General features: G+C 60.7%; 187 protein-coding genes, 5 tRNA genes and 4 pseudogenes (1 of these 196 only partly in view). 109 read left to right on the top strand and 87 right to left on the bottom strand.

Going from position 1 to position 194,426, the window contains the following annotated elements; genetic code table 11:
- From Q7T10_RS03015 to Q7T10_RS03005, 3 genes and pseudogenes are all read left to right on the top strand, one after another.
- A pseudogene (locus tag Q7T10_RS03015) lies at positions 1–294 on the top strand (acetate kinase); the annotation flags it as partial.
- Positions 295–311: 17 nt separating this feature from the next.
- Entirely contained in the window at positions 312–851 is a 540-nt protein-coding gene (locus Q7T10_RS03010; protein WP_304745734.1) for a flavodoxin, read from the top strand.
- Positions 852–1,018: 167 nt separating this feature from the next.
- On the top strand, positions 1,019–1,258 hold the full coding sequence (locus tag Q7T10_RS03005; protein WP_304745732.1) for a hypothetical protein: 240 nt from the start codon (positions 1,019–1,021) through the stop codon (positions 1,256–1,258).
- Positions 1,259–1,276: 18 nt separating this feature from the next.
- Here Q7T10_RS03005 and Q7T10_RS03000 read toward each other — a convergent pair whose 3' ends face one another.
- Entirely contained in the window at positions 1,277–2,683 is a 1,407-nt protein-coding gene (locus Q7T10_RS03000) for an MATE family efflux transporter (protein WP_304745730.1), read from the bottom strand.
- Between the two features lie 12 nt (positions 2,684–2,695).
- Positions 2,696–4,789 carry a DNA mismatch repair endonuclease MutL gene (gene mutL, locus Q7T10_RS02995; protein WP_304745763.1) on the bottom strand — a complete coding sequence of 698 codons (2,094 nt, stop codon included), beginning with the start codon at positions 4,787–4,789 and terminating at the stop codon, positions 2,696–2,698.
- Between mutL and Q7T10_RS02990 the strand changes: the two genes are divergently transcribed.
- Positions 4,788–5,438 (top strand): VTT domain-containing protein, encoded by a 651-nt coding sequence (locus tag Q7T10_RS02990; RefSeq protein ID WP_304745728.1) that lies wholly within the window; start codon positions 4,788–4,790, stop codon positions 5,436–5,438. The genes mutL and Q7T10_RS02990 overlap by 2 nt on opposite strands.
- Before the next feature lie 24 nt (positions 5,439–5,462).
- Here Q7T10_RS02990 and Q7T10_RS02985 read toward each other — a convergent pair whose 3' ends face one another.
- Genes Q7T10_RS02985 through Q7T10_RS02965 form a run of 5 tightly spaced genes read right to left on the bottom strand, consistent with a single transcriptional unit; the run spans position 5,463 to position 9,948 of the window.
- On the bottom strand, positions 5,463–6,692 hold the full coding sequence (locus Q7T10_RS02985) for an ROK family protein (protein WP_304745726.1): 1,230 nt from the start codon (positions 6,690–6,692) through the stop codon (positions 5,463–5,465).
- Positions 6,689–7,141, bottom strand: a complete 453-nt coding sequence (locus Q7T10_RS02980; protein WP_304745724.1) for an RbsD/FucU family protein — start codon at positions 7,139–7,141, stop codon at positions 6,689–6,691. The genes Q7T10_RS02985 and Q7T10_RS02980 overlap by 4 nt, the downstream gene beginning before the upstream one ends.
- Positions 7,142–7,175: 34 nt before the next feature.
- Positions 7,176–7,985 (bottom strand): ATP-binding cassette domain-containing protein, encoded by an 810-nt coding sequence (locus Q7T10_RS02975; protein WP_304745722.1) that lies wholly within the window; start codon positions 7,983–7,985, stop codon positions 7,176–7,178.
- A complete protein-coding gene (locus Q7T10_RS02970) occupies positions 7,985–8,941 on the bottom strand; it encodes an ABC transporter permease (protein ID WP_304745719.1) in 957 nt (318 codons plus the stop codon). The genes Q7T10_RS02975 and Q7T10_RS02970 overlap by 1 nt, the downstream gene beginning before the upstream one ends.
- Positions 8,942–8,958: 17 nt before the next feature.
- The gene (locus tag Q7T10_RS02965; RefSeq protein ID WP_304745716.1) at positions 8,959–9,948 is read right to left on the bottom strand and encodes a substrate-binding domain-containing protein; all 990 of its coding nucleotides are present in this window, start codon (positions 9,946–9,948) and stop codon (positions 8,959–8,961) included.
- Between the two features lie 157 nt (positions 9,949–10,105).
- On the opposite strand from Q7T10_RS02965, the gene Q7T10_RS02960 reads away from it, so the two are divergent.
- Both Q7T10_RS02960 and Q7T10_RS02955 read left to right on the top strand, forming a co-directional pair.
- On the top strand, positions 10,106–11,128 hold the full coding sequence (locus Q7T10_RS02960; protein ID WP_304745714.1) for a PfkB family carbohydrate kinase: 1,023 nt from the start codon (positions 10,106–10,108) through the stop codon (positions 11,126–11,128).
- Positions 11,125–11,757 carry a nucleoside/nucleotide kinase family protein gene (locus Q7T10_RS02955; protein WP_304745712.1) on the top strand — a complete coding sequence of 211 codons (633 nt, stop codon included), beginning with the start codon at positions 11,125–11,127 and terminating at the stop codon, positions 11,755–11,757. The genes Q7T10_RS02960 and Q7T10_RS02955 overlap by 4 nt, the downstream gene beginning before the upstream one ends.
- Here the strand turns inward: Q7T10_RS02955 and Q7T10_RS02950 are convergent.
- Positions 11,754–13,070 carry an N-acetylmuramoyl-L-alanine amidase gene (locus Q7T10_RS02950; RefSeq protein ID WP_304745710.1) on the bottom strand — a complete coding sequence of 439 codons (1,317 nt, stop codon included), beginning with the start codon at positions 13,068–13,070 and terminating at the stop codon, positions 11,754–11,756. The two genes, Q7T10_RS02955 and Q7T10_RS02950, sit on opposite strands and share 4 nt — an antisense overlap.
- Complete coding sequence (tsaE, locus tag Q7T10_RS02945; RefSeq protein ID WP_370653716.1) at positions 13,067–13,582, bottom strand: tRNA (adenosine(37)-N6)-threonylcarbamoyltransferase complex ATPase subunit type 1 TsaE; 516 nt, start codon at positions 13,580–13,582, stop codon at positions 13,067–13,069. Before tsaE ends, Q7T10_RS02950 begins: the two co-directional genes overlap by 4 nt.
- Before the next feature lie 27 nt (positions 13,583–13,609).
- Between tsaE and queG the strand changes: the two genes are divergently transcribed.
- Complete coding sequence (gene queG, locus Q7T10_RS02940; protein WP_370653719.1) at positions 13,610–14,644, top strand: tRNA epoxyqueuosine(34) reductase QueG; 1,035 nt, start codon at positions 13,610–13,612, stop codon at positions 14,642–14,644.
- A gap of 50 nt (positions 14,645–14,694) precedes the next feature.
- On the opposite strand, the gene Q7T10_RS02935 is transcribed toward queG, so the two are convergent.
- Positions 14,695–15,606, bottom strand: a complete 912-nt coding sequence (locus tag Q7T10_RS02935; RefSeq protein ID WP_304745703.1) for an AEC family transporter — start codon at positions 15,604–15,606, stop codon at positions 14,695–14,697.
- A 169-nt stretch (positions 15,607–15,775) separates the two neighbouring features.
- On the opposite strand from Q7T10_RS02935, the gene Q7T10_RS02930 reads away from it, so the two are divergent.
- Together Q7T10_RS02930 and xerD are read left to right on the top strand one after the other, a co-directional pair.
- On the top strand, positions 15,776–16,738 hold the full coding sequence (locus Q7T10_RS02930; RefSeq protein ID WP_304745701.1) for a tripartite tricarboxylate transporter substrate binding protein BugE: 963 nt from the start codon (positions 15,776–15,778) through the stop codon (positions 16,736–16,738).
- Positions 16,735–17,646: a site-specific tyrosine recombinase XerD gene (xerD, locus tag Q7T10_RS02925; protein ID WP_304745699.1), complete on the top strand. Its 912-nt coding sequence runs from the start codon at positions 16,735–16,737 to the stop codon at positions 17,644–17,646. Before Q7T10_RS02930 ends, xerD begins: the two co-directional genes overlap by 4 nt.
- A gap of 18 nt (positions 17,647–17,664) precedes the next feature.
- Here xerD and Q7T10_RS02920 read toward each other — a convergent pair whose 3' ends face one another.
- Together Q7T10_RS02920 and Q7T10_RS02915 are read right to left on the bottom strand one after the other, a co-directional pair.
- Positions 17,665–18,921 carry an EAL and HDOD domain-containing protein gene (locus Q7T10_RS02920; RefSeq protein WP_304745697.1) on the bottom strand — a complete coding sequence of 419 codons (1,257 nt, stop codon included), beginning with the start codon at positions 18,919–18,921 and terminating at the stop codon, positions 17,665–17,667.
- A gap of 58 nt (positions 18,922–18,979) precedes the next feature.
- A complete protein-coding gene (locus Q7T10_RS02915) occupies positions 18,980–19,765 on the bottom strand; it encodes a ferritin-like domain-containing protein (RefSeq protein ID WP_304745695.1) in 786 nt (261 codons plus the stop codon).
- A gap of 52 nt (positions 19,766–19,817) precedes the next feature.
- Here Q7T10_RS02915 and Q7T10_RS02910 point away from each other — a divergent pair, with 52 nt between their 5' ends.
- Together Q7T10_RS02910 and Q7T10_RS02905 are read left to right on the top strand one after the other, a co-directional pair.
- Complete coding sequence (locus tag Q7T10_RS02910; protein ID WP_304745693.1) at positions 19,818–20,342, top strand: gamma carbonic anhydrase family protein; 525 nt, start codon at positions 19,818–19,820, stop codon at positions 20,340–20,342.
- Positions 20,343–20,398: 56 nt separating this feature from the next.
- The gene (locus Q7T10_RS02905; protein WP_304745692.1) at positions 20,399–21,388 is read left to right on the top strand and encodes an Hsp33 family molecular chaperone HslO; all 990 of its coding nucleotides are present in this window, start codon (positions 20,399–20,401) and stop codon (positions 21,386–21,388) included.
- A gap of 50 nt (positions 21,389–21,438) precedes the next feature.
- Here Q7T10_RS02905 and Q7T10_RS02900 read toward each other — a convergent pair whose 3' ends face one another.
- The 6 genes from Q7T10_RS02900 to Q7T10_RS02875 form a co-directional block, all read right to left on the bottom strand.
- Positions 21,439–21,966 (bottom strand): AAA family ATPase, encoded by a 528-nt coding sequence (locus Q7T10_RS02900; protein ID WP_304745690.1) that lies wholly within the window; start codon positions 21,964–21,966, stop codon positions 21,439–21,441.
- A gap of 67 nt (positions 21,967–22,033) precedes the next feature.
- Complete coding sequence (locus Q7T10_RS02895; protein ID WP_304745688.1) at positions 22,034–22,309, bottom strand: septum formation initiator family protein; 276 nt, start codon at positions 22,307–22,309, stop codon at positions 22,034–22,036.
- 93 nt (positions 22,310–22,402) lie between these two features.
- On the bottom strand, positions 22,403–23,686 hold the full coding sequence (eno, locus tag Q7T10_RS02890; protein WP_304745686.1) for a phosphopyruvate hydratase: 1,284 nt from the start codon (positions 23,684–23,686) through the stop codon (positions 22,403–22,405).
- 48 nt (positions 23,687–23,734) lie between these two features.
- On the bottom strand, positions 23,735–24,025 hold the full coding sequence (locus tag Q7T10_RS02885; protein WP_304745684.1) for a DUF1330 domain-containing protein: 291 nt from the start codon (positions 24,023–24,025) through the stop codon (positions 23,735–23,737).
- 2 nt (positions 24,026–24,027) lie between these two features.
- Entirely contained in the window at positions 24,028–24,885 is an 858-nt protein-coding gene (kdsA, locus tag Q7T10_RS02880; protein WP_304745682.1) for a 3-deoxy-8-phosphooctulonate synthase, read from the bottom strand.
- Complete coding sequence (locus Q7T10_RS02875) at positions 24,885–26,552, bottom strand: CTP synthase (RefSeq protein ID WP_304745680.1); 1,668 nt, start codon at positions 26,550–26,552, stop codon at positions 24,885–24,887. The genes kdsA and Q7T10_RS02875 overlap by 1 nt, the downstream gene beginning before the upstream one ends.
- Positions 26,553–26,624: 72 nt before the next feature.
- Here Q7T10_RS02875 and coaBC point away from each other — a divergent pair, with 72 nt between their 5' ends.
- Together coaBC and dut are read left to right on the top strand one after the other, a co-directional pair.
- Positions 26,625–27,851 carry a bifunctional phosphopantothenoylcysteine decarboxylase/phosphopantothenate--cysteine ligase CoaBC gene (gene coaBC, locus Q7T10_RS02870; RefSeq protein ID WP_304745678.1) on the top strand — a complete coding sequence of 409 codons (1,227 nt, stop codon included), beginning with the start codon at positions 26,625–26,627 and terminating at the stop codon, positions 27,849–27,851.
- Complete coding sequence (dut, locus tag Q7T10_RS02865) at positions 27,851–28,297, top strand: dUTP diphosphatase (protein ID WP_304745761.1); 447 nt, start codon at positions 27,851–27,853, stop codon at positions 28,295–28,297. The genes coaBC and dut overlap by 1 nt, the downstream gene beginning before the upstream one ends.
- Positions 28,298–28,303: 6 nt before the next feature.
- On the opposite strand, the gene Q7T10_RS02860 is transcribed toward dut, so the two are convergent.
- On the bottom strand, positions 28,304–28,837 hold the full coding sequence (locus Q7T10_RS02860; protein WP_304745676.1) for a peptidylprolyl isomerase: 534 nt from the start codon (positions 28,835–28,837) through the stop codon (positions 28,304–28,306).
- A gap of 61 nt (positions 28,838–28,898) precedes the next feature.
- Here Q7T10_RS02860 and Q7T10_RS02855 point away from each other — a divergent pair, with 61 nt between their 5' ends.
- The 3 genes from Q7T10_RS02855 to Q7T10_RS02845 all read left to right on the top strand — a co-directional run bounded on the left by Q7T10_RS02855 (position 28,899) and on the right by Q7T10_RS02845 (position 31,051).
- Positions 28,899–30,044: a cupin domain-containing protein gene (locus Q7T10_RS02855; RefSeq protein WP_304745674.1), complete on the top strand. Its 1,146-nt coding sequence runs from the start codon at positions 28,899–28,901 to the stop codon at positions 30,042–30,044.
- A complete protein-coding gene (locus Q7T10_RS02850) occupies positions 30,034–30,558 on the top strand; it encodes a hypothetical protein (protein WP_304745672.1) in 525 nt (174 codons plus the stop codon). The genes Q7T10_RS02855 and Q7T10_RS02850 overlap by 11 nt, the downstream gene beginning before the upstream one ends.
- Before the next feature lie 259 nt (positions 30,559–30,817).
- Positions 30,818–31,051 carry a hypothetical protein gene (locus tag Q7T10_RS02845; RefSeq protein ID WP_370653715.1) on the top strand — a complete coding sequence of 78 codons (234 nt, stop codon included), beginning with the start codon at positions 30,818–30,820 and terminating at the stop codon, positions 31,049–31,051.
- A gap of 76 nt (positions 31,052–31,127) precedes the next feature.
- Here the strand turns inward: Q7T10_RS02845 and Q7T10_RS02840 are convergent, their stop codons facing one another.
- The 5 genes from Q7T10_RS02840 to Q7T10_RS02820 form a co-directional block, all read right to left on the bottom strand.
- Complete coding sequence (locus Q7T10_RS02840; RefSeq protein WP_304745667.1) at positions 31,128–31,904, bottom strand: MBL fold metallo-hydrolase; 777 nt, start codon at positions 31,902–31,904, stop codon at positions 31,128–31,130.
- 12 nt (positions 31,905–31,916) lie between these two features.
- Positions 31,917–32,996, bottom strand: coding sequence for an outer membrane protein assembly factor BamC (bamC, locus tag Q7T10_RS02835; protein ID WP_304745665.1), 1,080 nt, complete (start codon positions 32,994–32,996; stop codon positions 31,917–31,919).
- Positions 32,997–33,039: 43 nt separating this feature from the next.
- On the bottom strand, positions 33,040–33,933 hold the full coding sequence (dapA, locus tag Q7T10_RS02830; RefSeq protein WP_304745662.1) for a 4-hydroxy-tetrahydrodipicolinate synthase: 894 nt from the start codon (positions 33,931–33,933) through the stop codon (positions 33,040–33,042).
- A 36-nt stretch (positions 33,934–33,969) separates the two neighbouring features.
- Complete coding sequence (locus Q7T10_RS02825; RefSeq protein WP_304745759.1) at positions 33,970–34,536, bottom strand: bifunctional 2-polyprenyl-6-hydroxyphenol methylase/3-demethylubiquinol 3-O-methyltransferase UbiG; 567 nt, start codon at positions 34,534–34,536, stop codon at positions 33,970–33,972.
- A 163-nt stretch (positions 34,537–34,699) separates the two neighbouring features.
- On the bottom strand, positions 34,700–35,920 hold the full coding sequence (locus tag Q7T10_RS02820) for an MFS transporter (RefSeq protein WP_304745660.1): 1,221 nt from the start codon (positions 35,918–35,920) through the stop codon (positions 34,700–34,702).
- 112 nt (positions 35,921–36,032) lie between these two features.
- Here Q7T10_RS02820 and Q7T10_RS02815 point away from each other — a divergent pair, with 112 nt between their 5' ends.
- The 3 genes from Q7T10_RS02815 to parC are packed head-to-tail and all read left to right on the top strand — an operon-like array spanning position 36,033 to position 41,235.
- On the top strand, positions 36,033–38,003 hold the full coding sequence (locus tag Q7T10_RS02815; protein WP_304745658.1) for a DNA topoisomerase IV subunit B: 1,971 nt from the start codon (positions 36,033–36,035) through the stop codon (positions 38,001–38,003).
- A complete protein-coding gene (locus tag Q7T10_RS02810) occupies positions 38,003–38,866 on the top strand; it encodes a lytic transglycosylase domain-containing protein (RefSeq protein WP_370653714.1) in 864 nt (287 codons plus the stop codon). Before Q7T10_RS02815 ends, Q7T10_RS02810 begins: the two co-directional genes overlap by 1 nt.
- A 5-nt stretch (positions 38,867–38,871) precedes the next feature.
- On the top strand, positions 38,872–41,235 hold the full coding sequence (gene parC, locus Q7T10_RS02805) for a DNA topoisomerase IV subunit A (RefSeq protein WP_304745656.1): 2,364 nt from the start codon (positions 38,872–38,874) through the stop codon (positions 41,233–41,235).
- Between the two features lie 15 nt (positions 41,236–41,250).
- Here the strand turns inward: parC and Q7T10_RS02800 are convergent, their stop codons facing one another.
- Positions 41,251–42,162 carry a LysR substrate-binding domain-containing protein gene (locus tag Q7T10_RS02800; protein ID WP_304745655.1) on the bottom strand — a complete coding sequence of 304 codons (912 nt, stop codon included), beginning with the start codon at positions 42,160–42,162 and terminating at the stop codon, positions 41,251–41,253.
- A 106-nt stretch (positions 42,163–42,268) separates the two neighbouring features.
- Here Q7T10_RS02800 and Q7T10_RS02795 point away from each other — a divergent pair, with 106 nt between their 5' ends.
- The 20 genes from Q7T10_RS02795 (at position 42,269) to Q7T10_RS02700 (ending at position 60,169) form a co-directional block, all read left to right on the top strand.
- Positions 42,269–42,979, top strand: coding sequence for a substrate-binding domain-containing protein (locus Q7T10_RS02795; RefSeq protein ID WP_304745653.1), 711 nt, complete (start codon positions 42,269–42,271; stop codon positions 42,977–42,979).
- Positions 42,980–43,025: 46 nt separating this feature from the next.
- A complete protein-coding gene (locus Q7T10_RS02790; RefSeq protein WP_304745651.1) occupies positions 43,026–44,054 on the top strand; it encodes an amidohydrolase family protein in 1,029 nt (342 codons plus the stop codon).
- 8 nt (positions 44,055–44,062) lie between these two features.
- Complete coding sequence (gene ligK, locus Q7T10_RS02785; protein ID WP_304745755.1) at positions 44,063–44,746, top strand: 4-carboxy-4-hydroxy-2-oxoadipate aldolase/oxaloacetate decarboxylase; 684 nt, start codon at positions 44,063–44,065, stop codon at positions 44,744–44,746.
- An 85-nt stretch (positions 44,747–44,831) separates the two neighbouring features.
- The gene (locus Q7T10_RS02780; protein ID WP_304745649.1) at positions 44,832–45,818 is read left to right on the top strand and encodes a tripartite tricarboxylate transporter substrate binding protein; all 987 of its coding nucleotides are present in this window, start codon (positions 44,832–44,834) and stop codon (positions 45,816–45,818) included.
- Between the two features lie 46 nt (positions 45,819–45,864).
- Positions 45,865–46,770 (top strand): amidohydrolase family protein, encoded by a 906-nt coding sequence (locus Q7T10_RS02775; protein ID WP_304745646.1) that lies wholly within the window; start codon positions 45,865–45,867, stop codon positions 46,768–46,770.
- 2 nt (positions 46,771–46,772) lie between these two features.
- The gene (gene ligA, locus Q7T10_RS02770) at positions 46,773–47,216 is read left to right on the top strand and encodes a protocatechuate 4,5-dioxygenase subunit alpha (RefSeq protein WP_304745644.1); all 444 of its coding nucleotides are present in this window, start codon (positions 46,773–46,775) and stop codon (positions 47,214–47,216) included.
- A 2-nt stretch (positions 47,217–47,218) separates the two neighbouring features.
- Positions 47,219–48,073 (top strand): class III extradiol dioxygenase subunit beta, encoded by an 855-nt coding sequence (locus tag Q7T10_RS02765; protein WP_304745642.1) that lies wholly within the window; start codon positions 47,219–47,221, stop codon positions 48,071–48,073.
- Entirely contained in the window at positions 48,074–49,033 is a 960-nt protein-coding gene (locus Q7T10_RS02760; RefSeq protein ID WP_304745640.1) for a Gfo/Idh/MocA family oxidoreductase, read from the top strand.
- Between the two features lie 131 nt (positions 49,034–49,164).
- Positions 49,165–49,866, top strand: coding sequence for a TetR/AcrR family transcriptional regulator (locus Q7T10_RS02755; protein WP_304745638.1), 702 nt, complete (start codon positions 49,165–49,167; stop codon positions 49,864–49,866).
- A gap of 121 nt (positions 49,867–49,987) precedes the next feature.
- Positions 49,988–50,518 carry a TRAP transporter small permease gene (locus tag Q7T10_RS02750; RefSeq protein WP_304745636.1) on the top strand — a complete coding sequence of 177 codons (531 nt, stop codon included), beginning with the start codon at positions 49,988–49,990 and terminating at the stop codon, positions 50,516–50,518.
- Between the two features lie 16 nt (positions 50,519–50,534).
- Positions 50,535–51,815: a TRAP transporter large permease subunit gene (locus Q7T10_RS02745; protein ID WP_304745634.1), complete on the top strand. Its 1,281-nt coding sequence runs from the start codon at positions 50,535–50,537 to the stop codon at positions 51,813–51,815.
- 87 nt (positions 51,816–51,902) lie between these two features.
- Positions 51,903–52,907, top strand: a complete 1,005-nt coding sequence (locus Q7T10_RS02740; protein ID WP_304745632.1) for a TRAP transporter substrate-binding protein — start codon at positions 51,903–51,905, stop codon at positions 52,905–52,907.
- Between the two features lie 150 nt (positions 52,908–53,057).
- Positions 53,058–53,891, top strand: a complete 834-nt coding sequence (locus Q7T10_RS02735) for a shikimate dehydrogenase (RefSeq protein WP_304745630.1) — start codon at positions 53,058–53,060, stop codon at positions 53,889–53,891.
- Between the two features lie 11 nt (positions 53,892–53,902).
- Positions 53,903–54,787, top strand: a complete 885-nt coding sequence (locus Q7T10_RS02730) for a 4-hydroxyphenylpyruvate dioxygenase (protein WP_304745628.1) — start codon at positions 53,903–53,905, stop codon at positions 54,785–54,787.
- A gap of 10 nt (positions 54,788–54,797) precedes the next feature.
- Positions 54,798–55,691, top strand: a complete 894-nt coding sequence (locus Q7T10_RS02725; RefSeq protein WP_304745626.1) for a sugar phosphate isomerase/epimerase — start codon at positions 54,798–54,800, stop codon at positions 55,689–55,691.
- 30 nt (positions 55,692–55,721) lie between these two features.
- Positions 55,722–56,720, top strand: a complete 999-nt coding sequence (locus tag Q7T10_RS02720) for an aldo/keto reductase (protein WP_304745624.1) — start codon at positions 55,722–55,724, stop codon at positions 56,718–56,720.
- 16 nt (positions 56,721–56,736) lie between these two features.
- The gene (locus Q7T10_RS02715; RefSeq protein WP_304745622.1) at positions 56,737–57,447 is read left to right on the top strand and encodes an alpha/beta fold hydrolase; all 711 of its coding nucleotides are present in this window, start codon (positions 56,737–56,739) and stop codon (positions 57,445–57,447) included.
- Positions 57,448–57,567: 120 nt separating this feature from the next.
- Positions 57,568–58,041 carry a Spy/CpxP family protein refolding chaperone gene (locus tag Q7T10_RS02710; RefSeq protein WP_304745620.1) on the top strand — a complete coding sequence of 158 codons (474 nt, stop codon included), beginning with the start codon at positions 57,568–57,570 and terminating at the stop codon, positions 58,039–58,041.
- 17 nt (positions 58,042–58,058) lie between these two features.
- Complete coding sequence (locus tag Q7T10_RS02705; RefSeq protein WP_304745618.1) at positions 58,059–58,778, top strand: response regulator transcription factor; 720 nt, start codon at positions 58,059–58,061, stop codon at positions 58,776–58,778.
- On the top strand, positions 58,775–60,169 hold the full coding sequence (locus Q7T10_RS02700; RefSeq protein ID WP_304745615.1) for a HAMP domain-containing sensor histidine kinase: 1,395 nt from the start codon (positions 58,775–58,777) through the stop codon (positions 60,167–60,169). The genes Q7T10_RS02705 and Q7T10_RS02700 overlap by 4 nt, the downstream gene beginning before the upstream one ends.
- Before the next feature lie 3 nt (positions 60,170–60,172).
- Here the strand turns inward: Q7T10_RS02700 and Q7T10_RS02695 are convergent, their stop codons facing one another.
- Positions 60,173–61,207, bottom strand: a complete 1,035-nt coding sequence (locus tag Q7T10_RS02695) for a lyase (RefSeq protein WP_304745613.1) — start codon at positions 61,205–61,207, stop codon at positions 60,173–60,175.
- Positions 61,208–61,424: 217 nt separating this feature from the next.
- On the opposite strand from Q7T10_RS02695, the gene Q7T10_RS02690 reads away from it, so the two are divergent.
- From Q7T10_RS02690 to Q7T10_RS02680, 3 genes are all read left to right on the top strand, one after another.
- Positions 61,425–62,015, top strand: a complete 591-nt coding sequence (locus Q7T10_RS02690; RefSeq protein ID WP_304745611.1) for a histidine phosphatase family protein — start codon at positions 61,425–61,427, stop codon at positions 62,013–62,015.
- 44 nt (positions 62,016–62,059) lie between these two features.
- A complete protein-coding gene (locus Q7T10_RS02685; protein WP_304745609.1) occupies positions 62,060–62,410 on the top strand; it encodes a nucleotide pyrophosphohydrolase in 351 nt (116 codons plus the stop codon).
- Positions 62,411–62,605: 195 nt separating this feature from the next.
- Positions 62,606–63,349, top strand: coding sequence for a tyrosine-protein phosphatase (locus Q7T10_RS02680; RefSeq protein WP_304745607.1), 744 nt, complete (start codon positions 62,606–62,608; stop codon positions 63,347–63,349).
- On the opposite strand, the gene Q7T10_RS02675 is transcribed toward Q7T10_RS02680, so the two are convergent.
- Entirely contained in the window at positions 63,346–64,278 is a 933-nt protein-coding gene (locus Q7T10_RS02675; protein WP_304745605.1) for a LysR family transcriptional regulator, read from the bottom strand. The two genes, Q7T10_RS02680 and Q7T10_RS02675, sit on opposite strands and share 4 nt — an antisense overlap.
- 95 nt (positions 64,279–64,373) lie before the next feature.
- On the opposite strand from Q7T10_RS02675, the gene Q7T10_RS02670 reads away from it, so the two are divergent.
- Positions 64,374–64,709, top strand: coding sequence for a protocatechuate 4,5-dioxygenase subunit alpha (locus Q7T10_RS02670; protein WP_304745753.1), 336 nt, complete (start codon positions 64,374–64,376; stop codon positions 64,707–64,709).
- Positions 64,710–64,734: 25 nt separating this feature from the next.
- Positions 64,735–65,586 carry a class III extradiol dioxygenase family protein gene (locus tag Q7T10_RS02665; protein WP_304745603.1) on the top strand — a complete coding sequence of 284 codons (852 nt, stop codon included), beginning with the start codon at positions 64,735–64,737 and terminating at the stop codon, positions 65,584–65,586.
- 82 nt (positions 65,587–65,668) lie between these two features.
- On the opposite strand, the gene Q7T10_RS02660 is transcribed toward Q7T10_RS02665, so the two are convergent.
- The 6 genes from Q7T10_RS02660 to Q7T10_RS02635 form a co-directional block, all read right to left on the bottom strand.
- A complete protein-coding gene (locus Q7T10_RS02660) occupies positions 65,669–65,983 on the bottom strand; it encodes a hypothetical protein (protein ID WP_304745601.1) in 315 nt (104 codons plus the stop codon).
- Between the two features lie 139 nt (positions 65,984–66,122).
- On the bottom strand, positions 66,123–66,527 hold the full coding sequence (locus Q7T10_RS02655) for an RNA-binding S4 domain-containing protein (RefSeq protein WP_304745598.1): 405 nt from the start codon (positions 66,525–66,527) through the stop codon (positions 66,123–66,125).
- 50 nt (positions 66,528–66,577) lie between these two features.
- Positions 66,578–67,087, bottom strand: a complete 510-nt coding sequence (locus tag Q7T10_RS02650; protein ID WP_304745596.1) for a DUF1993 family protein — start codon at positions 67,085–67,087, stop codon at positions 66,578–66,580.
- 30 nt (positions 67,088–67,117) lie between these two features.
- Positions 67,118–68,335 carry a class I SAM-dependent methyltransferase gene (locus Q7T10_RS02645; protein ID WP_304745594.1) on the bottom strand — a complete coding sequence of 406 codons (1,218 nt, stop codon included), beginning with the start codon at positions 68,333–68,335 and terminating at the stop codon, positions 67,118–67,120.
- A 98-nt stretch (positions 68,336–68,433) separates the two neighbouring features.
- A complete protein-coding gene (locus Q7T10_RS02640; RefSeq protein WP_370653713.1) occupies positions 68,434–69,090 on the bottom strand; it encodes an ATP-binding cassette domain-containing protein in 657 nt (218 codons plus the stop codon).
- 62 nt (positions 69,091–69,152) lie between these two features.
- A complete protein-coding gene (locus Q7T10_RS02635; protein WP_304745592.1) occupies positions 69,153–69,581 on the bottom strand; it encodes a hypothetical protein in 429 nt (142 codons plus the stop codon).
- Here Q7T10_RS02635 and Q7T10_RS02630 point away from each other — a divergent pair.
- From Q7T10_RS02630 to Q7T10_RS02595, 8 genes are all read left to right on the top strand, one after another.
- Positions 69,580–69,747, top strand: coding sequence for a hypothetical protein (locus Q7T10_RS02630; protein ID WP_304745590.1), 168 nt, complete (start codon positions 69,580–69,582; stop codon positions 69,745–69,747). The genes Q7T10_RS02635 and Q7T10_RS02630 overlap by 2 nt on opposite strands.
- A gap of 9 nt (positions 69,748–69,756) precedes the next feature.
- Entirely contained in the window at positions 69,757–71,253 is a 1,497-nt protein-coding gene (locus tag Q7T10_RS02625; protein WP_304745588.1) for a sigma-54-dependent Fis family transcriptional regulator, read from the top strand.
- Between the two features lie 157 nt (positions 71,254–71,410).
- Positions 71,411–72,619, top strand: coding sequence for a substrate-binding domain-containing protein (locus tag Q7T10_RS02620; RefSeq protein WP_304745585.1), 1,209 nt, complete (start codon positions 71,411–71,413; stop codon positions 72,617–72,619).
- Between the two features lie 60 nt (positions 72,620–72,679).
- A complete protein-coding gene (locus tag Q7T10_RS02615) occupies positions 72,680–73,474 on the top strand; it encodes an ABC transporter ATP-binding protein (RefSeq protein WP_304745583.1) in 795 nt (264 codons plus the stop codon).
- A complete protein-coding gene (locus Q7T10_RS02610) occupies positions 73,471–74,196 on the top strand; it encodes an ABC transporter ATP-binding protein (protein WP_304745581.1) in 726 nt (241 codons plus the stop codon). The genes Q7T10_RS02615 and Q7T10_RS02610 overlap by 4 nt, the downstream gene beginning before the upstream one ends.
- Positions 74,193–75,176: a branched-chain amino acid ABC transporter permease gene (locus Q7T10_RS02605; protein WP_304745579.1), complete on the top strand. Its 984-nt coding sequence runs from the start codon at positions 74,193–74,195 to the stop codon at positions 75,174–75,176. The genes Q7T10_RS02610 and Q7T10_RS02605 overlap by 4 nt, the downstream gene beginning before the upstream one ends.
- A 12-nt stretch (positions 75,177–75,188) precedes the next feature.
- The gene (locus Q7T10_RS02600) at positions 75,189–76,265 is read left to right on the top strand and encodes a branched-chain amino acid ABC transporter permease (RefSeq protein WP_304745577.1); all 1,077 of its coding nucleotides are present in this window, start codon (positions 75,189–75,191) and stop codon (positions 76,263–76,265) included.
- Entirely contained in the window at positions 76,262–77,140 is an 879-nt protein-coding gene (locus Q7T10_RS02595) for an alpha/beta fold hydrolase (RefSeq protein WP_304745575.1), read from the top strand. Before Q7T10_RS02600 ends, Q7T10_RS02595 begins: the two co-directional genes overlap by 4 nt.
- Before the next feature lie 56 nt (positions 77,141–77,196).
- Here the strand turns inward: Q7T10_RS02595 and Q7T10_RS02590 are convergent, their stop codons facing one another.
- The 19 genes from Q7T10_RS02590 to Q7T10_RS02500 form a co-directional block, all read right to left on the bottom strand.
- Positions 77,197–78,945 (bottom strand): PAS domain-containing methyl-accepting chemotaxis protein, encoded by a 1,749-nt coding sequence (locus Q7T10_RS02590; RefSeq protein ID WP_304745573.1) that lies wholly within the window; start codon positions 78,943–78,945, stop codon positions 77,197–77,199.
- Between the two features lie 76 nt (positions 78,946–79,021).
- Complete coding sequence (locus tag Q7T10_RS02585; protein ID WP_304745571.1) at positions 79,022–79,558, bottom strand: hypothetical protein; 537 nt, start codon at positions 79,556–79,558, stop codon at positions 79,022–79,024.
- A 36-nt stretch (positions 79,559–79,594) separates the two neighbouring features.
- Positions 79,595–81,358, bottom strand: a complete 1,764-nt coding sequence (locus Q7T10_RS02580) for a methyl-accepting chemotaxis protein (RefSeq protein ID WP_304745568.1) — start codon at positions 81,356–81,358, stop codon at positions 79,595–79,597.
- A 135-nt stretch (positions 81,359–81,493) separates the two neighbouring features.
- A complete protein-coding gene (locus Q7T10_RS02575) occupies positions 81,494–83,239 on the bottom strand; it encodes a methyl-accepting chemotaxis protein (RefSeq protein ID WP_304745566.1) in 1,746 nt (581 codons plus the stop codon).
- A gap of 24 nt (positions 83,240–83,263) precedes the next feature.
- Positions 83,264–83,791 (bottom strand): chemotaxis protein CheW, encoded by a 528-nt coding sequence (locus Q7T10_RS02570; protein ID WP_304745564.1) that lies wholly within the window; start codon positions 83,789–83,791, stop codon positions 83,264–83,266.
- A 138-nt stretch (positions 83,792–83,929) separates the two neighbouring features.
- Positions 83,930–86,692 carry an MASE3 domain-containing protein gene (locus Q7T10_RS02565; RefSeq protein WP_304745562.1) on the bottom strand — a complete coding sequence of 921 codons (2,763 nt, stop codon included), beginning with the start codon at positions 86,690–86,692 and terminating at the stop codon, positions 83,930–83,932.
- Positions 86,689–87,780: an HD-GYP domain-containing protein gene (locus Q7T10_RS02560; RefSeq protein ID WP_304745560.1), complete on the bottom strand. Its 1,092-nt coding sequence runs from the start codon at positions 87,778–87,780 to the stop codon at positions 86,689–86,691. The genes Q7T10_RS02565 and Q7T10_RS02560 overlap by 4 nt, the downstream gene beginning before the upstream one ends.
- Before the next feature lie 33 nt (positions 87,781–87,813).
- Positions 87,814–88,380 carry a response regulator gene (locus Q7T10_RS02555; protein ID WP_304745558.1) on the bottom strand — a complete coding sequence of 189 codons (567 nt, stop codon included), beginning with the start codon at positions 88,378–88,380 and terminating at the stop codon, positions 87,814–87,816.
- A 304-nt stretch (positions 88,381–88,684) separates the two neighbouring features.
- Positions 88,685–91,075 (bottom strand): heavy metal translocating P-type ATPase, encoded by a 2,391-nt coding sequence (locus Q7T10_RS02550; RefSeq protein ID WP_304745556.1) that lies wholly within the window; start codon positions 91,073–91,075, stop codon positions 88,685–88,687.
- Positions 91,076–91,127: 52 nt separating this feature from the next.
- Entirely contained in the window at positions 91,128–91,595 is a 468-nt protein-coding gene (locus Q7T10_RS02545; protein WP_304745554.1) for a DUF302 domain-containing protein, read from the bottom strand.
- A gap of 10 nt (positions 91,596–91,605) precedes the next feature.
- Entirely contained in the window at positions 91,606–91,992 is a 387-nt protein-coding gene (locus Q7T10_RS02540; protein WP_370653712.1) for a hypothetical protein, read from the bottom strand.
- Between the two features lie 194 nt (positions 91,993–92,186).
- Positions 92,187–92,390, bottom strand: a complete 204-nt coding sequence (locus Q7T10_RS02535) for a hypothetical protein (protein WP_304745552.1) — start codon at positions 92,388–92,390, stop codon at positions 92,187–92,189.
- Positions 92,391–92,468: 78 nt separating this feature from the next.
- Entirely contained in the window at positions 92,469–93,074 is a 606-nt protein-coding gene (locus Q7T10_RS02530; RefSeq protein ID WP_304745550.1) for an iron transporter, read from the bottom strand.
- Between the two features lie 165 nt (positions 93,075–93,239).
- Positions 93,240–93,581: a hypothetical protein gene (locus Q7T10_RS02525; protein ID WP_304745548.1), complete on the bottom strand. Its 342-nt coding sequence runs from the start codon at positions 93,579–93,581 to the stop codon at positions 93,240–93,242.
- A 196-nt stretch (positions 93,582–93,777) separates the two neighbouring features.
- A complete protein-coding gene (locus Q7T10_RS02520) occupies positions 93,778–94,131 on the bottom strand; it encodes a copper-binding protein (RefSeq protein WP_304745545.1) in 354 nt (117 codons plus the stop codon).
- 86 nt (positions 94,132–94,217) lie between these two features.
- Positions 94,218–94,697: a cupredoxin family protein gene (locus tag Q7T10_RS02515; protein WP_304745543.1), complete on the bottom strand. Its 480-nt coding sequence runs from the start codon at positions 94,695–94,697 to the stop codon at positions 94,218–94,220.
- A gap of 39 nt (positions 94,698–94,736) precedes the next feature.
- Positions 94,737–96,158 (bottom strand): multicopper oxidase family protein, encoded by a 1,422-nt coding sequence (locus Q7T10_RS02510; RefSeq protein WP_304745541.1) that lies wholly within the window; start codon positions 96,156–96,158, stop codon positions 94,737–94,739.
- Positions 96,159–96,230: 72 nt separating this feature from the next.
- The gene (locus tag Q7T10_RS02505) at positions 96,231–97,667 is read right to left on the bottom strand and encodes a TolC family protein (protein WP_304745539.1); all 1,437 of its coding nucleotides are present in this window, start codon (positions 97,665–97,667) and stop codon (positions 96,231–96,233) included.
- Positions 97,664–97,972, bottom strand: coding sequence for a hypothetical protein (locus tag Q7T10_RS02500; RefSeq protein WP_304745537.1), 309 nt, complete (start codon positions 97,970–97,972; stop codon positions 97,664–97,666). Before Q7T10_RS02500 ends, Q7T10_RS02505 begins: the two co-directional genes overlap by 4 nt.
- Positions 97,973–98,393: 421 nt before the next feature.
- On the opposite strand from Q7T10_RS02500, the gene Q7T10_RS02495 reads away from it, so the two are divergent.
- The 9 genes from Q7T10_RS02495 to Q7T10_RS02455 all read left to right on the top strand — a co-directional run bounded on the left by Q7T10_RS02495 (position 98,394) and on the right by Q7T10_RS02455 (position 105,965).
- Positions 98,394–98,552, top strand: coding sequence for a hypothetical protein (locus tag Q7T10_RS02495; protein ID WP_304745535.1), 159 nt, complete (start codon positions 98,394–98,396; stop codon positions 98,550–98,552).
- Positions 98,553–98,705: 153 nt separating this feature from the next.
- Complete coding sequence (locus Q7T10_RS02490) at positions 98,706–99,272, top strand: restriction endonuclease (RefSeq protein ID WP_304745533.1); 567 nt, start codon at positions 98,706–98,708, stop codon at positions 99,270–99,272.
- 174 nt (positions 99,273–99,446) lie between these two features.
- Positions 99,447–100,487: an AI-2E family transporter gene (locus tag Q7T10_RS02485; RefSeq protein WP_304745531.1), complete on the top strand. Its 1,041-nt coding sequence runs from the start codon at positions 99,447–99,449 to the stop codon at positions 100,485–100,487.
- 216 nt (positions 100,488–100,703) lie between these two features.
- Positions 100,704–102,323, top strand: a complete 1,620-nt coding sequence (locus tag Q7T10_RS02480; RefSeq protein ID WP_304745528.1) for an oleate hydratase — start codon at positions 100,704–100,706, stop codon at positions 102,321–102,323.
- A gap of 60 nt (positions 102,324–102,383) precedes the next feature.
- Positions 102,384–103,055 (top strand): metalloregulator ArsR/SmtB family transcription factor, encoded by a 672-nt coding sequence (locus Q7T10_RS02475; RefSeq protein ID WP_304745526.1) that lies wholly within the window; start codon positions 102,384–102,386, stop codon positions 103,053–103,055.
- Positions 103,056–103,083: 28 nt separating this feature from the next.
- A complete protein-coding gene (locus Q7T10_RS02470; protein WP_304745524.1) occupies positions 103,084–103,434 on the top strand; it encodes a DsrE/DsrF/TusD sulfur relay family protein in 351 nt (116 codons plus the stop codon).
- A gap of 80 nt (positions 103,435–103,514) precedes the next feature.
- Positions 103,515–104,183 carry an MBL fold metallo-hydrolase gene (locus Q7T10_RS02465; protein WP_304745522.1) on the top strand — a complete coding sequence of 223 codons (669 nt, stop codon included), beginning with the start codon at positions 103,515–103,517 and terminating at the stop codon, positions 104,181–104,183.
- Positions 104,184–104,185: 2 nt separating this feature from the next.
- Positions 104,186–105,475, top strand: coding sequence for an MFS transporter (locus Q7T10_RS02460; RefSeq protein ID WP_304745520.1), 1,290 nt, complete (start codon positions 104,186–104,188; stop codon positions 105,473–105,475).
- A 28-nt stretch (positions 105,476–105,503) separates the two neighbouring features.
- Positions 105,504–105,965, top strand: coding sequence for a rhodanese-like domain-containing protein (locus tag Q7T10_RS02455; RefSeq protein WP_304745518.1), 462 nt, complete (start codon positions 105,504–105,506; stop codon positions 105,963–105,965).
- A 182-nt stretch (positions 105,966–106,147) separates the two neighbouring features.
- Here the strand turns inward: Q7T10_RS02455 and hemH are convergent, their stop codons facing one another.
- A complete protein-coding gene (hemH, locus tag Q7T10_RS02450) occupies positions 106,148–107,257 on the bottom strand; it encodes a ferrochelatase (RefSeq protein ID WP_304745516.1) in 1,110 nt (369 codons plus the stop codon).
- Here hemH and Q7T10_RS02445 point away from each other — a divergent pair.
- Entirely contained in the window at positions 107,256–107,987 is a 732-nt protein-coding gene (locus tag Q7T10_RS02445) for an HAD family hydrolase (protein WP_304745514.1), read from the top strand. The genes hemH and Q7T10_RS02445 overlap by 2 nt on opposite strands.
- A 16-nt stretch (positions 107,988–108,003) precedes the next feature.
- Here Q7T10_RS02445 and Q7T10_RS02440 read toward each other — a convergent pair whose 3' ends face one another.
- The 5 genes from Q7T10_RS02440 to hpnC all read right to left on the bottom strand — a co-directional run bounded on the left by Q7T10_RS02440 (position 108,004) and on the right by hpnC (position 114,562).
- Complete coding sequence (locus Q7T10_RS02440) at positions 108,004–108,882, bottom strand: transglutaminase family protein (protein WP_304745512.1); 879 nt, start codon at positions 108,880–108,882, stop codon at positions 108,004–108,006.
- Positions 108,883–108,982: 100 nt separating this feature from the next.
- Positions 108,983–111,400, bottom strand: coding sequence for a penicillin acylase family protein (locus Q7T10_RS02435; protein ID WP_304745510.1), 2,418 nt, complete (start codon positions 111,398–111,400; stop codon positions 108,983–108,985).
- A 96-nt stretch (positions 111,401–111,496) separates the two neighbouring features.
- Positions 111,497–112,819 carry a hydroxysqualene dehydroxylase HpnE gene (gene hpnE, locus Q7T10_RS02430; RefSeq protein WP_304745508.1) on the bottom strand — a complete coding sequence of 441 codons (1,323 nt, stop codon included), beginning with the start codon at positions 112,817–112,819 and terminating at the stop codon, positions 111,497–111,499.
- A 17-nt stretch (positions 112,820–112,836) separates the two neighbouring features.
- Positions 112,837–113,676, bottom strand: coding sequence for a presqualene diphosphate synthase HpnD (gene hpnD, locus Q7T10_RS02425; protein ID WP_304745506.1), 840 nt, complete (start codon positions 113,674–113,676; stop codon positions 112,837–112,839).
- Between the two features lie 10 nt (positions 113,677–113,686).
- Positions 113,687–114,562: a squalene synthase HpnC gene (gene hpnC / locus Q7T10_RS02420; protein WP_304745504.1), complete on the bottom strand. Its 876-nt coding sequence runs from the start codon at positions 114,560–114,562 to the stop codon at positions 113,687–113,689.
- A gap of 179 nt (positions 114,563–114,741) precedes the next feature.
- Between hpnC and Q7T10_RS02415 the strand changes: the two genes are divergently transcribed.
- From Q7T10_RS02415 to Q7T10_RS02365, 11 genes are all read left to right on the top strand, one after another.
- Entirely contained in the window at positions 114,742–115,932 is a 1,191-nt protein-coding gene (locus Q7T10_RS02415; RefSeq protein WP_304745502.1) for an efflux RND transporter periplasmic adaptor subunit, read from the top strand.
- Between the two features lie 7 nt (positions 115,933–115,939).
- Positions 115,940–119,089 (top strand): efflux RND transporter permease subunit, encoded by a 3,150-nt coding sequence (locus tag Q7T10_RS02410; RefSeq protein WP_304745500.1) that lies wholly within the window; start codon positions 115,940–115,942, stop codon positions 119,087–119,089.
- A 58-nt stretch (positions 119,090–119,147) separates the two neighbouring features.
- Positions 119,148–119,234, top strand: a tRNA-Leu gene (locus Q7T10_RS02405).
- A gap of 81 nt (positions 119,235–119,315) precedes the next feature.
- Positions 119,316–120,626 (top strand): trigger factor, encoded by a 1,311-nt coding sequence (tig, locus tag Q7T10_RS02400; RefSeq protein WP_304745498.1) that lies wholly within the window; start codon positions 119,316–119,318, stop codon positions 120,624–120,626.
- Positions 120,627–120,749: 123 nt separating this feature from the next.
- Positions 120,750–121,370: an ATP-dependent Clp endopeptidase proteolytic subunit ClpP gene (gene clpP, locus Q7T10_RS02395; RefSeq protein WP_304745495.1), complete on the top strand. Its 621-nt coding sequence runs from the start codon at positions 120,750–120,752 to the stop codon at positions 121,368–121,370.
- Positions 121,371–121,518: 148 nt separating this feature from the next.
- On the top strand, positions 121,519–122,784 hold the full coding sequence (clpX, locus tag Q7T10_RS02390; RefSeq protein WP_304745492.1) for an ATP-dependent Clp protease ATP-binding subunit ClpX: 1,266 nt from the start codon (positions 121,519–121,521) through the stop codon (positions 122,782–122,784).
- A 122-nt stretch (positions 122,785–122,906) separates the two neighbouring features.
- Complete coding sequence (gene lon / locus Q7T10_RS02385; RefSeq protein ID WP_304745490.1) at positions 122,907–125,348, top strand: endopeptidase La; 2,442 nt, start codon at positions 122,907–122,909, stop codon at positions 125,346–125,348.
- A gap of 63 nt (positions 125,349–125,411) precedes the next feature.
- Positions 125,412–125,487: transfer RNA gene (locus Q7T10_RS02380), tRNA-Gly, on the top strand.
- 33 nt (positions 125,488–125,520) lie between these two features.
- Positions 125,521–125,596: transfer RNA gene (locus Q7T10_RS02375), tRNA-Gly, on the top strand.
- A 45-nt stretch (positions 125,597–125,641) separates the two neighbouring features.
- Positions 125,642–125,715 (top strand) — tRNA-Cys (locus Q7T10_RS02370).
- Between the two features lie 80 nt (positions 125,716–125,795).
- Positions 125,796–125,889 (top strand) — tRNA-Leu (locus Q7T10_RS02365).
- 167 nt (positions 125,890–126,056) lie between these two features.
- Here Q7T10_RS02365 and Q7T10_RS20770 read toward each other — a convergent pair.
- Both Q7T10_RS20770 and Q7T10_RS02355 read right to left on the bottom strand, forming a co-directional pair.
- Positions 126,057–126,782: pseudogene (locus Q7T10_RS20770) on the bottom strand (lipase secretion chaperone); the annotation flags it as partial.
- A gap of 154 nt (positions 126,783–126,936) precedes the next feature.
- Positions 126,937–127,854 (bottom strand): triacylglycerol lipase, encoded by a 918-nt coding sequence (locus tag Q7T10_RS02355; protein WP_304745486.1) that lies wholly within the window; start codon positions 127,852–127,854, stop codon positions 126,937–126,939.
- A 482-nt stretch (positions 127,855–128,336) separates the two neighbouring features.
- Here Q7T10_RS02355 and Q7T10_RS02350 point away from each other — a divergent pair, with 482 nt between their 5' ends.
- The 18 genes and pseudogenes from Q7T10_RS02350 (at position 128,337) to Q7T10_RS02270 (ending at position 147,767) form a co-directional block, all read left to right on the top strand.
- Positions 128,337–128,972 carry a DUF6806 family protein gene (locus Q7T10_RS02350; RefSeq protein WP_304745484.1) on the top strand — a complete coding sequence of 212 codons (636 nt, stop codon included), beginning with the start codon at positions 128,337–128,339 and terminating at the stop codon, positions 128,970–128,972.
- Between the two features lie 118 nt (positions 128,973–129,090).
- On the top strand, positions 129,091–130,842 hold the full coding sequence (locus tag Q7T10_RS02345) for a GspE/PulE family protein (RefSeq protein ID WP_304745482.1): 1,752 nt from the start codon (positions 129,091–129,093) through the stop codon (positions 130,840–130,842).
- A 6-nt stretch (positions 130,843–130,848) separates the two neighbouring features.
- Positions 130,849–132,087, top strand: a complete 1,239-nt coding sequence (locus Q7T10_RS02340) for a type II secretion system F family protein (protein WP_304745480.1) — start codon at positions 130,849–130,851, stop codon at positions 132,085–132,087.
- Positions 132,088–132,512: 425 nt separating this feature from the next.
- On the top strand, positions 132,513–132,941 hold the full coding sequence (locus Q7T10_RS02335; protein ID WP_304745478.1) for a prepilin-type N-terminal cleavage/methylation domain-containing protein: 429 nt from the start codon (positions 132,513–132,515) through the stop codon (positions 132,939–132,941).
- Positions 132,942–133,213: 272 nt separating this feature from the next.
- Entirely contained in the window at positions 133,214–133,735 is a 522-nt protein-coding gene (locus tag Q7T10_RS02330) for a Tfp pilus assembly protein FimT/FimU (RefSeq protein WP_304745476.1), read from the top strand.
- Positions 133,722–134,162 (top strand): prepilin-type N-terminal cleavage/methylation domain-containing protein, encoded by a 441-nt coding sequence (locus tag Q7T10_RS02325; protein ID WP_304745474.1) that lies wholly within the window; start codon positions 133,722–133,724, stop codon positions 134,160–134,162. The genes Q7T10_RS02330 and Q7T10_RS02325 overlap by 14 nt, the downstream gene beginning before the upstream one ends.
- Positions 134,163–134,164: 2 nt before the next feature.
- Positions 134,165–134,968, top strand: coding sequence for a type II secretion system protein (locus tag Q7T10_RS02320; RefSeq protein ID WP_304745472.1), 804 nt, complete (start codon positions 134,165–134,167; stop codon positions 134,966–134,968).
- The gene (locus Q7T10_RS02315; RefSeq protein ID WP_304745470.1) at positions 134,965–135,363 is read left to right on the top strand and encodes a hypothetical protein; all 399 of its coding nucleotides are present in this window, start codon (positions 134,965–134,967) and stop codon (positions 135,361–135,363) included. Before Q7T10_RS02320 ends, Q7T10_RS02315 begins: the two co-directional genes overlap by 4 nt.
- A pseudogene (locus Q7T10_RS20765) lies at positions 135,326–136,189 on the top strand (hypothetical protein); the annotation flags it as partial. The gene Q7T10_RS02315 and the pseudogene Q7T10_RS20765, both read left to right, overlap by 38 nt.
- Positions 136,190–139,534, top strand: a complete 3,345-nt coding sequence (locus tag Q7T10_RS02310) for a DUF6701 domain-containing protein (RefSeq protein ID WP_304745468.1) — start codon at positions 136,190–136,192, stop codon at positions 139,532–139,534.
- A gap of 172 nt (positions 139,535–139,706) precedes the next feature.
- On the top strand, positions 139,707–140,804 hold the full coding sequence (locus Q7T10_RS02305) for a hypothetical protein (RefSeq protein WP_304745466.1): 1,098 nt from the start codon (positions 139,707–139,709) through the stop codon (positions 140,802–140,804).
- 36 nt (positions 140,805–140,840) lie between these two features.
- Positions 140,841–141,527: a PilN domain-containing protein gene (locus tag Q7T10_RS02300; protein WP_304745464.1), complete on the top strand. Its 687-nt coding sequence runs from the start codon at positions 140,841–140,843 to the stop codon at positions 141,525–141,527.
- Positions 141,524–142,168, top strand: a complete 645-nt coding sequence (locus Q7T10_RS02295; RefSeq protein ID WP_304745462.1) for a hypothetical protein — start codon at positions 141,524–141,526, stop codon at positions 142,166–142,168. Before Q7T10_RS02300 ends, Q7T10_RS02295 begins: the two co-directional genes overlap by 4 nt.
- Complete coding sequence (locus tag Q7T10_RS02290) at positions 142,168–142,590, top strand: hypothetical protein (RefSeq protein WP_304745460.1); 423 nt, start codon at positions 142,168–142,170, stop codon at positions 142,588–142,590. Before Q7T10_RS02295 ends, Q7T10_RS02290 begins: the two co-directional genes overlap by 1 nt.
- A gap of 32 nt (positions 142,591–142,622) precedes the next feature.
- Positions 142,623–144,407 (top strand): pilus (MSHA type) biogenesis protein MshL, encoded by a 1,785-nt coding sequence (locus tag Q7T10_RS02285; RefSeq protein WP_304745458.1) that lies wholly within the window; start codon positions 142,623–142,625, stop codon positions 144,405–144,407.
- A complete protein-coding gene (locus Q7T10_RS02280) occupies positions 144,407–145,339 on the top strand; it encodes an ExeA family protein (RefSeq protein ID WP_304745456.1) in 933 nt (310 codons plus the stop codon). Before Q7T10_RS02285 ends, Q7T10_RS02280 begins: the two co-directional genes overlap by 1 nt.
- Positions 145,336–146,496 (top strand): tetratricopeptide repeat protein, encoded by a 1,161-nt coding sequence (locus Q7T10_RS02275; RefSeq protein ID WP_304745454.1) that lies wholly within the window; start codon positions 145,336–145,338, stop codon positions 146,494–146,496. Before Q7T10_RS02280 ends, Q7T10_RS02275 begins: the two co-directional genes overlap by 4 nt.
- 32 nt (positions 146,497–146,528) lie before the next feature.
- Positions 146,529–147,767 carry an HD-GYP domain-containing protein gene (locus Q7T10_RS02270; protein WP_304745452.1) on the top strand — a complete coding sequence of 413 codons (1,239 nt, stop codon included), beginning with the start codon at positions 146,529–146,531 and terminating at the stop codon, positions 147,765–147,767.
- A gap of 9 nt (positions 147,768–147,776) precedes the next feature.
- Here Q7T10_RS02270 and Q7T10_RS02265 read toward each other — a convergent pair whose 3' ends face one another.
- The 6 genes from Q7T10_RS02265 to Q7T10_RS02240 form a co-directional block, all read right to left on the bottom strand.
- Positions 147,777–148,481, bottom strand: coding sequence for a glutathione binding-like protein (locus Q7T10_RS02265; protein ID WP_304745450.1), 705 nt, complete (start codon positions 148,479–148,481; stop codon positions 147,777–147,779).
- Between the two features lie 101 nt (positions 148,482–148,582).
- Complete coding sequence (locus tag Q7T10_RS02260; protein ID WP_304745448.1) at positions 148,583–149,857, bottom strand: acyl-CoA dehydrogenase family protein; 1,275 nt, start codon at positions 149,855–149,857, stop codon at positions 148,583–148,585.
- Between the two features lie 63 nt (positions 149,858–149,920).
- The gene (locus tag Q7T10_RS02255; RefSeq protein WP_304745445.1) at positions 149,921–151,006 is read right to left on the bottom strand and encodes a phosphotransferase; all 1,086 of its coding nucleotides are present in this window, start codon (positions 151,004–151,006) and stop codon (positions 149,921–149,923) included.
- Between the two features lie 24 nt (positions 151,007–151,030).
- A complete protein-coding gene (locus Q7T10_RS02250) occupies positions 151,031–151,750 on the bottom strand; it encodes a Crp/Fnr family transcriptional regulator (protein ID WP_304745443.1) in 720 nt (239 codons plus the stop codon).
- Positions 151,751–151,842: 92 nt separating this feature from the next.
- Positions 151,843–152,622 (bottom strand): oxepin-CoA hydrolase, alternative type, encoded by a 780-nt coding sequence (locus Q7T10_RS02245; RefSeq protein ID WP_304745441.1) that lies wholly within the window; start codon positions 152,620–152,622, stop codon positions 151,843–151,845.
- Positions 152,623–152,638: 16 nt separating this feature from the next.
- The gene (locus Q7T10_RS02240; RefSeq protein WP_304745439.1) at positions 152,639–154,159 is read right to left on the bottom strand and encodes a 3-hydroxyacyl-CoA dehydrogenase; all 1,521 of its coding nucleotides are present in this window, start codon (positions 154,157–154,159) and stop codon (positions 152,639–152,641) included.
- A 117-nt stretch (positions 154,160–154,276) separates the two neighbouring features.
- Between Q7T10_RS02240 and Q7T10_RS02235 the strand changes: the two genes are divergently transcribed.
- Entirely contained in the window at positions 154,277–154,936 is a 660-nt protein-coding gene (locus Q7T10_RS02235) for a glutathione S-transferase (RefSeq protein WP_304745437.1), read from the top strand.
- 12 nt (positions 154,937–154,948) lie between these two features.
- On the opposite strand, the gene Q7T10_RS02230 is transcribed toward Q7T10_RS02235, so the two are convergent.
- The 4 genes from Q7T10_RS02230 to lexA form a co-directional block, all read right to left on the bottom strand.
- The gene (locus Q7T10_RS02230; protein WP_370653711.1) at positions 154,949–156,148 is read right to left on the bottom strand and encodes an MFS transporter; all 1,200 of its coding nucleotides are present in this window, start codon (positions 156,146–156,148) and stop codon (positions 154,949–154,951) included.
- Complete coding sequence (locus Q7T10_RS02225) at positions 156,145–157,152, bottom strand: D-2-hydroxyacid dehydrogenase family protein (RefSeq protein ID WP_304745435.1); 1,008 nt, start codon at positions 157,150–157,152, stop codon at positions 156,145–156,147. The genes Q7T10_RS02230 and Q7T10_RS02225 overlap by 4 nt, the downstream gene beginning before the upstream one ends.
- A gap of 82 nt (positions 157,153–157,234) precedes the next feature.
- Positions 157,235–157,576: a hypothetical protein gene (locus Q7T10_RS02220; protein WP_304745433.1), complete on the bottom strand. Its 342-nt coding sequence runs from the start codon at positions 157,574–157,576 to the stop codon at positions 157,235–157,237.
- A gap of 21 nt (positions 157,577–157,597) precedes the next feature.
- Positions 157,598–158,272, bottom strand: coding sequence for a transcriptional repressor LexA (lexA, locus tag Q7T10_RS02215; RefSeq protein WP_304745431.1), 675 nt, complete (start codon positions 158,270–158,272; stop codon positions 157,598–157,600).
- A gap of 99 nt (positions 158,273–158,371) precedes the next feature.
- Here lexA and Q7T10_RS02210 point away from each other — a divergent pair, with 99 nt between their 5' ends.
- Positions 158,372–159,376, top strand: coding sequence for an asparaginase (locus Q7T10_RS02210; RefSeq protein WP_370653710.1), 1,005 nt, complete (start codon positions 158,372–158,374; stop codon positions 159,374–159,376).
- Between the two features lie 32 nt (positions 159,377–159,408).
- Here the strand turns inward: Q7T10_RS02210 and adk are convergent, their stop codons facing one another.
- From adk to Q7T10_RS02180, 6 genes are all read right to left on the bottom strand, one after another.
- Positions 159,409–160,065: an adenylate kinase gene (gene adk / locus Q7T10_RS02205; protein WP_304745426.1), complete on the bottom strand. Its 657-nt coding sequence runs from the start codon at positions 160,063–160,065 to the stop codon at positions 159,409–159,411.
- 127 nt (positions 160,066–160,192) lie between these two features.
- Positions 160,193–160,948, bottom strand: a complete 756-nt coding sequence (gene kdsB, locus Q7T10_RS02200; RefSeq protein WP_304745424.1) for a 3-deoxy-manno-octulosonate cytidylyltransferase — start codon at positions 160,946–160,948, stop codon at positions 160,193–160,195.
- Complete coding sequence (locus Q7T10_RS02195; RefSeq protein ID WP_304745422.1) at positions 160,945–161,127, bottom strand: Trm112 family protein; 183 nt, start codon at positions 161,125–161,127, stop codon at positions 160,945–160,947. The genes kdsB and Q7T10_RS02195 overlap by 4 nt, the downstream gene beginning before the upstream one ends.
- Positions 161,108–162,166 carry a tetraacyldisaccharide 4'-kinase gene (gene lpxK / locus Q7T10_RS02190; protein ID WP_304745420.1) on the bottom strand — a complete coding sequence of 353 codons (1,059 nt, stop codon included), beginning with the start codon at positions 162,164–162,166 and terminating at the stop codon, positions 161,108–161,110. The genes Q7T10_RS02195 and lpxK overlap by 20 nt, the downstream gene beginning before the upstream one ends.
- Positions 162,167–162,170: 4 nt before the next feature.
- Positions 162,171–162,599: a biopolymer transporter ExbD gene (locus tag Q7T10_RS02185; RefSeq protein WP_304745418.1), complete on the bottom strand. Its 429-nt coding sequence runs from the start codon at positions 162,597–162,599 to the stop codon at positions 162,171–162,173.
- 13 nt (positions 162,600–162,612) lie between these two features.
- Complete coding sequence (locus Q7T10_RS02180) at positions 162,613–163,242, bottom strand: MotA/TolQ/ExbB proton channel family protein (RefSeq protein WP_304745415.1); 630 nt, start codon at positions 163,240–163,242, stop codon at positions 162,613–162,615.
- 352 nt (positions 163,243–163,594) lie between these two features.
- Here Q7T10_RS02180 and xseA point away from each other — a divergent pair, with 352 nt between their 5' ends.
- Together xseA and Q7T10_RS02170 are read left to right on the top strand one after the other, a co-directional pair.
- Positions 163,595–164,941 (top strand): exodeoxyribonuclease VII large subunit, encoded by a 1,347-nt coding sequence (gene xseA, locus Q7T10_RS02175; RefSeq protein WP_370653709.1) that lies wholly within the window; start codon positions 163,595–163,597, stop codon positions 164,939–164,941.
- 50 nt (positions 164,942–164,991) lie between these two features.
- Complete coding sequence (locus Q7T10_RS02170) at positions 164,992–165,573, top strand: superoxide dismutase (RefSeq protein WP_304745411.1); 582 nt, start codon at positions 164,992–164,994, stop codon at positions 165,571–165,573.
- Positions 165,574–165,683: 110 nt separating this feature from the next.
- On the opposite strand, the gene Q7T10_RS02165 is transcribed toward Q7T10_RS02170, so the two are convergent.
- The gene (locus Q7T10_RS02165; protein WP_304745409.1) at positions 165,684–166,136 is read right to left on the bottom strand and encodes a DUF192 domain-containing protein; all 453 of its coding nucleotides are present in this window, start codon (positions 166,134–166,136) and stop codon (positions 165,684–165,686) included.
- Positions 166,137–166,220: 84 nt separating this feature from the next.
- On the bottom strand, positions 166,221–166,616 hold the full coding sequence (locus tag Q7T10_RS02160) for a hypothetical protein (protein WP_304745407.1): 396 nt from the start codon (positions 166,614–166,616) through the stop codon (positions 166,221–166,223).
- A gap of 220 nt (positions 166,617–166,836) precedes the next feature.
- On the opposite strand from Q7T10_RS02160, the gene icd reads away from it, so the two are divergent.
- From icd to clpA, 3 genes and pseudogenes are all read left to right on the top strand, one after another.
- Positions 166,837–168,090 (top strand): NADP-dependent isocitrate dehydrogenase, encoded by a 1,254-nt coding sequence (icd, locus tag Q7T10_RS02155; protein ID WP_304745405.1) that lies wholly within the window; start codon positions 166,837–166,839, stop codon positions 168,088–168,090.
- A 165-nt stretch (positions 168,091–168,255) separates the two neighbouring features.
- Positions 168,256–168,618 carry an ATP-dependent Clp protease adapter ClpS gene (clpS, locus tag Q7T10_RS02150; protein ID WP_304745403.1) on the top strand — a complete coding sequence of 121 codons (363 nt, stop codon included), beginning with the start codon at positions 168,256–168,258 and terminating at the stop codon, positions 168,616–168,618.
- 80 nt (positions 168,619–168,698) lie between these two features.
- A pseudogene (clpA, locus tag Q7T10_RS02145) lies at positions 168,699–171,026 on the top strand (ATP-dependent Clp protease ATP-binding subunit ClpA).
- Here the strand turns inward: clpA and Q7T10_RS02140 are convergent.
- A complete protein-coding gene (locus Q7T10_RS02140) occupies positions 171,023–171,508 on the bottom strand; it encodes a DUF1499 domain-containing protein (RefSeq protein ID WP_304745401.1) in 486 nt (161 codons plus the stop codon). The pseudogene clpA and the gene Q7T10_RS02140 sit on opposite strands and share 4 nt — an antisense overlap.
- A gap of 80 nt (positions 171,509–171,588) precedes the next feature.
- Positions 171,589–172,632: an extracellular solute-binding protein gene (locus Q7T10_RS02135; protein WP_304745399.1), complete on the bottom strand. Its 1,044-nt coding sequence runs from the start codon at positions 172,630–172,632 to the stop codon at positions 171,589–171,591.
- A gap of 62 nt (positions 172,633–172,694) precedes the next feature.
- Between Q7T10_RS02135 and Q7T10_RS02130 the strand changes: the two genes are divergently transcribed.
- From Q7T10_RS02130 to phoR, 8 genes are all read left to right on the top strand, one after another.
- Positions 172,695–173,612 (top strand): patatin-like phospholipase family protein, encoded by a 918-nt coding sequence (locus Q7T10_RS02130; RefSeq protein WP_370653708.1) that lies wholly within the window; start codon positions 172,695–172,697, stop codon positions 173,610–173,612.
- Between the two features lie 187 nt (positions 173,613–173,799).
- The gene (gene pstS / locus Q7T10_RS02125; protein WP_304745397.1) at positions 173,800–174,843 is read left to right on the top strand and encodes a phosphate ABC transporter substrate-binding protein PstS; all 1,044 of its coding nucleotides are present in this window, start codon (positions 173,800–173,802) and stop codon (positions 174,841–174,843) included.
- Positions 174,844–174,950: 107 nt separating this feature from the next.
- A complete protein-coding gene (gene pstC / locus Q7T10_RS02120; RefSeq protein WP_304745395.1) occupies positions 174,951–175,916 on the top strand; it encodes a phosphate ABC transporter permease subunit PstC in 966 nt (321 codons plus the stop codon).
- A complete protein-coding gene (gene pstA / locus Q7T10_RS02115; RefSeq protein ID WP_304745393.1) occupies positions 175,913–176,797 on the top strand; it encodes a phosphate ABC transporter permease PstA in 885 nt (294 codons plus the stop codon). The genes pstC and pstA overlap by 4 nt, the downstream gene beginning before the upstream one ends.
- Positions 176,798–176,833: 36 nt before the next feature.
- Positions 176,834–177,613: a phosphate ABC transporter ATP-binding protein PstB gene (gene pstB / locus Q7T10_RS02110; RefSeq protein WP_304745391.1), complete on the top strand. Its 780-nt coding sequence runs from the start codon at positions 176,834–176,836 to the stop codon at positions 177,611–177,613.
- 9 nt (positions 177,614–177,622) lie between these two features.
- On the top strand, positions 177,623–178,324 hold the full coding sequence (gene phoU / locus Q7T10_RS02105; RefSeq protein ID WP_304745389.1) for a phosphate signaling complex protein PhoU: 702 nt from the start codon (positions 177,623–177,625) through the stop codon (positions 178,322–178,324).
- Positions 178,321–179,043, top strand: coding sequence for a phosphate regulon transcriptional regulator PhoB (gene phoB, locus Q7T10_RS02100; protein WP_304745387.1), 723 nt, complete (start codon positions 178,321–178,323; stop codon positions 179,041–179,043). The genes phoU and phoB overlap by 4 nt, the downstream gene beginning before the upstream one ends.
- Before the next feature lie 57 nt (positions 179,044–179,100).
- The gene (phoR, locus tag Q7T10_RS02095; protein ID WP_304745385.1) at positions 179,101–180,474 is read left to right on the top strand and encodes a phosphate regulon sensor histidine kinase PhoR; all 1,374 of its coding nucleotides are present in this window, start codon (positions 179,101–179,103) and stop codon (positions 180,472–180,474) included.
- Here phoR and Q7T10_RS02090 read toward each other — a convergent pair.
- The 6 genes from Q7T10_RS02090 to trxA all read right to left on the bottom strand — a co-directional run bounded on the left by Q7T10_RS02090 (position 180,464) and on the right by trxA (position 186,144).
- Positions 180,464–181,384, bottom strand: a complete 921-nt coding sequence (locus tag Q7T10_RS02090; RefSeq protein ID WP_304745383.1) for a carbon-nitrogen hydrolase family protein — start codon at positions 181,382–181,384, stop codon at positions 180,464–180,466. The genes phoR and Q7T10_RS02090 overlap by 11 nt on opposite strands.
- The gene (locus Q7T10_RS02085; RefSeq protein WP_304745743.1) at positions 181,381–182,079 is read right to left on the bottom strand and encodes a GNAT family N-acetyltransferase; all 699 of its coding nucleotides are present in this window, start codon (positions 182,077–182,079) and stop codon (positions 181,381–181,383) included. The genes Q7T10_RS02090 and Q7T10_RS02085 overlap by 4 nt, the downstream gene beginning before the upstream one ends.
- A 49-nt stretch (positions 182,080–182,128) precedes the next feature.
- A complete protein-coding gene (locus Q7T10_RS02080; RefSeq protein WP_304745381.1) occupies positions 182,129–183,844 on the bottom strand; it encodes a hypothetical protein in 1,716 nt (571 codons plus the stop codon).
- Between the two features lie 108 nt (positions 183,845–183,952).
- Positions 183,953–184,237, bottom strand: a complete 285-nt coding sequence (locus tag Q7T10_RS02075) for a type B 50S ribosomal protein L31 (protein ID WP_304745379.1) — start codon at positions 184,235–184,237, stop codon at positions 183,953–183,955.
- 100 nt (positions 184,238–184,337) lie between these two features.
- On the bottom strand, positions 184,338–185,600 hold the full coding sequence (gene rho, locus Q7T10_RS02070) for a transcription termination factor Rho (protein ID WP_304745377.1): 1,263 nt from the start codon (positions 185,598–185,600) through the stop codon (positions 184,338–184,340).
- 211 nt (positions 185,601–185,811) lie between these two features.
- Positions 185,812–186,144: a thioredoxin TrxA gene (gene trxA / locus Q7T10_RS02065; protein WP_304745375.1), complete on the bottom strand. Its 333-nt coding sequence runs from the start codon at positions 186,142–186,144 to the stop codon at positions 185,812–185,814.
- 86 nt (positions 186,145–186,230) lie between these two features.
- Here trxA and Q7T10_RS02060 point away from each other — a divergent pair, with 86 nt between their 5' ends.
- From Q7T10_RS02060 to Q7T10_RS02050, 3 genes are all read left to right on the top strand, one after another.
- The gene (locus Q7T10_RS02060) at positions 186,231–188,744 is read left to right on the top strand and encodes a PD-(D/E)XK nuclease family protein (protein WP_304745373.1); all 2,514 of its coding nucleotides are present in this window, start codon (positions 186,231–186,233) and stop codon (positions 188,742–188,744) included.
- A gap of 462 nt (positions 188,745–189,206) precedes the next feature.
- Positions 189,207–192,584 carry an exodeoxyribonuclease V subunit beta gene (locus Q7T10_RS02055; RefSeq protein WP_304745371.1) on the top strand — a complete coding sequence of 1,126 codons (3,378 nt, stop codon included), beginning with the start codon at positions 189,207–189,209 and terminating at the stop codon, positions 192,582–192,584.
- 49 nt (positions 192,585–192,633) lie between these two features.
- Positions 192,634–193,908: a TIGR03862 family flavoprotein gene (locus Q7T10_RS02050; protein ID WP_304745740.1), complete on the top strand. Its 1,275-nt coding sequence runs from the start codon at positions 192,634–192,636 to the stop codon at positions 193,906–193,908.
- A gap of 4 nt (positions 193,909–193,912) precedes the next feature.
- On the opposite strand, the gene Q7T10_RS02045 is transcribed toward Q7T10_RS02050, so the two are convergent.
- Positions 193,913–194,426, bottom strand: partial view of a diguanylate cyclase gene (locus Q7T10_RS02045; RefSeq protein WP_304745369.1) — the end only. 1,328 nt of this gene lie beyond the right edge of the window; 514 of the gene's 1,842 nt are visible here — the last part of the coding sequence; its start codon lies off the right edge, out of view; it ends in the stop codon at positions 193,913–193,915.

Below are 194,426 nucleotides of genomic sequence, written 5' to 3'. Positions count from 1 at the left end.
GAGTTTCTGGGGTCGATCAAACCGGGCGACGTTCTTGGTTTCAACTTCGGGATGGGCTTGGCTTTGAACGAAAAGTCCTCCTTCAGCATTGGCTATGACCATAGCTCAGTGGGGAGAACCGAAAACAATGGCCAGGTTGTACCGGGTTCAGTCAGGACACAGTTGGGCACCTTGCTACTCGGCTACTCCTACCGGCTCAGCCCCAAAACCACCTTGAATGTGTCGGTCGGTGCCGGACTCACGCGCGACACGCCGGATGTGTCGCTCACGGTCCGCTTGCCGATGAATTTTTGAACTGTCAGCAGTTGGCTATGACGAAAATTTTGGTGCTCTACTATTCGCGAACCGGGTTCACGCGAACTATTGCCCGGCAGATTGCGGGTGCCTGTAGTGCCGACCTGGAGCCCATCGAAGACGTGACAGGGCGCAACCATGCAGGCGGTTATGTGCGATCGGCAATTGAAGCGGCCTTGCATGTGGCTACACCCATTCGACCCGCCAAGCATGTACCGAGCGACTACGACATCGTCGTGATTGGAACGCCAATCTGGTGCGGGAATGTCGCCAGTCCGGTACGTTCTTACCTCAAGAGGCAGCGCCGTCAGTTTCACCGTGTGGCTTTTTTCTGTTCGTACGGCGGCTCGGGGCACGCCAAGGTGCTGCGCGATCTTGAGTCACTTTGTGGCAGGCCTGCTGTCGCAACATTGGCCGTTGCCGATGCCGATGTCACTGGCGAGTCATTTCGCGATCGACTGTCGGAATTTACCGACGCACTCAAGGACTCAGACAGATCGTACTGGCGGCCCGGTCGCGGTGAGAGGACATTCGACACATCCACCATCGGTCTTTAGCGAAGTACGCCATGAAAATCAACAAGCCTGCTGAGTCGCCGGATGCCACGCGTGAACGAGGCATCCGCCTCACTCGCAAAAGGTACTCATGCCGGCTGCCGCTTGAGCTCGCTTCCCGGCTGGAGGCCCTTTGCGAGATGCATCCCGGGAAAACCCGCTCTCAGCTCATGGGTGATCTGCTTGGCCTGGGACTGGCCGAGGTTGAGCGCGCGTGGTCTGGGGGCGCCACAGGCGTGGCCGGGTTTCATCCAGACACGCGCCAGCCAATCTATCTGCTGGGCGGGCCGTTTGCAGAGTTTCACGGTCTCATCCACAAGCATCACTTGGCCATGGAACATGATCTGGCAAAAGATGACCCGCAGGCGTCGTACCCGATTGATGAGTACACACTGGGCGAGGATGAGTAGCTGCGGTCGACTATGAGCTTATGGCAGGTGACTGCGTGCAACGTGCCGCAGCAAGGCAGTCAGCCCCAGCGCGGCCACGGTCAAACCGACCACCAGCGCAATCCAGAAGCCCTCGGCCGCCAGTGGCTGCGACGGCGCCCAAGGTAGCCACGGCGGCGCCAGACCAAGAACGTAACCCAGCGGCAGTGAAAATACCCAAAACGCCGTGAGGTGAATCACCATGGGGGCACGCGTGACCTTGTAGCCACGAATGGCGCAACTGGTGGCGACCTGCGTGGCATCCGACAGCTGAAAGACGGCAGCCCAAAAAAGCAGGTGTGCCGCCAGGGTGGCTACCGCCACGTCGCTGGTGTAGGCCGCTGCAATCTGCTGGTTGAACACGGCCATAAAGGCGGCAGAAATCGTCGCAAAAAGCAGGGCCACGGCGACGCCCACCCAAGCGCGAAAGCGTGCCGCCACCGGGTCGCCCGCGCCCAGCGATTGACCGACACGGGTCAGAATTGCCACGCCCAGACTCAAGGGCACCATAAACACCAGCGAGGAAAAATTCAGGGCAATCTGGTGGGCCGCCACCTGGGTGCTGCCAAATTTGGCCACCAGCAGGGCAATCAGGCTGAAGGCGCTGGTCTCGGCAAAATAGGTGACGCCGATGGGCAACCCGAGTTTGAGCAGGGCGCGCATCTGTGGCCAGTGGGGTGGCTCAAAGCGGTCGAACGGCCAGGTGCTGCGGTAGGCCTTGGCGCGGTGCATCCACCACAGCAGCGCCAGCAGGTTGAACCAGACGCACAGCAGCGTGGACCAGGCGCAGCCCAGGCCGCCCAGACGGGGAAATCCCAGGTTGCCGAACACCAGCAGCCAGTTCACCAGCCCATTGAGCATCAATGCGCCAATGGCGATCATCATCAAAGGCTTGGTCTGGTTCAGGCTGGCGCTGTACCCGTAGAGCACGCGGTAGCAGGCAAAAGCGGGCATGGCAAAGCTGGTGACATGCACGAAGTTTTTGGCCAGATCGCGCACCAGCGGTTCGAGCCCGAGGTGGTCAAAAACGGCAGTCGACAGGTTGGCCGCCATGAGGGCGATGACGCCAACGCCCAGCGCCTTCCACAGGCCCTGGCGCACCACATGCGGCACCTGGATGAACTCGCGCGCGCCCACATGGTGGGCCACGATGGGGCTGATCGACATCATCACCCCCATGAGGGTGATGATGAGCATGTTCCAGATCGAAACACCCAGCGATACACCGGCCAGGTCTTGTGCCGAGGCGTGCCCGGCCATCGCCACGTCCACCACGGCCATCGCCACATTGGCCAGTTGACCGATCAGGATCGGCCAGGCCAGCAGCCACAGGGCGCGGGCTTCAGAACTGACTTTGGCGCGGACCGGGGTGGATAAAAGTCGACGTAAGTTCGCGGGCGAGGGCATTGGCAGGGGTGCTCAACGTCCACGCAAAAACAAGGCGTCCAGCTCTTTGATGCTGACTTGCCGCCAGGTCGGGCGCCCGTGGTTGCACTGGTCAGAGCGGTCGGTGGCTTCCATCTGGCGCAGCAGCGCATTCATTTCTTCCAGGGTCAGGCGGCGGTTGGCGCGTACCGCGCCGTGGCAGGCCATGGTGGACAGCAACTCGTTTTGGGCGCGCTGTATCACGGTGCTGGCGTCGTGCTGGGCCAATTCCGCCAGAACGCCTCTGGCCAACTCGGCCGCATCGCCCTGGGCCAGCGTGGTCGGCACCGCCCGCACCGCCAGGGTTTTGGGCGAAAACGGAGTGATTTCCAAACCCAGGGTTCTGAGTGTCTCGGTATGCGCTTCGGCGGTGGCCACCTCGTTCGGGGTGGCGGCGAAGGTGGCTGGAATCAGCAACGGCTGGCTCGCCAATGCGGGCAAGGCCTGGCCTGAATCCGAGGTATTGGCCGCGCTCTGGACCAGCAACTGGGCCTTGAGCCGTTCGTAAACGATGCGCTCGTGAGCCGCATGCATGTCCACGATGATGAGGCCCTGGGTGTTTTCCGCCAGGATGTAAATGCCCTGCAGCTGGGCCAGGGCGCGGCCCAGGGGCCAGTCGCCCGCAGGCAGGGGCGCGGGCAGCCCCGCGGTGGCGGCGCGGGTGTTGCTCTGGTCAGGGCCGGCACTGGCCCACACGCCAGCCGACTGCGCCGGGTTCGCACCGGGTGATGTCTGCGCCGGATCACCTTTGTGCCACAGCAGCTCCAGGTCGCTGACCCGGTGTCCGGCTGTTGCTTCAAAATTGATAGCTGGTTGCGCAGAGTACATGGGGGCTAGAGGCCTTTTGGTCTCGTAAATATCATGCACTGCGGCATTCGGCAAGGCCGGGTGGCTGGCCGCGGCGGTCTGCCCGCTGGGCGTGCCTGTCTGCGCGGCAGCGGCAGCGGTAGCGGCACGCGGCGCGGCCAGTGCATCCTCTACTGCGTGGCGCACAGCCTGGTGCACTTCGCGGCTGTCCCGAAAGCGCACTTCGATCTTGGTCGGGTGCACGTTGACATCCACCCGCGTCGGGTCGATGTCGATGTACAGCGCATAAACCGGCTGGCGGTGACCATGCAGCACATCTTCATAGGCGCTGCGGGCGGCGTGGGTGAGCACCTTGTCGCGCACAAAGCGGCCGTTGACGTAGCAAAACTGCTGGTCGGCCCGCGAGCGCGCCGCGTCGGGAATGCCAGCGCGGCCCCACACCCGCACCGTGGGGGCGCTCTGCAAATGGCTGTTGCTGCTGGTGCGGTAATCCACCCGCACCGAGCGTTCGACAAATTCGCTGCCCAGCACATCGGCCAGGCGCTGGTCCAGCAGGGCTCCGGCATGTTCGCGGCTGGCGCCTGGCGCGTCATTCGGGTCGGAGTCGTCCTGACCCTGGCAGCGGCGCCATTGCTCGACCAGCCGGCCCTCGTGCCAGATGGCAAAGCCCACATCGGGCCGCGCCAGCGCGTGGCGGCGCACCGCTTCGACGCAGTGCGCCAGCTCGGTGGCGTCGGTTTTGAGGAATTTGCGCCGCGCCGGGGTACTGAAAAACAGCTCTTTGACTTCGACCGTGGTGCCGGTGCTGCGCGCCACGGGTTTGAGTTCGCCCGTGCGTCCATCCAGAAAAAATGCATTGTTTTGGCCTGTAGCCCTAGACAGTATTACGCAGTCAGCTATTGAATTAATAGCGGCTAGCGCCTCACCCCGAAAGCCCATGGTGCCCACCGACTCCAGGTCGTGCAGGTTGCTGATCTTGCTGGTGGCGTGGCGCTTGAGCGCTATCGGCAGTTCTTCACGCAGGATGCCCGCGCCGTCGTCTTCCACCGCAATCAGCCGGACACCGCCGGCCAGCAGGCGCACGGTCACCTGACTGGCGCCGGCGTCCAGTGCGTTATCCACCAACTCACGCACCACCGAGGCGGGGCGCTCCACGACCTCACCGGCGGCAATCTGGCTGATCAGCTCGTCGGGCAGTTCGCGGATAGGCCGACGGGGGGAGGGGGATAGGGCAGTGTTCACAGGGATGTATTTTAGGTGGCGGGGATAATCCAGCCCCATGGAAATCATTACCTATCTCTTCGACTTCATCCTGCACGTGGACAAATACCTGGAAGCCTTTGTGCGCAGCTATGGCCTGTGGGTCTATGCGCTGCTGTTCCTCGTGATCTTTGTGGAAACCGGCGTGGTGATCATGCCGTTTTTGCCAGGCGATTCACTGCTGTTTGTGGTGGGCGCCATGTGCGGTGTGGGGCTGATGAGTTACCCGCTATCGGTGGGATTGCTGCTGGCAGCGGCCGTGCTGGGCAACCAGTCCAACTACGCCCTGGGGCGCTACTTCGGTCCCCGGGTCTTCAAGTGGGAAGACTCCCGGCTGTTCAACAAGGCGGCCTTCAACCGGGCGCACGATTTTTACGAACGCTATGGCGGCATCACCATCGTGGCGGCGCGATTCATGCCCTTTGTGCGCACGTTTGCGCCTTTTGTGGCCGGTGTGGCGAAGATGAGCCGGACCCGGTTCACCTTGTTTGACGTGTCCGGCGGTGCGCTGTGGGTGGTCGGCATCATCACCGTGGGCTATTTCTTCGGCAACTTCCCGTTTGTGAAAGCGCATCTGGACAAAATCATCTGGGCCATGATTCTGATCCCCGGGCTGGTGATCATGTTTGGCGCCTGGAAGTCGCGCCGCAAACCCTTGCAGGTGGGATGAACAGGTGGGGTCCGGGCGCGGCCCTTAAACCCCAACTTTCAGAAACAATTCCTGGTCCGGCGCAAAGTTGGCGTGCAAGGGCAATAACGCGCCGCCCAGCGCCGCCGCGTCGGGACCGACATTGCCGGCAATGACGGTCGCCGGCCACAGACCTTCCCAGTTGTAACGCTGCAAGGCCTCATTCGTCCGCTCAATCACCCGATTCAGCAGCGCTCGGCAAAACGAACCGTCGATCACCACGGCTTCGATGTCCAAAAACGCCGTGCCACTCACCACGCAATGCGCCAATGCGTTGGCGGCATTGGCCAGCCAGGCGCTGGTCTCCATCTCGAACGGGGCCGACATGGCGCGCTCGTCGTAGGCGGCGCTGGGGTCCAGGCCATGGGCGATGAACCGTTGCTCCAGCTCCCACAGCGAAGCCTGGCTGATAACTTGCCCGGGCGGTGTGGTGCCCACGGCGATGGAGGAGGGCAGCGAGGCCACGGCGCCCGCGTTGCCGTGCAGTCCGACGTGCAGGTGCGAGTTGATCACCAGGCCGCCGCCGACAAAGGTGTCGACAAACAGATACAGAAAACTCTTCAGGTCGCGCCCGCGTCCCGTCACCAGCTCGGCCACGCAGGCCGCTGAAGTGTCTTTGGCAAAACTGACTGGCGCATCCGTCATGGCCTGCACCTGGGCGCCCAAGTCGATCTGGTTCCATTCGTTCGATTGCGCCTCGGACAGGCCCAGCATCTTGTGCCAGCCGCCCAGCTGAAACGGTGCGGCCACGCCCACGCCCACCAGGCGCGGGCTCAAAGGCCCGAGTTCGTCACGCATGGCGTTCATGCGCTCGCCAATGGCGGGCAGCAGGGTGTGGGCGTCGGGGAACGCGTAGTCAAGGGTTTGCCGCTGCCGTACCTGGCCCGTGAAGTCGACCAGGAGCCACTCTGCCCTGCGGCGACCAATCTTGATGCCGATCGAAAAGGCGCCGTCCGGATTCAGCGCCAGCGGCACCGAGGGTTGACCGATGCGCCCGCGCACGCGCTCGTGCTTGATCACGAGCTCGTCGTCTTCCAGCCGGGTCGTGATCAAACCGATGGTCTGTGCGGTGAGCCGGGTCAGGCGCGCCAGCTCTGCCTTGGGCACGCTGCCATTGAGCCGGATGGCCTGCAGCACCACACGTTCGTTGAATGCCCGCATGCCCACCTGGTTGGAACCACGGGGCCGTAGTAGTTTGGGGGAGTCTGCGGCGAGGGAGGTGCTACGAGGTGTCATGGCCGCAGATTTTCGCAGATGACCCCTTTGCGCAGAATGAAGTTGCCAAAGGGCTGGCGCTCACCCGTGAGGACGATGGCATAAGCGGCGCGCGCGCGGTCGTAAAACGCAAAGCGCTCCACGGCTTGCGCCGTCTGGCCGGGCAGCAGTTCGGGCGTCAAGATAGCCAGAACGTCGCGCTGCACTTCGGACAGGTACGGGCTTTGCGTGCCGCTGACCTGCATAAAGGCGACCGGGTGATCCATATCGGCCGCCAATGGCAGCACGGAGGTGACCGCCTGCACGGCCTGCGCCATGGACGTGCCGGGCAGGCGCAGTACAGGTTTACCGGCGGCGATGCTCATGGCAGTGAAGTTGGCATCGGCCAGCACCAGCGCGTCGTCGTGACCCATCTCCATCAGAACTTTGAGTAGCTCCGGGGTGAGCAGGGGGTTGATTCCTTTGAGCATGTTTTTCTTTGAATGTGATGTTCAGGCGTGGTGATCAAGCGTGCGCATCGGCGGGCAGTTCGTCCACCGTCTTGGCGCCGGTCATCACGGCCACGGTGTCGCTCATGCTGATGGTTTTGGGGTTGACCACGGCTGCACGTTTGCCCAGGCGCTGAATATGAATGCGGTCCGCGATCTCGAACACATGCGGCATGTTGTGGCTGATCAGAATCACCGGCAGGCCCTTGTCGCGCACGCGGCGGATCAGCTCCAGCACCATATTGCCTTCCTTCACGCCCAGCGCGGCGGTCGGCTCGTCCATGATGACCACATGCTGCGCAAAGGCGGCAGCGCGGGCCACGGCGACGCACTGGCGCTGGCCGCCCGAGAGCGTCTCGACCGCTTGGGTCATGGAACGAATGCCGACCTTGAGCTCCTGCATGCGGGCAATGGCCTGGGCCAGCATTTCCTTTTTGTCGAGCAGGCGCAGCAGTTGGCCAAGGAAGCCGGGCTTGATCAGCTCGCGGCCGAGAAACAGGTTCTCGGCAATGCTCATGGCGGGGGCGACCGCCAGGTCCTGGTATACCGTCTCGATGCCGGCGTGTCGCGCGTCGATGGGCGACTTGAAGTGCACCACCTTGCCGTCAAGCAGCAGCTCGCCTTCGTCCGGCAGCGTGGCGCCCGAGAGGGCCTTGATCAGTGACGATTTGCCGGCGCCGTTGTCGCCGATCACGGCCAGGATTTCACCGGCGCGCAGTTCGAAGTCGGTGCCGTCCAGCGCCGTGACCTGGCCGTAGCGTTTGACAATGCCCTTGGCCTGCATGACGAGAGGTGCTGAGGTATTGATTGCAGCGTTGGTGCTCATTAACGTGCTCCTTTGCGAGACATCTGGTCGGCAGCGACTGCCAGAATCACCAAAATGCCAGTGATCAATGTTTGGTAAACGGAGGCCACGCCCATCAAGGTGAGGCCATTGCGGAACACGCCCACAATCACCGCACCGACGAGCGAGCCGAGAATAATGCCGCGCCCGCCAAACAGGCTGGTGCCGCCCAGCACCACGGCGGTGATGGCGTCCAGGTTTTCAGTTTGGCCCGCATTCGGGTCACCGACACCGGTGCGCGCTACCGACAGCAGGGCGGCAATACCGTAAAACAGGCCGGCCAGCGCGTAGACCGACACCAGCACGCGGTCCACCCGGATGCCGGTCAGCCGTGCCGCTTCAGGGGCGTTGCCCACGGCGTACAGGTGGCGACCCGGCGCGGTTTCGCGCAGCACAAACCACGCCAGTGCATACAAGCCGATCATGGTGACGGTGCCCAGGCTGACTTCGGTGTTGCCCATATTGAACGTGTTGCCCAGGGCCGTCATTTGCGGGGGCAGGTTGGGAATGATTTGCGCCTTGGAGTAAATCTGGGTGATTGCAAACGCGATGTTCAGCGTGCCCAGCGTCACAATGAAGGGCGGCAACTTGAAGCGGGTCACCAGCAAGCCGTTGATGAGGCCAAAGCCGGTGGTGACCGCCAGGCCGCAAATGATGGCCAGGTAGGGGTCAATGCCGTAATTCACCGCGAATTTGGTCATGACCACACCGCCCAGCGCCATCACCATGCCGCAGGACAGATCAATACCGGCCGTCAGAATGATCAGGGTCTGCCCGATGGCCAGCACCCCCACGACCATCACCTGCTGCAACACCAGCGAGAGGTTTTCAGCGGTCAGAAAGCGCTCTGACTGGGTAGTAAAAAAGATGCAGGTGGTCAGCAGGGCCAGCCAGGGGCCCAGCGCCCCCCATGGGATATGGCGTGAGGATGTGTTCATGGTTTAACGCCCTGAAATTACTTTTCGCCCCAGCACAGGTCCATGCCGGTCTTGGTGTCTTTGCTGTCCACGCCCGCAATGGCCTTGGCCGAGATCAGGGTCACGCCGGTGTCGGTGTAGCCCGAAGACTTCTTGCCACCTTTGGCGTAGCTCACCCCGGCTGCCACACCGAGTGCCGCCATTTTCAGGGGGTATTGCTGCGACGTGGCGGTGATGATGCCCGCGGTTGTGTCGCGGATGCCCTGGCAACCACCGTCGACTGACAGAATGGTCACGCCTTTTTCTTTACCGGCTTTTTTCAGGGCGTTGAATGCACCGGCTGCAGCGGGTTCATTGATGGTGTAAACCACATTGATGTCCGGGTTCTTCTGCAGGCAGTTTTCCATGGCCGTCTGGCCTTTGGCCTGATCGCCAAAGCTGTCGGCCATACACACGACGGCGGCGTCCTTGGACAACTCGTTGGACTTGGCGTCAGCAGCCGGCAGGCCGAAACCCTTCATGAAACCGTTGTGACGCTGTGCGCCCACCGGGTGGCCGGGGAACAAGTCCAGTGTGGCAATCTTGGCCGGCTTGCCGGCCATGGCGGCTTTGGCGTACTGGCCAACCAACACGCCGGCTTTGTAGTTGTCGGTGGCGAACAGGGCGTCTGCGCCTTCAAACGGGCTGTCCAGCGCAATCACTTGCACGCCTTTGGCCTGCAATTTTTTGACGGTCGGAGCGATGGCGTCGCCACTGGCCGTGATCAAAATGGTCTTGGCGCCTGCGGCAGCCATGTTTTCCAGGGCGGTGATCTGACCGGCGGTGTCGCCGTCGGATTTGCCGGCCGCGGTCAGCAGCTTGGCGCCGAGCTTCTTGGCCTCGGCTTCGGCGCCTTCCTTCATCTTGACGAAGAAGGCGTTGGTTTCGGTTTTGGTGATCAGGCCGATCACGGGCTCACCCGCAGCGAAAGCGCTGGAGGTGGCAAGGGCCAGTGCAGACAGCATCAGGGTCGTAGTCGCTTTGTTCATGGGAAGTCTCCTCAAGGGATGGCAATCAGTTTTTGCTAAAACGGGGCATAAATATGTTTTAAGCCTCGGGGAATTACGCTTTACGTTGCAGCGCAGGTGGACTATAGTTCTAATCTAGTTACTAAATCAAGTTACTTTAGTTATGGAAAACCCTAAGATGATGCAAATAAATAAGCGCATGCAAGTCGCGACTGCAGGCGAAGCCCTGATCGATTTGATCCTCAATGCGGATGGTCGGCTGCAACCCTGCCTGGGCGGTGCGGTGTACAACCTGACCCGTGCGCTGGCACGCCAGGGCATTGAGACCCTGTACCTGAATCCGCTGTCAAAAGACCGCTTCGGTCGTCAGCTGGCTATTGGTTTGCAGGACGATGGCGCGCACCTCTCCGTGCCTGAGCCGGTGCAGCAAGTGACCTCGCTGGCGGTGGTGGGTGTGGACGCCCAGGGTCACCCGGACTACGCTTTTTACCGCGAGGGCGTGGCCGACCGTGCCATCAGTGCCGAGGCCATGACGAAAGCCTGCGCCGAGGCGCAAACGCTGTCCCTGGTGTGCACCGGTGCGCTGGCGTTGTCGCCCGATGACGCCGAGACCTATCTGCCCTGGCTGGCAAGCCAGCGCCTGGCCGGTCGTACTGTGGTCATTGATGCCAACCTGCGCCCCTCGGTCATGCCCAACCTGGAGCAATACCGCCGGCACGTCCTCACGGCGCTGCAATTCGCCGACATCATCAAGGTTAGCGATGAGGATCTGGAGTGCCTGAACCTGCCCGGCGCGGACGCGACTCAGCGCGCCGCCCACCTGCTGCGCAACAGCCGTGCCTATTTCCTGGCACTGACCCGTGGCGGCGAGGGTGCCAGTTTGCTGACGCGCCATGGCCAGATTTTCCACGCGCGGGAAACCGAACGCGTGGCGGTTGTGGACACGGTGGGGGCGGGTGACTGCTTTCTGGCAGGACTGGTGGTTGCCGTGCTGGAACTGGATATTCCGGCAGATTGGGGATCGGCCGAAGTGCCCGAGGCGCAGGCCCGGGAACTGCTGGGCAACGCCATTGCCAGTGCCACCCTGTGTGTGATGCGCCGGGGCGCCGTGCCGCCCACGCGAGAAGAAGTGCAGGCTCGGCTGGCCCATGCCACGCTGGAGTTCACGGTGGATCAGTCCGGTCCAATCGGAAATACATGATTGTCCCGACCCTGTGCCTGGAGCACGCCGCCCGGTTGATCGCTTCGGGTGGGCGCAAGATTTTGGGTATTGTGGCGCCTCCGGGAGCGGGAAAATCGACCCTGGCGGAGGCGCTGGTTGCCGCATTCCCGCATGACACCCAAATCGTTCCCATGGATGGCTTTCATCTGGCCAACACGCAGTTGGCCCGGCTGGGCCGGGCCGGGCGTAAAGGAGCGTGCGACACCTTTGACAGCGCGGGCTATGTGAGTTTTCTGCGCCGTATCAAGGCCCAGGCCGACGGCGAAATTATCTATGCGCCCGACTTCAGGCGGGACCTGGAGGAGGCCATTGCCGGCGCCATTGCCGTGGAGGCGCGCACACCGCTGATCATCACGGAAGGCAACTATTTGTTATTCGAGGACGGGCCGTGGGCCGAGGTTCGCGGGGTGATGGACGAGGTGTGGTATCTGGAGGTGGACGACGTGGTGCGCCAACAACGCTTGCTGGCGCGTCACATGCGTTTTGGCCGGACTCGGGCGCAAGCCCTGGCGTGGATCAGTCAAACCGATGAACCGAACGCCCGGCGCATTGCACAAACCCGCCATCGCGCCGATATGCTCGTGCCATGGGATGAAGAACAGGCTTAAACCGTACGATTCCTGGCCAGCGGCGGGTTCTTCGAAAAGTAGCCTTGGATGCCGCGCATCAGGGCATTGGCCAACTGGTCCTGGTAGGCGTCACTGTTGAGTTTGGCTTCTTCGTCGGGGTTGCTGATGAAAGCCGCTTCCACCAGCACACTCGGGATGTCGGGCGCTTTGAGCACCGCAAAGCTGGCCTGTTCCACCCTGGGCTTATGCAGTTTGCCGACCCGGCCGATTTCGCCCAGCATGGCGCCGCCAAGTTTCAGGCTGTCGTTGATTTGCGCCGTGGTGCTCATGTCGAACAGGGCGCGTTTGACTTGCGCATCCTTGGCTCGGACGTTCAAGCCGCCCACCTGATCGGCCTTGTTTTCCTTGGCCGCCATCCAGCGCGCGGCCGTGCTGGAGGCGCCACCCTGGCTCAGCGCAAAGACGCTGGCGCCCTGCGGCCTGGGGGTGAAAAATGCATCGGCATGGAGGCTGATGAACAGGTCCGCCTGCACATGCTGCGCCTTCTGCACCCGCACATGCAGCGGCACAAAGAAATCGGCATCGCGCGAGAGGTAGGCGCGCATGGTGTTGCCGTTGATGCTGGTCGCGTTGATGCGGTCGCGCAGCCGGTGGGCCAGGCGCAGCACCACGTCTTTTTCGCGGGTACCACCGGGGCCGACGGCACCGGGGTCTTCACCGCCATGACCGGGGTCCAGGGCAATGATGATCAGGCGGTCGGTTTTTTCGGGTGCCTCCGCCAGGGGCTTGGACGGCGGCGGTTTGGTCTCTGGTGCATTGCCCTTGGCGACTGGTTTTTGGTTTTTCTGGGCGATGAGATCGCCCAAGGGGTCGGCAGGGGGATGCGCCGGGGTGCTGTCCGTGAGCCGTTCGGCAATCAGCGCCTCCAGCGGGTCGATCACCTGGGTCGGATACAGGTCAAACACCAGCCGGTGCTGGTAGGCCGCCACTGGCGTCAGCGTGAACACCTGCGGTGCGATCGCCTGCTTCAAGTCCATCACCAGCCGCACAACACCGGGCGCATTTTGCGCCACGCGAATCCCGGCGATGTTGGGGTCGTTGGCCGCCACCTTGGCGACCAGCTCCTTCAAGGCCGGATTGAGGTCAATGCCCTCGATGTCGACCGCCAGGCGCGGCGGGCTGGCGATAAAAAACTGCTTGACCTTGAGTTCGGTGTCCGATTCGATGGTGACGCGCGAGTACTCGGGTGCCGGCCACACCCGCACCGCCAGGATGGTGGCACCACGGGCCAGGTGTTGTCGGCCCAGCAACAGCACCAGCGCGCCAGCCTGCACCAGGCTGCGGCGCTTCAAGATTGGCCCTTTTGAGACATGGCCGGGCTGGCCGCCTGAAGCAAGGCCGCGCCGATGTCGGTTTGCGCGGTCAGCGTGACCTGCCGGGCGTCGTCGTCCATCGCGTCGAGCTGAATCACCAGATCCGCGCGCGGGAGAAAACCGGCGGCCTTTTCCGGCCACTCGGCCAGCTTGAGACCGGGGCTGGCAAAGATGTCGCGAAAGCCGGCGTCTTCCCATTCACGCGGATCGCTGAAGCGGTAAAAGTCGAAGTGCCAGATGGCGAGCCCGGGCAGCTCATAGGGCTCAACCACAGCATAGGTGGGGCTTTTGACGCGGCCCTGTATCCCCAGCGCGCGCAGCACGTGGCGCACCAGGGTGGTCTTGCCCGCGCCCAGGTCACCGTGCAATTCGACAAACGCGTCATGCAGGGCAGGCTGCGCCGCAAGCGCGGCGGCAAACAACTGCGTCGCCATCTCGTCCGGCCAGAGCAGACTTTTTACAATCGGAGCGTGACCAACTCCAGCACTCATCTCAACAGCAGCCAATTGGTCTCCAGGATTCAGGCGTGGGCCCGCGAACTGGGATTCTCCCAAATTGGCGTGGCCGGTGTTGATTTGTCTTCATCTGAAGAGGGATTATCGGCCTGGCTGGCCCGCGGCTTTCATGGTGACATGGATTACATGGCGGCGCATGGCCTCAAACGCGCGCGGCCCGCAGAGCTGGTGCCCGGCACCGTGAGCGTGATCACCGTCCGCATGGACTACCTGCCAGCCGCGACGCCGCAAGGGTGGCAGGCCATCGAGTTTGCCCGTCTGACCCGACCCGATGAAGGCATCGTGTCGGTCTATGCCCGTGGGCGCGACTACCACAAGGTGCTGCGTCAGCGCCTGCAAAAGCTCAGCGATCGCATCGCTGACCATGTCGGGCCGTTTGGCCACCGCGTGTTCACCGACTCGGCACCGGTGCTGGAGGCCGAACTGGCCGCGCGCAGCGGCCAGGGCTGGCGCGGCAAGCACACGCTGCTGCTGAGTCGCGAGGCCGGCTCCATGTTTTTTCTGGGCGAAATCTATGTGGACCTGGCACTGCCCTTGAGCGAACCCGTCTCGGGACACTGCGGCCACTGCAACGCCTGTATCGACGTGTGTCCGACGCAGGCGATCGTGGCGCCGTACCAGCTCGACGCCCGGCGCTGCATCTCCTACCTCACCATCGAGCATGCGGGACCGATCCCACTTGAGTTGCGCCCCCTCATCGGCAACCGCATCTACGGCTGCGACGACTGCCAGCTGATTTGCCCGTGGAACAAGTTCGCGCAGCGCAGCGCCTTGCCGGATTTTGACGAGCGCCAGGGCCTGGCGGGCAGCCAGCTGGTGACCCTGTTTGCCTGGACGGAGGAAGATTTCTTGCGCTTCACCGAAGGCAGCCCGATCCGGCGCATCGGGCATGAGCGCTGGCTGCGCAATATTGCGGTGGCGTTGGGCAATGCGCTACGTTCCAGCAGGAGCGCGGCGCTGGTTCAGGCGCTTGAACTGCGCGCCAACCACCCCAGCGCGTTGGTGCGCGAGCATGTGGCCTGGGCGCTTGAACTTTGAGTGTTTTTTGCCTGAAGCCCTCGTAGAATAAGCGCGGATAGCTATCAAACTTATAGCGAACGCAGGATGCCCAGCGCGAAGGGCAGACTCGCCATGCCCAGCAGGGTGGACAGCGTGACCAGCCCGGCCACGTAGGCGCCGTCATAGCCCATGCGAGCGGCCAGCACATAGCAGCTGGATGCCGTCGGCAGCGCAGAAAAAGCCAGCAGCACGGTGGTCTGTACCGGGTCGAGCTGAAACAGGTGCGCAAACCCCAGTGCCACCAGCGGCAAAAAGAAATGACGGATCGACAGCACCGCCACCGCCAGGGTTTTGGCGCGGCTCAGCGCACCGAACTGCATGCCGGCCCCCGCCGCCATCAGACCCAGCGCCAGCGAGGCCCCCCCGATACGGCTGACGGTGGGCTCCAGCCAGACTGGCAGCGTGAACCCCAGCAGGTTGGCCGCGAGGCCGGATGCCGTGCCAATGATGAGCGGGTTGCGCACCAGTTCGCGCAGGAAGCCGCGTTGCGCATGGCGGGCCATGGGCCACACGGCGCCGATGTTGAAAAGCGGCACACAGACACCGATCAGCACCGCGATCAACAGCAGACCCTGCGGGCCGGCCAGGCGGTCTGCCAGGGCCAGGCCGACGAATGAGTTGAAGCGAAAAGCCACCTGGGCGCTGGCGGCATGATCTCGTTGCGGTATATACCGTCCCAGCCACGGCAAGTAGGGAAGTGAATAGGCGAGGGCGATGCCCGTGAGCCCCATGGCCCAGCCGGCACCGATCAGGCTGGACGTCGCCCCCAGGTCGAGCGGGCTTTTCACAATCGAGTGGAACAGGAGAACCGGGAAGAACAGGAAATACACCAGGGTTTCGACCTGCGCCCAGACCGTGCGGTTGAGCGCGGTATAGCGGCACACCAGATAGCCGCACAGAATCAGGGAGAAGTCGGGGAACAGAAGTTGGGCGTAATTCACGCGTCGAGAATACCAGCCCTGGTGTTTAGAGCCGGAGGGGCGCCTTGCGGCGACGGCGGCAGCCTTCGGGTTTGCCCTTAAGTGCTCGCCGCAATAGGAATAGCCGATGCCGCCGTTAACATAGGCCTTGGACTTTCACACAATCCGGTACTTAAGGAAGATCACCATCATGCATCGTCGAACTCTTTTCGCGCTAACTCTGGTCGCGGCCGCTGGCTCTGCCATGGCGCAGGGCTATCCCAACAAGGTCATCAAGCTGCAGGTGCCGTTTGCACCGGGCGGCACGACTGACATCATTGCCCGCACGATTTCAGACGCACTGGGCAAGACATTGGGCCAGACGGTGGTGGTGGAGAACAAGGCCGGTGGCGGCGGCATCATTGGGGCCAATGAGACGGCCAAGGCAGCGCCCGATGGCTACTCGCTGGGCATGGCTACCGTGTCCACCACAGCTGCCAACCCCGCCATCAACCCCAGAACACCGTACAACCCGCTGACCGACTTCACGCCCATCATCAACATCGCCGCGACGCCCAATGTCATTGCCGTGCACCCCAGTTTCCCGGCAAAAGACTACAAAGGCTTCCTCGCCGAACTGAAGAAGAATCCCGGCAAATACTCGTATTCTTCGTCAGGCACTGGCGGTATTGGCCATTTGCAGATGGAGTTGTACAAGAATTTGAGTGGTACCTTCATCACCCACATTCCTTACCGGGGTGCTGGCCCGGCCCTGAACGACACCGTCGCCGGCCAGGTGCTCATGACGTTTGACAACATGCCTTCGGCATTGCCGTTCATGCAGTCCAATCGTCTGATTCCGATCGTGGTGGCGGCGCCTCAGCGGCTGTCCCAGCTGCCGAATGTGCCGACCTTCAAGGAAGTGGGGCTGGAGCCGGTGAACCGCATGGCTTACTACGGCATCTACGGCCCCAAAGGCCTGCCCAAAGACGTGGTGGACAAGATCAATGCCGGTGTGCGCAAGGCCCTGGAAGATCCAGTGGTGAAAAAACGGATCGAGGACACGGGTTCCTTCATCGTCGCCAACACGCCCGAGCAGTTTGCAGCGCAGATCAAGGCCGAGTACGAGGTTTACAAAAAAGTGGTTGATACGGCCAAACTCAAGCTCGAGTGACGACGGACCGGCTCCCTGATGCGTCCATCGACGCATTCATAGACGCCCTGTGGCTGGAAGAGGGCTTGTCAAAGAACACCCTCTCGGCCTACCGGCGTGACCTGACGCTGTATGCCGCCTGGCTGCAGCAGCGGGAGCGGGTTTTGACAGCCACGGTTGAAGCTGATTTGAATGCCTACTTCGCCGCGCAACACAGTACGACCAAGGCCACCACGGCGAACCGGCGGCTGACGGTTTTCAAACGCTACTTCCGCTGGGCACTGCGTGAGCGCATCATCGTTGCAGACCCCACCCTCAAGCTGCAGGCCGCCCGGCAGGCGCTGCGGGTGCCCAAGACCCTGACCGAATCGCAGGTGGAGGCATTGCTGGCGGCGCCGGATACCGACACCCCTTTGGGCGTGCGGGACCGCACCATGCTGGAGTTGATGTATGCCAGCGGCCTGCGCGTCAGCGAACTGGTGACGCTCAGGGTGTTCAATGTGAGCCTGTCGGAGAACGTGTTGCGGGTTTTCGGCAAGGGCAACAAGGAACGGCTCGTTCCCTTTGGCGAGGTGGCCAGCCTGTGGATCAAACGGTACCTGGCTGTCGCACGGCCCAGCTTGTTGGCGAGCAAGCAGACCGAAGACCTGTTTGTGACCCATCGGGGCGCCAAGGCCGGTACCGCCATGAGTCGTGTGATGTTCTGGATGATCGTCAAGAAGCATGCGGTCGGCGCCGGCATCACCGCGCCTTTGTCACCCCACACCTTGCGCCATGCTTTTGCGACCCATCTGCTGAACCACGGCGCGGATTTGCGTGCGGTACAGATGCTGCTCGGTCACGCGGACATATCAACCACGACCATTTACACCCATGTGGCGCGCGAGAGATTGAAGACTTTGCATGCCCACCATCATCCACGCGGATAGAGAACACGACGGGCGACGTCAGTCCGCGAGCGTCTCGGCCCAGGCCAGGGCTTGCAGATGGGCCCAGTTCACCTGCTGATTGCTCAATTGCAGGGACTCAGCGGTTCTGGCAAATGCCTCGTCATCGGCGCTTTCGCAGGCCTTCGTCAGCTCCAGGAACGGTGCCAGAACGCCGGTTTGATGCAGCAGGGCATTGACCACCGTCTCTGGCAAAGAGATGGCCTCCAGCGCCTTGTTCAGCGGCATGCCCAACAGGGTGTCGAGCAGGGAAAACACGCCGACGACAAAGGCGTTGTCGCATTCCTCGGGCGGCAGCAACTCCGCCGCGAGCAGCTCCATCAGCCGTCCGCGTACGACCGCCATGCTGCCGACCGCCGGCGGGACATTGCCATTGCGCGATGTCGTCATCAGCAGCGCCGCCCAACGAAACAGTTTTTTGAGGCCGAGAATCATCACGGCATGGCGAAACGACGTGATTTCGCAGCTCAGCCCAAAGCCCGATGAATTGATGAAACGAAGCAGGTTGAACGACAGGGTGGGGTCCCTTTTGAGGACTTCTTCGATTTCGCCAGTACTAGCCTGCTTGCGCACCAGGTTGATCAGCTGAATGATGGCCGCCTGTGCTGGCCGCACCGTCTGCCCCGTGACGAGAACCGGCTTGGCGAACCAGTAGCCCTGAAACAGTTTGATGCCAAGGCCAGCCACCAGTTCATATTGGGCGGCGGTTTCCACTTTTTCCGCGATGAGCCGCGCCGCCGAGTTGTTTTTCGCCTGGTGGACGCTCGTCCTGATCGCGTCGGGTGTGAGCTTCGTGAGGTCGAGCTTGATGAACGAGGCCAGCGGCAGCCAGCTGGCGTAAGGTCCGGTTAACACGGTGTCGTCGAAGGCCAGCCGGAAGCCCCGCGCGGCGATTGCCGACAAGGTCTGCAGGTGCGCTTCAATATCTTCCGCGGTAGCGTCAGACAAGGGTGGTATCTCCAGAACCACCCGGTCCGGTTGAATCAGTTCAAGATGCCCGCCCGCCAGGGTCTGGTGGGTGCAATTGATGAAGATGGTCTTGCGGTCAATCAGTACTTCGCTGTCCGCGTTAGACAGCACATTGAACAGCAACGCCGCATCGCTTGCGGCCGTGTGAGTGGCCGATGCCCGGGAGCGGTCAAACAGCTCATAGCCGAACACCGCACGGTCCGAGTCCAGAATGGCTTGCCGTGCGATGGCGGTGACGTCTTCAGGGGAAGCTTGGGACGCGCTTTCGGTTTCTGGTGTGTTGGACATGAGGCGCCAAGAATAGGTAGCAGCTCATTTTACGGAGCATTCAGTGGCGGGTGCTGGATCAGGCGCAGAGCTGCGCGAGCTCCGCTTCATCGAAACCCGCCGCCCGGCGGGCCTCCAGGTTGAATGGGCCTTTGAGCGCTTTCGCGCCATACGCTCCTGACAGTGCCGCATAGGTGCCGACAGGGTCCAGGCATTTCAGGTTGCAGAGATGCCGATACCAGTGATTGCCAATGGCGACGTGCCCGATTTCGTCCCGCAGGATGATGTCAAGAATGTCTGCACCTTGTCGGTCCCCCACGGAGACCAGCTTGTTCTTGATGGCGGGGGAGGCATCCAGGCCTCGCGCCTCCAGTGTTCGGGGCACGAGCGCCAGGCGAGCGAGCAGGTCGCCTTTGGTTTTCTCAGCCATTTCCCAAAGTCCGTCATGGGCCGGGAAGTCGCCATAGTCAAAACCGATCTCGTTCAGGTGAGCCCGCAGCAGCTGGAAATGCAGCGCTTCTTCCCTGGCCACCTGAAGCCAGTCGAGGTAAAAGCGCTCGGGCATCCCGGCAAATCGCCAAATCACATCGAGGGCCAGATTGACTGCATTGGCTTCGATATGGGTCAGCGCATGAATCAGTGAAGCCCGGCCCTCCCGGGTGCCGACTGCCCGGGTCTTCAGCTGCGACGGGTGCACCAGCAGGGGGCGCTCAGATCGGCCGGGAATGCCGGGTACTTCACCGATGACAGCTGCCACATCAATAGTCAATGCAGGAACAAGGTGCTGGCGGACGGCGGCTGCTTTTTCCTGCGGGGAATGAATCAAAAGCAGTTCCTGGGCCAATCGTCGTATCGAGTTATTCATGCTTTGGATTCCATCTTTACAATTCTAGGCAAATTGAAGGAATGGAATCCACATGGCAATCTATGAACTTGACGGCGCGGCCCCCCGCATTGCGGACTCGGCCTGGGTGGCTGACAGTGCCCAGGTGATGGGCAATGTTGAATTGGCGGATGACGCGAGCGTCTGGTTTGGTGCGGTTATCCGTGGCGACACGGAGACCATCCGGATTGGCCGCCGCTCCAATATTCAGGACATGAGTGTTTTGCATGCCGATGTGGGCATGCCGCTGACCCTGGGTGAGGACGTGACGGTAGGGCATAAAGTCATGTTGCATGGCTGCACGATTGGTGACGGTTCCCTGATTGGCATCGGCGCGGTCGTGCTCAATGGTGCGAAAATTGGCAAGGGTTGCCTTGTAGGGGCCGGCTCTTTGGTGACGGAAGGCAAGGAATTCCCGGATGGGTCGATGATCCTCGGCAGCCCGGCCAAGGTCGTCCGCCAGCTCACACCGGAACAGCTCGAAGGCTTGCGACTGAGTGCCCTGCACTACGTCAGCAATGCAGCCCGCTTTTGCACTGGCTTGAAGAAAATTGCCTGATTTTTCTGATCTGTGGTACGCCATGATTGAGGTCTTGAATTCAATGGGAAAAGTGCGTGTCTGAGATTCACAAGTTTTTGTTTGATGGTTTGCCGGTACGCGGCGTGCTGGTTCGTCTGACGGATGCGTGGACTGAAATTCTGCGTCGTCGGGCTTCTGGCAGCAAGTCGGGTGCGTATCCGCTGCCGGTGCAAAACATGCTGGGCGAGATGACGGCGGCGGCGACCCTGATGCAGTCGAACATCAAGTTCAACGGTTCACTGATATTGCAGATATTTGGCGACGGCCCGGTGAAGCTGGCCGTGGTTGAGGTTCAACCTGATTTTGGTTTGCGCGCCACAGCGACCGTGACCGGTGACATCCCTGCCCAGGCCAGTCTGAGCATGCTCGTCAATGTTGGCAACGAAGGCAAATGTGCCATCACGCTGGATCCCAAGACCAAGTTCCCGGGGCAACAGGCGTATCAGGGTATCGTGCCGCTGTTTGGGGACAAGCATGAGAAGCTTGAGCGCCTGAGCGAAGTGCTGGAGCATTACATGCTGCAAAGCGAGCAGCTTGACACGACACTGGTGCTGGCGGCGGACGACAAAGTGGCCGCAGGGCTATTGATCCAGCGCCTGCCGCTTGAGGGCACGGGCAACCTCGCCGGCAGCCTGATGAGCCAGGCCAATGAAGATGAAATTGGCATCAACGAACACTACAACCGCATTGCCATCCTTGCGTCGACCCTGAAGCGTGAAGAACTGTTGACGCTGGACGCAGATACCATTCTGCGGCGTCTTTTCTGGGAAGAGACCCTGACACGTTTTGAACCCCTGGCGGGCGAGTCCGGGCCACGTTTCTCGTGCAGCTGCAGCCGTGAGCGCGTGAGCAACATGATTCTGGGGCTGGGCATGGAGGAGGCGCAAAGCATCATTGCCGAGCGCGGCGACATTGAGGTGGGTTGCGAATTCTGTGGTCAGCAATACCACTTCGATCCGATTGATGTGGTCCAGATCTTCAGGGTGCCAGGTGATCTGCCGCCATCCAGCGGGGCAGTCCAGTAAAGGAGTTGGCCGATTTGCCCGGCGGGCGACGCGCGGCAGGATCGACGCCCCTATCTTTTCGAAGGCTTGAGCAGACCTGTGAACAATCGGTGTTCGCATTCCGGGTCGCTGCATTTTTCACACGACCATGGCCGCCGATCTGCGCCGACAGCGATGGGTTCGTTCCTGTCACCGCGCCATGACGAGATGGCTTTGAGCGCTGTTTGCACGCGAGCGGGCCCCTGGCCATAAATAACGGCATAGTCGACATGGCCACGCGTGAGCGTGACTCGCAGCCGTGCATCGACCGCTTCGCGGGAGAGGGACTCACTGTGCCGGTGCTGGCCACCGCGGCAAGGGATGTCCAGACCGGTCACCAGTGTCAAGTCGTAGGTCTTGTGTTCGGCAAGGGCTGCTTCGCAGCGCTTTGGGTCGTCGTGCGCCAGGTCGACGTAGATCGCCGCCATGAGGGGTGGGGCGTCGGCAATCAGCACATTCGCTGAATCCTCACCGGCAAGGGGACCGACAAAATACTGCGTGAGCTCGTGTGCGAGCTGTGTCTTGCCACTGCCCTGTGCGCCCAGAACTGCGATTTTCATTGAGGGACCTTGACGCGAGGTTGCGGCCATGCAGGCCCGACCGGTTCAGGAGTCGGTGCGCGGCAAGCTATTTGACGACTTGTACGTAGATTTCGTTGGACTTCACCATGCCGAGTTCCAGCCTGGCTTTTTCCTCGACCATTTCAAGGCCTTCCTTCAGGTCCCGAACCTCCGCAGCCAGTCGATTGTTGGCGATCAGCGCTTGCTGGTTTTGCTGATTCTGGGCCGTGAGCTGTTCAGTCATGCGGGAAACATTGGACACGCTGCCACGGCCAAACCACAGTTGCGCGTGAAGAATCACGAGCAGTGCAATCAGAGCAGCCGGAACAACGCGATTGCCCATGGTCAGATCCCCGACGGGCCACCCTCAGGAAGCGTGCATCCCCTCGGGCGACAGTGCCGCGGCGCAGCCGCAAACCTGGGGGGGCACATCTTTTTAGCGCAGGTTATAAAAAGCGGCGCGGCCGGGGTAGGTGGCAATGTCACCCAGGTCTTCTTCGATGCGCAGCAGCTGGTTGTACTTGGCCATGCGATCCGAACGGCTTAGCGACCCCGTCTTGATCTGGCCGGCGTTGGTGCCCACAGCGATGTCGGCGATGGTGGAGTCCTCGGTCTCGCCCGAACGGTGGCTGATGACGGCGGTGTAGCCCGCGCGCTTGGCCATTTCGATGGCGGCAAAGGTCTCGGTCAGCGTACCGATCTGGTTTATCTTGATCAGAATCGAGTTGGCAATGCCCTTGTCGATGCCTTCCTTGAAGATCTTGGTGTTGGTGACGAAGAGGTCATCACCCACAATCTGCACTTGTTTGCCCAGGCGGTCGGTCAGGATCTTCCAGCCATCCCAGTCGTTTTCAGCCATGCCGTCTTCGATGCTGATGATGGGGTACTTGTCAACCCAGGTCGCCAGCACGTTGGTCCACTCCTCTGAGCTCAAGACCAGACCTTCGCCTGACAAGTGGTATTTGCCGTCTTTGTAGAACTCGCTGGCGGCGCAGTCCAGGCCCAGGGCAATCTGCTCGCCCGCCACGAAGCCGGCCTTGTCGATGGCCTCCAGGATCAGCTGGATCGCTGCTTCATGGCTGGCCACGTTGGGTGCAAAGCCGCCTTCATCGCCGACGGCAACGCTCATGCCCTTGTCGTGCAGGATTTTCTTGAGGGCATGGAATACCTCGGCCCCGTAGCGCACCGCCTCACGAAAGCTGGGCGCTCCGACCGGAATGATCATGAACTCCTGCAGGTCCAGATTGTTGTTGGCATGCGCACCGCCATTGACCACGTTCATCATGGGAACGGGCATTTGCATGGAGCCCATGCCGCCAAAATAACGGTACAGCGGCAAGCCGGACTCTTCCGCGGCGGCACGCGCCACTGCCATTGACACCGCCAGCATGGCGTTCGCACCCAGGCGTGACTTGTTCTCGGTGCCGTCCAGATCAATCAGTGTCTTGTCCAGAAACGCCTGCTCTGATGCATCGAGTCCCAGCACCGCTTCGGAGATTTCGGTATTGATGTGTTCGACGGCTTTGAGCACGCCTTTGCCCAGGTAACGGGCTTTGTCGCCATCGCGCAGCTCGATCGCTTCACGGCTGCCGGTTGAAGCACCTGATGGCACCGCGGCACGACCCATGGTGCCCGATTCCAGCAGTACGTCACATTCCACGGTGGGGTTGCCACGCGAATCAAGAATTTCGCGGCCTACGATGTCAACAATTGCGCTCATTGATTTCTTTCAAAAACAAAACGAAGATAAAAAAACAAAACCCAATACCTAGACGCCTTCTACAACGACCATGCGCATGATCGCGGCACCCTGACGCGCCGCACGCGCCTTGCCGTACTCGGGTGAAGCATCAAAGGCTTTTGCTGCGTCGATGCCTGGAAATTTCAGAATGACCAGTCGGTCTGGCGTCCAGTCGCCTTCGAGAACTTCGACCTTGCCGCCCCGAACACACACCTCGGCCCCATGCGCCCGCATGGCAGCGCTCGACCACTTTATGTAGTCTTCGTATTGCGCCGGGTTGGTGACCGTCACGTTGGCAATGATGTAGGCGCTCGGCATGATCAGGCGCCAATACTATTCTCAAGGAAACCATTTTTCTTGGTCACGGCATCCAGTGCCACCAAGGTCTCCAGCAAGGCCTTCATGTGTTTGAGCGGTACCGCGTTGGGACCGTCGCTCAAGGCTTTGGATGGGTCGGGATGAGTTTCCATGAACAAGCCGGCCACGCCCACAGCCACGGCGGCCCGGGCGAGCACCGGCACCATCTCGCGTTGCCCGCCACTGCTCGTGCCTTGACCGCCCGGCAGCTGAACCGAGTGGGTGGCATCGAACACCACCGGGGCCCTGGTTTCGCGCATGATGGCCAGGGACCGCATGTCGGACACGAGGTTGTTGTAGCCAAAACTGACACCCCGTTCACAGGCCATGAAATTGTCCTCATTCAGGCCTTTTTCCCGCGCCGCCGCCCGCGCCTTGTCGATGACGTTCTTCATGTCGCCAGGCGCCAGAAATTGCCCTTTTTTGATATTGACCGGCAAGCCAGACTGCGCCACAGCCCGGATGAAGTCGGTCTGCCGACACAGGAAAGCCGGCGTTTGCAGCACGTCGACGACGGATGCGACTTGTGCGATCTGGTCTTCCGAGTGAATGTCGGTCAGTATGGGCAGATTGAGTTCGCGTTTGACCTTGGCCAGTATTTCCAGGCCTTTGTCGATGCCGGGGCCGCGAAACGTGCCGCCGCTGGAGCGATTGGCCTTGTCAAAGCTGCTCTTGAAGATGAACGGGATGCCCAGGCTGGACGTGATTTCCTTCAAGGTGCCGGCCGTGTCCATCTGCAGCTGTTCCGACTCAATCACGCAGGGGCCCGCTATGAGGAAGAAACGATGCTCCAAGCCAATGTCAAATCCGCACAATTTCATCAGGCGACCGCTTTCAGGTTTTTTGCAGCTGCCTGGTGGTCCAGCGCCGCTTTGACGAAAGCATTGAAAAGCGGATGGCCATCCCAAGGTGTTGACTTGAACTCGGGGTGAAACTGCACACCTATGAACCAGGGGTGGACACTCTGCGGCAGTTCAACGATTTCAGTCAACTGTTCACGCTGTGTCAAGGCCGAAATCACGAGCCCGGCCTTGCGCAGCGTGTCGAGGAAATGCACGTTGGCCTCATAGCGGTGGCGGTGACGCTCGGTGACGACATCGCCGTAAATCTTGTGTGCCAACGTGCCTTTGGCCACGTCAGAGCTTTGCGCGCCCAGGCGCATGGTGCCACCCAGATCGGAATTCGCGTCACGGGTTTTGATGGTGCCGTCTTCGTCTTTCCATTCGGTGATCAAGGCAATCACGGGATTCGGGCTGTTGGGATCGAACTCTGTGCTGTTGGCGTTTTTCAAACCGGCGACATTGCGGGCGAATTCGATGGTTGCCACCTGCATGCCCAGGCAGATGCCGAGGTAGGGCACCTTGCTCTCCCGAGCAAAGCGGGCTGCACAGATCTTGCCTTCAACGCCACGCACGCCAAAGCCGCCGGGCACCAGAATGGCGTCAAATTTGGCGAGCTGCTTCACGCTGTCCGGCGTGATGGTTTCTGAATCGATGTAGTCAATCTTCACCCGCACATGGTTTTTCATGCCGGCGTGCCGCATGGCTTCATTGAGCGACTTGTAGCTGTCGCTCAGATCCACATATTTGCCGACCATGGCGATGTTGACTTCGCCTTGCGGGTGCTCTGTTTCATACACCAGATCGTCCCAGCGCTTCAAATTGGCGGGCGGCGTGTTCAGGCGCAGCTTGTCGCAAATCAGGCCGTCCAGCCCCTGCTCGTGCAGCATGCGCGGCACCTTGTAGATGGTGTCCACGTCCCACATGGAGATGACACCCCAGTCGGGCACGTTGGAAAACAGAGATATCTTTTGTCGTTCCTCTTCGGGAATGGGCCGGTCGGCGCGACAGATCAGTGCATCGGCCTGAATGCCAATCTCCCGCAATTGCTTGGCAGTGTGCTGGGTCGGTTTGGTTTTGAGTTCTCCGGCTGCGGCAATCCAGGGCACGTAGCTCAAATGAACAAAGGCGCTGTTGTTAGGGCCCAGCTTCAGGCTCATCTGGCGCACCGCCTCCAGGAACGGCAATGACTCGATGTCACCGACGGTGCCACCAATTTCGACGATGGCGACATCGACCGCTTCAGGTGTTCCAAAGCGGGCGCCGCGCTTGACGAAATCCTGAATCTCATTGGTAACGTGCGGAATCACTTGAACTGTCTTGCCGAGGTAGTCGCCACGCCGTTCTTTCTCCAACACGCTCTTGTAGATCTGGCCGGTGGTGAAGTTGTTGGCCTTGCGCATGCGGGATTCCACAAAACGCTCATAGTGGCCAAGGTCGAGATCGGTTTCGGCGCCGTCTTCCGTCACATACACCTCGCCATGCTGAAAGGGCGACATGGTGCCGGGATCGACGTTCAGGTAAGGGTCAAGCTTGATCAAAGTGACTTTGAGGCCTCGCGATTCCAGAATCGCTGCTAAGGAGGCTGAGGCGATTCCCTTGCCAAGGGAAGACACCACACCGCCGGTGACGAAGACAAATTTGGTCATGTCAGAGGGAGCTGCATGCTCGGGGAGGTGGTAAAGGGAGATTATAGGCGCCGCTCTGCTACATTGCGGGCCATGAATGACCTTGCTGGTAAACACATTGTTCTGGGACTGACGGGTGGCATTGCCTGCTACAAGGCGGCCGAATTGTGCCGGGCGCTGCTCAAGGAGGGCGCCACGGTGCAGGTGGTGATGACGGAAGCTGCGGCGCAGTTCATCACACCGGTCACCATGCAGGCACTGAGTAACCGCGCCGTATACGGCTCGCAGTGGGACGCACGCGCGCCGAACAACATGGCGCACATCAACTTGAGTCGCGAGGCCGATGCGATCCTGATTGCGCCCTGCAGCGCTGACTTCATTGCCAGACTTGTGCATGGCCGGGCCGATGATCTGTTGAGCCTAATGTGCCTGGCGCGGCCGCGGGACCAGGTGCCGTTGTTGGTCGCGCCCGCCATGAATCGCGAAATGTGGGCCCATCCCGCCACGCAACGCAACGTAACGCAGCTGATAACGGACGGTGCCACGATTCTCGGTGTCGGGCGCGGCGACCAGGCTTGTGGCGAAACGGGCGATGGCCGCATGCTTGAACCCCAGGAATTGCTGGACGACGTGATTGCTTTTTTTCAGCCCAAAACGCTGGCGGGACAGCAGGTGCTGGTCACGGCCGGGCCCACCTATGAAGCCATTGACCCGGTACGCGGCATCACCAATTTGTCCAGCGGAAAAATGGGGTTTGCTGTCGCGCGGGCCGCCCGTGAGGCTGGGGCAGAGGTGACGCTGGTCGCGGGGCCGGTGCACTTGGCCACACCGCGTGGCGTGAGGCGCATTGATGTGAAATCGGCATTGAATATGCTGGAAGTCTCCGTAGAGTGTGCGCAATCAGCTAGCATATTTATAGCAACAGCAGCGGTGGCCGATTGGCGTCCGGCGAACTCGGCAGAGCAAAAAATAAAGAAGGATGGCTCGGGCGAAGTGCCCCGGCTGACGTTTGTTGAGAACCCGGACATCTTGGCGACTCTGGCCCAGTCGCCGCGGGGCCGTTCGGGTGAGCTGTATTGCGTGGGCTTTGCCGCCGAGAGTCATGATCTACTGGCCAATGCCCAGGCCAAGCGTTTGCGCAAAGGTGTGCCCTTGCTGGTGGGCAATATCGGCCCGGCGACTTTTGGGCAGGACGACAATGCGCTGCTGCTGGTGGACGAGTTCGGCGTCAAAGACTTGGCACGCGATTCAAAACTTGCGCTTGCTCGCAAATTGATAGCAGAGATTGCAACAAGAACGAGGGCTAGAGGTCAAAAATGATGAAAATCGACGTCAAGATCATTGACTCGCGCATGGCAGACCAGTTGCCCGCGTATGCGACGCCCGGCAGTGCCGGGCTTGATTTGCGGGCCTGCCTGAGTGAGCCGCTGACCCTGCAACCCAACGCGTGGCAACTGGTGCCCACCGGCATCGCCATTTACTTGAATGATCCCAATTTTGCGGCGATTATCCTGCCGCGCTCCGGCTTGGGTCACAAGCACGGCATTGTGCTGGGCAATCTGGTGGGGCTGATCGACAGCGATTACCAGGGGCAACTTATGGTGAGTGCCTGGAACCGCAGTGACGTCGCATTCACCATTGAACCGATGGAGCGCATCGCACAGCTTGTGATCGTTCCCGTGGTGCAGGCGCAATTCAACGTGGTGAGCGAATTTCCTGCCAGTGAACGCGGAGAAGGGGGCTACGGCTCCACCGGCAAATCCTGACGTGGGTCAATGCAGGGTGTCGTTGCCCGGGGCTGCGGCGTGCATGGGCTGAATTCTGAAAAAACCGATTCCGGCCGAGCCCCGTCCGATTTCTTCTTCGGTGGCTTCCCGAATGGCTTCGACCGTCAGACTCAGACGCAGTGCGATACCGGCCAATGGGTGATTGCCATCCAGTACGACATGCTCAGGGTAGAGCTCTGTGACCGTGAACAGGACGTCTTTGGGGGCATCCGGGTTGCAGCCTGGCGGCAGTGACACGCCTTCCATCGTCATGCCTTCTTCGAGTTCCGGGGGGAAGAGTTCTCTACGTTCCAGGAACACCAATTGGTCGTTGTAATCTCCGAAGCCCTGCTCGGGTTCGATCTGCAGTTCGAGCGTTGAGCCCACTTCGTGACCTTGAAGTTCTTCCTCGATGACGTCAAAGAGGTCTTCTCCGCCAACCAGAAACTCGACAGGCTCGTCCAGCACGTCCAGTTCTTCGCCCAAAGTGTCCTTAAGCGTCCAGGTGAGGGCAACCACGCATTGTTGTTTAATTTCCATACGAGAATTGTCGCAGTTTGATGAGTTAATGTCTTTGACCCCGAAGTGACTGGAGATTCGTATGGATGTCGTGAAGCCTTTGCAATTGTTGGGCGGGTTGAGCCCGCAATTATTCATGAAGCGGCATTGGCAAAAAAAGCCTCTGCTGGTGCGCCAGGCCATTGCCAACTTCGAACCACTGTTGGACCGCGGCGAGCTGTTTGAACTGGCGTCCCGTGATGACGTTCAGGCGCGCATGGTCATTCAGGAGCCGGCACAGACGCCAGGCTGGCGATTCAGACACGGACCGTTTGAACGGCGTGCATTTCCGGCCCTCAAACGCCCGGGCTGGACGGTTCTGCTGCAGGGGGTGGATCTGCACCATGACGCCGTCCACGAACTGATGAATAAATTTCGCTTTGTGCCGGATGCCCGGCTGGATGACTTGATGATCAGCTATGCCACCGACGGCGGCGGCGTCGGGCCGCACTTTGACAGCTATGACGTTTTCTTGCTGCAGGCACAGGGTCGCAGGCGCTGGCGGATCGGGCGTCAAAAGGACCTGACATTGCAGCCCGACGTTCCGTTGAAGATACTTGCGAACTTTGTGCCAGAGCAGGAATTTGTGCTGGAACCGGGCGACATGTTGTACCTGCCGCCACGTTACGCCCATGACGGCATCGCCATGGGTGAATGCATGACGTATTCGGTTGGTTTCAGGCAGCCTAATCGGGGTGAACTGGCGCGCGAACTGCTGCAACGCCTCGCAGAGGATGCTGAAGATCTTGTCGGGGTCGCCGCATATCGCGACCCACACCAGGCGGCGACCGGGCAGCCCGGCGAAATCCCGGCGCAGATGATGGAGTTTGCGCGTGATGCCCTGCAAGCAGCGCTCAAGGATCCGGACGCGCTGGCGCGGGCCCTGGGTGAATATCTGACCGAGCCCAAAGCCAACGTCTGGTTTGAAGCGGCTGAGCCTGGTGCAACGCCGTCGCAGGGGCAAATGGACGGGCAAGTTCGCCTTGATCGGCGTACAAAAATGATGTTCGATGCCCGGCATATTTTCATCAACGGGGAGAGCTTCACGGCGTCCGGGCGCGACGCCACGATGATGCGGCGTTTGTCGGACCAACGTTGCCTCAGCCGACAGGACTTGGGGCGCACCAGTACCGGCGCCCGGTCTTTGTTGCAGGCCTGGTGCGAAGCGGGGTGGCTGCATGGACTCTGAAAACCCCGATGCATTGGCGAACGATTCACCTAAAGCGTTGCCCGATGGCCGATTTGCTGGTCGTGAGGCATTCGGGCGGCTAGTGCGCGAGGCGTTGGCGTGCGCGGCTCGCGAAGGGTGGCGCGAGATCATCCTCAGTGATGCCACCTTTGCGGATTGGCCTTTGCATGAGCGCTCGGTGGTCGAATCATTGCACGCCTGGTCAAAATCCGGTCGGCACCTGATCATGCTGGCGACTCGGTATGACGAGGTAATGCGAAACCAAGCCCGCTTCGTGTCGTGGCGGAAAACCTGGGGGCACATCATCGACTGCAGGCTTTGTCGTGTGGCGTCTGCAGCGGATTTCCCCAGCGTTATCTGGAGCCGGTCCTGGTTCATGCATCGCCTGGATTCACAGCACAGTCTGGGAGTTTGTGGTCATGACCGGGAGCGCTCGGTCCAACTCAGGGAAGCTCTGGACGAAAGAATCCGCGACAGTGTGCCTGGATTTCCGTCGTCCACATTGGGTCTCTGATTGATTGTTATCAATTTGACTTTTTTGGACAAGAAGTTATTTTTGCCATAGAATGCGTGGCTAAGCAAAAAGAGCTCGAGTCATTTTGCTTGGTCCTTGCAGTCTGACTGCACTGACAATTTCCGGAAATTGTTTCGTTAACTCACTAGGTATTTTCAAATGAATAAATCGCTCGTTTTGGCCGCCGTTATCGCTGCCGCCGCTCTGGCTGCTTGTGGCAAAAAAGAAGAAGCTCCCGCGCCTGTAGCCCCCCCAGCTGTTGAAGCTGCTAAAGATGCTGGCGCTGCTGCTGCTGCTGCCACTGGCGCTGCTTCTGCTGCCGTTGCTGCTACTGACGCTGCCGCCGCTGCCGCCGGTGCCGCTTCCGCTGCTGTTGGTTCTGCTGTTGACGCGGCCAAAGGTGCTGCTGATGCCGCCAAAGGCGCTGCTGATGTCGCTGGCACAGCCGCTGCCGATGCTGCCAAGAAGGCCGCTGACGCTGCTGCCGCAGTGAAGAAGTAAGCTTTTGCTTCCTCAACTTTGTTGATAAAAAAGCCACCGTCAGGTGGCTTTTTTATGCCCGCGTGGGTCTATAACTGCAACCATCCGGTACCGGAGACCGGATGGGCTGCGATGATGCCGGATACGTCGCGGTCCATCGCCACCGCAAGTGCTTGTGTCGCAAGTTCCGGACGGTTGTTCCGTTCGCTCAAATGCGCTGCAACGACATGGGTAAGCCCGGCATGGCAAATGGTCTTGGCAATCTGCGCTGCCTGCTGGTTGGAAAGATGACCGAACTCTCCGCCTACCCGTTTCTTTAGAAATCCGGGATAACCTGAAGACGCCAGCAAGTCCGTGTCATGGTTGCATTCCAATATCAAGGCGTGGCATCCTGCAAGTTGCTCAAGCACCTGTGGCGTTGCATGTCCCAGGTCGGTCAGAATGCCCAGCCGCTTCGGGCCGTGTGAACAGACCAGTTGCAGCGGCTCCTGCGCATCGTGGGGAACTGCGAAGGGGGCGACCTGCAGGTCCTGAATCTGGATGGATGCGCCATGGATGGCGCGCATCAGGAGACCGTCAAGGTCGGGCGCACCGATTGCTGCATAGGTTCCGTGGCTCATCCATACCGGTTTTCGCTCGCGCAACGCGAACTGCCGGGCACATCCAATGTGGTCGCCATGCTCATGCGTGACAAAAAGCGCATCGATCAGCTCGGCGGACAGTCCGGCCAGCGCCAGACGCTCGTCAAGCTGTTTGAGTCTCAGCCCACAGTCGACCAATAGCCGTGTAACCCCATTTTTGCCGTGGGCTTCGACCACAGTTGCATTACCCGAACTACCGCTGCCCAGACTCTTGAAGCGCAGCATCCGGCGATCGGGTTACTTGAGGTCGTCGGCGATCACTTTCACAATGCGCTGCGCATTCGCTGACGTTTCGGGCGCACCGTTGGCATTGAGTACAGACACTGTTGTTGCCTCGCCCTGGCTGGCAACCGCGATTCGGTACTTCAACGGAGCCGGATCTTTCTTCGAGGGGCCAAAGAGCTTCCCGAGGAAGCCCGGTTCTGCCTTGTCCGCAACAGGTTCGACGTAGCGGACAAAATAGATGCCCTGGCTGCGGTCCCGATCCTCAACTGTGAAGCCGGTCCGGTCCAGCGACAAGCCGACACGCCGCCAGGCGCGGTCGAACCCTTCGTCAATCTGCACCACCGGCTGACCGTTGATCGTGGCGGCACGCGAACTGCTCTTGGCAGTCCCAGCAGCCAGCACTGCCTTCGACTGCTCCTGTGACACACCCAGTTTCACCATCAGCCGGCGCAAGAACTCCGCTTCGAGCTCGGGGTCGGCGGCGCGCGGCTGCCAGACGGTTGAATCTTTTTGCGTGCTGCTGTACACCTCAAGCATGCCCCGATGACTGATGAAGATTTCAGTCCCACCCGTTGCGTTGCGTTCAAGTCGCGTACGAAACTTGTCACGCTCGCCGGTCGAATACAGTGAGTCGAGCACTTTACCGAGTGTGTTGCGAATGAAGTCTTCCGGTATCTTGGCCCGATTCTCGGCCCAGTCAGTTTCCATAATGCCCAGATTGGGCTGTTCCATGGACAGCAGGAAGCCATTCTCCTGCCAGAAGTCGCGCACCGGTTCCCACAGTTTGTCGGCAGGGCGATTGATCACGAGCCATCGCTGTGTACCGGCGCGTTCAATACGGACATCGCCCACTGAAGTGACTGCGGTGGGTACGGATGTACTGGCTTGACCAAGTTGGAAACTGGACGCGGTCACGGCGGCGCCAGGAACTGCGTAGCGGGTCTCGCGAGACAGTTGGGTCAGGTCAGGGGGCACGTCAAGCGACGGGCCCTTGCCAGCGCTCTTGTAGTCGATTTTGTCGCTCTGGAGAGCCGAGCAGGCGGCCAGTGTCAGTGAAAGGCTCAGCAGCGCAAGTCTGGAAAAATGATTCACAAAAGTGTCCCTCAGGATAATAGGTGAGGTCCGATCAGATCGATCAGACCAGGCCGGTTGCACGCAATGCGCTTTCAACGACGGCTTCGTTGGCTTGGGTCAGAGGCGTCATGGGCAGGCGCATGGTGCCACCACACAGTTTCATCCTCGCCATGGCCCACTTCAAGGGGATGGGGTTGGCCTCCACAAAAAGGTTCTTGTGCAAAGGCAACAGCTTGAACTGAATTTCCATGGCCCGTTTTGTATCGCCAGCCATCGCCGCAACACACAACTCGTGCATGAGTCGTGGCGCCAGATTGGCCGTCACGCTCACATTGCCCTGGCCGCCGCACAGCATGAGGGCGACTGCAGTTGGATCATCCCCCGAATAGATGGCAAACCCTTTCGGCGCTTCCCGGATCAGCCACTGCGCCCGCTCGATATTTCCCGTCGCTTCCTTGATGCCGACGATGCCGGGCACTTGAGCCAGACGCAGCACGGTGTCATGCGCCATATCGGCTACGGACCGGCCGGGCACGTTGTACAGGACCATGGGAAGATCAACCGCCTGTGCAATGGCTTTGAAGTGCAGGTACTGCCCTTCCTGCGTCGGCTTGTTGTAGTAGGGCACCACCTGCAACTGGCAATCTGCTCCGACCTTTTTGGCAAACTTTGTCAGTTCGATCGCCTCCGCCGTGGAGTTGGCGCCGCAGCCGGCCATGATGGGAACGCGTCCTTTGGCCTGTTCCACAGACACGCGGATGATTTCGCAATGCTCTTCGACATTCACGGTCGGCGACTCACCGGTGGTGCCCACGACGCCAATGCAGTCGGTGCCCTCGGTGATGTGCCAGTCGATCAGTTTGCGCAGGGTGGGGTAGTCCACGCTGCCATCTTCGTGCATGGGTGTGACAAGCGCCACGATGCTGCCCGTGATTTGGCTGGTTGAGGATGTCATGTCCGAGTGGTGTTTAACAGTAAACGAGCATTCTAACTAGAGCGGGTAACGTGCCGGTGGCTCATCTGCTGAACCGTCCAAATCAGGTCGTGCGGTGACGATCCGTTGCACGAAGCGAGGGGGATCTTCAAGAAATCCTTCCTCAAAGCCAATGATGCGCATGGTTGCGAGGCTTTGCAGCAATTCGGCAGGGCGCAAAAGAAATTCGGGATTGGACGGTTTCCCGACAGTCTCATTGCCCTGGGAAAAAGTTTCATAAATGAGAACTCCACCAGGCGCGACGCTTTGGACGATCACCGGAAAAAGCGGTCGCCACAGATAGTTGGTGACGACGACCGCTGAGAATTGCCGAATTCGCTCGCCGTTCATCAAGGGCCAGGGATTGTTCTCGATGTCTGTGAGTACCGCCTCGCCAACACCGGCCACCGCATGAATCGCCTCGACTGAGCGATCAACACCAGTTACCGCGTGTCCTCTAGTGGCAAACCACTTCATGTGGCGACCATGACCGCAAGCGATGTCAAGTACCGAGCCGCCGGTCGGGACGAGGTGAGACCAGCGTCTGACCCAATCAGAAATCGGGCCCAAACCATGCGCATCGATCGTGAGTGATTTATCCAGAAAGCTGTCCTTTTCTCAGAAACAGGACCAGACCTGATTCGCGAGGGTGAGCAAAAAATCGGGACGGGTGTAGAGCGCAAACACAGCCAGAAGCGCGCAAACGGCACCGGCATACAGCAGAAGTTTTTGGCCAAGTCTCATGATTTCACACCGCTTGCGCCGCAGTGCTGCGGATGATCGACGCTTCTTTGACGGGCAAATTCACCAGGGCCGCCAACACGCCCAAACCGATGGCAATGTACCAGACCACGTCATAGCTTCCGGTGCGGTCATACAGGTAGCCGCCCAGCCATACTCCCAGGAAAGAGCCGATCTGGTGGCTGAAAAAAACAAAGCCGCTCAGCATGGAGAGATGCGCCACACCGAAGATTTGTGCCACGGCAGCATTGGTCACCGGCACGGTAGAGAGCCACAGCAAGCCCATGACAGCGGAAAAGACATAGACGCTCAGAGGTGACAATGGGGTCAGCAAGAACAGGGTGATCGCGCAAGATCGCGCCAGGTAGATAAAAGCAAGGATGTTCTTCTTCGACAGTCTTTGCCCCAGCACGCCGGCCGCGTAAGTTCCAAACACATTGAACAGGCCGATCAGCGCCAGAGCGTAGCTCGCCACCTGGGGTGACAGGCCTTTGTCTTTCAGGTAGCTTGGCATGTGGACACCGATGAAGACGACCTGGAAGCCGCAAACGAAATAACCGGCCATCAGCAGTTGGAAGCTCGGGTACTTGAAGGCTTCAGTCAACGCCTGAAGGATGGTCTGCTCGCGCCGGATGGCCGATCCGCCGGCAAACCCGGGTTCACGCAAGCCCCAAGCTAACGGCACCATCATCAACGAAGCAAGGCCCAGAATCATCAGCGCTTCTTTCCAGCCGAAGCTGCTGATCAGAAAACCCTCAGTGGGAACCATCAGAAACTGGCCAAAGGAACCGGCCGCCGCCGCAATACCCATGGCCCCGGAGCGCTTGTCAGCCGAGACGTTGCGGCCGATTACGCCGTAAATGACGGCATAGGTGGTGCCTGCCTGCGCCATGCCAATCAGCACCCCGGCCGTGGCCGAAAACAGCAGGGGCGTGGTGGCATTGGCCATGCCCAACAATCCGAGTGCATACAAGACTGCCCCACCCACAATGACCCTGAACGCGCCAAACCGGTCAGCTGCCATGCCGGCAAAAATCCCAAAAACGCCCCACGCCAGATTCTGGATCGCGATCGCAAATGCAAACGCTTCCCGGCTCCAGCCCTGACTTTGCGTCACCGGCAGCAGCCATAGGCCAAAACCATGTCGTATGCCCATGGAAAGCGTCACGATGGCCGCGCCGCACAGGAGAACCTGCGTCATGGAAAGTGATTTGGTGGGTATTGACATTCCACAAATGTAGCCAATCTGTATCTACGGCGCTTGCAGCGTATGACAGGTATTTCGGTGGAGCTGTGATTTTATACAGTAAATAATTAACTGCAGACTACAATGAATTCCTATGGCAGTTAAACCAACAAACGAATACTCAGAGGGTTCCATCCGTGTCCTCAAAGGGCTGGAGCCGGTCAAGCAACGTCCAGGTATGTATACGCGGACCGACAATCCTCTGCACGTTATCCAGGAGGTACTGGACAACGCGGCAGACGAGGCCTTGGCGGGGCACGGCAAGAAGATCAAGGTTGCCCTTCATGGCGACGGTTCAATCAGCATCGAAGACGATGGCCGCGGTATTCCGTTTGGCCTGCACCCGGAAGAAAATGCGCCAGTGATCGAGCTTGTTTTCACGCGGCTGCATGCCGGTGGCAAGTTTGACAAAGGCAAGGGCGGCGCCTACAGTTTTTCCGGCGGGCTGCATGGAGTCGGTGTGAGCGTGACCAACGCGCTGGCCACCCGGCTGGAGGCCACAACCTACCGGGAGGGCATGGTGGCGCGCCTGGTTTTTGCCGGTGGCGACGTCGTCGAACCGTTGCAGGTGCGAAAGCAGGGGGAGGGTGACCGCAAATCAGGCACCACCGTGCGGGTCTGGCCCGACGCCAAATACTTTGAAGCCTTGGCCCTGCCGATGGCTCAGCTTGTCCACCTGCTGCGAAGCAAAGCCGTGTTGATGCCCGGCGTCACGGTGACGCTCTTCAACGAAAAGACCAAGGAGACGCAAACCTGGACCTACAAAGGGGGGTTGCGCGATTACCTGCTGCAAACACTCAATGGCGAGCTGGTGATCCCCGTGTTCGAGGGCGAGGGTTTTGCCGATGCGCAGCACGACAGCTTTGCGGAAGGCGAAGGGGCGGCCTGGTGTGTCGCCTTCACGGAAGACGGTCAGCCCGTGCGCGAAAGCTATGTCAACCTGATTCCCACCAGCGCCGGTGGCACGCATGAAAGTGGCTTGCGCGACGGCCTGTTCACCGCCGTCAAGAGCTTTGTCGAGCTTCACTCCCTGCTGCCCAAAGGTGTCAAACTTTTGCCGGAGGACGTCTTTGCCCGTGCCAGTTATGTCTTGTCAACCAAAGTGCTTGATCCACAGTTTCAAGGACAAATCAAGGAGCGTCTGAACTCCCGTGATGCCGTTCGTCTGGTGTCCAGTTTTGTGCGCCCGACCCTGGAGTTGTGGCTGAACCAGCACGTTGAATATGGCAGGAAACTCGCTGAACTGGCCATCAAGGCGGCGCAAACACGTCAGAAAGCAGGCCAGAAAGTCGAGAAGCGAAAAGGGTCCGGCGTGGCCGTGCTGCCGGGCAAACTCACGGATTGCGAAAGCCGCGATCTGGCGCATAACGAAGTGTTTCTGGTGGAGGGGGACTCAGCCGGCGGCAGCGCCAAGATGGGGCGCGATAAGGAAAGCCAGGCCGTCCTGCCGTTGCGTGGCAAAGTGCTCAACACGTGGGAGGTCGAGCGTGATCGTCTGTTTGCCAACACAGAAATCCACGACATTGCGGTGGCGATCGGTGTGGATCCGCATGGCCCCAACGACACGCCCGACCTGAGTGGCCTGCGCTACGGCAAGGTCTGCATTCTTTCAGACGCTGATGTGGATGGTTCGCACATACAGGTCCTGCTGCTGACCCTGTTTTTCCGGCATTTCCCCAAGCTTATTGAGACGGGTCACATATTTGTGGCGCGTCCGCCCCTGTTTCGCGTGGACGCGCCGGCGCGGGGCAAGAAGCCGGCGTCCAAAGCCTACGCGCTGGATGAGGGCGAGCTGACAGCGATTCTTGACAAGCTGCGGAAGGAGGGCGTTCGTGAGACCGCCTGGAGCATTAGCCGTTTCAAGGGCTTGGGCGAGATGAATGCGGAACAGCTGTGGGAAACCACCCTAAACCCTGATACCCGCCGCTTGCTGCCGGTGCAGCTGGGCAGCATGGATTTCTTGCAGACTGAGTCCTTGATCACCAAACTGATGGGCAAAGGTGAGGCCGCCGCGCGCCGTGAGTTGATGGAGTTGCACGGGGATATGGTCGAGATCGACATCTGATGAGTGCGCAACAGTCCCGTGTCCGCAGTATTCCGAGCTTTTTTGGCATGCGGCTTGTGCTGCTCATATGTTTTTTGCTATCGTTTTTGCAGCAACCGGTGTACGCCGACATCTGGGGCTACGTGGATGACAAGGGTGTGGCGCACTTTGCGGCGGAACGGGTGGATGAGCGCTATGAAATTTTTTCTCGCGGTGGCGAGAGTTTCGACACCCGCCGGGGCGTGAAGGGTGCAGGCGACACCCTCTACCCCGCGATGGCGCCGACGGCGGCGTCCCGGCTGATTTCTTTTTTTGAAATTTCTCCCAACTACAAGCAGGTCAAACACCATTTGCGTGAGGCTTCCAGCCGCAGCGATATTGACTACGAGTTGCTTCAGGCGCTGATCGCGACCGAGTCCGGCTTTGATGCGATGGCCGTGTCACCCAAGGGGGCCATCGGGCTGATGCAGATCATGCCTGCAACTGCCGCGCGATACGGTGTGGCAGCCGACAAGAAGACGTCGGTTGAAAAGAAGCTTTCCGACCCGAGAATCAATATCAACACAGGCACCCGCTATCTGCGCTACCTGATCAATCTCTTCCCGGACCAACTCGAACTGGCTTTGGCGGCCTACAACGCGGGTGAAGGGGCGGTCCAGCGCGCAGGCAACAAGATCCCCAACTACAAAGAGACGCAGAACTACGTGAAGACCGTGATGCAGCTCTATACCTTGCTGAAGCCACCTGCCATGGGGGCGACCAGACGCAACACGCCATCGCGTGTGCGCATGGAAATGCAGGGTGGGGCAGCCAACCGCGGCAACATGATTTCATCGGTTCAATCAATGAGCCCTCAACCCAACCTCAAGACCGAGACAGACTAGTTTTCATGAGCGATCAACCGACACTGGATTTTTCTTCAAACCCTGTCCCTGGTGATGGGGACGACTCTCCCAGCCTGGCGTCCTATGCACAACGTGCTTACCTTGAGTACGCACTGAGCGTGGTCAAGGGTCGGGCCTTGCCTGACGTGTGCGATGGCCAGAAACCGGTGCAGCGTCGCATTCTGTATTCCATGTCGCGCATGGGCCTCGGTTATGGCGGGGCCAACGGCAATACCGGCGCCAAGCCGGTCAAGTGCGCCCGCGTGGTGGGCGATGTGCTGGGCCGGTTTCATCCGCACGGGGACTCGTCGGTGTATGACGCCGCGGTGCGCATGGCGCAGGACTTTTCCTTGCGTTATCCGCTGATCGACGGCCAGGGCAACTTCGGCAGCCGTGACGGCGATGGCGCCGCCGCCATGCGTTACACCGAGGCGCGGCTGGCCAAGATCACCAGCCTGCTGCTGGACGAAATTGACGAGGGCACGGTCGATTTCACGCCCAACTACGATGGCTCCACTGAGGAGCCGCGGCAGTTGCCGGCGCGCTTGCCGTTTGCCTTGCTCAATGGCGCCAGCGGGATCGCTGTGGGATTGGCGACCGAGATCCCCAGCCACAATTTGCGCGAAGTGGCCGATGCCTGCGTGGCGCTGATCAAGTCGCCCAAGCTCGTCGACGACGAGTTGTTTGCCATCATTCCCGGCCCCGACTACCCGGGGGGCGGCCAGATCATCAGTACCGCTGGCGATATTGCGGATATCTATCGCAGCGGGCGTGGCTCCCTCAAGGTGCGGGCGCGCTGGAAGATTGAGGAACTGGCGCGCGGTCAATGGCAACTGGTGGTGACCGAGTTGCCGCCGGGTGTCAGCACCCAGCGCGTGCTGGAAGAAATTGAAGAGCTGAGCAACCCCAAGATCAAGGCGGGCAAGAAGGCGCTGTCGCTGGAGCAAAACCAGCTCAAGGCCACCGTGCTGTCGGTGCTGGACGTGGTGCGTGACGAATCGAGCAAGGATGCTGCCGTGCGTCTGGTGTGCGAACCCAAGACCAGTCGAATTCAGCAGCAGGAACTCATCACCACCTTGCTGGCCCACACCAGCCTGGAGACCTCGTCACCCATCAACCTCACCATGGTGGGCCTCGACGGCCGCCCGACCCAGAAGTCCCTGCGACAGATGCTGACGGAATGGATTGAATTCCGTCAGACGACGATTGAGCGCCGGTCCCAGCATCGTCTGAACAAGGTGCGTGATCGCGTTCACATTCTTGAAGGGCGCCAGCTGGTGCTGCTCAATATTGACGAAGTGATCGCCATCATTCGCCAGTCCGACGATCCCAAGGCGGCGCTCATGGCACGCTTCAAGCTGTCAGAGCGCCAGGCCGAAGATATTTTGGAGATCCGGCTGCGTCAGTTGGCCCGGCTCGAAGCCATCAAGATAGAGCAGGAGTTGAAGGAACTGCGCGACGAGCAGAAGAGACTCGAGGAAATTCTGGGTAGTCCGGCAGCGCTGCGCCGGCTGATGGTGAAGGAAATCGAGGCGGATGCAAAAACGTTTGCCGACCCGCGCCGCACACTGATTCAAGCCGAAAAGAAGGCTGTTCTCGAAGTCAAGGTCGTGGATGAGCCCGTGACGGTGGTGGTCAGTGAAAAAGGCTGGGTGCGCGCCCAGAAAGGGCACGGGCACGAGGCGGCGAGCTTCGCCTTCAAGGCCGGCGACGGACTCTACGGCGCCTTTGAGTGCCGCACGGTGGACACGTTGCTGGCGTTTGGCAATAACGGGCGGGTTTATTCGGTGGCGGTCTCGTTGCTGCCCGGCGCCCGGGGTGACGGCCAACCGATCACGACCTTGCTGGAGCTCGAAGCCGGTACTCAGTTGTCCTCTTATTTTGCCGGTCCGGCCAGCGCGACGTTGCTGCTCAGCAGCTCGGGCGGCTACGGCTTTATCGCCACGGTCGATAACATGACGTCCCGGCTCAAGGCCGGCAAGGCATTCGTTTCCTGCAATGAAGGCGAGGTCTTGTGCCGACCTTCTCCCATTGCCGGCAGCTCCGCTGCCGTGCCGTTGACGCCTGCCACGCATGTGGCCTGCGCGTCGACGGGCGGCCGCATTTTGACGTTCGAGATCAGTGAGCTCAAGACCATGGCCAACGGTGGCCGGGGCCTGATGCTGATTGACCTGGACGCCAAGGACACCCTGGCGGGTGCCGCCGCCTACACGCGCAGCGTGAAGATAGAAGGCATCGGCCGTGGCGGCAAACCACGCGAGGAAACTCTGGAGATCCGCAGCCTCAACAATGCCCGGGCGGCCCGCGGGCGCAAAGGCAAGGCGGCAGATTTGGGCTTCAAGCCGACATCCATCACGCGCGTCGAGTAGCCCGGTTGACTGTGGTCAGTCGGGCTTGATGATGTTTGCCACTGTCTGAAGTATCAGCGTCAGCGTCGCCTGCTGGGTCAGCGTGGCCGGGCGCAGCGAACTGGTGGCCAGCGACACCTTGGTGCGCAGCACCGGTTCATGAATGGTTCGCACCGAAAACGCCGACGGCCGGACTGAATTGGCGACGGCGTTGCGCGACAGCACGGCGCAACCCGCACCGTCCGCCACCAGGTCGAGGATGGCCGAGACGCCGTCGATTTCCAGTGCAATCTTCAACCGGCAGCCAATGTTGGCCATTTCCGATTCGACATGCATGCGGATGGCGTTGGGCCGGCTGGGAATCACCAGCGGCAGTTGTGACACCGCCTGGAGCGAAATCGGACCGGGCGACGGGTCTTCCTGCAGGCCCGGCGGACGGGCCTGCACCAGCAGCAGGTCTTCTTCCAGCAAGGGTGCAATCTCTATCTCGTTGCTGGGCTGGGCGTTGTACAGCAAGGCGATGTCCAGCCGCCCATTCACCAGCGACTCCTGCATGGCCACCGACAGGCCTTCGCTGATGGAAATGGTGGCATCGGGCATCTGCTGGCGAAAGGCCCTTGTCAATGGCACGGTCAGGACCCGCGCCAGGCTGGTCGGCAAACCGACTGCGACGCGACCGGCCAGTGAACCCCGCACGCGGCCCAGTTCCTCTCGGGCCCGCTCGACCTGATGCAAAATGCCGCGGCCATGCGCGAGCAGCAGTTTGCCGGCCTCTGTCGGTATGGCGCCGCGCCCGTTGCGCGTCAACAGGTTTTGTCGCAGCTCCACCTCCAGCAGGCGCACCTGGCGACTGAGCGCCGGTTGCGCCACGTCCAGGGCAATGGCCGCCCGGGTGAAGCTGCCCATCTCGGCGACGCGCACAAAGTATTCCAGTTGTTTGAGGTCCATGTCGACAGGTTCGTGAATAGCTGAGCGCTAATTATGCCAATTTGAGATAGCTGCTAGTGGCGTGGCCGGCTTATCAATGGAGAATGGCCCCGCCAGAATACGGCTCATGCAAACCGCTATTCCCTCGCCACGACCCACCCTGCGGGGTATCTCGTCCATGGCCACTCGCCAGTTGCTGGCCGAGCTGGTGACGGCGTATGCACCGCGCTCGGACTGCGGGATTGCCATGGAGTCGGTGGGTGGCGTGGATGCGGCCAAACGGGTACAAGCCGGCGAGCCTTTTGATGTGGTGATCCTGGCATCCGATGCGATCGACAAGCTGATTGCAGCGGGTCACATCGATGCGGCTAGCAAGGTTGATCTGGTCCACTGCGGCGTCGCGGTGGCGGTGCCCGCCGGCGCGCCGCAGCCCGATATCAGTTCAGCAGAGGCAGTGCGCCAAGCCGTGCTGGCGGCCCGCAGCATCAGTTATTCCACCGGGCCCAGCGGCGTGGCGCTGGTCAGGCTGTTCGAGCGCTGGGGCATCGCTGACGGCATTCGCGAGCGCATTGTCCAGGCGCCACCGGGTGTACCGGTGGGCACGCTGGTCGCGCGGGGTGAAGTCGAATTGGGCTTTCAGCAACTCAGTGAACTGATTCACGTCCCGGGCATTACCGTGGTGGGGCCCTTGCCGCCGGAGATCCAGATCACCACCACCTTTTCTGCCGGCATCTGCACGGGTTCGACGCAGGCGCCAGTCGCGCGTGAGCTGCTCGATTTCATGGCCTCGGCGCAAGTCGCCGATGCCAAGCGGCGTCAGGGTATGGAGCCGGCGTGAAGGTGCAGACACTTCGTACACATTTCACCAATAGCAGGAGAACCCCATGATCATCGATTGCCACGGCCACTACACGACGGCTCCCAAGGCACTGGAGAACTGGCGCAACCAGCAGATCGCCGGCATCAAGGACGCCGCCCTGATGCCCAAAGTGGCTGACCTCAAGATCAGCGACGACGAGTTGCGCGAGTCCATCGAGAGCAATCAGCTGCGCCTGATGAAAGAGCGCGGCTCCGATCTCACCATCTTCAGCCCGCGCGCCAGCTTCATGGCGCACCACATTGGCGACTTCAACGTCAGTTCGACCTGGGCTGCCATCTGCAACGAGCTTTGCTATCGCGTCAGCCAGTTGTTCCCGGACAACTTCATTCCGGCCGCCATGCTGCCGCAAAGCCCGGGCGTGGACCCGAAGACCTGCATTCCCGAGCTTGAGAAGTGCGTCAAGGAATACGGCAACGTGGGTATCAACCTCAACCCCGATCCTTCCGGCGGTCACTGGACCTCGCCGCCCCTGAGTGACCAGCACTGGTACCCGATCTACGAGAAGATGGTGGAGTACGACATCCCCGCGATGATTCACGTCTCAACCAGCTGCAACGCCTGTTTCCACACCACCGGCGCCCACTACCTGAACGCCGACACCACGGCCTTCATGCAGTGCCTGACATCGGACCTGTTCAAGGACTTCCCGACCCTCAAGTTCATCATCCCGCACGGCGGCGGCGCGGTTCCCTACCACTGGGGCCGTTTTCGCGGCCTGGCGCAGGAACTTAAAAAACCGTTGCTCAAGGACCATCTGCTGAATAACATTTTCTTCGACACCTGCGTGTATCACCAGCCCGGTATCGACTTGCTCAACACCGTGATTCCCGTGAAAAACGTGTTGTTTGCCAGTGAGATGATCGGCGCCGTGCGCGGTATCGACCCGGAGACCGGTAACTACTACGACGACACCAAACGCTACATCGAGGCGTCAAAAATTCTGAGCGACGCTGACCGTTTCCAGATTTATGAAGGCAACGCGCGTCGCGTGTTCCCGCGCCTGGACGCCGCACTGGCAAAGAAAGGAAAGTAATCATGAGCATGAACAACCTGGGCATCGTCAAACGCAATATCACCCGCGCCGACAAGGCCGCCGTCGAAAAACTCTCACGCTTCGGCGTGGCCACCATCCACGAGGCCATGGGCCGCGTGGGCCTCATGAAACCTTACATGCGCCCCATCTACACCGCTGCCCACATGTGTGGCACGGCGGTCACGGTGCTGCTGCAGCCCGGTGACAACTGGATGATGCACGTCGCGGCCGAGCAGATCCAGCCCGGTGACGTGGTGGTGGCGGCCTGTACCACGGACAACCAGGATGGATTCTTTGGTGACTTGCTGGCGACATCCTTCCAGGCGCGTGGCGCCATGGGTTTGATCATCGACGGCGGCGTGCGTGACGTGAAAGACCTCACCGAGATGAATTTCCCCGTGTTCAGCCGCGCCATTCATGCCAAAGGCACGATCAAGGCCACGCTGGGCTCGGTCAACATCCCCGTGGTGTGTGCTGGCGCTTCAGTCAACCCCGGCGATGTGGTGATTGCCGACATCGACGGCGTCGTCGTGGTGCCCGCCGCGATTGCCATGCAGGTGGCCGATGCCGCAGAAGCACGCGAGGCGAACGAAGGGGCGAAACGCGCCATATTTGCCTCAGGCGTGCTGGGCCTGGACTACTACAAGATGCGTGAAGGCCTGGAGAAGGCGGGACTCAAGTACATCGACTGACATTGCTTGCCGCAATCCATCAGGTGATAGCGCATTCACGCCGGTCTCGCGCTGAAGTCCATATAACAACGAGGAGCTGTTCACCATGTATATCCCATCGCTTACCCGTTCATCCCGGCTGCTTGCCGGCCTTGCCGCCGTAAGTCTGGCTTGCCCGCTGTGGGCCCAGGCCCCGCAGTATCCGAGCAAGCCTGTCAAAGTCGTCGTGGGCTACTCGGCCGGCGGCGCCGTCGACACCGTGGCCCGCACTGTGGGCCAGGCGCTGGCCGCCAGCATGGGCCAGCCGGTTGTGGTGGAAAACAAGCCGGGTGCAGGCACCAACATCGCCGTCAAGTTCGTCATCGCGGCCGAGCCCGATGGCCACACCCTGATGCTGGCGGCCAATGCATTGGCAGCGAATATGGCGCTGTACCAGCCCGCCCCCTTCGATGCCGAGCGCGACCTGGTACCCGTGTCGCTTATTGGGCGCGTGCCGGTGGTCATTGCCGCCAATGCCAGCGCCCCTTATGCCAGCATCCAGCAGCTGATCGCCGCAGCCAAGGCCAAGCCGGGCAGTATTTCATTCGCCAGCCCGGGCAACGGCTCCACGCCGCACATGGCGGTGGAGTTCTTCAAGCGTGCGGCTGGCATCTCGTTGCTGCACATTCCCTACCGCGGTGGTTCGCAGGCGCTCACCGACGTGATCGGCGGCCAGCTGCCGCTCGTGGCCGTCAATGCGCTGGAAGTACAGCCCCATGTGAAGAGCGGCAAGCTCAAAGTGCTGGCCGTGCTCAGTACCAACCGTTCGGCCATTTTTCCGGATGTTCCGACCATTGCCGAGTCTGGCTTTCCGGGCTTCGAGGCTTCGGTCTGGTACGGCCTGGTGGCTCCGGCTGCCACGCCCAAGGCGATCGTGACCAAGCTGCATGCCGAAGTGCAGAAGGCCCTGCAGACCAAGGATGTGCGTGATCGCATGACACAGGTCGGCGGCGAAGTCCTCCCGGGCAGCGCCGAGATGTTCGGCGCCCTGATCCAGTCCGAGCACCAGCGCTACGAGAAGCTGGTGCGCGAAGTCAATATCAAACCGGATTGATCATTCGCATCCTATTTTTGTTGAGAGCAAGGAACCAAGGAAAAGCATGGAATTCACGAAGACGCCCGGCTGGCTCGACTGGTACGCCGGCCCGAGCAAACCCCGCTTCAAGCTGCCAGCAGGTAGCGTGGACGCGCACTGCCACGTGTTTGGCCCGGGTGCGCAGTTTCCCTATGCGCCCGAGCGCAAGTACACACCGTGCGATGCGTCCAAGGACCAGCTGTTCGCCCTGCGTGACCACCTGGGGTTTGACAAGAACGTCATCGTGCAGGCCACCTGCCACGGCTCTGACAACCGCGCGCTGGTCGATGCCCTGAAGTCGTCCAACAACAAGGCGCGCGGCGTGGCCACTGTCAACCGCAACGTGACCGATGCCGAACTCAGGGAAATGCACGAAGCCGGTGTGCGCGGCACGCGCTTCAACTTCGTCAGGCGCCTGGCCGACTTCACGCCGCGTGAAGTGCTGCTGGAGATTGCCAACCGCATTGCGCCACTGGGCTGGCACGTGGTCGTGTATTTCGAGGCGCAGGACCTGCCCGAGCTGTATGACTTCTTTACCGCCTTGCCCACCACCGTGGTGGTGGACCACATGGGCCGCCCCGATGTCACCAAACCGGTGGATGGTCCCGAGTTCGAGCTGTTTGTGAAAATGATGCGCGAGCACGACAACATCTGGAGCAAGGTCAGCTGCCCCGAGCGCCTGAGCGTGATCGGCCCACCGGCATTGAACGGCGAGCAGAACGCCTATCGCGATGTGGTGCCGTTTGCCAGACGGCTGGTGGAAACCTTCCCGGACCGCGTGTTGTGGGGCACCGACTGGCCACACCCCAACCTCAAAAACCACATGCCCGATGACGGCCTGCTGGTGGACTACATTCCGCACATCGCCACCAGCCCTGCGCTGCAGCAAAAGTTGCTGGTGGACAATCCGACCCGTTTGTATTGGAGCTGATCATGTCACTCGATAAACCCTACCTCGACGTTCCCGGCACCACCATCTTTGATGCCGAACAAAGCCGAAAGGGCTACCACCTCAACCAGTTCTGCATGTCGCTCATGAAGGCGGCCAACCGGGAGCGCTTCAAAGCGAACGAACGCGCCTACCTGGACGAGTGGCCCATGACCGAAGAGCAGAAGCTGGCCGTGCTGGCGCGCGACCTCAACCGTTGCATCGCTGCTGGCGGCAACATCTACTTTCTGGCCAAGATCGGCGCCACCGATGGCAAAAGCTTCCAGCAGATGGCGGGCAGCATGACCGGCATGAGCGAAGAGCAGTACCGCGACATGATGATCGCGGGTGGCCGCTCCGTCGAGGGCAACCGCGTGGTCGGCGAAGACGGCGACGCGCAAGCCAACCGCCAACCCCAGGGTCAACCCACCAGACTAGCGAGCATCTGATCATGGCCAAAATTACCGCCAGCGTTTACACCTCTCACGTGCCCGCCATTGGCGCAGCACTTGATCTGGGAAAGAGCAACGAGCCTTACTGGCAGCCCGTATTCAAGGGTTACGACTTCTCAAAGCAATGGCTGAAGGACAACACGCCCGACGTCATCTTTCTTGTCTACAACGACCACGCCACGGCCTTCAGCCTGGAGATGATCCCCACGTTTGCCATTGGCTGCGCTGAATCGTTCACCCCGGCTGACGAAGGCTGGGGCCCGCGCCCGGTGCCTGTTGTGCAGGGTCATCCCGAGCTGGCCGCGCACATTGCGCAGTCGGTGATCCAGCAGGATTTTGACCTCACGATCGTCAACAAAATGGATGTGGACCACGGCCTGACCGTGCCCTTGTCCCTGATGTGCGGCCAGCCGCAGGCCTGGCCCTGCCCGGTGATTCCTTTTGCGGTCAATGTGGTGCAGTACCCGGTTCCGAGTGGTCAACGCTGCTTCAACCTGGGCAAGGCCATCCGCAAGGCAGTGGAGAGCTTTGACAAGCCGCTCAACGTGCAAATATGGGGCACGGGCGGCATGAGCCACCAGCTGCAGGGCCCGCGTGCCGGCTTGATCAACAAGGAGTTTGACAATGCCTTCCTTGACAAGCTGATTGCCGACCCGGCAGCGGCCGCCGCCATTCCGCACATCGACTACGTGCGCGAAGCCGGCTCCGAAGGCATTGAACTCGTGATGTGGCTGATCGCCCGTGGCGCCATGGCCGACGTGGCCGGAGGCCCGCCACCCAAGGTTGCGCACCGTTTTTATCATGTGCCCGCCAGCAACACCGCTGTGGGCCATCTGATTCTGGAGAACAACTAAATGAGCAAAACCATCAAAGTCGCCCTCGCCGGTGCCGGTGCTTTCGGTATCAAGCACCTCGACGGCATCAAGAACATCGACGGCGTCGAAGTGGTCTCGCTGGTCAGCCGTGACCTGGAGAAGACGAAAGAAGTTGCGGCCAGATACGGCATTGGCCACGTCAGCACCGACCTGGCGGACAGCCTGGCCCTGAAAGAGGTGGATGCCGTCATTCTGTGCACGCCCACGCAAATGCACGCTGAGCAAAGCATTGCCTGCATGAAAGCCGGCAAGCACGTGCAAGTGGAAATCCCTTTGGCTGACACGCTTCATGGTGCCCTGGAAGTGGCAGCCATGCAGGAGGAGACCGGCCTGGTGGCGATGTGCGGCCATACCCGCCGTTTCAACCCGAGTCACCAGTACGTGCACAAGCAGATTGCGGCGGGCAAGTTCAACATCCAGCAGATGGATGTGCAAACCTATTTCTTCCGCCGCAGCAACATGAACGCGCTGGGGCAAGCGCGCTCGTGGACCGACCACCTGCTGTGGCACCACGCGGCGCACACGGTAGACCTGTTTGCCTACCAGTGCGGCAGCCCCATCGTGAAGGCCAACGCCGTGCAGGGTCCGATTCACCCGACGCTGGGCATCGCGATGGACATGTCCATCCAGCTCAAGACCGCCAACGGCGCCATCTGCACGCTCTCGCTGTCGTTCAACAACGATGGCCCCTTGGGTACTTTCTTCCGCTACATCGGCGACAGCGCTACCTACATCGCCCGTTACGACGATTTGTTCAATGGCAAGGAAGAAAAAATCGATGTCAGCCAGGTCGACGTGTCCATGAACGGCATCGAACTGCAGGACCGCGAATTTTTCACCGCCATCCGCGAAGGCCGCGAGCCCAACAGCAGCGTGGCCAAGGTGCTGCCGTGCTATCAAGTGCTGCACGATCTGGAGCAGCAACTCAACGCGGGTTGAATCGCGCCTGGCACTGCGCCGGGCGCAGTGGGCCCCCCGCTGCGTGTCAGTGCTGTTTGACGCGGCCGTGCCCGTGTCAACTCTCCCAATGGCCACTCCCATGGTCTGTTGCAGCCCTCTATACTCATGGAATGAACCAGTTAGTACATTCTTCGCGTGCAGCCAAAACAACGGCCAAACCTGCGGTCAAATCTTCGGGCAAGGCCTTGTCGCCACCCCGCACCAACGACCCGGCCCGCACCATGGCCGGCATTCTCGAAGTGGCGACCGCAGAGTTCGCAGCCAAGGGCCTGAGCGGCGCCCGCATCGACGCCATTGCGGCTGCCACCAAGACCAGCAAGCGCATGATCTATTACTACTTCGGTAGCAAGGAAGGACTGTATGTGGCCGTGCTGGAGGAGGCTTACCGTCGCATGCGCAGAATCGAGGCCGAACAGCACCTGGAAGACCTGGAGCCAGAAGCGGCCCTGCGTCGGCTGGTGGAGTTCACCTTCGATCACCACAGCGACAACCCGGACTACATCCGGCTGGTGATGACAGAAAACATGGAGCGCGGGATGTATCTGGCGCAAAGCAAGACCATCCAGGAACTCAATGTGCCTGCCATCCAGGCCATTCGCAAACTGTATGACCGGGGCGTGACGCAGGGCGTGTTTCGCCTGGGTCTGGACCCCATCGACATACACGCCTCGATATCGGCCTTGACGTTTTTCAACGTCTCGAACCAGCACACCTTTGGCCTGATTTTCAAGGAAGACGCCCGCTCCGCGCAGGCGGTCGCGTCACGGCGCAACAGCATCACCGAGATGGTGGTGCGCTTCGTGCGCCGGTAACAACTTTTGGCATAACAGTTAGCGCCGATTTGATCTCCGCGTTTAAGGGTAAACCCTTTTATACGAAAACTAACTAGTTAGTACATTACTAGGCAGAAGCAAATTCAGGAGCTATATCGTGATGCAAACATTGCTAAACAAGTACTGCCGGTTGCTGTCATGGCTGATGGCGGCCAGCCTGGCGCTGATGGTGCTGCTGGTGTTCACCAACGTGGTGCTGCGCTACGCGCTCAACTCCGGTATTACGGTGAGCGAGGAACTGTCGCGCTGGCTGTTCGTCTGGCTCACGTTTCTGGGAGCCATCGTGGCACTCAATGAGCGGACCCATCTGGGGACGGACATGTTGGTGTCGCGCCTGAATGCCACGGGCAAGAAAGTGTGCCTGGGTTTGGGACATCTGCTCATGCTGTTCATCTGCTGGCTGCTCTTCAAGGGCTCGCTGGACCAGGTCAAGATCAACTGGGACTCCACCAGCGCGGCGATGGAAGTCTCGATGGCGATCTTTTACGGTTGTGGTCTGGTGTTCGCCGTGTCTGGTGCTGCCATCCTGTTCAACGATTTCTGGCGTTTGCTCAGCGGCAACATATCGGACGCTGAACTGATCGGCATCCGCGAATCCGACGACATGCCTCACGGCGACCCCCATCCTTGAACCCGGAGGAACTCACATGACGATCGTGATTTTTCTGGGTTCCTTGCTCGCCGCCATGGCGTTGGGAATTCCCATCTCTTTTTCCTTGTTGTTGTGCGGTGCTGCCTTGATGTGGCACATGGACATGTTTGACGCGCAAATTCTGGCGCAAAACGTGATCAACGGGGCGGACAGTTTCCCCTTGCTGGCAGTGCCCTTCTTCATGCTGGCGGGCGAGGTGATGAATGCGGGCGGTTTGTCGCGGCGTATCGTCAACTTTGCCATGACACTGGTGGGGCACGTCAAAGGCGGTTTGGGCTACGTGGCCATCGTGGCGGCGGTGATGTTGGCTGCCTTGTCCGGCTCCGCCGTGGCGGATGCTGCAGCCCTGTCTGCCTTGCTGCTGCCCATGATGGTGGCGGCCGGTCACGACAAGGCGCGCTCGGCGGGCTTGCTGGCTTCTGCCAGCATCATCGCTCCCATCATTCCGCCCAGCATCGGCTTCGTGATCTTTGGCGTGGCGGCGAACGTGTCCATTTCCAAGCTGTTCATGGCCGGCATTTTCCCCGGCATCATGCTGGCCATGTCGCTGGTCGTCACCTGGTGGTATGTGGCCCGCAAGGAAACCGTTGCAGTGCCGCCGCGCAAGTCAAAGGCCGAAGTGTTTGCCGCGTTCAAAGATGCCACCTTTGCGCTGGTGTTACCCGTGATCGTTGTGGTGGGGCTGAAGTTTGGCGTTTTCACACCGACTGAAGCCGCTGTGGTGGCGGCGGTGTACGCCATGTTGATCTCCACCCTGGTCTACAAAGAACTCAAACTCAAACAGATGTATGGCCTGTTTTTGGCGGCCGCCAAGACCACCGCCGTGATCATGTTCCTGGTGGCGGCTGCCATGGTGTCGGCCTGGCTGATCACCGTGGCGCAGTTGCCGGACGAGGTGGTTGCCCTGCTGCAGCCTCTGCTGGACAGCCCCAGGCTGCTGATGTTCGCCATCATGCTGCTGGTGATGCTGGTCGGTGCCGCCATGGACATGACGCCCACTATTCTGATCTTGACGCCAGTGCTGATGCCCATCGTCAAAGCCGCCGGGATTGACCCGGTGTACTTTGGTGTGCTGTTCATCATCAACAACGCGATTGGCCTGATCACGCCGCCCGTGGGCACGGTGCTCAACACGGTGGCGGGCGTCGGCAAGGTCAGCATGGATGAAGTGACCAAAGGCGTGTTGCCTTTCATGATTGCCCAGTTCGCCATCATGTTCCTGATGGTGCTGTTCCCCGAGATCGTCATGGTGCCTGCCCGCTGGTTCTACGGTTGATTTGATTTCTCTCGTGCGGGGCGCGTCTGGTACGCCGTGTCCTGCATTGATCTGTGTGCGTACTGTGAATCTTTTCAGGAGACAACAATGAAACGCATGATGATTAAAACCATGGTGGCCGCGGCGGCTTTGGCTGCTTTTGGCGTGGCCAACGCTCAGGTCAATGAGCACACCATCAAGTTCGCGACCCAGAACCCCAAGGGCCATCCCCTGGTGATGGGTATGGAAAAATTCGCCGAGATCGTCAAGACCAAGTCCGCCGGCAAGATCAAGGTCAACCTGTTCCCCGGCGGCGTGCTCGGTGGCGATGCCCCTAACGTGTCGGCTCTGCAAGGCGGAACGCTTGAAATGGTGACCATGAACTCCGGCATTCTGGCCAGCCAGGTCAAGGAATTCGCCATTTTTGACTTCCCCTTCCTGTTTGCCAACGGCAAGGAAGCCGACGCCGTGGTCGATGGTCCGTTCGGCAAGAAAATGCACGCCAAATTGCCCGAAAAAGGCATTGTGGGCCTGACCTACTGGGAACTGGGTTTTCGCAACATGACCAACAACAAGCGCGCCATCAACAAGGTGGAAGATTTTGCAGGTCTGAAAATCCGCGTGATCCCGAACCCGATCAATCTGGACTGGGTCAAGGCTCTCGGCGCCAACCCAACACCCATGGCCTTCCCCGAGGTCTATGGCGCGCTGGAATCCGGTGCCTTGGACGGCCAGGAAAACCCGTACTCGGTGATTTCCGCCAACAAGTTCTATGAAGTGCAAAAGCACCTCACCGTCACCAACCACGTCTACAACCCGCAGTCCGTCATCATCAGCAAGAAGTTCTGGGACAAGCTGACCGCCGATGAGAAAAAACTGATTGGCGATGCCGCTGTGGAAGCCGGCAAATACGAGCGCCAGGTGGCTCGTGAAGCTGCTGTCACGGCACTGGACGGCCTCAAGAAAGCTGGCATGCAAGTGACTGAGTTGCCTGCGGCTGAATTGGACAAGCTGCGCGACAAGATGCGCCCCGTGATCGCCAAGTACGCCGTGGCTGTGGGTCAGGAAACCGTGCAGGAAATCCAGGCCGAACTGGCCAAGGCCCGCAAGTAAGCCCCAGCCACCTGGGTCACCCGCCGCAGGTGCGCGCGAGTCACCCCTGGAAGAAACAATCATGGAAATTCTCATGCTTCACGGCATCAACCACAACCAGGGCTTTGCCGGCGGTGTGGCCGCAGCCCAAGTAGCGAAGGCAGCCTGGGCATGATCAACGGCAACACCGAAATCATCGCGCACATTGGTTTTCCCACGCACGCCTTCAAGGCGCCGATGATCTACAACCCCTGGTTTGAAAAAGCCGGGATCAACGCCATCGTCGTGCCCATGGGCTGCCAGGCGCAGGACTATCCTGACTTTTTGCGCGCGGTCTTCAAACTGACCAACATTCGTGGCGCGCTCATCACCATGCCGCACAAGGTCACTACGGTCAACCTGCTGGACGACGTATTGCCCAGTGCCGCAATTGCCGGCTCGTGCAATGCCATCAGGCGTCTGCCGGATGGCCGCCTGCAGGGCGACATGTTCGACGGAGAAGGCTTTGTGCGCGGCGTGCTGCGCAAAGGCCTGGTCTTGAAGGACGCAAGCGCCCTGGTGGTGGGTTGTGGCGGGGTGGGCTGCGCCATCGCGGCCTCGCTGGCGGCCGCCGGTGTGGGCGAGATGCATTTGTTTGACGTCAACGAGGATGCGGCCCGTGGCCTGGCACAACGCCTGCTGCGGCATTACCCGCAAATGACCGTGCGCGCAGGTGTGAATGACCCGGCTGGCTTTGACCTGGTGGTCAACGCCACGCCGATGGGCATGAAGGAAGGCGATGCCATGCCCATGGACGTCTCGCGTATCGAGCCCCGCACTTTTGTCGGCGAAGTGGTCATGAAGACCGAGATGACGGCTTTCCTCGCTGCCGCGCAGGCGCGCGGTTGCCGGATTCAGTTGGGCTCAGACATGCTGTTTGAGCAGATTCCCGCGTACCTGGAGTTTTTTGGATTTCCCGGCACCACGCCCGACGTTTTGCGCTCCGTGGCCCGGTTGAACTATTGAGGAGAAGTTTCATGACGATCCCGCACCCCACCCACCGCGAAGCCGTCCCTGATATGCCCAATCGACTCGGGATCGACGGCATTGAGTTTATTGAGTACGCCACCAGCCGCCCGCAAGCGCTGGGGCAGGTGCTGGAGAGCATGGGCTTTCGGCCGGTTGCGCGGCATCGCTCGCGCGAGATCGTCCTGTACCGTCAAGGCGGGATGAACCTGGTGGTCAACGCGCACCCGGACGACGCCCGCGTCAGCGCCACCGTCGATGGGCAGCCTGTGATCTCGGCGGTGGCCTTCCGGGTACAGGACGCGCTCAAGGCCCAAACCCGCTGCATGGACCTGGGCGCCTGGGAGGTGCCCAGTCACGCCAAGGCCATGGAGCTGCACATTCCGGGCATCCGGGGCCCGGGCGGCAGCCGCTTCTACTTTGTGGACCGCTGGAAAGAGTTCTCCATCTACGACATCGATTTCTGTCCGATCCCCACCGTGGACCCCGCGCCCCCCGCGTTGGCGGGCATGACTTACTTCGGCCTGGTGCAGTACATCGGTGCCGACCGCAGCGCCGATTGGGTGTCTTACTACCAGAACATGTTTGACTTCAGCCTGATTCCCAATGAACAGCGCTTCGGCATACTGCCCAAGGGCACGCTCATGCGCAGTCCCTGCGGTAGATTTTTGTGGCAGTTGATTGAACCCGATCCCATGATGGATGAAGACCAGGCGCCCGAGCGCCTGCAACGCCTGGGCCTGGGTGTGCCGGATGTCAATGCGGCGGTGAGCCTGCTCAAATCCCGCGGTGTCGAGTTCGTGGAGTCGGCCCAGTTACACCCGGAAGACAGAGGCGCGTTGACCCGTACGGTGCTGGGTTCGGTGTCGTTCGAGCTGGTCCACCAGGTGGCGTGAGGGGCAGACCATGAACATGCTCAACGGATTCGGGATGGACACCATCACCATGGCGGGTCCCTTGGAGGCCAAGCTCGATGCCATGGCCCAGGCCGGCTTCACCCAGGTGATGCTCAGCGCGCGTGACATCGTCGGCCACCCCGGCGGGCTGGATGCGGCGGTGGCGGCGGTGCGCGGTAGCGGCTTGCGGCCCACCGGCTTTCAGGTGCTGCGCGACTTTGAAGGTTTGTCGGGCCATTTGCATGGCTACAAGGTGGACATCGCCAAGTCGATGCTGGAGATGTGCGCCGCACTGGGCTCCAAGGTGCTACTGGCCTGTTCCTCCACTTCACGCCACGCCACGGATGACCTGGACCTGATTGCCCGCGATCTGCGCAAGCTCGCCATGCTGGCCGTGCCGCTGGGCATCAAGGTGGCGTATGAGGGCTTGTCCTGGGGCCGCACCATCAACGAGTTCACGACTTCGTGGGACGTGGTCTGCCGAGCTGACTGTCCCAACCTGGGTATCGGACTGGACTCTTTCCACATCTTTGCCGCCAAGACCCCGCTGGACAGCATCGATGAGCTGGACCCGGAACGCATTTTTCTGGTGCAGCTGTCAGACTTCATGTGGCAGGACACCCCCAGTTTTGAAGAGCGCATGGCCACCGCCCGCACCTTCCGGGTGTTTCCCGGCGAGGGTGTGCACAGCGACGCGCTCGCTGATCTGGTGCTGCGGCTCGACAGGATCGGTTACCGGGGCGACTACAGCTACGAAGTCTTCAACGACGACTACCAGCAGTTGCCCCTGCCAGTGGTCGCCGAGCGCGCCCGGCGCAGCACCCTGTGGCTGAGTGAAAACGTTCTGCACCGTTCGCCCCCGCTGCCTGAATGGGTGGGGCGCCAGGTCCCCATTGGTGTTTAGGTGAAAATCGTGTTTTGAGAAAAGAATTCCATGCAACAACGTCACCTTGGCCCCTTTCAAGTCTCTGCCATCGGCTTGGGCTGCATGAGCCTGAGCTACGCCTACGGCACACCGCCGCCGGTCGAACACAGCGAGCGCGTGCTGCTGGCCGCACTCGATGCCGGCGTCACGATGTTCGACACCGCCGCCCTCTACGGCTATGGCGTCAATGAAGAGCTGGTCGGACGTGTCCTCAAGCCACACCGCCGGCGCATCACCCTGGCCAGCAAGGGCGGCATGGCGGGCGTGACCTTCCCCGATGGCATCAAACGCATCATCGACGGCCGGCCCGAGGCCATTCGCCTCAATTGCGAAGACAGTCTGCGCCGCCTGCAGACCGATGTGATCGATCTCTACTACCTGCACCGCTTTGACAAGAAGGTACCGATCGAGGAGAGCGTCGGCGCCATGGCCCGCCTGGTGGAGGAGGGCAAGGTGCGCGCCCTGGGCCTGTCTGAAGTATCCGCCGTCACCCTGCGCAAGGCCCACGCCGTGCACCCCATCGCGGCGCTGCAGACCGAGTACTCGCTGTGGACGCGCAACCCGGAAATCGCCGTGCTGCAGGCCTGCCGTGAACTGGGCACCTCCTTTGTCGCCTTCAGCCCGGTGGCGCGCGCCTTCCTGACCGCCAAGCTGCTGGATGTCGGCACGCTGGACCCTAAAGACATCCGCCACGGCATGCCGCGCTTCGAGCCGGCCAACTACGCCGCCAACCTCAAGCTGCTGCCCGCTTATCTGGAGGTTGCGCGCGAAGTGGGTTGCACCCCGGTCCAGCTCGCGCTGGCTTGGCTGCTGCACCGGGGCGAGGACATCATCCCCATTCCCGGCACCACCAGCCTGGCGCATCTGAATGAGGATCTGGGTGCGGTGGACGTCAAGTTGAGCCCGGCCATCATGGCCCGGCTGGACACCCTCATCAACCAGAACACCGTGGTTGGCAATCGCTACAGCGCGCAGTCGCAAAGCGAAGTCGACACCGAAATGTTCTAACCGCGAGCCACCCGCCATGCAACCGACTCTGATACTCCTGCCCGGCCTGGTGTGCGACGCCGCCGTCTGGACGCCGCAAGTGGCCGCCCTGCAGGCGCAAGCCCAGTGCGTGGTGCCGGCCTATGGCCTGCGCGACACGCTCACCGCCATGGCCGAGCAGGTGCTGAGTGAGGCCCCTGCCGAGCGCTTCAGCCTGGCCGGCCACTCCATGGGCGGGCGCGTGGCGCTGGAGGTGATGCGCCTGGCGCCCCAGCGGGTGCAGCGCCTGGCCCTGATGGACACCGGTACCCAGCCGCTGGCCGCAGGCGAGGCGGGTGAGAAGGAGCGCGCCGGCCGCCTGGAGTTGCTGGCCCTGGCGCGCGCCAAGGGTATGCGCGCCATGGCGGACAAATGGGCGCGCGGCATGGTTCACCCCGAGCGCATCGACACGCCGCTGTTTGAATCCGTCCTCGACATACTGGCGCGCAGCAGCCCCGGGCAGTTTGCCGCCCAGATCAACGCGTTGCTGACGCGGCCCGACGCCAGCACGCTGTTGCCCACGATTCAATGTCCCACGCTGGTGCTGTGCGGGCGTGAAGACAGCTGGAGCACGCCGGCCCAGCATGCGCAAATGCGCGACGCCATTCCCAATGCAGCGCTGTGCGTCATTGAGCACTGTGGCCACATGTGCACCCTGGAGCAGCCGCAGGCGGTCACTGACGCGCTGGCGGCGTGGCTGCAGCGTTGACCGCCGCCGGTGGCTGACATAAACCGAAACAAACCGATACCGCGCAGACAGGACGCCACGCCCATCATGGGGCACCATGACAGCCTTGTTCATCCCTTTTTCAATCAAGGAAACACTGTCATGAAACCCTGGATCAAACGAACCCTCATTGGCCTCTTTGGCGCCGCCATCCTCGCGGGTGGCCTCACGGCCTGCGGCCACCGTCCCCATGGCTTCGGCGCCACAATGAGTGCCGAAGACACCGCCCAGCGCCGCGCCAAAATGGTGGAGCGGGTGAGCAGCAAACTCGAACTCAATGCAGACCAGAAGCAGCGTCTCACCGTGCTCGCCGACAAGCTGCAGGAGCAGCGCATCGCCCTGATGGGCCAGACCAAAGACCCGCGCGCTGACGTGAAGGCCCTGGTGGCCGGTGACAAGTTTGACAAGGCCCGTGCGCAGGCCCTTGTCACTGAAAAGACCACGGCGCTGCAAAGCAAGAGCCCGGAGGTCATCACCGCGCTGGCTGACTTCTACGACAGCCTGAACCCGGCCCAGCAGCAAAAAGTGCGCGACTTCATGGAACACCGCGGTGGCCGCTGGTTCCGCCGCGGGTGAGGCGGTGACAATGCGCTATGCCTCGCATTCTGCTGATTGACGACGACGCGCAACTGGGGCCGCCACTGGCGGCTTACTTCCAGCGCTTTGACATGACCCTGGAATGCGCCCTGCGCCCCAGCACTGGCCTGGCCCTGCTGCGCGGCGGAGGAGGGCATCACGGCGGCTTTGATGCCGCCATTCTGGACGTGATGCTGCCCGAGATGGATGGCTTTGAGTTGTGCCGCACCATCCGCAAGGAGAGCGACATCCCCATCATCATGCTGACCGCCCGTGGCGAAGTGATGGACCGCGTGGTGGGCCTGGAACTGGGCGCTGACGACTACCTGCCCAAGCCCTTTGAGCCACGCGAACTGGTGGCCCGGCTGCAAACCGTGCTGCGCCGGCGCAGCACCAGCGCCCCGGCGGCAGTGCGGCTGGTGTTTGACGGCCTGGTCATCGACCCCGCCACCCGCAGCGTGCTGCGCGGTGGCGAAGTGGTGGAGCTGACCGGCACCGAGTTTGACCTGCTGCACCTGCTGGCACGCGATGCCGGCAAGGTCTTCAGCCGTGACGACATCCTGAACCAGCTGCGCGGCCACGAGGCCGAGCTTTACACCCGCGCCGTGGACATTGTGGTGAGCCGCCTGCGCAAGAAGCTTGAGCCGCTGGACTGCATCAAGACCCTGCGCAACGCCGGCTACTCACTCGCCGTCGGCCGTGCCCAGCCCAGCACCGACGGCAAGCCCCAATCATGAACACGGTGCAAGCGGCCCCGGCCACGCGACGCCCGCGCTGGCACCGCCGCGCCCGCCATGCGCTGGCCCATTCGCTGCGCGTCCGACTGGTGGCGCTGTTTCTGCTGCTGGCGATGGCCATGGCCGCCACCTTTTTGTTCGGCATGCAGCGCGCTTTGTCGGTCGGCTGGCGCGAAGCCGCCCGCCCGCTGGTGGCCGACTACGTGGACCGCCTCGCCGCCGAGGTTGGCAGCCCACCCAGCGTGGAGCGTGCGCAAGCCCTGGTGCAGCGCTTGCCCGTCACCGTGCGCATCAGCGGCCCGCAGGTCAACTGGACTAGCCACGTCGAGGCGCCGGATCGCGCGAACCGCCGGGGCGAGGACCGCTGGCAAAGCGACTGGTCCGCCGACGACTGGCGCCGCAATGAGCCGCGCCTGCTGGAGCGCACCACGCCCGACGGCCACCGCATCCAGTTCAGCCTGAACCGCCAGATCTGGCACACCCGGCCACGCCTGGTGGGCTGGATCACGCTGGCCGTGCTGCTGGCCATGACGGCGCTGGCCTACGCCCGGGTGCGCCGCCTGCTGCGCCCGCTGGACGACATCCGCGCTGGTGCGCTGCGCTTTGGCCAGGGCGACTTTGGTCAACCGATTCCGGTGCACCATGCGGCCCGCCCGGATGAGCTGGGCGAGCTGGCCGCCACCATCAACACCATGGGCGGCGACATTCACCAGATGCTCGAGGCCAAGCGCGCCCTGTTGCTGGCCATCAGCCACGAGCTGCGCAGCCCGCTCACCCGCGCCCGCCTGAACACCGAGCTGCTGCCCGAAACCCTGGAGGTGCAACCGAGCCGCGACGCCCTGCTGCGCGACCTGGGCCTGATGCGCGACCTGATCACCGACCTGCTGGAGAGCGAGCGCCTGGCCAGCCCGCACGCCGCTTTGCAGCGCGAGCCGACCGACCTCGCTGCCCTGGTGGCGGAAGTTACCGCCAGTCTGCCCGGCGCTGCTGCCGTGCAGCAGCACATTGATTCCGACCTGCCCGCTGTCGCGCTGGACCGCACGCGCGTGCGCCTGCTGCTGCGCAACCTGCTGGACAACGCCCTGCGCCACAGCGCCGACGCGTCGCATCCGCCCAGCATCCATGTGCAAGTGGACAAGCCGGCGCAAGGGCAGCACAGAGGGCAGGGCGTGCGCATCACCGTGTGCGACCACGGCCCCGGCGTGCCTGAAGATCAGTTGCCCCACCTGGCCCAGCCCTTCTACCGCGCCGACGCCGCGCGTGAACGCGCCACTGGCGGCGTGGGCCTGGGTCTGTACCTGTGCAAGCTGGTGGCCGTGGCGCATGGCGGCACATTCACGGTGCGCAATGCGCAGCCGGGGCTGGAAGTTCAGGTTGTTTTGCCGGCCTGACGTTCAGGCCGTGTAGATCACCGAAATGTGCTCCGTGCCGCTCTCGGGCAGCCACACTTCGCCGGGGCGGCCCAGTATCTGGCGCACGCTGGCCCCCTCGCGCGGCATGGCGTAGCGCTCAAACTTTTCGGAGCGTGGATCGAATGACACCGTGGTGTTGTTGGCCCATTCGCTCACCCACACCACGTCGCGTTCGTCCACGTACACCGCGTAGGCACGGGGCTCGTTGCCCGGCAGCTTCCAGGTGCGCCAGCGGCTGGCGGGTGTGGTGGCTGCCGGGTCGTGCATGGAGAGGTTGCCGCTGTTCCACTCGCTCACCCAGATGCGGCCTTTGCTGTCGCTCCACACGCGGCGCGCGCCCTGGCTGGGTGTGGGTGGCTCCACCACGGTGGACTCGCCCGTGCGCCGGTCGATGCGCGCAATGAAGCTGCCCGCCAGCGAGCACCACCACACGTCGCCCGCCGGTGTGGCGCACATGCCGTAGGGCCCGCGCCCGCGCGGCGAGGCCCGCACACTCACCTGGCCGGTCTTTACCGTCACCTTGCCCACGTAGCCGCTTTGCCCGGTAAACCACAGGTCGCCATCGCCATCAAAAGCGCAGGTGTTCAGGTTGGCATACGGCGTGCCCGGCGGATGGGGAAAGCGGCGCACGGTGCGGTCGGGCCAGCTCACCCGCACCAGCGCGTTTTGCCCGCTGTCGGTCACCCAGGCCGCCTTGTCCGGCCCCTGAATGACGCCGTGCGGTGAGGAGCCCTGGCCCAGCGCCACCAGCTCAGTGCGGCCCGTTTTGGGATCAAACCAGCCCAGGTGTCCGCTGGCCTGCGCCGTGAACCACACCCCGCCGTCCGGCGCGGGCGCCAGGTCATGAATGCCAGTGCGCCGGCGCGTACCCAGCTTCCAGCCCTGCAATCTGCCGCTGCCCGGTGAGGCTGGCGCACCCTGCGCTTGCGCGGGTGGTGCCCACGCGCAGGTGAATGACAAAGCGCCAGCAGCACCGGCTACGCCCAGCGCCTGACGTCTGGTAAGGGTAGGGAACATGTTTCATCCCGCTTGGCAGTTTGACGGAAGGTGATTTTGCGCCTGCGGCGGCGGCTTGTGAATGGGCGGATGACTGCTATGAAAGTAGTAGCGTATCAAGCATATTCCACGGGGGCTAGAGGCCGATTCCTTATATGAATAGGGTCAAAGCCAGTCCCCTGGCCGCCCTCGCAGCCGCGTGCTAACCTCGTCAGAATCAACCCCAGCAGGAGGACCCATGCAGTCTCAATCATTGTTACCCGGCAAGGGCGCCACCCGGCGCGACGCGCTGGCCTTGTTGGCGGCTGGCGTGTGGCCAACGCTGCCTTGGGCTGCCGACGACAACAACAACGTCGCAGGTCTTTTGCGCGCTGGCGCCTGTGTCGTGCTGCTGCGCCATGCCGCCACGGTGCCGGGCATTGGCGACCCGCCGGAATTCAAACTGGATGACTGCCGCACCCAGCGCAACCTGAGCGTTGCGGGCCAGCAGGATGCACGCCGCATCGGCGCGTGGTTTCGCAGCAGCAATCTCAAGCCCCACGCCGTGCTGAGCAGCGCCTGGTGCCGCTGCAAGGACACGGCGGATCTCGCGTTTGGCACACATGCGGTCTGGCCGGCGCTGAATTCCACTTTTGGCGACCGTTCCCTGATGCCAGACCAGTCCAAGCTGCTGCGCCAGGCCATGACGCGCATTCCCGAGCGGCAGTTTGAAGTCTGGGTCACGCATCAGGTCAATATCTCGTCCCTGGCCGAACAGAGCCCGGCCATGGGCGAGGCTTTCGTTCTTGACCGCCAGGGCAAGCTGCTGGCGCGCACTACCTTTGCTTGAGATGGGGTAGGGTGCGTATTGGATTTCATACGCGGAATTAATTCATGAACAACGAACTTCAATCCCTGACCCAATCCCTGCGTGACTTCGCTGCAGCGCGTGATTGGGAGCAGTTTCATTCCCCCAAGAATCTTGCGTCGGCGCTGGCGGTGGAAGCAGCGGAACTGCTGGAGCCCTTCCAGTGGCTGACCGAAGAGCAAAGCCGAAGCCTGTCGGAGCCGAAGAAGGCCGAAGTTGCCGCCGAGGCAGCCGATGTCTTGCTGTACCTGCTGCAACTTTGCGACAAGCTGGATATTGATCTGATGGAGGCCGCCCGCCTGAAGCTGATTGTGAACGGCGAGAAGTATCCAGTGGCCAGTGCGCGTGGTTCCAGCAGGAAATACACAGATAGCTGAGATGCTATTTTTTGACATTTGCTATTAAAAGAATAGCGTATCACGCAATAAATACGGGGGCTAGAGGCCAATTTCTATTTTAAAATGACTACGCCGACCTGATTGCGTGCGACAAAGCCAGCCCGGAAAGCGCTGGAACTATAGGCCCCTGTTTGCGTCACACTGGTTTAACTTTTTTCCCGCACCATCGAATCCATGCAAATCCCCTCGCGCTCTCTAAACCTTACTGGTGCCACCAACTTCCGCGATCTCGGCGGCTACGTCGGGCACGATGGACGAACGGTGCGCTGGCGCCGGCTGTTCCGCTCCGACCATCTGGCCGCGCTCACCCCCGATGACTTGGCCACGCTGACCGGGCTGGGCCTGTCGCGGGCCTACGATTTCCGCGGGGTGACGGAGCGGGCTGCAGTGCCGTATGAGCTGCCGGGGGTGGCCTCTCATTCGCTGGCGATTGAGCCCACCGTGGTGCAGCGCATGAAGGAGCTGCTGCAGTCCGGCTACCACCCGACGGCGCAGGACACGGTGCGGCTGATGCAGCAGACCTACCGCGACTTCGTGCACGGCAACTCGCCGCGTTTTGCCGAGCTGTTCGGCCATCTGCTGGAGAGCGATGCGCCCGCGGTCTTTCATTGCACGGCAGGCAAGGACCGCACCGGCTTTGCGGCTGCGCTGATCCTGCTGGCCCTGGGCGTGCCGCGCTCGGTGGTGATGCAGGACTACCTGCTGACCAACGACCTGTTTCGCATGCCCATTGCCGGCCCCGCCCTGGCACCGCAGGAGGTGCTGAACGTGCTCTGGCGCGTGCAGGAAGATTTTCTGGATGCGGCGTTGCACACCGTCGAGGCCGACTACGGTGGCGTGCCGCAGTACCTGGAGAAGGCGCTGGGTCTGGGCCCCACGGAGCGGGCGCGGCTGGAAGCGCTGTATCTGCAGCGTTAAGAACTCGTCGGTTCAGCCCTGGCCAGTGCCGGCGCCACGACCGCTTCCAGCTCGGCGCGCAGCCATCGGTGGGCCGGGTCATGCTGGTGGCGCATGTGCCAGATCATGTACATCGGCATCGTGGGGCAGGGCACGGGCACCTTGGTGCTGGCCAAACCGCGCAGCAGGTGCGCCTGCAGCAGCCCGGGCAGGGTGGCCAGCAGGTCGCTGCCGCGCAGGAAAGGCGGCACGCCGGCAAAGCCCGGCACCATCACCAAAAACCGGCGCTGCACGCCGCGTGCCGCCAGCCACTGGTCCAGGTCGAGCGTGCGCTGGGGCTCATAAACCACGGTGACGTGGCCGGCCGCCAGGTACTCGGCGCGGGTTGTCGGCGCGGCGCGCTGGGTGGGGTCGTAAAACACGCGGTACTCGTCTTCAAACAGCCGCTTTTGCAGGATGTCGGTCCCTTCGGGTGGGCGCGGGCTGATGACGAGCTGGCAGTGCTCATGGCGCAGCATCTCCAGGCTGGGAATGTCCGAGGGAATCACGCGCAGCGTTACGCCGGGTGCCTGGGCGCGCAGGCGTGCCATCAGCGGGGGTAACAGTACATCGCGCTGGAAATCGTTGGCCGCCACGGTAAAGGTGGTCTGCCAGCGCGCCGGCTCGAACTCGCCCGACAGGCAGAAGCGCTCCATCGAGGACAACAGTTCGCGCGCCTGCACCGCCAGCGCTTCCGCCCGCGCCGTCGCCACGATGCCGCGGCCGGCCTTCACGAACAACGGGTCGCCGGTGATGGCGCGCAGCTTGTCCAGCAGGTGGCTGACGGCGGACTGCGTGACCCCCAGGCGCTGCGCCGCGCCGGTGACGGAGCCGGCCTCCAGCACCGCCAGCAGCAGTTGCAGCAGGCGGCCATCCAGGTTGGAATAATCTAATTTGCTCATGTATTGCATCATGATCCATGTGTTTATCTTTGGCAATGAACGCGCAATACTCCCGCTTGACGATGGTCAATAACAGGAGAGAAACCGTGGCTTCCACCAATCCCATGCCGAAGGTCCCGGGCACCACGCCCTTCGATGGCGAGCAGGCCCAAAAAGGCTACGCGCTCAACAAGATGTGTTTTTCGTTCAACTCGGCCGAAAACCGCGCCGAGTTCCAGAAGGACGAAGAGGCCTACATGCGCAAGTACGGCCTGAACGAGCAGCAGGCCGCCGCCATCCGCGCGCGCAATGTGCTGCAGCTGATTGCTGCCGGCGGCAACGCCTATTACCTGGCCAAGTTCGCTGGCATCTTCGGGCTGGACATGCAGGACATCGGCGCCCAGCAAACCGGCATGAGCAAAGAACAATTCAGGGCCAAGCTGGTGGCCGCTGGCAAGTAATCAATACAGGTACAGGAGAACACGCATGGCACAACTCATCGGCTGCATCGGCACGTCGCACATCCCCGCCATCGGCGGCGCGATTCACAAGGGCCTGCAGCAAGACCCGTACTGGAAGCCGTTTTTTGGCGGTTTTCCGCCGATTCGCGAGTGGCTGGGCCGCGTCAAGCCCGACGTGGTAGTGATGTTCTACAACGATCACGGCCTCAATTTCTTTCTCGACAAGATGCCCACTTTTGCCGTAGGCGCAGCGCCGCAGTACAACAACGCCGATGAAGGCTGGGGCATTCCCACGCTGCCGCCTTTCAAGGGGGAGCTGGACTTGTCATGGCAGATCATCAACACGCTGGTGGAGAAAGAGTTCGACATCGTCACCTGCCAGGAAATGCTGGTGGACCATGCCTGCACCTTGCCGCTGAAACTTCTGTGGCCCGAGGGCGACTGCCCGGTGACGGTGGTGCCAATCTGCATCAACACCGTGCAGTTCCCGTTGCCCAAAGCCAGCCGCGTCTATGCGATGGGCCGGGCCGTGGGCGAGGCGATAGCAGCGTGGGACAGCGACAAGAAAGTGGCCGTGATCGGCTCCGGTGGTCTGTCGCACCAACTGGATGGCGAGCGGGCGGGGCATATCAACAAGGAGTTTGACTTGCAGTTCATGGAGAGCCTGCAGAGCAACCCCGAGTGGGCCACGCAGTTCAGCATTCACGAACTGGTGGAGAAGACCGGCACGCAGGGCGTGGAGTTGCTGATGTGGCTGGCGATGCGCGCGGCGCTGACGACGGGCCCGGCCAGTGGTGTGCGCAAGGTGCACAGCAATTACCACATTCCGATCTCCAATACCGCTACGGGCCTGCTGGCGCTGGAAAAAATCGTCTGAGCTCATCTGGGAGCAGCCGCTCCGGCTGGTAAAGAAACAGCGCTTCATCCCCCTTGGCCGGGGCAGCCCCCTGGAGCGGCGCTTAGCGTTCTTTCACTTCGTGCAGTGTGGCGAGGTTCATCAGGGCTGACAGCACCTCGCGTTTGAACCCGACCCTTGCGTTGCCGAACCCGTCGCCACCGCTGAGGATCAGTTGTTCAAGGTATTCAACGCAGTCCTTGTGGCCCCAGAACACTTCGATTGATTTGGCAATGCGCGGATTGTTCGCGCGGACGATGGCCATTTCGGTGTCGATGCGGGTCGGCAGAGGCAGCTCGTGCAGCGGCATCGGCCGGGTGGGCTCATATTCAGCGTGCTGAGTGAGGTCTGGAAAGCCAACAGATTTCTTCTCGGACATGGGTGAACATTTTATGACTGTGCGGAGTCCCTGTCATCGGTTCTTGAGAAAACGCAACATTTGTTACGTGAAAAATGTTACTCGTTTCAGGCCTCTGTCGCGGTAGCCGGTGCAAAAACCCCAAGCTCCACGCCCCAAGTCATGGGTCAATCGACGTGCGCCATCGGTCATCCCTGGCTTTCTCGATATCACGCCGGTCACGTTTGGTGGGGCGACCGTGCTCAATCGTCTGCGCGGGTTCGCTGGCCAGGCGACGTTGCTCGGCGCCACGCTCCCGGTCCCGGATGCTGTCGGGAGTTTCGGCATACAGCGCTTGCGCAGTGGTGGCGGGCCCGCGCTGCTGGCTGATGCCCAGCACCGTGACCGTGCGGATGACCGGGCCCTGACGAATCACCACCGTATCGCCCATCCTGATTTCGCGCGACGGTTTGGCGTCCTGTGCGTTGACCTGGACCCGCCCTTTGACGATCTCCTCGGACGCCAGGGACCGGGTCTTGTAAAAGCGCGCGGCCCACAGCCACTTGTCTATTCGCAGTCGTTCCATCGATCGGCATTTCTCCGGTCTGTCAGATACGCTTCGGACGTATGCTGCGCTCAATAAGTTCCGATGTAGTCCTTCTTGCCCACGTCGACCCCGTTGTGGCGCAGGATGGCATAGGCGGTGGTGGTGTGAAAGAAGAAGTGCGGCAGCCCGTAATTGAGCAGGTAAGACTGGCCGGTGAAGCGCTTTTCTTTCGGCGTGCCAGCCTGCGTGACGATTTCTCGCGTGGCGGCTTCATCAAACCGGGCTACGTCCAGCCCTTCCATGAAAGCCAGCACAGTGTCAATGCGCGCCTGCAAGTCGCCAAAGGTCTGTTCGGTTTCCTCCAGCTTGGGCACCTCGACCCCAGCCAGGCGCGCCGACACGCTTTTGGCGAAGTCGGTGGCCACCTGCACCTGGCGTAGCAGCGGGAACATGTCCGGGAACAGGCGCGCCTGCAGCAGGGCGTTGGGGTCAATCTTTTTCTCGGTGACATGCGCTTCGGCATTGCGCAGGACGGCTTTGAGCCCGCCCAGCATCTGTTTGAAGACGGGGATGGAAGACGCGTAGATGGCGTTGGTCATGGGTTCTTTCGTGTGTCGATTGTGTGTTTACTAAATGGCGGCCAGACGCCAGAGCGAGGTCACTTCACGAGACCTCGCATCGGCCAGCGGATCAGCAGCATCCGACGCCTTGGGGTGTTGCGGCTTGGCGTCGATGCGGCTAATCACCCGCAAGCCGTTGCGCTCAAAAGCCTCAAGCAGTTCGGCGCGGGAGCGCAAGCCCAGGTGTTCCGCCAGGTTGGACAAGATCAGCCAGCCTTCACCTTTGGGCGCCAGGTGCGCAGTCAAGCCTTTGAGAAAACCCTGCAGCATGCGGCCGCCTTCGTCGTAGACGGCGCGTTCGATCGGCGAACTGGGCCGCGCCGGCAGCCAGGGCGGATTGCACACCACGAGGGACGCTTGGCCCTCGGGGAACAGGTCGGCCTGTACCAGTTGCACCTGTTCCGATACGCCGAGTTGAGCGATATTTTCACGCGCGCAGGCCAGGGCCCGCGGGTCCTGGTCGGTGGCCACGATTTGCCTGATGCCACGGCGTGCCAGTACGGCAGACAGCACACCGGTGCCCGTGCCAATATCAAATGCCACCAGCGAGGTCTGGCCGGGCGGGGGTTTAGGCAGGTGCGCGGTGGCGACCAATTGGATGTATTCCCCCCGCACCGGCGAGAACACGCCGTAATGGGGGTGAATGCGGTTGTGAGGTGGCTCGCCGAGTGCCGCGATTTCAACGCCTTTTCTGCGCCATTCGTGTGCGCTGGTGATGCCCAGCAGCTCACGCAGGGACGCCACCGAAGCGCCCGCTGCCGCGTCCGCCGGGCCCCAGGCTTCGGTGCAGGCTGTTTTCACATCGGGGGCACGGCGCAGGGGAATGCTGTGGTCGGCATTGAAAGGAATCAGCAGCATGCCCAGCATGCGTGCCCGCTGCGATTGCGCCAGGCGATGCTGGTGAAAGGCATCTGCAACAGGCACAACCTGGGCTGCCTTTTTGCGCTTGCGTGCGGGAACATTGTCGGCACGCCGCGCCAGCGCCTGCAGCAATTGCCGCGCGTTGTGGAAATCGCCGCGCCAGAGCAGGGCCGTGCCTTCGCAGGCCAGTCGGTAAGCGGTGTCGGCTGTGGTGGTGTCGTCAGCCAGAACGACCCGTTTCGGCGGCGGTGCGCCGCGCTCTGAGCGCCAGAGCGCGGAACGCTCTTCGCCCGCCTCGGTCCAGCGGATGACGGGCTGTTCGCTGGGGGCCGCTTCAGTAGTGACAGGGGGGGATGAATTCGGCATTGGCTTGGTACTACGCAAAAATGGATATCAAGTGTTTTAACAGATGGGCCATGGCCGCGTTTTGGCGGCGGGTGGGCGGAGTCGTCGGCGTCAATGCGTTAACGGTGTTCCAGATCGATGATCGCTGCCAGCGGCACATCGGGGGGCGCTTCGTAGTGGGCAATCACCCATGCACGTGCAGGGTGCTGCGCCGCGTCTTTTAGTAGCTCCAGCACAAAATTGATCGACGCCTTGTCCAGCGCGGCAAACGGCTCGTCCAGCAGTGTCACCGCAGCACCCGAAGCAAAGGCGGCGGCCAGCCAGACTTTGCGTTTGGAGCCGGTGGACAGCATGTACAGCGGCTTGTTCAGGTGCGGCGCCAGTGACAGGCCGTCTGTCAGGTCGCCCAGTAGTTGATCGTCAAACCCAGGGTAAAGGGCGTGCAGGGACAAGAAGTAGCCGACCGGTGTCATCTGGTCAAAAGCCGATGAGCGCGGGTCGGTCCAGAACACCTGGCGCCGCCAGTCGTCGGACAGCGCACCCAATGTGACGTTGTTGACCTTGATCTGTCCGGCATCAGCGGGCAGCTCCCCCGCCAATAATCTCAGCAGGGTGGTCTTGCCGCTGCCGTCACCGCCCCGCACCAGGGTGACTCCCGGCGGGATGTTTGCCGACAGACCGGCGAACAGCTCGCGCTGCGGGTAGCGCAAGCACAGACCGTCAATCTGCAGGATTGTTGGCGTGGGTATGGCGGGATGTTCGATGGATCGGCTCACTGTCATGTTGAGAATGGGTCGCCATTGTAGAAACACGGCTCGCCCAACGAGCCGGAAACGGGTCAGGGCGTTTTGGGCATGATCACGGTCTCGACCTGCTTGATGGTGCCGCCGCCCTGCACGCTGCCACTGGTGCTGCCAGAACCCATCACACGGGCCTTGCACGCAGCGCGATCGTCGCCCGCGAACACGTCGCAACGCCGTATGGCGTTGGCGCCATAGTCGGCGCCGCTGTTGTCCAGCGTGCCGCGGCGCTTCTCGACTTGTGCCGCGCCGGAACCTTTCAGGCAGGCCGCGCGTTCTTCACCCGAGGTGTTGACCATGCACCAGCCGCGTTCCCGCTGGTAGTTGCCCGAGGTGTCAATGCCCGTGTCTCCGACGACGCCGACCTGTGCGGTCGCAGCGGCGACGGCAAACAGGGCGCTGAGGCAAAAGTAGCTGACGGCCTTGCGGGCACTGATGGCACCGGTGGAAATGGCGGGAATGTTCATGCGCAGGCTCCTTGCGTTGGAAGATGAGCCAGTCTACGAAGCCGCACTGAATGGCGGCAGCGGACAAAGCCGCGTTCTGGCGTTGTTTGCAGCCCGTGTCGATGTAGGAGGTCATTACCTGCTCTGGCACGGCTTTCTGACCGTTGGGCTTCATGGTGCGCGGTAACATCCGCGCATGGAAAAAACCGACTCCCTGCCACGCGACGCCCAGAGCATTCTGGAGCTGGCGGCGCGCTCCATGTTCGACCTGTTTGCCAATGCCAGCGAGGGCATGATGCTGGTGGATCGGCAAGCCCGCGTGGTCTGGATCAACGAGCAGTACAAACGGTTCTTGCCCGCTTTGGGTTTCGAGCGCGTCGAGGATTTTGTCGGCCACCCGGTGGCCAGCGTGGTGCAAAACACGCAGATGCATCACGTGCTGGAGAGCGGCAAACCGATACTGATTGACTTGCTCACCAACCGGGCCGGCACCTTTGTGGTCAGCCGCATTCCGCTGCGCGACAACGTGGGGGAGGTGATTGGCGCGTTGGGCATCGTCTTGTTTGATCATGCGGAGACCAGTCTGCAGCCTCTGGTGGGCAAGTTTGCCCTGTTGCAGCGCGATCTGGATGATGCCCGACGTGAACTGGCGAGCGAGCGCATCAGCCAGCGCATGAGCCAGCGCAATGGCCAGCGTCAGTCCCGGTATACGTTTGCCAGTTTTGTGGGCGCCAGCCCCGCCGCCGTCGAGGTCAAGCGGCAGGCGCGACGGGCGGCGCAAACCGCCAGCCCGGTGCTGCTGCTGGGTGAAACTGGTACCGGCAAGGAATTGCTGGCCCACGCGATTCACGCCTCATCCGCGCGGGCGGACGGGCCTTTCATCAGCCTGAACATTGCGGCGGTGCCCGATACCCTGCTGGAGGCCGAGTTCTTTGGTGTGGCGCCCGGTGCCTACACCGGTGCTGATCGCAAGGGACGGGAGGGCAAGTTCCGCCTGGCGCATGGCGGCACGCTTTTTCTCGATGAGATTGGCGACATGCCACTGGGTTTGCAGGCCAAGCTGCTGCGCGCCCTGCAGGAAGGCGAGATCGAGCCACTGGGATCGAACAAGCTCATTCCGTTTGATGCACGGGTGATTGCCGCGACCTCGCGCGATTTGACCAGGCTGGTACGCGAAGGCCATTTTCGCGAAGACCTCTACTATCGCCTGAACGTGTTGCCCATACGGGTGCCACCGCTGCGGGAGCGGCGCGAGGACATTCCCGCGCTGGTGGAGGTATTGGGCGAAGACATGGCCCTGCGCAGCGGCGCACAGCCGCCCGAGCTCAGCGATGCGGCGCTGTCGCTTTTGTCCGCGCAAGTCTGGCGTGGCAACATCCGCGAGCTGCGCAATGTGCTGGAGCAGGCCACCATGCGCAGCGACTCGCACCGCATCGATGTGTCGCAACTGACGGCCGTGCTGCGCGAGGCGGGCGTTGCGCAACTCGAACCAATGCCAGCGCCCGCTGCACCGGGTGCGGCAGCAGGGGCCCTCACGGCGATGGTCCGGCCCCTGGCTGATCAGGTGGCCGAGCTGGAACGCGAAGCCATTGCCGCGGCCATGACGGCGGTCCGGGGCAACAAGGTGGCCGCCGCAAAAATGCTGGGCATTTCGCGTGCCAAGCTTTATGAGCGTCTTGGCGAAAATGCCTGAAAATCATACAAAGTGAATGAAATTCATACATCCTAAAATGTATGGAAATAATACAAAAATTCCCATTTGAAGGATTAATTCCAATTAAATCAATGACTTGCGATTTGGCATGTTTGGTGCATAGACTCTAAGGTCAATTACATAACAGGAGACAAATATGCATCGTCGTACTTGGGTTGCGCATACCGCGCTTGCTACTGCCGCATTGGCCTGCACCCTGACTTCCGGCTTGGCATTCAGCCAGTCCAAGGAAATCAAGATCGCCCACATTTACAGCAAGACCGGGCCGCTGGAAGCCTATGGCAAGCAAACCGCAACCGGTTTCATGATGGGTCTGGACTACGCTACTGGCGGCACCATGATGGTGGCTGGCAAGAAAATCGTCGTGATCGAGAAGGACGACCAGGGCAAGCCCGATATTGGCAAGAGCCTGCTGGCCGCGGCCTACGGTGACGACAAAGTGGACTTGGCCGTGGGCCCCACCGCTTCGCCCGTTGCATTGGCGATGCTGCCCGTGGCTGAGGAATACAAGAAGATCCTGTTGGTTGAGCCCGCTGTGGCCGACTCAATTACCGGCGACAAATGGAACAAGTACATTTTCCGTACCGGTCGCAACTCAAGCCAGGACGCCGCTGCGAACGTCGTGGCGCTGGACAAGCCCGGCAACGTGGTTGCCACGCTGGCGAACGACAACGCGTTTGGGCGTGACGGCGTCAAGGCGAGCAGGGAGGCCCTCAAGCATGCCAAGATCGTGCATGAGGAGTACCTGCCCGTCGGCACCACCGACTTCACGGCCGGCCTGCAACGCATCATTGACAAACTCAAGGACCAGCCGGGCAAGAAATACATCTCCGTGGGCTGGTCCGGCGCACCCGCGCCTTTCAGCAAGATCGCCGACCTGGAACTGAAAAAGCGCTATGGCATCGAGCTGGCCACTGGCGGCAATATTCTGCCGGCGATGGTGGCCTACAAGCAGTTCCCCGGCATGGAAGGCGCGCTGTATTACTACTTCGGCATTCCAAAGAACGCGATCAATGACGCGATGGTGTCCCGTCATTACAGTCAGTTCAAGACCCCGCCAGATTTCTTCACGGCCGGCGGCTTCTCAGCTGCGATGGCTGTCGTGACGGCGCTCAAGAACACCAATGGCGACGCTTCAGCGAATGCCCTGATCAAGACCATGGAGGGCATGAGCTTTGACACGCCCAAGGGCAAGATGACCTTCCGCAAGGAAGACCACCAGGCGATGCAGAGCATGTACCACTTCAAGATCAAGGCCGACCCGGCGTTTGCCTGGGGTGTGCCTGAACTCGTGCGCGAGATCAAGCCCGAAGACATGAACATTCCGATCAGGAACAAGCGGTAATTTTCAACCCCGTTCAGGCAGCGCCTGAACGGTTTCACCTGTCTCACAGGCAGGACTCCCATGCTTGAAACCAAACAACTCACGGTCAGCTTTGGCGGGCACGTGGCGGTGAATGCTGTCAGCTGCGCTTTCCGGCCCGGCACGCTGACCGCCATCGTCGGCCCCAATGGGGCAGGCAAGACCACCTATTTCAATCTGATTTCGGGCCAGATCAAGGCCACGGCGGGTGAAGTGCTGCTCAATGGCAACAGCCTGGCGGGCATGAGTCCGTCCAGCAGAACCCGCGCCGGGTTGGGGCGTGCGTTTCAGCTGACCAATCTGTTCCCCAATCTGTCGGTGCTGGAGAACGTGCGCCTCGCCGTGCAGGCGGCGCGCTCCGGCGCACATTTGCGCGGGCTCAATCTGTGGAGCATCTGGAGTGACCACAAGGCCCTGACCCAGCTCGCCGAGGAGGTTCTTGAGGCCGTGGCCATGAACGACAAACAGCACATGCTGGTGGCCAACTTGCCCCACGGCGACCAGCGCAAGCTCGAAGTGGCCCTGCTGATGGCGCTGGACCCGCTGGTCTACATGTTCGACGAACCCACCGCGGGCATGAGCCACGATGAAGCGCCGGTCATTCTCAACCTGATTCGTGCGCTGAAAAGCGACAAGACCAAGACCATCCTGCTGGTGGAACACAAGATGGACGTGGTGCGCGAGCTGGCCGACCGCATCATCGTGCTGCACAACGGCGCGCTGGTGGCCGATGGTCAACCGGCGGAAGTGATTGCCTCGCCGGTGGTGCAGGAGGCTTATCTGGGGGTGGCACCGATCGCCCCGTTAGCCCAGGCCGGGGCGGGGGAGGGCGTATGAGCGACATACTTCTCAAGCTGGAGGGGGTGCACACCCATATTGGCGCGTACCACATCCTGCATGGCGTGGACTTGTTGGTGCCGCGGGGCCAGCTCACCATGCTGCTGGGACGCAACGGCGCGGGCAAGACCACCACGCTGCGCACCATCATGGGCTTGTGGCATGCAAGCCAGGGCAGCGTGACGTTTGCCAACGCTGACATCACAGCCAGCAGCACACCGGAGATCGCGGCGCGCAATATCGCCTACGTGCCCGAGAACATGGGCATTTTTTCTGACCTTACCGTCAAGGAAAACATGTTGCTCGCGGCCAGAAGCGCCAAGCGCGTCAGCCAGATGGACGAGGCGCGCCTCAAGTGGATTTTTTCCCTGTTTCCTGCGGTGGAGAAATTCTGGAATCACCCGGCCGGCAAGCTCTCGGGCGGACAAAAGCAGATGCTGGCAGTGGCGCGCGCCATTGTGGAGCCGCGCGAACTGCTGATTGTGGACGAGCCCAGCAAGGGCCTGGCGCCGGCCATCATCAACAACATGATCGACGCCTTTGCCCAGCTCAAGGCGACGGGCACCACGATCTTGCTGGTGGAGCAGAACATCAATTTCGCCAAGCGCCTGGGCGACCGGGTGGCGGTGATGGACAACGGCCGCGTGGTGCACGCGGGCGCCATGCAGGAACTGGCCGAAGACGAAGAACTGCAGCAGTCGCTGCTGGGGTTGGCAATATGAACAAGATCGACCTCGACTGGAAACCGCTGGTACTGGTGCCTGCGCTGGCTTTGCTGGTGCTGCCCTTCATTGGTTCACCTTCCACCTGGCTCACGCTCACGGTGGCGGGCCTGGCCATGGGCATGATCATCTTCATCATTGCCTCTGGCCTGACCCTGGTGTTTGGCCTGATGGATGTGCTGAATTTCGGTCACGGCGTGTTCATCGCGCTGGGTGCCTTCGTCGCCACCACGGTATTGGGTTTGATGGGCGACTGGACCGGCTCGCAGGATCTGTGGCGCAACCTGCTGGCCGTCTTCCCGGCCATGCTGGTGGCCATGCTGGTGGCGGGCGCTGTCGGGCTGGCGTTTGAGCGTTTCATTGTGCGGCCGGTGTATGGCCAGCACTTGAAGCAGATCCTGATCACCATGGGCGGCATGATCATTGGCGAAGAACTCATCAAGGTGATCTGGGGTCCGACACAGATTGCCCTGCCCCTGCCCGAGGCCTTGCGCGGCTCGGTTCTGCTGGGCGATGCGGCAATCGAAAAATACCGGCTGCTGGCAGTGGTGGTCGGGCTGGCGGTGTTTGGGCTGCTGGCCTGGACGCTGAGCCGCACCAAGATTGGTTTGCTCATTCGCGCCGGTGTGCAGGACCGCGAGATGGTGGAGTCTCTGGGCTACCGCATCAGGCGGCTCTTCATCGGGGTCTTTGTGGTGGGCAGTGCGCTGGCCGGCCTGGGCGGCGTCATGTGGGGGCTGTACCAGCAAAGCGTCACGCCGCAAATGGGCGCGCAGGTCAACGTGCTGATCTTCATCGTGATCATCATCGGCGGCCTGGGCTCGACCGGGGGCGCCCTGATTGGCGCCCTGCTGGTGGGCCTCATGGCGAACTACACCGGCTTCTTGCTGCCCAAGGTTGCCCTGTTCTCCAACATCGCGCTGATGGTGGCGATTCTGCTGTGGCGACCGCAGGGTGTCTACCCGGTCGCGAACCGATAGGAAGGACTGATCATGTTGACAAGATTGCTGTCCAACGATTACCCGCGCAGCCGTGTGCTGGCGGTCTTGCTGGTTGTCCTGCTCATTGCACTGGCCGGCGCCCCCTTTATTTTTCCGGGGGTCAAGGCGCTCAATGTGGCGGCCAAGGTGCTGGTGTTCATTGTGCTAGTGGCCAGTTTTGATTTGTTGCTGGGTTACACCGGCATCGTCAGTTTTGCCCACACCATGTTCTTTGGCATTGGCGCCTATGGCATCGCGGTCGCCACCACGCGCATGGGGCCGACCTGGCAAGCGCTGGCCGTGGGGGTGCTGTGCTCGCTGGCGCTGTCGTTTGTGCTGGCCCTGCTGGTGGGCCTGTTCTCGCTGCGGGTGCGCGCCATCTTTTTTGCCATGATCACGCTGGCGGTGGCCTCGGCATTTTTGACGCTGGCGTCGCAGTTGTCCGATATCACGGGTGGTGAAGATGGCCTGAGTTTCAAAGTGCCGGAGGTCTTGTCCCCCAGTTATGAATTCATGGAAGAGCCCTTTCTGGGTGTCATGCTGGATGGACGACTGCTGTGCTATTACCTGCTGTTCGCGGCGGCGCTGCTGCTGTTGCTGGCCCTGCTGCGCATCGTGAACTCGCCGTTTGGTCGCGTGTTGCAGGCAATTCGTGAAAACGAGTTTCGCGCCGAGGCGATTGGTTACCGCGTCGTGGTCTACCGCACCACATCCAGCATCTTGTCGGCCTTGTTTGCCTGTCTGGCCGGGGCCATGCTGGCACTCTGGTTGCGCTACAACGGTCCCGATACCTCACTGTCATTCGAGATCATGATGGATGTGCTGCTGATTGTGGTGATCGGCGGTATGGGCACCATTTACGGCGCAGCCATCGGCGCGGCACTGTTCCTGGTGGCGCAAAGCTACCTGCAGGATTTGTTGCGGCTGGGCAGTGAGGCGGCATCCGGCCTGCCCTGGCTGTCTGCGCTGTTGTCACCGGACCGCTGGCTGCTCTGGCTGGGCGTGCTGTTTGTGCTGTCGGTGTATTACTTCCCCACGGGTGTGGTGGGGCGTTTGCGTGCCAGCGCTGCCGCAGGAGGCCGGTCATGAGCCTGAGTTCGCCATGTTCTTCGAACTACGTGACCTGTGCCGGGCGCGAGATCCACTACACCGAGTGGGGCGCGCATCATGAACGCACGGTCATTGCGTGGCACGGCCTGGCGCGCACCGGGCGCGACATGGACGAGCTGGCCGGGCACCTGAGCGAGCGCTACCGGGTGATCTGTCCCGACACCATCGGACGCGGTTTGAGTCAATGGAGTCCGCTGCCGGCGCAAGAGTACTGTCTGTCGTTCTATGCGCAGATCGCGCTTGAATTGTTTGATCAACTCAGGATAGAAAAAGCGCATTGGGTGGGCACGTCCATGGGCGGCGCCATTGGCACCGTGTGCGCGTCGGGACTTTTGCAGCCCCGCATGCAACAACGCATCCAGAGCCTGACCCTGAACGACAACGCACCGCAGCTGGCAGAGGCCGCCATCGGCCGCATTCGTGCCTATGCGGGCAACCCTCCGGCCTTTGATACGGTGCTGGAGCTCGAAGCCTTCTTCCGCCAGGTCTACAAACCTTATGGCTGGTTGAGTGATGCGCAGTGGCGGCGTTTGACCGAGACTTCCACGCGCCGATTGCCGGATGGCCGTGTGACGCCGCACTACGACCCGGCCATGGTGCAGCAGTTCATCAGCCACCCGGACGACTATCTGATCTGGGACCATTACGACGCGATCACCGTTCCCGTACTGTGCTTGCGCGGTGCCGACTCCGATCTGGTGCTGCGTGAGACGACCGACGCGATGCTGCACCGCGGCCCAGGCGCTGCCGGCTTGACGCAGGTGGTGGAGATCAGCGGCTGCGGTCACGCCCCGGCACTCAACGTGCCCGACCAGCTGGAGCGGGTGGCAGCGTTCATTGATGCTGCACATTGAGCCTCCATGCTATTGAATAAATAGCTGCTTAGGCAATATCCATGAGGGCTAGAGCCCTATTTAATTCCTAGTCGGCTCTGAAACGCCCTGTTTGTACTGTGCCGTACCGGCCTGGCATCCAGGCGCAGTAGCTTTTTCGACATGCCAGGGGTGGCAGGGGTCACGGCGGGATACTGCAGCTTCATCTCCCGCCGCAACGCCACGGCATCTGGCCGGTTCACAGCATCAGCGCGGCTCAGGCGAAACACGCGCATGGAGTCGGCCACGGACCGGGACTGAAGATCGAGAGTCATTGATGATTGGGCCAGCTCATGCACGAGTGTGGAGTTTTGCTGTGTCATGGAATCAAGATGCGCCAGCGCTTCATTGATCTGCGAAATGCCGCCGCTTTGCTCGGTGGCCGCCGTATGAATTTCCGCAATGAGCGCACTCACCTGCCGCGCCGTGCCCACCGACTCTTCCATGGAGGCGCGTGCATTGTCGGTCTGACGGGTACCGGCCTCCACCTTGGCGGTCGAATCGTCGATGAGTTGCTTGATTTCCCTGGCGGCGGCGGCCGAGCGACCGGCCAGACTGCGCACCTCACTGGCCACCACGGCAAAGCCGCGCCCCTGTTCACCGGCGCGGGCCGCCTCTACGGCGGCATTGAGCGCCAGGATGTTGGTTTGAAAGGCAATGCCGTCAATCACCTGAATGATTTCACCAATGCGGCTGGACGACTCGTTAATGGCCTGCATGGTTTGCGTGACCGCCTGCACTGCCTGGCTGCTGCGCTCGGTCACCTGCGCCGCCTGCACCGCGAGTTGCGCAGCCTGGCGGGCCGCGTCAGCGGTCTGCTGCACATTGCCGGTGATCTGCTCGATGGAGGCAGCAGTCTGCTCCAGGCTGGCGGCCTGCGCATCGGTGCGCGCTGACAAATCATGGCTCCCTGCTGCAATACTGCCCGTCGCATCGCCCATACGAACCACCTCGGTGCGGGCATCGCTGACCACAGAACGCATGTTCACGTTGAGCTGGTTCAGTGCCCGCTCCAGGCCACCCATCACGCCGCCATGCTGGGTGTCAAGGCCGATGGTCAGGTCGCACGCTGCCATGCGATTGGCAAAATCGCGCAGGCGCCCCAGCGGCTGGGTCGTCATGGCACGCAGGCGCCAGGCACCCAGCAGGCTCGCGCCCAGTGCCACCGTAATGGCACCGACAAGAGAAACGCCCGACAACGCCGACAGGCCCCCCGCGCTCAAAATGCCGGCAGCCATGCCGGCGCCACTCATCAGCAGGGCCAGCAGTGTGATCCGGGCATTGACACCTGGATGCAGCGCCCGGCCGACGCGCCCGTCCAGACTGTGTTTGTGCAGGGCGCCGTGGTGCAAACGGTGCACCAGTTCACCGGCCTGCTTCTCCGCACGCATCGTCGTGTACAAGGCCTCGGCCGCCTGAATCTGTTCCCGGCTGGGCTCGGTGCGCACTGACAGGTAGGCGACGGGTCGGTCGGCATCCATCACCGGCGTGACGTTGGCAACTACCCAGTAATGGTCGCCGTCCTTGCGGCGATTCTTCACCAGCCCGGTCCAGGGCATGCCCTGCGCCAGCGTGTCCCACATGTCGCGAAACGCCTCCTCGGGCACATCCGGATGGCGCACCAGGTTGTGGGGCTGGCCCAGCAGTTCTTCCTTCGTAAACCCGCTCAGTTCGACGAAGACCTCGTTGCAGTGGGTGATCCGGCCTTTCAGGTCGGTGGTGGAAACGACTGTCTGGCCCGCGGGGAAGGGGTGTTCGCGTTGCGTAATGGGGAGATTGGTGCGCATAAGACCAGTAATGAAAATGGAAGTACGAAAGTCGGCAGAAAGGATCCCGGAGGCGAGAGCCACGCCGTTGCGGTTTTCAAGCTGCTGATGACCTCCGCCTGATCCGCTCTACTGCATGCGCATTCACGCCATTTTTTGAACAGGGCGCCCAGGTCACCACGTGCCTTGGCAGATCAGAATGGCTGATCCTGGCCGTGTCACGCGTCATGTTGTTCTTCAACTCGGCCCAGCTCATGTACCACAGGGAGTAGTTGGCATCAAAATATTTGAACCAGGTCTCGTTTCTGTCGTTCCTGGTCTGATACACCCCCGATTTCGCCGGACTGTCGTTTGGCTGTTCATTCCAGCGAATGCCAGCGTAGTCGACGGGTGCGGAGGTTGACTGCTTACTCATGGTTTCCTTGAATGTTGTTTTGTGTGGTGTTGTTGTCAGGCAAGCTTGAACACACTTGCGGTCTGCACCGGATCCTGTGCCTGCAACCTGGGGCCGGAGGCGGCTGCCGCGAGCCGCCTCCACGGCAGCGCTGAGCGCCAGGATGTTGATCAGCCTGTCGATAGCCGCCAGGATCGGCGTGCGGTCAATGACCTGGTGGATGACCAGGACGCAATGCATGAAGAGCCCGCATCCACGGGCCCATCAAGAATTGGCTCAGAAGCTTTCCCAGTCATCGCCGCCAGCATTGGCGGCCCGCGCGACAGCTGCGGATGGCAGCGCTTTTCGGGCGCTGGCTGCCGGGGCCGGCGGCTTGGCGGTGCCGCCGAGTTTTGGCGCTGTGGTGCTGCCCAGCTTCCTGGGGGATGGTGTGGCCGAAAGGGAGCGGCTGTTGTTGGCCTGCGGTGATGCACTATGGGCGCCATGGCTGCCTTGATCATGCGCCAGCTTGAACACCGCCACGGTGCCGACCAGGTCTTGCGCCTGCGATTTCAAACTGCTGGCAGCGGCCGCCATCTCTTCCACCAGTGCGGCATTTTGCTGGATGACCTGATCCATCTGGACGACGGCTTCACCCACCTGGGACACCCCGGCACTTTGCTCGCTGCTGGCCGCACTGATCTCACCCATGATGTCGGTCACGCGGCGAATACTGCTCACCACTTCAGTCATGGTGGCGCCGGCTTGGTCCACCAGCGTCGTACCATGTTCCACGCGCTCGACGCTGGCGTTGATCAAAGATTTGATTTCCTTGGCGGCATCGGCCGAGCGGCCAGCCAGGCTCCTGACTTCAGATGCCACGACCGCAAAGCCACGGCCCTGCTCGCCGGCACGGGCTGCTTCCACGGCGGCGTTGAGCGCCAGGATGTTGGTCTGGAACGCGATACCGTCGATGACGCTGATGATGTCGGAGATCTTGCGGGAAGAATCATTGATGCCCTTCATGGTGTCCACCACCTGGGCCACCACTTCACCGCCCTTGATGGCGACCGTAGAGGCGCTTTGCGCCAGCTGATTCGCCTGCTTGGCGTTGTCGGCGTTCTGCTTGACGGTGGAGCTGAGTTCTTCCATCGAGGCGGCGGTTTCTTCCAGTGCGCTGGCCTGTTGCTCGGTACGGGCACTGAGGTCGTGATTGCCTTGGGCGATTTCCGAGGAGGCGGTAGACACGCTCTCTGAACCTATGCGCACAGTCGAGACGACCTTGGCCAGGTTCTGCTGCATTGCCGCCAGCGCCTTGAGAAGTTGCGCCACTTCGTCTTTGCCTTGCGCTTGAATGGTCTGGTTCAGGTCACCTTGGGAGATGGCGTTGGAGACGTCGACGGCGTGGGCCAGCGAGCGGGAGATGCCGCGCACCAGCGCCATGCCGAACAGGAACGCAAACAGCACGCCGGCAACGATGGAAGCGATCGCAGCGATGCGGATCGTCGTGTAACGGCTTGCTGCGGCCTCGTATTCCTTCTTTGCTTCGCTGGTTTGCAGCTGCATCAGGGCGGCGATGCTGTCGCGGACCGGAGCCCACAGCGGGCGAATTTTCTCAAATACGACACGCTTGGCGCCGTCCAGATCGTTGGTCCGCAGCGCTGCGGCTGCCGGCTGAATCCCCTCCGCGACAAATTTGGTGCGTGCCTCGGTGAAGGTCTTCGCGATCTTCTCTTCCTCCGGTGTCAGCTTGGTCGCCATGTAGGCAGCCCATGTCTTGGTGATCTCTGTGGCGTTGGCCTCGACCTCAGCGACGGCCTTTGTGATTTCCTCGGGGGTCGGGTTAAGCAAGGCGCCGGCAATGACCAGCCGGTTGCGCAGCAGGTGTTCCTGGACTTCGGAAATCTGGCCCATGGGCACGGTACGGTCTTCGTACACCGCCTGCAGGGCCGCGTTGGACTGGCTGATGCCAAACAGGCCCAGGCTGCCGATGGCAATCAGCAACACGGACAGAATGCCGATCAGCATGATCAGGCGGGTGGAAATTTTCAGGTTGTTCATGGATTTACTCAAAACAATTGGTACTGTGCGCGAGCAAAGCCAGCGCGCTTGCGGTGATGCGTTGCTCGATGTCCCACCAGATCGACGGCTGAGCGCTGCTGAGACCGTGTGAGCGGGTTGGGGTGAAGAAATGGCTTAGAAGCTATCCCAGCCATCACCATCGGCCTTGGCGGTCTGCGTGGTGGCAGGGGTTGGCAGCGCTGTTCGTGCCTGCGCTTTGGCGGGAGCAGGTTTGGTGCGGTTGCCGACTTTCGGCGCACTGACGCTGCCCAGTTTCGCAGGGGCCCGTGCAACCGGTATCGGGTGGGCCCCAAGGCCGGCGCCATCATGCGCCAGCGTGAACACCGACACCGTCCCGACCAGGTCTTGCGCCTGCGATTGCAGACTGCTGGCAGCGGCGGCCATCTCTTCCACCAGCGCGGCGTTTTGCTGCGTCACCTGGTCCATCTGTACTACGGCTTCACCCACTTGGGACACGCCCTGGCTTTGTTCGTTGCTGGCGGCGCTGATCTCGCCCATGAGGTCGGTCACATGCTTGATGGCGCTCACGACCTCGGCCATGGTCACCCCGGCCTGATCGACCAGCAAGGTGCCTTGCTCCACCCGCTCCACGCTGGCGTTGATCAGGCTCTTGATCTCTTTGGCGGCATCGGCCGAACGCCCGGCCAGGCTGCGCACCTCGGAGGCCACCACCGCAAAGCCACGGCCCTGCTCGCCGGCGCGGGCGGCTTCCACAGCGGCATTCAGGGCCAGGATGTTGGTCTGGAAGGCAATGCCGTCGATGACGCTGATGATGTCGGAGATCTTCTTGGAAGAGTCGTTGATGCCCTTCATGGTGTCCACCACCTGGGCCACCACGGCACCGCCTTTGACCGCGACAGTGCTGGCACTCATGGACAACTGGTTCGCCTGGCGGGCGTTGTCGGCGTTTTGCTTGACGGTGGAGCTGAGTTCTTCCATCGAGGCAGCGGTTTGTTCCAGGGCGCTGGCCTGTTGCTCGGTGCGCGCGCTCAGGTCGTGATTGCCCTGGGCGATTTCCGAGGAGGCGGTAGACACGCTCTCGGAGCCCTGCCGCACGGTGGCGACGACCTTGGACAGACTGTCACGCATGGCTTTCATCGCAGCAAGCAAGCTGGTGGTGTCGCCAGGGGCAACATGGACCTGAACAGCCAAGTTCCCGGCTGCAATTTCGCGGGCCACGTTGGACGCATAGTCCGGCTCACCGCCGAGCTGTCGCGTGATGGAACGGGTCAAAGCCCAAGCGATAAGCGCGCCAATCATTGCCGCAGCACCGGCAATGCTGAGCATCAAGAAACCAGTAGTCGATGCAATGCGCTGCACTTCTTTGGCCGTGTCATGCATCGCGCTTTTTTGTAGGTCGACCAGTTCACCCAGCACATTGAAGTAGGCTGCCTGCACAGGTCGGTTTTCCTTGATCAGTACGTCGCGTGCTTCTTCGTTCTTGTTAGCCAGGCCCAGCGCTACCGCCTTGTCGATGCTTGCGCCGTAGGGGCCGCGAATCTCGGCGATCTTGCTCAGCAGGTCGAGCCCTTTCTCAGACGTGATCGACCCTTCGAGCTTCTTGAGTAGTTCGGAGTTCTTGGCTCGTGCTTCCGTGATGCGCTGCGTTTCCGCGGCCATGCCCTCGGTACCGGAGAGCAGTGCAATGTTGCGCACGGCGCGGGCGACTAGGTTCAGGTTATCTTTTACCTGATTAAGAAGCTCGACCTTGGTCATGCGGTCTTCGACCAAATTTGTCACTTGCGCGTCGATGGCGCCCAATTGCAGGCGACCATATGCAGCCACAACCAGCCCGGCGAGAATGACCAGAAAAAAACCGAACCCCAAGCGAGCGGCGACCTTCATGTTGCTAAATTTCATAATATTTCCTCTTGTCGATGCGGCTTATTGAACTACTTGCGCCACCAGGCCCATCTCGGAACTGCTCATGAGTTTTTCGATATCCAGCAAAATCAGCATGCGATCTGCGACCGAGCCGATGGCCAGCAGGTGGTCGCTGCCGATGGTCGAGGAAAACTCGGGCACCGGGCGCAGCTGTTCCGGGGTGAGGGTGATCACGTCGGAGACACCGTCGACCACCATGCCGACCACCTGTTTGCCAATGGTGAGAACGATCACGACGGTGAATGTGTCGTAGGTGACTTCCGCGAGGTTGAACTTGATCCGCATGTCGATGATGGGCACGATCACCCCGCGCAGATTGATCACGCCCTTGATAAAGGCCGGGGTGTTCGCGAAACGTGTGGGCTCTTCATAGGATCGAATTTCCTGTACGCGCAGGATGTCGATGCCGTACTCCTCGTCTCCCAGCTTGAAGGCCAAAAACTCGGTGATGGCGGCAATAGCCGCTTCGCGGGAGGCGGCGGCCTGTGCCGGGGTGGCGTCCCTATCGGGTGCAAGTGACTGAATCATGATCGCTGTGCTGTCGTTTGGTTGAAGATATTCCTAGTATTCAAGGATATCCAATCGAAAGAAGCGTGTCAAGCGATTTGATCGTATTTATCGTTTAAATAATAAAGAGCGATAAAACTGATTTTTCTTCGAAATGTGTCAAGACTTGGCCCGCGCCAGTTCCTCTGCCAAAGCCTTCAGCAACTCATCCGATGACACTGGCTTGCTGAAGTAGCGGCGAATCCCATGCCGACGCGCTTCGACCGCATCAAGGCCATCGCTGTATCCTGTGCACAGAATGATCGGCAGATTGGGTCGCAGACTGTGCAGGCGCAGTGCCAGCGCAAGACCGCTCAAACCGGGCATGGTTTGATCCGTAAGGAGCAGATCAACGTCGTTTGGCGCCGCTTCGAAGGCGGTCAACGCGTCAGTGGGGTCATTGAACAGCCTGACGCGGTAGTCCGCCTCTTCGAGCAGTTCCCCCAAAAAGCGCGCCACGGCAGATTCATCGTCAACCACCCAAATCTGCTGACCCCCGCCCGATTGGGCCTTCTGCTGACTCAGGTGCACATCAGACGATGCTTCGGGCGGCAAGGCAATGGGAAAAAGCAGCTGGAACCGGCTTCCCCGACCGGGCTGGGATTCCACCACGACATGGCCACGGGCCCGCCCCAAAATACCCTGCACCATGGACAAGCCCAGGCCCGTTCCTTTGCCAATGTCTTTCGTGGTGAAGAATGGCTCGAACAGGCGTGCCAGGTGTTCTGGTGCGATGCCGCTCCCGTTGTCAGAGACTTCAAGGGCAAGATAGGTGCCCGACAGTCGCTGCAGGCTGATTGCACAAATCCGGTCATGGACGTCGACGCGATGCAAACCGATGTCGATCATGCCGTGCCCCGTGATGGCATCACGCGCATTAATGATCAGATTGACCAGTACCTGATTCAACTCACCGGCGTCCATGCAAACGGGCAGGTCGTCGTTGATGTAAGTCTTGAATTGAATACTGGCGGGTATTGACGGCCGCATCATGGCCACCACCTCTTTGATCACCAGCGCGGGAAAAATAACACCGGCACTGGCGTTGGCTTGGGTACGGGTGGAAGTGAGCATCTTGGCAATCAGGTCACGCGCTCGTTCACTGGCCGTCACCACCTCACGCAGGTAGAGTGCCAGCTTGCTCTTCTTGTCCGGCGCAAACCGGTCCAGCGCCAGATTCGAGTACCCCAGAATGGCAGCCAGGATGTTGTTGAAGTCGTGTGCAATGCCGCCAGTCAGTTGCCCCAGCGCCTGCATTTTCTGGGACTGCTGCAATTGCCGTTCCAGATCTTGCCTGGCTACAGCGGCTTGGACTCGATAGGAGCGATCGTGCAAGAACACAAAGAAATTCTCTGACTCACTGTCGTAGGTTGCGGCAATATCAACCGGGAACTCATGTCCGTTTTTGTGCCGATGGCGCGATTCAAATTGACTCTGCCCTTGTTGAACGATGGTTGTCATGCGCACCTGGATCTCGTCGGCGAAATCAACAGCTGCAAGCTGGTTGATGTTCATGCCCAATAGCTCTTCAACCGCATAGCCGGACATCCTTGCATAGGCATCATTGACTTCCAGCAAACGGCCATGCATGTCGGTGATCCAGAAACCATCCGTGGCGGTATCGAGCACACGCTTGTGACGCAACTGAGCTCTTGTGCTTTCTGTCACGTTCTCTCCAACGGAGACATAGCCTTCAATCACGCCTTCTTCATTGCGTAGCGGCGTCACGATTCGGTCCATGATGAGCTTGTTGCCCAGTGTGTCCTTGACGTGTACATAGCCTCGCCAGATTTTGCCGGCCTCGACGGTCGCGCGCAGGTTCTCGGCCATCTCCGGATCGGGTGTGATGGGCGCAGAAAAAAGGCAACCACCGTTTTCGAGTTCCGAAGTTGGACCAACGATCATCCTGCGAGAGGCCCGGTTCCTCCAGTGCACCATGCCCTGGAGGTCGGTCACGAGAACTGGGGTGGCGGTTGACTCCAGGGCCAGTGACTGGGTGCGCGAGCGCTCATTTGCTATCAGGGCAATTTGCGTCTGAGCGGCCAGTCGCTGATATGGCTTGTGAATGCTGACAACAAACATGGCCTGATAGATCAGGGCATAGCTCACGAACTTGTAGAGATGGCCAATAAGACTCTGCAGGTCATTGACTTCGTTGTAGTCGACAAAGAAGAGTCCACTCAGTGCCGCAATCGAAGCGGCAGCGAAGAGCAAGGGCAAAACCTGACTGTTTGAACGACGTTCCAGGCGACAGTAGCGCCAGGCAGCAAGAGCCAGCAATCCTGTGATGAGCAATTCGAAGCCGCCTTTAAATGGAGTCAGTCCGTCGCTTTCGATGTAAGTCCTCGGCAGGTCGGCTTCATGAAAAACAACGGCCCAGATAACGACTGAATTGACGAGGGTATAGCCGGCAAGAATGCCATAGCGCCCCCACCCTGATGTGGGCTTGAGCTGAGGATATAAACTGACACCCAACAGGGTTAGCGCCACAACCAGCCGGGCGACCAGCCAGAATGCGATGCCTTTTTCAACAGAGGCTGGTGTGATCAGGTCAGGCATTCCCTTGAAGGACATGGCGTGGGCAAAATCAAGCCAGCCGGACGCAAACAGGGCCGCCGCAATCAGCAACAGAGAAGCCGACGCCTCTTTTGCTGGCGTATGCCATACGGTCGCAAAAACAAGGAATGCGGCCACTACTGAAGCGAACTCCAATAGGGTATGGATTGGCAGGTAGTGTTCCAGCGGGATGTGCACGCTCTGCAGCAGCGGCTGCATCCTGGCCACCAGCGCCAGAGCTGCAAAGATGACAACAAGAATGACCTGCTCACGCCACAGGTTGCGATCACCCGCCGCGCTCTCCTGGTTGGGTTTCACCGCGTTCATTGGGATGGCCTGTGGTCCCAATCCAGCGCGCCAGTGCTGCGAATCTCACCGAAGAGGCTCAATCCAAGATCTTCATGCGAAGAGGGGGAGACGTTGAGGTCTTCAGGATGGGTTTTGACGATCCCGAGAAACATGGCCGTCAACTCCGGATCACGCCAGCCACGCGCGACCTCAGCCTCAAGTACCTCAATAACCTGCTGGCGTGCCATGGCCTGTTTGTAGGGACGCGCGTGGGCCAAGGCGTCGTAGATATCCACCATCTGAAACACCCGTGCCAGGAGCGGAATTTCTTCACCGCGCAAGCCATCGGGGTAGCCGCTCCCGTCCCATCGCTCATGATGATGGCGAATGATGGGCAAGGTCAGGCGCATGCTTTTCAGTCCGCCGACGAGTCGTGCGCCAATATCCACGTGCTGACGCATGATGCCCCACTCTTCATCCGTCAGCTTTCCCGGTTTGAGCAGAATGCTGTCGGGAATGCCCAGTTTGCCGATGTCATGCAGCACGCCCCCGCGCCGTAGCGACATCAACTCGTCGGGGCCCAGCCCCAGCGCTTTTCCCAACACGACGCCGTTGTGTGACAGGCGGGAGCAGTGGTCGCCTGTGTTGCCATCCTTGGCCTCCACCATTCTGGCCAGCGCGAAAAGCATGGATTCGGCACTGTCGAGCTGGTCGGTCAATCGCTTGTGGATCACCGCCGCATCCAGTCGGGCCAGTAGTTCGCTGGGTTGGCAGGGTTTGCGAACAAAGTCACTGGCGCCAGCCGACAGGCTGAGCGTGAGACTGTCGATATCGCCAAACCCGGTGACCATCAGTATGGGCAACATGCCCAAACCCAATTCCCCCCGGATATGGCGACAGACTTCATCACCATCCATGCCTGGCATTCGTTTGTCGAGCAGCACGGCATCGAAGCTTCGGGAGCGCAGGGCGTCCAGTGCTTCCCGGCCGGAACTGGCCTCGCAGACCGCGTACTTGGATGAGGCAAGGATTTCCCGTTCCAAAGCGCGGTGCGCGGGATCATCGTCCACGATCAGCACGTGGTAAGGATCGTTGTTGCGAGTCGACTGCAGATTTCGATAATCCATGGTGGTTACTCCTGCTCCTGCTCCTGGCAGTCTCTAGTCTTCAAGACCCATTACTTTGAGCAGGCGGGACGTATCAATCGGCTTGGAAAAACAGCATTCGGCACCGGCGGCCAGCAGTTCTGCCTCATTCTCAGGACTGAGGTAGCCACTCATCGCGATCACCCGCACATTGGCCAACCCGGGGATCTGCTTGATCTGGCGGCAGACTTCAGTGCCCTTGATGCCCGGCATCATCAGGTCGAGCAGGACGATGTCGGGAAGAAACGTGTGTACCTTGCGCCCCGCATCGAAGCCGTCATGGGCGGTCTCCACAACCGTTTGATGCGCCCCGCCTTCGAGCAACTCCCTCAGAAAACCGACCACCGCCCGGTCGTCATCCACGATGAGCACCCGCAAAGGTCCTTTGTTGCCCAGCGGATTCCACTGCCTGGCAAAACGCTCGACCTCATCGTGTCGAAACCGGCGATGACCACCAGGCGTGACCTCTGCCTGCAACAAGCCTTTTTGTGCCCAGCCGCGGACAGTGACCGGAGAGACCATCATCCATTGCGCAACTTCGTGGGGCGTGAGGTAAGGCTTGTTTTTGAAATCTTCTGTCATGACTTGTCCATCGCTCAATAAAATTATCGATTTGAGCGATTATCACACTTTAGTCGATATACTGGTGTATTAAATCAATGGCACCGGCGCCGGACATTCATTTGATGCCTGAGAACGAGTCGGCGCAGTTGATTTCAGATAAAAAAAGCCCTTAGCCCTCGCCGAATATGCGCTTAATGCTATCAAAAAAATAGCAAGCTCGGCTGGTCGCTGGCCTGCGACCGCGCTTGCAGCGCCAGGCCAGCGTCCCACCCATCAGGATCGCCTGCCATGACCGGCCAGACGGTGGCGTCGAATCACGGACTCATACCTGCGTGCGTCGCAGGCGCAACGCATTGCCGATCACCGACACTGAGCTGAAGCTCATGGCCAGGGCAGCGATCATTGGCGATAGCAACCAGCCGGTCAGCGGGTACAGCACACCGGCCGCAATGGGGATGCCGAGTGCGTTGTACAGGAGGGCAAACAGCAAATTCTGTTTCATGTTGGCCACGGTGGCTTGCGACAATGAGCGTGCTATGGCGATACCGCGCAGGTCGCCCTTGACCAGGGTGACCTGCGCGCTGTTCATCGCCACGTCGGTGCCGGTGCCCATGGCCACGCCGACGTCCGCCTTGGCCAGCGCAGGCGCATCGTTGATGCCGTCTCCGGCCATCGCCACAGTCCGTCCTTCCTTCTGCAGTCGTTCGACCAGCAGCAGCTTGTCGGCCGGCTTGACCTCCCCGTGCACTTCCTCGATGCCCAGACGTGTACCGACGGCCCTGGCCGTAGTCAGGCCGTCGCCGGTGGCCATCACGATGCGCAAGCCGGCCGCTTTCAGCGTCGCCAGCGCTTCAGGCGTGCTGGGCTTGATGGGATCCGATACGGCCAGCAGGCCGGCCAACTGACCATCGACCGCCAGATGCATCACGCTGGCACCCTCAGTCCGCAAGGCCTCGGCCTGCGGCATCAGGGGGACGACGGAGACGCCGATTTGCTGCATCAGCGTGGCGTTGCCCAGCGCAAGCTGATGCCCCTCGACCTGTCCGCGTACGCCGATGCCCGAGCCTGACTCGAAGTTGTCCGGCTTGTCCAGCGTCATGCCTCGCGCACGGGCGGCCCGCACTATTGCGTCGGCCAGCGGGTGCTCGCTGCCCTGGTCCAGGCTGGCGGCCAGGCGCAGCACTTCGTCCGCGTCAAACCCAGGCGCGGGGACTGCGCGATCAAACGCCGGGCGGCCTTCGGTCAGAGTGCCGGTCTTGTCGATGATCAGGGTGTCAACCTTGCGCAGGTTTTCGATCGCGGCTGCGTCGCGGAACAGCACGCCCCGGGTCGCGCCCAGCCCCGTGGCCACCATGATGGACATCGGCGTAGCCAGCCCCAAAGCGCAGGGACAGGCGATGATCAGGACGGCGACCGCATTGATCAGGCCGAAGACCCAACTGGGTTCAGGGCCGAAAAGGCCCCATGCAAAAAAAGTCAGCACGGCAATAGCGACGACAGTCACCACAAAGTAGCCCGCCACCAGGTCGGCCATGCGCTGCATCGGGGCCCGGGAACGCTGGGCCTGCACGACCATCAGCACAAGCTGCGCCAGAACGGTGCTTGAGCCGACGCGCTCCGATTGCATGACCAGTGCGCCGCTGGTGTTCAGAGTCGCACCGATCACTTTGTCCCCAACGCGCTTGGTGACAGGAAGGGGTTCACCGGTCAGCATGGATTCATCGACCGAACTGCTGCCCTCGGTCACTGTGCCGTCCACCGGCACTTTCTCCCCGGGCCGGATGCGCAACACGTCACCCACATGGACGTGGCTCAAGGGGATGTCTTCGTCGCTGCCATCTGACCGAATGCGCCGCGCCGTCTTGGGTGCCAGGCCGAGCAGGGATTTGATCGCCGCCGACGTTTGGGAGCGCGCCTTGAGCTCCAGTACCTGTCCCAGCAGGGTCAAGGAGATGATGACGGCAGCCGCTTCAAAATAGACTGCGACGCGTCCCATGGAAACGAAGGAGGCCGGAAACACCTGGGGTGCAATGGTCGCCACCACGCTGTAGATGAAAGCGGAGCCGGTGCCCAGACCGATGAGCGTCCACATATTGGGACTTTGATTCACCACAGACTGCCAGCCACGAACGAAAAACGGCCAGCCGGCCCAGAGCACGATGGGTATCGCCAGACCCAGTTCGACCCAACTCTGCACGGCCATGTCCATCCACTGCAGGCGGTGGCCGAACATGGCCAGCACAAAGACGACGGCGGTCAGCGGCAAGGTCCACCAGAACCGGCGCTGGAAGTCGCGCAGCTCCGGATTGTCGTCGCCATCCAGATTGGGCAACTCCGGCTCCAGCGTCATGCCGCACTTGGGACAGTTTCCGGGATGATCCTGGCGAACCTCCGGGTGCATCGGGCAGGTGTAGATCGTCCCTGCGATGGCCAACGGTGCTTCTGCAGGCACCTGCTCTGGCATAACAAACTGCCTTGGGTTCGCACTGAATTTGGTCTCGCAGTGCGCGTTGCAAAAGTAATAGAGCCGTCCTTCATACTCCTGCCGATGTCCGGATTTGTCGGTGACGGGCATGCCACAAACCAGGTCTTTCAGGGGTGGTGCCTCCGCTGCCGCCGCGCGACGCGCGGAGGCTCCGATCGAGTCCCCGGCGTCTGCCGGTTCGTGATGCATGTGTTCAGGCAAACGTACCGGGCGCGTTTGATCGTTCATGTTGACTCCTGGAATCGGCACAAACATTGCATGCGGGTATTTCAAACAAGATTCACTTTTCGGGGTTCGTACTCTTCATGTTGTTCTGCGTTGCAACAACGCTTCGTACTCGTTCGAGCCGTTCGCGCACTTCCCGGGCAACGATCGTCACATCCGGATGATCGGTGAGTTGCAGCACGGCGACTGGGTCCATGAAGGCGACCGTGACTGCGCCACCCTCATCCTCACGCACGACCACGTTGCAAGGCAACAGGAGCCCAATGTCCGGTTCGGCAACGAGTGCACGGTGTGCCAGCGGCGGGTTACAGGCGCCGAGGATGCGATAGGCAGGCATGTCAATGCCAAGCTTGGCCTTCATCGTGGCCTGGACATCGATATCAGTCAGCACGCCAAAGCCCTCTGTCTTTAATGCGTCAATGGTCTGGCTGACAACGGCAGTGAAGTCAACCTGTTGCAGGCGCAGATGAAAGCCATAAGCGGCATCGCCGGTCACCGGCTGGATGTTTGAACTGTGTGTCATGATGATCCTTTCACTTGTTGGCGGGCGCTGGCATTCGATCCATCATCATCTGCATCATGGACTGCATCATGTCCATACGCTTTTCCATCATCTGCTGACGTTGGTTCATGTCCCCCGGCATGGGTCTGCTGCCTTGCATCCCACCCCTGCCTCCCATGCCGGAACCGCTCATCATGTTCATCATGTTCATCATGGCCATGCCATCCTGCATGGCGGCCATGTGCTCTGCCATCAGTTTGCTGCGCTCTTCCTGGGATTTGGTGCCCATCATTTTTTCGTGCATGTCGCGCATGGTTTTCATCTGCGCATCCATCCTGGCCATCTGCTCGGGTGTCGCCATGCCGCTGGCAGATGCGCTGCCCATCGGCATGGTCGGGGTGGTATTGCAGGCGGTCAATGTGCCGGCAGCAATGAGGGCGATAGAAAAATGGCATGAATCGAAAATTAGTCATGACGAACTCCTGGGTTGGTGAGGTGACGCTGGGCACAGCGAGTTTGGCTCGATGTACAAGCGGGGCTTGTTTAATATCGCGCTCGTGCAGACGAGCACATTCAACGACGCGGATTGCGCGCCATACTTTTCGATCTTGATCATTTTCTACCTCGCTTGATGATCCATGCGACGAGGCCGGCAACCACGATGACCAACAAGAGAGGCATCCATATCCCGCCGTAGCCACCCATCCAGCCGCCGCCCCAATTCCCACCATTCATCATGTTTCCGTTCTGTGCCCACGATATGCTGGTGGTTAAAAGTGGAACCGTGCCAACAACCATTGCATACAAAGTTTTCATGTGGTTTCTCCCGTAAAAATGTTGAGGTTTCATCGCAATTGCCAGTGCGAGCCTAATGAGGCAGGCCATGACAGGCATTCAGCGGCCAGTCTGAGAAACTTCCGTCACCTTGCCATCCGCAAGTCTGAAGTGAAACTTCGCGCTCACCGCCTTGGACCACAGGTCTTTGTCCTTCAATTCACGTTGGAATGTTGGCACATCAACCGTCACCGTGGCGGCGTAGGTGCCGTCACCCAGGAGCGCGCTGTTGGCCGAATAGTGGAGGCCGCTGCTGCCCCACATCGGCGGCAAGGACAAGGTGGTCGTCTTGCCAGTCTCCTTGTGTGTCGCTGCAAAGTTTATGTTTGCGTAGGGAATGCGGGTCTTGGTCTGCGGGTCCGTCAGCTTCAGTTCTACGTGGTAGCGTTCGTCGGCGCTGGGCGTGTGTGCATCCCACGTGGGCGGATTGCCCATTGGCATCCACATCGGCTCCGAGCCTTCGAGTTCCAACTGGAAGACCATGTTGCCTGTTGCAGTGCGGCCGATAAGCACGGCTTTCTTTACAGGGTCGGCCGCTACAGCCAGGGTCTTGACTATAGGTTCGGCAGACTGGGGGGCATTGTCTTTTGTACCATTTTGTTTGGTCTGCGGAGCGATTTGCGCCCATGAACCGGCGCAGGCTGCGGCAAGCGCATAAGTCAACATGGTCCGATGAAGAGGTGACATGGTGAGCTCCAATCGTGGAAGTCAATATGAAGGAAAGATGGAAGAGATAGAACCAGTGCCGGATGGCCTGTCGGCCCTCCGGCGGTAAGACGCAGGCACGGCCAAACGGACTAAGCCGCGCAGCGACACGCCCGGTTCAAGGGATCAAATAGTCAGCCGCAGAAAGCGGATGAAGACAGGTCGCTCCGCCAGGGGCGGATCATCGACGGCTACCATGGGGAATGGGCGATCGGCCGACAAGGACGCCACCCACCACAGCGATACCAGCGCATGAGCAACATCCAGGTGCACAGGCGCGTCGGTTTGTTGTTTGACCACGCCCGTCTGTTCGGCTGCGCAAAAATCCTGGCAGGCCATCTTTGCGGGCGACGTGTGGTGGTCGCCAGCTTCCTGGTGGCTGAGGTGACCGTGGCGGGCATGGTCTTCTTGCACCTGACAGGCGTTGGCAAAACCCGTGCCCAGAGCCAGCAGCCAAACGAACAGCATCACAGCGGCTGTGAATCGTGTTTTGCGATGGCTGAAAAAAGACTTCATCATAGGTGGAGGCAGTCAAATGACGCCACAAACCACATTAGCTGAAATCCCAATCATTGGCAACTGCTTCCAAGTTGGTTCACTGCAGAATACCTGCCGTTTATTGATGAATCTCAACATCTGGATCACCTGGTCTACGGCCGTTTGATCAGTTCGCCGGCTGGATGTCTGTCGCCAGATACTTCCCGTTCTCGGTCTCGGCCCGGAAGCGCACCTTGTCGCCGACCTTGACCGTGTCCAACAGGGCCTTGTCTTTCACCTGAAATACCATGGTCATGCCGGGCATATCCAGGTTCTTGATCGGACCATGCTTGAGCGTGATCTTGCCATTCTCCTTGTCGATCTTTCGCACCTCGCCGTCCGTCAGGTCGGTCAGGTCGGACGCCGCAGTCTGAACTGCGACCGGGTGATGGCTCTCATGTTCGCTGGCCGTTTGCGCCATGCCGGGGCCGGCCAGTGCCAAGGAGGCCAGCAGCAGAAGGGCAGTAACAGGTTTCTTCATAACAGTGTTCTTTCAATAACAGGATGGATAAATGGCGCCGGTGCGATTCACTTTGACCGCCTGCACGGCGCAAGGTTCATGGCCGCTTACTTTGCCGGTGCGACCTTGATCGAACCTTTCATGCCAGCGTCGTAATGCCCCGGGTGCAGGCAGGCAAAGTCCACCGGACCCGCCTTCGTGAACTGCCAGATCACCTCGCCCGTCTGGCCCGGTGCCACGGTGACCATGTTGGGTTCAGCATGCTCCATCTCCGGGAACTTTTTCATCACTTCGTAGTGCTCTTGGAGATCCTTTACTTTTCCCAGGACGAATTCGTGCTTGAGCTGGCCAGAGTTTTTAACGACAAAACGAATCGTCTCACCCCGTTTGACCGTGAGCTTCGCCGGTGTGAAGCGCATGGTGTCTGCCATGTCGACCTGGACCGTGCGACTCACCCTGGCCGCCTGGCCGGGTTGGCCAATGGCAGATTCGTCGTGGCCGTGACCGCCCGCATGGGAGCCCGCCGCGGTGGCGGCTGCAGCGAACCAGGCGGTGGCGAGCGTCACCCATATGTTGCGTGTTTTCAAAATATTTCCTTTGGGTTGGTAACAATGTGAACTGATCATTCAGTGATCGGCATGTTTGCTCTTGGCTTGCGGCTTGCGCACCTGAACTTCGATTTCTTTTGCGGGCATGTTCTGCGCGGGCATCATGTGCCCACCGCCCGACTGAGTGCGGGCTGGCTCAGTCAGCGCGCCAGTCCATTCATAGGCCACGGTGCCGGCAGGGTGCTTGTACCAGCCAGGGTCCTTGTAGTCGCCAGGTTTCTGATCTTTTCGCACCTTGAGCACGCTGAACATGCCACCCATCTCAACGCTGCCAAACGGGCCTTGGCCGGTCATCATCGGCACCGTGTTGTCCGGGATCGGCATTTCCATTTCGGTCATGTCGGCCATGCCGCGTTCGCCCATCACCATGTAGTCCGGGATCAGCTTGCTGATTTTTTTGGCCACTCCACGGTGGTCCACACCGATCATCGTGGGCACGTTGTGACCCATCGCGTTCATGGTGTGGTGGCTCTTGTGGCAGTGAAAGGCCCAATCGCCTTCTTCGTCCGCCACAAAGTCGATCTGCCGCATCTGCCCCACGGCCACATCCGTCGTAACCTCAGGCCAGCGCGCACTTTTGGGTGTTGGCCCGCCGTCGGTGCCGGTGACAACGAACTCATGGCCATGCACATGAATCGGATGATTCGTCATCGTCAGGTTGCCGATGCGGATGCGCACCTTGTCATTCAGCCTGACGTTGAGGGGATCAATGCCCGGGAAGATGCGGCTGTTCCACGACCACAGGTTGAAGTCGAGCATGGTCATGATTTTGGGCGTGTAGCTGCCCGGGTCGATGTCGTAGGCATTGAGCAGGAAGCAGAAATCCCGGTTGACCTCATCGATCAGTGGGTGCCTGGCCTTCGGATGGGTAATCCACAGGCCCATCATGCCCATGGCCATCTGCGTCATCTCATCCGCATGCGGGTGGTACATGAAGGTGCCGGGGCGACGCGCGACAAACTCGTAGACAAAGGTCTTGCCCGGTTGAATGGCCGGCTGCGTCAGGCCAGACACGCCGTCCATGCCATTGGGCAGGCGCTGGCCATGCCAGTGCACGCTGGTGTGCTCGGGCAGCTTGTTGGTGACGAAAATGCGCACGCGGTCGCCCTCGACCACTTCGATGGTCGGGCCGGGTGACTGGCCGTTGTAGCCCCACAGGTGGGCTTTCATTCCGGGCGCCATCTCGCGCACCACCGGCTCCGCCACCAGGTGAAACTCCTTGACGCCGCTGTTCATGCGCCAGGGCAACGTCCAGCCGTTGAGTGTGACCACCGGGTTGTAGGGGCGACCGGTGTTGGGGACCAGTGGCGGCATGGTGTCCGCGCTGGTTTGCAGCACCGGCTCAGGCAGGGCCGCCATGGCCACCCGGCTGACGGCAGCCGCGGCAACGGCGCCTCCCGCCAAGCCAGCCGTTCTAAAAAATTGTCGTCTTGAATTCATCGGGATTGCTTTCGGATGGGTTTTGAACCGCCGCACGCGTGACGCGCAACAGCTTCGCGCTGCAGACTGGGGTCAATGGGCCGCATCGCCACCTCCCGATCCAGTTGAGGTCATGGCGCCGACGGAAGCGCTGGTCGGCTTGCCCATCTGGGACGCCTGCAGTGCCGCATCCGCCAGCCAGAACTGCTGTTCGGCCGCGATGGCGGCCATGACGCTGCCAATCTGATCCCTGGTATCGGCCAGCAGTTCGAACACGCCGATCAGCATGCCGTTGTAGCGAAGCAGGTTTTCTTCGGCAATCGTCTTGCGCAAGGGCACGACCTCGTCGCGGTAGTGCCGGGCAACGTCGTAAGCGGTGCGGTAGGCGGAGTAACTCTCACGCAGGTTCGAGCCCGCTGCCCGCAGCGTGGCCTCCAGCCGGTTGGCTGCCGCCAGCGTCTGCGCATTCATGGCGTCGCGACGCAGGCCGCCTCCATCAAACAGCGGCAATCTGACGCTGACTTCATAGCCGTTGCGTGGGGTGCTGGTGCCGGCGGCGTTGTCGAACACCGTGTCGCGTCGCACGCCGAGCTCGATGTCCGCCAGGCTGGTCAACCGGTTCAGTCCCTGGCTTGTGGCCGCCGACTCAAACGCCGATTGCGCCAATTTGATATCCAGGCGCCCGGCACTGGCCACCTTGCCAGCGTCCTCCGGGCTGCGGGGGACCTTCGGCAAATCCGGCAGCCTGGCTGGCAATTTGAGTTGCCGGGCCTGATCATCCGTCAGGCCGAGGAACCGTACCAGGCTTTCACGGGTGGCTGTCATCGCATGCTGGGCTGCGGCCAGTTGCGTCGCGGCATCCGCGTAAAACACCTGCTGGCGCGCACGTTGCAGCCTGGTGAAGTTCCCGACCGATTCCATGCGACGCGCGAGTTCAGCGCTGGCCTGTGCCGCATCAAGCACCTGCTGCGCATAGCGCAGGTTTTGCTGTGCCGCGACGGACTTGACCCAGGCCTGGCGCACCTGCGTCACCTGGTCGACTACCTCGGTGGTCAGCTGCAGCTGGGCCTGCGCGATTCCGCGCTGTGCGATGCCATGGCGCTTTGGCAGGGTCAGCAGATCGAGCAGGCCGAAGCTGAGCAGACGGCCCAACTCAAGCTCGTCGCCGAAGGTGACGCGCTCAAAAGTGAAAATCGGATTGGTGATGCGCCCGGACTGTGCGGCATTGGCGGCATCTGACCAGTTCTGCGCCAGCAGCGCCTGCAGGGCGGGACTGTTCACCAGCGCGAGTTCAACGGCCGCACTCTGGGTCAGTGGCTGCGCCAGCAGTCGTGTTGCCGCACGCTCACGCGTAGCGCGTTGCTCCTCGGTCTGCGCTAGTGCCAGGTGGCCCTGCGTGAAGGCAGCGGCGTCCTGATTCGCCTGGGCAACCGAATCGTCGAAGTTGACGCTGGCACAGCCCGACAGAACGACGATGGATATCGCAGCAACCAGCGACCTGACGCGCCCAACCACTCGGGGCCGCATCATGGCTTGGCTCCCGTTGCGCCCGAAGCGGGTGCCGTCACGGGCTCGGGCTGGCTGGCTTCCCTGGCATAGGCGCGCCAGCCACCAATCTGGTCGACCTTGTCATTCGCCTCACGCCAGGAAGCGACGGGCTGCTCACTGTAGGCGCGGTAATCGGCAAAGGCGGACCGGTAACTGAGCGTGACCGGAGCTGACGCAGCGCTGCTGCGATCAGGCGTTGCCGGCGCCGCGCCGGGCTGTGCGAACGCCATCGGCAGGACCACCGCCAGTCCCACGGGCATGAACCGGTGAAGGGGGAATGAATACATGAAATTCTCGCGTCATCACATTGCGGAGATCGTCAGAAGAAGACTCCCGACGATACGGATGGAGAGCAACGTCGTGTTTCAGTTGGGCGTTGCGCAGGCATGCGCAAGCTACGACTGAACCGACCCGTCGCTAGACGATGAATTGTTGAGGCGGTCGGTCCAGCCCGCCAAGAGCGGGGGACAGATGATGAGAGGTGAGATCGGGGAAGTCGGCCGCCTGCACCAGTGGCGCTACGTCAAGGACGACTTCAGTTGTCAACGCGGCACCAAGACAGCAGGGTCCGCAGGCATTGCATTTGAATTTTTCAGCCGCTTCATGAGACGGCACACCAGAGCCGGTTTGAGCTTGCGCCACCTCGCCCGTGCCCGCTTGTTGGGCTGACGCCGCAGGAGTTTCGTGATACCCGGATGGGTGGTCACCATGAAGATGCTGCAATTTCTCTTGAGTGGCGATGACCTGCGTTGCGGCGCCGTAAAGGCTCTCGTGGTGGACCCCGCAGACGAGCATGGTGGCAGCCGCAAACCCTTGCAGAGGCAAGGCCACGAGCAACAGGCACGTCAACAGAAATCGCCAGACTGATCCACACATGGGCGGATTAAAGCATGAATGGGCAAATTTCAGCCTTCAGTCTGTCTGGAAAACACTCGCTGTCGGAGGGACTTTTCATCCGGGCACGTACACTTCGGCACCGCATTGGGATGCGGCTCAACAGGCAGGAATATGAAGCTGAAGATGTCCAAAAACTCGCTGTTTGCGATTTTGCTGCGCTCGCCGTGGTGGATCAGCATGGTGCTGGTGGCCGTATTTGCCCTGGCGTCTGGCGCCTTGCTGCCCGCGCCCTATGTCCCCTTTGGGGTGATGGGTGCATTGCCCTTTTTCGTGATCGGCATCATCGCGGCATGGCGGCAGTGGCACGCGCCCAGCCCGGCCCGCGTGGCCGAGGCGCTCGGGCGAGCCGGTGCGATGTCATGGCGCGAATTCGCCAGTGCGATTGAGCAGGCCTTTGGTCGCCAGGGCTATGCCGTCACGCGGCTGAACAGTGCGGCGGCTGACTTCCGTCTGGTCAAGGGCGAACGCATCACCGTGGTGAGTGGCAAACGCTGGAAGGCCGCGAGCCACGGCGTCGATGCGCTGCGCGACCTGGTGGCGGCACAAGAGGCGCAAGGCGCGCATCAAAGCATTTACATCAGTCTGGGCGAGGTGACTGACAATGCCCGCCGCTTTGCCCAGGCGCAGGGTATTGAGCTGATATCCGGGAACGCTCTGGCGCAACTGATGTCTGATAAAAACAGCCTCTAGCCCACGTAGAATAAGCGCTATATGCTATCAAAGATGTAGCGAGTGTGAAGTGTTATCTGCCTTCACCACAACTTGCCGGAACGATGCCATGCCCCTGCCAATGAAAAGACCAATGCTGCTCGCGGTGATCCCTCGGGCCAGCGTCAAGCCAATCCGGCTGGAGGCGTACTGATCATGCGGGAACTGACTGGCAGCTCCCTGACCCGGCTGGTACTGCTGGGCCTGTTTCTTGCCTTGCTGGGTGTCGGTGTGGCCGTGGTGCTGGCACCTTTTGTCGTCGCGATGCTGTGGGCGGGAATCCTCGCGTTCGCCTCCTGGCCGCTGTATGTCCGCCTGCTGCGCAGCCTCGGTGGCCGCGCCTGGCCCGCCGCGCTGTGCATGACCCTGTTCATGTCCGCCGTCGTGGTGCTGCCCACGCTGTGGTTGCTGTTGCTGCTGCGCGCCGATGTCGGGCAACTGGCCGACCATCTGGCGGCGGAACTGGCGGCCGGTCGCCTGCGGGCTCCCGCTTTTGTGGGCAATCTGCCGGTGATCGGGCCGGACATCGCCACATGGCTCCAGGCTGTGCTGGCCGAACCCGCGCGCCTGAAGGCGGAACTCAAGGCCCTGTTTGGCAGACTGGACACCGAGGCGCTGGCGCTGATCGGCGGGGTGGGGAAGAATCTGGCCAAGTTGGCGTTCGCCCTGTTCACCCTGTTCTTCGTCTACCTGAATGGGTTGAGCCTGGTGGAGCAGGCGCGCACCATCCTCAAGGCCTGGCTGGCTGAACGCGCCGAAGGCTATATCGAAGCGGTGGCGAGTACCACGCGTGCCGTCGTGTACGGCATTCTGCTGACTGCGCTGGTGCAGGGCGCGGTTGCCGGCCTGGGCTATTGGGTGGCCGGGGTGGCTGCGCCGGTCACACTGACTGCGGTGACCGTGCTGGTGGCACTGGTTCCCTTCGGTACCCCGCTGGTGTGGGGATCGGTCGCTGTCTGGTTGCTTCTCACCGGCCAGACGGTGGCCGGTGTTGGCCTGCTGCTGTGGGGTGGTCTGGTGGTGTCCTGGGTGGACAACATCGTGCGACCTGTGATGCTTTCCAGGGCGGGGAATATCCCGTTCATCCTGGCGCTGTTCGGGGTGCTTGGGGGACTCGCCGCCTTCGGCATGGTCGGCCTGTTCCTTGGCCCGGTGATCCTGGCCGTGGCCCTGGCCGTATGGCGCGAATGGCTGTAGCGCAATTCTGAGCGGCGGCCCGCCATCCCGGTTGCCGGGACAAACGAATCGAGACAGATGTCTCTGCTGTTGACATTGCGCAAAATGGCGCTGGCCAACATCGCTCATCCTTGAAAACCGGCGCCCGGATGGTCGAAACTGACATCCGCAGTGGGGCAGCTTGCCGTCTCGGGCCTAACCGGATACCGGTCATCCAGAACTCGAATGGAGATGCTCATGTCTGGCACCACCAACACGGCGGCCAAGGAGGCCCCGGCGACCGGCGCGCGTCACGGTATCCAGGCATACCTGGTCGGCGGCGGCATTGCCTCGCTGGCCGCTGCCGCCTACCTCATTCGCGATGGCCACGTGCCGGGACACAACATCCACATCCTTGAGCAGTCGCAGCTTGGCGGCAGTCTGGACGCAAGCGGCTCGGCCGCGCAGGGGTATTCGATGCGCGGCAGCCGGATGTTCGGCCCGGCCTATGTCCTCACCTACGACCTGCTGGCGGGCATACCGTCGCTCGACGATCCAACCAAGTCGGTGACCGAAGACACTTTCGAATTCTGGCTGTCGGATCCGTGGTTCGACCGGGCGCGCCTGGTCGAGAACGGCAACGTCGTGGACGTCTCGTCCTGGGGCTTTGTCAACAAGGACCGGGTGGACCTGATTGAATTGATGCTGCGGCCCGAGGAGGTGCTGGGTGCGAGGCGCATTGACGAGTGCTTCGAGCCCCACTTTTTCGAGACCAACTTCTGGCGCATGTGGTCCAGCATGTTCGGATTCGAGACCTGGCACAGCGCGGTCGAGTTGCGGCGCTACTTGCTGCGCTTTCTGAGACTCTTTCCGGATCTGGAGACGATGCAGATCATCCAGTCCACCCGGTATTGCGGCTACGACTCCATCATTCGGCCGCTGCTGCGTTGGCTGGAGGGATGCGGCGTGCAGTTTGATACCGGCGTGCAGGTGACCGACCTGCATTTCGTCCCCGCCAACGGCAGCAAGGCCGTGCGGCGCATTGCCTGTGTTCGTGACGGCAGGTCGAACGACATTGATGTTGGGGAGAGCGATCTGGTCATCGCCACCCTCGGCTCCATGACGGCCGACTCCAGCCTGGGCTCGATGAGCGCGGCCCCGGCTTTGAAGAACGAGCGGGCCGGGGGCGCATGGGCGTTGTGGGAGCGGCTCGCGGCAAAAGACCCCGCGTTCGGTCGGCCGTCCGTCTTCTGCGGCCAGGTCGATCAGACCAAGTGGGTGACCTTCACGGTGACGGACGCCGACGAGACGTTCGTCAAGCTGATGGCGCGCTTCAGTGCCAGCCCGCCTGGCTGCGGCGGGCTGGTGACGCTCAAGGGCTCCAGCTGGGGCCTGACTTTTCATCTGTACCACCCGCCGGCCTATGCGGATCAACCGGAAGGGGTCTTTGTCTGGTGGGGCTACGGCCTGTTCCCGGACCGGGCCGGCGACTTTGTGAGCAAGAAGATGTCCGAATGCAACGGGCGTGAGATCCTGGTCGAGGTCTTTTCCCATCTTGGGTTCCAGGGCGACATGGCGGCACTGCTGGCGACTTCGATCTGCATCCCCTGCCTGTTGCCGTACACGACGAGCCAGTTCATGCCGCGCGCCCGGGGCGACCGACCCGAGGTGGTGCCGGCCGGCACGGTCAATCTGGCGTTCATCGGCCAGTACTGTGAAATTCCCGATGACGTGGTCTACACCGTCGAGTACTCCGTTCATTCGGCGCGGCTGGCGGTCGCCTCGCTGTTCGGATTCGCCCATGACATCCCCGAAACGTACAAGGGCCTGGCGCATCCCAACGCGCTGGTGGAGGCGATGAAGATGATCCTGCGCTAATGCGTAAGGGCAATGCCAACGCCTATTGTCTATCATTCGTTTTATCATTAGAATGAGCGAATGGAAAAAAGAACCCTGAAAGATCTGCTGTACGAACAAGTTGCCCGCATCGGCAAGGCTGTTTCCAGCCCGAAGCGGCTGGAGCTCCTGGACTTGCTGGCCCAGGGCGAAAAAAACGTCGAGGTGCTGGCAACCGAGTTGTCGGCCGACATCAAGCTCATCAGCGCCCATCTGAAGTCGTTGAGGGATGCGCGTCTGGTCACCTCCCGTCGCGAGGGCAAGTACGTGATCTATCGGCTTACCGGCGGTGACGTGGCGGGCCTCTGGGTCACCTTGCGGCAGGTGGCCGAAGAGCATTTGCTGGAGTTGAGGCTGGCGCTGGACCAGATGGTGGCGGATCCGGCCAAGCTCGCCTCAATCGGCCGTGAGGCCCTGCTGGAACAGGCCAGGCGGGGCAACGTCATCGTCATCGACGTTCGTCCACAAGCCGAGTACGAGGCGGCGCATCTGCCTTTTGCCCGCTCGATGCCCGTGGCCGAGATCGAAAAACGGCTCGCCGAACTGCCAACCGACAAGGACATCGTTGCCTATTGCCGCGGCCCCTTCTGTTTGCTGTCTGACGAAGCCGTGGCTTTGCTGGCAGCCAAGGGCTATCGGGTCAGCAAGATCTTTGACGGCGTCAGCGAGTGGCAGGCCGCTGGGCTGCCGGTGCAGGCCTCGACCCCGCAATAAATCCGTCACTCTCTCAAGGAGGCAAGCCATGAGTTCCCTGCTCTTTATCCTGAACGACGCGCCTTACGGCAACGAGCGCGCCTACAACGCGCTGCGTCTGGCCGGCGCACTTGCCAGCAAGGAGGGTCAGCATGTGCGCCTGTTTTTGCTGGCCGACGCAGTCGGGTGCGCCAAGGCTGGACAGAAAGTGCCCGAGGGTTACTACAACATTCAGTTGATGCTCGGCAAGGTCCTGCGCAACGGCGAAGTCGCGCTGTGCGGCACCTGCATGGACGCACGTGGCATCGCCGAGTCGGAAGTGATCGAGGGTGCCAAGCGCTCGACGCTGGCGCAGCTCGCCGACTGGACGGTGGAAGCCGACAAGGTCCTGGTTTTTTAAGGTTTTGGGAGCGCGCAATGTTTTTCAAACAACTGGCAACTAAAGAGTCTTCACTGTCCTATTTTTTTGGCTGCGGCACCATGGGCAAGTCCATGGCGGTGGATGTCGTCGCCGGCGATGAGGAGTGGTACATCGAGGAGGCGGAAAAGGCGAACGTCACCATCAATTACGTGATCGATACCCACGTCCATGCCGACCATTACTCCGGCGGCAGAAAACTCGCGCAGATGGTCGGTGCACCGTATTGCCTGCACGAATCGGACAAAGGTTTTGTCAAGTTCGAGTTTGAACCATTGCGCGACGGTCAGTCGCTTGACCTCGGCAACGTCAATGTCGAAGTGCTGCATACGCCCGGCCATACGCCAGACAGCATCTGCCTGCTGGTGACTGACAGGCGTCGTGGGGAGTTGCCCTGGTTCGTGCTCACGGGCGATACGCTGTTCGTCGGCTCCATAGGCCGCCCCGATTTACTGGGTCGCGAGCGGGAAATGTCCGCACAGCTTTACGACAGCATCCATTCCAGGTTGCTACATTTGTCCAACGAAGTCGAAATATTTCCCGGCCATCAGGCGGGCAGCGTTTGCGGTGTGGGGCTATCCGGCAAACCGAGTTCGACCATCGGCTTTGAGAAGCGCTGGAACTCGGGCTTGTCGATGAGCAAGGAAGCTTTCGTCGAAAACCTGCTCAAGGAAATTCCGCCGCGCCCTGCCGAGATGGACAGGATGGTCGCGGCGAACATCGCAGCCTGACGATGACGCACGACCACCCGACGCATGGCATACGCGCCAATCTCGATCAGTTCCTGCATCAACTGCTGCAAGTCATGCTGGTGGGTTTCACCATCGGCATGATGCGCACGGTGGTGCCAGCACTGTCCGAATCCGAATTCGGCGTGCCGAAAAACTCTTTCATGTTGCTCACTGCTTTCGTGGTGGCTTTTGGCCTGGTTAAAGGCACACTGAATTTCGTTGCCGGGCGACTGTCGGAACGCATTGGTCGCAAGAAGGTCTTGCTGCTGGGCTGGATTGCGGCACTGCCTATCCCGTTGCTGGTTTATTTTGCGCCTTCGTGGGCATGGATCGTGGCCGCCACCGTCTTGCTCGGCATCAACCAAGGCTTGACCTGGTCAATGACGCAGACGTCCAAGCTGGACATCACCCGCCCCGACCAGCGCGGCCTGACCATCGGCCTGAACGAATTCGCCGGCTACGTGGGACTGGCGCTGGCCGGCATCATCACCGCCTATCTGGCAACCCTGCTCGGTGCGCGTACTGGATTGCTGGTGTTCGGTATGACGACCGTGCTACTCGCCATTCTGCTGACCGCGCTGTGGGTCAAGGACACCTTGCCCTGGGCCAAACTGGAAGCGGCCAGGCACAGCTCCGCATCTTCAACAGGTATGAAGCCGCGCTACCCGACCAACATCAGTGCCAGGCCGACGACGTGGGAAGTGTTCGCGCTCGTGTCGTGGCGCGACAAGCGTCTGGCCGCCATCAGCCAGGCTGGGCTGGTGGAAAAATTTGTCGACGCGCTGGTCTGGGTGTTCTATCCGGTGTTCCTCTACCAGCACGGGCTGAGTCTGCCCGACATCGCCTGGGTCGTTGGCATCTATGGATTCGTCTGGGGTGGATCACAATTTTTCACCGGCAGACTGTCTGACCACATCGGTCGCCACAAGCCCAACGTGTGGGGGATGTGGATCTGCGGTACGGGCGTGGCGATGATGATGTTGCATGAAGGTATGGCATGGTGGTCATTCTCCGCTGCCATCTCCGGCTTCGGCATGGCATTGCTGTACCCGAACCTCTCTGCTGCCGTGGCCGACATCTCTCATCCCAACTGGCGCGGTTCGGCCATCGGCATCTACCGCTTCTGGCGTGACCTTGGTTATGGCGTCGGTGCGCTCGGACTGGGTATCGCGGCGCATTTCAGCGGCTCGGTCGAAGCGGCATTCTGGTTCGTTGCCATCTCCATGTTCTTGTCGGGTGCCTTGCTGTGGCTGCTCGGTGAGGAAACCCATCCGCGGCTCAACCCTGCATGAACTGATTCACTTGAAAGAAATGAAAACCATGAAGAAACTGCTCACGATCACTCTGGCTGCGGCGCTGCTGGGCGCGGCCAGCCTGCCGGCCCGTGCCGACGATACCCAGGCCGTCATCAACGCGATGGAGGCCTATCTGGAGTTCGTTGATTACGGCGGCGCCACCATCTTCCCCGAGCAGATACCGAAGGACGACTGGAAGCGTTTCTTTGTCATCGATGCGCGCGACAAGGCGCAGTTCGGCAAGGAACACATCCCGGGCGCAAGCAATATCGAATGGCGGCAGGTGCTGGCGCAGCGCAAGGTGATTCCGAAAGACAAACCGGTGCTGATCTACTGCAACACCGGCACGCTGTCGGCGCAGGCCGGCTTTGCGCTGCGTGTGGCCGGATACGAGAACGTTCGCATCCTGCAGGGCGGATTTGCCGAGTGGAAAAGTAAGGGTGGCTTTGACGCGGCAGCCAGGGCGACTGGTCCGGCCAAGCACTGATCCTGACAGGTGGGCCCAGAACGGTGACCCAATCGACACCGTTAAAGTAGCTCGGGCTTGCCGTCAGCAAGCGGTCGTCGGTGTTCCGCTGAAACGCTGCGTCTATATATAGAATCGACCTATAGCCCACGTAGAATATGGCTTTATAGCTATACAAACGATAGCTATAAGTGCTTCCAGGCTTATTGACTGGCCCCCAACGCCAGCGCCGCAGCGCGTGACGCTGCCAGTGCCTGCGCGTCGGGCACGGCCTGCGTCGGCCAGCCGGCCAGGTGCTGCTGCGCTACGTCACAAAGAGCCGTGATCCACGCGGCGTCATCGTTCAGACAAGGGATGTAGTGAAACTCCTTGCCGCCGGCGGTCAGGAACGCGTGGCGGCCTTCCATGGCGATTTCTTCCAGCGTCTCCAGGCAGTCGCTGGTGAAGCCGGGGCACACGACATCGACACGCTTGACGCCCCCCTGGCCCATCGCAATCAGGGTGGGCTCGGTATAGGGCTGCAGCCATTTGGCACGGCCCAGGCGCGACTGAAACGTCACCTTGAACTGCTCCCGGGTCAAGCCCAGTTGTTCGGCCAGTAGCCGTGCGGTCTTGAAGCACTCGCAGTGGTAGGGGTCGCCCAGGTGCAGCGTGCGTTCGGGCACACCGTGAAAGCTCATCACCAGCTGATCGGGACGCCCATGCGCCTTCCAGTAGCGGCTGATGCTCTGGGCCAGCGCCTTGATGTAGCCCGGATCGTCGTGGTAGCGGTTGACAAACCGCAGCTCGGGGAGGTTGCGCACCTTGCCAGCCCAGGCGTACACCGCGTCGAACAGGCTGGCCGTGGTGGTACCAGAATACTGCGGGTAGGCCGGCAGAATCAGCACGCGCGTCACGCCTTCGGTTTTGAGCGCATCGAGCTGAGAGGCGATGGAGGTGCTGCCGTAGCGCATGGCGTAGCGCACCTGCACGTCATGCCCGCGCTGGGCCAGCCAGCCCTGCAGCAGCTTGGCCTGTTTTTCAGTCCACACCTTCAGGGGCGAGCCCTCAGGCGTCCAGATGCTGGCGTACTTGGCGGCTGATTTGGCGGGCCGCACCCGCAGGATGATGCCGTGCAGGATTGCCAGCCAGACCAGGCGCGGGATTTCGACGACGCGCGGATCACTCAGGAATTCGCGTAGAAACCGCCGCACGCCGGCGGTGCTGGGCGTGTCGGGCGTGCCCAGGTTGCAGAACAGGACGGCAGTGCGCGGCACCTGGCCATGTTTGAAGGGGGGTTCTTTGGCGAAGGGGCCCGGCTTGAATAAAGTCATGCGCTATTCTCCCGCACCTATGCTGGATATTTCAAAAATCAGGGCAATAACCCTCGACCTGGACGACACCCTGTGGCCGATCTGGCCCACCATTGCGAAAGCGGAGAGTACGCTGGCCGCCTGGCTGGTGCAGCGCGCGCCAGTGGCCGCTGCGCTTGTGGCTGATGCTGAAACGCGTCTGGCGCTGCGTGAGCACGTGGTGCGCACACGCCCTGAGATGGCGCACGATATGAGTTTTCAGCGCCGGGAGTTGATACGTCTGGCGCTGCAGCGCTCAAACGAGGACACCCGGCTGGCGGAACCCGCATTCGAAGTTTTTCTGGCCCAGCGCATGAAGGTTGAGTTTTACGCCGATGCCTTGCCTGCCCTGGTTTTTCTGGCGCAGCGCTTTCCCCTGGTGGCGGTATCCAACGGCAATGCTGACGTGGCCAGGGTAGGTATTGGTTCGCATTTTCATGCCAGCGTGAGCGCCCATGAGCTGGGCGTCGGCAAGCCCGACCCGCGCATCTTCCATGCTGCCGCCGGCACCGCTGGTGTTGCTGCAGACGAGGTGCTGCATGTGGGCGACGATGCCGCGCTGGACGTGCTGGGGGCTTTGGGCGCCGGCATGCAGACGGTGTGGGTCAACCGCAGCGACGATGCGTGGACGCATGACCGCGAGCCGCACGAAACGGTTGCATCGCTGAACGAGTTGTGTGAGTTGCTTGGGGCGGCGCCGGTGCGGCGTTAGCGACCCACCCGCCGGTTTACTGTCGTACCAGTTGTTCGTCGGTGGACAGTCCGTAGGACACATGCTGAGGCACCACCAACACGCCCTGCGCATTGGGGATGGCCTGGATGTGCATCACCGGGGCGGTCCCGGTCACCCCGCCGAACATGGTGGCAAAGGCCGCGTCGGCGGCGTCGCGTCCGGTGCCAAAACGGACAAAGCCCATCGGAATGGCCACACCTGATGGGTCGAACATGTACCAGCGGTCGCCCAGGTAAACCTCGACATAGGCATGAAAGTCGGTCGGTCCCAGGGCCGGGTCGGCGCCAAAATCAATGCCGGTGGCAAAGCGGGCCGGTATGTTGACGGCGCGGCACAGCGCAATCATCAGGTGGGCAAAGTCGCGGCACACGCCCACTTCTTCCACCAGGGTGTCGACCGCCGTGGTATTTCCGGTGGAGGTGTTCGACTGGAAGGTCACACGCTTGGTCACCCAGTCGCGGATGGCCAGCACCCGGCTGTAACCCTGCCACAAATGGCCAAACTCCTTCACCGCCAGCCGGTGCAGCCGGTCTGACTGACAGTAACGGCTGGGATAGATGTAGGGCAGTACCGGCCCCGGCAGATTGGCCACGGCCACTTCATTGAGCTGGTCCGGTGCGGCCGTGTAGTGATCAATATCGACGGTCGCCTCGTAATGCACCATCAGCGGGCCGGCGTTCGCCTTGAGCCGCAGAAACCGGGTATGGGTGACCGGATCGGTGTACAGATTGGATTGCAGGGGCTGGCTGATGACCAGTGCCTCACTCACCACGTTCTGATGCTGGGTTTGCGCGGCGTGGATGCTGAAAATGAAGTCGCAGCCCGGCTCGCTGATCTGGTAATTGAGCTCGATCGAGAATTGCAGTCTGATCATGGGGCGCTTTCAATGGGTGGGTATTGCAGGCAAGCACGCAGGAACCGTGCCCGGTGCCGCTACCCGTGGCCCATTGTGCGGCCAAATCAGCCGTCGCGTGTCAACGCGGGGAGTTTGCTGCGGGGGTGAGCGTCATCGTGCTGCGGGTGTTGGCCGTCACGTCGGCGGCACTCAGGTGCTGCGCCACATAGCCGCCGGCGATGAAGGTTTGCGCCTGGTCCTGGTAGTGCGTGTCAAACAGCACGCCGCTTTGCCCCACCGGGTTGATGCCCAGTGCCTTGCCGGCGTCGGCGAAGTCGATCAGTCGCCGCGTGGACGGGCCATAGCTCACGGCCCAGGGCGCGGGACCGATCGCGCCGGACAGGTTGTTGGGCGTTTCACGCCCGCCCGGTGCGGCAAAGGGCCCGATGTTGAAAAGCCTGTCCAGTGGTTTTTGTGCAGCCAATGGATGGCCATGCGTCAGCGTGTGGGCCTTGCCCCAGCCCCAGCCAGCGGGCTCTTTGCCCAGGGTGAGCTGCAGGTGGTCCATGGTGGCGCGCCAGGCAGCCTTGACGGTGTCGGCGCGGCTTTCGACCGCCGGTGTATTGCGGTTGTCCCACCACGGGGATGTCGCGTCCTCAGCCAGCCGGGGCAAGGCAAAGTCCAGCGCGCGCGTGCCCAGCAGGTTTTTGAACTGCACCGCACCCATTTCATCGGCCATGGCGCTGCGGGCCAGTTCGTACAGGAACTGATTGAAGACGGTGGGGGTGATGCTGTTGACGGTGTGGCTGCCATCCCACGCAAACAGGCTCTCCAGCAGGGCATGTTCGAGCGGATCCGGCACGACCGTGTTCAGCACGGGGAGCAGGGACTTGAGTACCCGCAGGCCATAGCCGTTTTGTGGGTCGAGTTGCACCGACTGGCTGGTTTTGACGTCCCACTTGATTGACGGGTCGCGCAGGCGTTCGTCCAGACGCTGGGCACGGTCGAAGAGGTTGTAGTAGCCGGGAACGGGCACGCCGCTGTTCGGCCTGGGTTGGTGGTTGGCCGAGACGATGTAACCGCGCGCCGGGTTTTCCTCCTGCGGGTTGTCGCTGAAGCGGTAAAAGCCCGTTTTGTCCGCGTCGGCGGTGCTGCCGTCCAGCATGAAGCTGGGGTTGACGTTGTCCGGCCGGATCGGCAGTCTGGCCGCGGCCCACCAGCCGATATTCCCGGCGGCATTGGCCCACACCACGTTCAGACCGGGGGCATGGATTTTGCTGGCGGCGCCGCGGGCTTTCTCCGGCGTATCCGCGCGGTTGAGTTCATAGAAAGCGTCGAGGATCGGGTTCTCTGTCTCCAGAAAAGCCCACCACATGGCGACCGGGGTCTTGCCCAGGCTGTCCTTGAAGGCGTCGGTGATGATGGGCCCGTGCGGTGAGCGCCTCAGGGTGAGCGTGATGGGTGCTGCGCCCTTGACCAGAATCGTCTCTTCGCGGCTTTGCAGGTCGACCCACTGGCCGTGGTACCAGACCTGGTTGGGGTTGTCGGGGTTGGCTTTCTCGGCGATCAGGTCGATGTCGTCATTCTGGAACATGGTCAGGCTCCAGCCGAATTGCTGGTTGTGGCCCAGCAGGGCCATCGGATTCAAGGCCTGGTGATGGCCGTACAACTCGAATCCAGGCGCCGACAGATGCGCCTCGTACCAGACGGAAGGGGCTGAGTAGCCAATGTGCGGGTCACCCGCCAGCAGCGGTTTGCCGCTCGCCGTGCGGCTACCCGACAGTGCCCAGGCGTTGCTGCCCTCGAACTGCGGCAGTCCAGCCATCTCCAGTGCCTCATGACTCAACTGGGCAAGCTGGTCAAGCTTGCCCCAGTCCTGGCTGTTCATGGCCGCCGTCGTGCCCGGCGTCACCACGCCCTCGGGGTGCCAGTCAAGGTCAAACACCTTCAGATAGGCGGCACCGAGTTTGTCCCGCACATGGGTCAGCACCGGCTCGGTGCGAAAGGCGGCGGCGAAGCTGTAGGCCAGATAGCCCGACACGGCCACCGTGTCCTGTGCGGTGAACGGGCGCTTGGGGATACCCAGCAGGTCAAATTCCATCGGCGCGGGGTGGGTGGCCTGGTATTGATTGACGCCGTCCAGATAGGCGTCCAACGCCCGGGCAGCCGGGCTCGTCTTGTCCATGCTGGCGACGTAAGTCTGAGCCCGGGCGCGAATACCGAGCGTGCGAAACAGGCGGTCAACGTCTGCCAGCTTGGGCCCCAGAACCTCGGCCAGCTCCCCCTGCGCCAGGCGGCGCACCATCTCCATCTGGAACAGGCGGTCCTGCGCGTGCACATAGCCCAGCGCGCGGTACAAGTCGGCCTCGTTCTCGGCCCGGATGTGGGGCACGCCCCGTTCGTCGTAGCGCACGCTGACGGGTGCCGTGAGCTGTGTCAGGGTCAAGGACCCCGTGCGCTGCGGCTGCTTGGTGTAGATGTACCAGGCGGCTGCCGCTGCCGCCAGCATGAGCAGCGTGGCGAACAGCAGCGCGGCAATTTTCAGGGTGCGTTTCATCGGGCTGGCTCCTTGTGTTTCTTGCGTCTGTGCATCGGATCATATAGATCAGGTCCGGCAGCCTGAAGGCGCAAATCGCAGAAGCCGGACGCGACCTCAGGCGCGTGTAATGTCTGTGCCAGGCCCAAGCGCTCTGACGGCTGCCAGGGCGCTGCGCACAGCCCCTTCCAGGGTGGCCGGATAGGGACCCGCCACATAGTCGCCGCAGACGGCCAGCCCCGGTGCAATCTGCGGGCCAGGCCGTTGCAGGCCCGGGGTGCAGGCAAATGTGGCGCGTTTTTCCACAACGGTTTGAACCGCTTGCAGACTCAGGCCCAGTTGTACCTGGGCTTGCCTGAGCACCTGCGCCTGCAAGGCCTCGCGTTCGCCCGCACTGGCGCTCACCACGAAGGCGAGCAGGCCGTGCGGTCCGCCCAGTTGGCCGCGGTCGAAGGCAAATTGCGCCGGAGCGGGGGTGGGTGCGGTGCTGTCGCTGCGCAGCGTCAGCATGGGGTGGGGCAGGGTGGCTCCCGGGCCCCAGGCATAGACGGTGGTGATGGCTTCAAATTGCAGGGCGCGGGTGATCCGGGTCCATTGCCAGATTTCATTTGCTATCAAAGCAGGAGCATCTTGCGCAATGTTTTCGAGGGCTCGGACTGCTTCTGATGCTGACGTGGCGATGATGACAGCATCAAAAGCTTCGCCCTGCACCTGCCACTGCGCACCCTGCGGCAGGACCGAGTCCGCCCGCGTGCCCAAACGCACCTGAGCGCCATGCCCGTCAAGCCACCGCACGGCAGCCTGGGGAAACAGTTCGGAGAGATCAACGCGGGGCAGCAACAGGTTGGAGCCGCCCTGCACGCCAAACAGCGCGTCCTTCATCACGCGCAGAAATACCTGTGCGCTGGCGCGATCGGCCGGCGTGTTGAGGGCCGACACACACAGCGGCTCGATCAGTTCCGCCATCACGCGGGGACTCAAGGCGTCGCACAGCTGTGCCACCGAGGTGGATGCGTCACACTGAAAACGCTGACGTTGCCAGCCCGTGGCGGCGCGCAGCAAGGACCATTTGTCGGTCATCGACCAGCCGCGTGCCGTCGCAATGCCTGCCAGCGCATCCAGCGGCGTTGGCCAGGCCGGAAACCGCAAGCCCTGGCCGTCGGGAAACAGCAGCATCATGGGCAGGCGCAGCAGGGCGTCTTCCGCTTGAACGCCGATCCGCCGCATCAGGTTCAGGGTTTCGACATAGGCCCCGATCAGGATGTGCTGGCCGTTGTCCAGCGTCACCGACGTACCGTCAGGCAAGGTGCCGTTCAGGGCCCTGGCCCGCCCGCCGATTGCGCGGGATGCTTCAAAAACGATAGCATGATGGCCTGCCTGCGTCGCCTCTACCGCGGCGGCCATTCCGGCCCAGCCGGCGCCAATGATGGCGATTTTCATCCGGTGATGCGCATGGTTCAGATGCGGCCCAGTGCCTGCACCTTCCACGCTAGCCACAGCTTGCGCAAGGGCGTGAGGCTGACGCGCTGGTGCAGCACCTGGAAGTTATCGCGCTCAATTTCTGTCAGCAGAGCGCGGTAGATGCTGGCCATCATCAGCCCGGGCTTCTGGGCACGGCGGTCGGCTTGCGGCAGCAGGGCCAGCGCCTCGTCGTACAGACCCTGGGCGCGCTGCGCCTGGAACTTCATGAGCGCGGTAAAGCGGTCCGAGTAGCTGCGCTTGAGGATTTCATGCGCCTTGACATCGAACTGCTGCAACTCGTTGACCGGCAGGTAGATGCGCCCGCGCAGCGCGTCTTCGCCGACGTCGCGGATGATGTTGGTGAGCTGCAGGGCCTGGCCCAGCTTGTGCGCATAGGCGGTGGTCTGGGCCTGCGTCTGGCCGAAGATGTTGGCGGCGACTTCGCCCACGATGCCGGCCACCAGATGGCAGTAGCGCTGCAAACCGGGATAGTCGAGGTAGCGCGTTTGTGCCAGGTCCATCTGGCAGCCTTCGATCACGGCCTGCAGGTGGCGTTGCTCGATTTTGTAGTCCGCAACGTGTGGCATCAGCGCCTGCATCACCGGGTGGCTGGGCTGGCCGGCAAAGGCCTTGGCCACCTCCGATTGCCACCAAGCCAGCTTGGTGCCGGCCACGCCGGCGTCCACCATCTCGTCCACCACGTCATCCACCTCGCGGCAAAAAGCATAGAACGCGGTGATGGCAGCGCGACGGGGTTTGGGCAGGAACAGGAAGGCGTAATAAAAGCTGCTGCCCGAGGCGGCGGCTTTTTGCTGGACATAGTGCTCAGGGGTCATCGTTGTATTGTCACATCCACAGGGCGCGCCACAGCATAACGGGCGCGTCCCACCATTTCAGGGTGGGGCGGGTGGACAGCGTGGCGTAGTGCAGGCCCTGAATCTTGTCCAGAATCCGCAGGCCACCTTGCACCACCAGGCGCAGCTCCCAGCCGGCGCGGCCCGGAACCTGGTGCACCAGGGCAGCACCTTCTTGCATGCGGGCCCTCGCAGAATCTACGCAGTTTGATATCAAACTGGTAGCAGATGGGGTTTGCCGGCAGGCCAGGATATCTGCTTGCACGACGCCAAACCGGGCGCAGTCTTCCTGGGTGAGGTAGTAGCGGCCACGCGGGATGTCGACGCTGAGGTCCTGCCAGAAGTTGATCAGTTGCAGGGCGGTGCAAATGTCATCGCTGAGAAGCAAGGCATGCGGATCGTTCACGCCGTACAGGTGCAGCAGCAGCCTGCCCACCGGGTTGGCCGAGAGGCGGCAGTAATCCAGTAACTCCGCCTCGTGGGCATAGCCTGCGCGGTCGCGGGACTTTGCCACGTCCTGCTCAAACGCGTCCAGCAGGTCATGCAAGGCCGGTACCGGCAGTCGGTGCGTCGACATAGTGGCCTGCAGCGGCCCGAACACCTGCGCCCAGCGCGGGCTGAAGGCAGTCTTGTTCTCACTGGCGGCGATCAGATCCTGCCGATAAGCCTGCAGCTCAAGCAGCCGCTGCGCTGGTGTGGCCTCGCCTTCATCGGCAATGTCATCGGCGGTGCGGGCAAAGTGGTAGATGGCGGCAATGGGGGCGCGCAAGTGGGCAGGGCACAAAAAGGAAGCCACCGGGAAATTTTCATAGTGCTCGACGGCGGAGGCAGTGGGCGAGGGCGTAGGGAGAGATGTGGGGCGCTGCATGGTGCGCCGATTTTGCCCGCAAGCGGCCGGCACGCAACGGCACGCCGCTGCGCTCTGCTGGATACGCCAGATTTCACCTCGTCGTATTGACAAGACTCAGTATTTACCCTAAATTACTAACCATTCGGTCATTAGCGCGCTTTTGACCAGTGTGCACTACCCATCCAGTCGTTTTCATCATGCTCATCAAGCCAATTCAAACGGGCGTAACGCTCATTGTGGCAACGCTTTTCCTGGTCGCTTGCTCCAGGCCCGCTCCGACAGAGGAGCCCATCCGCGCCGTGAGGGTCGTTACCGTGGGGCTGGACAACTTCCAGTCAGGGGCCGAGTTTGCGGGTGAGGTGCGTGCCCGCGTCGAGTCGCGGCTGGGGTTTCGGGTTGCCGGCAAGATCGTGCGGCGCCAGGCCGAGCCAGGCCAGCGGGTGAAGGTCGGGCAAGTGCTGGCACAGCTCGACCCGCAGGATTACAAACTGGCGGCTGACGCGGCACGCGCCCAGATGGTTACCGCTGCCACCAATCGTGACCTGGCAGCCGCTGACTTCAAGCGTTTCAAGGAACTGCGCGACCAGAATTTCATCAGCGGGGCTGAACTGGAGCGGCGTGAGGCCACCCTCAAAGCCGCTCAGGCGCAACTGGAGCAGGCACAGGCCCAGTTGGCAGGGCAGGGCAACCAGGCGTCCTACACCACGCTGGTGGCGGATGTCTCCGGCGTGGTGACTGCGGTGGACGCCGAGCCGGGCCAGGTGGTTGCCGCCGGCACCCCCGTGGTACGCATTGCGCAGGACGGACCGCGCGACGTGGTCTTTGCCGTGCCCGAAGACAGGGTGGCGCTGATCAAGACCGGCTCCGCTGTCGATGTGCGGGTGTGGTCTGCCAACACCACGCTCAAAGGGGTGGTGCGCGAGGTGGCGGCCAGCGCCGATCCGGTGACGCGCACCTTTGGCGTGAAGGTATCGCTTGACGCCAAGGACAATCTGGCGCTGGGCAGCACGGTGTCAGTGGTGCCGCAGGCGTTCGACCGCAGCGGTGTGCAAGTCATCAAACTGCCCACCAGTGCGTTCCGCCAGGACGGGAAATCGTCCGCCGTCTGGGTGCTGGATACCACCAGCATGACGGTCAGGCTGCAGCCGGTACAAATCGCGACCGCCGACGGCAATGACGTGGTCGTGTCGGCTGGCCTGCAGCCGGGCATCCTGGTGGTGTCTGCCGGCGTGCATGTGCTGTCGCCGGGTCAGAAGGTCACAATCTACAAGGAAAAAGGAGCTGTAGCCCCCGTCGTTGGTGCGCCGGCAGCTATTAATTTAGTAGCGCCTGTTCAACCAGGGGCGTCCGCTCCGGCGGCCCAGGCCAGCGCTGCGGCGACCAGGTAAGGCGGCCATGAACCAAGAACAACCCAAAGCGGGGTTCAACCTCTCCAAGTGGGCGCTGGACCACTCGGCGCTGACCCGCTACTTGATGATTGTGCTGATGGTGCTGGGGCTGGCGGCGTATTTCCAGCTCGGGCAGGATGAAGACCCGCCGTTCACCTTCCGCATCATGGTGGTGCGAACCTTCTGGCCGGGCGCGACTGCGCAGCAGATGGCCGATCAGGTCACCGACAAGATAGAGCGCACGCTGCAGGAAGTGCCCCGGGCGGACAAGATCCGCAGCTACTCCAAACCAGGCGAATCCACTGTCCTGTTCCAGGTGAAGGACTCGACCGGCGCCGCCGAGGTTCCCAATCTCTGGTACACCGTGCGCAAGAAGGTGGGCGATTTGCGCCAGAGCCTGCCGGGGGGCGTGCAGGGCCCCTTCTTCAATGACGAATTCGGCGATGTCTTTGGCGTGATCTACGCGCTCGAGGCCGACGGTTTTTCGGATGCCGAGGTCAAGTCATTTGCGGATGAGGTGCGCCAGAAGCTGCTGCGGGTCGCCGACGTGAACAAGGTGGAACTCTACGGCGTGCAGGACGAAAAGCTCTACGTCGAGATTTCGCAAAAACGCCTGGCCCAGCTGGGTCTGGACATGAACCAGGTGCTGGCGCAACTGGCTCAGCAAAATGCGGTGGAGGGCGCCGGTGCGGTGCAGACGCCGCTGGACGTCATTCAGGTACGGGTGGGCGGGCAGTTCAAGGCGGTGGAGGACCTCGCCGCCATGCCCATTCGGGGCGGCTCGGGCAACCAGCTGCGCCTCGGTGACATTGCCGAGATCAGGCGCGGCTATGTGGATCCGCCGTCGGTGAAGGTTCGCCATCAGGGCAAGCAGGTGATTGCCCTCGGTGTGTCCATGGCCAAGGGGGGTGACATCATTGCCCTGGGCAAGGCCCTCAAGCTTGCCACCGACAAGCTGGGCGCCACGCTGCCGGCCGGTATTCGCCTCGTCAACATTCAGGATCAGCCCGTGGCGGTGGCCAAATCGGTCAACGAGTTTGTGGGCGTGCTGATCGAAGCGATCCTGATCGTGCTGGCGGTCAGCGTCATCAGTCTGGGGTTGCACAAGCGCAGCGGCAGCACGCGCTGGTTCAACCGCTATTACGTCGATATGCGTCCCGGCCTGGTGGTGGGCATCACGATTCCGCTGGTGCTGGCAGTCACCTTTTTGGGCATGCACTACTGGGGCATCGGCCTGCACAAGATTTCGCTGGGCTCGCTCATCATCGCGCTGGGCCTGCTGGTGGACGACGCCATCATTGCCGTGGAGATGATGGTGCGTAAGATGGAGGAGGGCTATGACAAGGTCCGCGCCGCCACCTTTGCCTACGAGCTTACCGCCATGCCCATGTTGACGGGCACACTCATTACCGCCGTGGGCTTCCTGCCCATCGGCATGGCGAAATCTGCCACGGGTGAATACACCTTTGCGATCTTCGGCGTGACGGTGCTGGCCCTGGTGCTGAGCTGGCTGGTGTCGGTGTTCTTCGTGCCCTACCTGGGAACCCTGTTGCTCAAGGTCAAGCCCCACGATGTCGGGGACCAGCCTCATGAGCTGTTCAACACGCCGTTCTACAACACCTTTCGCAAGGCCGTGAACTGGTGCGTGGCACACCGCTGGATCACCATTGGCGTCATGCTGCTGACGTTTGCCCTTGGCATTGTTGGCATGGGTCGGGTGCAGCAGCAGTTCTTCCCTGATTCCAGCCGGCCCGAAGTGCTTATGGATGTGTGGTTCCCCGAGGGCACCTCGTTTGCGGCCAATGAGCTGACGGTCAAGCGCATCGAATCGCGTCTGATGCAGGAGCCGGGCGTGGAGAGCGTGAGCACCTGGGTCGGTTCCGGCGTGCCGCGTTTTTATCTGCCGATGGACGCCATTTTTCCGCAGAGCAACGTGTCGCAGTTCATCGTCCTGCCGAAAGACCTGACGCTGCGTGAGTCGCTGCGCATCAAGCTGCCCGCCATGATGGCGCAGGAGTTTCCGGAAATTCGGGCCCGGGTCAAGATACTGCCCAATGGCCCGCCGGTGGCCTATCCGGTGCAGTTCCGGGTGCTCGGCGGTGAGCCCCTGGTGCTGCGTGAACGCGCCGACGAGGTCAAGGCGGTGATGCGCGAGAGCAGCAACACGCGCGGGGTCAACGACAATTGGAATGAATTCGTCAAGGTGCTGCGTCTGGAAGTGGATCAGACCAAGGCGCGGGCACTGGGCGTCACCAGCCAGTCCATCGCCCAGGCGTCCAAGACAATTCTGGCCGGTACCACCGTCGGCCAGTACCGCGAAGGCGACAAATTGATCGATATTGTGTTGCGGCAACCGCTGGACGAGCGCAACGCCATCACCGACATTGCCAATGCCTATCTGCCCACGGCAAGCGGCAAGTCGATTCCGCTCACGCAGATTGCCAAACCCACGTTTGCCTGGGAGCCCGGCGTCATGTGGCGCGACAACCGGGATTACGCCATCACGGTGCAAAGCGATATCGTCGAGGGTCTGCAGGGTGCCACTGTGACCGCGGAGTTGTTGCCCAAGCTGCGTGCGCTGGAAGCTGCATGGAAAGCGAAAGGCCTGGCCGCCTACCGGATTGAAGTGGCCGGCGCGGTGGAGGAGAGCAGCAAGGGGTCTGCCTCGATTGTGGCGGGCATTCCCATCATGCTGTTCATCACGTTCACCTTGCTGATGTTGCAGTTGCACAGCTTCAGCCGCGCCATGCTGGTGTTCCTGACCGGGCCTCTGGGGATTGCCGGTGTCGCCGGTGCCTTGCTGCTGTCGGGACGGCCGTTCGGCTTCGTGGCCCTGCTCGGTGTGGTTGCCCTGATGGGCATGATCCAGCGCAACTCGGTCATTTTGATTGACCAGATCGAGCAGGACCGTGCCAACGGCGTGCCGGCGTGGGATGCCATTGTGGAGTCGGCCGTGCGGCGCTTGCGCCCGATCGTGCTGACTGCCGCCGCGGCTGTGCTGGCGATGGTGCCGCTGGCGCGCTCGGGGTTTTGGGGCCCGATGGCCGTCGCCATCATGGGCGGCCTCATCGTTGCCACGGTGTTGACGCTGCTGGCCTTGCCCGCGATGTACGCGGCCTGGTTTCGGGTAAAGCGGGAGACCGTCGCGGCAGGGTAAAATAATCGGTTGACCGATTTCATGGGGGTGGTCGGATAGACCGCCCCCTTTGTTTTTTGCGCGGGTGGCGAAATTGGTAGACGCACCAGGTTTAGGTCCTGACGTCCGCAAGGATGTGCGGGTTCGAGTCCCGCCCCGCGCACCACTTATGAGTATTTGCGGGACAGTTTGCCGCTGCAAGGCGGCAGGTTCTGTCCCCCATTGTTTGAAAATCAGGAGAACCACTATGGCTGTTAACGTTGAAACTCTGGAAAAGCTGGAACGAAAAATGACGCTGACCTTGCCGGTCGGCACGATCCAGTCCGAAGTTGAGTCGCGTCTGAAAAAGCTCGCACGCACCGTCAAGATGGACGGCTTCCGTCCCGGCAAGGTGCCAATGAACGTGGTGTCACAGCGCTACGGTTACTCGGTTCACTACGAAGTCATGAACGACAAAGTCGGCGAGGCGTTTGCCAATGCCGCCAACGAAGCCAAGTTGCGTGTGGCTGGCCAGCCCCGCATCACCGAATCGAGTGCCTCGCCTGATGGCGAGATGGCGTTTGATGCCGTGTTCGAGGTCTATCCGGAAGTCAAGATCGGTGACCTCACGACTGCCGAAGTTGAGAAAATCACTGCTGAAGTCACCGACAGCGCGATCGACAAGACCATCGATATCCTGCGCAAGCAGCGCCGCACCTTTGCCCAGCGTCCACAGGACGCTGCCGCCCAGGACGGCGACCGCGTGACGGTTGATTTTGAAGGCAAGATTGACGGCGAAGTGTTCTCCGGCGGCAAGGCTGAAGACTTCCAGTTCATCGTCGGCGACGGCCAGATGCTCAAGGAGTTCGAAGACGCAACCCGCGGCATGAAGTCGGGCGAAAGCAAGACCTTCCAGCTGGCTTTCCCTGCCGACTACCATGGCAAGGATGTGGCCGGCAAGACGGCTGACTTCATGGTCACGCTCAAGAAAGTCGAAGCCGCCCATCTGCCCGAGGTGAATGAGGCACTGGCCAAATCGCTGGGCATTGCCGAGGCCACGGTGGAAGGCTTGCGCGCTGACATCAAGAAAAACCTGCAGCGTGAAGTCAAGTTCCGCCTGTTGGCCCGCAACAAGCAGGCCGTGATGGATGCGCTGGTAGGCAAGGCCGAGCTGGACCTGCCCAACTCGAGCGTGCAAGCTGAAATCAGCCGCCTGCTGGAAGGCGCCCGCGCCGACCTCAAGCAACGCGGTGTCAAGGACGCCGACAAGGCGCCGATTCCCGACGACGTGTTCCGTCCTCAAGCCGAACGCCGTGTGCGTCTTGGCCTGGTGGTCGCTGAACTGGTTCGCTCCAACAACCTGCAAGCCAAGACCGAGCAGATCAAGGCGCATATTGAAGAATTGGCTTCCAGCTATGAAAAGCCGGAAGACGTCATGCGCTGGTACTACAGCGACAACAACCGCCTGGCCGAAGTTGAGGCCATTGTGATTGAAAACAACGTGACCGAATTTGTGCTGGGCAAGGCCAAAACCACCGAAAAGACGGTGTCATTTGACGAGTTGATGGCGCAGAACTAGCGGTAAAGCCGCTTGTGGTGCGGCTGTAATGGGGCTTGTGCGGGGCTTGTAGTCCTGCATCCAGGCCCCATTTTCTTTGTGGCGCATATTTTTCGGTAAAGTACCGGCATATTTGGAGACAACATGAACGTGCGATTTGGTGCAATGGATACGCAGGCCCTGGGTATGGTGCCCATGGTGATTGAGCAATCAGGTCGCGGCGAGCGGTCTTATGACATTTACTCACGCCTGTTGAAAGAGCGCGTGATCTTTCTGGTCGGCCCGGTGAACGACCATGTGGCCAACTTGGTGGTGGCGCAGTTACTGTTTCTGGAGAGCGAAAATCCGGACAAGGATATTTCTTTCTACATCAATTCACCGGGCGGATCGGTCAGCGCCGGCATGGCAATTTTTGACACAATGAACTTCATCAAGCCGCCGGTGTCTACTCTCTGTACTGGCATGGCGGCCAGCATGGGCGCGTTTTTGCTGGCAGCAGGAGCTAAAGGAAAGCGTTTTTCTTTGCCAAACTCCAAAGTCATGATTCACCAGCCTTCGGGTGGCAGTCAGGGCCAGGCGACCGAGATTGAGATTCAGGCGCGTGAGATTCTGAAAACGCGTGAGCAACTGAACAAAATCCTGGCTGAGCGCACCGGCCAGCCGCTGGAGCGTATTGAGCGGGACACCGAGCGCGACTATTACATGTCCGCTGATGAATGCAAGGAATATGGCCTGATCGACCAGGTCATCTCGAAGCGGGCATAACAACGCAGCGTCGCTGGGGCGTAAAAACGCGGCGGCGTCAGCGTGCAGGTTGGGGCGGTCTCGCCCTGATCACGGTGCTTTCTCTCGCAGACGGCACCGTTTTTATTTGGGTATCATTCGGTAACATTCCGAAAAGGGCGTAGTTCACATGGCCGAAAAAAAAGGCTCCTCCAGCGAAAAGACTCTTTATTGTTCTTTTTGCGGCAAAAGTCAGCATGAAGTCAAGAAACTGATTGCTGGCCCATCGGTATTTGTCTGTGACGAGTGCATTGATCTTTGCAATGAGATCATCCGCGATGAATTGCCTGCTAGTACCGAGGCGCGCAACGCGAACGGTGAACTGCCAACACCATCCGAGATCAAGGCCAATCTCGACAGTTACGTCATTGGCCAGGAGCCGGCCAAACGAACCCTGGCCGTCGCGGTCTACAACCATTACAAGCGCTTGCGGCACAAGGAAAAAGCCAAAAAGGACGATGTCGAACTGGCCAAGAGCAACATCCTGCTCATCGGCCCGACCGGCTCGGGCAAAACCTTGCTGGCACAAACACTGGCCCGCATGCTGGACGTGCCCTTTGTCATGGCCGACGCCACCACGTTGACCGAAGCCGGTTACGTGGGCGAGGACGTTGAGAATATCGTGCTGAAGCTCTTGCAGAGCTGCAATTACGAAGTCGAACGTGCGCAACGTGGCATTGTCTACATTGATGAGATCGACAAGATTTCCCGCAAATCGGATAACCCGTCCATCACGCGTGACGTGTCCGGCGAGGGTGTGCAGCAGGCCCTGCTCAAACTTATCGAAGGCACCATGGCCAGCGTGCCACCGCAAGGCGGGCGCAAGCACCCCAACCAGGATTTTGTCCAGGTCGACACCACCAACATCCTGTTCATTTGCGGTGGTGCATTCTCTGGTCTGGAGAAAGTGATCGACAACCGGACTGAGTCTTCAGGTATTGGATTCGGCGCCTCGGTCAAAAGCAAGGAACAACGCAGCCTGACCGAAGTCTTCAAGGACGTTGAGCCGGAAGATTTGATCAAGTTCGGCTTGATCCCTGAGTTGGTGGGGCGCATGCCTGTGGTGGCAACACTGGCTGAACTCAGTGAAGATGCCTTGGTGCAGATTCTGACGGAACCGAAGAATGCGCTGGTCAAGCAGTACGGCAAGCTGTTGGCCATGGAGGGTGTTGATCTTGAAATTCGCCCCTCGGCACTGAAGGCGATCGCCAGGAAAGCGCTGGCCCGCAAGACCGGGGCCCGTGGCCTGCGCTCGATTCTTGAGCAGGCATTGATCGACACCATGTACGAGCTTCCCAATACCACCAACGTCGACAAGGTCGTGGTGGATGAGACCACAATCGACGAGAACAAGCCACCTTTGCTTGTCTATCGTGAGGCGGCGAAGAAGGCTTGATTTGGGCCGTCTTTGCAGGCGTTTACTCCATCTTGAGGCGCCTGGACCCGGTCAATAATCATTTGCGGGTTGAAAATCCGCGATGACGATCCATATTAAACAGGTAACGAAAAGGACCCCTTATGTCTGGTCATACCCCACTGCCTGCCACACCTATTGATTTGCCACTGCTGCCCCTGCGCGATGTGGTTGTTTTTCCGCATATGGTCATCCCGCTTTTTGTGGGCAGGCCCAAGAGCATCAAGGCGCTTGAGGCGGCCATGGAGTCCGAGCGCCGCATCATGCTGGTAGCGCAAAAAGCCGCCGCCAAGGACGATCCACTGGTAACTGACATGTTTGATGTCGGCTGTGTTTCGACCATCCTGCAAATGCTCAAACTGCCCGACGGCACGGTCAAAGTGCTGGTTGAGGGTCAGCAGCGCGCGCGCGTCAACAAGATTGAAGAAGGCGAGCTGCATTTTTCCGCCAATGTCACGCCGGTGGAATCTGTTGCCGAGCCGGAGACCAAGCCGCGCGGAAAGGCCAGTGAAATCGAGGCTTTGCGCCGCGCCGTGATGCAGCAGTTTGACCAGTACGTCAAACTCAACAAGAAGATTCCCCCCGAGATTCTTACCTCCATTTCAAGCATTGATGACGCCGGACGTCTGGCCGACACCATTGCAGCGCATTTGCCCCTGAAGCTCGACAGCAAGCAGGCTGTGCTGGATCTGGCGGGTGTCAAAGAGCGTCTTGAAAACCTGTTTGAGCAGATCGAGCGGGAAGTCGACATCCTGAATGTCGACAAGAAGATCCGTGGTCGTGTCAAACGGCAGATGGAAAAGAATCAGCGCGACTTTTACCTGAACGAACAGGTCAAGGCCATCCAGAAAGAACTGGGTGAAGGCGAAGAAGGTGCCGACATCGACGAGATCGAGAAAAAGATCAAGTCCGCCAAGATGCCCAAAGAGGCCCTGAAGAAAGCAGAAGCCGAGCTCAAGAAGCTCAAGCTCATGTCACCCATGTCGGCGGAAGCGACCGTGGTGCGCAACTACATTGATGTACTGACCGGCTTGCCTTGGGCGGCCAAGACCAAGATCAAGCACAACCTGGCCAATGCCGAGAATGTGCTGAATGAAGATCACTATGGCCTGGACAAGGTCAAGGACCGTATTGTTGAGTACCTTGCTGTGCAGCAGCGGGTCGACAAGGTCAAGGCGCCGATTCTGTGCCTGGTCGGGCCTCCGGGCGTAGGCAAGACCTCGCTGGGGCAGTCCATTGCCAAGGCCACCGGGCGCAAATACGTGCGCATGGCGCTGGGTGGTATGCGCGATGAAGCTGAAATTCGCGGCCATCGCCGTACTTATATCGGTGCGATGCCAGGCAAAGTGCTGCAAAGCCTGTCCAAGGTCGGAACGCGCAACCCACTGTTCCTGCTGGATGAAATCGACAAGCTGGGAACCGACTTCCGGGGCGATCCATCCAGTGCCCTGCTGGAGGTGCTGGACCCGGAGCAAAACCACAAGTTCGGTGACCACTATGTCGAGGTTGATTTTGATTTGAGCGACGTGATGTTCGTGGCGACCTCCAACTCCATGAACATTCCGCCGGCCTTGCTGGATCGCATGGAAGTGATTCGCCTGTCCGGTTACACCGAAGACGAAAAAACCAGCATTGCCGTCAAATACCTGTTGCCCAAGCAGTTGAAGAACAACGGTGTCAAGGAAGAAGAATTGCTGGTCAGCGAAGAGGCAATCCGGGACATCGTCCGTTACTACACCCGTGAGGCGGGCGTGCGTTCGCTGGAACGCGAACTCTCCAAGATTTGCCGCAAGGTGGTGAAAGGCCTGCAACTCAAGAAGATGGTGCCGCAGGTGAAGGTAACCGGCGACAACCTGAATGATTATCTGGGTGTTCGCAAGTACAACTACGGTCGTGCCGAGCAACAGAATCAGGTCGGGCAGGTGGTTGGACTGGCGTGGACTGAAGTCGGTGGCGATCTGCTGACCATCGAGGCCGCCATGATGCCCGGCAAGGGCGTGATCACGCGCACAGGTTCACTGGGCGATGTGATGAAGGAATCGGTTGAAGCCGCGCGCACTGTCGTGCGTAGCCGTTCGCGTCGTCTCGGCATCACGGATGAGTTTTTTGAGAAAAAGGATATTCATATCCACGTGCCGGACGGGGCCACGCCCAAGGACGGTCCCAGTGCGGGTGCCGCAATGACCACCGCCTTTGTCTCGGCCATGACAGGTATTCCGGTGCGGGGCGATGTCGCGATGACCGGCGAAATTACGTTGCGCGGTGAGGTGACGGCCATTGGCGGCCTGAAGGAAAAGTTGCTGGCGGCTTTGCGGGGTGGCATCAAGACAGTGTTGATTCCGGAAGAGAACGCCAAGGACTTGCAGGACATTCCTGAGAACGTGAAGAACGGACTTGAGATTGTGCCGGTGCGCTGGATTGACAAGGTGCTGGAGATTGCCTTGGAGAGAATGCCAACGCCCTTGCCAGAAGACGAGCCAGTGGTGGCTGCGGCGGCGGCAGCTACGGTGCCGGCTCCTGAGCAGGCCGGGTCGGTTAAACACTGATTGCTTTTCAGCCCAGGCTTCCAAAGGGCCTGAATAAATGCGATATAATCTGAGGCTTGAAACGCGGGAGTAGCTCAGTTGGTAGAGCGCAACCTTGCCAAGGTTGAGGTCGAGAGTTCGAGACTCTTCTCCCGCTCCATTATTCAAGATGGAGTTTCATTTTTTAGTTTTTGCGGGACTAGCTCAGTTGGTAGAGCGCAACCTTGCCAAGGTTGAGGTCGAGAGTTCGAGACTCTTTTCCCGCTCCAAATTCAAAAAGGGAAGCTCGTGCTTCCCTTTTTTGTCAGAAAAGTGGCGCGATAGCAAATCGGTTATGCAACGGATTGCAAATCCGTCTAGCCCAGTTCGACTCTGGGTCGCGCCTCCAGGAATTCCGGTTGAATTCTGGCTGCAAAAGCCTCGCCAGTTGAACTGTCGGGGCTTTTTTGTTTCACAATGGACAGTCGAGCCCGGGTGGTGGAATTGGTAGACACATCGGACTTAAAATCCGCCGCTTTCCTGCATAAGGGGCGTACCGGTTCGATTCCGGTCCCGGGCACCAACATACAAAATATCGCAGCAGCAACAACCGTGCATGGTTGCGATCAAGCGCTGCCTGTCCTCGACGGCCTCTACTGCTCGTAAGCCGCCAGGCGACGCCGCTCCTCCGGGGGTGAATTGGGACTGCTGCAGCTGGGTCAAGGCGAGTTGACGCGTTGAATCGGGCGCATCTGCATGTGCTTGCAGCAGTCTGCTGCGTTCGTTCAAGTAGATGGCGATGCGGCTCTTCCATGCCTGTTCCTCCCGGTCAACCTCGGCCAGTCGGGACGCCGCCTGAGGATCGAGTTCCTTGGCACGCATGCGATAGACCTCATCGTCGTTGGCTCCCTTGGCGCGCATCGCCTGCGCCATCTGCTCGATTCTGACTACCACCCGGCTCGCGTCTCGCTCGTTGCGCAGGGCCGCGGGCATGGCGTCATCAAGAGCTGTGAGTTGCTCCTTCTTCTGCGCGTCGCTCAAATTGGGGTTCTGGCTGATCTCCAGCCGGGCCACGGCATCCATGTCGTAGGCATCGTCAAAACCAAACATGCCCTGTGTTTCCTGTGCGCTGAAGAAGCCAGAGCGCAGATCCTGCATGGCCATCAGGCGTCGGCGGATGGCCTGCACGCCAGAGCCCGCCAATTCAGGTTTTTGCTCCAGCGCGACCAGTTCACGTTTGAATTCCAGGTACAGGGCCAGCAGCCTCTTGGCCTCACGCGCTTGGTTCGCTGGCAGACGGCGCTCCAATTCACTGCTGATCTGCTGCGTGATCGCTTCAATGCTTTGCTCGCCAACCGCGCTCAAATAGTAGTCAAACAGGCGTTTGAGTTCAGGGTAGGCGAGGGGGGCGGTTGGTCCGTGCTGTTGGCGGCCTTGCAGCGACCGCAAGTCGCCGTCGGGCACGGTGTCTTGCATGGAGCGGACGAACGCAGAGTTCGTTCGCTCTGCGGCGTCGACAACTGGCGCCATCTCCGTAGCTTGGTCCTGCCATATCACCAGCCCCGCCGCCATCAGGGCCAGGCCGAGCAGGCCCAGGCTGACGCGGGTTCGGCTCAGCCTCATGCTCGCCCTACAGGCCCAGGTTCTTTAGCCGGTTGGCTTGTTGGCGGTACAAGGTGACCGGGTTGGTCTCGAACAGGTTGACCAGTCCGATCGTCTGATTGACTTCGTCCATGTGGTTCATCGCGTAGTCGTCGCGAATCACACGACCCAGGCGTGTGGAGCAGCTGGCGACCAGTCCGTCATTCTTGGCGCCGCCAAAGGCCAGCGAGGTGAGGGCCAGTGCCGGGTCCATGATGTCGAACACATTGGTGTAGGCCTTGGCGCCGCTCCAGGAGAAGTAGGAGACGCCGCTCACTGAATACGCACCTTCGCCACACGCGGTGGTCGGTACGCCCTCAGGATGGGCCAGGTTGAACTTGAGCGAACCCGCCGTGCTCAAGGACTTGGCGGCCTCCAGAGAGTTCTGTGACTGGCCCGAGCCGCCAGACAAAAAGCTGATGATGGAGGCCAAGCCATTGGTGACCGACACCAGCACCGTGTTGGAAAGCGAGCCGGGAGGCGCCACACCCAAAATCACATCAGCTACGGCGGAACCCTGGTTCACCCCGCCCACCGACGTCACCGATGCCACCAGGTCCGGACGCACTGAAGCGACGTAGCGGGTGGTGGGGCCGCCGTGGCTGTGCCCGATCAGGTTCACTTTGGTGGCGCCCGTGGCGGCCAGGATCTGTTTGACCTGGGTGAGCAACTGCTCGCCGCGCATTTCGGTGCTATTGGCGGCGGAGACCTGCGCCACGTACACCTTGGCGCCATCTGCGCGCAATGCCGAAGGAATGCCATACCAGTAATCCACGGGACCGATGTTGTCAAAGCCGAACAAGCCATGCACCAGCACGATCGGGTATTTGGTTTGGGTGTAGCCAGCCGCCCATGAGGAAGCAGGCGAAAGGGCCAGGGCCAATATGCAGGCGCCTAGCCAGGTCATCAAGTTTTTCTTCAAAATAGTCTCCAACTGAACCGCAAGGTCCAAAAGGTTGAAAGGAATCTGTCTGAATTGCCAGTACGACCTCTGGGGTGTGGGCGCTGTCGGTTGATGACCTTCTGCTGGTTGCTTGTGTCAGCCGGCTTGAGTCGAAATAGCACGATCGTGCGTTTTTCGCAGGTTAATGCTCGATGCATTTTTTGTCATGCTGGTAAACCCGGGTTGGCCGCCCGGTTGAAGGTGCCGGCCCCATCCACGGCGGCACTGGATGTCAATGGCAGGCCCGAAATTTCAGAGTGGTTTCGGGTAATCGGGTGCGAGGCACACCATGGCACAATCAACTATTACGTGTCAAAACCTCAACAAGCAGGGGGCACTTTGGAAAATGACGGTACTTTTGACGGTGTTTTTCAGACTCAACTCACGGAACCTAGAATCCATGCGAGGTAACGCCTCTTTTTTGGTTCAAGACCCGCTCATTATTCATGCCACGCTATAACGCTCCTTTTGAGATCCATGTTCATGGCCAGGTGGCCCTGCGCGCCGATGTTGTTTTCGAGCAGATCCAGGATGCCCTCAAACCGCTGTGGAAGTATGCCGGTGCGCGTTCATTGGCCGATGCGGCCAGCAGTTCCTACGAAGACGAACCCGGCATCAAATTTGATCCTCAGGAGCACTTGTTGCAGATGTGCTGGACTGTGGCGGGTGACGACGATTTTCGCCAGGTGCTGGATGAAATGTGTATGAACCTGAATGAGCTGGCGCAGGCGGGCGCAGCGATCGAGGTCACCTTTTATGACGCCGAGTTTGACGATGAAGACGAAGAGTCGGACTCCGAGTCTCGTGACGACTTCGTGATGCTCTTTGTGGGGCCAGACCCTGCGGCCATCATGCAGGTACAGCGCGATTTGCTGGTGCAGGACGTCATCAACATGATGGAGCGCCATTTTGATGGTGCTGAGCTGGGTGGCGTGGTAGCTGAAATCGACAAGTTGTTCGGCCAGCGTTTTGATGATCTGGTGAGTTCGCTGCAGCTTGGGAAACCTCCGCGCGGCTCAGGCGGCGGCGGTCACGGTGGTGGGGGGCACGGGGGCGGGCGCAAGCCCCGTCATTTGCATTAGCGTTTCGGGCCTGCCGCGGTGGCTGCGCCGATCACTTTTACTCGAAAGTGGTCTCTGCCCCGTCATTCTTGCGCAACGTGCTATCATTTTTGAAGTTTTTTAGCCCAAGGAACGGCCCATGAACATGGCAGCAGCCTCTCCCGTGCAGACCAGCACAGCCCCCGTGCCAGGTCGGCCCGAGAAATTGCGGCTGGGCGATGTGCTGGTGCAACAGCGTCTGATTTCGCAGGAGCAACTGCAGCAAACACTTGAGCTGCAACGGCAAACCGGCAAGAAGGTCGGTCGGCTGCTGATTGAAACCGGCATCATCACCGAAGAGCTGCTGGCCAATGGCCTCGCGCGCCAGTTGCGCATTCCGTTTGTCAACCTCAAAACCTTTCCGTTTCGTGCCGATGTCGTGAGGCTTCTGCCCGAGTCGGCGGCCCGGCGTTTTCGTGCCCTGGTGCTGGAAGACAAGGGCGACAATTTGCTGGTGGCCCTGGGTGACCCGCTGGATTTGTTTGCCTTTGACGAGTTGACTCGCCTGCTCAAGCGCTCGATTGCCATTGCGGCCGTGCCTGAAAGCCAGTTGGCGCTGGCGTTTGACCGCCTTTACCGCCGCACCGAAGAAATCAGCGGGCTTGCCCGGGCGCTGGAGAAGGACCTGGGCGACGCGGTTGACTTCGGTGAACTCACGGCGACGGTTGGCATCGAGGGCGCACCGGTGGTGCGGTTGCTGCAATCGCTGTTTGAAGATGCAGTGCAGGTTGGCGCGTCGGATGTGCACATCGAACCGCAAGAAGCGGGGCTGCAAATACGCGTTCGTGTGGATGGCATATTGCAGACCCAGACGCAGGCTGACAAGCGCATTGGCGGCGCGCTGGCCCAGCGCCTCAAGTTGATGGCGGGGCTTGATATCTCTGAAAAGCGTCTGCCGCAGGATGGCCGTTTTAGCGTGCGGCTGAAAGAGTACACCATTGATGTGCGCCTGTCCACCTTGCCCACCACCTACGGCGAGTCGGCCGTGATGCGTCTGCTCAATCAGGGCGCCGCCATGCGCCGCCTCGACAGCATCGGTATGCCCGACGAGATGCTCAAGCGCTTTCGCGAAGTGTTGGGGCGCAGCGCAGGGCTGGTGCTGGTCACCGGGCCAACGGGTTCAGGCAAGACAACCACTTTGTACGCCGCACTGGCTGAAATCAATGCCGCCGAGTTGAAGGTCATCACCGTGGAAGACCCGGTGGAATACCGTTTGCCCGGCATCACCCAAGTCCAGGTCAACGACAAGATCGAGCTCACTTTTGCCCGTGTCTTGCGTTCCACCTTGCGGCAAGACCCTGACGTGATTTTGGTGGGCGAAATGCGGGACGCCGAAACCGCGGAAATCGGCCTGCGCGCCGCCATCACGGGGCACCTGGTGTTGTCCACCTTGCACACCCGCGATGCGATCAGCACACCGTTTCGCCTGCTTGACATGGGGGTGCCGCCGTTCATGGTCGCGACCTCGCTGCAGGCGGTCATCGCCCAGCGGCTGGTGCGCCTCAATTGCATTGAATGCAGTGAACTCCATACGCCCAGCCCCCAGGAACAGGCGTGGCTGAACACCATGCTTGAAACCGGGGCGGAGGTGTCGCCCAAGCGGGGCCGCGGTTGCTCGGCCTGCAACGGTACCGGTTACTCGGGTCGGCAAGGGGTGTATGAGTTGCTTGAAATGGATGCTGTCCTTACCCAGGCTGCCTCCCGTTCTGATCCAGCCGCGTTCATGCGCACAGCGCGCGAGCGGATGAAGGGGCACACGCTGGCCCATCATGCGCTGCAGCTCGTGCGCGAGGGCCGCACCTCGCTCGCTGAAGCGTTGCGCATAGGTTTCGACGTGGATGAACAGGAATAACCCCTAATGGCTGTCTATGCATGGCGTGGGCGCAACGCCCGGGGGGAAGCAGTCGAGGGTCAACTGGAAGCCTTGAGCGAAGGCGGCGTGGCTGACCAGCTTCTGTCTATCGGCGTGGCGCCTGTTCACATCGCTATTGCAGTTGCGAAAACGGAGAGCAGCGCAGACGGCTGGCTGGCGCGTCTGAGCCGCAAGCCGCTGGTGGTGGAAGACATTTTGGTGTTTTCGCGCCAGATGTACACGCTCAACAAAGCGGGTGTACCCATTTTGCGGGCCTTTGCCGGACTGCAGGCCTCGGCCACCAAGCCCGCCATGGTGGAGATGCTCAAAGACATACGCTCAAGCCTGGACCAGGGACGCGAGTTGTCGGCGGCCATGGCGCGCCACACAGACGTGTTCGGCGCCTTCTATATTTCCATGATCAGGGTCGGGGAAATGACGGGCCGGCTCACCGAGGTGTTCTTGCGTCTGAACGAACACATGGAGTTCGAGCGCGATGTGCGCGAACGCATCAAGCAGGCCATGCGCTACCCCATGTTCGTGATGATCGCCATGGCCATCGCAGTGGTGATTCTCAACATATTCGTGATTCCGGTGTTTGCCAAGGTGTTTGCCGGCTTCAATGCCGAGTTGCCCATCATCACACGCGGTCTGCTGGCTTTCTCGGGCTGGATGCTGGCCTGGTGGCCCTTGTTGCTGGCGGCCGCCATTGGTGCGGTGGTGGTGATACGTGGCTACCTGCGCACGCCTGAGGGGCGTTACCGGTGGGACGCCCGCAAGCTCAAGCTGCCCATCGTGGGGGACATTGTCTTGAAAGCCACCCTGGCGCGCTTTGCCCGCAGCTTTGCGCTGTCCAGCCAAAGCGGTGTGCCGCTGGTGCAGGCGCTCACCGTGGTGGCGCAGACCGTGGACAACGCCTTTATAGGCAGCCGCATCGAGCAAATGCGCGATGGCATTGAGCGCGGCGAGAGCATCTCGCGCTGCGCCGCCGCCACCGGGGTGTTCACGCCCGTGGTGCTGCAAATGATCTCGGTGGGTGAAGAAACCGGCGAGCTCGATTCGCTGCTGTTTGAAATCGCCGGCATGTACGAACGTGAAACCGACTACAGCATCAAGGGCCTCTCCGCTGCCATTGAGCCCGTTTTGCTGGCGGTCATTGCCGTTCTGGTACTGCTGCTGGCGCTGGGGGTGTTCCTGCCGCTGTGGAACCTGGGCCAGGCTGCTACGGGCAAAGGTGGCGGTTAGCGGACGGGCGTGGCGTCGGCGCAACGCAATTCTCTCGAATTGCGTCAGCGCCGCCTGGTGAATTTCCTCGGCGAGCGGACCTTGACCGAAGTGATGGCAGCCCCGGCCGCAAGTTGCATCCTCAATGTGGTTTGCGCCTGCGTTGGCCACAAGCCGGTTTGTGCCCAGTAGTTCAATCCCTCCAGTGGCGACCTCATGGCCTGATGTCAAAGGCGCGTGGACAGCCAGGCGTTTGCCGGTGAGTGGAAAAGAGCCCCATGTCGGACATGACAATGTGATGAATGAACAGTTGTTGGATGAGATAAGCGGGCTCTTATCTGTCTATTTCGTGATTTAGTTCATACACTTAGGCCGCAAACTTCACGCACAACCAGATGTTGCAGGACTAAAATTTGGCTGTCGATGAGTCGTTGGTGTGACGTTAGGTGCTGAATGAACTGTTCAGACCCGATTTTTATTATTTTTACAAGGTGAACTACATGAAACAAGTACAGCGCGGCTTTACTTTGATTGAGCTGGTGATGGTGATCGTGATTTTGGGTGTGCTGGCTGCGGTCGCGATCCCGAAGTTTGTGGATCTGAAGGGTGATGCCCGGGCAGCCGCCTTGGCAGGTGTGGCAGGTGCTCTGAATTCGGCGGCTGCGATCAACTACGCTGCGCGAAGCGCCAAGTCCACCAATGGCAACGCCGTAGCGAACTGCACAGACGTGGCAACCGCAATGCAAGGTGGGGTTGTTCCTTCTGACTATGTCATCACTGCCGCTGCTGTAACGGCCGGTGCATCGGTGTCCTGCACGCTCAGTACCGTTTCTACCCCTGTCCTCACGACCACCTTCACGGCGATCGGTATTTAATGGGTCGCTGAGTCGATTGTGTTGATATTCGTTGGCACGGTTGGATTCTGACTGGGTGGGGATTTTTCCAAACTCCCAGTTTTCAACAGCGCTGGCGTGAATACGCGAGGGTTTCATCATGAAGCCCTCGCGTTCTTCTTTGTGACAACTCTGCGGCATACGATTTTTGGGAAAAAATTTTGAGACGTTCTTTGTACTAAAAATGCCGATAGCCCCCATGAATATTGCATTGATAGCTACTAAATAGATAGCAATAGAGCAACCTGACAGCCATGAGCGTTCATCACCGCGTCATTGACGAGATGCCTTGGCAAGCAGGCCGAAGATTGCCTCAGCGTGGTTTTACGCTGATCGAACTGGTCATGGTCATCGTCCTGCTCGGCGTGCTGGCTGTGTTTGCCGCGCCTCGCATTTTCAACAGCAATGATTTCAACGCCCGAGGCTTTCATGACGAGACCCTCGGGTTTTTGCGTTACGCGCAGAAGACGGCGATCGCACAGCGGCGTACCGTGTGCGTGACGTTCTCGGGCACCGCCGGCGCATCGCTGGGCGTTGCCTCTGCACCTGCCACGCCGACCTGCGACACGGCATTGCGCGGGCCCAGAGGTGATAGCCCGGGAGCCATCACAGCCAAGGGAGGTGTCGCCTACAGCGGCGCGCCAACCAGTTTCAATTTTGATGGCCTGGGGCAACCGGTCAACGCGGCTGGTGTCCTGGTGGCTACCCAGACCATTCAGATCGCCAATGCAGCGAGCGTCATTGTGGAAGCTGGAACGGGCTATGTCCATGACTAGGTCACGGCACCAGGGCTTCACGCTGATCGAACTCATCATCTTCATCGTGGTGGTGTCTGTGGGGCTGGTTGGCATCCTCCAGGTGATGGACGTCACCGTCAAATCCAGCGCCGATCCCATGGTGCGCAAGCAGGGCATGGCGCTGGCGGACTCGATCCTGGAGGAAATCCTTCTCAAGAGTTACGACGACCCGGACGGGACGAATGTCGGTGAAACGGGTCGGGTGGATTGGGACAACGTGGCCGATTTCAACGGAAAGACCAATGCGGATTTTGCGCCGTTACCGCCTGCATTGGCGTCTTACGCGATCGGCATCACGGTGGTGGACGATGCGGTGACGCTAGGCATTGCCGCCAAAAGAGTGACGGTGACCATCAGCCGTGGTGCAGAAGTCATCGGCATGACCGGTTACCGAACCAACTATTAGCCATGCGCCAAAAAACACTTCAGCGCGGTTTTACCCTGGTCGAATTGATCATGGTGATCGTCATCATGGGTGTCATCGGCGGTATCGTGGCGGTCTTCATGAAAAGCCCGATTGACGCCTATTTCGACAGCGCCCGGCGCGCGGCCCTGACCGACGTGGCTGATACGGCCGTGCGGCGCATGGGGCGCGATATTCGCAAGGCCTTGCCCAACAGCATTCTGAATCCGAACAACCAATGTCTTGAGTTCATTCCCACCAAGACGGGCGGCCGCTACCGCGCCGATGTCGATGCGGCCGGGAATGGCGACACGCTGAATTTCGCGGCGGCGGATACATCTTTCAACATGCTGGGGAATAACGGCGATCTCCCGGCAGACCAGCAAATCCGGGTGAATGACGTCATCGCGGTTTACAACCTCGGAATCAACGGCGCAGACGCTTACGCGGCGGACAATACTGCGGTGGTGTCCGGTGTGGTGGATGGAACAGAGACGGCGATCACCATTGCCAGCAAGCAATTCCCACTGGCGTCGGGCAGCAACCGGTTTCACGTGATTCCGGCTGGCGAGAACGTTGTTGCCTATGTTTGCAGTGGTGGCAACCTCCGTCGCACAACCCGGGCATTCGCAGGCGCTGCCTGCCCGGCCACCGGTGCCATCCTGGCCAGAAATGTGGGTTCATGCGACTTTGTCTACAACGGCTCTGATTTGCAGCGCAACGCACTGGTGCAGTTGGGCATCACCTTCACGGACAGTGGCGAGACCGTGAGCCTGTACCACGAAGTCCACGTCAACAACACGCCATGATTCGCACTTACCCAGCTCAGCGCGGCTTTGCCGCTATTGCGGCGATCTTTCTGGTGGTGGTGCTGGCGGCGCTGGGTGGATTCATGTTGACCTTTTCCAACACGCAGCAACTCACGTCGGCGCAGGATGTGCAGGGCTCCCGCGCCTATTGGGCGGCGAGAGCCGGCCTGGAGTGGGGCATCGGCAGCGTGGTGAGCGCATCAGCATGCCCCGCAGCCTCCACTGTCGCAAATATTGACGGGTTCAGCGTGGTGACAACGTGTGCCGCGCAAGGCTACAACGAGGGTGGCGTCACCAAAACCATCTACAGATTTCAGTCGATAGCTTCAGCCGGTGGTGCTGTGGGCGGGGTCGGTTATGTTGAGCGCAGCTTGTCTGCGTCCATGGAAAAATGAAACTGACTTACACCATATTTCACTATTGCACGTTGTATTTGCGCGGCACACAAACAGCCATCAGGAATGCCTCATGACTACATTCAGCCGAACACCGTTGAAACGTGGTCTGCGTCACTTTTTGCTCGTTTTCTGTGTCTCTTTGTTTCTCGCTGGTATCCCACTGGCGCAGGCTGCGACGGTCGCATTCACCAGTTCAGGAAGCTGGATCGCCCCGGCAGGGGTGACCTCCGTCACTGTTGAGGCTTGGGGCGGCGGCGGCGCGGGGGGCGGGCAGAACCTGAGTTCAGATGGCGGCGGCGGTGGCGGTGGCGGCGCGTATTCAAAGGCGGTTGGCATTGGTGTCACTCCGGGAACTAGTTACGCAGTCACAGTGGGAGCAGGCGGCGCCGGTGTCGTCGGCGGCACGGGTGGCGTGGGAGGGGATTCTTTCTTTATCAACACGACCGCTGTGCTGGCAAAAGGCGGCGCTGGAGGAGCGCCTTCTACTGGCACCCCACCAGCTGGAGGCTCGGGTGGAGACGCTGCATCAGGCGTAGGGTCGACAAAGTACTCCGGTGGCGATGGGGGCGTGGGACGGGATAACAATGGGGGGCGAGGCGGGCCTGGCGGCTCCTCCGCGGGAGTGGCGGCAAATGGCACCAATGGCCCCACCACATGGTCTACGACGAATGCTGCTGCGGCTCCCGCGGGGGGGGGTATCGGCGGCAATGGTGCACTTGAGGGTGTCAATGGACTTGCACCGGCTTCAGGCCGGGGCGGCGGTGGTGGCGGGTCGGGAGACGGAAATAGCAGGATCGGGGGAGGCGGATCCTCGGGAATGGTCGTGATTACCTATGTCGACGTTCCCACTGTTGTCACGGATGCTGCAACCCTGATTTCGCCCACAGCTGCAACACTCAATGCAACGGTCACCAGCGACGAGAATGCCAATACAACGGCCACATTCGAGTATGGATTGACGATGGCCTACGGAAGTACGGGTATTGCCGCGCAAAGTCCGGTGGCGGCAGGCGCATTGAACACCCCGGTTTCGGCTGCGGTGACGGGCTTGACTGCCAATACCCTCTATCATTTCCGCGCCAGCGGCGTCAATAGCACTGGAACTGCCAATGGTGCCGATCGAACCTTCACGACGCTGCCGCCTCAACCTCCCACCTTGACCAAAACCGCCAGTTCGGCGTCGGTGGTGGTAGGTGATGTGATGACGTTCACGGTCGTTCTTGACAACCCGAGCGCAGCCGCATTGAACAGCGTGACGGTCAGTGATATTTTGCCGGCAGGAATGAGCTATGGCACCCACGTGGCTTCGCTCGGCACGCTCAATGTGGTCGGGCAAACGCTCACCTGGAGCATTCCTTCGGTACCCGTTGGCGGAAGCGCAACTCTCACCCTGGCCGTGTCATTGACTCAGCAAGGGGTGTTGACCAACACGGTCACGTCGACCGGCATCACCTCGGCCAGTGCCTCTGTTCTGGTGTTGGCAGGTGCTGTGACGCACTTTCGTCTTGATGAGCCGGCGGGTTCCTGGACGGGGGCTGCAGGTGAGGTCATTGACAGTGGGACCACGGGCCTGCATGGCAAGCGGCTAACGACGGCTACTCCAACAACGACCAATGAAGTTGTACCCAGTTCAACCATTGCTTCTCAATACTCCTCCGTCGTTGGCGGTTTCTGCAACGCGGCCCAGTTTGATGGCAAAGCCGTGGTCCAGGTCGCTGACAGTCCGTTGTTTGACTACACCAAAACGCTGTCAGCGTCCGCCTGGATCTACCCCACTGCCTATCCCACCAGCGATCTCTACTCAATTCTTTCGAACGATGTCAACTACGAGTTTCACTTGAATACTTCAGGGAAATTGTATTGGTGGTGGAACGCCTCGACCCTGACCTCAGCTGCCACGATTCCATTGAATCAGTGGACCCATATTGCCATCACCTTCGACTCGACTGCTGGCCGGCAGCGCATCTACATCAATGGTGTGCAGGACAGCAACACTAATAACTGGACGGGCACCCTTCAGGCCAACGCGTGCAACTTCTATATCGGCGGGGACGTTGCAACAGGCTCGTGCAATCTTCTACCTGCGCGTAATTTCCGTGGAATGATCGACGAAGTCAAGCTCTACAACACGGCTCTGAGTGCGGCCGAAGTTCAGGCCGACATGACCCTGGGACGATCCTGTTCGGGGACCTACGATCACATTCAGATTGAGCATGACGGATCGGGCTCGGTCTGTACCCCTGAAACCGTGACGGTGAAGGCTTGCCTGAATGCCAGTTGTTCTACCCTCTATCCTGGCGCTGTGACGGTGCAGCTCTCCCCGGCGGGATGGGTCGGCGGCAATACATTTACCTTCTCTGGCGGCATTGCCAGCCGTCAGCTCAGTAATGGCAGCGCCGGCAATGTGACTTTGGGGACGGTCAGTGCATCACCCTTGCCCGCGAATAGTGCCAGGTGTTTCATTGGTTCGACAGAATCCTGCACTTTGAGTTTTGCCAATGCATCGTGTAGCTTTGATGCGGTTGAGCCTGCTGCTGCTCCTCAAACACGCATTTTCACCAAGCTCGCTGGAACGCCTTTCAATGTTGATCTCCTGGCCTTGAGCAGCGGCACCACCATCAACGCGGGCTATACGGGAACGGTGGCGGTTGATCTGGTCGACACGACCACCTCGGCCTGCCCAACGGGAAGTGGACTGAGCGCCGCTGCCAACATTGCTTTTGTCAGCAGCGACAGTGGCCGCAAGCAGGTCGCATTCACTTATACCCAAGCCGCCGCCAATGTCCGGGTTCGCATGAAGGCCGGAGCGGCTGCGGCAGCCTGCTCTACCGACAACTTTGCGATACGACCTGCGCAGCTTACCGTCGCGGCTCCGGTCATGAATAATACGGGACTAACGGGGACTCCACAGGCTGTCGCTGGCTCCACCTTCACGCTGGAGGCAAACGCTGGCGTAGCTGCTGGTTACGCTGGAACGATACCAACGCTGGATGCCAGCAAGGTCAAGGATCACAACAATACCGTGATCGCGACAGGCACACTGTCAGGTGTTTTTTCTGCTGGCGATGGCATCAAGGCGAGTGGTACGACGTTCAAGTACCTTGATGTAGGGAGCATCCAGTTAGCAGCTGATGCTGTCATCGACGGCAGCTTCACCAGCGTGGATCAAACAAACGACTGTATTGCCAACAGCACTTCGAACACTCTTTCCGCTGCTGGCAAGTATGGCTGCAACATAGGCAGTGCGGTATCAGGCAAGTTCGGACGTTGGCACCCCAGTCATTTCTCGTTTTCCGGTGCTTTGACGGCAAGTTGTGTGGCGGGTGGCTATACGTATATGGATCAGGATGCCTTGGGCGTGGTGCTGGCATTGAAGGCGCATGCGTCCAGTGGTGCCACAGCATCGGCTTCTGATCCGGTCGCAAGTCGCTATACCTCTGGTTACACCAATCTCGCAGGTGTCACCATTAGTGGCGACAACAGTGGGACCGCCGTTGCTGTAACCCGGCTCACAAACCCTGCCTTTCCAGTGATGCCTGATACCTCGTCGTGGTCTGCGGGGCTATTCCAGATTAGCGATAGCTACATGTTCACAAAGCTGGCGGCCCCCGATGGACCGTATGATTTTTTCAAGCTTAGGGCGGCCGTGAGTGATCCGGACGGGGGCTCGCTGATTGGTTCTTTAGCTCAACAGGAAACCAATACGACAAAAATCCGGTATGGTCGGTTGCGGCTGCAAAACGCTTATGGTTCTGAGTTGCTGGCACTGCCTGTGCCACTGGAAGCGCAGTACTGGACGGGCAACTATTACGCCGCCAACGGTGCAGACAATTGCACAGTGATCCCCATTTCCAGTATTACGATGGGAAATTATCTGAAGCAACTCAATGCGTGTGAGACCCAGCTGTCTCCGGCTGGCAATGTGACAATGGTCGCAGGAAAGTTGCCTGGCACGGGTTTGGTTTTGACCAAACCGGGTGCGAACAACGCGGGCAGCGTTGACCTCGCGATCAACGTCAGCGGCATAGCGGCGGGCAACACCTGTGTTGGCGCAGCGCAGTCTGCCGCAACCGCTGCCAACATGCCCTGGTTTGGCCCCAACCAGGGTGCGCGTGCGACCTTCGGCATTTACCGGTCGCCCCTGATCTACCGACGTGAAAACTATTGAAACGTCTGTTAGTTCCGAATTCATTGAACAATCTGCGACACTCGCTTGATTGTTGCCCCGGTTGCGTCATCAGCTATTAAAATCAGAGCAAATTTGTACTGCGTCTCATCGTTCCCATGACTGAAATCCTGACACACATTGCCTTGCCCCTGCCACAGGAGGTCGTCTGACCATGCGCTGGCCGTGGAGGCGTCAGGGTTCGGGTGATCACCTGGTCGTCTCCTGGTCTGCTCAAACGCTTGCCTACGTGCTCGCGCGCTCAGGCGCGGATGGCGTGTATGAGGTGCTCAAGTTCGGCGTGGAACGGCAGGGTGCTGACAGCATGGAAGACTTTGCGCGTCGTCTTCAGGGCTTGGGGCTCAAGGGCCTGGATGCCAGCATCATGTTGCGTCCAGAGCAATACCAGTTGCTGCAGATCGATGCACCAGCGGTGCCTGCGGAAGAGCTGCGTTCGGCTGCCCGTTACCAGATTCGCGAGATGCTCGATACGCATGTGGACGACGTCACGCTCGATGTGATGCGGGTGGGCGATGGTCAGCAAAAAGGTGCAGGACATCTCTTTGTGGTGGCCGCGACCAATTCGGTGATACGCGGGGTTCTTGGCCTGGGCGACGCCATGCATTGGACAGTCGCGGTGATCGACGTTCTGGAAACCGCACAACGCAATCTTCAGAGTGCCCTGGCAGCGCATGATGGCCGTGCAGACCGTGCCAACGCCGCCCTGGTCCTGGTTGACGAGCATCAGGCGGTGCTGACCATCAGTGCCAATGAAGAGCTGTTCTATACGCGGCGACTTGAGCTGCCAGAAGGTTTTCTGGCGGGGTCCTGGGCACAGGGTGACGATGCGGCTGCTGGGCACGCCGATTCCACCAGATCCTTCACGCCGGTGGATGAATACGTGCCCGATTACAGCGTGGGCGGCGTCTCCTACGGCAATGACTACACCGACACCCGTACCGTGCACACGCCATCAGTGGCCGGTGGCGCCGGGGAGGATGAAAAGGCGCAGCGCTTTTTGGTTGAGGTGCAGCGTTCGCTTGACGTGTGGGACCGCTCATGGTCCAGCATGCCTCTGAATGGCGTGCGGGTCTATGCGGGCGAGCGCAGCCCGGAACTGTCAAAGTGGCTCGGGACCCAACTCGGGCAGTCGGTGGTGCCCATGGACGTCAAGGCCCTGTTTCCTGGATTTGAGGGCGGGGCTGTCGGGGACGAGGCGCTGTGCCTGCCTCTGCTGGGGGTTCTGATGCGGACCGAAAGCCGCAAGCTCTGAATTCACAAGACGATTACCCGGACACCTTCTGCCACCATGCCCCAGCAAATCAATCTCTGCACCCCGATTCTGCTAACGCAAAAGCGTTACTTTTCGGCGCAAACCATGGTGCAGGCGTTGGCCGTCTTTGTTCTCCTGGGGGGCGCCCTGTGCGCCTACTGGATATGGAACCTCAATGCGGCCAGTGACGGATTCAGGAAAACGCTGGCGTCGCAGTCGCGCGAGCTTGAAAGTCTGCAATCAGCGATACAAAAAGGCAAGGCGGGCGCCGGCCCGCTCGAAGCAGTCTTGACGCAAGAACTTCAGGGTCAACGGGCTGAATTGCTTCAGCGCGAAAAATTGATGGAGGAACTGCAGCGCGGCCTGTTCGCGCCTGGCTGGGGACATTCGGCCCGGCTGCAGCTGCTCGCCCAAAGCATTCCGGTACAGGTCTGGATCACGGAGGTGAAGGCCGATGAGAATCAGCTCGATGTCAGTGGCTTTACCCTTGAGCCAGCGGCGCTCAATGAATGGGTGGGCAAGCTTGCGGCAAGTCCCCTCCTGAAAGGGCAAAAGCTCTCAACCGTCAAGGTGGAGAACGCCAGCGCGGCAATGATCAAGGCCGTGGTGGGTGGTTCGGCTGGTGCACTGTCCACCGCATCCCCTGCGCCGCGCGCCGTGTGGTCCTTTAGTCTGGTCAGCGCTGTTGGCAATCCTTCCACGGCGGCGGGGAGCAAGCCATGAAGCGCTGGTGGGAAACGATGTCTGCGCGCATCAATGCGTTGAGTCTGCGCGAACGTGTGTTCTTGTTCCTGTCGGTCATTGCCTGCAGCATGGCTCTGGCCGATGTGGTGTGGCTGTCGCCAGCGCAGGTGGCGCACAAGCAGTTAACCCAGCGATTTGCGACGCAAAGTGCTGAGCTGCAACGAGCCCGTGATGAATTGAAGACCATTGCCCAGCCGCTGGATACGGGCAAAGCGTTGCGCGATGAAATCGTTGTCGTGAAGGCTCGTCTGGATACCGTAAACCAGAATATCAAAAACTCGTTGCCGGCGGCAACCGGTGAGACGCCCCTTGCGCAAGTGTTGACCCATTTCCTGCGCCGCCATGACGGGTTGACACTGGTACGCACCTCCGCGGTGGCCCCCGAGGCTGCCATTGCCAAAACGCAAATTGCGGGAACAGGCGCTGGCCCGGTGCCCGTTGGGCTTACGAAGCAAGGAGTGGAGTTGACAGTGTCTGGGCCCTACCCCGAGTTGACGCGATACGTTCAGACGCTTGAGAAGGCGCTGCCGAATGTGCGTTGGGGGGCAATGAAGGTCAAGAGCGAAAAGCTTCCTCCCGAGTTGACGTTGCAATTATTTTTGGTTGGGGTGCAGCCATGATGCAGTTCTGCAAATCGGCCATTGCACGGATGCTGGCGCTGGGCTGGCCTGTTGGTCTCTTGCTGGCCGTCTCGTTGGGTACCGCTGATGCACAGAGTCTGCGTGACCCTACTGTGCCTCCGGTTGAGGCGGGCCTTGGCAACGCCGGGCCGGATGCGAAGCCCTTCAGTGCTGAGCCGGGGGCCATGACCGTCATCGTTCGCAATGGACGCCCCCATCTGGTTGTCGGGACCCGGCTTTATGCGGAGGGTCAAATGCTCGGCCGTGTTCGCATCGAACGCATCACCGAGACCGAAGTCTGGCTGCGCGAAGGCGGCGTGTTGCGCAAAGTGTCCCAGTTCTCTGGTATCCAGCGCCGCACGGCGGCACCTTCCTCCAAGACATCTTCCCCCGTCGCACCTCGTACCGGCGTTCAGCCGTGAGGTCCATCTCAATGACTCGAAATGCCCACATCATGATTGACATTATTGAAAACAAACAGACGGGGCACACCGGATCGACGCGGTCGTTCGCCATGTCCGCCCTGTGTGCTGCACTGGGTGTGGGTATGCTCGCCGGCTGTGCCGCGGATCGGCCGCTGCGAACGCCTGATGTGAGTGCGACCGTTCGCGCCGACCTGCCAGCGGACGCGGCCGCCAAGCCGGTCGCTGTGCCGTCGCGTATCAGTGACGCGCTGGCGGAACCCGCGCCGCCGGTCGTGCTGCTGCCCCCTGAGCCCCGGCTGGATCTGCTGGTCAACAATGCCCAGGCACGTGAGGTATTTTTGGCGATCGTGGCGGACACGCGCTACAGCATGTTGATGCATCCGGATGTGGCCGGCACCCTGTCAGTGACCCTGCGCGGCGTGACGGTGGCTGAAGCGCTGGAGGCAATTCGCGATGTGTATGGCTACGATTTCAAGATGGAAGGCCGCCGCATCACCATCTATGCGCCTACCCTTCAGACCCGGATTTTCACGGTTAATTACCCGAACTCCCAGCGTGTCGGCAACAGCGAGTTGCGCGTGGCGTCCGGTGCTGCGCTCCAGTCCGTTACGTCAGGCAGTTCTGCGACACCTTCGCCCACGCCCGCATCGGGCAACGGTCAGCAGCCCGAGAGCAGCCGCGTCCTGACTACCAGCAAAACTGATTTCTGGGCAGAGCTTGCGGGCGCGGCGCGGGGTCTGATTGGCAGCGGTGAAGGGCGCAGTGTCATCATCAGCCCGCAAGCCGGCATCATGGCAGTGCGGGCCATGCCGGATGAATTGCGTCAAGTGGACAAATTCCTCAAGGCGGCGCAGATTGCCGTCGAGCGGCAAGTCATGCTGGAAGCCAAAATCGTTGAAGTGGAGTTGCGTGACGGTTTTCAAAGCGGCGTGAATTGGGCGGCTTTTGGTACCGAAGGGTCGTCTACCCTGGTCGCTGGCGTGTTGGGCAGTGGCGTTGCCACGACGAACCCCCTGCTGCAGAACGGGAACACCGTTTTGCCTGGTGTTGTGCCAATTCCGTCGGTGGCCGCCGGCGGTGGCTTGTTTGGTCTGGCTTTGGCGACCAGCAGGTTTGCAGCCGTATTGGGATTTCTGGAAACGCAGGGTGATGTTCAGACGCTGTCCAGCCCCCGGGTGGCCACTCTCAACAACCAGAAGGCTGTGTTGAAGGTGGGATCCGATGAGTTTTTTGTGACGGGTGTTACCGGGGGATCCACGACGGTAGCGTCATCGAATACGGGTGCGACGATCACGTCCCCCACCATTGCGCTGACGTCATTCTTCTCCGGCATTTCGCTTGATGTCACCCCCCAGATTGATGACGGCAGCAATGTCACCTTGCACGTTCATCCCTCTGTCACGACCGTCACGGAAAAAACCAAGCAGGTTGATTTGGGCAGCATCGGCAATTACCGTTTGCCGCTGGCGTTCAGCAGCGTGAATGAGACGGACACACTGGTGCGAATTCAGGACGGCAGCATTGTGGCCATCGGCGGGCTGATGCAGATGGAATCCAGCCGAAGCGCATCCGGTGTGCCGGGCACGACTGACCTGCCTGTTCTGTCTTCATTGTTTGGCAACCGGGCCAACACCGGGCGAAAAAAAGAGGTGGTGGTACTGATCAAACCAACCATCATCCGCACGGCGCAGGACTGGGAAGCGCAAACTCGCCGGACACGCGCGGCGCTGGATGACATGGATGCTGTGCGCGCGCGGGTCATTCGCATTGATGGCACCGTGGATGACTCCAGGTCAAGAAGTCTTGTGAAGTGATGTATTCGCGGCATTTTTCCTTGCGGGAGGCGCCGTTCTCCATCACGCCGGACAGTGCCTTTTTTTACCCACACGAAGGCGCGCAGGCGGCGCTCAACATGCTCCTGGTCGCGCTGCGCAGTGGTGAAGGCTTTCTGAAAATTGTGGGGGAGGTCGGTTGCGGCAAGACGGTGTTATGCCGGCAGTTGCTCAACACCCTGCAGGGCGAATGTGTCACGGCCTACATACCCAACCCGGACATGGGTCCCGATGATCTGCTGATGGCATTGACCCATGAGTTGAGTGTTGATGTGGCGCCGCCCCTGAACCGGCACACCGTCCTCAACGCGCTGCGCGGCTGTCTTTTGAAGCACGCCGAGACGGGTCGCCCCGTGGTGGTGTGTATTGATGAGGCGCAGGCGATTCCCTTGCGTACGGTGGAGAGTCTTCGCCTGCTGTCGAACCTGGAAACAGAAAAACGCAAGTTACTGCAGATTGTTTTGCTGGGGCAGCCGGAACTCGACGAGAAGCTGTCGCGCCCCGAGATTCGGCAGCTGCTGCAACGCATCACCTTCAGCGAATACCTCGGGCCGATGATGGCCCAGCGGGTACCGGCCTATCTGGCGCATCGCATGGCCACGGCAGCGCTAAGCAACGCCACGGATACCAAGGTGTTTGAGGCCGATGCCGCGCAGGCTATCGCCCGCTTTAGCGGGGGGGTGCCGCGGCTCATCAATGTGCTGGCACACAAGTGCCTGATGCTGGCGTATGGTGAGAACGAGCACCGCGTGAACGTGCGCCATGTGCGCCTGGCTGCCGCCGAAACCCCGGGCGTGCTGGCAGCGGTGCCGTGGTGGTCCCGATGGAAGCGTGTCGGACGCAGCAAGGGGGCAGGAGACACAAAGGCGTCGGCCAGGCAGGTTCAAGATCATCATTCCGGAGGGTCGCTGTGAGTGTGATCAACAAAATGCTGCGTGACCTTGACAGCCGCCAGGCTGCGGACACGGGGCCGGTTCAATCCCGCGAACCGCACGCCGATATGGCGCGCGGCACGCGGATCGTGAACGATGCCGAACGTGCCAGACAGAGGCGTGGTTCACCGAGCATCGCAATTCTGGCGGTCGTCGCCGTCATGGTGCTGGGTGGGGCAGCTGGCGCGTGGTGGTTCCTGAATCAGGGTGCCTCCCCGCAAGCCCGGGTCGAGCAGGTGAAGGGGGTGCCGATAGCTGCAACGGCCCCATCCGCGATCGTCGCGACGACAGGCGCCGTTCCCGCCGTTGCGCAGAAAGAGGTCGAACAAGTCATCGCGACCAGTCCTGGGGCCACCGCCGTCGAGATGACCAACGGGCTGCCAAAGTCGGCCGCCGTCGCACCGCCTGTGACGGCAAAGTCAGCTGCTTTTGAATCGCGTGCGCCAGCGGCTGTATCCTTGAAGATGGACAATACCTTCAAGGGCGTACCGCGCGTTGACGCGGCAGCCAGCCCCAACGCGGTCGGCGCACCGCAACCTTTGCCTGAGCGGGCATTGACGGAGCGAGCACCTGCGTCGCCTTCAGCCGTTCCCGCCGCTGCCACGGTTGTGCCGCCCAGTCCCCCGCGCCAATCGCCCGCACTGGAAGCATTGGCACAGGCGCAAAGCCTCTGGAATTCGGGTTCTCACGACGCAGCCATTGATCTTCTGCGCGAGGCGCTGACCGTTGCCGAACGGGCAAATCTTGCCGGCTCGTCTTCCGGCAACAATTCGGTATTGGCCTCGCTGGCCCGCGAACTGGCACGCATGGAACTGGCGCAGGGGCAGGTGAGCCAGGCGCTGGCAATGCTGACGCGTCTGGAGCCGGCCTTGTCTGGTTTTGCCGACGTCTGGGCGGTACGGGGCAATGCGGCGCAGCGCCTGGGGCGCCACCAGGAGTCTGCGGCGGCCTATTTGATGGCCCTGAAACTGCGACCGGACGAGCCACGCTGGATGCTGGGCGCAGCGGTCTCGCTGGCAGCCCAGGGGCAAACCGCCGCTGCGGCGGAGTTGGCCGAGAAGGCCCGCGCCGGCGGTGTGCTCAGTCGCGAAGTGGCCGCATATCTTCGGCAACTGGGTGTTCCGCTGCGTGAGCGCTGACGTCCAAACTCTTGCAAGTATCCGTACCCCACATGCTTAAACGTATCAGCGTTGATCAACTCACCTTGGGAATGCATCTCAAGGAGTTCTGCGGCTCCTGGATGGAGCATCCGTTTTGGCGTTCGGGATTTGTCCTGACCGATCCCAAAGATATTGAAGCCATCTTGAGCAGCAGTATCAAGGAGGTTTGGATTGACTGCGACAAAGGCCTGGATGTTGCTGCCGGAGAAGCCGCTGTTTCCGAGGCGGAATCCGAAGCCCAGGTTGAAGCTGAACTGGAGCAGGTGGTCAACGAGCAGCGGCAAATCGCCCCGGTTTCTGCCGCTCTGGAAATTGAGCGTGCGACCAGAATCTGCCAGCAGGCCAAAAAGGCGGTGGTCTCCATGTTTGAAGAAGCACGCATGGGCAACACCGTGGACGTGGGCGGCGCGAAGCAGCTGGTCGAGGAGATATCGGATTCGGTTTCCCGCAACCCTGGCGCGCTCATCAGCCTGGCCCGGCTCAAGACGGTGGACGACTACACCTACATGCATTCGGTGGCCGTCTGCGCCATGATGGTGGCGCTGTCCAAGCAATTGGGTTTTGATGATGCCCAGACGCGATCGGCCGGTCTGTCTGGGTTGTTGCACGATCTGGGCAAGGCAGTCATGCCGATGGCCGTGCTGAACAAGCCGGGCAAACTTACGGAAGCCGAGTTTGCCATCATCAAGAGTCACCCGGTGGAGGGGCACAAGATGCTGCTGCGCGGCGAAAATGTCGATCCCATGGTGCTGGATGTCTGTCTGCATCACCATGAGAAGACCGATGGTTCGGGGTATCCCAAGGGTTTGAAGGGCGACGAGATCAGTCTGTTCGCCAAGATGGGCGCGGTGTGCGACGTGTATGACGCCATCACATCCAATCGACCCTACAAGTCGGGCTGGGACCCGGCAGAGTCCCTGCGCAAGATGGCCGAATGGGCCAACGGTCATTTCGATCCCAAGGTTTTTCAGGCCTTTGTGAAGAGCATGGGCATTTACCCCGTTGGCTCGCTGGTTCGACTGACCTCCGGGCGCATTGGTGTCGTGGTTGAGCAGACCGGCAAGTCATTGACGACACCGAGCGTCAAAGTGTTCTTTTCCACCAAGTCAAACATGCGCATCGTGCCGCAGGTCATCGATCTCTCCCGTCCGGAGACCATCGAAAAAATTGCCGGTCGTGAAGATCCGGAAAAATGGCGTTTTCCCGATCTCAATGAGTTGTGGTCAGGGCTGCCCAAGGCGCCGTGGTGAGGTGTTGCTTCAACGCGCCTGATACTGCGTCTTGCCGAACAGGATGTCGCGCGCCTTGTCGTCAGTGATGGGTTTGCGAAGATCCGCCAGCACGGCGACGCCACGCTTCACGGCGGGCCGCTGCGCGATCTTGTCAAACCAGACTTTGAGCTGCGGGTAGTCCGCCCAGTCAATGCCCTGGTTTTGCCAGCTCCGTAGCCACGGGAAGATGGCAATGTCCGCAATGGAATAGCTGTTGCCGGCCATGTAGCGGTGCCGGGTCAGCTGTTGGTTCATCACCCCGTAGAGCCGTTTGGCTTCGTTGGTATAGCGGTTCACCGCATACTCGATTTTCTCGGGTGCGTAAATGCGGAAATGGTGGGCCTGTCCCAGCATGGGGCCAACGCCGCCCATCTGGAACATGAGCCACTGCAGCACTTCGAATTTCTGGCGGTCGCTCTTTGGCAGGAACTTGCCGGTCTTGGCGGCAAGGTACAACAGGATGGCGCCGGACTCAAACAGGGCGATTGGCTTGCCGTCCGGACCCTGAGAGTCGACCAATGCCGGAATCTTGTTGTTGGGACTGATCTTCAAGAACTCCGGCTTGAACTGGTCGCCGGCGCCAATATTGACGGGGTGAACCTGCCAGTCACGCCCCAGCCGGTACCCACACTCTTCCAGCATGATGTGGACCTTGTGCCCGTTCGGGGTGGGCCAGGAATAGAGATTGATCATGAGACGCCTCTTTCAAGAGTAATAGCGCTCTAGCCCACGTGGAATAAGCGCTACCAGCTATCAAAACAAGAGCATCGACCGGATGGCCGATGCTGGACTCATTAGCAGCCGCGTGTCACGGGCATCTCGACGGGCTTGGGGCTGGCCGCGTACTTGCCCAGTTCCATCTTGGCGATGGAGTTGCGGTGTACTTCGTCCGGGCCGTCGGCAAAACGCAGTGTGCGTGCATTGGCATAGCTGTAAGCCAGCGGAAAATCATCACACATGCCGCCGCCGCCATGCACCTGCATCGCCCAATCGATCACCTGGCAGGCCATGCTGGGCGCCACCACCTTGATCATGGCAATCTCGTTCTTGGCAAACTTGTTGCCGGCTATGTCCATCATCCAGGCGGCCTTGAGCGTCAGCAGGCGGGCCATGTCGATCTTGCAGCGGGACTCGGCAATGCGTTCCTGGGTCACGGTTTGCGAGGCAACGGTCTTGCCAAAGGCAACCCGCGCCGTCGCGCGTTTGCACATCAACTCCAGGGCGCGTTCCGCCAGGCCAATCAGGCGCATGCAGTGGTGGATGCGTCCAGGGCCAAGGCGCCCTTGTGCGATCTCAAAGCCGCGGCCTTCGCCCAACAAGATGTTGGATACAGGCACCCGCACGTTCTCAAACAGGACTTCCATATGGCCATGCGGCGCGTCGTCATAGCCCATCACATTGAGCGACCTGACGACGGTAATACCCGGCGTATTGGCGGGCACCATGACCATGCTTTGCTGCGAATGGCGCGGCGCATCCGGGTTGGTCTTGCCCATGGTGATGTAGACGGCACAGCGCGGGTCGCCAGCGCCGGAGGTCCACCACTTGCGACCGTTGATGACGTAGTCATCGCCCTGGCGCTCGATACGCGTTTGAATGTTGGTGGCGTCACTGGAAGCCACTTCGGGCTCGGTCATGGCGAAAGCGGAGCGGATCTTGCCTTCGAGCAAGGGCTTGAGCCAGCGCGCCTTGTTTTCCTCCGAGCCATAGCGGGCGATGGTCTCCATGTTGCCGGTGTCGGGGGCGGAGCAGTTGAAGACTTCGCTGGACCACATCACGCGGCCCATGATTTCGGCCAGCGGCGCGTACTCCTGGTTGGTCAGGCCGGCACCGGAGTAGCCGGAGGCCGCAGCACTGTCCACCGGCAGGAACAGGTTCCACAAGCCGGCAGCCTGCGCCTTGGGTTTGAGATTTTCAATGGTTTGCAGTGGCGTCCAGCGTTTGCCAGCCGCTGTGTTGGCCTCAATCTCGGCGTGGTAAGCACCTTCGGATGGATAGATGTGCTCGTCCATGAAGGACTGCAATCTGCCTTGAAGGTCTTTCGTTTTGGGTGAGTAGTCAAAGTCCATGGGATCTCCGTTTGTGTCAGGTTGATAGGTGTGTGGGTTGAAGGCGTCAGGGGGACACTTGAGTCATGTTTTTTGTGCGAAACGCCAGGCCATCTGCGCCAGCGGCTTGGCCCCGGCCGCCGAGCTCACGGCCTGCGCGCTGGCGGCGGTGCCGGCTTCCACACGCTTGGCGATGCCCTGCAAAATGGCGGCAATGCGGAACAGGTTGTAGGCCATGTAGAAATTCCAGTCAGCCTTGAGCGCGTCGGGTGTGGTCAGGCCAGTTCGTTCGCAATACAGCCGGATGTACTCGTCTTCCGTGGGAATGCCCAGGCTGGCCACGTCGAGCCCGCCAATGCCGCGAAATGACCCGGGTGGGATGTGCCAGGCCATGCAGTGGTAGCTGAAATCGGCCAGCGGGTGCCCCAGCGTTGACAGTTCCCAGTCCAGCACCGCCAGAATGCGCGGCTCGGTGGGGTGAAACATCAGGTTGTCCAGCCGGTAGTCACCATGCACGATGCTGACCATGTGCTCGGCCCGGGCCATCGCCGGAATGTGCTGCGGCAGCCACGCCATGAGCTTGTCCATTTCTTCAATCGGCTGGGTGATGGAGGCGACGTATTGTTTGCTCCAGCGGCTGATCTGGCGGTCGAAGTAATTGCCGGGTTTGCCGTAACCGGCCAGCCCCCGTTCTGCGAACTTGACGGTGTGCAGGGCGGAGATGACGCGATTCATCTCGTTGTAGATCGCGCCGCGCTCGGGCTTCGTCATGCCCGGCAGGGTCTGATCCCAGAGGATGCGGCCCTGCATGAATTCCATGATGTAGAAAGCCCGGCCAATGACGGCTTCGTCTTCGCACAGGCAGTACATGCGAGGCACCGGCACATCCGTGCCATGCAAACCCGTCATGACGGCAAACTCGCGCTCTATCGCATGCGCGGACGGAAGCAATTTGGCAACCGGGCCAGGCTTGGCGCGCATGACATAGCTCTGCGTCGGCGTGTTGAGCTTGTAGGTGGGGTTGGACTGGCCACCCTTGAAGGACTCCACAGTCAATGTACCCGCAAAGCCGGGCAGATTCCCGGTCAGCCAGGTGGACAGGGCGGCGATATCAAACGCCTGTTTGTCGGAGACGGGTTGGGTGCCGACGAAATGATCAAAGTCGCTCATGGTCTTGTACTTCTTTTTGCTGTGCTAGTTGTCGGACTCAATGATGCGCATCAAGGCTTCCCGGTTGCGAATGACCAGACCACCGGGTTCGATGCGAATCGCTTCTTCGCGCTCCATGGCCTTGAGTTCCTGATTGACACGCTGGCGTGAAGCGCCCAGCAACTGCGCGAGTTCTTCCTGCGCCAATTGCAGGCCGATGCGCATTTCGCGTCCATCGCTGAGAGACGGTACACCGTAGCTGCGAACCAGATGCAGCAACTGCTTCGCCAGTCGCGCGCGCAGCGGCAGGGTGTTGAGGTCCTCGACCAGACCGTACAACTGCCGGATGCGACGCGCATGCAGGCGCAGCAGGGCTTCGTATAGCTCCGCGTGAGCCGCGAGAATCTTCTTGAAATCGGCTCTGGCCACGCAGAGGATCGTGCTGTCGCCATGCGCATAGGCATCGTGGGTGCGGCGATCGCCGTCGAAAATGGCCACATCGCCAAACCAGATGCCCGGCTCCACATAGGCCAGCGTAATCTGCTTGCCGGAAATGGACGTGGAGCTCACCCTTACTGCGCCACGCGCGCAGGCAATCCATTCTTCCGGCGGCTCGCCGCGGGCACATATGAGTTCGCTGTCTTTGTAACGCTTGACGTAGGCGCATCGGAGAATGTCGTGCCGCAGTGACGGGGAGAGGGTTGAAAACCAGCGACCGGAGTTGATCGCCTCGCGTTCGTCGATGGTAAGAATAGGATCGTCCATGGCCTGTCCTGTGGGTGACTGAAAACGTCCCCATTGTCGCGCGTGCGACGATCACTTTGGCTAGGGGTTGTCACCTGCGTGTCTGCAGCTGACTATTCGAAACGCGGTGTCGTCTTGGTCAAAAACGCCGAAATGCCAATGCCCGCGTTGACATGGTGAAGGTTGCGCACGAAATGATCACGCTCGCGTGCCAGCTGCTCGACCAGCGTGGTGTGGGCCGCATCATTGATCAGCGTCTTGATGCTCGCGAGCGCGTTGGGCGCCCGTTCGTTGAGGCGGGCCGCCAGAGTCAGCGCCTCAGACAACGCGGTGCCGGGTGGCGTCACCCGGTTGACGAGCCCTAGGTCATGCAGCCGTTGCGCCGTCACTCGCTCGCCGCACATCAACAGTTCCGTCACCAGTTGGCGGGGCAGGGCGCGCGCCAGACTCCAGCTGGCGCCGCCGTCCGGTGAGAGGGCGATGTTGCTGTACGCCATGACGAATACCGCGTTGTCGGCGGCCACCACGAAGTCGCAGGCGAGCGCGAGGGAAAACCCCGCACCTGCGGCAGCGCCTTCGACCGCTGCAATGACGGGCTTGGGAAAGGTCCGGATGGTTTCGATCCAGTTGTGCAAAGCCTCAATGCTCTGTGCCTGGACGCTTGCGGGCTGCTGGCGGTTGGCCTGGAGTCGTTGCAGGTTGCCGCCAGCGCTGAACAGGTTGCCTTCGCCGACGATGACCACGGTGCGTATGTCGGCAGAGCGCTCGGCCAGGCTCAGGGCCTCGATGCCTTCCGTATAGATTTCCGGCCCCAAGGCATTGCGGTGTTCGGGATTGGAGAGTGTCAGTACCAGCGTTTGGCCCTCGCTGCTCCGTTTGAGTTCGGCTGTCATGCTCGGGCGCTCCCCTTTATTCTTCTTCGTGCAACAGGCTCAGGCCAATGGCGCCGCGACGGCGCAACCAGGGACTCGGACGATAGCGCGGATCGCCATACACGGTCTGCATGTTGAACAGCACTTCCAGCACGTTGGTGGGGCCATAAAGGTTGCCCATGGCCAGTGGCCCCATTGGGTAACCCAGGCCCAGGGTGACCGCGGTTTCCAGATCGGTGGGCGAACAGATGCCTTGCTGACACATGTCGGAAGCAATGTTGACAATGGTCGCTACCACGCGTTGGGTGACAAATCCGCCGCTGTCCCTGATCACGCTCACCGCCTTGCCATCACGCGCCATCAGGGCGTGGGCTGCGCGGCGCATATCCGTCCGGGTAGCGGGGTTGGTAGCCAGCACACGCCGACGGGTGGTGGCGTCGTCTACCAGCATGTCAATGCCGATGGTGCGCGCCGGGTCGAGCCGCTCGACGACGGCCACCGTGGTCACGTCAAAACCCAGCGGTGCCACAAAGGACAGAGCCTGCGGGGAGGGTGATGCGCCGGTCTCGATTCTTGCCCCGAGGTTCTTGAGCAGCAGCAATAACTCTGATTTGCGCGCGGCCCGGGGCGATACCCACACCGGCGGCATCTCGTCGACCTGCGGCACAGGCTCCTCCGGGCTGATCTGGGCGGTGCCGCCGTCGTAGCGATAAAAACCCTCGCCCACCTTTTTCCCCAGAACGCCCCCGGCCAGGCGCTGCGCCGTGATCACACTGGGCCGGTAACGCGGCTCCTCAAAGTACTGGTGATAAACCGACTCCATCACGGGATGGGAAACGTCCAGCCCTGTCAGGTCCATCAATTCAAACGGCCCGAGCTTGAAGCCGACCTGGTCTTTCAGAATGCGGTCAATGGTGGCGAAATCTGCCACGCCTTCACTGACGATGCGCAGCGCCTCGGTGCCGTAGCCACGACCGGCGTGGTTGACAATGAAACCAGGGGTGTCTTGCGCCTGCACCGGCGTGTGCCCCATTTGTTGCGCGTAAGTCGCCAGATCAGCGCAGACACTGGCGCCGGTCTTGAGCCCGGCGATGACCTCCACGACTTTCATCAACGGGACCGGGTTGAAAAAGTGGAAGCCGGCAAACTGCGCCGGTCGCTTGAGCCGTGCCGCGATGGCGGTGACTGACAACGACGAGGTGTTGGTGACCAGCACCGCGCCCGGGTGAACCAGGTTCTCCAGTTCGACGAACAGACTGGCCTTGATATCCAGGCGTTCAACCACGGCCTCCACAATCAGGTCGCAGCCTGACAGGGCGGTGAGCGAATCCGCACATTGCAGACGGGATTTGTACAAGGCGGTCTGGGTGGCGTCCAGACGGCCTTTCTCGCACAGCTTGTCCCATTGCGCGAAAACATTGGTCTGCGCTGCGCGAGCGGCATCAAGCTGCATATCAAAAAGCAGTACGGTGCTGCCGGCCTGCGCTGCAATCTGGGCAATGCCCCGTCCCATGGCGCCAGCACCGACGATGCCGACATGTGAAAAAATTGGTTTCATGCGATGAATTATGACGTGGCCGCCAGCGGCATTCTGTGCACTGCGTTGTGGGAATATCATGGGCGGCCGTGCCGATTTGGTTACGGATAAGTTGTTCCACCCAACACTTCAAATGCCATGACTCTCAAACTCTGCGGTTTTTCGGCCAGTAACTACTACAACAAGATCAAACTCCAACTCCTGGAAAAGGAAGTGGTCTTTGAGGAGGAACTGATCTGGACGGGCGAGGCGCACGCCAAGCTGATTGACCGATCGCCGTTGGGTAAGGTGCCGTTCCTGGACACCCGGGATGGTCCGATTTCGGAATCGATGGCTTGCGCCGAGTACATTGAGGCGAGCTATCCCAGTCACAGCCTCTTGCCCGCCGACCCTTATGCAGCGGCCAAGGTGCGTGAGTTGATCATCTACAGTGAATTGCATCTGGAACTGGTCGCGCGCCAGCTTTATCCAGAGGCGTTCTTCGGCGGCAAGGTCAGCGATGGCACCAAAGAGCGAACCCGCCAGCTGTTGCTCAAAGGCATTGCCGGCTTTGCCAAGCTTGCCAAATTTACACCGTTTGTGGCAGGCCCGGAATTCACGCTGGCCGACTGCGCGGCCATTGTTCACTTGCCACTGGTGTCGAGCGCCAGCAAGATAATCTACGGTGAAGACATGCTGGCCATGTTGCCGGTGAAAGACTACATCCGGGCGATGGGCGAGCGCGCGACCGTGCGAACGGTCAATGCCGATCGCAAGGCCAGTACCGAGATCATGCTGGCGGCGCGTTCAGCCAAATAGTCCAGCGCCAGTTCACGCTGCGCGGGCTTTCCGTGCGTGTGCGCGGGTCGCCAGCCAGCTGAGCACCATGGCCACCAGCAGGCCTGCCAGTCCGGCCCAGTGCAGCATGGACATCTTCCCCTGCGCAATCAACCAGCCCCCGCTGGCGGCTCCTGCCGCCTGGCCCGCGTACATGGCCGAGGTGTTGAGTGCAATCGAGCCGGATGCCAGGGTTGGCGCAATACTGGAAAGGCGCGCTTGCTGCGCCGAATTGGCAGAAAAGCAGCCCAGGGCCCAGGGAATCAGCACCAGCGCCGTCAACGTCAGGCTGGAGCCCAAAGGCCACAGTGCGAGGCTCAGGGCCATGCTGCCCACTGCCACAAAAACAGTCCGGGATGCGCCCAGCCGTTCGATATTGCGGGACACCCAGAGGTTACCCAGGAAGCCGAAGGCGCCGAACCAGGCAAACATCAGGCTCAGTTGCGTTGGCGTGATGTTGAAATTGGTTTTGTAATAGGGCGCGAAATAGGAAAACAGCACAAACTGCCCGGCGGAGTAGAAGGCCGTCACGGCGACGCACAGCATCAGCGGTTTCGACTGCAGCGTCTCACGCCAGGTCGCCAATGAGAAGGCGGCCGGCTTGACGCCATCCGGCATGGCGCGCCAGACCCACGCCGCACTGAGGAACGCCAGCAACCCGACCGCCGTGAAGGCGTAGCGCCAGCCCATGGTTCCCCCGATCCAGGAGCCCAATGGCATGCCGAGCACGGATGCCACAGACCAGCCCAGAAACACCAGGCTGATGGCCTTGCCGCGTTGGTGCGGTGGCACCAGGACGGCAATGCAGGCGGCGGCCTGAGGCGTGAAAATCGCAGGCGAAATGACCGTCAGGACACGAACGACCAGCAGCGAGGCAAAAGTGGGCATGGTCGCGCTGAGCAGGTGCAGCGCACCGTACCAGACCATGGTGAGCGCCAGCAGACGCCGGCGATCGAAATCAGATACCACGGCCACCAGCAGAGGCGCGCCCAGGCACATCAACAAAGCCGCAAACGAGATGAGCTGACCGGCGACCGATACCGAGACGTTCAGCGAAGCGCTGATGTCATTGAGCGTGCCCGGCACCACCATGACCCCCGTGCCAATGACAAAATTGCCGAAGGTCAGTGCCCACAGCACGGATGGCATCGCTGCGGGGGCCACGGCAGGGGTCTTGACGGATGGCCCGTTCAACGACGAACCTGCAAGGCTCCCGGATTGACGATGTTCGTCGGGGTGCCTTTGATGAAGTTGATCACGTTGTCAAAGGCAGCGCCAAAGTACATCTCATAGCTGTCCTGCTCGACATAACCAATGTGCGGCGTACAGATGCAGTTCTCCAGCCGGAGCAGTGCGTGACCCTGCAAAATTGGCTCAGTCTCAAATACGTCCACCGCGGCCAGGCCGGGTCTGCCCCGGTTGAGTGCACCGATCAGGGCGTCGGGTTCGATCAGTTCAGCGCGCGACGTGTTCACGATCAGTGCGGTGGGCTTCATGCGTGCCAGATCATCCAGCGTGACAATACTGCGCGTTTCTTCCGTCAATCGAAGGTGCAGCGACAGCACATCGCACTGCGCAAAAAATTCCTCCTGGCTGATTGCCGCGTCAAATCCATCCAGAATGGCTCGTTCCCGCGAGGCTTCCCGTCCCCAGATCACCACGTTCATGCCAAAGGCCTTGCCGTAACCGGCCACCAGTTGTCCGATTTTTCCGTAACCCCAGATGCCCAACGTCCGGCCCCGCAGGACCGTGCCCAGGCTGAAGTTCGGGGGCATGGAACTCGACTTCAGGCCCGACTGTTGCCAGGCGCCATGCTTGAGATTGCCAATGTACTGCGGCAACCGCCGCATGGCCGCCATGATGAGAGCCCACGTCAGCTCGGCCGGTGCCACGGGCGAGCCAGAACCTTCGGCCACAACAATACCGCGCTCGGTACAGGCGGCCACGTCGATATGCGGACCCACCCGGCCGGTTTGCACAATCAACTTGAGCTTGGGCAGCTTCTCGATCAGCTGGCGCGGGATGTGTGTGCGCTCGCGGTTGAGAACAATCACGTCGGCATCTTTGAGCCGTACCGACAGTTGCCCCAGACCCTTGACCGTGTTGGTGTAAACCTTGGCTTGGTAGGCTTCCAGTCGGGCCGCGCAGGCGAGCTTTCGAACCGCATCCTGGTAATCATCAAGAATCACAATATTCATATGCCGTTATTGTGCCTTGGCTGATCTTTTCCCGGCAAGACGCTGGATTCCCTTCAAGCGAAGGTGCTTGCGGGGGTGCCGTTTAGTGCAGTGCGGCTTCGCGTGCCGCCAGACGGTCAAGTTCGGCGCACACGTCCGCCATGCGACCGGAAATCACCATCCGCCCGACATGGGCGGGTGTCTGTCCGGCTTCCAGAAAGCGCACAACTCGCAATGGCCTGGCGCAGGAAGTTTTTGATGTATTTTGCGGCTCGACCCGCGTGCAACGGGCGCTTGCAGCTATTGAATGTGTAGCAACTTCGCGGACACGCTTATCGGTACCTGTATGCCTTGACCGGCCCCGTGTGGCGGCGGGCATGAGCCAGCGCCACAGGCCTTGCAGTGGCGCCAGGACTCCGGGAACGGCAAATAGTGCAATGCTCATTTGAAACCTCTCGTTCTGTGTTTACATCAGCATGGTGTTGCGGATCAATCCCACAGCCAGACCTTCAATTTCAAATGGCTCCCCGGGTTCAACCACGATGGTCTGGTAATCAGGGTTTTCAGGGTGGAGCTCAATCAGGTCCTTGTTGCGCCGAAAGCGCTTGACCGTCACTTCATCACCCAGGCGGGCCACCACAATCTGGCCATTCTTGGCGTCTTTGGTGGACTGCACAGCCAGCAGATCGCCATCCATGATGCCGGCATCGCGCATGGACATGCCGCGCACCTTGAGCAGGTAGTCCGGTTTGCGCTGGAAGAGGCTGTTCTCCAGGTAATAGGTCTGGTCAATGTGCTCCTGCGCGAGAATGGGGGAACCCGCTGCGACCCGTCCAATCAGAGGCAAGGCCAACTGGGCCAGGCCAGGCAGCGACAAGGAGTATTGCTTGCTACGCGATTCATTGATGGAGCGCAGGGCGTCACTCTTGAGGCGGATGCCGCGCGAGGTGCCACTGACCAACTCAATCACGCCTTTGCGGGCCAGTGCCTGCAAGTGCTCTTCAGCCGCGTTGGCTGATTTGAAGCCCAGCTCGGTCGCGATCTCGGCCCGGGTTGGGGGCGCACCAGTGCGTGCGATGGCGCTCTGGATCAGGTCCAGAATCTGCTGCTGGCGGGCGGTAAGTTTGGGGCTTTCAAGCATGGCGACTCCTTTGAAGTACGATGGGCTTTACTGGTGGTCTATACACACTGTCTTGATATCCAGTAACTGTATTTTTAACCAGTTTCCGAAAGTTTGCAAGTGACCTCCACAAGTATTTTTGAAAAGATCGTTGTCTTGGGTACCGGTGGCACGATTGCCGGTACGGCTGCCAGCGGCGCAGACAATATTGGGTACACGGCCGCTCAAGTGGAGGTGGCGCAGCTACTGGAGGCTATTCCAGGCCTGTCTTCGGTGCTTGGCGGCCGGACGTTGGTGACGGAGCAAATCGCCCAGATCGACAGCAAAGACATGAGTTTTGCCGTCTGGCAGCAGCTGGCGCTGCGCGTGAGTTTTCATCTGGCCCAAGCCGATGTGAAGGGGGTCGTGATCACCCATGGCACCGACACGCTGGAAGAAACGGCCTATTTCCTGCATGCCGTGTTGCCCGCATCACAACGGGCAAGCAAGCCGGTGGTGTTGACCTGCGCCATGCGTCCGGCATCCAGCCTGACGCCAGACGGTCCGCAGAACGTGATGGATGCTGTGGCAGTTGCCATTGCCGCAGGGGCATGTGGCGTGGTGGCGGTGTGCGCCGGCACCATTCATGGCGCGGTGGAAGTACAAAAGGTGCATCCCTATCGACTCGACGCCTTCAGCTCAGGCGACGCAGGTCCTCTTGGCTATGTCGAGGAAGGATGCGTTCGTCTGGTGCGAAACTGGCCCGCAGGCCCCGCGGAATTTGCGCAGGAATCTATAGAAAAGATAGCGGGAGTGCGCGATTGGCCGTGCGTGGAGATCGTGATGAACTACGCTGGTGCCAGTGGCGCCCTCGTCGATGCCCTCCTGTCGAAGGATGGCGTGCAGCGTACGCCTGCGTCGCCAGTGGTGCGTGGGCTCGTCGTCGCCGCCACTGGCAACGGCACGGTTCATCGGGATCTTGAGGCAGCGTTGCTCCGGGCGCAGGCGGCGGGCGTGAAAGTCGTGCTTGCCACCCGCTGCATCAACGGGCGCTTGCTGCCTGCGCTGAGTGCCACTTTCCCCGACTCACAGGGCTTGTCGCCGGTGAAGGCGAGGGTGGCGTTGATGCTGGCTTTATTGCCGTGACATCACCACGATGGCACTGCTGGGCTCCGTGATTAACCCGCCAGCGCGGCAAACACCCGGGTGGTGATTTCGCTCACGTCACCGGTGCCGCTGATGGCACGGTACTTCGGCGCAGCGGCCGGGTCGGATTTTGCCCAGCTGGAATAGTATTCCACCAGCGGGCGGGTCTGGGCGCTGTACACGTCAAGCCGCTTCTTGACGGTTTCTTCCTTGTCGTCTTCGCGCTGAATCAGCGGTTCACCGGTCACGTCGTCCACCCGGGCCACTTTGGGTGGGTTGAATTTGACGTGGTAGGTGCGACCCGATGCCGCGTGCGAGCGGCGCCCGCTCATGCGCTCGATGATGGCCTCAAACGGGACGTCAATCTCCAGTACGTAATCCAGTTTGACACCGGCTGCCTTCATGGCATCGGCCTGCGGGATGGTCCGCGGGAAGCCGTCAAACAGGAATCCACCTGCGCAATCGGGCTGGGCGATGCGCTCTTTCACCAGATTGATGATCAGGTCGTCGCTCACCAGGCCACCCGCGTCCATGATCTTCTTGGCTTCAATGCCCAGTGGCGTGCCGGCTTTCACGGCGGCGCGCAGCATGTCACCCGTTGAAATCTGGGGGATGCCGTATTTCTGGCAGATGAAGGTGGCTTGCGTGCCTTTGCCAGCGCCGGGGGCGCCCAACAGGATGAGTCTCATGGATGTCCTCGGGATTTAATTGAAAATCAGATTGCATTGGCGGGGCTGCTGCTGAGCCCACTGCAATGCTTCGTTGTCTTGAAGAATAGCACGTGCTAGCCCTTGACTGGCTTACATGTGCCGCGTCTCAGGAACCAAATAGTCGGCGTACCCGTTCCAGATCTTCCGGTGTGTCCACGCCGGGGCCGGGCGCGTGTGCCGAGACATGGACCGCAATGCGGTACCCGTGCCACATGGCGCGCAATTGCTCCAGGGCTTCCGTGATTTCGCCGGGAGCCTGCGCCAGCGTTGGGAACGTGCGCAAGAATCCCACGCGGTAGCCATAGATGCCAATGTGGCGCAAAGGCGCCGGGCTGGGCAGGGCGGATGGCTGGTCCCGCCAGTGCGGGATGGGCGCACGACTGAAGTAAAGTGCCAGTCCTCTGGCGTCCAGCACGACCTTGACGACATTGGGGTTGGTGAATTCGGCCAGATCGCCGATGGCATGCGCCGCGGTACTCATGCTGGCTTCTGGTCGCTGGATCAGCAGTTGCGCGACGGCGTTCACCAGTGATGGCTCAATCAGGGGCTCATCGCCCTGAACGTTGACCACGATCTCGTCGTCCGCCAGGCCCAGCAACTGGCAGGCCTCGGCCAGGCGGTCACTGCCCGATGGATGGTCGGTGCGGGTCAGTACGGCTTCAACCCCGTGGGCCTGACAAGCCGTGATGATCTCGGGGCTATCGGCGGCTACCACGACACGGATCCGGCCGCTGGCGCCCACGACCGGCATGACGCGTTGCGCTACCCGGACCACCATGGGCGCGCCGCCAATGTCGGCCAGTGGCTTGTTGGGCAGGCGGGTAGAGGCCAGGCGCGCGGGAATGAGAACCGTGAAGCTCAAAGCCCGAGTTCCTCGTCGGTCATGGTTCGCGCCTCGCTCTCCAGCAGGATGGGAATGCCGTCGCGCACCGGGTAGGCGAGGCGCGCGCTGCGGGAGGTCAATTCCTGCCGTTCGCGATCGTATTCCAGGGGCCCTTTGGTGACAGGGCAAACCAGAAGTTCAAGAAGTCGTGTGTCCATGGGTCGATGATAGCTTCGGGTTCAATCGGGACGCCAGCAACACCGACAGCATGTCGTCCAGCCTGGCCATAAACGCCGGTTCCGGGGTGACTATCAGAGGTACTGCCAGTGCATCAGGTTGTTTTAGCCACAGCTTCACGGCGTCTTTTTCGGTACAAATAACAGTGTAGCCCTCGTATTCATTGCGCAACCAGCTATCAAAATCGTAGTGGTCTGGCAGCGCAATGGTGCGCGCCAAGGGCAAATCCTGAGACTGCAGCATGGCGAAGAAATCTTCCGGCTTGGCGATCGCGGCCACCGCCAGCAGGGGCTTGGCGCCTGCCTGCACCAAGTTAGCCAGTGCGATCTGGCTTCCATCGGCACGCAGCGCATGGCGCGCCAGGGTGCGGACGGCGGTGAAACCCGCAAAGGCCGGCCGCGCGCCGGTGTGCAGCACCAGGTCAGCCGCACGGGGCCAGGGTTCGCGCAGTGGACCGGCAGGAAGCAACAGGCCGTTGCCGGTACCCCGGTCATCAAACACGCAGATTTCAAGGTCGCGGTGCAGGCCGAGGTGCTGCAGCCCATCGTCGCAGAGGATGACCTGCGTGTCAGGGTAGCGGGCCAGCAGCGCGCTGGCCGCGTCAAAACGCCGCGCCGCCACAAAAACGGGCGCTGACGTGGCGCGTCGGATCAGCGCAGGTTCGTCACCCACCTCAGAACTCAGGCTGTCGTCAAAAACCTCCCGGCAGTTTGTTGCCCGGCGACCGTAGCCGCGCGAGATCACCCCCACACGCAAGCCACGGGCTTGCAGGTGCCGCACCAGCGCCATGACCACGGGGGTCTTGCCCGAGCCGCCGGCCACGACGTTGCCTACGACGATCACCAGGGCCCGCACACGCCGGACCTTGAGCAGTCCGGCCTGGTACAGGTGGCGCCTGAGGGCCGCCAGTGTGACAAACAACAGGGAGATCGGCCAAAGGAGCCAGGCCAGCGGGCCGCGCCGTGTCCAGGCGCGGGTCAGAGTGCGCTGCAGCAGCGACCGTGGCGTTGCCACTGTCATGGGTCTACTGCGTTCCGGCGGTGGTCGACGACTGCGTCGCAAAGGTGATTTGCGTCAGGCCCGAGCGCCGGGCCGCTTCCATCACCGTGACCACGGACTGGTGCCGGGCGCTGGCATCAGCACTGATGATGACCACCGATTCCTTGCCGGCCTTGGCCCCTTCGAGCAGGGCGGCGGCGAGCGTGTCCAGGCTGCGGCCAGCCACAGGCACCTTGTTCACGGTGTAGGCCCCATCGCTGGTCACGGTGACCAGCACCTCCTTGGGGTAATCACGTTGTGCATCGGCATCGGCCACGGGCAGTTTGAGTTGCAGTTCCGTGAATTTGCTGTAGGTGGTGGACAGCATCAGAAAGATCAGCACCACCAGCAGCACGTCGATGAATGGAATCAGGTTGATTTCTGGCTCTTCTCGCACGCGGGGTCGGAAATTCATGATTGGAGGCGCATCATTTGCGCAGGGTGTTGAGGTGGCGTGCCATCCGCTCAGATGCCAGTTCCAGTGTCAGCAGGTACTCATCGACCCGGGCCCGAAAGTAGCGCCAGAAAATCAGCGAGGGAATGGCGACGATCAGGCCAAAAGCGGTGTTGTACAGGGCAATGGAAATGCCATGCGCGAGTTGGGCCGGGTTCCCACCGGTGGCGCCTCCCGCTGGACTCTGCGAACCAAAAATCTCGATCATGCCGACCACCGTACCGAACAGGCCCATCAGCGGTGCGGCCGACGCGATGGTGGCCAGGGCACTGAGGTAGCGCTCCAGACGGTGTGCGACCACCCGCCCAGCGCCCTCCATGGAGGAGCGAAGGTCTTCTTCACTGCAGCGCGGGCTGGTGTTCAGCACCCGAAAACCGCTGGCCAATACCTCGCCCATTGCAGAGTTCTTTTCTAGTTGCGTCACCACGTCGGGTGCGGGCACAGAGGTACGCGAGACACTCAACACTTCTTCCAGCAATTTTGGCGGCGCCACTTTGGAGGTTTTAAGGCTGATGAAGCGCTCAATGACGAGTGCCAAAGCCAGAATTGAGCAGGCAATAAGCGGCCAGATCGGCCAGCCTGCGGCTTGTATGATTGAAAACAAATTGAATCTCCGCGCAGATGAAATGCACCGCGATTATGGCCCACGCGTCTGGTGCTATCTCGAGGCGTGAGCGTTGCCGGGGCGATATTGCCGTGAGTATCCCGCCCGTTGGTGCAAACCACAAAAAATGTGGATAACTTTGTGAAGAAGTAGGTTATGAAGTGTCACCAGACCACGCCAGCATTGCCTTGTGACAGATCGATGACAAATTAGGCAGTGAAAAATACAATGAAATCAATGACTTGCAACATGCCATCGAGCGATCAAGGCGTTCTTCACCCTCCGGGCCGTGCGTTGCTGCCGCTGTGGAGCATTCGGATATCCCCTGCTGCCGAAACCTGCGGTTTCATTGATGTCTGAACTCCTGTCGCCCGCAATGGCGCCACGAATCTGGCAAGTTGGCGCGCTGTGCCGCGCCATTGCTGATGCGCTGGATGCGAGATTCAATCCCGTAGCCGTGCGCGGAGAGGTTTCGGGCTTCTCACGCGCATCCAGCGGGCATTGTTACTTTTCCCTCAAGGATGAAAGTGGGCAGATTCGGTGTGCCATGTTTCGCCGGGCTGCGAGTTTGCTGGATTTTTCGCCGCGGGATGGCGAACTGGTCGAGGTGCGTGGTCGCCTGGGAGTGTATGAGCCGCGTGGCGATCTGCAACTGATTGTGGAGAGCATGAGTCGGGCGGGGCAGGGTGCGCTGTTCGAGCAGTTTCTCAGGCTCAAGGCCAAGCTGGAGACCGAGGGCCTGTTCGACGCCGCCCGAAAGCGCCCCCTGCCAGTGATGCCGCGGGGTATTGGTTTGGTGACCTCGCTGGGGGCTGCGGCCTTGCATGATGTCATGACCGCCCTGCAACGGCGCGTGCCGCACATCCCGGTGGTGCTCGCCCCGGCCTCGGTGCAAGGCAGCGCTGCGCCGGCCGAGTTGATGCAGGCGCTATCAAATTTATATCTACTCACGCAGGAAGGACGGGGGCTAGAGGCTGATTTGTCAAGAAAAACGGGAAAGAGCGCCAGTGACACTGGCCCGGTTATCGACGTCATCCTGCTGGTGCGAGGTGGCGGCTCGATGGAGGATTTATGGGCCTTCAATGACGAGCAACTGGCGCGCACCCTGGCGCACAGCCCGGTTCCCATCGTCTGTGGTGTGGGGCATGAGACCGACTTCACCATAGCTGATTTTGTAGCCGACCTCCGGGCCCCGACCCCCACGGCGGCGGCTGAACTGGTGGCACAGCCGCGCGAGGTCTGGCTCGGCGCGATCGATGGGGTGGCCCGTCGCCTGCAGGACGCCGTGTTCCGGCAAATTGACCTGCAGAGCCAGCGGCTTGATTTGACGGCGTCCAGGTTGGGACGACCCTCCGCGCTGGTGGGCCGGCAACGCTTGCGACTGGCGTCCGGCGCACAGCGTCTGCAGTTCGCGTCCCTGCTATTCCTGAAGCACCGACAACAGGATCTGCAACGGCTGCAGACGTCGTTACCGGACACCATGCAGCGCAGCCTGGAGCGCAAGCGGGAACGGCTGGAGCGGGCCGGTTTGCGGCTGGGCTTGCTGGACCCCACCCTGGTATTGCAGCGTGGCTATGCCTGGCTGACCAGCAGTGAAGGGGAGACCATCACCAGCGTGCGTCAAACTCACCCCGGTCAGCCGGTGCGAGCCACCCTTTCTGACGGCGAGGTTGATTTGATGGTGTCACATTCCCCTTGATCAAAGTTTCTACAATCGGCCCTTTCCAACAACAAACTCACGAGGACATCATGGAACACACACTGCCCCCCCTGCCTTTTGCGATTGACGCCCTGGCGCCGCATTACTCCAAGGAAACTCTCGAATACCACCATGGCAAGCACCACAATGCCTATGTGGTGAACCTCAACAACCTGCAAAAAGGGACCGAGTTCGAGAGCATGACCCTGGAAGAGATCATCAAGAAGTCCAGCGGCGGCATTTATAACAACTCGGCGCAAATCTGGAACCACACCTTCTTCTGGAACTGCATGAAGCCCAACGGCGGTGGCGAGCCTTCAGGCGCGCTGGCAGCGGCCATCAACGCCAAGTGGGGAACTTCCGCCGCTTTCAAGGAAGCGTTTGTCAAGTCGGCGGTGGGTAATTTTGGTTCCGGCTGGACCTGGCTGGTGAAAAAGGCCGACGGTTCGGTGGACATCGTCAACATGGGTGCCGCCGGCACGCCACTGACGACGGCTGACAAAGCCTTGCTGACAGTGGATGTGTGGGAGCATGCCTACTACATCGACTACCGCAACCTGCGCCAGAAGTTTGTCGAGACTTACCTCGACAAACTGGTGAACTGGAGCTTTGTCGAGGCCAACTTCGCCTAAGTTCACTGCAACTAAAAAGCCACCTCTCGCGGTGGCTTTTTTACGCCTGTTTGCTGGCCTGGCCTATCGCCCCTGAAAAACAGGGCGTCGAGTATCTAAATAACGTAGCGTCATCTCGCCGCAAACGGCTTGCCACCCAGTTTGAAGCCGGCTTGAATGCCCTTTTTGCCAAACCAGCCCTGGTTCATCTCCAGCACGTAACGAACCGGCTGCGTGGAGCAATGTGAATCGGTGGTCTGCGGCTTCATGTCGGCCAGATTGACGATGGTGCCGTCGTCCGCCACAAAGGCGGCGCTCAGGGGCAGCAGGGTGTTTTTCATCCAGAAACATTGCACGGCGGGCTGTTCAAACACAAACAACATGCCCTCAGACGGTGGCATGTCCTTGCGAAACATCAGTCCGGTAGACCGCTGCTCGGGCGATGCGGCAACTTGCGCATCGATCAAATGCATGCCCGCTGACAACTTGATGCGCTGCAGATCCATCTGCGGCGCGTTTTGCGCGTAGCTAGTGCTGCCCAAGGCGACTGCCAGCGCGAGAAGACCGATTGCAATATGTTTCATGGCTCCATTCTGACGCAACTAAGAGAAAGTTTCGGCAATAAAAAATGCCCGCTTAAGCGGGCATTTCTTTCAACTTGTCAAGAATTACTTCTTGGCTTCGTCTTTCTTCACGGTAGCAGCGGCTTTTTCGTCAGCAGCTGTCTTCTTGGCAGCAGCTTTTTCTTCAGCGGCTTTTTTCTTGGCAGTGGCTTTTTCTTCAGCAGCCAGTTTCTTGGCAGCGGCTTTTTCAGCGGCGGCCTTTTTCTTGGCGGCAGCTTTCTCAGCTTTAGCCGTCTTGGCATCTACCTTGGCTTCAGCTTTTGCTTCGGTCTTGGCGGCAGCAGCGGCAGCAGCAGGTGCAGCGGCTTTGGCAGCGGCAGGAGCAGCAGCGGCAGCAGCGGCAGGAGCAGCAGCTTTGGCGGCGGCAGCAGCAGGAGCGTCAGCAGCGAATGCGCCAGCAGCGAAAAGACCAGCAACCAAAGCGGCGAGAAGTTTGTTCATTTTTCAGTTTCCTTGAGATAACGTTATTTCAAAAATTTCCTCCCATACTCTGGGAGGCCTGTCCGTAACGGGGCTGGTTTGCCCCGGGTTGACAGAAATCAGTAATTTTTTGGGACTAAAATCCAGAAACGCCTTGAAACCAGCCTGAAACAGAGGTTTTTGGGTGGTGCCAGCAGCAAAAAAGCGCGTGAATTGAACCAATTAACGGAGACCAAGCTACATGTATCAGCACATCAAGGTGCCCTCAGAAGGCCAAAAAATTACCGTCAATGCGGACATGTCACTGAACGTGCCTGATCAGCCGATCATTCCGTTTATCGAGGGCGATGGTACCGGCTTGGATATCACACCGGTGATGCTCAAGGTAGTTGATGCGGCTGTGGCCAAGGCCTACGCTGGCAAGAAGAAGATTCACTGGATGGAAGTCTATGCCGGTGAGAAATCCACCAATGTGTATGGCCCCGACGTGTGGCTGCCGGAAGAAACGCTGCAGGCTCTTCGCGAATACGTGGTGTCCATCAAGGGACCGCTGACGACGCCAGTGGGTGGCGGCATCCGTTCGCTGAATGTGGCACTGCGCCAGGAGCTTGATCTGTATGTGTGTCTGCGCCCGATCCAGTACTTTGACGGCGTTCCCAGTCCCGTGAAAGAGCCGCAGAAGACCAATATGGTGATCTTCCGCGAAAACTCCGAAGACATCTACGCCGGTATCGAGTTCGAGGCGGAGTCCGACAAGGCCAAAAAGCTCATCAAGTTCCTGCAGGATGAGATGGGTGTCAAGAAAATCCGTTTTCCCAACACGTCAGGCATCGGCATCAAGCCTGTCTCGCGTGAAGGTACCGAGCGTCTGGTGCGCAAGGCCCTCCAGTACACGGTTGACAATGACAAGCCCAGCCTGACGATTGTCCACAAGGGCAATATCATGAAGTACACCGAAGGTGGCTTCCGCGATTGGGCCTATGCGCTGGCACAAAAAGAGTTCGGTGCCGAGTTGATCGATGGCGGACCCTGGTGCAAATTCAAAAACCCGAAAACCGGCAAGGACATCATTGTCAAGGACAGCATTGCGGACGCGTTCCTGCAACAAATCCTGTTGCGTCCTGCCGAATACAGCGTGATTGCCACCTTGAACCTCAACGGTGACTATGTGTCTGATGCGCTGGCTGCCCAGGTCGGCGGCATCGGCATTGCCCCAGGCGCCAACTTGTCTGATTCAGTGGCCTGCTTTGAAGCTACCCACGGCACGGCACCGAAGTACGCCGGTAAAGACTATGTGAACCCCGGTTCCGAGATCCTCTCGGCCGAGATGATGTTGCGTCACATGGGCTGGACGGAAGCGGCTGACCTGATCATCAGTTCGATGAAAAAATCTATCAACAGCAAGAAAGTAACCTACGACTTTGCCCGTTTGATGGATGGTGCGACGCAAGTCAGTTGCTCGGGCTTCGGTCAGGTCATGATCGACAATATGTGATTGCAGCCTGACTGCTGCTGGCGAAGTCAGGCTTCGCCGACGTCCAAACCGCTCTAGCTTGCCGGCCTGGGGCGGTTTTTTTGTTTGCATTGCTTGAATATGCAGAAACTGTCACCAATTCACCTAGGCGCTGCAGTGCTTCGGTACGCTCGATAGAATGAAAACATGGCAACCAAATCTCCCGTAAATCCACCTGCTCCGCCGATCCAGCAACCTGATCGGGATGAGGGTGGCTCAGTTGTTCTTGAGAGGCGAACCCAGAAAACCAAGCCGCCGCAGATGTACCAGGTTGTCATGCTCAATGACGACTACACACCGATGGAGTTTGTGGTGGTGGTGATCCAGGAATTTTTTGGCAAGGATCTTGAAGCGGCAACGCAAATCATGCTGAAGATTCACTTGGACGGCAAAGGGGTGTGCGGGGTCTATTCCAGGGATGTGGCCGCTACCAAGGTGGATCAGGTCCTTGAGGCGGCAAACAAGGCTGGGCACCCCTTGAAGTGCGTCAGTGAGCCCGTTGATTTTTAGGTCGTTGCCTTCATGACTTCGGAATTGATATTGAAATCGGATTACAGTTAAACATCAAGCAAGGCTTAAAAGGAAATCACATGATTGCCCAAGAATTGGAAGTCAGCCTTCATATGGCGTTTGTCGAGGCGCGTCAGCAGCGTCACGAGTTCATCACAGTGGAGCACTTGCTTCTCGCGCTGCTCGACAACCCGAGCGCGGCCGAGGTGCTGCGCGCCTGTTCGGCCAATATTGACGACTTGCGCAAATCACTGGCGAACTTCATCAAGGACAACACACCACAGGTCGCTGGATCAGACGATGTGGACACCCAGCCTACCTTGGGATTTCAGCGCGTGATTCAGCGTGCCATCATGCATGTGCAGTCCACTGGCAGCGGCAAGAAGGAAGTCACCGGGGCCAACGTGCTGGTGGCGATTTTTGGCGAGAAAGATTCTCACGCTGTGTACTACTTGCACCAGCAAGGCGTAACCCGGCTGGACGTGGTGAACTTCATTGCCCACGGCATCAAGAAAAGCGATCCGCCGGAGCCGTCCAAATCGGGCGAGAGTCAGGCCGAAAGTGAAGAAGGGGTGACTGAGAAAAACGAGAAAACTTCGCCGTTGGAGCAGTACACTGTCAACCTGAATCAACTCGCCAAAGACGGCAAGATTGATCCATTGATTGGGCGCGAATACGAAGTCGAGCGCGTGATCCAGATCTTGTGCCGCCGCCGCAAAAACAACCCGCTGCTGGTTGGTGAGGCTGGCGTTGGCAAGACTGCCATTGCCGAGGGCTTGGCGTGGCGCATCACGCAAAAGGACGTGCCTGAAATCCTGGCGGATTCCATCGTGTATTCGCTTGATATGGGCGCTTTGCTGGCGGGTACAAAATACCGAGGTGATTTCGAGCAGCGTCTCAAAGGCGTTCTGAAGTCCCTCAAGGACAAACCCCATGCAGTGTTGTTCATTGATGAAATTCACACCCTGATTGGTGCCGGCGCGGCATCGGGCGGGACGCTGGATGCGTCTAATCTGCTCAAACCTGGTCTGAGCTCCGGTCAGCTCAAATGCATCGGGGCGACCACGTTTACCGAATACCGTGGCATCTTCGAGAAGGACGCCGCGCTGTCCCGCCGCTTCCAGAAGATCGATGTGGTCGAGCCCACCGTTGAGCAGACCGTGGAAATTCTCAAGGGCCTCAAGTCCCGTTTTGAAGAGCATCACAACGTTAAGTACGCCGTGGCTGCATTGCAGGCGGCGGCCGAGCTGAGCGCCAAGTACATCAACGACCGTCATCTGCCAGACAAGGCCATTGACGTGATCGACGAAGCGGGTGCCGCCCAACGCATTCTGCCGCCGTCCAAACGCAAGAAGATCATCAGCAAGACCGAGGTGGAGGAAATCGTGGCGAAGATCGCCCGCATTCCGCCCGCCAATGTGTCCAATGATGATCGCGGCAAGCTCAAGACGCTGGAGCGGGACCTCAAGAACGTGGTGTTCGGACAGGACAAGGCCATTGACATGCTGGCCTCGGCCGTGAAGATGGCGCGCTCCGGTTTGGGTAAGGGTGACAAGCCAATTGGCTCATTCCTGTTCAGCGGCCCGACGGGGGTTGGCAAGACTGAAGCAGCCAAGCAGTTGGCCTAAATCATGGGTATTGACCTGATTCGCTTTGACATGAGCGAGTACATGGAGCAGCATGCCGTAAGCCGTCTGATTGGCGCGCCACCGGGTTATGTCGGATTCGACCAGGGTGGGTTGCTGACAGAAGCCATCACCAAGAAGCCGCATTGCGTGTTGCTGCTCGATGAAATTGAGAAGGCGCACCCGGCGATCTTCAATGTCTTGCTGCAGGTGATGGACCATGGCACGTTGACGGACAACAATGGCCGCAAGGCGGACTTCCGCAACGTCATCATCATCATGACCACCAATGCGGGTGCTGAATCCATCAACAAGACCGTTATGGGATTCACCAATGTGCGTGAGGCGGGTGACGAGATGGCCGACATCAAGCGTTTGTTCACGCCTGAATTCCGCAACCGTCTGGATGCCGTTGTCAGCTTCAAGGCGCTGGACGAGGTCGTCATCATGCGGGTGGTCGACAAGTTCTTGCTGCAGTTGGAAGCCCAGTTGGCCGACAAGAAGGTGGACGTCACCTTTACCGACAAGCTGCGTAAACATCTGGCGAAGAAGGGCTTTGATCCGCTGATGGGCGCACGTCCGATGCAGCGCCTGATTCAGGACACGATTCGCCGCGCACTGGCTGACGAGTTGCTCTTTGGTCGCCTGACCGATGGCGGTCGCCTGACGGTTGATCTGGACGACAAGGATGAAAGCAAGACCGAGGTCTTGCTGGATATTCAACCCTTGCCCAAGAAAGAGGGCAAGCCGAAACCAGAGGCGCAGGAAGCGACAACCGGCTAGGACGAGAATTGGGCGCGGATGGCTTCCACCCGCGCCCGGTTAACACCGAAGTCCTTGCGGCCCAACCGGCTGGCCGAGCGGACATGAATGACGCTGTTTGGCCTGTCAAGCCAGAATTCGACGTCGTCCGTGAATTTCAGAAGTGCGGTTGTGCATTGTGCATGGATATAGTCTGGCCCACGGGTGACAATTACAGTGCGCTCTGACTTTTGTAGCAGAGCTGCCAGTTTCTCCAATGCGACATCACCGTCACCCGTGTAGGTCAACGGCGCAATGTTCGCGTAATCCTTTTGCGGGTGACCCGGATACAGGTATGCTTGGCTACTCACGCTGTTGGGCGTCTGGGATGGGGGGCTGAGCCGTCCGTCGGTGGTCCCCAGCTTTCGCGGCACAGAGCCGGAAAGAAAACCCAGTTGCCCGGCAAGCACCAGCGTGGCGGCCAGCGCCATTGCCAGCAGGACCAAGTACCAGAGGATCTTCATGCCGTGTCCTTTGCTCAACATGCCCGCTTCCGGGACGGAAACGTGACGTGCAAGATTACCCGAAGCAGGACATGCCCGGTTTACTTGAAGCCGACGCGGTCCAGCATTTGCTGTACCTTGACCTGATTCATTCCCACCACACTGATGGGAATGGTTTCGCTCTTGAAACTGCCGCCCGTCATGGCCTGCAGGGCCGGGTTGCTTATCTTCAGGCCTTTGGTCACTGGCCATTCGTTGTTGCCGTTGGCAAAATGGTCCTGTGCTGACGGACTGGCCAGGTACTCCAGAAATTTGATGGCATTGGCTGGGTTCTTCGCGTTTCTGGCGACGGCGCCTCCGGCGATGTTGACGTGTGTGCCCCACGACGCCTGATTCGGGAAGACAACGCCCACCCGATCCATGATCGCTTTGTCCTCGGGCTTGTCGGAACGCATGATGCGGGCGAGGTAGTAGGAGTTCGTCACGGCAATGGCGCATTCACCCGCAGCGACGCCTTTGATCTGGTCCGTATCACCACCTTTTGGACCGCGCGCCATGTTGTCGACCATGCCTTTGAGCCAGGCTTCGGTCTTCTGCTCACCGAGATGTTCAAGGACGGCGCCAAACAGCGACAGGTTGTAGGGATGTGAGCCGGAACGGATGCACAGTTTGCCGCGGTTTTTGGGGTCGCCGAGCTCTTCGTATGTATCCACGTCATCTTTCTGCACCTTGACTTTGTTGTACACAATGACACGGGCGCGGGTCGAAAAACCAAACCAGGGTGACGCGCCGTCGGCTGTGACCTTGCCCCGCAGTTGACCGGGGATCGTGTTATCCAGCAGTTGGGACTTTACGGGCTGGAACAGGCCCTCAACTTCACCTTTCCACAAGCGCGCCGCATCCACCAGCAGAATCACATCGGCGGGCGATGCGGACCCTTCTGCCTTGAGGCGGGCGAGAATGCCGGCATCGTCGGCATCGACCCGATTGATCTTGATGCCGGTGGTTTTGGTGAAGTTGGTATAGAGCGCTTCGTCCGTCGGGTAGTGACGGGCCGAATAGATGTTGAGGATCTGGTCCTGTGCTTGAGCGACAGTGCAGGCGAGCAAAATGGCGCATGCAACGGGGATGTGTTTCTTGAGCATGTCTGTGCGTTTCCAAAAATAGTTTTTTGATCTTAACACAAACGCGAATCATTCCTAATTAAATGACAGCTGCAAATTTGAATTCCAGGCGCCTGGCCACGATACTGGCTGTATCGTTTCTGGTCGGATGTGCCTCCGCGCCCTTACCGACGATGCCGCCCGAGGCACGTCCTGAGGTTCAAGTGACGCCTAAAAAGCCTCTGAAAATAGGTTTGGTCCTGGGCGGTGGCGCTGCCCGAGGCTTCGCACATATCGGGGTGATCCAGGTGCTGGAAGAAGCGGGTATTCGGCCCAGCCTCGTAGTGGGTACCTCCGCCGGCAGCCTTGTAGCTGCCTTCTATGCCAGTGGCAAGACCGGAATCCAGTTGCAGCAAATTGCCGAGACCATGGAAGAGGCGACTTTTGCCGACTGGACACTGCCGATTTTCAGTCGCGGCATGTTGCGCGGTGAGGCTTTGGCACGCTACGTGAGCACGCAGGTCAATGGTCGTCTGATTGAGGGCATGCCGTTGCCATTGGGCATCGTGGCAACCGACCTCAACAGTGGTCAGGGCGTGTTGTTTCAGCGCGGAGATGCAGCCACGGCGGTGCGTGCATCCAGCGCCGTTCCCGCCCTGTTTCAACCGGTCAAAATAGCTGGTCGCGAGTATGTGGATGGTGGGCTTGTGTCGCCGGTGCCGGTACGATATGCCCGTCAAATGGGGGCAGAAGTAGTCATTGCCGTCGATATTTCCAGCGCGCCGGAAGGCAACGCCGCCAGCGACACCCTGCAAATTCTGCTGCAGACTTTCTCCATCATGAGCAAAAGCATCAATCGCTTTGAGCTGCGTGAAGCCGATGTGGTGGTGCGACCCGCGCTGGTTGATGTGACCAGTTCAGATTTCGGCGCGCGGCGCCGCGTCATTCAGGCCGGCCGGATGGCCATGCTGGCATTGTTGCCGCAACTGCGGGCGGCCATGGATGGACAAAAGTACCCGTAATCTGGAGTTGCTTCAGTTTTGACCCCTCGAGCCGGCCATTGGAGTCTGTCATTCAATGATTTGGGGTCGTCCCCGCTCTGGGACTATTACATGCAGGAATGACAAGTGTCACATCACTGTCACATAAGTTTCTTATATTCAGCCTGTGTCTCGAAATCATCATTCATTCAATCCAAGAGGTATCCCGATGAAAACCAGTTTCAAAATCGCCCTGATCGGCATGGCGGGCGCAGCCTCCCTGTCTTACGTCAACCTGGCGAGTGCTCAGGAAATTACTGGCGCCGGCGCCACCTTTCCTGCCCCTTTGTATGCCAAATGGGCGGCTGACTACAACAAGGCCACTGGCGTCAAGATCAACTACCAGTCGGTAGGTTCGGGTGCTGGGATCAAACAGATCGATTCAAAGACCGTTGATTTTGGTGCGTCCGACATGCCCCAGACCGACGAGGTGCTGGCCAAGAAGGGTCAGATGCAGTTCCCCACGGCCATTGGCGGCGTGGTTCCGGTGATCAACGTCAAGGGCATTAACCCGGGTCAACTCAAGCTGAATGGTCAGGTGCTGGGTGATATTTACCTGGGAAAGATTACCAAATGGACTGATCCGGCGATCAAGGCGCTCAATCCCTCCCTGCCATTGCCGGACGCGGATATCGCCCAAGTGCGTCGCGCTGATGGCTCAGGTACCACGTTCATTTTCACCAATTACCTGAGCAAGGTGAATGCTGAGTGGAAGACCAAGGTGGGTGAGGGCACGGCTGTCAATTGGCCTGCTGGAGCTGGTGGCAAGGGCAATGAGGGTGTTGCCGCGTTCGTGGGGCGTCTGCCAAATTCGATTGGCTACGTGGAGTACGCCTACGTCAAACAAAACAAGATGAACTATGCGTTGATGCAGAACTCAGGCGGCAATTTTGTATCGCCGAATGACGCCGCCTTCAAGGCCGCCGCTGCCGGCGCTGACTGGAATAAGAGCTTTTATCAAATACTGACCAATCAGCCCGGCAAGGACGCCTGGCCAATCTCGGGCGCCACCTTTATCCTGATGCACAAGCTGCAGGACAAGCCAGCCAATGCGACCGAAACGCTGAAGTTCTTCGCTTGGGCTTACAAGAATGGCGAGAAGATCGCTGACGATCTGGACTATGTGCCCATGCCTCAGTCGGTTATCGGCAGCATTGAAAAAGCCTGGGGTGAGATCAAGGACGCGTCGGGCAAACCCGTCGCGTTCAAATAAGACAGCAGTCACCAGCGAAGCTGTTTCTCAAGGAGTTGCCTGTGTCATCTACACTTCCGGCCAGCGAAATGTCTTTTAACCAATCGGCAAGATCTTCCGGACGTGTCATGACCAATCCTCCCCCGGTAAAGGCGGCCCGATCGGGCCCTATGGCGGACCGCATCTTCGGCTGGCTGGCCAAAGGTGCGGCCCTATTCACGCTGGCCATGCTGATGGCTATTCTGGTGTCGTTGACCATCAGTGCCTGGCCTGCCATCAGCAAGTACGGTTTGGGTTTTCTCACCAGCACCACCTGGGATCCGGTCAAGGAGGAGTTCGGCGGTCTCGTCATGATCTACGGCACCTTGATGACTTCGTTCATCGCATTGTTGATCGCCGTGCCGGTGAGTTTTGGTATCGCACTGTTCCTGACAGAACTCGCCCCCGCCTGGCTCAAACGCCCGCTGGGGACGGCCATTGAGTTGCTCGCAGCCATTCCTTCCATCGTGTACGGCATGTGGGGATTGTTGGTGTTCGGTCCGCTGTTGGCCACTTACGTGCAGCAGCCCTTGCAGGCCATGTTTGCTGGCGTGCCTTATCTGGGCGCCTTTTTTTCGGGCCCACCAGTCGGTATTGGCATATTGTCTGCCGGCATTATTCTGGCGATCATGATCATTCCGTTTATTGCGGCCGTCATGCGCGACGTGTTTGAGGTAACGCCGACCCTTCTCAAGGAGTCTGCATACGGTCTTGGAGCCACAACATGGGAAGTCGTCTCGACCGTGGTATTGCCCTACACCAAGGCGGGGGTGATCGGCGGCATCATGTTGGGGCTGGGTCGCGCCATTGGTGAGACCATGGCCGTGACTTTTGTCATCGGTAACTTCAATCAGCTGGATTCACTCAGCCTGTTCCAGGCGGCCAACAGCATCACATCGGCACTGGCCAATGAGTTTGCTGAGGCCGGTGAGGGCCTGCATCAGGCGTCGCTGATGTACCTTGGTCTGGTTCTGTTTTTCATCACCTTTGTAGTGCTGACGCTCTCCAAAATCTTGCTCTCACAGCTCAGAAAAAATGAAGGGGCCAAGACATGACGACGGGTGAACTTCTCCTGAAGGCGGCGGCCCTGGAGCAAACCCGCCAGGTCAGGTATGCGCAGCGCAAGTTCGTCAATCGCGTTGCGTTGACGCTTTCGTTGGTGGCCATGGCTTTTGGCTTGTTCTGGCTGTGCTGGATCTTGTTTGAAACCGTTCGTCTCGGTGTGGGGGGGCTTAACCTCGATACCCTGACGCAGATGACGCCCCCACCCAACGATGCAGGCGGCTTGGCCAACGCTATTTACGGGTCGTTTTTGATGGTGCTGCTGGCCACGTTTGTGGGAACACCCATTGGCGTCATGGCTGGTATTTATCTGGCCGAGTTCGATACCAAGGGCTGGCTTGCGTCATTGACACGTTTTGTGAACGATATTTTGCTTTCGGCTCCATCCATCGTGATCGGGCTATTTGTCTATGCCGTCGTTGTGACGCGTTTCAAATCATTCTCGGGCTACGCGGGTGTCATTGCACTGGCCTTGATTGTCATCCCGGTGGTGATTCGAACGACTGAAAACATGCTTCAACTGGTTCCCGCCGGTTTGCGTGAGGCGGCGTATGCCCTCGGCGCACCCAAATGGAAAGTCATTTTGAGCATCACCTTGCGGGCGGCCCGGTCGGGCGTGGTCACCGGTGTTCTGCTGGCGGTGGCCCGTATTGCGGGCGAAACCGCTCCCCTGCTATTCACCGCATTGAGCAATCAGTTCTGGACGTCCAGTCTGAGTGAGCCGATGGCGAGTCTGCCGGTCACAATTTTCAAGTTCGCCATGAGTCCGTATGAGAACTGGCAAAAACTGGCATGGGCCGGTGTGTTCCTCATCACGATTGCAGTTCTGGGCCTCAACATTCTGGCCAGGGTTTTGACCCGAAGCAAGACCTGATCAAGCCGTTGCCAAAGACACGAGAAGAGACCAAAGATGAATACTGCTTTTGTTACCGGTGAGAAATCGAAGATTTCCGTCAAGGATCTTGATTTCTATTACGGCAAGTTTCATGCCCTTAAAGGCATCAACCTGGAAATCCCGGAGAACAAGGTGACGGCTTTCATTGGCCCGTCCGGATGCGGTAAATCGACTTTGTTGCGCGTTTTCAATCGCATGTTCGAGTTGTATCCGGAGCAACGGGCTGAAGGCGAAATTCTGCTGGATGGTGAAAATCTGTTGACCAGCAAGAAAGATGTCGCCTTGTTGAGGGCCAAGGTGGGTATGGTCTTCCAGAAGCCAACACCGTTTCCCATGTCGATCTTTGACAACATCGCTTTTGGCGTCAAGCTGTTCGAGTCGCTCAATACCACTGACATGGAGGAACGTGTCGAGTGGGCCCTGCGCAAAGCCGCACTATGGGGAGAGGTAAAAGACAAGCTCAGCCAGAGCGGTTCCAGTCTTTCCGGTGGCCAGCAGCAGCGCCTGTGCATTGCGCGCGGCATCGCCATCAAGCCGGAAGTCTTGCTGTTGGACGAACCCTGCTCGGCGCTCGATCCCATCTCTACTGCCAAAATCGAAGAACTGATCACGGAACTCAAGAGTGACTACACCGTTGTGATCGTTACCCACAACATGCAGCAGGCAGCGCGCTGCAGTGACTACACCGCTTACATGTACCTTGGTGACCTGATGGAATTCGGGTCGACCGAGCAGATGTTTTTCAAGCCGACGCGCAAGGAAACAGAAGACTACATTACTGGCCGTTTTGGTTAAGGAGACAACATGCCCGAAAAACATCTTTCAACCCAGTTCGACAGTGAACTCAGCGCGGTCTCGACCCGGGTCATGGAACTCGGGGGGCTGGTTGAGTCACAGATTCGGCAGGCGATTTACGCCTTGTCCCAGTTCAGCGTTGATGTTGCGAATGAGGTGACGGCCACCGAGGCTCGCGTGAACGCCATGGAAGTTGACATTGACCGTGAGCTGTCCAGCATCATTGCGCGTCGCCAGCCAACGGCGCGGGACCTTCGTTTGCTGATTGCCATCTCCAAGACCACTGCCAACCTGGAGCGAGTGGGCGACGAGGCAGAGAAGATTGCCCGCATGGTGCGCTCCATCATTCAAAGCGGCGCACCCCGTTCGCTGCCATCCCTTGAATTGAGAGTGGCGGCGGACATGGCCTCCGGATTGTTGCGAAAGGCGCTCGATGCCTTTGCGCGGCTGGATACGGCCGCAGCAGTGTCCATTCTGAAAGAGGACGATCTGATCGACAAGGAATTCGACGGCTTCGTGCGAAAGCTCATCACCTACATGATGGAAGATCCGCGCATGATTTCCCCTAGCCTGGATCTGCTCTTCCTGGCGAAAGCCATTGAGCGGATTGGCGACCACGCCAAAAACATCGCCGAGTTCATCATCTATGTAGTCAAGGGTGCTGACATTCGCCACACCTCAATAGAACAAATTGAATCGGTTCTCAAATGAGACATCAGCCCGGTGTCCTGATTGTGGAAGACGAGCCGGCCATTGCCGAACTCATTGCAGTCAACCTCCGCCACAATGGATTTCGCCCCACATGGGCCATGGACAGCGCGTCGGCGCAGCGCGAACTGGATGCTGTCCTGCCTGACGTCATTCTGTTGGACTGGATGTTGCCCGGCGAGAGCGGACTGTCGCTGGCCAAGCGGTGGCGCACAAACCCGCGTACCAAAGGGGTCCCCATCATCATGCTGACCGCCCGCGGCGATGAGGTGGACCGGGTCGCCGGTCTGGACGCAGGCGCCGACGACTACATCGTCAAGCCGTTTTCCACCAAGGAACTGCTGGCCAGAGTGCGTGCTGTCCTGCGCCGGCGTGCACCCGAGCAGGTGGGGGGCGTTGTTTCAATCGGAGCCTTGTCTCTGGATGCGTCGACGTATCGCGTGTCGTTCAATGATCAGATGTTGAAGCTGGGTCCGACCGAGTTCAAACTGCTTCACTACTTGATGAACCATGCCGAGCGCGTTCACAGCCGCTCGCAATTGTTGGACAAGGTATGGGGTGACCATGTGTTCATCGAAGAACGCACCGTTGACGTTCACGTCAAACGTCTGCGGGAAGCTTTGGGCGCCAATGCGGGTCAGATGATAGAAACGGTGCGTGGCGCGGGCTATCGCCTGACAGCTCATGTGGCGCTGGCGACATCTTCGCAGGCCGGCGCTTGATCGAAGCACCCCTGCCTACCTGCCTGACCGCCATTTGCCTGAAGCGCTGAGCTGATCATGTTCTGGCGGTTCATTTCATTTTTCGCGTGCCAACTGGTGGGAGGGCTCGCGGGTTGGTATTTGACGTTTCCCGTCAGGGGTGTGGCCGGTGCGCTGGCGGGCGTTGTGCTGGGTGCGACGGGCTGGTTCCTGATTGACCTGTCCCGGGGCCTGCGCCTGTTGCGCTGGCTGCGCGCGGGAGATGTTTCCGACGTGGCATTGACCACTGGCTTGTGGGGAGAGGTCTGTGACCGTGCCCGGCGCCTGATTCGAGCCAGGGAGCAAATGACGCGTGAAAGCGAGAATCGCCTGCAGGAATTTCTGGCTGCATTTCAGGCCTCGCCCAATGGTGTGGTGCTACTGGATGCGCAGGGGCAGATTGAGTGGTTCAACCAGATGGCGGCCACGCACTTTGGCCTTGATGCTCAGCGAGACGTGCTCCAGCATTTTGGCAATCTGGTCCGGGACCCCGGTTTTGCAGCCTATTTTGCAGGCCACGACTACCGGGGTGAACTCATCATGCAGGGTCGGGAGAGTACGCCCGCGAGGCCGGTCAAGCTTTCGGTCCATCTTCACCGCTATGGTGAGGGGCGGCTGCTGTTGCTGTCACGCGATGTCACGGCACTGGAGCAGGCTGAAGCCATGCGGCGTGATTTTGTTGCCAACGTTTCGCATGAAATTCGCACACCGTTGACCGTGCTGGGCGGGTTTGTTGAGACGCTGCAGACCTTGCCCTTGACTGATGAGGAGCGCGAACGCTATTTGGCCTTGATGGCCCAGCAGGCGCAGCGCATGCAGACGCTCGTCAATGATCTGCTCACACTCTCGCGCCTTGAGGGCAGCCCGCCGCCGGGCGCTTCGGACTGGATGTCGATGCCGGCTCTCATGCGCCAGCTGGAGCAGGACGCACATGCATTGACTGCGGTGTTGAACCCGTCGTCGGATCGTTTGCATCACCTTGAATTTGTCTCCTTGCTGGCGGGCGACATTGCCGGGGCCCCCAACGAACTCCTCAGCGCGATGAGTAATCTGGTGAGCAATGCCATTCGTTACACGCCGCCAGGAGGTGAAATTCGCGTGCGCGCGTTCTTGTTGCCGGACGGCCGGGCCGAATTTTCAGTTCAGGACACGGGCCCCGGCATCGCCCCCGAACATATCCCACGCCTGACGGAGCGTTTTTACCGGGTCGACCGCAGCCGTTCGCGGGATACCGGCGGCACCGGTCTCGGTTTGGCCATTGTCAAGCATGTAGCGCAACGCCATGGCGCCGAACTGAAAATTGAAAGCGCGCCTGGCAAAGGTTCTGTTTTTACGATCATTTTTCCGGCAAACCGGGTGCGGTCTGAGCGCACATCGACTGGTCGAACTGCCGTCGTTGGGATCAACGGGTAGACACTATTTCAACGGAGTTGTCATAGACATCGATCCGCTTGTCATACAGGGGAATGGTGGTGCCATTGACGCGGTTGCTTACGAGCTTGCCCAGGTCGACATCGGCAATGACGATCTGCTCCATGTTCGCGACCCCCTCGGCCGCGATGCCATCGCGGGCGAACGGGAAATCAGACGGCGTGATGATCGCCGCTTGCCCAAAATGCAGACCGAGCCCTTCGACCGCAAGGTTGCCGACAGTTCCCGTGACGGCAACGTAGACTTGATTCTCGATGGCCCGGGCATGGCAGCAGTAGCGTACCCGCCAGAAACCCTGCCGGTCGTCGGTACACGAGGGAACGAACAGGATGTCGGCACCCTGCTGACACACCATGCGCGACAGTTCCGGAAACTCGATGTCGTAACAGATCAGGATGCTGATACGGCCATATGGCGTGTCAAACACTTTCAGGTGCTGGCCGGGATCACCCTTCCACTTTTCCTTTTCCCAGCGGGTCAGGTGGATCTTGTCCTGGGTGAAAACCTTACCCTCTGGTGTGAACAGGTAGGCGGTATTCATCAGTTTTCCATCGGTGATCGTGGGATGACTTCCTCCAACGATATGAACGTTCCAATGGGTCGCGAGCTCACGAAAAAGCGCGACGTAGCGAGCAGTGTAATCATCCATGTTGCGTACGGCGCGCCCCAAATCGCTGGTATCCATGAACGACAGCAGTTGGGTCGTGAAGATCTCCGGAAACATCACGAACTGGGGCTTATAGTCTCCGGCCGCCTTCATGACAAAGCGGACCTGATTTTCGAAACCATCCCAGTCATTGATGGCGCGTAACAGGTACTGCACCGCAGCAATGCGCACGGTTGTCTGTTTGGGTTTGTGCGCAGGTTCCCCCGCGAGGTTGGTGGTGCTCATTGTGTCGGTTCCGTCAAGATCTGGGCAGCGCGCTGCAAGGCGGTAGGCTGCCCCGGGTCATAGTCCGGATTGATCCAGACAATCAGCGATGCGTAGCCGCACGACTCGCGGTCTTCAGGCAAGTAGTCGCTCATGATTCCACAGTAGCGAAAGCCCTCCCGCAATTGAAAGCTCAGTACCGGGTCAAAAAGATCGCCCCACAATATCTTCTTTGCATAGAGTTCCACGGACATCTTTTGAGACACCGCGTGATAACCCGGCAGTCGTCCGCAGGCGATGATCCGGCGCAGATTCAGTTTCTTGCATATTTTCCGTCGGCCTTCGTAAAGGGCGTGCCCCAAGCGCTTGCCACGCAGTCGTGGATCGACAAAAACCTCGGCGCCATAGAGGGTGAATCCTGCCGGGTTGTGTGTGTTAAATGTGCCTGAGGCTGTGATCTGCTTCCAGGTATGCTCATCGGCCCATTCATCCCACAGAACGACAAGTGAGCTTGCACAACCCACGAGCCTTCCCCCCAAGACTGCGACGAGTTGTCCTTCGGGAAAAACCTCCAGCTGATGTAGCAACTGATCGCGTTTCCAGGGGGAAATCGTCGGATAGACGTGCGCCTGCAGTTGCAGCAAGGCGTCAATGTCGGATGGTTCGGTTGGGCGGACGAGAAGCTTGGTCATCGAGACATTATGAGCTTGCCACATTTGGCCCAAGCGATCCCCTACAAAGCGTCCGGTTGGTTCGCAGCGCTTCCTATGACCCTTTTTGGGCCGTCCGTTTGTAAATCAGCAGATCCTCGTTCCGATCGGACGGATGACGCATCGAGCTGTGCATGGTCCATTGCGTCCGGTCTGCCGCTGCTGGTAGCGTTTTCGCGGCGTCCTTGTCCACAATCAGCCAAGGGCAACGGGCTTGTGAACCGGCTTGTTTCATCAAAAGGTGACCATGGAATTGAAACGCGGCGATCTGGCTGCGACTCAGGCCGTGCGCTTCAACGCAGGATGGCTGTTGTTGCATGACGATCATCGTGCGACGCACCAGCGGCGCATAGCTACGCGCAAAATCAAGCAGCGGCAGCCACACGGTCATGAGTAACAGCCAGCACAGCACCGCCCCTCCGGCTGGCAGGACCAGGCTTTTCCAGATTGCAGCGCGGTGCCGACCGACACGCCATTTCACGAGCCAGGCCCATGCCAGCGTTGCGGCAACAGCGGTCAGGAAAGGAAGCAATGAGAAGCTGGGTTCAAACCCTGGTGCCAGTCGCGCGACATTGGCGGCGGGCTGTTGGGGCACGCCTGTCTGCATGGCAATCCAGATGACCCAGATGATCAGGGCACAGCCCGAGAAGAATATCAGCGTAAACCAGTCAATCAGTGCGGCCACGCTTCGTCCCAGCGTGGGCAGGGCAAATGCCGCAAGCGCCGCCATGGCGGGCAGGGCCAGCAACAGGGACCGATCGGCCGATCCGGTGGTCAGTGTGGCACCCACGGCAACGCCGGCGAACCAGAGTGGCAGCACCAAATGCCGGCTCGGCACGCCGCCACGCACCAGTTGATAGCGCCATCGCCACAAGGTCCACAGCGCCAGCGGCCAGGCGGGCCAAGTGAACCAGAGCAGCAGGCGGCCCAGGCTGCGCCATTCTGGCCAGCTGGCCTCAGGCAGTTCGATACGCCAGCGCCACAAATCCAGCAATGAAGCCAAAAGGGCCACGAACAAGGTCAGGAGCGCAATGCCAGCAGCCCACAGGAACTGGTATTTTTTGTTGTCAGGCTCAGGAGAGCGATCCAGCAGGTGAATCAGCGCGCCGCCCGTGCCCAGCAGGGTGGCGATCGCTGGTGCGCCAGACAGCGCCAATCCCGTCAGCCCCAGCACACCACCGATGGCGGGTGCCAGCTTGCGATAGGGCAGGGCGGCGAGCGCATAGAAGAACAGGCCGGTGAAACAAAGTTGAGCCAGGGCTGGCGTGGTTTCGTGGGACAACTGGGCCAGACCCAGGCAGGCAATGAATGCCAGCAGGCCACCGTCTGCCATGGCCCTCGCATAGTCAGGCGGCAAGGCCTCCCCGCCGAACGCAAACGCCACAGGTTGCGCCTCTGGATTGCGTGCCAGGTAGTACGTGCCGTACCAGGTGGCCAATAGGGCCAGTGTCAGCAGAATGCCAAAAGGGATGCGCGCCGCGAAGTCAGGCGCTATCCACGCCGGTGCGATTTGCATGGCCCAGGCGCCAAGCCAATAGGGAAGCAGCGCATCCACGTCGGGCGGCAATCCCACCAGCCGCGGCGACAGCCACGCTGTTGCACCCCGCGCCAGTTCGGCCATATAGCCAAATGCCGTCATGTCGGCACTTTTCCACGGCTCGCGGCCCAGGAAGCCCGGCAGCACGTAGGCGATGCAGAGCAACAGCAGTGCGGTCCGCGGCAAGCGGCGCACGGCTCCTTGGGCAACGATGGCGGGGGTGGGTTTATTCACGCTGTGGCGCTAGAGGGAACAAGGAACGCTGGCCGTCATGCTGGATCGGTATGAAAAAAGGCAGCGCGGTAACCCGGGCTGCCTTTTGGACACGAAGCGTCGGCCAGTTTATTCGGCGGCGGCTGGTGCTGCTGTCTCGGCTGCTTTGGTCTTGCCGAAACGGTTGCGGAAGCGCTCGACACGGCCACCCATGTTGTCCACGGATTTTTGTGTGCCGGTGTAGAAAGGATGGGACTCGCTGGTGGTATCCAGCTTGTACAAAGGCAGCTCACGGCCGTCTTCCATCTTGATCATCTCTTTGGCGCTGGCGCAAGAGCGGGTCACGAATTTGAAACCATTGGACATGTCCTGGAAACAAACTTCGCGGTAATTGGGGTGAATGCCTTCTTTCATATCTTCTCCATCAGTTGCGCTAGCCGCGTCAGGCCCTTGCACAAACCATTGTGCAATTCAAAGCCCGGCGTACTTGTCGCGTAAAACCATAAATTATAGCTTAGCCGCCCCGACGCATCATGTCGAAGAACTCGCTGTTGTTCTTGGTAGCTCGCATTTGCTTGAGCACCATCTCCATGGACTCGATCTCGTCCATGTTGTACAGAAACTGGCGCAAAATGCGGGTTTTCTGCAGAATTTCGGGGGCCAGCAGCAGTTCTTCGCGGCGGGTGCCGCTGCGGTTGAGCTGGATGGATGGAAACACGCGTTTCTCGTACAGGCGGCGGTCCAGGTGGATCTCACTGTTGCCGGTGCCCTTGAATTCCTCAAAAATCACCTCGTCCATGCGGCTGCCGGTATCGATCAGTGCCGTGGCGATGATGGTCAGCGAGCCGCCTTCCTCCACATTGCGCGCCGCGCCCAGGAAGCGCTTGGGGCGCTGCAGGGCATTGGAGTCCACACCTCCGGTCAGCACCTTGCCGGAGGAAGGCACGACGTTGTTGTAGGCACGTGCCAGGCGCGTGATGGAGTCCAGCAGGATCACCACGTCTTTTTTCAGCTCGACCAGGCGCTTGGCGCGCTCGATCACCATCTCGGCCACGTGCACGTGACGGGCGGCGGGCTCATCAAAGGTGGAGGCAATCACCTCGCCCTTCACGGTGCGCTGCATTTCAGTCACTTCTTCGGGCCGCTCGTCCACCAGCAGCACCATCATGTGGATGTCCGGGTAGTTGGCGCTGATGGCATGGGCAATGTGCTGCATCATCACCGTCTTGCCGCTCTTCGGGGGTGCTACCAGCAGGGCGCGCTGGCCCTTGCCGATGGGGGCGATGATGTCGATGATGCGCCCGGTGATGTTCTCGTCAGTCTTGATGTCCTGTTCGAGCTTCATCTGGACTTTGGGGAACAGAGGCGTCAGATTTTCGAACATCACCTTGTGCTTGTTCTCTTCTGGTCCGCCACCGTTGACCTTGTCCAGCTTGTTCAGGGCAAAGTAACGCTCGCCATCTTTGGGAGTGCGCACTTCGCCTTCAATCATGTCGCCGGTGTGCAGGTTGAAGCGACGGACCTGGCTGGGGCTGATGTAGATGTCGTCGGTGCTGGCGGTGTAGCTGGTGTCGGGGCTGCGCAGGAAGCCGAAGCCATCGGGCAGGATTTCCAGCACGCCATCGGCAATGATCTGTTCACCAGTGCGCGCGCGCTTCTTGATGATCGCGAACATCAGCTCCTGCTTGCGCATGCGGCCGGTGTTTTCAATCTCAAGCTCTTCGGCTTGCTTGAGGACTTCCGACACGTGCAGTGCCTTGAGTTCGTTTAAGTGCATGGAATGGCCCAATAAGGGAGTTGAACGAAATACAGGGGGAGGTTTGGGGTGAGGCGGATGGGTGTCCACAACCTCAAGGTTCTAAACCGGGAACTCGAACCAACTCGGGGTCGGAGTTGGTGAACTGAGCGGATTATGACAGGAAAAAATGCAGCCTTGAAGCGTTGCCAAGGCTGCGGGAGAAACTCAAGTGGCTGGAGACCTGGCCTGATCAGGCGAGTTGCTGATCGATGAAGGCGGTCATCTGCGCCTTGCTCATGGCGCCGACCTTGGTCGCAGCCAGTTGGCCGCCTTTGAACAGCATGAGCGTCGGGATGCCGCGAATGCCGAATTTGGCCGGGATGTCGCGGTTCTCGTCGACGTTCATCTTGGCAACCTGCAGTTTTCCTTCGTAGGCGGCGGACACCTCATCCAGAATGGGCGCGATCATCTTGCAGGGACCGCACCACTCGGCCCAGTAGTCCACCAGAACGGGTTGGACGGACTGCAACACATCAGCCTCGAAAGAAGCGTCGGACACATGTTTGATAAGTTCGCTGGCCATGGAGTTTTCCTTGATGGAGGGTCGGTACAGGTCAAGTGGGGAAATTGTGACAGAAACCAAGCCCCTTCGCCGATCGGCCATCCGCTATGGATGAAATAGCAAAAAAACATCCTGCCCAGGCAACATGGGACAAGGTCATGGGCCAGATCCGTACCGAGATGGCGCGCCAAGAGGTGCACCCGTCGCGCACCGTGGTGCTGGTGCCCTATGCCCAACTGATGCAGGAGGCCCGCAGCGCCTGGCTCAGGGGGCAAGACGGTGCGCAGGCGCACTTTGTTCCCCGGTTCGAGACCACCATGAACTGGACCCGTAGCCTGGGCGGCTTTGAGCCGGGCGGGGATGATATGCAGCTGGATGCCGCACGCGACGTCCTGACGGCCGCCTCCCTGTTGTCGCGCGCGGGACTGGGGGCGTACGAGAGCGTGCTCAGCGCACGCGTGATGGAAGCCGCCTGGAGCCTGGCCCGCACCGCCGCTGCCGTGGCGCCGATGGACCGCGCCCCCTGGGGCGCGCGTCTGGCTGCCGAGCTTTCCACCGGCATGGAATCCACCGTGCTGGCGCTGGAGGCCGCGACGGCGCAGATTGCGCTGGCATGGGCGGCAAGCTCAAGCTATCCGTCTGATCCGGTTTTTTCCGCGGCGCCTGATTTGCTGGTGCTGCTGGAAGGCTTCCAGGCCGAACCGATGGCGCTTGCGTTGCAGCAGCGCCTGGGTGAGCGGGCGCTGGTGTTGTCGTTGGTGCCGCCGCTGGCTGCGCAGGATGTGGACAGTGGCGCCGCCCGGGTGGCGCTGCACACGGCGCAGGATGCAGAAGACGAAGCGCATCGCGCTGCCGCCTGTGTGTTGGCGCATCTGGCCGCTGGCCATGGTCCGGTGGCCCTGGTGGCGCAGGACCGGGTGCTGACGCGTCGCGTGAGCGCCATGTTGGGCGGGTGCGGCGTGGCGGTGCGTGACGAAACCGGCTGGAAGCTGTCCACCACGCGGGCTGCCGCCTCGCTGATGAACTTGCTGCGTGCCTGTGCGTGGGACGCCTCCACCGATGCGGTGCTGGACTGGCTCAAGAATTCAGCGGCGTTCGAGCCACTGGCCGTGACGCAGGCCGAGGCGAGCTGGCGCCGGATGGGTGTGCGCGAATGGCGTTCGGTGCCCGTCAATGATGGGGTGGCGCTGCAGGTGAAACCGCTGCGCGACAGTCTGCAGGCCGGCCGGCCACTGGCGCGCTGGCTGGCGGATCTGCGCTCCGCCCTGCAAAGCGCGGGGCAATGGCCGGGCTTGTTGCAGGACCCGGCCGGGCAGGCCGTGCTGGACGCGCTGCGGCTGCGTGAGGGGGCCGAGTTTGAGTTCCTGGATGTGCCCACACGCATGGGTCTCAATGAGTTCACGGCGTGGGTCAGTCAGACGATGGAAGGGGCGAGTTTCTCTCCGGAACACCCGGCGCACGCGCAGGTGGTCATTCTGCCCTTGAGCCAAGTGCTGGGCCGTCCCTTGGCGGCCGTGGTGTTCCCCGGCTGTGACGAAATTCGATTGCCCCTGTCGCCCGAGCCGCCCGGCATGTGGACCCCGGCCCAGCGCGCGCTGCTCGGGCTGCCATCGCGCGAGCAGCTGGCCGATGCCGCGCGGGCCGCCTGGCGCTACGCCCTGCAATTTCCGAATGTCGACGTGCTGTGGCGCCAGAGTGAAGGTGGCGAGCACCTGATGGCCAGCGGCTTTGTCCAGGAGCTTCGGCTGCAGCAGGCCACTGAACTTTCTCCCGACCCCCGCGTCGTGCGCACCTTGGCACCGCAGCCCTGCGCCATGCCCAGCCCGACGGGCGACGAGCTGCCGCTGACCCGGCTCTCCAGTACCGCCTACGAGGATCTGCGCCGCTGCCCGTACCGGTTTTTTGCGCTGCGCCAGCTCAAGCTGCAAGAGCCGGATGAGCTGGACTTGGAGCTGGGAAAGCGGGATTTCGGCAACTGGCTGCATCACGTCCTCAAGCTCTTTCATGAATCATTGAATCAGGCGCCAGCCCCCGAATTATCTGCCCGGGTAGCTATGATTAATGTAGCGGCTGAGCAAGCGACGCAAGAGCTGGGTTTGTCGCAGAGTGAATTCCTTCCTTTTGCCGCTGCCTGGCCGCGCGTGCGCGCGGGCTACCTGCAATGGCTGGCTGATCACGAGGCCAGTGGTGCCGCCTTCCTTGAGGCCGAGGCCTGGAAAGAGACCCCGCTGGGGCGCTTGAACCTGGTTGGCAAGATCGACCGCATTGACCGTCTGGCTGATGGCAGCGCGCTGGTGATCGATTACAAAACCGAAGCGCGCAGCACCACCGCCCAGCGCATCAAGGAGTCGCTGGAAGACACCCAGCTTGCGTTCTATGCGGCCTTGTTGACGGACGACACACTGGCTGCGGCTTATGTCAATGTGGGGGAGAAGGATGCCACCAGGAGCTATGCGCAGCCCGACATTGTTGTATTGCGTGATCAGTTGCTGGAGGGCATTGCTAACGACATGGCTCGGATTGCGGCGGGCGCACTGATGCCGGCGTTGGGGGAGGGCAAGGCTTGCGAGTTTTGCGCTGCGCGGGGCTTGTGTCGAAAAGATTTTTGGGAATTGGCGTGATTTCAGTTTTGTTTGGTTTGCTTCCCCCACTCACTCCCCCAGCCCCTCTCTCGCCCCGCCGGGCGAAAGAGGGGAGCCTCATTTTGTTTCTGCGCTCCGGCAACGGAATTACAGGGGTTGGTTACCACTGTGCTTGGCGCGGCAAGAATTCAGGGCGCGAGTTCCGAGCGTCGGAGACTGGCGGGCTGAAACAGGCAGTGCGCGCGATGTCTTTTTTTGTCTCGTCGCGGCCGCTTAGCGGCCGCCCGTGCCGCACTGAGATGCTGGAGCCAGCCCCAACTGTTAACACGGGCCGTAACGCGCAAGCACAGTTGCAGCAGTCCCCAGTTTCCCCCTCACCGAAGGCCAACGGTCAAATGAGGCTCCCCTCTTCCGCCCGGCGGGGCGGGAGAGGGGCGGGGGGGAGTGAGTGGGGGAAAAACCTCCCGGCTAAAGCCAATCAGACCCCGGCGGGAGCCAACAATGCCTGATCAACAAGACCAGCCCGCCTACGAACACAACGGCCAGCTCGTCCGCCCCGAAGCGTTCTACAAAATTGCGTGCGACCCACGCCGCAGCGTGGCGGTCGAAGCCTGCGCCGGCGCCGGCAAAACCTGGATGCTGGTGTCGCGCATCGTGCGCGCGCTGCTCGATGGTGTTGACGCGCAGGATGGGACCTTGCGGGTGCAGCCGCATGAGATTCTGGCCATCACCTTCACCAAGCGGGCGGCCAGCGAGATGCGGGAGCGGCTGTACAAATGGCTCGCCGACTTTGCTGACGCGGACAACGAAACACTGGTGAAAGAGCTGCGGGACCGTGGTGTTTTGATTGAAAACGACCTCCAGCCCCCGTCCATGCTGCCTGAGCAGCTATCAAATCTATATCAAAGCATTCTTGCCAGTGGGCGGCAGGTGCAGGTGCGCACCTTTCACAGCTGGTTTGCCGCGTTGCTGCGCACTGCGCCGCTGGCTGTTCTGCAGCAGATGGAATTGCCCGCCAATTACGAGTTGCTGGAGGACGATGCCCCGGCCAAGGCGCTGGTGTGGCGGCGTTTTTATGCGGCACTGGTACGTGACGTCGAACGCAAGGCCGACTTTGAAGCAGTGGTGTTCGAGCATGGCCGTTCGCAAACCGAAAAAGCCTTGCAGACGGCGCTGGACAAGCGCACCGAGTTTGCCCTGGCCGACGCCCACGGCGTGGTGAGTGAGTCGGTGCTGCATTTCTGCGACCAGTACCCCGAATTTGCCGGGCTGGCTGCGCCGGATGACTTTCTGAGCGCCCATCCACTTCGTTGGCAAACCCTGCTCGATGCCGCCAAAGCCTTGGGTGGCGCCAGCGCCAGGACGTTTTCAGCCAAAGGGGTTGAGCTTGAAACGGCGCTGTCTGCCGGCGACATATCGGCCGCGTTTTCCGCCTTGCTGACCGAGAAGGGCACGCCGCGCAAGTTTGGCGAGAAGATCGCCGGTATTGAACTGGTGCGCGACGCGCAGGACTTGGTGTTGCGCGTGGTAGCAGCTCGCCTGCAACACGCGGCCTGGGTCTACCAGCAACGCATGGCGCGGCTCACCCGGGTGCTGCTCAACGAGTTCGCCGCGCTGAAACGCGAGCGCGGCTGGGTGGACATGAATGATGTGGAGCGCGCTGCGCTGGTGATGCTGGGCGACCCCATGCTTTCGGGCTGGGTGCAGGAGCGCCTGGATGCCCGCATCAAACACCTGTTGATTGACGAGTTCCAGGACACCAACCCGCTGCAGTGGCAGGCGCTGCGCTCGTGGCTCAGCGGCTATGCGGGCGCTGGCGGCGGCGCCAGCGGTGGTGCTGGCGCGACGGCGCCCAGTGTGTTCATCGTGGGCGACCCCAAGCAAAGCATTTACCGTTTTCGCCGCGCCGAACCGCAGGTGTTCAAGGCGGCGCAGGCCTTTGTGCGCGACGGCCTTGGCGGTGATTTGCTCAGCTGCGACCACACCCGGCGCAACGCCACCGGCGTGATCGCCACCGTGAATGCGGCCATGGCCGTGGCGACTGAGGCTGATGGCTATGAAGGTTTTCGCCGGCACACCACCAGTTCTTTCGAGGCTGGCCTGGTGTGCAAATTGCCGCCGGTTCCACGGCCGGCAGGTGGGGCGGGGGCGTCAAGAGAAGCAGATGGCGTCGATGAGGAATTGGGTGGGTCACCGGCGGCCGAATGGCGTGACAGCCTCACCACCCCGCGCGAACTGCCGGAAGAAACCCTGCGCACGCTGGAAGCGCGCCAGGCGGCCGCCTGGATTGCCCAGCAGCTCACAAGCGCGGGCCTGCAGCCCGCCGACGTGATGGTGCTGTCGCGCAAGCGGGCTGCTCTCATGCCCTTGCAGATGGAGTTGCGCAAGCTGCACATCGCCGCCCAGATCGGTGAAAAAACCGATCTGATCGATTGTTGCGAAGTACAGGATGTGGTGGCCCTGCTGGATGTGCTGGTGTCGCCCCGGCACGACCTGTCCCTGGCGCGGGCTCTCAAGTCGCCGCTGTTCGGCCTGGCGGATGACGCCCTGGTGCAACTCGCACTGCAGCAGCGTGAGCTGGATTTGCCGTGGTTTGATTTGCTACAAAAATCAGAGCTGTCCACGCTGGATGGACGGGGGGTAGCGACCCATTTGATGCGATGGAAAGGCTGGGTCGACCAGTTGCCGCCGCACGACGCGTTGCAGGCCATCTACACGGATGACGACGTGTTGGCCCGCTTTGCGGCGGCGGCACCCGCCAACCAGCGGGACACGGTGCTGACCAATCTGCGGGCGCTGCTCAGTGTGTCGCTGCAATTGGGCGGCGGGCGTTACGCCACGCCATACGCCTTTGTCCGCGCCCTGAAGGCCGGTGGTGTGCTGGCGCCCGCCGCAGTCAACCCCTTGGCGGTGCGCCTGCTGACCATCCACGGCGCCAAGGGCCTGGAGGCGCAGGCGGTGCTGCTGCTGGACACCGACACCCCCGAGCGCAACGCCGAGACCATGGGTGTGCTCGTGGACTGGCCCGGTGAGGCGGCCTGGCCGAACAAATTTGTGTTCCTCGCCAGCGAGAGCCAGCCACCGGCCTGCGTCGTGCCCACGCTGGACGCGGAGAGGATGGAGCGTCAGCGCGAAGAACTCAACGCGTTGTATGTGGCGTTGACGCGCGCGCGGCACACGCTGGCGATTTCCAGTATCGAGCCCTACCGGGCGGCCGAGCGCAGTTGGTGGCAGCGTCTCTCCAATTTGGCGACCGAGGTCACGCCTGTCGGGCATCTGCCGCCAGCGAGCAGCGCCGTCACGGTTGACGTCAATGTGTTTTATATGAAGGAGCTGCCCCTGGTCCCCGTGGAGTATGCGCAACCCGCTATCAAAAGCGAAGCAGAAGAAGGGGCAGTCAGCCCCGATGATGACGTAGACTCCCCGGTGGCCCGTACGGGCAAGGCCATGCACCGGTTGCTGGAATGGGGCGATATTTCGCCAAACAACACAGCCGCTGTGGTGCGCGAGTTTGAGCTGACACCGGAACAGGGGGCGCAAGCGGCGGCCATGGCCGGGCGCATTTTGCAGGGCGAGGGCGCCTGGGCCTGGGACAAGGCTGTGGTGGACTGGCAGGGTAACGAGATCGACCTGATGTACCAGGGCGAGCCCTTGCGGCTGGACCGCCTGGTGCAGCGCAAGGACGCCGGCCATGCGGGCCACTGGTGGGTGCTGGACTACAAGTCGGCCCAGGCACCGCAAGACCAGCCCGCATTGGTCGCGCAGCTACGGCAATATCGCGCGGCCGTGCAGGCCATTTATCCGGATGACGTGGTCCGGGCCGGATTCCTGACCGGGCAGGGTGCCCTGGTGGAAATCGTGGATGGCAATACCGCCTGAAACCGTAATTAACAGTGAATAGAAGTGGTCAACCGTGAATAGTGATGCAATGAAAAAGGTGATTGTGGTCGGTGGTGGGCCCGCGGGTCTGATGGCCGCTGACGTGTTGTCGGCGGCCGGTGTGGCTGTCCATTTGTACGACGCCATGCCTTCGGTGGGACGCAAGTTCCTGCTGGCCGGCAAAGGTGGGCTCAATCTCACGCATTCGGAGCCAGTTGATATTTTCGCCTCCCGTTTCGGTGCCCGGCGTGCCCAGATCGAGGCCTTGCTGCAGGGCTTTGACGGCCCGCACGTGCGGGAGTGGGCCAAAGGCCTGGGGGTGGACACCTTTGTCGGCACGTCGGGTCGGGTATTTCCCGCTGACATGAAGGCCGCGCCCCTGCTGCGCGCCTGGTTGCACCGCCTGCGTCATCCGGCTTCGGGGCCGGGTGTGCAGTTTCATATGCGGCACCGCTGGACCGGCTGGGGCACTGACAGCACCAGCGACACCGCACCCACGCACTTGAGCTTCGACACCCCGCAAGGTCCGGTGCAGGCCCAGGCCGATGCCGTGGTGCTTGCCTTGGGCGGCGGCAGTTGGGCGCGACTGGGCTCCAATGGGGCCTGGGTGCCCTGGCTGCAGGCGCGTGGCGTGGCGGTGGCGCCCCTGCTGCCGACCAACTGCGGCTTCGATGTGCAGGGCGGCTGGAGCGAACATTTCGCCAGCCGGTTTGCGGGTCAACCCTTTAAATCGGTGGCGATCAGTCTGACGACTTCGCAGGGCGTCAGCTTTCACCGCAAAGGTGAGTTTGTAGCGACTGCCACCGGCGTGGAGGGCAGCCTGATTTACGCGGCTTCCAGCCTGCTGCGCGACGACATCATCCGCAATGGGCAGGCCACTTTTCAGCTTGACTTACTGCCCGACATGCCGGCTGAACGCGTGCTGGCCGAAGTGCGACATCCACGCGGCTCGCGTTCGCTCTCCAGCCACCTCAAAAGCCGCCTGAGCATCGATGGCATCAAGGCCGCCATGCTGCATGAGTTGGTTAGCAAAGAGCAGATGAACGACCCCGTCCAGCTTGCCGCAGCCATCAAGGCCCTGCCCATCACGCTGGTGGCAGCGCGCCCCATTGATGAAGCCATCAGCACGGCGGGTGGCGTGCTGTTTGAGGTCACGGATCAAAACCTGATGCTGGAGCAGTTACCCGGCGTGTTTTGCGCCGGCGAGATGCTGGACTGGGAAGCCCCGACCGGCGGCTATTTGCTGACAGCTTGTTTCGCCAGCGGCAAGGCAGCGGGTGAGGGCGCTCTGCGCTGGTTGAAAGGGCAGCGCGCGTCGGCCTGAGTGCTCAGGTCGCCCCGCTGGCGACGGCGGCCGAGCGTACGCAATTGCGCCCGTCACGCTTGGCTTGGTAAAGCGCTTTGTCGGCGCTGGCCAGAAAGTCCTGGGGGCTGTTGTGTCCGTCGGGTATCCCGCAGGCCACGCCGAAGCTGGCCGTGAAGCGGATCGGACCGCCATCAAATTCAACCAAGAGTTTCTCGATGTCGGCGCGAAATCGCTCGGCTAGCGCCATCGAATCCTGCGGGCCGCTGTCAATCAGCAAGATGACGAACTCTTCTCCGCCATAGCGGGCCAGAACGTCGCCGGTGCGGTGAATCCTGGCGCGCATGAGGTTGGCCAATGCCCGCAGACAGGCGTCACCGCCCGGATGACCATGGGTGTCGTTGATCTGCTTGAAGTGGTCAATGTCAAAAAGAATGAGCGACAGCGAGCTTTTCAGCCGGCAGGCGCGTCGGTGCTCGGTGGCCAGGGCATTGTCAAAGAACGCGCGGTTGCTGAGTTGGGTGAGTCCGTCGGTGGTG

The sequence above is a fragment of the Rhodoferax sp. genome (assembly GCF_030646845.1).
Taxonomy (GTDB): Bacteria; Pseudomonadota; Gammaproteobacteria; order Burkholderiales; family Burkholderiaceae_C; genus Rhodoferax.
Note: the sequence above shows the minus strand (reverse complement) of the source record. Positions and strands in the feature narration are given on the sequence as shown.

What these genes read in the sequence shown, in the direction of transcription:
- Q7T10_RS02260 (WP_304745448.1), bottom strand. Translation starts at nt 149,857, where the DNA reads ATGGACTTTGACTACTCACCCAAAACGAAAGACCTTCAAGGCAGATTG.
- kdsA (WP_304745682.1), bottom strand. Translation starts at nt 24,885, where the DNA reads ATGAAATTGTGCGGATTTGACATTGGCTTGGAGCATCGTTTCTTCCTC.
- Q7T10_RS02920 (WP_304745697.1), bottom strand. Translation starts at nt 18,921, where the DNA reads ATGTCCAACACACCAGAAACCGAAAGCGCGTCCCAAGCTTCCCCTGAA.
- Q7T10_RS02595 (WP_304745575.1), top strand. Translation starts at nt 76,262, where the DNA reads ATGAGCCTGAGTTCGCCATGTTCTTCGAACTACGTGACCTGTGCCGGG.
- Q7T10_RS02615 (WP_304745583.1), top strand. Translation starts at nt 72,680, where the DNA reads ATGCTTGAAACCAAACAACTCACGGTCAGCTTTGGCGGGCACGTGGCG.
- dut (WP_304745761.1), top strand. Translation starts at nt 27,851, where the DNA reads ATGAAAATCGACGTCAAGATCATTGACTCGCGCATGGCAGACCAGTTG.
- hpnC (WP_304745504.1), bottom strand. Translation starts at nt 114,562, where the DNA reads ATGCAGCGCCCCACATCTCTCCCTACGCCCTCGCCCACTGCCTCCGCC.
- lexA (WP_304745431.1), bottom strand. Translation starts at nt 158,272, where the DNA reads ATGCTTGAAAGCCCCAAACTTACCGCCCGCCAGCAGCAGATTCTGGAC.
- Q7T10_RS02355 (WP_304745486.1), bottom strand. Translation starts at nt 127,854, where the DNA reads ATGACCTGGCTAGGCGCCTGCATATTGGCCCTGGCCCTTTCGCCTGCT.
- hpnE (WP_304745508.1), bottom strand. Translation starts at nt 112,819, where the DNA reads ATGAAAATCGCCATCATTGGCGCCGGCTGGGCCGGAATGGCCGCCGCG.
- Q7T10_RS02270 (WP_304745452.1), top strand. Translation starts at nt 146,529, where the DNA reads ATGCTTAAACGTATCAGCGTTGATCAACTCACCTTGGGAATGCATCTC.
- Q7T10_RS02775 (WP_304745646.1), top strand. Translation starts at nt 45,865, where the DNA reads ATGGAATTCACGAAGACGCCCGGCTGGCTCGACTGGTACGCCGGCCCG.
- Q7T10_RS02760 (WP_304745640.1), top strand. Translation starts at nt 48,074, where the DNA reads ATGAGCAAAACCATCAAAGTCGCCCTCGCCGGTGCCGGTGCTTTCGGT.
- Q7T10_RS02565 (WP_304745562.1), bottom strand. Translation starts at nt 86,692, where the DNA reads ATGAACGCGGTGAAACCCAACCAGGAGAGCGCGGCGGGTGATCGCAAC.
- Q7T10_RS02740 (WP_304745632.1), top strand. Translation starts at nt 51,903, where the DNA reads ATGAAACGCATGATGATTAAAACCATGGTGGCCGCGGCGGCTTTGGCT.
- Q7T10_RS02490 (WP_304745533.1), top strand. Translation starts at nt 98,706, where the DNA reads ATGTCCAAAAACTCGCTGTTTGCGATTTTGCTGCGCTCGCCGTGGTGG.
- Q7T10_RS02910 (WP_304745693.1), top strand. Translation starts at nt 19,818, where the DNA reads ATGGCAATCTATGAACTTGACGGCGCGGCCCCCCGCATTGCGGACTCG.
- Q7T10_RS02305 (WP_304745466.1), top strand. Translation starts at nt 139,707, where the DNA reads ATGCGCTGGCCGTGGAGGCGTCAGGGTTCGGGTGATCACCTGGTCGTC.
- Q7T10_RS02585 (WP_304745571.1), bottom strand. Translation starts at nt 79,558, where the DNA reads ATGCATTGCGTCCTGGTCATCCACCAGGTCATTGACCGCACGCCGATC.
- Q7T10_RS02550 (WP_304745556.1), bottom strand. Translation starts at nt 91,075, where the DNA reads ATGAACGATCAAACGCGCCCGGTACGTTTGCCTGAACACATGCATCAC.
- eno (WP_304745686.1), bottom strand. Translation starts at nt 23,686, where the DNA reads ATGAGCGCAATTGTTGACATCGTAGGCCGCGAAATTCTTGATTCGCGT.
- phoB (WP_304745387.1), top strand. Translation starts at nt 178,321, where the DNA reads ATGAGACATCAGCCCGGTGTCCTGATTGTGGAAGACGAGCCGGCCATT.
- Q7T10_RS02620 (WP_304745585.1), top strand. Translation starts at nt 71,411, where the DNA reads ATGCATCGTCGTACTTGGGTTGCGCATACCGCGCTTGCTACTGCCGCA.
- Q7T10_RS02840 (WP_304745667.1), bottom strand. Translation starts at nt 31,904, where the DNA reads ATGCTGCGCTTCAAGAGTCTGGGCAGCGGTAGTTCGGGTAATGCAACT.
- Q7T10_RS02235 (WP_304745437.1), top strand. Translation starts at nt 154,277, where the DNA reads ATGACTCTCAAACTCTGCGGTTTTTCGGCCAGTAACTACTACAACAAG.
- Q7T10_RS02265 (WP_304745450.1), bottom strand. Translation starts at nt 148,481, where the DNA reads ATGATCAATCTCTATTCCTGGCCCACCCCGAACGGGCACAAGGTCCAC.
- Q7T10_RS02665 (WP_304745603.1), top strand. Translation starts at nt 64,735, where the DNA reads ATGGCACAACTCATCGGCTGCATCGGCACGTCGCACATCCCCGCCATC.
- trxA (WP_304745375.1), bottom strand. Translation starts at nt 186,144, where the DNA reads ATGGCCAGCGAACTTATCAAACATGTGTCCGACGCTTCTTTCGAGGCT.
- Q7T10_RS02755 (WP_304745638.1), top strand. Translation starts at nt 49,165, where the DNA reads ATGAACCAGTTAGTACATTCTTCGCGTGCAGCCAAAACAACGGCCAAA.
- ligK (WP_304745755.1), top strand. Translation starts at nt 44,063, where the DNA reads ATGAACAACCTGGGCATCGTCAAACGCAATATCACCCGCGCCGACAAG.
- lon (WP_304745490.1), top strand. Translation starts at nt 122,907, where the DNA reads ATGTCTGGTCATACCCCACTGCCTGCCACACCTATTGATTTGCCACTG.
- Q7T10_RS02415 (WP_304745502.1), top strand. Translation starts at nt 114,742, where the DNA reads ATGCTCATCAAGCCAATTCAAACGGGCGTAACGCTCATTGTGGCAACG.
- Q7T10_RS02195 (WP_304745422.1), bottom strand. Translation starts at nt 161,127, where the DNA reads ATGGACACACGACTTCTTGAACTTCTGGTTTGCCCTGTCACCAAAGGG.
- Q7T10_RS02165 (WP_304745409.1), bottom strand. Translation starts at nt 166,136, where the DNA reads ATGAAACATATTGCAATCGGTCTTCTCGCGCTGGCAGTCGCCTTGGGC.
- Q7T10_RS02345 (WP_304745482.1), top strand. Translation starts at nt 129,091, where the DNA reads ATGAACATGGCAGCAGCCTCTCCCGTGCAGACCAGCACAGCCCCCGTG.
- Q7T10_RS02160 (WP_304745407.1), bottom strand. Translation starts at nt 166,616, where the DNA reads ATGAACAAACTTCTCGCCGCTTTGGTTGCTGGTCTTTTCGCTGCTGGC.
- Q7T10_RS02715 (WP_304745622.1), top strand. Translation starts at nt 56,737, where the DNA reads ATGCAACCGACTCTGATACTCCTGCCCGGCCTGGTGTGCGACGCCGCC.
- Q7T10_RS02530 (WP_304745550.1), bottom strand. Translation starts at nt 93,074, where the DNA reads ATGTTGACTTATGCGCTTGCCGCAGCCTGCGCCGGTTCATGGGCGCAA.
- coaBC (WP_304745678.1), top strand. Translation starts at nt 26,625, where the DNA reads ATGAATGACCTTGCTGGTAAACACATTGTTCTGGGACTGACGGGTGGC.
- Q7T10_RS02460 (WP_304745520.1), top strand. Translation starts at nt 104,186, where the DNA reads ATGACGCACGACCACCCGACGCATGGCATACGCGCCAATCTCGATCAG.
- Q7T10_RS02440 (WP_304745512.1), bottom strand. Translation starts at nt 108,882, where the DNA reads ATGATCAGACTGCAATTCTCGATCGAGCTCAATTACCAGATCAGCGAG.
- Q7T10_RS02730 (WP_304745628.1), top strand. Translation starts at nt 53,903, where the DNA reads ATGACGATCCCGCACCCCACCCACCGCGAAGCCGTCCCTGATATGCCC.
- Q7T10_RS02915 (WP_304745695.1), bottom strand. Translation starts at nt 19,765, where the DNA reads ATGAATAACTCGATACGACGATTGGCCCAGGAACTGCTTTTGATTCAT.
- Q7T10_RS02285 (WP_304745458.1), top strand. Translation starts at nt 142,623, where the DNA reads ATGATTGACATTATTGAAAACAAACAGACGGGGCACACCGGATCGACG.
- Q7T10_RS02790 (WP_304745651.1), top strand. Translation starts at nt 43,026, where the DNA reads ATGATCATCGATTGCCACGGCCACTACACGACGGCTCCCAAGGCACTG.
- Q7T10_RS02985 (WP_304745726.1), bottom strand. Translation starts at nt 6,692, where the DNA reads ATGACACCTCGTAGCACCTCCCTCGCCGCAGACTCCCCCAAACTACTA.
- Q7T10_RS02475 (WP_304745526.1), top strand. Translation starts at nt 102,384, where the DNA reads ATGGAAAAAAGAACCCTGAAAGATCTGCTGTACGAACAAGTTGCCCGC.
- Q7T10_RS02630 (WP_304745590.1), top strand. Translation starts at nt 69,580, where the DNA reads ATGCGCAGGCTCCTTGCGTTGGAAGATGAGCCAGTCTACGAAGCCGCA.
- Q7T10_RS02225 (WP_304745435.1), bottom strand. Translation starts at nt 157,152, where the DNA reads ATGAATATTGTGATTCTTGATGATTACCAGGATGCGGTTCGAAAGCTC.
- Q7T10_RS02720 (WP_304745624.1), top strand. Translation starts at nt 55,722, where the DNA reads ATGCAACAACGTCACCTTGGCCCCTTTCAAGTCTCTGCCATCGGCTTG.
- Q7T10_RS02170 (WP_304745411.1), top strand. Translation starts at nt 164,992, where the DNA reads ATGGAACACACACTGCCCCCCCTGCCTTTTGCGATTGACGCCCTGGCG.
- Q7T10_RS02480 (WP_304745528.1), top strand. Translation starts at nt 100,704, where the DNA reads ATGTCTGGCACCACCAACACGGCGGCCAAGGAGGCCCCGGCGACCGGC.
- Q7T10_RS02300 (WP_304745464.1), top strand. Translation starts at nt 140,841, where the DNA reads ATGCCCCAGCAAATCAATCTCTGCACCCCGATTCTGCTAACGCAAAAG.
- Q7T10_RS03010 (WP_304745734.1), top strand. Translation starts at nt 312, where the DNA reads ATGACGAAAATTTTGGTGCTCTACTATTCGCGAACCGGGTTCACGCGA.
- lpxK (WP_304745420.1), bottom strand. Translation starts at nt 162,166, where the DNA reads ATGACAGTGGCAACGCCACGGTCGCTGCTGCAGCGCACTCTGACCCGC.
- Q7T10_RS02280 (WP_304745456.1), top strand. Translation starts at nt 144,407, where the DNA reads ATGTATTCGCGGCATTTTTCCTTGCGGGAGGCGCCGTTCTCCATCACG.
- Q7T10_RS02245 (WP_304745441.1), bottom strand. Translation starts at nt 152,622, where the DNA reads ATGACAGCCGAACTCAAACGGAGCAGCGAGGGCCAAACGCTGGTACTG.
- Q7T10_RS02250 (WP_304745443.1), bottom strand. Translation starts at nt 151,750, where the DNA reads ATGGACGATCCTATTCTTACCATCGACGAACGCGAGGCGATCAACTCC.
- Q7T10_RS02855 (WP_304745674.1), top strand. Translation starts at nt 28,899, where the DNA reads ATGGATGTCGTGAAGCCTTTGCAATTGTTGGGCGGGTTGAGCCCGCAA.
- Q7T10_RS02605 (WP_304745579.1), top strand. Translation starts at nt 74,193, where the DNA reads ATGAACAAGATCGACCTCGACTGGAAACCGCTGGTACTGGTGCCTGCG.
- Q7T10_RS02090 (WP_304745383.1), bottom strand. Translation starts at nt 181,384, where the DNA reads ATGAGCACCACCAACCTCGCGGGGGAACCTGCGCACAAACCCAAACAG.
- Q7T10_RS02635 (WP_304745592.1), bottom strand. Translation starts at nt 69,581, where the DNA reads ATGAACATTCCCGCCATTTCCACCGGTGCCATCAGTGCCCGCAAGGCC.
- Q7T10_RS02745 (WP_304745634.1), top strand. Translation starts at nt 50,535, where the DNA reads ATGACGATCGTGATTTTTCTGGGTTCCTTGCTCGCCGCCATGGCGTTG.
- Q7T10_RS02325 (WP_304745474.1), top strand. Translation starts at nt 133,722, where the DNA reads ATGTCCATGACTAGGTCACGGCACCAGGGCTTCACGCTGATCGAACTC.
- Q7T10_RS02860 (WP_304745676.1), bottom strand. Translation starts at nt 28,837, where the DNA reads ATGGAAATTAAACAACAATGCGTGGTTGCCCTCACCTGGACGCTTAAG.
- Q7T10_RS02675 (WP_304745605.1), bottom strand. Translation starts at nt 64,278, where the DNA reads ATGCAATACATGAGCAAATTAGATTATTCCAACCTGGATGGCCGCCTG.
- Q7T10_RS02140 (WP_304745401.1), bottom strand. Translation starts at nt 171,508, where the DNA reads ATGAAGATCCTCTGGTACTTGGTCCTGCTGGCAATGGCGCTGGCCGCC.
- rho (WP_304745377.1), bottom strand. Translation starts at nt 185,600, where the DNA reads ATGCACTTAAACGAACTCAAGGCACTGCACGTGTCGGAAGTCCTCAAG.
- pstC (WP_304745395.1), top strand. Translation starts at nt 174,951, where the DNA reads ATGACCAATCCTCCCCCGGTAAAGGCGGCCCGATCGGGCCCTATGGCG.
- Q7T10_RS03005 (WP_304745732.1), top strand. Translation starts at nt 1,019, where the DNA reads ATGGGTGATCTGCTTGGCCTGGGACTGGCCGAGGTTGAGCGCGCGTGG.
- Q7T10_RS02075 (WP_304745379.1), bottom strand. Translation starts at nt 184,237, where the DNA reads ATGAAAGAAGGCATTCACCCCAATTACCGCGAAGTTTGTTTCCAGGAC.
- phoR (WP_304745385.1), top strand. Translation starts at nt 179,101, where the DNA reads ATGTTCTGGCGGTTCATTTCATTTTTCGCGTGCCAACTGGTGGGAGGG.
- Q7T10_RS02055 (WP_304745371.1), top strand. Translation starts at nt 189,207, where the DNA reads ATGCCTGATCAACAAGACCAGCCCGCCTACGAACACAACGGCCAGCTC.
- pstB (WP_304745391.1), top strand. Translation starts at nt 176,834, where the DNA reads ATGAATACTGCTTTTGTTACCGGTGAGAAATCGAAGATTTCCGTCAAG.
- Q7T10_RS02465 (WP_304745522.1), top strand. Translation starts at nt 103,515, where the DNA reads ATGGGCAAGTCCATGGCGGTGGATGTCGTCGCCGGCGATGAGGAGTGG.
- Q7T10_RS02815 (WP_304745658.1), top strand. Translation starts at nt 36,033, where the DNA reads ATGGCAGTTAAACCAACAAACGAATACTCAGAGGGTTCCATCCGTGTC.
- Q7T10_RS02255 (WP_304745445.1), bottom strand. Translation starts at nt 151,006, where the DNA reads ATGAGCGACTTTGATCATTTCGTCGGCACCCAACCCGTCTCCGACAAA.
- Q7T10_RS02690 (WP_304745611.1), top strand. Translation starts at nt 61,425, where the DNA reads ATGCAGTCTCAATCATTGTTACCCGGCAAGGGCGCCACCCGGCGCGAC.
- Q7T10_RS02340 (WP_304745480.1), top strand. Translation starts at nt 130,849, where the DNA reads ATGGCTGTCTATGCATGGCGTGGGCGCAACGCCCGGGGGGAAGCAGTC.
- Q7T10_RS02955 (WP_304745712.1), top strand. Translation starts at nt 11,125, where the DNA reads ATGATTGTCCCGACCCTGTGCCTGGAGCACGCCGCCCGGTTGATCGCT.
- Q7T10_RS02965 (WP_304745716.1), bottom strand. Translation starts at nt 9,948, where the DNA reads ATGAACAAAGCGACTACGACCCTGATGCTGTCTGCACTGGCCCTTGCC.
- Q7T10_RS02295 (WP_304745462.1), top strand. Translation starts at nt 141,524, where the DNA reads ATGAAGCGCTGGTGGGAAACGATGTCTGCGCGCATCAATGCGTTGAGT.
- Q7T10_RS02580 (WP_304745568.1), bottom strand. Translation starts at nt 81,358, where the DNA reads ATGAACAACCTGAAAATTTCCACCCGCCTGATCATGCTGATCGGCATT.
- Q7T10_RS02555 (WP_304745558.1), bottom strand. Translation starts at nt 88,380, where the DNA reads ATGACAGAAGATTTCAAAAACAAGCCTTACCTCACGCCCCACGAAGTT.
- Q7T10_RS02895 (WP_304745688.1), bottom strand. Translation starts at nt 22,309, where the DNA reads ATGGGCAATCGCGTTGTTCCGGCTGCTCTGATTGCACTGCTCGTGATT.
- Q7T10_RS02520 (WP_304745545.1), bottom strand. Translation starts at nt 94,131, where the DNA reads ATGAAGAAACCTGTTACTGCCCTTCTGCTGCTGGCCTCCTTGGCACTG.
- Q7T10_RS02875 (WP_304745680.1), bottom strand. Translation starts at nt 26,552, where the DNA reads ATGACCAAATTTGTCTTCGTCACCGGCGGTGTGGTGTCTTCCCTTGGC.
- Q7T10_RS02560 (WP_304745560.1), bottom strand. Translation starts at nt 87,780, where the DNA reads ATGGATTATCGAAATCTGCAGTCGACTCGCAACAACGATCCTTACCAC.
- Q7T10_RS02975 (WP_304745722.1), bottom strand. Translation starts at nt 7,985, where the DNA reads ATGAGCACCAACGCTGCAATCAATACCTCAGCACCTCTCGTCATGCAG.
- Q7T10_RS02495 (WP_304745535.1), top strand. Translation starts at nt 98,394, where the DNA reads ATGAAGATGCTGCAATTTCTCTTGAGTGGCGATGACCTGCGTTGCGGC.
- Q7T10_RS02795 (WP_304745653.1), top strand. Translation starts at nt 42,269, where the DNA reads ATGCAAACCGCTATTCCCTCGCCACGACCCACCCTGCGGGGTATCTCG.
- hemH (WP_304745516.1), bottom strand. Translation starts at nt 107,257, where the DNA reads ATGACTTTATTCAAGCCGGGCCCCTTCGCCAAAGAACCCCCCTTCAAA.
- Q7T10_RS02660 (WP_304745601.1), bottom strand. Translation starts at nt 65,983, where the DNA reads ATGTCCGAGAAGAAATCTGTTGGCTTTCCAGACCTCACTCAGCACGCT.
- Q7T10_RS02435 (WP_304745510.1), bottom strand. Translation starts at nt 111,400, where the DNA reads ATGAAACGCACCCTGAAAATTGCCGCGCTGCTGTTCGCCACGCTGCTC.
- Q7T10_RS02725 (WP_304745626.1), top strand. Translation starts at nt 54,798, where the DNA reads ATGAACATGCTCAACGGATTCGGGATGGACACCATCACCATGGCGGGT.
- Q7T10_RS02085 (WP_304745743.1), bottom strand. Translation starts at nt 182,079, where the DNA reads ATGTGGCAAGCTCATAATGTCTCGATGACCAAGCTTCTCGTCCGCCCA.
- Q7T10_RS02410 (WP_304745500.1), top strand. Translation starts at nt 115,940, where the DNA reads ATGAACCAAGAACAACCCAAAGCGGGGTTCAACCTCTCCAAGTGGGCG.
- Q7T10_RS02700 (WP_304745615.1), top strand. Translation starts at nt 58,775, where the DNA reads ATGAACACGGTGCAAGCGGCCCCGGCCACGCGACGCCCGCGCTGGCAC.
- Q7T10_RS02050 (WP_304745740.1), top strand. Translation starts at nt 192,634, where the DNA reads ATGAAAAAGGTGATTGTGGTCGGTGGTGGGCCCGCGGGTCTGATGGCC.
- Q7T10_RS02290 (WP_304745460.1), top strand. Translation starts at nt 142,168, where the DNA reads ATGCAGTTCTGCAAATCGGCCATTGCACGGATGCTGGCGCTGGGCTGG.
- phoU (WP_304745389.1), top strand. Translation starts at nt 177,623, where the DNA reads ATGCCCGAAAAACATCTTTCAACCCAGTTCGACAGTGAACTCAGCGCG.
- Q7T10_RS02780 (WP_304745649.1), top strand. Translation starts at nt 44,832, where the DNA reads ATGTATATCCCATCGCTTACCCGTTCATCCCGGCTGCTTGCCGGCCTT.
- Q7T10_RS02750 (WP_304745636.1), top strand. Translation starts at nt 49,988, where the DNA reads ATGCAAACATTGCTAAACAAGTACTGCCGGTTGCTGTCATGGCTGATG.
- Q7T10_RS02980 (WP_304745724.1), bottom strand. Translation starts at nt 7,141, where the DNA reads ATGCTCAAAGGAATCAACCCCCTGCTCACCCCGGAGCTACTCAAAGTT.
- Q7T10_RS02600 (WP_304745577.1), top strand. Translation starts at nt 75,189, where the DNA reads ATGTTGACAAGATTGCTGTCCAACGATTACCCGCGCAGCCGTGTGCTG.
- Q7T10_RS02350 (WP_304745484.1), top strand. Translation starts at nt 128,337, where the DNA reads ATGCCACGCTATAACGCTCCTTTTGAGATCCATGTTCATGGCCAGGTG.
- ligA (WP_304745644.1), top strand. Translation starts at nt 46,773, where the DNA reads ATGTCACTCGATAAACCCTACCTCGACGTTCCCGGCACCACCATCTTT.
- hpnD (WP_304745506.1), bottom strand. Translation starts at nt 113,676, where the DNA reads ATGACCCCTGAGCACTATGTCCAGCAAAAAGCCGCCGCCTCGGGCAGC.
- Q7T10_RS02625 (WP_304745588.1), top strand. Translation starts at nt 69,757, where the DNA reads ATGGAAAAAACCGACTCCCTGCCACGCGACGCCCAGAGCATTCTGGAG.
- icd (WP_304745405.1), top strand. Translation starts at nt 166,837, where the DNA reads ATGTATCAGCACATCAAGGTGCCCTCAGAAGGCCAAAAAATTACCGTC.
- Q7T10_RS02810 (WP_370653714.1), top strand. Translation starts at nt 38,003, where the DNA reads ATGAGTGCGCAACAGTCCCGTGTCCGCAGTATTCCGAGCTTTTTTGGC.
- Q7T10_RS02680 (WP_304745607.1), top strand. Translation starts at nt 62,606, where the DNA reads ATGCAAATCCCCTCGCGCTCTCTAAACCTTACTGGTGCCACCAACTTC.
- tsaE (WP_370653716.1), bottom strand. Translation starts at nt 13,582, where the DNA reads ATGAGTGCTGGAGTTGGTCACGCTCCGATTGTAAAAAGTCTGCTCTGG.
- pstA (WP_304745393.1), top strand. Translation starts at nt 175,913, where the DNA reads ATGACGACGGGTGAACTTCTCCTGAAGGCGGCGGCCCTGGAGCAAACC.
- pstS (WP_304745397.1), top strand. Translation starts at nt 173,800, where the DNA reads ATGAAAACCAGTTTCAAAATCGCCCTGATCGGCATGGCGGGCGCAGCC.
- Q7T10_RS02900 (WP_304745690.1), bottom strand. Translation starts at nt 21,966, where the DNA reads ATGAAAATCGCAGTTCTGGGCGCACAGGGCAGTGGCAAGACACAGCTC.
- Q7T10_RS02130 (WP_370653708.1), top strand. Translation starts at nt 172,695, where the DNA reads ATGACAGCTGCAAATTTGAATTCCAGGCGCCTGGCCACGATACTGGCT.
- Q7T10_RS02445 (WP_304745514.1), top strand. Translation starts at nt 107,256, where the DNA reads ATGCGCTATTCTCCCGCACCTATGCTGGATATTTCAAAAATCAGGGCA.
- Q7T10_RS02885 (WP_304745684.1), bottom strand. Translation starts at nt 24,025, where the DNA reads ATGCCGAGCGCCTACATCATTGCCAACGTGACGGTCACCAACCCGGCG.
- Q7T10_RS02470 (WP_304745524.1), top strand. Translation starts at nt 103,084, where the DNA reads ATGAGTTCCCTGCTCTTTATCCTGAACGACGCGCCTTACGGCAACGAG.
- Q7T10_RS02575 (WP_304745566.1), bottom strand. Translation starts at nt 83,239, where the DNA reads ATGAAATTTAGCAACATGAAGGTCGCCGCTCGCTTGGGGTTCGGTTTT.
- Q7T10_RS02500 (WP_304745537.1), bottom strand. Translation starts at nt 97,972, where the DNA reads ATGTATTCATTCCCCCTTCACCGGTTCATGCCCGTGGGACTGGCGGTG.
- Q7T10_RS02525 (WP_304745548.1), bottom strand. Translation starts at nt 93,581, where the DNA reads ATGCTGTTCGTTTGGCTGCTGGCTCTGGGCACGGGTTTTGCCAACGCC.
- Q7T10_RS02455 (WP_304745518.1), top strand. Translation starts at nt 105,504, where the DNA reads ATGAAGAAACTGCTCACGATCACTCTGGCTGCGGCGCTGCTGGGCGCG.
- Q7T10_RS02545 (WP_304745554.1), bottom strand. Translation starts at nt 91,595, where the DNA reads ATGACACACAGTTCAAACATCCAGCCGGTGACCGGCGATGCCGCTTAT.
- Q7T10_RS02735 (WP_304745630.1), top strand. Translation starts at nt 53,058, where the DNA reads ATGATCAACGGCAACACCGAAATCATCGCGCACATTGGTTTTCCCACG.
- clpX (WP_304745492.1), top strand. Translation starts at nt 121,519, where the DNA reads ATGGCCGAAAAAAAAGGCTCCTCCAGCGAAAAGACTCTTTATTGTTCT.
- Q7T10_RS02315 (WP_304745470.1), top strand. Translation starts at nt 134,965, where the DNA reads ATGATTCGCACTTACCCAGCTCAGCGCGGCTTTGCCGCTATTGCGGCG.
- tig (WP_304745498.1), top strand. Translation starts at nt 119,316, where the DNA reads ATGGCTGTTAACGTTGAAACTCTGGAAAAGCTGGAACGAAAAATGACG.
- Q7T10_RS02135 (WP_304745399.1), bottom strand. Translation starts at nt 172,632, where the DNA reads ATGCTCAAGAAACACATCCCCGTTGCATGCGCCATTTTGCTCGCCTGC.
- clpS (WP_304745403.1), top strand. Translation starts at nt 168,256, where the DNA reads ATGGCAACCAAATCTCCCGTAAATCCACCTGCTCCGCCGATCCAGCAA.
- Q7T10_RS02695 (WP_304745613.1), bottom strand. Translation starts at nt 61,207, where the DNA reads ATGTTCCCTACCCTTACCAGACGTCAGGCGCTGGGCGTAGCCGGTGCT.
- Q7T10_RS02220 (WP_304745433.1), bottom strand. Translation starts at nt 157,576, where the DNA reads ATGAGCATTGCACTATTTGCCGTTCCCGGAGTCCTGGCGCCACTGCAA.
- Q7T10_RS02330 (WP_304745476.1), top strand. Translation starts at nt 133,214, where the DNA reads ATGAGCGTTCATCACCGCGTCATTGACGAGATGCCTTGGCAAGCAGGC.
- Q7T10_RS02990 (WP_304745728.1), top strand. Translation starts at nt 4,788, where the DNA reads ATGGAAATCATTACCTATCTCTTCGACTTCATCCTGCACGTGGACAAA.
- Q7T10_RS02710 (WP_304745620.1), top strand. Translation starts at nt 57,568, where the DNA reads ATGAAACCCTGGATCAAACGAACCCTCATTGGCCTCTTTGGCGCCGCC.
- Q7T10_RS02930 (WP_304745701.1), top strand. Translation starts at nt 15,776, where the DNA reads ATGCATCGTCGAACTCTTTTCGCGCTAACTCTGGTCGCGGCCGCTGGC.
- Q7T10_RS02705 (WP_304745618.1), top strand. Translation starts at nt 58,059, where the DNA reads ATGCCTCGCATTCTGCTGATTGACGACGACGCGCAACTGGGGCCGCCA.
- Q7T10_RS02645 (WP_304745594.1), bottom strand. Translation starts at nt 68,335, where the DNA reads ATGCCGAATTCATCCCCCCCTGTCACTACTGAAGCGGCCCCCAGCGAA.
- Q7T10_RS03000 (WP_304745730.1), bottom strand. Translation starts at nt 2,683, where the DNA reads ATGCCCTCGCCCGCGAACTTACGTCGACTTTTATCCACCCCGGTCCGC.
- Q7T10_RS02765 (WP_304745642.1), top strand. Translation starts at nt 47,219, where the DNA reads ATGGCCAAAATTACCGCCAGCGTTTACACCTCTCACGTGCCCGCCATT.
- Q7T10_RS02590 (WP_304745573.1), bottom strand. Translation starts at nt 78,945, where the DNA reads ATGCGCACCAATCTCCCCATTACGCAACGCGAACACCCCTTCCCCGCG.
- Q7T10_RS02510 (WP_304745541.1), bottom strand. Translation starts at nt 96,158, where the DNA reads ATGAATTCAAGACGACAATTTTTTAGAACGGCTGGCTTGGCGGGAGGC.
- Q7T10_RS02185 (WP_304745418.1), bottom strand. Translation starts at nt 162,599, where the DNA reads ATGAATTTCCGACCCCGCGTGCGAGAAGAGCCAGAAATCAACCTGATT.
- clpP (WP_304745495.1), top strand. Translation starts at nt 120,750, where the DNA reads ATGAACGTGCGATTTGGTGCAATGGATACGCAGGCCCTGGGTATGGTG.
- mutL (WP_304745763.1), bottom strand. Translation starts at nt 4,789, where the DNA reads ATGGGGCTGGATTATCCCCGCCACCTAAAATACATCCCTGTGAACACT.
- Q7T10_RS02970 (WP_304745719.1), bottom strand. Translation starts at nt 8,941, where the DNA reads ATGAACACATCCTCACGCCATATCCCATGGGGGGCGCTGGGCCCCTGG.
- Q7T10_RS02060 (WP_304745373.1), top strand. Translation starts at nt 186,231, where the DNA reads ATGGATGAAATAGCAAAAAAACATCCTGCCCAGGCAACATGGGACAAG.
- Q7T10_RS02820 (WP_304745660.1), bottom strand. Translation starts at nt 35,920, where the DNA reads ATGTCAATACCCACCAAATCACTTTCCATGACGCAGGTTCTCCTGTGC.
- Q7T10_RS02960 (WP_304745714.1), top strand. Translation starts at nt 10,106, where the DNA reads ATGATGCAAATAAATAAGCGCATGCAAGTCGCGACTGCAGGCGAAGCC.
- Q7T10_RS02485 (WP_304745531.1), top strand. Translation starts at nt 99,447, where the DNA reads ATGCGGGAACTGACTGGCAGCTCCCTGACCCGGCTGGTACTGCTGGGC.
- dapA (WP_304745662.1), bottom strand. Translation starts at nt 33,933, where the DNA reads ATGACATCCTCAACCAGCCAAATCACGGGCAGCATCGTGGCGCTTGTC.
- Q7T10_RS02800 (WP_304745655.1), bottom strand. Translation starts at nt 42,162, where the DNA reads ATGGACCTCAAACAACTGGAATACTTTGTGCGCGTCGCCGAGATGGGC.
- Q7T10_RS02685 (WP_304745609.1), top strand. Translation starts at nt 62,060, where the DNA reads ATGAACAACGAACTTCAATCCCTGACCCAATCCCTGCGTGACTTCGCT.
- Q7T10_RS02240 (WP_304745439.1), bottom strand. Translation starts at nt 154,159, where the DNA reads ATGAAACCAATTTTTTCACATGTCGGCATCGTCGGTGCTGGCGCCATG.
- Q7T10_RS02850 (WP_304745672.1), top strand. Translation starts at nt 30,034, where the DNA reads ATGGACTCTGAAAACCCCGATGCATTGGCGAACGATTCACCTAAAGCG.
- Q7T10_RS02535 (WP_304745552.1), bottom strand. Translation starts at nt 92,390, where the DNA reads ATGAAAACTTTGTATGCAATGGTTGTTGGCACGGTTCCACTTTTAACC.
- Q7T10_RS02570 (WP_304745564.1), bottom strand. Translation starts at nt 83,791, where the DNA reads ATGATTCAGTCACTTGCACCCGATAGGGACGCCACCCCGGCACAGGCC.
- parC (WP_304745656.1), top strand. Translation starts at nt 38,872, where the DNA reads ATGAGCGATCAACCGACACTGGATTTTTCTTCAAACCCTGTCCCTGGT.
- Q7T10_RS02650 (WP_304745596.1), bottom strand. Translation starts at nt 67,087, where the DNA reads ATGACCAACGCCATCTACGCGTCTTCCATCCCCGTCTTCAAACAGATG.
- Q7T10_RS02610 (WP_304745581.1), top strand. Translation starts at nt 73,471, where the DNA reads ATGAGCGACATACTTCTCAAGCTGGAGGGGGTGCACACCCATATTGGC.
- Q7T10_RS02655 (WP_304745598.1), bottom strand. Translation starts at nt 66,527, where the DNA reads ATGGAACGACTGCGAATAGACAAGTGGCTGTGGGCCGCGCGCTTTTAC.
- Q7T10_RS02320 (WP_304745472.1), top strand. Translation starts at nt 134,165, where the DNA reads ATGCGCCAAAAAACACTTCAGCGCGGTTTTACCCTGGTCGAATTGATC.
- Q7T10_RS02505 (WP_304745539.1), bottom strand. Translation starts at nt 97,667, where the DNA reads ATGATGCGGCCCCGAGTGGTTGGGCGCGTCAGGTCGCTGGTTGCTGCG.
- xseA (WP_370653709.1), top strand. Translation starts at nt 163,595, where the DNA reads ATGTCTGAACTCCTGTCGCCCGCAATGGCGCCACGAATCTGGCAAGTT.
- adk (WP_304745426.1), bottom strand. Translation starts at nt 160,065, where the DNA reads ATGAGACTCATCCTGTTGGGCGCCCCCGGCGCTGGCAAAGGCACGCAA.
- Q7T10_RS02670 (WP_304745753.1), top strand. Translation starts at nt 64,374, where the DNA reads ATGCCGAAGGTCCCGGGCACCACGCCCTTCGATGGCGAGCAGGCCCAA.